The organism is Streptomyces hebeiensis (assembly GCF_052983195.1).
On record NZ_CM129812.1, the window covers coordinates 3219834 to 3448860 of the forward strand.

191 protein-coding genes, 1 tRNA gene, 3 rRNA genes and 6 pseudogenes (1 of these 201 running past the window's edge) are annotated in these 229027 nt (G+C 71.6%); 91 read left to right on the plus strand and 110 right to left on the minus strand.

The genetic code is table 11. The annotated features are described in order from the left end of the window. Positions 1 to 355: 355 nt before the first annotated feature. Complete coding sequence (cobN, locus tag ACU6P3_RS14065) at positions 356 to 4078, minus strand: cobaltochelatase subunit CobN (protein ID WP_447197399.1); 3723 nt, start codon at positions 4076 to 4078, stop codon at positions 356 to 358. Between the two features lie 399 nt (positions 4079 to 4477). On the opposite strand from cobN, the gene ACU6P3_RS14070 reads away from it, so the two are divergent. The 3 genes and pseudogenes from ACU6P3_RS14070 to cobJ form a co-directional block, all read left to right on the plus strand. Beyond that, a complete protein-coding gene (locus ACU6P3_RS14070) occupies positions 4478 to 5968 on the plus strand; it encodes a ferredoxin-like domain-containing protein (protein WP_447197888.1) in 1491 nt (496 codons plus the stop codon). A 20-nt stretch (positions 5969 to 5988) separates the two neighbouring features. Further along, on the plus strand, positions 5989 to 6615 hold the full coding sequence (locus ACU6P3_RS14075; RefSeq protein WP_447197889.1) for a precorrin-8X methylmutase: 627 nt from the start codon (positions 5989 to 5991) through the stop codon (positions 6613 to 6615). Positions 6616 to 6875: 260 nt separating this feature from the next. Continuing rightward, positions 6876 to 8408 (plus strand): annotated as a pseudogene (gene cobJ / locus ACU6P3_RS14080) (precorrin-3B C(17)-methyltransferase); the annotation flags it as partial. A 270-nt stretch (positions 8409 to 8678) separates the two neighbouring features. Here the strand turns inward: cobJ and ACU6P3_RS14085 are convergent. After that, positions 8679 to 9428: a cobalt-precorrin-6A reductase gene (locus ACU6P3_RS14085; protein ID WP_447197400.1), complete on the minus strand. Its 750-nt coding sequence runs from the start codon at positions 9426 to 9428 to the stop codon at positions 8679 to 8681. 11 nt (positions 9429 to 9439) lie between these two features. On the opposite strand from ACU6P3_RS14085, the gene ACU6P3_RS14090 reads away from it, so the two are divergent. Further along, on the plus strand, positions 9440 to 10711 hold the full coding sequence (locus ACU6P3_RS14090; protein ID WP_447197401.1) for a cobalt-precorrin-5B (C(1))-methyltransferase: 1272 nt from the start codon (positions 9440 to 9442) through the stop codon (positions 10709 to 10711). 109 nt (positions 10712 to 10820) lie between these two features. On the opposite strand, the gene ACU6P3_RS14095 is transcribed toward ACU6P3_RS14090, so the two are convergent. The 4 genes from ACU6P3_RS14095 to cbiE all read right to left on the minus strand — a co-directional run bounded on the left by ACU6P3_RS14095 (position 10821) and on the right by cbiE (position 13725). Then, the gene (locus tag ACU6P3_RS14095; RefSeq protein WP_447197402.1) at positions 10821 to 11114 is read right to left on the minus strand and encodes a hypothetical protein; all 294 of its coding nucleotides are present in this window, start codon (positions 11112 to 11114) and stop codon (positions 10821 to 10823) included. Further along, a complete protein-coding gene (locus tag ACU6P3_RS14100) occupies positions 11111 to 11395 on the minus strand; it encodes a hypothetical protein (protein ID WP_447197403.1) in 285 nt (94 codons plus the stop codon). The genes ACU6P3_RS14095 and ACU6P3_RS14100 overlap by 4 nt, the downstream gene beginning before the upstream one ends. 153 nt (positions 11396 to 11548) lie before the next feature. Next, positions 11549 to 12310, minus strand: coding sequence for a precorrin-4 C(11)-methyltransferase (gene cobM / locus ACU6P3_RS14105; RefSeq protein WP_447197404.1), 762 nt, complete (start codon positions 12308 to 12310; stop codon positions 11549 to 11551). Next, a complete protein-coding gene (gene cbiE / locus ACU6P3_RS14110; RefSeq protein WP_447197405.1) occupies positions 12307 to 13725 on the minus strand; it encodes a precorrin-6y C5,15-methyltransferase (decarboxylating) subunit CbiE in 1419 nt (472 codons plus the stop codon). Before cbiE ends, cobM begins: the two co-directional genes overlap by 4 nt. A gap of 187 nt (positions 13726 to 13912) precedes the next feature. Between cbiE and ACU6P3_RS14115 the strand changes: the two genes are divergently transcribed. Further along, positions 13913 to 14131 (plus strand): hypothetical protein, encoded by a 219-nt coding sequence (locus ACU6P3_RS14115; RefSeq protein WP_447197406.1) that lies wholly within the window; start codon positions 13913 to 13915, stop codon positions 14129 to 14131. Between the two features lie 46 nt (positions 14132 to 14177). On the opposite strand, the gene ACU6P3_RS14120 is transcribed toward ACU6P3_RS14115, so the two are convergent. Together ACU6P3_RS14120 and ACU6P3_RS14125 are read right to left on the minus strand one after the other, a co-directional pair. Continuing rightward, positions 14178 to 15080: a CbtA family protein gene (locus tag ACU6P3_RS14120; RefSeq protein ID WP_447197407.1), complete on the minus strand. Its 903-nt coding sequence runs from the start codon at positions 15078 to 15080 to the stop codon at positions 14178 to 14180. Between the two features lie 21 nt (positions 15081 to 15101). Further along, on the minus strand, positions 15102 to 15341 hold the full coding sequence (locus ACU6P3_RS14125) for a CbtB domain-containing protein (RefSeq protein ID WP_447197408.1): 240 nt from the start codon (positions 15339 to 15341) through the stop codon (positions 15102 to 15104). Positions 15342 to 15720: 379 nt separating this feature from the next. Between ACU6P3_RS14125 and ACU6P3_RS14130 the strand changes: the two genes are divergently transcribed. From ACU6P3_RS14130 to ACU6P3_RS14150, 5 genes are all read left to right on the plus strand, one after another. Next, on the plus strand, positions 15721 to 16476 hold the full coding sequence (locus ACU6P3_RS14130) for a histidine phosphatase family protein (protein WP_447197409.1): 756 nt from the start codon (positions 15721 to 15723) through the stop codon (positions 16474 to 16476). A gap of 216 nt (positions 16477 to 16692) precedes the next feature. Next, a complete protein-coding gene (locus tag ACU6P3_RS14135) occupies positions 16693 to 19488 on the plus strand; it encodes a SpoIIE family protein phosphatase (protein ID WP_447197410.1) in 2796 nt (931 codons plus the stop codon). A 94-nt stretch (positions 19489 to 19582) separates the two neighbouring features. Further along, complete coding sequence (locus tag ACU6P3_RS14140) at positions 19583 to 20209, plus strand: GNAT family N-acetyltransferase (protein WP_447197411.1); 627 nt, start codon at positions 19583 to 19585, stop codon at positions 20207 to 20209. A gap of 66 nt (positions 20210 to 20275) precedes the next feature. After that, entirely contained in the window at positions 20276 to 21040 is a 765-nt protein-coding gene (locus tag ACU6P3_RS14145; protein WP_447197412.1) for a metallophosphoesterase, read from the plus strand. 174 nt (positions 21041 to 21214) lie between these two features. Beyond that, positions 21215 to 21946 (plus strand): Mut7-C RNAse domain-containing protein, encoded by a 732-nt coding sequence (locus ACU6P3_RS14150; protein ID WP_447197413.1) that lies wholly within the window; start codon positions 21215 to 21217, stop codon positions 21944 to 21946. Positions 21947 to 22026: 80 nt separating this feature from the next. On the opposite strand, the gene ACU6P3_RS14155 is transcribed toward ACU6P3_RS14150, so the two are convergent. Beyond that, positions 22027 to 22611 (minus strand): hypothetical protein, encoded by a 585-nt coding sequence (locus tag ACU6P3_RS14155; protein ID WP_447197414.1) that lies wholly within the window; start codon positions 22609 to 22611, stop codon positions 22027 to 22029. A 250-nt stretch (positions 22612 to 22861) separates the two neighbouring features. On the opposite strand from ACU6P3_RS14155, the gene ACU6P3_RS14160 reads away from it, so the two are divergent. Continuing rightward, positions 22862 to 23686, plus strand: coding sequence for an SDR family NAD(P)-dependent oxidoreductase (locus ACU6P3_RS14160; protein WP_447197415.1), 825 nt, complete (start codon positions 22862 to 22864; stop codon positions 23684 to 23686). A 174-nt stretch (positions 23687 to 23860) separates the two neighbouring features. On the opposite strand, the gene ACU6P3_RS14165 is transcribed toward ACU6P3_RS14160, so the two are convergent. Next, positions 23861 to 25054 carry an RtcB family protein gene (locus ACU6P3_RS14165; RefSeq protein WP_447197416.1) on the minus strand — a complete coding sequence of 398 codons (1194 nt, stop codon included), beginning with the start codon at positions 25052 to 25054 and terminating at the stop codon, positions 23861 to 23863. Between the two features lie 167 nt (positions 25055 to 25221). On the opposite strand from ACU6P3_RS14165, the gene ACU6P3_RS14170 reads away from it, so the two are divergent. The 3 genes from ACU6P3_RS14170 to ACU6P3_RS14180 all read left to right on the plus strand — a co-directional run bounded on the left by ACU6P3_RS14170 (position 25222) and on the right by ACU6P3_RS14180 (position 29016). Beyond that, positions 25222 to 26190 (plus strand): DUF3558 domain-containing protein, encoded by a 969-nt coding sequence (locus ACU6P3_RS14170; RefSeq protein ID WP_447197417.1) that lies wholly within the window; start codon positions 25222 to 25224, stop codon positions 26188 to 26190. 125 nt (positions 26191 to 26315) lie between these two features. After that, complete coding sequence (locus ACU6P3_RS14175) at positions 26316 to 27119, plus strand: DUF3558 domain-containing protein (RefSeq protein ID WP_447197418.1); 804 nt, start codon at positions 26316 to 26318, stop codon at positions 27117 to 27119. Positions 27120 to 27411: 292 nt separating this feature from the next. Beyond that, positions 27412 to 29016 carry a DUF2637 domain-containing protein gene (locus tag ACU6P3_RS14180; protein WP_447197419.1) on the plus strand — a complete coding sequence of 535 codons (1605 nt, stop codon included), beginning with the start codon at positions 27412 to 27414 and terminating at the stop codon, positions 29014 to 29016. Positions 29017 to 29158: 142 nt separating this feature from the next. On the opposite strand, the gene ACU6P3_RS14185 is transcribed toward ACU6P3_RS14180, so the two are convergent. From ACU6P3_RS14185 to ACU6P3_RS14195, 3 genes are all read right to left on the minus strand, one after another. Beyond that, positions 29159 to 29419: a hypothetical protein gene (locus ACU6P3_RS14185; RefSeq protein WP_344269372.1), complete on the minus strand. Its 261-nt coding sequence runs from the start codon at positions 29417 to 29419 to the stop codon at positions 29159 to 29161. A 198-nt stretch (positions 29420 to 29617) separates the two neighbouring features. Then, on the minus strand, positions 29618 to 30730 hold the full coding sequence (locus tag ACU6P3_RS14190; RefSeq protein WP_447197420.1) for an NADAR family protein: 1113 nt from the start codon (positions 30728 to 30730) through the stop codon (positions 29618 to 29620). An 80-nt stretch (positions 30731 to 30810) separates the two neighbouring features. Next, on the minus strand, positions 30811 to 31725 hold the full coding sequence (locus tag ACU6P3_RS14195) for an alpha/beta fold hydrolase (RefSeq protein ID WP_447197421.1): 915 nt from the start codon (positions 31723 to 31725) through the stop codon (positions 30811 to 30813). Positions 31726 to 31833: 108 nt separating this feature from the next. Here ACU6P3_RS14195 and ACU6P3_RS14200 point away from each other — a divergent pair, with 108 nt between their 5' ends. After that, positions 31834 to 34146: an AfsR/SARP family transcriptional regulator gene (locus ACU6P3_RS14200; RefSeq protein ID WP_447197422.1), complete on the plus strand. Its 2313-nt coding sequence runs from the start codon at positions 31834 to 31836 to the stop codon at positions 34144 to 34146. A gap of 68 nt (positions 34147 to 34214) precedes the next feature. On the opposite strand, the gene lysS is transcribed toward ACU6P3_RS14200, so the two are convergent. Next, complete coding sequence (gene lysS, locus ACU6P3_RS14205) at positions 34215 to 36020, minus strand: lysine--tRNA ligase (RefSeq protein ID WP_447197423.1); 1806 nt, start codon at positions 36018 to 36020, stop codon at positions 34215 to 34217. A gap of 228 nt (positions 36021 to 36248) precedes the next feature. Between lysS and argS the strand changes: the two genes are divergently transcribed. After that, positions 36249 to 38075, plus strand: a complete 1827-nt coding sequence (gene argS, locus ACU6P3_RS14210) for an arginine--tRNA ligase (protein WP_447197424.1) — start codon at positions 36249 to 36251, stop codon at positions 38073 to 38075. Positions 38076 to 38321: 246 nt separating this feature from the next. On the opposite strand, the gene ACU6P3_RS14215 is transcribed toward argS, so the two are convergent. From ACU6P3_RS14215 to ACU6P3_RS14225, 3 genes are all read right to left on the minus strand, one after another. Then, positions 38322 to 39374 carry a wHTH domain-containing protein gene (locus ACU6P3_RS14215; RefSeq protein WP_447197425.1) on the minus strand — a complete coding sequence of 351 codons (1053 nt, stop codon included), beginning with the start codon at positions 39372 to 39374 and terminating at the stop codon, positions 38322 to 38324. 63 nt (positions 39375 to 39437) lie between these two features. Beyond that, positions 39438 to 40403, minus strand: a complete 966-nt coding sequence (locus ACU6P3_RS14220; protein ID WP_447197890.1) for an STM4015 family protein — start codon at positions 40401 to 40403, stop codon at positions 39438 to 39440. A gap of 101 nt (positions 40404 to 40504) precedes the next feature. Then, complete coding sequence (locus ACU6P3_RS14225; protein WP_447197426.1) at positions 40505 to 40951, minus strand: ATP-binding protein; 447 nt, start codon at positions 40949 to 40951, stop codon at positions 40505 to 40507. A 154-nt stretch (positions 40952 to 41105) separates the two neighbouring features. Here ACU6P3_RS14225 and ACU6P3_RS14230 point away from each other — a divergent pair, with 154 nt between their 5' ends. Both ACU6P3_RS14230 and ACU6P3_RS14235 read left to right on the plus strand, forming a co-directional pair. Beyond that, positions 41106 to 41891: a helix-turn-helix domain-containing protein gene (locus tag ACU6P3_RS14230; RefSeq protein WP_447197891.1), complete on the plus strand. Its 786-nt coding sequence runs from the start codon at positions 41106 to 41108 to the stop codon at positions 41889 to 41891. Further along, positions 41888 to 42127 carry a DUF397 domain-containing protein gene (locus tag ACU6P3_RS14235; protein ID WP_447197427.1) on the plus strand — a complete coding sequence of 80 codons (240 nt, stop codon included), beginning with the start codon at positions 41888 to 41890 and terminating at the stop codon, positions 42125 to 42127. Before ACU6P3_RS14230 ends, ACU6P3_RS14235 begins: the two co-directional genes overlap by 4 nt. Before the next feature lie 82 nt (positions 42128 to 42209). On the opposite strand, the gene ACU6P3_RS14240 is transcribed toward ACU6P3_RS14235, so the two are convergent. Next, positions 42210 to 42989, minus strand: a complete 780-nt coding sequence (locus ACU6P3_RS14240) for a DUF4232 domain-containing protein (protein WP_447197428.1) — start codon at positions 42987 to 42989, stop codon at positions 42210 to 42212. A 160-nt stretch (positions 42990 to 43149) separates the two neighbouring features. On the opposite strand from ACU6P3_RS14240, the gene ACU6P3_RS14245 reads away from it, so the two are divergent. From ACU6P3_RS14245 to ACU6P3_RS14255, 3 genes and pseudogenes are all read left to right on the plus strand, one after another. Then, complete coding sequence (locus ACU6P3_RS14245) at positions 43150 to 44715, plus strand: helix-turn-helix domain-containing protein (RefSeq protein WP_447197429.1); 1566 nt, start codon at positions 43150 to 43152, stop codon at positions 44713 to 44715. Between the two features lie 154 nt (positions 44716 to 44869). Next, entirely contained in the window at positions 44870 to 45373 is a 504-nt protein-coding gene (locus tag ACU6P3_RS14250) for a GNAT family N-acetyltransferase (RefSeq protein WP_447197430.1), read from the plus strand. A gap of 20 nt (positions 45374 to 45393) precedes the next feature. Next, positions 45394 to 45483, plus strand: a pseudogene (locus ACU6P3_RS14255) (VOC family protein); the annotation flags it as partial. A 149-nt stretch (positions 45484 to 45632) separates the two neighbouring features. Here the strand turns inward: ACU6P3_RS14255 and ACU6P3_RS14260 are convergent. Both ACU6P3_RS14260 and ACU6P3_RS14265 read right to left on the minus strand, forming a co-directional pair. After that, entirely contained in the window at positions 45633 to 46301 is a 669-nt protein-coding gene (locus ACU6P3_RS14260) for a class I SAM-dependent methyltransferase (RefSeq protein WP_447197431.1), read from the minus strand. Positions 46302 to 46780: 479 nt separating this feature from the next. After that, positions 46781 to 47710, minus strand: coding sequence for a LysR family transcriptional regulator (locus ACU6P3_RS14265; protein WP_447197432.1), 930 nt, complete (start codon positions 47708 to 47710; stop codon positions 46781 to 46783). Between the two features lie 110 nt (positions 47711 to 47820). Here ACU6P3_RS14265 and kdgD point away from each other — a divergent pair, with 110 nt between their 5' ends. The 11 genes and pseudogenes from kdgD (at position 47821) to ACU6P3_RS14320 (ending at position 56431) form a co-directional block, all read left to right on the plus strand. Beyond that, the gene (kdgD, locus tag ACU6P3_RS14270) at positions 47821 to 48747 is read left to right on the plus strand and encodes a 5-dehydro-4-deoxyglucarate dehydratase (RefSeq protein WP_447197892.1); all 927 of its coding nucleotides are present in this window, start codon (positions 47821 to 47823) and stop codon (positions 48745 to 48747) included. 377 nt (positions 48748 to 49124) lie between these two features. After that, positions 49125 to 49994 (plus strand): ABC transporter permease, encoded by an 870-nt coding sequence (locus ACU6P3_RS14275; protein ID WP_447197433.1) that lies wholly within the window; start codon positions 49125 to 49127, stop codon positions 49992 to 49994. A 21-nt stretch (positions 49995 to 50015) separates the two neighbouring features. Then, positions 50016 to 51041 (plus strand): ABC transporter substrate-binding protein, encoded by a 1026-nt coding sequence (locus ACU6P3_RS14280; RefSeq protein WP_447197434.1) that lies wholly within the window; start codon positions 50016 to 50018, stop codon positions 51039 to 51041. Positions 51042 to 51060: 19 nt separating this feature from the next. Further along, on the plus strand, positions 51061 to 51840 hold the full coding sequence (locus tag ACU6P3_RS14285; protein ID WP_447197435.1) for an ABC transporter ATP-binding protein: 780 nt from the start codon (positions 51061 to 51063) through the stop codon (positions 51838 to 51840). 50 nt (positions 51841 to 51890) lie between these two features. Further along, the gene (locus ACU6P3_RS14290; RefSeq protein WP_447197436.1) at positions 51891 to 53540 is read left to right on the plus strand and encodes a M24 family metallopeptidase; all 1650 of its coding nucleotides are present in this window, start codon (positions 51891 to 51893) and stop codon (positions 53538 to 53540) included. 106 nt (positions 53541 to 53646) lie between these two features. Then, the gene (locus tag ACU6P3_RS14295) at positions 53647 to 54108 is read left to right on the plus strand and encodes a RidA family protein (RefSeq protein WP_447197437.1); all 462 of its coding nucleotides are present in this window, start codon (positions 53647 to 53649) and stop codon (positions 54106 to 54108) included. Positions 54109 to 54556: 448 nt separating this feature from the next. After that, on the plus strand, positions 54557 to 55060 hold the full coding sequence (crcB, locus tag ACU6P3_RS14300; protein ID WP_447197438.1) for a fluoride efflux transporter CrcB: 504 nt from the start codon (positions 54557 to 54559) through the stop codon (positions 55058 to 55060). Beyond that, positions 55057 to 55473, plus strand: coding sequence for a putative PII-like signaling protein (locus ACU6P3_RS14305; RefSeq protein WP_447197439.1), 417 nt, complete (start codon positions 55057 to 55059; stop codon positions 55471 to 55473). Before crcB (ACU6P3_RS14300) ends, ACU6P3_RS14305 begins: the two co-directional genes overlap by 4 nt. Continuing rightward, positions 55470 to 55844: a fluoride efflux transporter CrcB gene (gene crcB, locus ACU6P3_RS14310; protein ID WP_447197440.1), complete on the plus strand. Its 375-nt coding sequence runs from the start codon at positions 55470 to 55472 to the stop codon at positions 55842 to 55844. Before ACU6P3_RS14305 ends, crcB (ACU6P3_RS14310) begins: the two co-directional genes overlap by 4 nt. Positions 55845 to 55953: 109 nt before the next feature. Beyond that, positions 55954 to 56034 (plus strand): annotated as a pseudogene (locus tag ACU6P3_RS14315) (AzlC family ABC transporter permease); the annotation flags it as partial. A 121-nt stretch (positions 56035 to 56155) separates the two neighbouring features. Beyond that, positions 56156 to 56431 carry a branched-chain amino acid transport AzlD family protein gene (locus tag ACU6P3_RS14320; protein WP_447197441.1) on the plus strand — a complete coding sequence of 92 codons (276 nt, stop codon included), beginning with the start codon at positions 56156 to 56158 and terminating at the stop codon, positions 56429 to 56431. Between the two features lie 19 nt (positions 56432 to 56450). Here the strand turns inward: ACU6P3_RS14320 and hemB are convergent, their stop codons facing one another. Continuing rightward, on the minus strand, positions 56451 to 57440 hold the full coding sequence (hemB, locus tag ACU6P3_RS14325; RefSeq protein WP_447197442.1) for a porphobilinogen synthase: 990 nt from the start codon (positions 57438 to 57440) through the stop codon (positions 56451 to 56453). A gap of 189 nt (positions 57441 to 57629) precedes the next feature. Further along, positions 57630 to 58331 (minus strand): TetR/AcrR family transcriptional regulator, encoded by a 702-nt coding sequence (locus ACU6P3_RS14330; RefSeq protein ID WP_447197443.1) that lies wholly within the window; start codon positions 58329 to 58331, stop codon positions 57630 to 57632. A 154-nt stretch (positions 58332 to 58485) separates the two neighbouring features. Between ACU6P3_RS14330 and ACU6P3_RS14335 the strand changes: the two genes are divergently transcribed. Then, positions 58486 to 59517 (plus strand): medium chain dehydrogenase/reductase family protein, encoded by a 1032-nt coding sequence (locus ACU6P3_RS14335; RefSeq protein ID WP_447197444.1) that lies wholly within the window; start codon positions 58486 to 58488, stop codon positions 59515 to 59517. 179 nt (positions 59518 to 59696) lie between these two features. On the opposite strand, the gene ACU6P3_RS14340 is transcribed toward ACU6P3_RS14335, so the two are convergent. The 5 genes from ACU6P3_RS14340 to ACU6P3_RS14360 form a co-directional block, all read right to left on the minus strand. After that, positions 59697 to 61364, minus strand: a complete 1668-nt coding sequence (locus tag ACU6P3_RS14340) for a bifunctional uroporphyrinogen-III C-methyltransferase/uroporphyrinogen-III synthase (protein ID WP_447197445.1) — start codon at positions 61362 to 61364, stop codon at positions 59697 to 59699. Next, the gene (gene hemC, locus ACU6P3_RS14345; protein WP_344269302.1) at positions 61361 to 62338 is read right to left on the minus strand and encodes a hydroxymethylbilane synthase; all 978 of its coding nucleotides are present in this window, start codon (positions 62336 to 62338) and stop codon (positions 61361 to 61363) included. The genes ACU6P3_RS14340 and hemC overlap by 4 nt, the downstream gene beginning before the upstream one ends. After that, complete coding sequence (locus tag ACU6P3_RS14350) at positions 62335 to 63738, minus strand: glutamyl-tRNA reductase (RefSeq protein WP_447197446.1); 1404 nt, start codon at positions 63736 to 63738, stop codon at positions 62335 to 62337. Before ACU6P3_RS14350 ends, hemC begins: the two co-directional genes overlap by 4 nt. Continuing rightward, positions 63735 to 64526 carry a redox-sensing transcriptional repressor Rex gene (locus tag ACU6P3_RS14355; protein ID WP_447197447.1) on the minus strand — a complete coding sequence of 264 codons (792 nt, stop codon included), beginning with the start codon at positions 64524 to 64526 and terminating at the stop codon, positions 63735 to 63737. Before ACU6P3_RS14355 ends, ACU6P3_RS14350 begins: the two co-directional genes overlap by 4 nt. Positions 64527 to 64912: 386 nt before the next feature. After that, positions 64913 to 65191 (minus strand): glutaredoxin family protein, encoded by a 279-nt coding sequence (locus tag ACU6P3_RS14360; protein WP_344269293.1) that lies wholly within the window; start codon positions 65189 to 65191, stop codon positions 64913 to 64915. Positions 65192 to 65342: 151 nt separating this feature from the next. Between ACU6P3_RS14360 and ACU6P3_RS14365 the strand changes: the two genes are divergently transcribed. The 3 genes from ACU6P3_RS14365 to ACU6P3_RS14375 all read left to right on the plus strand — a co-directional run bounded on the left by ACU6P3_RS14365 (position 65343) and on the right by ACU6P3_RS14375 (position 69285). Then, positions 65343 to 66308, plus strand: coding sequence for an HAD family hydrolase (locus tag ACU6P3_RS14365; RefSeq protein WP_447197448.1), 966 nt, complete (start codon positions 65343 to 65345; stop codon positions 66306 to 66308). A gap of 458 nt (positions 66309 to 66766) precedes the next feature. Next, positions 66767 to 67582 (plus strand): ECF subfamily RNA polymerase sigma factor, BldN family, encoded by an 816-nt coding sequence (locus tag ACU6P3_RS14370; protein WP_447197449.1) that lies wholly within the window; start codon positions 66767 to 66769, stop codon positions 67580 to 67582. A 452-nt stretch (positions 67583 to 68034) separates the two neighbouring features. After that, a complete protein-coding gene (locus ACU6P3_RS14375) occupies positions 68035 to 69285 on the plus strand; it encodes a DUF5667 domain-containing protein (protein ID WP_447197450.1) in 1251 nt (416 codons plus the stop codon). A gap of 101 nt (positions 69286 to 69386) precedes the next feature. Here the strand turns inward: ACU6P3_RS14375 and ACU6P3_RS14380 are convergent, their stop codons facing one another. From ACU6P3_RS14380 to ACU6P3_RS14425, 10 genes are all read right to left on the minus strand, one after another. Next, positions 69387 to 70679, minus strand: a complete 1293-nt coding sequence (locus ACU6P3_RS14380) for a lysophospholipid acyltransferase family protein (protein ID WP_447197451.1) — start codon at positions 70677 to 70679, stop codon at positions 69387 to 69389. Beyond that, entirely contained in the window at positions 70672 to 71718 is a 1047-nt protein-coding gene (locus ACU6P3_RS14385) for an NAD-dependent epimerase/dehydratase family protein (RefSeq protein ID WP_447197452.1), read from the minus strand. The genes ACU6P3_RS14380 and ACU6P3_RS14385 overlap by 8 nt, the downstream gene beginning before the upstream one ends. Positions 71719 to 72035: 317 nt before the next feature. Then, positions 72036 to 72134: a 30S ribosomal protein bS22 gene (locus ACU6P3_RS14390; RefSeq protein WP_003948845.1), complete on the minus strand. Its 99-nt coding sequence runs from the start codon at positions 72132 to 72134 to the stop codon at positions 72036 to 72038. Between the two features lie 142 nt (positions 72135 to 72276). Beyond that, positions 72277 to 72489, minus strand: coding sequence for a helix-turn-helix domain-containing protein (locus ACU6P3_RS14395; protein ID WP_158712231.1), 213 nt, complete (start codon positions 72487 to 72489; stop codon positions 72277 to 72279). Positions 72490 to 72616: 127 nt separating this feature from the next. Next, positions 72617 to 73432 (minus strand): phosphatase, encoded by an 816-nt coding sequence (locus ACU6P3_RS14400; RefSeq protein WP_447197453.1) that lies wholly within the window; start codon positions 73430 to 73432, stop codon positions 72617 to 72619. A 228-nt stretch (positions 73433 to 73660) separates the two neighbouring features. Next, positions 73661 to 74833 carry an acetoin utilization protein AcuC gene (locus ACU6P3_RS14405; protein ID WP_447197454.1) on the minus strand — a complete coding sequence of 391 codons (1173 nt, stop codon included), beginning with the start codon at positions 74831 to 74833 and terminating at the stop codon, positions 73661 to 73663. Beyond that, positions 74802 to 76046, minus strand: a complete 1245-nt coding sequence (locus ACU6P3_RS14410; protein WP_447197455.1) for an MFS transporter — start codon at positions 76044 to 76046, stop codon at positions 74802 to 74804. Before ACU6P3_RS14410 ends, ACU6P3_RS14405 begins: the two co-directional genes overlap by 32 nt. Positions 76047 to 76218: 172 nt before the next feature. Further along, a 5S ribosomal RNA gene (gene rrf, locus ACU6P3_RS14415) occupies positions 76219 to 76335 on the minus strand. A 79-nt stretch (positions 76336 to 76414) separates the two neighbouring features. Then, positions 76415 to 79538, minus strand: a 23S ribosomal RNA gene (locus ACU6P3_RS14420). A 307-nt stretch (positions 79539 to 79845) separates the two neighbouring features. Beyond that, positions 79846 to 81372, minus strand: a 16S ribosomal RNA gene (locus ACU6P3_RS14425). Together the 16S, 23S and 5S rRNA genes form the textbook arrangement of a ribosomal RNA operon. A 1037-nt stretch (positions 81373 to 82409) precedes the next feature. On the opposite strand from ACU6P3_RS14425, the gene trpS reads away from it, so the two are divergent. Next, positions 82410 to 83444 carry a tryptophan--tRNA ligase gene (gene trpS, locus ACU6P3_RS14430; protein ID WP_447197456.1) on the plus strand — a complete coding sequence of 345 codons (1035 nt, stop codon included), beginning with the start codon at positions 82410 to 82412 and terminating at the stop codon, positions 83442 to 83444. Positions 83445 to 83486: 42 nt separating this feature from the next. Here trpS and proC read toward each other — a convergent pair whose 3' ends face one another. The 5 genes from proC to ACU6P3_RS14455 all read right to left on the minus strand — a co-directional run bounded on the left by proC (position 83487) and on the right by ACU6P3_RS14455 (position 87455). Next, the gene (proC, locus tag ACU6P3_RS14435; RefSeq protein ID WP_344285233.1) at positions 83487 to 84296 is read right to left on the minus strand and encodes a pyrroline-5-carboxylate reductase; all 810 of its coding nucleotides are present in this window, start codon (positions 84294 to 84296) and stop codon (positions 83487 to 83489) included. Between the two features lie 222 nt (positions 84297 to 84518). Beyond that, positions 84519 to 85487 (minus strand): ABC transporter permease, encoded by a 969-nt coding sequence (locus ACU6P3_RS14440; RefSeq protein ID WP_447197457.1) that lies wholly within the window; start codon positions 85485 to 85487, stop codon positions 84519 to 84521. Continuing rightward, positions 85484 to 86251 carry an ABC transporter ATP-binding protein gene (locus tag ACU6P3_RS14445; protein ID WP_447197458.1) on the minus strand — a complete coding sequence of 256 codons (768 nt, stop codon included), beginning with the start codon at positions 86249 to 86251 and terminating at the stop codon, positions 85484 to 85486. Before ACU6P3_RS14445 ends, ACU6P3_RS14440 begins: the two co-directional genes overlap by 4 nt. Before the next feature lie 134 nt (positions 86252 to 86385). Continuing rightward, on the minus strand, positions 86386 to 87021 hold the full coding sequence (locus ACU6P3_RS14450) for a hypothetical protein (RefSeq protein ID WP_447197459.1): 636 nt from the start codon (positions 87019 to 87021) through the stop codon (positions 86386 to 86388). 92 nt (positions 87022 to 87113) lie between these two features. After that, positions 87114 to 87455 (minus strand): peptidase, encoded by a 342-nt coding sequence (locus ACU6P3_RS14455; protein ID WP_447197460.1) that lies wholly within the window; start codon positions 87453 to 87455, stop codon positions 87114 to 87116. Positions 87456 to 87608: 153 nt separating this feature from the next. On the opposite strand from ACU6P3_RS14455, the gene ACU6P3_RS14460 reads away from it, so the two are divergent. Beyond that, positions 87609 to 90182 (plus strand): serine/threonine-protein kinase, encoded by a 2574-nt coding sequence (locus tag ACU6P3_RS14460; protein ID WP_447197461.1) that lies wholly within the window; start codon positions 87609 to 87611, stop codon positions 90180 to 90182. Between the two features lie 186 nt (positions 90183 to 90368). Here the strand turns inward: ACU6P3_RS14460 and ilvD are convergent, their stop codons facing one another. From ilvD to ACU6P3_RS14480, 4 genes and pseudogenes are all read right to left on the minus strand, one after another. Continuing rightward, a complete protein-coding gene (gene ilvD, locus ACU6P3_RS14465) occupies positions 90369 to 92219 on the minus strand; it encodes a dihydroxy-acid dehydratase (RefSeq protein WP_447197462.1) in 1851 nt (616 codons plus the stop codon). 182 nt (positions 92220 to 92401) lie between these two features. Next, positions 92402 to 93049, minus strand: coding sequence for a TetR/AcrR family transcriptional regulator (locus tag ACU6P3_RS14470; RefSeq protein WP_447197463.1), 648 nt, complete (start codon positions 93047 to 93049; stop codon positions 92402 to 92404). Between the two features lie 425 nt (positions 93050 to 93474). Continuing rightward, positions 93475 to 94278 (minus strand): annotated as a pseudogene (locus tag ACU6P3_RS14475) (sugar phosphate isomerase/epimerase family protein); the annotation flags it as partial. A 22-nt stretch (positions 94279 to 94300) separates the two neighbouring features. Continuing rightward, complete coding sequence (locus ACU6P3_RS14480; protein WP_447197464.1) at positions 94301 to 95233, minus strand: Ppx/GppA family phosphatase; 933 nt, start codon at positions 95231 to 95233, stop codon at positions 94301 to 94303. A 41-nt stretch (positions 95234 to 95274) separates the two neighbouring features. Between ACU6P3_RS14480 and ACU6P3_RS14485 the strand changes: the two genes are divergently transcribed. Continuing rightward, positions 95275 to 96213 carry a DUF3109 family protein gene (locus ACU6P3_RS14485; RefSeq protein WP_447197465.1) on the plus strand — a complete coding sequence of 313 codons (939 nt, stop codon included), beginning with the start codon at positions 95275 to 95277 and terminating at the stop codon, positions 96211 to 96213. Positions 96214 to 96309: 96 nt separating this feature from the next. Here ACU6P3_RS14485 and ACU6P3_RS14490 read toward each other — a convergent pair whose 3' ends face one another. Further along, entirely contained in the window at positions 96310 to 97950 is a 1641-nt protein-coding gene (locus ACU6P3_RS14490; RefSeq protein WP_447197466.1) for a hypothetical protein, read from the minus strand. A 414-nt stretch (positions 97951 to 98364) separates the two neighbouring features. Between ACU6P3_RS14490 and radA the strand changes: the two genes are divergently transcribed. Both radA and disA read left to right on the plus strand, forming a co-directional pair. After that, positions 98365 to 99774 carry a DNA repair protein RadA gene (gene radA, locus ACU6P3_RS14495; protein WP_030756058.1) on the plus strand — a complete coding sequence of 470 codons (1410 nt, stop codon included), beginning with the start codon at positions 98365 to 98367 and terminating at the stop codon, positions 99772 to 99774. 44 nt (positions 99775 to 99818) lie between these two features. After that, complete coding sequence (disA, locus tag ACU6P3_RS14500) at positions 99819 to 100943, plus strand: DNA integrity scanning diadenylate cyclase DisA (RefSeq protein WP_344276486.1); 1125 nt, start codon at positions 99819 to 99821, stop codon at positions 100941 to 100943. A gap of 61 nt (positions 100944 to 101004) precedes the next feature. Here the strand turns inward: disA and ACU6P3_RS14505 are convergent, their stop codons facing one another. Then, complete coding sequence (locus ACU6P3_RS14505; RefSeq protein ID WP_447197467.1) at positions 101005 to 101919, minus strand: hypothetical protein; 915 nt, start codon at positions 101917 to 101919, stop codon at positions 101005 to 101007. 193 nt (positions 101920 to 102112) lie between these two features. Between ACU6P3_RS14505 and ACU6P3_RS14510 the strand changes: the two genes are divergently transcribed. The 6 genes from ACU6P3_RS14510 to cseC all read left to right on the plus strand — a co-directional run bounded on the left by ACU6P3_RS14510 (position 102113) and on the right by cseC (position 107930). Further along, on the plus strand, positions 102113 to 102772 hold the full coding sequence (locus ACU6P3_RS14510; protein WP_447197468.1) for a phosphatase PAP2 family protein: 660 nt from the start codon (positions 102113 to 102115) through the stop codon (positions 102770 to 102772). Positions 102773 to 102925: 153 nt separating this feature from the next. Beyond that, positions 102926 to 104014 carry an HhH-GPD family protein gene (locus ACU6P3_RS14515; RefSeq protein WP_447197469.1) on the plus strand — a complete coding sequence of 363 codons (1089 nt, stop codon included), beginning with the start codon at positions 102926 to 102928 and terminating at the stop codon, positions 104012 to 104014. 234 nt (positions 104015 to 104248) lie between these two features. Next, positions 104249 to 104977 carry a SigE family RNA polymerase sigma factor gene (locus ACU6P3_RS14520; protein ID WP_447197470.1) on the plus strand — a complete coding sequence of 243 codons (729 nt, stop codon included), beginning with the start codon at positions 104249 to 104251 and terminating at the stop codon, positions 104975 to 104977. Between the two features lie 68 nt (positions 104978 to 105045). Then, positions 105046 to 105699: a hypothetical protein gene (locus tag ACU6P3_RS14525; RefSeq protein WP_447197471.1), complete on the plus strand. Its 654-nt coding sequence runs from the start codon at positions 105046 to 105048 to the stop codon at positions 105697 to 105699. 114 nt (positions 105700 to 105813) lie between these two features. After that, the gene (gene cseB / locus ACU6P3_RS14530) at positions 105814 to 106515 is read left to right on the plus strand and encodes a two-component system response regulator CseB (RefSeq protein ID WP_447197472.1); all 702 of its coding nucleotides are present in this window, start codon (positions 105814 to 105816) and stop codon (positions 106513 to 106515) included. 92 nt (positions 106516 to 106607) lie between these two features. After that, on the plus strand, positions 106608 to 107930 hold the full coding sequence (cseC, locus tag ACU6P3_RS14535; RefSeq protein ID WP_447197473.1) for a two-component system sensor histidine kinase CseC: 1323 nt from the start codon (positions 106608 to 106610) through the stop codon (positions 107928 to 107930). 244 nt (positions 107931 to 108174) lie between these two features. Here the strand turns inward: cseC and ACU6P3_RS14540 are convergent, their stop codons facing one another. Beyond that, positions 108175 to 109731 carry an MDR family MFS transporter gene (locus ACU6P3_RS14540; protein WP_447197893.1) on the minus strand — a complete coding sequence of 519 codons (1557 nt, stop codon included), beginning with the start codon at positions 109729 to 109731 and terminating at the stop codon, positions 108175 to 108177. Between the two features lie 242 nt (positions 109732 to 109973). Between ACU6P3_RS14540 and ACU6P3_RS14545 the strand changes: the two genes are divergently transcribed. After that, positions 109974 to 110561 carry a TetR/AcrR family transcriptional regulator gene (locus tag ACU6P3_RS14545; protein ID WP_447197474.1) on the plus strand — a complete coding sequence of 196 codons (588 nt, stop codon included), beginning with the start codon at positions 109974 to 109976 and terminating at the stop codon, positions 110559 to 110561. A 127-nt stretch (positions 110562 to 110688) separates the two neighbouring features. Here ACU6P3_RS14545 and ACU6P3_RS14550 read toward each other — a convergent pair whose 3' ends face one another. Beyond that, positions 110689 to 111402 carry a M23 family metallopeptidase gene (locus ACU6P3_RS14550; protein WP_447197475.1) on the minus strand — a complete coding sequence of 238 codons (714 nt, stop codon included), beginning with the start codon at positions 111400 to 111402 and terminating at the stop codon, positions 110689 to 110691. A gap of 521 nt (positions 111403 to 111923) precedes the next feature. Between ACU6P3_RS14550 and ACU6P3_RS14555 the strand changes: the two genes are divergently transcribed. Continuing rightward, on the plus strand, positions 111924 to 112292 hold the full coding sequence (locus ACU6P3_RS14555; protein WP_447197476.1) for a trypco2 family protein: 369 nt from the start codon (positions 111924 to 111926) through the stop codon (positions 112290 to 112292). Positions 112293 to 112342: 50 nt separating this feature from the next. Here ACU6P3_RS14555 and ACU6P3_RS14560 read toward each other — a convergent pair whose 3' ends face one another. Continuing rightward, a complete protein-coding gene (locus ACU6P3_RS14560; protein WP_447197477.1) occupies positions 112343 to 112765 on the minus strand; it encodes a hypothetical protein in 423 nt (140 codons plus the stop codon). A gap of 58 nt (positions 112766 to 112823) precedes the next feature. On the opposite strand from ACU6P3_RS14560, the gene ACU6P3_RS14565 reads away from it, so the two are divergent. Next, the gene (locus ACU6P3_RS14565) at positions 112824 to 113219 is read left to right on the plus strand and encodes a hypothetical protein (RefSeq protein ID WP_447197478.1); all 396 of its coding nucleotides are present in this window, start codon (positions 112824 to 112826) and stop codon (positions 113217 to 113219) included. 91 nt (positions 113220 to 113310) lie between these two features. On the opposite strand, the gene ACU6P3_RS14570 is transcribed toward ACU6P3_RS14565, so the two are convergent. After that, the gene (locus tag ACU6P3_RS14570; protein ID WP_344276448.1) at positions 113311 to 115833 is read right to left on the minus strand and encodes an ATP-dependent Clp protease ATP-binding subunit; all 2523 of its coding nucleotides are present in this window, start codon (positions 115831 to 115833) and stop codon (positions 113311 to 113313) included. 544 nt (positions 115834 to 116377) lie between these two features. Between ACU6P3_RS14570 and ACU6P3_RS14575 the strand changes: the two genes are divergently transcribed. Continuing rightward, positions 116378 to 116974 (plus strand): SCO3374 family protein, encoded by a 597-nt coding sequence (locus ACU6P3_RS14575; RefSeq protein WP_447197479.1) that lies wholly within the window; start codon positions 116378 to 116380, stop codon positions 116972 to 116974. On the opposite strand, the gene ACU6P3_RS14580 is transcribed toward ACU6P3_RS14575, so the two are convergent. From ACU6P3_RS14580 to ACU6P3_RS14625, 10 genes are all read right to left on the minus strand, one after another. Beyond that, on the minus strand, positions 116953 to 117288 hold the full coding sequence (locus ACU6P3_RS14580; protein WP_447197480.1) for a histone-like nucleoid-structuring protein Lsr2: 336 nt from the start codon (positions 117286 to 117288) through the stop codon (positions 116953 to 116955). The genes ACU6P3_RS14575 and ACU6P3_RS14580 overlap by 22 nt on opposite strands. A gap of 155 nt (positions 117289 to 117443) precedes the next feature. Then, positions 117444 to 117983 carry an amino-acid N-acetyltransferase gene (locus ACU6P3_RS14585; RefSeq protein WP_078855011.1) on the minus strand — a complete coding sequence of 180 codons (540 nt, stop codon included), beginning with the start codon at positions 117981 to 117983 and terminating at the stop codon, positions 117444 to 117446. Between the two features lie 9 nt (positions 117984 to 117992). Further along, entirely contained in the window at positions 117993 to 118550 is a 558-nt protein-coding gene (locus tag ACU6P3_RS14590) for a BlaI/MecI/CopY family transcriptional regulator (RefSeq protein WP_447197481.1), read from the minus strand. A gap of 254 nt (positions 118551 to 118804) precedes the next feature. Then, positions 118805 to 118987 (minus strand): hypothetical protein, encoded by a 183-nt coding sequence (locus tag ACU6P3_RS14595; RefSeq protein WP_030756113.1) that lies wholly within the window; start codon positions 118985 to 118987, stop codon positions 118805 to 118807. Continuing rightward, positions 118951 to 119820: a hypothetical protein gene (locus tag ACU6P3_RS14600; protein ID WP_447197482.1), complete on the minus strand. Its 870-nt coding sequence runs from the start codon at positions 119818 to 119820 to the stop codon at positions 118951 to 118953. Before ACU6P3_RS14600 ends, ACU6P3_RS14595 begins: the two co-directional genes overlap by 37 nt. Positions 119821 to 120203: 383 nt before the next feature. After that, complete coding sequence (locus ACU6P3_RS14605) at positions 120204 to 121001, minus strand: type III pantothenate kinase (protein WP_030756119.1); 798 nt, start codon at positions 120999 to 121001, stop codon at positions 120204 to 120206. Further along, entirely contained in the window at positions 121001 to 122050 is a 1050-nt protein-coding gene (gene nadC, locus ACU6P3_RS14610; protein WP_447197483.1) for a carboxylating nicotinate-nucleotide diphosphorylase, read from the minus strand. Before nadC ends, ACU6P3_RS14605 begins: the two co-directional genes overlap by 1 nt. A gap of 2 nt (positions 122051 to 122052) precedes the next feature. Beyond that, complete coding sequence (locus tag ACU6P3_RS14615) at positions 122053 to 124071, minus strand: L-aspartate oxidase (RefSeq protein WP_447197894.1); 2019 nt, start codon at positions 124069 to 124071, stop codon at positions 122053 to 122055. Between the two features lie 176 nt (positions 124072 to 124247). Next, positions 124248 to 125333, minus strand: coding sequence for a pantoate--beta-alanine ligase (gene panC, locus ACU6P3_RS14620; protein ID WP_447197484.1), 1086 nt, complete (start codon positions 125331 to 125333; stop codon positions 124248 to 124250). Beyond that, complete coding sequence (locus ACU6P3_RS14625) at positions 125330 to 126367, minus strand: Rossmann-like and DUF2520 domain-containing protein (RefSeq protein WP_447197485.1); 1038 nt, start codon at positions 126365 to 126367, stop codon at positions 125330 to 125332. Before ACU6P3_RS14625 ends, panC begins: the two co-directional genes overlap by 4 nt. Before the next feature lie 110 nt (positions 126368 to 126477). Here ACU6P3_RS14625 and ACU6P3_RS14630 point away from each other — a divergent pair, with 110 nt between their 5' ends. Both ACU6P3_RS14630 and ACU6P3_RS14635 read left to right on the plus strand, forming a co-directional pair. Continuing rightward, positions 126478 to 127941 (plus strand): threonine aldolase family protein, encoded by a 1464-nt coding sequence (locus ACU6P3_RS14630; RefSeq protein ID WP_447197486.1) that lies wholly within the window; start codon positions 126478 to 126480, stop codon positions 127939 to 127941. A 96-nt stretch (positions 127942 to 128037) separates the two neighbouring features. Next, positions 128038 to 129126 (plus strand): DUF5937 family protein, encoded by a 1089-nt coding sequence (locus ACU6P3_RS14635; protein ID WP_447197487.1) that lies wholly within the window; start codon positions 128038 to 128040, stop codon positions 129124 to 129126. 192 nt (positions 129127 to 129318) lie between these two features. Here the strand turns inward: ACU6P3_RS14635 and ACU6P3_RS14640 are convergent, their stop codons facing one another. Together ACU6P3_RS14640 and ACU6P3_RS14645 are read right to left on the minus strand one after the other, a co-directional pair. Continuing rightward, on the minus strand, positions 129319 to 129996 hold the full coding sequence (locus ACU6P3_RS14640) for a response regulator (RefSeq protein ID WP_352087333.1): 678 nt from the start codon (positions 129994 to 129996) through the stop codon (positions 129319 to 129321). A gap of 190 nt (positions 129997 to 130186) precedes the next feature. After that, positions 130187 to 131383: a sensor histidine kinase gene (locus ACU6P3_RS14645; protein ID WP_447197488.1), complete on the minus strand. Its 1197-nt coding sequence runs from the start codon at positions 131381 to 131383 to the stop codon at positions 130187 to 130189. A gap of 374 nt (positions 131384 to 131757) precedes the next feature. Here ACU6P3_RS14645 and ACU6P3_RS14650 point away from each other — a divergent pair, with 374 nt between their 5' ends. Together ACU6P3_RS14650 and ACU6P3_RS14655 are read left to right on the plus strand one after the other, a co-directional pair. After that, positions 131758 to 132834 carry an SAM-dependent methyltransferase gene (locus ACU6P3_RS14650; protein ID WP_447197489.1) on the plus strand — a complete coding sequence of 359 codons (1077 nt, stop codon included), beginning with the start codon at positions 131758 to 131760 and terminating at the stop codon, positions 132832 to 132834. Continuing rightward, a complete protein-coding gene (locus tag ACU6P3_RS14655) occupies positions 132831 to 133982 on the plus strand; it encodes an NADH-quinone oxidoreductase subunit D (protein ID WP_447197490.1) in 1152 nt (383 codons plus the stop codon). The genes ACU6P3_RS14650 and ACU6P3_RS14655 overlap by 4 nt, the downstream gene beginning before the upstream one ends. A gap of 111 nt (positions 133983 to 134093) precedes the next feature. On the opposite strand, the gene ACU6P3_RS14660 is transcribed toward ACU6P3_RS14655, so the two are convergent. The 4 genes from ACU6P3_RS14660 to ACU6P3_RS14675 form a co-directional block, all read right to left on the minus strand. Beyond that, positions 134094 to 135278 (minus strand): serine/threonine-protein kinase, encoded by a 1185-nt coding sequence (locus tag ACU6P3_RS14660; RefSeq protein WP_447197491.1) that lies wholly within the window; start codon positions 135276 to 135278, stop codon positions 134094 to 134096. A 199-nt stretch (positions 135279 to 135477) separates the two neighbouring features. Further along, the gene (locus tag ACU6P3_RS14665) at positions 135478 to 136425 is read right to left on the minus strand and encodes an ABC transporter substrate-binding protein (RefSeq protein WP_447197895.1); all 948 of its coding nucleotides are present in this window, start codon (positions 136423 to 136425) and stop codon (positions 135478 to 135480) included. A 125-nt stretch (positions 136426 to 136550) separates the two neighbouring features. Next, positions 136551 to 137210, minus strand: coding sequence for an ABC transporter permease (locus ACU6P3_RS14670; RefSeq protein ID WP_030756157.1), 660 nt, complete (start codon positions 137208 to 137210; stop codon positions 136551 to 136553). A gap of 2 nt (positions 137211 to 137212) precedes the next feature. Further along, a complete protein-coding gene (locus ACU6P3_RS14675; protein WP_447197492.1) occupies positions 137213 to 138079 on the minus strand; it encodes an ABC transporter permease in 867 nt (288 codons plus the stop codon). 151 nt (positions 138080 to 138230) lie between these two features. Between ACU6P3_RS14675 and ACU6P3_RS14680 the strand changes: the two genes are divergently transcribed. Then, entirely contained in the window at positions 138231 to 139409 is a 1179-nt protein-coding gene (locus ACU6P3_RS14680) for an ABC transporter ATP-binding protein (RefSeq protein WP_447197493.1), read from the plus strand. A gap of 132 nt (positions 139410 to 139541) precedes the next feature. Here ACU6P3_RS14680 and ACU6P3_RS14685 read toward each other — a convergent pair whose 3' ends face one another. After that, on the minus strand, positions 139542 to 140654 hold the full coding sequence (locus tag ACU6P3_RS14685; RefSeq protein ID WP_447197494.1) for an alpha/beta hydrolase: 1113 nt from the start codon (positions 140652 to 140654) through the stop codon (positions 139542 to 139544). A gap of 439 nt (positions 140655 to 141093) precedes the next feature. Here ACU6P3_RS14685 and ACU6P3_RS14690 point away from each other — a divergent pair, with 439 nt between their 5' ends. From ACU6P3_RS14690 to ACU6P3_RS14715, 6 genes are all read left to right on the plus strand, one after another. Then, positions 141094 to 142962, plus strand: a complete 1869-nt coding sequence (locus ACU6P3_RS14690) for a phosphatidylglycerol lysyltransferase domain-containing protein (protein ID WP_447197495.1) — start codon at positions 141094 to 141096, stop codon at positions 142960 to 142962. 31 nt (positions 142963 to 142993) lie between these two features. Further along, positions 142994 to 143851, plus strand: a complete 858-nt coding sequence (gene folP / locus ACU6P3_RS14695; protein ID WP_078855015.1) for a dihydropteroate synthase — start codon at positions 142994 to 142996, stop codon at positions 143849 to 143851. Continuing rightward, positions 143848 to 144303, plus strand: coding sequence for a nuclear transport factor 2 family protein (locus ACU6P3_RS14700; RefSeq protein ID WP_030756174.1), 456 nt, complete (start codon positions 143848 to 143850; stop codon positions 144301 to 144303). The genes folP and ACU6P3_RS14700 overlap by 4 nt, the downstream gene beginning before the upstream one ends. A 237-nt stretch (positions 144304 to 144540) precedes the next feature. Beyond that, a complete protein-coding gene (gene folB, locus ACU6P3_RS14705) occupies positions 144541 to 144900 on the plus strand; it encodes a dihydroneopterin aldolase (RefSeq protein WP_030756177.1) in 360 nt (119 codons plus the stop codon). Then, a complete protein-coding gene (gene folK, locus ACU6P3_RS14710) occupies positions 144897 to 145511 on the plus strand; it encodes a 2-amino-4-hydroxy-6-hydroxymethyldihydropteridine diphosphokinase (RefSeq protein ID WP_447197496.1) in 615 nt (204 codons plus the stop codon). Before folB ends, folK begins: the two co-directional genes overlap by 4 nt. A 100-nt stretch (positions 145512 to 145611) precedes the next feature. Then, positions 145612 to 146112 carry a DUF3180 domain-containing protein gene (locus ACU6P3_RS14715; RefSeq protein ID WP_447197497.1) on the plus strand — a complete coding sequence of 167 codons (501 nt, stop codon included), beginning with the start codon at positions 145612 to 145614 and terminating at the stop codon, positions 146110 to 146112. A 66-nt stretch (positions 146113 to 146178) separates the two neighbouring features. Here the strand turns inward: ACU6P3_RS14715 and folE are convergent, their stop codons facing one another. The 6 genes from folE to dacB form a co-directional block, all read right to left on the minus strand. Then, positions 146179 to 146784 carry a GTP cyclohydrolase I FolE gene (gene folE / locus ACU6P3_RS14720; protein ID WP_344276374.1) on the minus strand — a complete coding sequence of 202 codons (606 nt, stop codon included), beginning with the start codon at positions 146782 to 146784 and terminating at the stop codon, positions 146179 to 146181. A 150-nt stretch (positions 146785 to 146934) separates the two neighbouring features. After that, on the minus strand, positions 146935 to 148965 hold the full coding sequence (ftsH, locus tag ACU6P3_RS14725; RefSeq protein WP_447197498.1) for an ATP-dependent zinc metalloprotease FtsH: 2031 nt from the start codon (positions 148963 to 148965) through the stop codon (positions 146935 to 146937). A gap of 269 nt (positions 148966 to 149234) precedes the next feature. Beyond that, positions 149235 to 149795, minus strand: a complete 561-nt coding sequence (gene hpt / locus ACU6P3_RS14730) for a hypoxanthine phosphoribosyltransferase (protein WP_030756192.1) — start codon at positions 149793 to 149795, stop codon at positions 149235 to 149237. A gap of 77 nt (positions 149796 to 149872) precedes the next feature. Then, positions 149873 to 151057, minus strand: a complete 1185-nt coding sequence (gene tilS, locus ACU6P3_RS14735; protein WP_447197499.1) for a tRNA lysidine(34) synthetase TilS — start codon at positions 151055 to 151057, stop codon at positions 149873 to 149875. A 199-nt stretch (positions 151058 to 151256) separates the two neighbouring features. After that, positions 151257 to 152387, minus strand: coding sequence for an Rv3626c family coenzyme F420 biosynthesis-associated protein (locus ACU6P3_RS14740; protein ID WP_352087322.1), 1131 nt, complete (start codon positions 152385 to 152387; stop codon positions 151257 to 151259). A gap of 407 nt (positions 152388 to 152794) precedes the next feature. Further along, positions 152795 to 154198 carry a D-alanyl-D-alanine carboxypeptidase/D-alanyl-D-alanine endopeptidase gene (dacB, locus tag ACU6P3_RS14745; RefSeq protein WP_447197500.1) on the minus strand — a complete coding sequence of 468 codons (1404 nt, stop codon included), beginning with the start codon at positions 154196 to 154198 and terminating at the stop codon, positions 152795 to 152797. Positions 154199 to 154378: 180 nt separating this feature from the next. On the opposite strand from dacB, the gene ACU6P3_RS14750 reads away from it, so the two are divergent. From ACU6P3_RS14750 to ACU6P3_RS14760, 3 genes and pseudogenes are all read left to right on the plus strand, one after another. Further along, complete coding sequence (locus ACU6P3_RS14750) at positions 154379 to 154873, plus strand: inorganic diphosphatase (RefSeq protein WP_030750974.1); 495 nt, start codon at positions 154379 to 154381, stop codon at positions 154871 to 154873. A gap of 357 nt (positions 154874 to 155230) precedes the next feature. Continuing rightward, the gene (locus ACU6P3_RS14755) at positions 155231 to 156931 is read left to right on the plus strand and encodes a threonine/serine exporter family protein (RefSeq protein WP_447197896.1); all 1701 of its coding nucleotides are present in this window, start codon (positions 155231 to 155233) and stop codon (positions 156929 to 156931) included. A gap of 66 nt (positions 156932 to 156997) precedes the next feature. Continuing rightward, positions 156998 to 157369, plus strand: a pseudogene (locus ACU6P3_RS14760) (type 2 periplasmic-binding domain-containing protein); the annotation flags it as partial. A 140-nt stretch (positions 157370 to 157509) separates the two neighbouring features. On the opposite strand, the gene ACU6P3_RS14765 reads toward ACU6P3_RS14760, so the two are convergent. Continuing rightward, complete coding sequence (locus ACU6P3_RS14765; protein ID WP_447197501.1) at positions 157510 to 158253, minus strand: DedA family protein; 744 nt, start codon at positions 158251 to 158253, stop codon at positions 157510 to 157512. A gap of 211 nt (positions 158254 to 158464) precedes the next feature. On the opposite strand from ACU6P3_RS14765, the gene ACU6P3_RS14770 reads away from it, so the two are divergent. Both ACU6P3_RS14770 and gad read left to right on the plus strand, forming a co-directional pair. Next, positions 158465 to 159856 (plus strand): chloride channel protein, encoded by a 1392-nt coding sequence (locus ACU6P3_RS14770; protein ID WP_447197502.1) that lies wholly within the window; start codon positions 158465 to 158467, stop codon positions 159854 to 159856. A gap of 139 nt (positions 159857 to 159995) precedes the next feature. Further along, positions 159996 to 161432: a glutamate decarboxylase gene (gene gad, locus ACU6P3_RS14775; RefSeq protein WP_447197503.1), complete on the plus strand. Its 1437-nt coding sequence runs from the start codon at positions 159996 to 159998 to the stop codon at positions 161430 to 161432. Positions 161433 to 161469: 37 nt separating this feature from the next. On the opposite strand, the gene ACU6P3_RS14780 is transcribed toward gad, so the two are convergent. The 4 genes from ACU6P3_RS14780 to ACU6P3_RS14795 form a co-directional block, all read right to left on the minus strand. Further along, a complete protein-coding gene (locus ACU6P3_RS14780; RefSeq protein ID WP_447197504.1) occupies positions 161470 to 161859 on the minus strand; it encodes a VOC family protein in 390 nt (129 codons plus the stop codon). 87 nt (positions 161860 to 161946) lie between these two features. Further along, positions 161947 to 162588, minus strand: a complete 642-nt coding sequence (locus tag ACU6P3_RS14785; protein WP_447197505.1) for a PadR family transcriptional regulator — start codon at positions 162586 to 162588, stop codon at positions 161947 to 161949. A 117-nt stretch (positions 162589 to 162705) separates the two neighbouring features. Then, positions 162706 to 164172 carry an aldehyde dehydrogenase family protein gene (locus ACU6P3_RS14790; RefSeq protein ID WP_447197506.1) on the minus strand — a complete coding sequence of 489 codons (1467 nt, stop codon included), beginning with the start codon at positions 164170 to 164172 and terminating at the stop codon, positions 162706 to 162708. 99 nt (positions 164173 to 164271) lie between these two features. Continuing rightward, on the minus strand, positions 164272 to 165153 hold the full coding sequence (locus ACU6P3_RS14795; protein ID WP_051765531.1) for a Sco1979 family transcriptional regulator: 882 nt from the start codon (positions 165151 to 165153) through the stop codon (positions 164272 to 164274). Between the two features lie 329 nt (positions 165154 to 165482). Here ACU6P3_RS14795 and ACU6P3_RS14800 point away from each other — a divergent pair, with 329 nt between their 5' ends. Continuing rightward, entirely contained in the window at positions 165483 to 166025 is a 543-nt protein-coding gene (locus ACU6P3_RS14800; protein ID WP_447197507.1) for an ATP-binding protein, read from the plus strand. 499 nt (positions 166026 to 166524) lie between these two features. On the opposite strand, the gene ACU6P3_RS14805 is transcribed toward ACU6P3_RS14800, so the two are convergent. From ACU6P3_RS14805 to rpmG, 5 genes are all read right to left on the minus strand, one after another. Next, positions 166525 to 166767, minus strand: coding sequence for a DUF397 domain-containing protein (locus tag ACU6P3_RS14805; RefSeq protein ID WP_030751005.1), 243 nt, complete (start codon positions 166765 to 166767; stop codon positions 166525 to 166527). A 371-nt stretch (positions 166768 to 167138) separates the two neighbouring features. Next, positions 167139 to 167387, minus strand: a complete 249-nt coding sequence (gene rpsR, locus ACU6P3_RS14810) for a 30S ribosomal protein S18 (RefSeq protein ID WP_344276330.1) — start codon at positions 167385 to 167387, stop codon at positions 167139 to 167141. After that, entirely contained in the window at positions 167387 to 168688 is a 1302-nt protein-coding gene (locus ACU6P3_RS14815) for a CobW family GTP-binding protein (protein WP_447197508.1), read from the minus strand. The genes rpsR and ACU6P3_RS14815 overlap by 1 nt, the downstream gene beginning before the upstream one ends. Further along, positions 168688 to 168966 (minus strand): type B 50S ribosomal protein L31, encoded by a 279-nt coding sequence (locus ACU6P3_RS14820; RefSeq protein ID WP_447197509.1) that lies wholly within the window; start codon positions 168964 to 168966, stop codon positions 168688 to 168690. Before ACU6P3_RS14820 ends, ACU6P3_RS14815 begins: the two co-directional genes overlap by 1 nt. Positions 168967 to 169023: 57 nt before the next feature. After that, positions 169024 to 169188 (minus strand): 50S ribosomal protein L33, encoded by a 165-nt coding sequence (gene rpmG, locus ACU6P3_RS14825; protein WP_030751018.1) that lies wholly within the window; start codon positions 169186 to 169188, stop codon positions 169024 to 169026. Positions 169189 to 169240: 52 nt separating this feature from the next. Between rpmG and rpmB the strand changes: the two genes are divergently transcribed. From rpmB to ACU6P3_RS14840, 3 genes are read left to right on the plus strand one after another with little or no spacing between them, the layout of a single operon-like run. Then, positions 169241 to 169477, plus strand: coding sequence for a 50S ribosomal protein L28 (gene rpmB, locus ACU6P3_RS14830; RefSeq protein ID WP_344276318.1), 237 nt, complete (start codon positions 169241 to 169243; stop codon positions 169475 to 169477). Further along, complete coding sequence (gene rpsN / locus ACU6P3_RS14835; RefSeq protein ID WP_447197510.1) at positions 169477 to 169782, plus strand: 30S ribosomal protein S14; 306 nt, start codon at positions 169477 to 169479, stop codon at positions 169780 to 169782. The genes rpmB and rpsN overlap by 1 nt, the downstream gene beginning before the upstream one ends. Positions 169783 to 169812: 30 nt before the next feature. Further along, a complete protein-coding gene (locus tag ACU6P3_RS14840) occupies positions 169813 to 170346 on the plus strand; it encodes a hypothetical protein (RefSeq protein WP_447197511.1) in 534 nt (177 codons plus the stop codon). 174 nt (positions 170347 to 170520) lie between these two features. Here ACU6P3_RS14840 and ACU6P3_RS14845 read toward each other — a convergent pair whose 3' ends face one another. Both ACU6P3_RS14845 and ACU6P3_RS14850 read right to left on the minus strand, forming a co-directional pair. Continuing rightward, on the minus strand, positions 170521 to 173025 hold the full coding sequence (locus tag ACU6P3_RS14845) for an FUSC family protein (protein WP_447197512.1): 2505 nt from the start codon (positions 173023 to 173025) through the stop codon (positions 170521 to 170523). Between the two features lie 27 nt (positions 173026 to 173052). After that, a complete protein-coding gene (locus tag ACU6P3_RS14850; RefSeq protein ID WP_447197897.1) occupies positions 173053 to 174321 on the minus strand; it encodes a DUF2786 domain-containing protein in 1269 nt (422 codons plus the stop codon). Between the two features lie 327 nt (positions 174322 to 174648). On the opposite strand from ACU6P3_RS14850, the gene ACU6P3_RS14855 reads away from it, so the two are divergent. Continuing rightward, on the plus strand, positions 174649 to 175209 hold the full coding sequence (locus tag ACU6P3_RS14855; RefSeq protein WP_447197513.1) for a sugar O-acetyltransferase: 561 nt from the start codon (positions 174649 to 174651) through the stop codon (positions 175207 to 175209). 253 nt (positions 175210 to 175462) lie between these two features. Here the strand turns inward: ACU6P3_RS14855 and ACU6P3_RS14860 are convergent, their stop codons facing one another. Continuing rightward, positions 175463 to 176380, minus strand: a complete 918-nt coding sequence (locus ACU6P3_RS14860; protein ID WP_447197514.1) for an NADP-dependent oxidoreductase — start codon at positions 176378 to 176380, stop codon at positions 175463 to 175465. 265 nt (positions 176381 to 176645) lie between these two features. Here ACU6P3_RS14860 and ACU6P3_RS14865 point away from each other — a divergent pair, with 265 nt between their 5' ends. Further along, positions 176646 to 178451, plus strand: a complete 1806-nt coding sequence (locus ACU6P3_RS14865; RefSeq protein WP_447197515.1) for a bifunctional 3'-5' exonuclease/DNA polymerase — start codon at positions 176646 to 176648, stop codon at positions 178449 to 178451. A 117-nt stretch (positions 178452 to 178568) separates the two neighbouring features. Here ACU6P3_RS14865 and ACU6P3_RS14870 read toward each other — a convergent pair whose 3' ends face one another. Continuing rightward, the gene (locus ACU6P3_RS14870) at positions 178569 to 179294 is read right to left on the minus strand and encodes a GntR family transcriptional regulator (protein ID WP_447197516.1); all 726 of its coding nucleotides are present in this window, start codon (positions 179292 to 179294) and stop codon (positions 178569 to 178571) included. 273 nt (positions 179295 to 179567) lie between these two features. Here ACU6P3_RS14870 and manD point away from each other — a divergent pair, with 273 nt between their 5' ends. The 4 genes from manD to ACU6P3_RS14890 all read left to right on the plus strand — a co-directional run bounded on the left by manD (position 179568) and on the right by ACU6P3_RS14890 (position 185295). After that, on the plus strand, positions 179568 to 180776 hold the full coding sequence (gene manD / locus ACU6P3_RS14875; RefSeq protein ID WP_447197517.1) for a D-mannonate dehydratase ManD: 1209 nt from the start codon (positions 179568 to 179570) through the stop codon (positions 180774 to 180776). Between the two features lie 23 nt (positions 180777 to 180799). Then, positions 180800 to 182578 carry a mannitol dehydrogenase family protein gene (locus tag ACU6P3_RS14880; RefSeq protein ID WP_447197518.1) on the plus strand — a complete coding sequence of 593 codons (1779 nt, stop codon included), beginning with the start codon at positions 180800 to 180802 and terminating at the stop codon, positions 182576 to 182578. Between the two features lie 147 nt (positions 182579 to 182725). Then, entirely contained in the window at positions 182726 to 184210 is a 1485-nt protein-coding gene (locus ACU6P3_RS14885) for an MFS transporter (protein WP_447197519.1), read from the plus strand. Then, the gene (locus ACU6P3_RS14890) at positions 184207 to 185295 is read left to right on the plus strand and encodes an L-idonate 5-dehydrogenase (RefSeq protein WP_447197520.1); all 1089 of its coding nucleotides are present in this window, start codon (positions 184207 to 184209) and stop codon (positions 185293 to 185295) included. The genes ACU6P3_RS14885 and ACU6P3_RS14890 overlap by 4 nt, the downstream gene beginning before the upstream one ends. Positions 185296 to 185626: 331 nt before the next feature. Here the strand turns inward: ACU6P3_RS14890 and ACU6P3_RS14895 are convergent, their stop codons facing one another. Further along, positions 185627 to 186322 (minus strand): lytic polysaccharide monooxygenase auxiliary activity family 9 protein, encoded by a 696-nt coding sequence (locus tag ACU6P3_RS14895; RefSeq protein WP_447197521.1) that lies wholly within the window; start codon positions 186320 to 186322, stop codon positions 185627 to 185629. A 237-nt stretch (positions 186323 to 186559) separates the two neighbouring features. Further along, positions 186560 to 187672, minus strand: coding sequence for an NAD(P)/FAD-dependent oxidoreductase (locus ACU6P3_RS14900; protein ID WP_447197522.1), 1113 nt, complete (start codon positions 187670 to 187672; stop codon positions 186560 to 186562). Between the two features lie 253 nt (positions 187673 to 187925). Between ACU6P3_RS14900 and ACU6P3_RS14905 the strand changes: the two genes are divergently transcribed. From ACU6P3_RS14905 to ACU6P3_RS14920, 4 genes are all read left to right on the plus strand, one after another. Beyond that, on the plus strand, positions 187926 to 188423 hold the full coding sequence (locus ACU6P3_RS14905; protein ID WP_447197523.1) for a SigE family RNA polymerase sigma factor: 498 nt from the start codon (positions 187926 to 187928) through the stop codon (positions 188421 to 188423). After that, entirely contained in the window at positions 188416 to 188853 is a 438-nt protein-coding gene (locus ACU6P3_RS14910; protein WP_447197524.1) for a hypothetical protein, read from the plus strand. Before ACU6P3_RS14905 ends, ACU6P3_RS14910 begins: the two co-directional genes overlap by 8 nt. Before the next feature lie 227 nt (positions 188854 to 189080). Continuing rightward, positions 189081 to 190352, plus strand: a complete 1272-nt coding sequence (locus tag ACU6P3_RS14915; RefSeq protein WP_447197525.1) for a mannosyltransferase family protein — start codon at positions 189081 to 189083, stop codon at positions 190350 to 190352. A 437-nt stretch (positions 190353 to 190789) separates the two neighbouring features. Beyond that, positions 190790 to 191197 carry a (2Fe-2S) ferredoxin domain-containing protein gene (locus ACU6P3_RS14920; protein ID WP_447197526.1) on the plus strand — a complete coding sequence of 136 codons (408 nt, stop codon included), beginning with the start codon at positions 190790 to 190792 and terminating at the stop codon, positions 191195 to 191197. A gap of 21 nt (positions 191198 to 191218) precedes the next feature. Here the strand turns inward: ACU6P3_RS14920 and ACU6P3_RS14925 are convergent, their stop codons facing one another. Continuing rightward, positions 191219 to 191365 (minus strand): four-helix bundle copper-binding protein, encoded by a 147-nt coding sequence (locus ACU6P3_RS14925; RefSeq protein WP_447197527.1) that lies wholly within the window; start codon positions 191363 to 191365, stop codon positions 191219 to 191221. Then, positions 191314 to 191847, minus strand: a complete 534-nt coding sequence (locus ACU6P3_RS14930; protein WP_447197528.1) for a DUF4396 domain-containing protein — start codon at positions 191845 to 191847, stop codon at positions 191314 to 191316. The genes ACU6P3_RS14925 and ACU6P3_RS14930 overlap by 52 nt, the downstream gene beginning before the upstream one ends. A 911-nt stretch (positions 191848 to 192758) precedes the next feature. On the opposite strand from ACU6P3_RS14930, the gene ACU6P3_RS14935 reads away from it, so the two are divergent. Both ACU6P3_RS14935 and ACU6P3_RS14940 read left to right on the plus strand, forming a co-directional pair. Continuing rightward, positions 192759 to 193526, plus strand: a complete 768-nt coding sequence (locus ACU6P3_RS14935) for a hypothetical protein (protein ID WP_447197529.1) — start codon at positions 192759 to 192761, stop codon at positions 193524 to 193526. A gap of 168 nt (positions 193527 to 193694) precedes the next feature. Further along, positions 193695 to 194270 (plus strand): hypothetical protein, encoded by a 576-nt coding sequence (locus ACU6P3_RS14940; RefSeq protein ID WP_447197530.1) that lies wholly within the window; start codon positions 193695 to 193697, stop codon positions 194268 to 194270. A 37-nt stretch (positions 194271 to 194307) separates the two neighbouring features. On the opposite strand, the gene ACU6P3_RS14945 is transcribed toward ACU6P3_RS14940, so the two are convergent. Then, positions 194308 to 196104, minus strand: coding sequence for a DUF7380 domain-containing protein (locus ACU6P3_RS14945; RefSeq protein ID WP_447197898.1), 1797 nt, complete (start codon positions 196102 to 196104; stop codon positions 194308 to 194310). Between the two features lie 463 nt (positions 196105 to 196567). Then, on the minus strand, positions 196568 to 196996 hold the full coding sequence (locus ACU6P3_RS14950) for an NUDIX hydrolase (protein ID WP_447197531.1): 429 nt from the start codon (positions 196994 to 196996) through the stop codon (positions 196568 to 196570). Positions 196997 to 197053: 57 nt separating this feature from the next. On the opposite strand from ACU6P3_RS14950, the gene ACU6P3_RS14955 reads away from it, so the two are divergent. From ACU6P3_RS14955 to ACU6P3_RS14980, 6 genes are all read left to right on the plus strand, one after another. Then, positions 197054 to 197830 carry a GntR family transcriptional regulator gene (locus ACU6P3_RS14955; RefSeq protein WP_447197532.1) on the plus strand — a complete coding sequence of 259 codons (777 nt, stop codon included), beginning with the start codon at positions 197054 to 197056 and terminating at the stop codon, positions 197828 to 197830. Positions 197831 to 198250: 420 nt separating this feature from the next. Further along, positions 198251 to 198514 carry a DUF6284 family protein gene (locus ACU6P3_RS14960; protein ID WP_447197533.1) on the plus strand — a complete coding sequence of 88 codons (264 nt, stop codon included), beginning with the start codon at positions 198251 to 198253 and terminating at the stop codon, positions 198512 to 198514. Next, a complete protein-coding gene (locus ACU6P3_RS14965) occupies positions 198511 to 199401 on the plus strand; it encodes a DUF2637 domain-containing protein (RefSeq protein ID WP_447197534.1) in 891 nt (296 codons plus the stop codon). Before ACU6P3_RS14960 ends, ACU6P3_RS14965 begins: the two co-directional genes overlap by 4 nt. Continuing rightward, positions 199401 to 199772 carry an RRQRL motif-containing zinc-binding protein gene (locus ACU6P3_RS14970; protein WP_447197535.1) on the plus strand — a complete coding sequence of 124 codons (372 nt, stop codon included), beginning with the start codon at positions 199401 to 199403 and terminating at the stop codon, positions 199770 to 199772. Before ACU6P3_RS14965 ends, ACU6P3_RS14970 begins: the two co-directional genes overlap by 1 nt. Further along, positions 199742 to 200104 carry a DUF6251 family protein gene (locus tag ACU6P3_RS14975; protein WP_447197536.1) on the plus strand — a complete coding sequence of 121 codons (363 nt, stop codon included), beginning with the start codon at positions 199742 to 199744 and terminating at the stop codon, positions 200102 to 200104. The genes ACU6P3_RS14970 and ACU6P3_RS14975 overlap by 31 nt, the downstream gene beginning before the upstream one ends. Positions 200105 to 200369: 265 nt before the next feature. Beyond that, positions 200370 to 200906, plus strand: a complete 537-nt coding sequence (locus tag ACU6P3_RS14980) for a hypothetical protein (RefSeq protein ID WP_447197537.1) — start codon at positions 200370 to 200372, stop codon at positions 200904 to 200906. On the opposite strand, the gene ACU6P3_RS14985 is transcribed toward ACU6P3_RS14980, so the two are convergent. After that, positions 200880 to 202117, minus strand: a protein-coding gene (locus ACU6P3_RS14985; RefSeq protein ID WP_447195309.1) for an IS3 family transposase whose coding sequence is annotated in 2 segments (ribosomal slippage) — positions 200880 to 201785 and positions 201788 to 202117 — 1236 coding nt in all. Because the reading frame shifts where the segments join, the coding sequence is not laid out codon by codon here. The genes ACU6P3_RS14980 and ACU6P3_RS14985 overlap by 27 nt on opposite strands. 72 nt (positions 202118 to 202189) lie before the next feature. On the opposite strand from ACU6P3_RS14985, the pseudogene ACU6P3_RS14990 reads away from it, so the two are divergent. After that, a pseudogene (locus tag ACU6P3_RS14990) lies at positions 202190 to 203446 on the plus strand (tyrosine-type recombinase/integrase); the annotation flags it as partial. Positions 203447 to 203806: 360 nt separating this feature from the next. Here ACU6P3_RS14990 and ACU6P3_RS14995 read toward each other — a convergent pair. The 14 genes from ACU6P3_RS14995 to ACU6P3_RS15060 form a co-directional block, all read right to left on the minus strand. Beyond that, complete coding sequence (locus tag ACU6P3_RS14995) at positions 203807 to 206863, minus strand: WD40 repeat domain-containing protein (RefSeq protein WP_447197538.1); 3057 nt, start codon at positions 206861 to 206863, stop codon at positions 203807 to 203809. Next, positions 206860 to 207675, minus strand: a complete 816-nt coding sequence (locus tag ACU6P3_RS15000) for a serine peptidase (RefSeq protein ID WP_447197539.1) — start codon at positions 207673 to 207675, stop codon at positions 206860 to 206862. The genes ACU6P3_RS14995 and ACU6P3_RS15000 overlap by 4 nt, the downstream gene beginning before the upstream one ends. Then, positions 207672 to 209441: a hypothetical protein gene (locus ACU6P3_RS15005; RefSeq protein WP_447197540.1), complete on the minus strand. Its 1770-nt coding sequence runs from the start codon at positions 209439 to 209441 to the stop codon at positions 207672 to 207674. The genes ACU6P3_RS15000 and ACU6P3_RS15005 overlap by 4 nt, the downstream gene beginning before the upstream one ends. Before the next feature lie 675 nt (positions 209442 to 210116). After that, positions 210117 to 210190: transfer RNA gene (locus tag ACU6P3_RS15010), tRNA-Thr, on the minus strand. 97 nt (positions 210191 to 210287) lie between these two features. Beyond that, positions 210288 to 211847 (minus strand): alpha/beta hydrolase, encoded by a 1560-nt coding sequence (locus ACU6P3_RS15015; RefSeq protein ID WP_447197541.1) that lies wholly within the window; start codon positions 211845 to 211847, stop codon positions 210288 to 210290. Between the two features lie 244 nt (positions 211848 to 212091). Continuing rightward, positions 212092 to 213297, minus strand: coding sequence for a DNA polymerase III subunit delta' (locus tag ACU6P3_RS15020; RefSeq protein ID WP_447197542.1), 1206 nt, complete (start codon positions 213295 to 213297; stop codon positions 212092 to 212094). Positions 213298 to 213394: 97 nt separating this feature from the next. Beyond that, positions 213395 to 216937 carry a dTMP kinase gene (tmk, locus tag ACU6P3_RS15025; RefSeq protein WP_447197543.1) on the minus strand — a complete coding sequence of 1181 codons (3543 nt, stop codon included), beginning with the start codon at positions 216935 to 216937 and terminating at the stop codon, positions 213395 to 213397. A gap of 91 nt (positions 216938 to 217028) precedes the next feature. After that, entirely contained in the window at positions 217029 to 219878 is a 2850-nt protein-coding gene (topA, locus tag ACU6P3_RS15030) for a type I DNA topoisomerase (RefSeq protein WP_447197544.1), read from the minus strand. 405 nt (positions 219879 to 220283) lie between these two features. Next, positions 220284 to 220481, minus strand: coding sequence for a hypothetical protein (locus ACU6P3_RS15035; protein ID WP_447197545.1), 198 nt, complete (start codon positions 220479 to 220481; stop codon positions 220284 to 220286). Between the two features lie 146 nt (positions 220482 to 220627). Further along, complete coding sequence (locus ACU6P3_RS15040) at positions 220628 to 222130, minus strand: DUF7059 domain-containing protein (protein WP_447197546.1); 1503 nt, start codon at positions 222128 to 222130, stop codon at positions 220628 to 220630. An 80-nt stretch (positions 222131 to 222210) separates the two neighbouring features. Continuing rightward, complete coding sequence (locus ACU6P3_RS15045) at positions 222211 to 222804, minus strand: small secreted protein (RefSeq protein ID WP_447197547.1); 594 nt, start codon at positions 222802 to 222804, stop codon at positions 222211 to 222213. Positions 222805 to 223123: 319 nt separating this feature from the next. After that, a complete protein-coding gene (locus ACU6P3_RS15050) occupies positions 223124 to 225529 on the minus strand; it encodes a sodium-translocating pyrophosphatase (protein ID WP_447197548.1) in 2406 nt (801 codons plus the stop codon). Positions 225530 to 225898: 369 nt separating this feature from the next. Next, complete coding sequence (locus tag ACU6P3_RS15055; RefSeq protein ID WP_447197549.1) at positions 225899 to 226351, minus strand: ATP-binding protein; 453 nt, start codon at positions 226349 to 226351, stop codon at positions 225899 to 225901. A gap of 102 nt (positions 226352 to 226453) precedes the next feature. Continuing rightward, a complete protein-coding gene (locus ACU6P3_RS15060; RefSeq protein WP_003967428.1) occupies positions 226454 to 226807 on the minus strand; it encodes an STAS domain-containing protein in 354 nt (117 codons plus the stop codon). Positions 226808 to 226886: 79 nt separating this feature from the next. On the opposite strand from ACU6P3_RS15060, the gene sftH reads away from it, so the two are divergent. Then, positions 226887 to 229027 carry the 5' portion of a DNA 3'-5' helicase SftH gene (gene sftH, locus ACU6P3_RS15065; RefSeq protein ID WP_447197550.1) on the plus strand. It continues 352 nt past the right edge of the window, so the window shows 2141 of its 2493 coding nt (coding positions 1-2141); the start codon lies at positions 226887 to 226889; its stop codon lies off the right edge, out of view.

Here is a 229027-nt window from a genome sequence, read left to right on the forward strand (position 1 = left end):
CCGGCCGACTGGAAAAGGGACCGGAGGCGGAGGTGCCGTCCGGCGAGGAGAGGTGCGATGACGCCCGTGCGGTACGGAGATCGTTTCAATGGCGGACACGTTCTGTCAGGAGCGCACGACAACGTTGTCCAAAAGAGGGCCCCGCCCGTTCGATGTCGCTCACACCCGGACGCGGTCGATCACGTGCGCCTTTACGGAGTGGCAACACGGCGGTCATCAACCGCTTTGGCCACTTTCGTCGCACGGGCGCGCGGGCGTACGTACCGGCCCACCCCCTTCGAGCCGGTACGCGCCAGTTCAGACCGGTACGGGCCGGTACGGGCCGGTACTCGCCGCCGGAGAACCCGGCTCGGCGTCAGGCGTCGCCTTCCGGGCCCTCGTCTTCCGGGTCCTCGCCCTCCAGCTCGCCCTCCGTCTCCAGGTACGCCTCCCGCAGGGCGGCCAGCACCTCCGGGTCCGGCTTCTCCCACATGCCGCGCGACTCCGCCTCCAGCAGGCGTTCCGCGATGCCGTGCAGGGCCCAGGGGTTGGCCTCCTGGAGGAAGGCGCGGTTCTCCGGGTCCAGGACGTAGGTCTCGGTCAGCTTGTCGTACATCCAGTCGGCGACCACGCCCGTCGTCGCGTCGTACCCGAAGAGGTAGTCGACGGTCGCGGCCAGTTCGAAGGCGCCCTTGTAGCCGTGGCGGCGCATCGCCTCGATCCAGCGCGGGTTGACCACGCGGGCGCGGAAGACGCGCGAGGTCTCCTCCACGAGCGTACGGGTGCGGACGGTCTCCGGGCGGGTGGAGTCGCCGATGTACGCCTCGGGAGCCGTGCCCTTGAGGGCGCGCACGGTGGCGACCATGCCGCCGTGGTACTGGAAGTAGTCGTCCGAGTCCGCGATGTCGTGCTCGCGCGTGTCCGTGTTCTTGGCGGCCACCGCGATGCGCTTGTACGCGGTCTCCATCTCCTCCCGGGCCGGGCGCCCGTCCAGCTCGCGCCCGTACGCGTAGCCGCCCCACACCGTGTACACCTCGGCGAGGTCCGCGTCCGTGCGCCAGTCGCGGCTGTCGATGAGCTGGAGGAGGCCGGCTCCGTACGTGCCGGGGCGGGAGCCGAAGATACGGGTCGTGGCGCGGCGTTCGTCGCCGTGCTCGGCGAGGTCGGCCTGCGCGTGGGCGCGTACGTGGTTGGCGTCGGCCGGTTCGTCCAGCGAGGCGGCGAGCCGTACGGCGTCGTCCAGCAGGCCGATCGCGTGCGGGAACGCGTCCCGGAAGAAGCCGCTGATACGCAGGGTCACATCGATGCGGGGGCGGCCCAGTTCGGCGAGGGGTACGGGTTCGAGTCCCGTCACGCGCCGCGAGGCGTCGTCCCAGACGGGGCGGATGCCGAGCAGCGCCAGCGCCTCCGCGATGTCGTCGCCCGAGGTGCGCATCGCGCTCGTACCCCACAGGGAGAGCCCGACGGAGGTGGGCCAGTCGCCGTTGTCGTCGCGGTAGCGGGTGAGGAGGGAGTCCGCGAGGGCCTGACCGGTCTCCCAGGCCAGCCGGCTGGGTACGGCCTTGGGGTCGACGGAGTAGAAGTTGCGGCCGGTCGGCAGGACGTTGACCAGGCCGCGCAGCGGGGACCCGGAGGGGCCCGCCGGCACGAAGCCCCCGTCCAGCGCGGAGATCACGTGCTCGATCTCGTCGGTGGTGCCGGCCAGCCGGGGGACGACCTCGGTCGCGGCGAAGGCGAGGATGTCCGCGACCGGCTTCGGGTGGCCGTCGGCCACCCGCTCCACGGCCGCCGGGTCCCAGCCGGCGTCCTCCATCGCCTGGACCAGGTCCCGGGCGCGCGCCTCCGTCTCGTCGGCGGCGGTACGGCTCGCGGCCGACTCGTCCAGGCCCAGCGCCTCGCGCAGCCCCGGCAGGGCCGTCGTACCGCCCCAGATCTGCCGGGCCCGCAGGATCGCCAGCACCAGGTTGACCCGCTCCGGCCCGGTCGGCGCGCCGCCCAGGACGTGCAGCCCGTCCCGGATCTGCGCGTCCTTGACCTCGCACAGCCAGCCGTCGACGTGCAGGAGGAAGTCGTCGAACCCGGCGTCGTCCGGCCGGTCCTCCAGGCCCAGGTCGTGATCGAGTTTGGCCGCCTGGATCAGCGTCCAGATCTGCGCCCGGATGGCGGGCAGCTTGGCCGGGTCCATGGCGGAGATCGCCGCGTACTCGTCCAGGAGCTGTTCCAGTCGCGCGATGTCGCCGTAGGACTCGGCGCGCGCCATGGGCGGTACGAGGTGGTCCACCAGCGTGGCGTGTACGCGCCGCTTGGCCTGCGTGCCCTCGCCCGGGTCGTTGACGAGGAACGGGTAGATCAGCGGTAGGTCGCCGAGCGCCGCGTCGGGCGCGCAGGCGGCGGAGAGCCCCGCGTTCTTGCCGGGCAGCCACTCCAGGTTGCCGTGCTTGCCCAGGTGGATCATGGCGTCGGCGCCGAAGCCGCCGTCCTCGCGGTCCGCCTGGATCCAGCGGTACGCGGCGAGGTAGTGGTGCGACGGCGGCAGGTCCGGGTCGTGGTAGATCGCGATCGGGTTCTCGCCGAAACCGCGCGGCGGCTGGATGAGGATCAGCAGGTTGCCGCGTCGGAGGGCGGCGAGCACGATGTCGCCGTCCGGGTTGTGCGTACGGTCCACGAACATCTCGCCCGGCGGCGGGCCCCAGTGTTCCTCGACGGAGGCACGCAGTTCGGCGGGCAGTTTCCCGTACCAGCGCCGGTAGTCGGCGGCGGGGATGCGGACCGGGTTGCGGGCGAGCTGCTCCTCCGTCAGCCACGCCTGGTCGTGGCCGCCGGCCTCGATGAGCGCGTAGATCAGCTCGTCGCCGTCGCCGGACTCCAGGCCGGGGACCTCCTCGCCCCGGAAGTCGCCGCCGGGGTCCCTGTCGGAGTCACCCGCGAGGCCGTCGCCGTGGTCCTCGTCGGACTCGCCCCCGTAGCCGTCGCCGAAGTCGTAGCCCGCCTCGCGCAACTCGCGCAGCAGGGCGATCGCGCTGGCGGGAGTGTCCAGGCCGACCGCGTTGCCGATGCGGGAGTGCTTGGTGGGGTACGCGGAGAGCACCAGGGCGATGCGCTTGTCCCGGTTCATGAGGTGGCGCAGGCGGGCGTGGCGTACGGCGATTCCGGCCACGCGCGCGGCCCGTTCCGGGTCGGCGACGTAGACCGGCAGGCCCTCCGGGTCCAGCTCCTTGAAGGAGAACGGGACGGTGATCAGGCGGCCGTCGAACTCCGGCACCGCGACCTGCGAGGCCGCGTCCAGCGGGGACAGGCCCTCGTCGTTCTCCTCCCAGGCGGCGCGGCTGCCGGTGAGGCAGAGGGCCTGGAGGATCGGCACGTCCAGCGCGGCGAGCGCGCCCGCGTCCCACGCCTCCTCGTCACCGCCGGCGGACGCCTCGGCGGGCTTGGTGCCGCCGGCGGCGAGGACGGTGGTGACGATGGCGTCCGCCTCGCGCAGCGCGGCGAGCAGTTCGGGCTCGGGGGCGCGCAGGGAGGAGACGTAGATCGGCAGGGGCCGGGCGTCGGCGTCCTCCAGTGCCTCGCACAGGGTGTCGACGAAGGCGGTGTTGCCGCTGAGGTGGTGGGCGCGGTAGTAGAGCACCGCGACGATCGGCCGCACGGCGCCGAGGCGCGTGGCCTTGGCAGGCCGGTGGACCCGGCCCCAGGTCGGCGCGGGGGCGGGCGGCTCGAAGCCGTGCCCGGTCAGCAGGACGGTGTCGGAGAGGAAGCGCGCGAGCTGTTCCAGGTTCGCCGGGCCGCCGTGCGCGAGGTAGGCGTGGGCCTCGGCGGCGATGCCGATGGGGACGGTGGACGCCTCCATCAGCTGGGCGTCCGGGGCCTGTTCCCCGGTGAGGACGACGACCGGCCGTTCTCCGGAGAGGAGTTGGTCGATCCCCTCCTGCCAGGCGCGCAGCCCGCCGAGGAGCCGTACGACGACGAGGTCGACGCCGTCCAGCAGTCCGGGCAGGTCGTCGAGCGGAAGCCGGGCGGGGTTGGCGTAGCGGTACGGGACCGGGCCGCCCGCCGCGCGTGCGCTGAGCAGATCGGTGTCGGAGGTCGACAGGAGCAGGATCATGCGGCGGCTGGCCTTCCTCGGGGTCCGCGCCCCGGGCGGTAGGAGGACGGCGGGAGTTCCTGGCTCACCCGGGGCCCGCACGGCCGTGTGGTCGTCCGTCGTACGGCGGCCACCGCGCGGTGCGGCCCCCACGTGGTGGCGTGGTGTCGCGCCGTTGTGCGATGTGCCGATGTACGGCCGGACTGTCGTGCTGTCGTGCGTGCGCCGGGCTCACAGTGGCGGGACCGCGCCGGATTCACACCGGGCTTCCTCCCCTGACGCCGTCGCTGGCGGTGACGGGCCCGCCTGTGGACCCGCCGACTGCATAGTAGGCGGTGCGGATCACGGTGGGGAGGGTGCGTGTGCCGGGCGGGGCCAGGGTGCGGGGTCGGCCCGGAGGCGGCGGCGCCGTACGTGGGTATGCTCGCCGCCATGCCGCCCACCACCTCTCCGACCCCCGTGAACGGGGACGGGGCCCCCGTACGGGACCGGGCCGACGCCTGCCCCGGTGCCCTGCGGCTGCACCCCGCCGACGACGGCCGGCTGGCCCGGCTCCGCCTGCCCGCAGGCTCCCTGACGTACCGTCAGGCACTGCTGCTGGCCACGGTCGCCGAGCGGCTGGGCGACGGCCATCTGGACATCACCTCACGCGGCAACATCCAGCTGCGCGGGCTCGGCGAGAGCTGCGGCGCGGAGCTGGCGGACCTGCTGCACGGAGCGGGTCTGCTGCCCTCGGAGGCGCACGAGCGGGTACGGAACATCGTCGCCTCCCCCTTGGCCGGACTGGACGGCACGGTCCAACGGCCGGGCGCGGACGTCCAGGTGTGGGCGCGGCGACTGGACGAGCTGCTGTGCGCGAGCGCGGCGGCGACGGCGCTGTCGGGCCGGTTCCTGTTCGCGCTGGACGACGGCCGGGGCGACGTGGCGGGCCTGGGCGCGGATGTGATGTTGCTCGCACAGCGCGCGCAGGGCAGGCAGGACGCACGGGGTGTACGGGGAACGCAGGACGCAAGGGGCGCGCAGGGCGCGGATACGGCGGTGTTGTGTATCGGGACGAACCACCCGGAACGCACGGCCCCCGGCCCGCTCTTCACCGCGTTCAAGGTGGCGGCGGCCGATGCCCCGAAGGCCGCGCTGATCGCCGCCGAGACATTCCTCACGGTGGCGGCGACCGGCACGGGGGCCTGGCGGGTCCGGGAACTGCCGCCGGGCCACGGGCTGGGCGAGGCGGTGGCGGCGGGGCTGGCGGAAGCCGGCATCGCGGCGGAGCCGGCCTCTCCGCCACCGGACCTGCCGGGAGCGGGCCCCCCGCCTCCGGGTCCGGTCACCGCCGGCGACGGCACGACGGCCTTGTCCGTGTACGCGCCGCTGGGGCGCCTGACGGCCGGGCAGTGGCGGCTGCTCACCACCGGCGGCGGATCCGGCGAGCTGCGGGTGACGCCCTGGCGCGGTGTGATCGTGCCGGGCCTCGCCCCGGCCGCCGCCGACGCCTCGCTGGACCGGCTCCGGACGGCGGGGCTGATCACCACGGCGGCCGCTCCCTCGTACGGCGTCAGCGCCTGCACGGGCAGGCCCGGGTGCGCGAAGGCGCTCACGGACGTACGGTCCGACGCCGCGGCGGCCACACGTGCCACAGTCACGGGGGCGGTACCGGGCGCCACGGGCACGGGCGCGGTACCGGACACCACCGGCACCGACGCGGTGCCGGGAGCCCGCCCCGTCCACTGGTCGGGCTGCGCCCGCCGGTGCGGCCGGCCGGCCGGCGGTCCCGGCGGCGGACACGTGGACGTGGTGGCCACGGCCGACGACAGCTACGAAATCTCCCTACGGGGACGCCTCCTGACGACGGCGGCGGGCCCGGAACTCGCCGCGGCGGTGGCGACGGCACGCACAACCACAGTGACGAGATGAGCGAGACCACAGTGTCCACAGTGTTCGACTACGAGAAGGACGGCTCGGCGATCTACCGCCAGTCCTTCGCCACGATCCGCGCCGAGGCGGACCTCGCCGGGCTGCCCGCCGACGTCTCCCAGGTCGCGGTCCGGATGATCCACGCCTGCGGCATGGTCGACCTGGTGCGCGACCTCGCCTTCACGCCCGGCGTGGTGGCCCGCGCCCGGGCGGCGCTGCGCGCGGGCGCGCCGATCCTGTGCGACGTCGCGATGGTCGCGAGCGGAGTCACCCGCAAGCGGCTGCCCGCGGCCAACGAGGTCGTCTGCACGCTGTCCGACCCGGCCGTCCCCGCGCTGGCCGCCGAGCTGGGCACGACGCGCAGCGCCGCCGCGCTGGAGTTGTGGCGGGACCGGCTGGAGGGCTCGGTGGTGGCCGTCGGCAACGCGCCGACCGCGCTCTTCCGGCTGCTGGAGATGATCGAGGCGGGCGCCCCGCGGCCGGCCGCGGTGATCGGGGTGCCGGTCGGGTTCATCGGCGCGGCCGAGTCCAAGGACGCGCTCGCCGGGCACCCGTCCGGCCTCGACCACCTGGTCGTACGGGGCCGGCGGGGCGGCAGCGCCATCGCGGCCGCGGCCGTCAACGCGATCGCGAGCGAGGAAGAATGAGCGGGCAGACCACGAGCAGCGGTGCCGACACCGGCCCCCGCGCCGAAGGCGGTAGCGACACCAGGGGTACCAGCACGGGCACCGGCGCGGGCACGGGCACGGGCACGGGCACGGGCACGGGCACGGGCACGGGCACGGGCAGTTATACCGGCACCGGCACCGACACCGGCACCGGCACCGGCACCGACAGCGGAAGCCGTATCCGCACCGGCACCGGCCGCCTGTACGGAGTCGGGCTCGGCCCCGGCGACCCCTCGCTGATGACCGTACGGGCCACGCGGGTCATCGCCGAGGCCGATGTCGTCGCATACCACAGCGCGGGCCACGGCCGGTCCATAGCCCGCTCGATAGCCGCGGCGCTGCTGCGTCCCGACCACATCGAGGAGCCCCTGGTCTACCCGGTCACGACCGGGACCACCGACCACCCCGGCGGCTACCAGGGCGCGATGGAGGACTTCTACACCGAGTCCGCCGCCCGGCTGGCCGCGCACCTCGACGCGGGCCGTACTGTCGCCGTGCTCGCCGAGGGCGATCCGCTCTTCTACGGCTCGTACATGCACATGCACAAGCGGCTGGCCGACCGCTATCCGACCGAGGTGATCCCCGGGGTCACCTCGGTGAGCGCCGCGGCGGCCCGGCTCGGGACGCCGCTCGTGGAGGGCGAGGAGGTGCTGACGGTCCTGCCCGGCACGCTGTCCGAGGAGGAACTGACGGCCCGGCTGGCGGCCACGGACTCGGCGGTGGTGATGAAGCTGGGCCGGACGTTCCCGGCCGTCCGGCGGGCGGTCGAGCGCTCCGGACGGCTGGCGGAGGCTCGGTACGTCGAGCGGGCCACGATGAGCGGTGAGCGCACCGGGGCGCTGGCGGACACCGACGCCGGGTCCGTGCCGTACTTCTCCGTGGCGGTGCTGCCGAGCCGCGCGGGCGCGTGGTACGCCACACCGGACCCGGCACCTGATCCGGCCCGGGGCCCGGACACGCCTCCTGGCCCGGACGCGGCGGTCATGGGTGAGGTGGTCATGGACGAGGCAGCCACGGGCGAGGCGGCCACGGGCGAGGTGGTGGTCGTGGGCACCGGCCCGGCCGGACCGCTGTGGCTGACGCCGGAGGCGCGCGGCGCGCTGGCCGGTGCGCAGGACCTGGTGGGTTACACCACCTATCTGGACCGGGTCCCGGCCCGCCCCGGCCAGGCGCGGCACGGCTCCGACAACAAGGTGGAGTCCGAGCGCGCGGAGTTCGCCCTGGACCTGGCGCGGCGCGGTCGGCGGGTGGCCGTGGTCTCGGGCGGCGACCCGGGGGTCTTCGCGATGGCCACGGCGGTGCTGGAGGTGGCGTCGGCGGACCCGTACCGGGACGTTCCCGTACGGGTCCTGCCGGGGGTGACGGCCGCCAACGCGGCGGCGGCCCGCGCGGGCGCCCCGCTCGGCCACGACTACGCGGTCTTCTCGCTCTCCGACCGTCTCAAGCCCTGGGACGTCGTCGCGGACCGGCTGCGCGCGGCGGCGTCGGCCGACCTGGTGCTCGCGCTGTACAACCCCGGCTCCCGCAGCCGTACGTGGCAGGTCGGCAAGGCCCGCGACCTCCTGCTGGAACACCGCGCGCCGGACACCCCGGTCGTGGTGGCCCGGGACGTGGGCGGCGCGACGGAGGACGTACGGATCACGCGCCTCGCGGACCTCGATCCGGCGTCGGTGGACATGCGGACGATCCTGCTGGTGGGCTCGTCGCAGACGGTGGCGGTACGGCGCGGGGACGGCGACGAGATCGTCTGGACTCCCCGCCGCTACCCGGACCTCGACGCGGCTCCGCACGGCGACGCGGCCCCGACGCGGGCCCGGTCCGGTCACCAACCCCTGCCCCGGGCTCGGCGGGCCCCGGCCGGGGAGCCCGCGCCGGCAGAGCCCACCCTGGCAGTGGAGCGGGTGCCGACCGAAGACCCGACACCGACGCCGGAACCAACTCCGGCACCGACGCCGGGCCGGTCGTCCGGCTGACGCACTGAACCACCACCTGAACACCCCGCGGCCCGCGCCGTCCCCCCGGCCCGGGCGAGTGCGCCCGCGTCAGCCGCAGACCCGCCGTGCCCAGCCGACCGCGTCCGTCACCGTCTCCACCACCGGCACCCCCTCGGGCGCGGCCGGCCGGCGTACGACGACCACCGGCAGCCCGGCCTCCCGGGCCGCGGTGAGCTTGGGTGCGGTGGCGGCACCGCCGCTGTCCTTCGTGACGACGGTGTCGATCCGGTGGCGGCGCAGCACCTCGCGCTCCCCGTCGAGGGTGAACGGGCCCCGGTCCAGCAGGGGGTGCGTGCGAGCCGGAAGCGGCGGCTCGGGGGCGTCCACGGACCGGACGAGGAACCACGTCCGGTCCAGGTGCGCGAACGCGGCGAGCCCCATGCGCCCCGTGGTGAGGAAGACCCGCCGGGCACCGAGCGCGGGCAGCGCGTCGGCGGCCTCCGCCAGCGAGCCGACCCGGTGCCAGCGGTCCCCGGCACCCGGGACCCAGGAGGGTCGGCGCAGGGCGAGGAGGGGAACATGGGCGGAGGCGGCCGCCAGGGCCGCGTTACGGCTGATCGTTTCGGCGAAGGGATGGGTGGCGTCGATGAGCGCGTCCACACGGTGCTCGTGGAGCCAGCGGCCGAGCCCTCCGGCGCCGCCGAAGCCGCCGACGCGTACCTCGCCGGGCGGCAGGACGGGCCGGGCGACCCGCCCGGCGAGTGAGGACGTGACGGCGAGGCGCGGGCCGTACGGCACCAGGGCCCCGGCCAGCGCCCGGCCCTCACTCGTACCACCGAGGATCAACACGTGCGGCATCGGAACGGTCCATGGCTGAGAAGGTGACGGGCGGGCGTGACGCCCGTGGCGGGCGCGACGCACAACTCAAGCACACGGGTCTGCGGCACGGCTGGACGACCGGGGCGTGCGCGACGGCGGCGGCGACGGCCGCGTACGAGGCGCTGCTGACGGGCGACTTCCCGGACCCGGTGACGATCACGCTCCCCAAGGGGCAGACACCGGCGTTCGCGCTGGCGACGGAAGAGCTCTCGTCGTCGGCGGAACGCCCACCGTCGCCCCCCGAGGCCGTGGAGGCCCCGGAGGCCGTGGAGGCCACGGGAGTCACGGAGGTCACGGATGCCGTCACGGCCACCGCCCACCCGAAAGACCCGGGCGCCGTGGCCACGGCCGGTGTCGTCAAGGACGCCGGGGACGACCCCGACGTCACGCACGGCGCGCTGATACGGGCGACGGTGCGGCTGCTGCCGCCCGGCTCCGGTGTCGTCTTCCGCGCCGGCCCCGGCGTGGGTACGGTGACCCGCCCGGGTCTGCCGCTGGAGGTGGGCGAGCCGGCGATCAACCCGGTACCGCGCGAGCTGATGCGTACCCATGTGGCCGAAGTGGCGGCCCGGCACGGCGGGACGGGCGATGTGGAGATCACCGTCTCCGTCGAGAACGGCGCCGAGCTGGCCCGTTCCACGTGGAACCCCCGGCTGGGCATCCTGGGCGGCCTGTCCATCCTCGGCACGACCGGCGTCGTCGTCCCGTACTCGTGCTCGGCCTGGATCGACTCGATCCGGCGCGGTGTGGACGTGGCCCGCGCGGCGGGCCGGACGCATGTGGCGGGCTGCACGGGGTCGACGTCGGAGAGGACGGTCGTCGCCGTGCACGGCCTCCCGGAGGACGCGCTGCTGGACATGGGCGACTTCGCGGGCGCGGTCCTCAAGTACGTCCGCCGCCACCCGGTGGACCGGCTGACCATCTGCGGCGGCTTCGCGAAGCTCTCCAAGCTGGCCGCGGGCCATCTGGACCTCCACTCGGCCCGTTCCCAGGTGGACAAGGCGTTCCTGGCGGAGCTGGCGGCTGCGGTGGGCGCGGACGAGGCGCTGACGGCGGCGGTGGCGGAGGCCAACACCGGCCTGGCGGCGCTGCGCCTGTGCGAGGAGCACGGCGTCCCCCTCGGCGACGCGGTGGCGGCGCGGGCCCGGGACGAGGCGGCCCGGGTCCTGCGCGGGGCCCCGGTGGCGGTGGACGTCATCTGCGTAGACAGGGCGGGCGCGGTGGTGGGCCGCAGCGAACGACCCGGTCCGCCCTTGGCCTGACCCGGCCCCCTGGACCCCCCTCCCGGCGCCCGTCGGACACGCCCCCGCCCGGCAACGCGTCCCAAGGCACCACCCAGCACGCACGAGAGACGTCAGACACGCGCGGCGTTCAGTACAGCCACACCAGTACCGGGATCCGGATCTCGCGTGAGTCACGGAGAACGGCGTACTCGAAGATGACGGGCTCGCCCTCGATCTGAAGGCTGTACCGCACGCCGAGGTCGTCCATGGGGTCTCCCGGCGGCTCCTTGCCCGCGTCGATTGCGTCACCGGCCTCCCTGGCCAGACGCACGAGAACGTCAACCGTCCTCCTGGCGAGTTCAGGAGGCATGTCAAGCATGATCTCCGCGGGAGTCTCCTCGGTGAAGACCGTCCACCCGCGCCGTAACCGCTCGTCGCTCACCGGGCGGCACCGTCAAGACGCGCGGTGAGGTCGTCCAAGGCGACGAGGCGTCTGCCTGCAGCGGCGTTGGCCCGGCTCCGCTCGGAGCCGGGTGCGTGATTGAGCATGGCGGTTTTCCACCAGCGACGCATAACGGTGGGCACCGTGCTCTCCTCGGCAGCCAGAACCTCGGTGTAGAAACGAGCACGGTCGGCCCCGTCGAGAGCGTCTCCGATCGCGTTGATGGTGTGCGGAACCGGGTTGACCCGGCTGCCTGCCGGGTGCTCAGGTTGAGCCGTCACAGGTTCTCCTACGGTCAGCGCTTCCGTATTCCTCGCTCCGCGCGGGAGCGGCTACTCGTTACTCGCTATAACGAGCAACGTCTGGACAAGGTACCCACGGATCCGAATACCTGGGTACGGAAGCCCGGGCTTGCGGGGCGGGCGCCGCCGATGTCAGCGGCCGCAGGGCTCCTCGTCCCGGTTCCGGTCCGCCGAGTACAGGTGGCTGTCCCGGAACTGCTCCGCCCCCAGCGTGCGGCCGACCATGATGACCGCCGTCCGGACCACGCCCGACTCCTTCACCCTCGGCGCGATGTCCGACAGCGTGCCCCGGAGCACGAGTTCGTCCGGGCGGCTGGCCATCGCCACCACCGCCGCCGGACAGTCCGGGCCGTAGTGCGGCAGCAGTTCGCCGACCACGCGGTCCACGTACCTCGCCGCCAGGTGCAGCACCAGCAGCGCGCCACTGCGGCCCAGGGTGGCCAGGTCCTCGCCGGCCGGCATGGGCGTGGCCTGCTGGGCGACGCGCGTCAGGATCACCGTCTGGCCCACCGTCGGCACCGTCAGCTCGCGCTTGAGAGCCGCTGCCGCCGCCGCGAAGGCCGGGACGCCGGGGACGACTTCGTACCTCACCCCCGCCGCGTCCAGACGGCGCATCTGTTCCGCGACCGCGCTGAAGACCGACGGGTCGCCGGAGTGCAGCCGGGCCACGTCGTGGCCCTCCTCGTGGGCCCGCACCAGCTCGGCCGTGATGGCGTCCAGGTCCATCCGCGCGGAGTCGATCAGCCGCGCGTCCGGCGGGCACTCCGCCAGCAGTTCGCGCGGCACGAGGCTGCCCGCGTACAGGCAGACGTGACAGGCCGCGAGCGTACGGGCGCCGCGCACCGTGATCAGATCGGCGGCGCCGGGACCGGCGCCTATGAAGTACACCGTCATCCTCGTCCTCCTCCAGAAGCTTTCGTGACCGTCCACTGCGTGACCGGCATCGCCTGCCGCCAGCCCGTGAAGCCGCCGACGGGGGCCGCGTGCGCGACGGCCAGCCGTACCAGCTCCCCGCCGTACCGGCGGTAGCGGTCCGCCAGCAGGGCCTCCGACTCCATCGTCACCGTGTTGGCGACCAGCCGGCCGCCCTCCCGCAGGGCGTCCCAGCACGCGTCGAGCAGGCCGGGCACGGTCAGGCCGCCGCCGATGAACACGGCGTCGGGGGCGGGCAGTCCGGCCAGCGCGGCGGGCGCGGCGCCGGTGACCACACGGAGTTCCGGGACGCCGAGCGCCCGCGCGTTGCGGCCGATGCGCTCGGCGCGCGCCGGGTCGCGTTCCACCGACACGGCCCGGCAGGAGCGGTGCGTACGCAGCCACTCCACCGCGATCGACCCCGACCCGCCGCCGACGTCCCACAGCAGTTCCCCGGGTGCCGGGGCCAGGGCGGCCAGCGTCGCGGCGCGCACATGGCGCTTGGTGAGCTGGCCGTCGTGTTCGTACGCCTCGTCCGGCAGCCCGGGTACGGCGCCGAGCCGCAGCGCGCCGTCCGCCCGGCGGCACTCGACGGCCACCACGTTCAGCGGGTCCCCCGGCGGCTCGGTCCACTGCTCGGCGACGCCCGACACCAGGCGCTCACGGGCGTCGGTGTCCGGGGTGCCGGTGTCCGGGGTGCCGGTGTCCGGGGTGCCGGTGTCCGGGGTGCCGGTGTCCGCGCCCAGCTGTTCCAGTACGTGCATGCGGCTCGGCCCGTACCCCCGCTCGCGCAGCAGCGCCGCCACCTGCCCCGGCGTCGCGGCCCCCGCGCTCAGCACCAGCACCCGCCGGCCGTCGTGCAGGGCCGCGGCCAGCCGCTCGACGGGACGGCCCACCACCGTGACGACCTCGGTGTCCTCCACCGCCCAGCCGAGCCGGGCGCACGCGTACGCGACCGAGGAGGGGTGCGGCAGGACCCGCAGCCGCTCGGCCCCGGCCTCCTGGGCCAGGGCCCGGCCGATGCCGTAGAACATCGGGTCCCCGCTGGCCAGCACGCACAGCCGGCGTCCCGCGTGGGCCGCGAGCAGGGCGGGCACGGCGGGTCGCAGCGGCGACGGCCAGGCCAGCCGCTCGCCCGGGCACCCGTCCGGGCCGTCGGCCGGAGCACCGGCCGGGCCACCGCCCGGGCCGTCGGCCGTCGGCAGCAGCGCCAGCTGCCGGGGCCCGCCGATCACCACCTCGGCGCTCCGCAACGCCGCCCGTGCTTCCTCGGTGAGACCCGCCCAGCCGTCCGCGCCGATCCCGACGACCGTGACGGTGGTGGGGGCGACGGAGGCGAAGGCGGGGGCGGAGGACGCGCGGCTGGGTGCGGGGGACGCTGGGGGCGGGGGGCTCACTGCCGTACAACACCTCTGACCTGGCTGAGCTGGGAAAAGACCGGCCCCACACTCTACTGGCCGGGAAAGCGGGAGAGTCCGACGCGGCAACGTCCGAAGCGGGAGTTCCACCCGGAACCGGCGGGGCCATGCCGCCGCACGCGGACAAACGGATAATGGGGGCCTGCGACGGCGGAAGGGGGAGACCGTGCGAAACGGACGACGGTGGTTCGGTATGGGGTCGGTGGTCGCCTGGTGGGTGGTGGTGACCACGGCTCTGTCGCTGCTGTCCATGGGGCTCGGCCAGGGGCCGAACGTGCCGGGCTGCGCGGCGTCCGCCGCCTTCTTCGTCGCGTTGGGCGAGGCCGGCCACTGGCTGCGGAGCCGGTACGCGCGCCGTGCGGTGCGCGGCCGGGAGGCGGGCTGAGCGGACGTGAGAGGCCGGGCCCCCACGTCCGCTTCTCGAACGCGGCCTACGGGGCAGGCCGTACAACGTCACGGGACGGCGCCGGTGCCCGTTCCGCGAGCGCCCGTTCCGCCAGCGCCCCGAAGATCAGCCCGAAGGCCGTCCACAGCAGCGCCTGCACCCCGAGCGACGCCAGACGGAACTCCCACAGCAGCGCTGCCGGGAAGTCCGCCGCCACGGCGTCCGAGTTGGCCGGGAGGACCAGACAGGCCACCACCACGGCGAGGACGTATCCGCCGCCCGCCACCACCGAGGCGTTCCAGTTGCCCAGCCGTGGGGCCAGCCGTCTGCCGACGATGACGGCGATGACCGCCAGCAGCACACTGAGCGCGATCATCAGGAAGAACAGTGCCGTGCGTTTCCCGATGGTGTCCGGATTGCCCACCGCGGGCGGCGTCGCCGGATACTTCAGGAACGGCACCAGGCAGACGGTGGTGAACGCGGCCCCGGCCACCAGCGCCGCCGTCGTCCTCGGCCGGAACCGCCCGGTCCTGCCCAGACTCACGGCGAAGACCAGCGAGGCGATGCCGCCGACGGCCACGCCGTACACGAGGACGCCGGTGGCCAGCCCGAACGTCGACTGAACCGGACGGCTGACCAGTTCCTCTTCCGCCTCCTCCTCATTCTGCTCAGGCGCCGCCGCCCCATGGGCCGACGGCTCGTGGACCGACGGCTCGTGGGCCGACGACTCGTGCGCGGAGGCGGCGGACCGGGTCTCCTCCAGCGCGATCGAGTCCCGTACGGGGGGCTCCCCCGCCGCGTAGGCCGGCAGGAACGCGCAGAGACCGGCGAGCAGTCCCGCGATCATGCCGCGGACGAGGAGCGTTCTGACCGTGGACGCGTCGGTCACGGCGGTCGGGGCGGGCGCCGGGGACACGGCGGACGCGGGGGACGAGCCTGAAGCGCGCATGAAGGTGGTCTCCGTCGGCCGTCAGTGGCACGGGAAGCCGAGGAGATGACGGCCGTCGTGCACCCACTCGTGCACAGCGGCACCGGAGAACACCGAGGTGGCGCCCTGTTCGGCACCGACGAAATACAGCAGTACGAGCATCAGGACACCGCCGAAGACGGCCCACGGCGCGACCGCGCGCAGCGGAATGGGGTCCTGCGGGGTGGAGATGGCGGGGGCGTCGGCGGGCAGACCGCCGGGCGTCGCTATGGACTGGGCCATGGCGTTGAACCTCCTTGGGGAACTCGCGTCCCGATCGGTGGAGCTCGGGGCGACGGCCCTCGGGTCTGACTCGCCGGAGCCTGTCGTGCCGTACGTGACGTGCGGTCACGTCGTACGTGCGCGGCGTGGCACCGGCATACAGTGGCGCGACCGTGCCGGATTCTCACCGGGCTTCCGTCGTGCCGTCGCCTAGGTCGTTCTGTTGTGTGTCGCAGTTGTCTGTCGCAGTTGTGTGTCGCCGGTCGACTGTCGTGGATCGTGGGTCGGGGGGCGACGGACGTGAACGTACCGCGAAGAGGCGGACGGGCCAAGGGCGCCTCCCGCCGCCGTTCCGCCCCGCGCCGCACTCAGGACCGACGAGAGAGTGAGCCGTACTCGTATGACCACCCGCGTGATGAGCACCCGCGTGATGTTCGTTTCTCCCGCCATGGGCCCGGCCCTCCGCGAGGCCCGTTTCCCCGTGGCGGACGGCGAGGAGCCGTACGGCCACGGGAAGGCCGGGCAGGGCCGGGCCGCCGACGCGCTGGACGGCGTCGGGCTGCGTCAGGCGGAGGCCGTGGCAGCGTCCCTCCGGGATCGGGCGGGCGACGGCTCCCCGCTCCGCGCCACGGCCCGGTACGTCTCCCCCACGCCCCGCTGCCGTCGCACCGCCGACGTGCTCGGGCTGGCCGCCGAACCGCTGCCCGGCCTGGCGCCCTGTGCGATGGGCCGCTGGCGGGGCCGGACCCTCGACGAGGTGGCCGCCGCCGAACCGGACGCCGTGGCCGGCTGGCTCACGGACCCGGCCGCCGCGCCGCACGGCGGCGAGTCGCTGGACCACTTCCTCGCCCGCGTCGGCCGTCGGCTCGACACCCTGAACACCGCAGCCGCAGCCACGGACACAGACACAGACACAGCCGAGAACGCCGACAGCGATACCGATACCGACACGCAAGCCGATGGCACCGGCACCGGCCGAATCCTCGTCGTGGCCGAACCCGACGTCATCCGCGCCGCCACCGTCCACGCTCTCGGCGCGCCCCCGGCCGCCTTCTGGAGGATCGACGTACGGCCGCTGACCCTCACCGAACTCGGCGGGCGCGCGGGCCGGTGGAATCTGACCGGCGGCCGCCCCCTGCACCACGGCCGCCCCTGACACCTCTCCCCGGCGCCCCACCGGGCCCAGGAACCGCACTCGCCTCGCGGAGGCAGGCGGTGTAGATGTAGGTACATGACCCGAAACAGGGGTCGATCCTGGGCAAAGTCCCTGTCCACCAGTCGCATGTTCCCCCGCCGCCGCTCAGGGAGTCGGCGGCGGGACGACGCGCGCGCGGATTCCGGCGCGGGTACGAGGGGCCCCGACGCGAGCACCATGCCCCCCGGCACATCGCCCGGCCCGGGCACCGCGCCCGGCCACGACTCGTCGTCCGGCCGAGGAACCACACCCGGCCACGGTTCCTCGCCCGGCCAAGGCGCCTCGCCCGGCCAAGGTTCCTCGCCCGGCCAAGGCGCCTCGTCGCGCCGGCGCGGGTCCCTCTCCTGGCTGAATACGCACACCGTCGCCAGTCAGGTCTTCATCCTCCAGATCGTCATCATCGTCCTCCTGATCGGCGCCACCATCGCCTCCCTCCTCATCGTCGCCCGCGGCGACGCCGAGCAGGAGGCCCGCAACCGTTCCATCGCCGTCGCCACCGCCTTCGCCAACTCCCCCGGCATGGCCCGGGCGATCCACTCCCCCGACCCCACGGCGATCCTGCAACCCAGGGCGGAGGCCATCCGCAAGGCGACCGGACTCGACTTCGTCGTCGTCATCACGACCAAGGGGATCCGCCTCACCCACCCCAACCCCAAGCGCATCGGCCAGCACTACATCGGCACGATCGGGCCCGCCCTCCACGGCCGTACGGTCACCGAGACCAGGCCCGGCACCCTCGGCCCCGCGATCGCGGCCGTCACCCCCGTCAAGGACACGAACGGGAAGGTGGTCGGCCTGGTCTCCGCGGGGATCACGGTCAACAAGGTCAGCAGCCTCGCCAACCGCGAGATCCCGCTGATCCTCGGCGCCGCCGCGACCGCCCTGGCCCTCTCGGCCGGCGGCACGGCGCTGGTCAGCAGCCGGCTGCGGCGCCAGACCCACGGGCTCGACCCGAGCGAGATGACCCGTATGTACGAGCACCATGACGCGGTGCTGCACGTCGTACGGGAGGGCGTCCTCATCGTCGGCGGCGACGGCCGGCTGATGCTCGCCAACGACGAGGCACAGCGCCTCCTCGACCTGCCTGAGCACCCGGAGGGGATGCGGGTCACCGACCTCGGGCTGGAGCCGCACATGGCCGACATGTTCGCGTCGGGACGGGTCGTCTCCGACGAGGTGGTGGCCACGGGCGACCGGCTGCTGGCGGTGAACAACCGCTCCACCGACCGGGACGGCGGCCCGCCCGGCACCGTCGCGACGCTCCGCGACTCCACCGAACTGAGCGCGCTCACCGGCCGGGCCGAGATCGCGCAGAAACGTCTCAAGCTGCTGTACGACGCCGGCGTGGAGATCGGCACCAGCCTGGACGTGCCCCGTACGGCCGAGGAGCTGGCGCGGGTGGCCGTGCCGCGCTTCGCCGATTTCGTCACGGTGGACCTCGCGGAGCCCGTTCTGCGGGGCGAGGAACCGGCGCCGGAGCCCGCCTCCACCATGCGCCGCACGGCCGTGGTGGGCATCCGCGACGACCATCCGTTCTACGAGGTGGGCCGGGAGTTCGTCCTCCACACCGCCACCCCCCAGGCGTGGAGCATGGGCAGCGGCCGGGGCGCCGTGCAGCCGGACCTCACCCGCGCCCCCGGCTGGCGCGCCCAGGACCCGGAGGCGACCGGCCGGGTCGTCACGTACGGCGTCCACTCGCTCGTCACCGCCCCGCTGCGGGCGCGCGGGGTGCTTCTCGGGGTCGTCAACTACTGGCGTGCGCAGAATTCCGAGCCGTTCGACGAGGAGGACGTCTCCCTCGCGGAGGAGCTGGCGGCCCACGCGGCGGTGTGCATCGACAACGCCCGGCGCTACACGCGTGAGCACTCGATGGCGGTGACCCTGCAACGCAGCCTGCTGCCGCGCGTCCTGCCCGAGCAGAACGCCCTCGACGTCGCCTACCGCTACCTGCCCGCCGAGTCGGGGGTGGGCGGCGACTGGTTCGACGTCATCCCGCTGCCGGGCGCCCGGGTGGCGCTGGTGGTCGGCGACGTCGTCGGGCACGGCATGCACGCGGCGGCGACGATGGGACGGCTGCGGACGGCGGTGCACAACTTCTCCGCGCTCGACCTGACACCCGACGAGATCCTCTCCCACCTGGACGAACTGATCGCCCATATCGACCAGGACGAGGGGCTCGCGGGCGGCGGTACGGAGGTCACCGGTGCGACCTGCCTGTACGCCATCTACGACCCGGTGACGCGACGCTGCGCCATCGCCCGCGCCGGCCACCCGCCGCCCGCGCTGGTCCGCCCGGACGGGAGCGTGGAATTCCTGGACCTGCCGGCCGGGACCCCGCTGGGGCTCGGCGGGCGGCCCTTCGAGACGGCCGACTTCCCCCTGCCGGAGGCGAGCCACCTGGTGCTCTACACGGACGGGCTGGTCGAGGACCGCAGCCGGGAGATCGACGTCGGGCTCGAACTGCTCCGTACGGCGCTCACCCACCCGGGCTCGCCCGGCCGCACCCCCGAGGAGACCTGCGAGGCGGTGCTCGACGTGCTGCTCCCGGCCCGGCCGAGCGACGACATCGCGCTGATCGTCGCCCGCACCCGGCTGCTCAGGCCGGACCAGGTCGCGTACTGGGAGGTGCCCTCCCACCCCTCGGAGGTCTCCGCCCTGCGGGCCGCCGTGGCGCGGCGGCTGGAGGAGTGGGGCCTGGGCGAGATCGCCTTCACGACGGAGCTGATCCTCAGCGAGCTGATCACGAACTCCATCCGCTACGCCGCAGGTCCGATCCGGGTACGGCTGCTCCACGTACGCCATCTGATCTGCGAGGTCGCCGACGCGAGCAGCACCTCGCCGCACCTGCGCTACGCGGCGGCGACGGACGAGGGCGGCCGGGGGCTGTTCCTGGTCGCGCAGTTCGCGGAGCGCTGGGGCACCCGCTACACCCCTGACGGCAAGGTCATCTGGGCGGAGCTGCCCCTGCCGTGACGGTACGGACCACTGCCGTACAGCCTCCCGCGCACCCGCATCCGCACCCGCACATACCGCTGTCGATGTCGGCGCACCGCTCTAGAGTCGTCGAATGGACACCACGACGTCCCCGGTACGAAAAAGCCACGGTCTGCCGCCCGTACGGCTGGAGCCCTGGACGGAGGACGATCTCGGCCTGCTCCGCGCCACCAACGCACCCGAACTGATGCACCACCTCGGCGGCCCGGAGACCGAGGAACAGCTGCTCGGCAGGCACCGGCGCTACGTCGCGCTGAGCGCGGCCCGGCCGGAGGAGGGCCGGATGTTCCGGATCGTGCTGCTCCCGGGCGGGGAGGCCGTCGGGACGATCGGCTTCTGGGAGCGGGTCTGGCAGGGACAGTGCGTCTACGAGACGGGCTGGACGGTGCTCGGCGCGTACCAGGGGCGGGGCATGGCGGCGGCAGCGGCGGAGGCGGTCGTCGAGCGGGCCCGGGCGGCGGGCGGACACCGGTACGTGCACGCCTTCCCGTCCGTCGGCAATCCGCCGTCGAACGGAGTGTGCCGCAGGGCGGGCTTCGAACTGCGCGACGAGTGCGACATCGAGTACCCCCTGGGGCACCTGATGCGCTGCAACGACTGGCGCCTGGACCTGGCGGGCACGGGCCCGGTCCGGGCCGGGCAACCGGAATTCCGGGCCCGGCGCCCCGGGAAAGGGGGACGCCCCACCCCCACACCCTAATGGAATAGACTTCCTCAACCATTAGGGACAATGGGGCACGGGACAACAGAACCACGGAGGGGCGCCATGCTGCTGGCCCATATCAGCGATCTGCACCTGGACGGCTCGGAGTTCGCTGCGGAGCGGGCGGCCCGCGTCGTCGCCTACCTGAACGGGCTGACCCGGCGGCCCGACGCCGTGCTGGTGACCGGTGACATCGCGGACCACGGCGGCCCGGACGAGTACGCGGAGGCGGCGAAGCTGCTCGCCGGCATCCACGCACCCGCCTTCTCCTGCCCCGGCAACCACGACGACCGGGCGAACTACCGCGCCGTCCTGCTGGGCGAGGTGACCGCCCCGGGCCCCGCCTCGTACAGACCGGTCAACCGGGTGGAACACGTGGCCGGGCACGCCCTGCTGCTCTGCGACTCCACCATCCCCGGCGCGGACGAGGGACTGCTGGACGACGAGACGCTGCACTGGCTGGCGCGCACACTGGACGAGCTGGGCGACACCCCCGCGATACCCGCCTTCCACCACCCACCGACGCCCCTGCACCACCCGTACCTGGACTCGATAGCGCTGACCAACGCGGACCGGCTGGCGGAGGTCCTGGCCGGCCGCGCGAACGTCCCCGCCGTCCTCACGGGCCACGCCCACACCCCGGCCGCCGCGACGTTCGCGGGCCGGCCGCTGCTGGTGGCGCCCGGGGTGGTCTCGACGCTGCGACTGCCCTGGGAGAACGGGCTGGGCCTGACGGACCGGGTGGCGCCGCCCGGTGTCGCGTTCCATGTCCTGCCGGAGAACGGGGCCGCCGACGCCGTCATCACGCACTTCAGAGTCGTGCCGTAGGAGTCGTTCCGTAAGAGCCGTTCCGTAGGAGCCGTTCCGTAAGAGCCGGACGCCGCCGCGTACGGGGCGGAGCGGGGCGGGCCGTACGGGGCCGGGCCGAGGGCTGTACCGGACCGTCGGCGACGGCGCGGAAAGCCCTGGCCCGCGCCCGCCGTCCGGTGGCATCCTGGCCGCGTGAACGGACCCGAGATCCATCTCGACTTCACCCCTGAACTGCGCCTCTTCGTCCCCGCCGAGCGGCGTCAGGGGCGGACGGCCCTGCTCACCGACGGCTCGTCCACCCTCGGCCACGCCGTCGAGTCGCTCGGCGTCCCGCTCACCGAGGTCGGCGCGCTCCTCGTCGACGGCCGCGAGGTGCCCGTCTCGCACATTCCGGCCGCGGGCGAATCCGTGGTGGTCCGGGCGGTGAGCCGCCCCCAGCGGGTGCCGGGCGCCCCTCTGCGCTTCCTGCTCGACGTCCACCTCGGCACCCTCGCGCGGCGGCTGCGGCTGCTGGGGGTCGACGCGGCGTACGAGAGCGAGGACATCGGCGACGCCGCCCTGGCCACCCGATCCGCCACCGAGCGCCGGGTCATGCTCTCCCGGGACCGGGGCCTGCTGCGGCGACGCGAACTGTGGGCCGGGGGGTACGTCTACAGCGACCGCACCGAGGACCAGCTCAGGGACGTACTGGAACGCTTCGCCCCGGTGCTCGCTCCCTGGACCCGGTGCACCGCCTGCAACGGGGAACTGGGCCCGGCCGACAAGGAAACCGTGCGGGAACGGCTGCGGGACGGCACTCAGCGCACGTACGACGTCTTCGCGCGGTGCGGCGCCTGCGACCGGGTCTACTGGCGCGGCGCGCACCACGCCCGGCTGGCGGCGATCGTCGAGGACGCGGTACGGGAGTTCGGCGACGCGGCGTAGGCGAGGCGACCGCCCGCCCGGACCTACCGCCGCCCGGACCTACCGCCGTACGGCCGCACCTCCGCACGGTCGCACCTCTGTCAGAACGCGTACGTGTCCCCCGTGTCGGGCACCAGCACCCGATGCCGGTGGTTCTCGGGATTGGAGTCCAGCGCGCCCCCGTTCCACGCCGTGTCGACCCGCAGCACCACCTGGTGCGGGCGTCTCGCCGTCCGCAGCCGGACGTCGAACGCGTGGCTCCGCCCCACCGCCCTGAGCTGCCCCGTGCGGCACAGCACCGTACGCGCGCCGTTCCAGAGGCAGTCGGCCGGCAGTGTCTGGCCGGCGGCCAGGGGTTCGGAGAAGTCCAGCCGTACGGTCGCGTCCGCGAGCCGGGACGGCCCGTGGTTCTCGGACTCGAAGCGAACCTCCAGCAGGCCGCGGGCCAGCGAAACCCGCCCGTGGTGCGCCAGATCGGCCTCGCGCCCGTCGATGTCCGGCGCCGCGGCGGGAGCCGTCCCGTCCGACGCGACCGGTCCGCCCGACGCGACCGGCAGGTCCGGCCCGTCCGAGACCTCCGGCACCCTGGCCGCCCCCACCGCGTCCGGCCCCGCGCCGAGCGCCACCACCATGGCCGCCGAGACAGCCGCCACCGTCACCACCGTCGCCCTACGCATCGCACCCATGCGCGAAATGTACAGATGATCACACTGACCCCGGCCCCACCGATCGGCCCGACGCGCCCCCGATCACCCGCATGCACCGCACACACGGCATGCGCCGCGCGCACCGCATCGCCCCCGTGGGCGACTCCTTGCCAACGGGCGTCCGCACCACGGACTGCCGACGCGTGGTCCACGACCGCCCGCCTATCCTTCCAGCTCAGCAGGGAGAACACACCAGGCATCATCGAACGAACGCGCGAGGAGTTACGTCATGACCGACGCGGACATCACCGCGGACACCGCGGCCGCCGCGGCCACCGCCCCCTCAGCCACCGACGCTCCCGTCGCCGTCGTCACCGGAGCGAGCAGCGGAATCGGCGCCGCGGCGGCGCGCAGGCTCGCCGCCGCCGGCTACCACGTCGTCGCCACCGCCCGCCGCAAGGACCGCATCGAGGCGCTGGCCGCCGAGATCGAGGCCGCCGGGCACCGCGCCACCGCCTACGTCCTCGATGTCACCGACCGCGCGGCCGTCGACGCCTTCGCCGCCGGACTCGACCGCTTCCCGGCCGTGAACGTCCTGGTCAACAACGCCGGCGGCGCGCTCGGCGCCGACCCCGTGGCCACCGGCGACCCCGACGAGTGGCGCCGCATGTACGAGACGAACGTCATCGGCACCCTCCACGTCACCCAGGCCCTCCTCCCCGCCCTCACCGCGAGCGGCGACGGCACGGTCCTCGTCCTCTCCTCCACCGCCGGCCTCGCCACCTACGAGGGCGGCGCGGGCTACGTGGCCGCCAAGCACGGCGCCCACGTCCTCGCCGAGACCCTCCGCCTGGAGATCGTCGGCACGCCGGTCCGGGTCATCGAGATCGCCCCCGGCATGGTGAAGACGGAGGAGTTCTCCACGACCCGCTTCCACGGCGACACGGAGAAGGCGGCCAAGGTCTACGCGGGCGTCGCCGAACCCCTCACCGCCGAGGACGTGGCGGACACCATCACCTGGGCGGTCACCCGCCCCAGCCACGTCAACGTCGACCTCCTGGTCCTCCGCCCGCGCGCCCAGGCGTCCAACACGAAGGTGCACCGGGAACTGTGACCTGAGCGCCTGTGACCTGGGAGCCCGCGGGCCCGGCAGCCCACCCCCTGGAGCCGCCGGGCCCGCGCGCACACCCACTCGCACCCACTCACGCCCGGGTGGTGGGCTCTTTCGTGTCCGTCACTGCGTATACGGCGGGATCGGACGCCGAACGCCGAACCCTCGGTCCGGCCGTCAGCCCTTCACGCAGATGACCTGCTTCAGTTTCGCCACCACCTCGACCAGGTCCCGCTGCTGGTCGATGACCTGCTCGATCGGCTTGTACGCGGCCGGGATCTCGTCCACCACGCCCGCGTCCTTCCGGCACTCCACGCCCCGCGTCTGGTCCTCCAGGTCGCGGGTCGAGAAGCGCCGCTTCGCCGCGTTGCGGCTCATCTTCCGGCCCGCCCCGTGGGAGGCCGAGTTGAACGACGCCGCGTTCCCCAGGCCCTTCACGATGTACGACCCCGTCCCCATCGAGCCCGGGATGATGCCGTGGTCGCCGCTGCCCGCGCGGATCGCGCCCTTGCGCGTGACCAGCAGGTCCATGCCGTCGTACCGCTCCTCCGCCACGTAGTTGTGGTGGCAGGAGATGACCGGTTCGAACGTCACCCCGGCCTTCTTGAACTCCTTGCGGACCACGTCCTGGAAGAGTCCCATCATGATCGCCCGGTTGTACTTCGCGTACTCCTGCGCCCAGAAGAGGTCGTTGCGGTAGGCCGCCATCTGCGGGGTGTCCGCGATGAACACGGCCAGATCCCGGTCCACCAGGCCCTGGTTGTGCGGCAGTTTCCGCGCCTCGCCGATGTGGTGGTCGGCCAGTTCCTTGCCGATGTTGCGCGACCCGGAGTGCAGCATCAGCCAGACAGAACCTGACTCATCGAGACAGAACTCAATGAAATGATTTCCGGATCCGAGCGTTCCCATCTGCTTTATGGCGCGTTCCTGACGGAACTTGACCGAGTCTGCGACCCCGTCGAACCGCTTCCAGAAGTCGTCCCACCTCGCCGTCGGGAATCCGTGCAGCCGGCCCGGGTCCACCGCGGCGTCGTGCATGCCACGGCCCACCGGAATCGCCTGCTCGATCTTGGAGCGCAGGCGGGACAGGTCGCCCGGCAGGTCGTTCGCCGTCAGGGACGTCTTCACCGCCGACATGCCGCAGCCGATGTCCACGCCCACCGCCGCCGGGCAGACCGCCCCGTGCATGGCGATCACCGAACCGACCGTCGCGCCCTTGCCGTAGTGCACGTCCGGCATCACGGCCAGACCCTTGATCCACGGCAGCGTGGCGACGTTCCGCAGCTGCTGCATGGCGACGTCCTCGACGGTCGCGGGATCCGTCCACATCCGGATCGGGACCTTCGCGCCCGGCATCTCCACGTACGACATGATTCCTCAATTCCCCCGAAAAGCCGGATAGCGCAAAAACCGGAGTCAGGGCCACCAAAAGAGACGGCCGACCAGCATCAACGGCTTCGCGTGCGGTAGACATTGTCTCCATCGACCGTCGTCCGGCGGCAAGCGGATTTCACCGGCACAGAAGGGAGCCCGGGACCGTGCACCGAAAGGCGAGCGCGTACGTACCCGGCCTGGCGGCGCTCCTCGTGGCGGCCGTCGCCGGCTGCTCGGGCGGCAGCGGCGGCGACGGCTCGGCCGCCGACGCCAAGCCCGGTACCTCCAGCAGCACCACGACCGCGCAGCCGGGCAAGTACCGCACCCTGCGCGAGCCGTGCGGCTCCGTACCGCGGGCCACGCTCGAAAGTCTCCTGCCCGGCGCCGCGTCACTGCCGGAGGAGCAGCGGGAGAAGGTGTACGCGGGCACGGCCGCCGTGACGTACGACACCGACCGCCGCGTCGGCTGCGACTGGAAGGCCGACTCGCCCGAGGCGTCGCACCAACTGGCGATCGACGTCGAGCGCGTGGTCTCGTACGACCCGACCGTGAGCGACGACGACCGGGCACAGGAGGTGTACGGGGAGAAGGAGGCCGCGGCCGACCTGCCGGCCATCACCCCCTCGGACTCGCCGGACCCCGGCGCCACCCCGGGCGACGACGCCCCCTCCGAAGACCAGAACGAGCCGGGCCGGAACGGCTCGAACCAGAACAGCCCGGACGAGGGCGGATCGAACCAGGACCCAGCAGGGAAAACGGCACAGAACGGCACACAGGGAGCGGAGCGGGACGAACCGCAGGACACAGGCCAAGACGCGAAACCGGGCACAACACCCCAGAGCGGTTCCCCCTCGCCCTCCAGCTCCCCCGGCGCTCCCGCCACCCCCGAGGACCTCCAGCCCCGCCGCCTGGAGGGTCTCGGCGACTCCGCCTTCCTGGACGACGTGCTCGCGCGCCCCGGTTCCGCCGCCAGGAACCGGACCGTCAGCGTGGTATTCCGCACATCCAACGTGATCGTGACCGTCCGGTACACCGAGCAGCCCGCCCGTACGACCGGGGTCCCGGACAGTGAAGAACTCCAGGAAAAGGCGCGGAACCTGGCCCGTACGCTCGCCGATCAGCTCGACGAGTAGCGTCCGGCCGCGGCTCAGCGGGCCGCCCTGACCTGCCGCACGGAGTCCGGCGACCGGGCCCGCGGACCGCGCGCTGCGGTTACCGTGGCCGATCGGACCGTACGACAAGACTCACCGAGGGAACCATGCACCGATCAGCCACGCGACTCACCCGCATACTCGCCTGCGCAGTCGTCCCGGTGATGCTCGTCGTCGCCGGTTGCTCGTCCGACTCCGACAGCAAGGACGACGCGGAAGCGCCGGCCGCCCCCAGCGTCAAGGCGTCCCCGACGGTCGCGCCGGCCAAGTACAGCGGCCTGCCCGACGCATGCAAGACGCTCGCCTCCAAGACCGTCCGCTCACTGGTCCCCGAGGCGAAGTCCAAGGGCGGTACGGCGGGCAAGTCCTCCGACACCGACAGCCGCGCGAGCTGCTCCTGGAACGGCCTGGACGACAAGGGGGTCGACGGGTCGCAGTACCGCTGGCTCGACATCTCCCTCGTACGGTACGACTCGGACGCGGCCCTGGGCCCCGGCGCCTCTCGCGCGGGCGACTACTACAAGAAGGCCGTCGACGGGGCGAAGGGCACCGAGGGCGCCAAGGACGTCAAGGCGGAGCCGGCGAGCGGCCTCGGCAACGAGGGGACGCTGATCACGTACACCCTCAAGAAGAGCGGCGAGAACTTCTCCTACGCCACGGTCGTGGCCCGCGCGGAGAACATCGTCATGACCTTCACGTACAACGGCACGGGTTACGCGGGCGCGAAGGACCCGAGCGTGGGCGACCTCTCGAAGGAAGCGGTGAAGGCGGCGAAGGAGGCCGTGACGGCGGCCACGAGCGACGGCGGCGGCAGCGGCGCCGGTGGCAGCGGCCCGTCGGCGTCCGCCTCCAAGGGCGCTTCCGAGGACGGCACGACGAACGACTTCTCCAAGGACGCGAAGGAATCGTAGGGCTCGTAGGGCTCGTAGGACTCGTAGGGCCGGCTCGTAGGCGGCAACCGGCGGGCCGGCACGCCGCGCGAGGCGGGATCCGCCGCCCGCGCGACCACGGCAGCCAGGACACCGCCATCATTAGCGCCTTTTGGCACCTTTTGAACGGAGCCCGGTCCTCACCGGAGGACCGGGCTCCACTCCCCGCTGCCATCCTCATGCGTACACATGTGCCACGCTGTGGCCGCCGGGTGTCCGGGCTCAGAGCCGGCGAACGGCGTTCAACGGGGTCGAGTACGGGAGGGGATCGCGGGTGGCCGCGATGCAACTGACACGCACGCACCGCATATTGATCGGGGTGGTGATCTTCGGTGCGGTGATCATCGCCGCGATCGGTTTCGCGGGCTCGTACGCCGCCGTGCGCGAACTGGCCGAGGCCAAGGGCTTCGGGAACTTCTCCCTGGTCTTCCCGATCGGCATCGACGCGGGCATCTGCGTCCTGCTCGCGCTCGACCTCCTGCTGACCTGGCTGCGCATCCCCTTCCCGCTGCTGCGTCAGTCGGCCTGGCTGCTGACGGCGGCCACCATCGCCTTCAACGGCGCGGCGGCCTGGCCCGATCCGCTGGGCGTCGGCATGCACGCCGTGATCCCGATCCTCTTCATCGTCTCCGTCGAGGCGGCGCGGCACGCGGTCGGCCGGATCGCGGACATCACGGCCGACAAGCACATGGAGGGCGTACGGCTCACGCGCTGGCTGCTGTCGCCGGTCCCCACGTTCAAGCTGTGGCGCCGGATGAAGCTGTGGGAGCTGCGGTCGTACGAACAGGTCATCAAGCTGGAACAGGACCGTCTGATCTACCAGTCGCGCCTCCAGGCCCGTTTCGGCCGCAACTGGCGCCGCAAGGCACCGGTGGAGGCGTTGATGCCGCTGCGGCTCGCGAAGTACGGCGTGCCGCTCGCCGACACCGCACCGTCGGGGCTGGCCGCGGCCGGCATCGAACCGGTGCTGCTGCCGCCCGCGCCGCCGGTGGCCGAACTCACGCAGGCGCGGGAGGAGAAGGCGGCGGCCGAGAGCCGGTACGCGGAGCTGGTGCAGCGCGGCAGGGAGCGGCAGCGGCAGGAACAGGCGCTGGAGGGGCAGCCGTCGCCGTCCCCGTCGCAGCAGGAGCGGCCGGAGCCGCGGGAACAGCCGCAGTCCCCGTACCAGAAGCAGCCCCAGTCGCCGCAGTCACCACAGGAGCAACCGGACGGGCAGCAGGCTCCGGGCCCGGAAGGGCCCCAGCGGGACGAGGCGCAGGCGCCCCACGACCGATCCTTGCCCGGGGCCGGGGCCGGGGCCGGGCCGGAAGCCCAGGTCAGTCCGTGGTTCGCGGCTCCGCAGGTGCCGGCGACCGCCTACGAGGGCGCGTACAACCCCACGTACGTCGAGGGCCTGGAGCCCACGCCGGTGATGATCCCGTCGGGCCCGGGCCGCAGCCGCCCGCTCGGCGGCATGGTTCCCGGCCAGCGCACGGAGAGCCCGTACCCGGCGCAGGAGCAGACGCAGCCTCAGCCCCAGGCGCAGGGACAGACACAGGGACAGGGACAGGGGCAGGGGCAGGAACCGGCGGAGAGTCAGTCCGGGGGCGGGCCACAGCCTTCGGCCCCCGTTCCGGCTTCGGAAGAGCCCGAGGAACTGCCCATCCTCACCCTGCCTGACGGCATCTCCAGCGACGACGCGTACTTCGACGCCTTCCGGGCGTACGTCGTCCAGCACGGCGACTTCCCCAACTCACGGAAGTTCGCCCTGTATCTGATGGACCTCTACGGCGTGAAGGGCAACAACGACGGCCCGCTGAGCGAGGGTGTACTGCGGCCGTACATGAAGGAGTTCCGCTACCGCTACCAGTCGGAAGTCGACTCCGAGCAGATCGCCTGACCCGTCGGCATCGGCCACCACAACGGTGGCCGATGCCCTCGGTCTCGGGATGATGACGGCTGGTCAGGAGGGGGCGGGGTGCACAGTCGAACCGACAGCCGGCGGACAGCCGGCTGTCGGTCGAGGGCCCGCCGTCGGCCGCTCAGCGGTGGGAGGAGTGCGAGCCGCCCGCGGTGTGCTGACGGGGAATGCGGTCCAGCCGCGCCGCACGCCTCCTCGGGTGCTGCCGCGCGCCGCCGTGCTCGCTCCAGTAGGCGACGGCCGCGAGACTCAGTGCCGCGCCCAGCACGCCTCCGAATGCGGTGCTGACCAGATGGCCGGCGGAGGCCGCTCCGAGCAGAGCACCCACAATACCGCCGAGGATGCACGCGCAGAACGCGAACCTGCGAATCTTCTCGTCCACGAAGCATCACTTCCTTCCGTAACCTTCTTTTACCCATGTCGACCATGGTTATTCTCCGGTTACCACAAAGAAGTACTCGTCGGCAGCGCCTGACTGCGGCTCAGTGACAAAAAATCTCAAATATCCCGCCGCTGACCTCCCTGCGGCAATCAGGGAATAGGGATTCACACATTGCGGCCGATGAAGAGGAACGACGGGTCAAATGCCGGCCCGCAGGGCATGGAGTTCGGAGCGTACGAGTTCGAGGAGGCGGCCGGACCAGTTCCGACCGCGCCCGCCGTTGTCGCCCCAGAAGCCGGAGCCGGCGTCGTCGTAGACCAGGGTCGCGTCGCCGGTCGCCAGAAGGATCTCCGCCAGGGCCGGGTGCTGGGCGTACTTGGCGCGCAGGAGCCGTGTCATGACCGCGGTGCGGGCCTGCTCCCAGCCGTCGCGGCGTACGGCGTCGGCGGCGAGTGCGCGAGCCGCGTACGAGGATTCCGCTGCCGCGATCGCGGCCCTCGCCCCGGGTTCCGCCGCCGAGAGGGACCAGTAGGCATGGGCGACGGAGGGGTAGGTGACCCCGTCGACGTCGACGGGCGCGGGATAGTCGTCACGCAGACCGGCCGGCCCCGGGTCCTCCACCGCCCGCCGCGAGAACGTCTGGTAGAGGTGGACCGACGGCGCGAAGGAACCCTCCGGCCCGTCCGCCGGCACCCGCGAGGCCCCTTCGGCGATCAGCCCGTCCCGCTCCTCGAAGTACTCGACGGCCTCGTCGTACGCCTCCTGGCTGAGCGGCTCGTCGGACCAGCTCTCCATCACTCCGCCCGGCCCGGCCAGCAGTGCTTGGAGCGGCTGGTCCTTCCTGTCCATGTCGCCCAGCGCGTAAGGGCGTTGGGTCTCCGGAATGGCGAGGTAGGCGGCACGGGCGGCGGCGCGGTTCGACTCGGTACGGTCGGCGAGGAACACGTCCACGGCGTCGAGGCAGCGATCCGTCGAGTCGGGGCGGCCGTTGAGCTGGTCGATGGTGTCCCGTACCTCGGCGAGCAACAGTTCCGGGGTGTGCCAGGACCGCGCCTCCTGGAATTTCCACGCGGCCAGCTCGTGAGCGGACGCGTGGGCCCCCTCGGGAAAGGAGGTGGCGACCCAGCCGCAGCGCAGCTTCTCCTCGAATTCCTCGAGGGTGACGAGGCCCCAGCAGTCGACGAGCGCGTCCGCGAAGATGAACAGGTCGGTGAGGAAGAAATGGCCGCCGTTGTTGATGAAGGCGTGCCGCCAGGTGCCGGGTACGCGGACGCCGTCCGCCGTGCGATGGGTGATCCGTTTGCCGATCATGCGGTCATCATGCCGGGCCCGGAGGCCAGCGGCCCTCTTGCAGGACCACGAAAACCATAACGGGGAGGCGACGCCCCCGCTCAGCGTGCGATCAGCGCCCGGAGGGCCTTGACGACCTCGGCGGGCGCTTCCTCGGCCATGAAGTGTCCGCAGGAGACCGTCGTGTGCTCCAGGTCCGGCGCCCAGGCCCGCCACCGGCCGACCGCGTCGAAGCCCAGCGCCGAGCCCCAGTCCTGCTGGAGCACGGTCACCGGCATGCGCAGCAGGTTGCCCGCGTCGCGGTCGGCCTGGTCGTGGACGACGTCCGGGCCCGCGGAGGCCCGGTAGTCGGCCACGATGGAGACCACGGCCTCGCGGGACGCCCGCAGGTACGCCGCCCGCACCTCCGGCGGGATCGCGTCGCCGCTCAGCGCCCACAGGTCCAGGAAGTGGCCGAAGAACGCGTCCGGGGCGGCGCCGATCATCCGCTCGGGCAGCCCGGGGGGCTGCGCCATCAGATAGAGGTGGAAGCCGACGGCTCCGGCCGTGCCGCGCATGACGTCCCACATGTCCAGCGTGGGCAGGACGTCCAGCGACGCGAGGTGGCTGACCGCGTCCGGATGGTCCAGGCCGGCGCGGATGGCCACCAGGGCCCCGCGGTCGTGCCCGGCCAGCGCGAAGCGCTCGTGGCCCAGCGCGCGGGCGAGGGCGACGATGTCGGCGGCCATGGTCCGCTTGGTGTAGGCCGTGCCGTCGGTGTCGGCGGGCTTGTCGCTGGCACCGTACCCCCGCAGGTCGGGGCAGATGACGGTGTGGTCGGCCGCGAGATCGGCGGCGACGTGGCGCCACATCAGGTGGGTCTGCGGAAAGCCGTGCAGCAGCACAATGGGAGTGCCTGAGCCGGCGACGGCGACGTTGAGCGAGACGTCGTCGGTGACGGCCACACGCCGGTATTCGAAGCCCGGAATGACCGGGGTCGGGGCCGGGGCAGAGGCCGGGGCAGAGGCCGGTGTCATGGTGGATTCCTTGTCTCCGGGTGACGGACGTGTCGAGTCGGGTGACGGACGTGTCGAGCCTGGCGGACGCGAATCAGCACCCGGTCAGCGCGCAACCGAGAGGTGGAAATGGAACAGGTCGTGTTCGGCGTCCTCGGCCCCGTGGTCGCCGAGGGCCCCGCCGGCCCGCTCGCGCTGAAGGGCCCACGGCACCGCGCCGTGCTGGCCCGGCTGATCGTGGCCCGTCGCCGGATCGTCCCGGTCGGCCGCCTGGTCGAGGACCTGTGGGCCGATCCGCCGCCGGGCGCCGTGGGCGCCGTACAGACGTTCGTCGCCGATCTCCGCCGCGCTCTGGAGCCCGGCCGCGCGCCCCGTGCCCGCGCCCGTCTGCTGGTCACCGAGGGGCCCGGGTACGCGCTGCGCGCGCGGCCGGACGCGGTGGACGCCTGGCGCTTCGAAGCGGCACTCGCCGAGGCCGCGAAACCGCTCTCGGCCGACGGGGTGCCGGCCGACGGAGTGCCGGTCGACAGCGTGCCCGCCCGGCTGGAGGAGGCGCTGGAGTGGTGGCGGGGGCCCGCGTACGCCGGCATCCCCGACGACCACTGGGTCCGGGGCGAACGTTCCCGCCTCGCCGAACTGCGGCTCCAGGCCGTCGAGCGGCTGGCCGAGGCCCGGCTGGCCCTGGGCCTGGCCGCCGAGGCGGTCCCGGACCTGGACGCGCATCTGGCCGACCACCCGTGGCGCGAGGACGGCTGGCGGCTGCTGGCGCTGGCCCTGTACCGGGCGGGCCGCCAGGGGGACGCCCTGGCCGTACTGCGCCGTGCCCGCGCCATCCTGGGCCGGCAGCTCGGCCTGGACCCCGGGCCCCGCCTGCGCCGACTGGAGGCGGACATCCTCGCCCAGGACCCGGGCCTGGACCACCTCCCCGGCCCGGCCCCCGGCCCGACCGCGGGCACCGCCGCCCCGGCCACACGCCCGACCGACCACACCGCCCACACCCCCGACCCCGCCGCGCGCACCTCAGACACCGCCGCGCGCCCGACCGACCCCGCCACACGCACCGCGGACCTGTGGAACGAGGCCGCCGCCGCCTACGACCGCACCGTCGCCGTCGGCGCCCGCGCCCGGCTGGAGACCACCGCCGGTCTCGTACGCGATCTCGCGGTGACGGGCGGCGGCGGGCTGGAGGCGGCCCGGCGGCACCGTCCGGCCGCGATCGCCGCCGCCGAGGAGTTCGGCGACGCGGAGCTGACCGCCCGCGTGATCGGCGCCTTCGACGTCCCCGCCCTCTGGACCCGTGGCGACGACCCGGAACTGGCCCGGCACATCGTCGCCGCCGCCGAGCGCACCCTCGCCGCCCTGCCGGGCGGCTCCCACGACGCGGCGCGCTGCCGCCTGCTCGCCACCATCGCCGTGGAGACGCGCGGCAGCCGGTCGCCGCGCGGCCCCGAGGCCGCCCGCCGGGCGGAGGAGATCGCCCGCCGCCTGGACGACCCGGCGCTGCTCGCGTTCGCCCTCAACGGCGTGTTCATGCAGTCCTGCACCCGGGCCGGCCTGGCCCCCCGGCGGGACGGAATCGGCGCGGAACTGGTGGCGCTCGCGGCCCGGCACGGCCTGACCACCTTCGAGGTGCTGGGCCACCTCGTCCGGCTACAGGCGCGCTCCGCACTGGGCGACTTCCCGGCGGCCGATGTCCACGCCGCCGCCGCGGACCGCCTGGCCGCCCGGCACGAACTGCCGCTGGTGGGCGTCTTCACGCAGTGGTACGCGGCGCTGCGGCTGTCCGCTTCCGGGGACCGGGCACGGGCCGAGGCGGCCTACCGCGCCGCCGACGCCCGGCTGGACGGCGCCGGCATGCCGGGCCTGCGCCAGGGCCTCCTGCCGCTCGCACTGCTGAGCCTGCGCCTGCCGTCGGCATGTGCCCAGTACGCACGTCTCTCGTCCGTCCGTCTCCCCGACGCACGTCTCCCCGACGCACGTCTCCCGGACGCGCGTCCGCCGTACGGCACACCGGCGGACGCCGGCCCTACGCCCACCCCCGCCCCCGCGCCCGCACCCACGCCCGCCGCCACCAGCTCCGGCTACGGCTCCGTCACCGCCCTCGGCCCGACGATCGACCTGACGGAGGACTGGGGCCCCTTCCGGCCCTGGGCCGAGACCCTCGCGCTCGCGGCGGCCGGCCGCCGGGGCGACGCGCGGGACGCGCTGGCCACCCTGGCGGAGCCGGCACCCGACCTGATGTACGAGGCGTGCTGCTGCCTGGAGGCCGTCGCCGCACTCGCGACCGGTGACCGGACCGCGCTGGAACGGGTCCACGCCCGCCTGCTGCCGGCCTCCGGCGAACTCGCGGGCGCCGGCAGCGGGCTGCTCTCCTTCGGCCCGGTGGACCACTACCTCGCCGCCGTCGCCGCCGCACTGGGCGACTCGAGCAACTCCTTCTGAACCGAAGTGACGCACGGCCTCGCGGGCCCGGGGCATCCGAGGGCGCCCCGGGTACGGATCGAACGGCCCTACGCCCCCAGCAGCCGGCGCACCCGGTCCGCGCCCACCGCCAGCAGCAGCGTGGGCAGCCGCGGCCCCGTGTCCCGCCCCACCAGCAGGCGGTACAGCAGCACGAAGAACGACCTCTGCGCGGCCTTCAGCTCCGGCGTCGGCTTGGCGTCCGCCGCCAGCCCCGCCATCATCTTCGGCACGCCGTACACGAGCGTGGTCAGACCGTCCAGCGACCAGTGGCTGTCCAGGTCCTTGAGCAGCAGCCGCAGCGACTCCCGCCCCTCCTCGTCCAGCGAGCCCAGCAGCTCCCGGTCCGGCTCCGCGCGCACGATCGTGCGCGCCTCCGCCGGCACCTGCGTGGTGATCCAGTTCTCCGCGCGGTCCAGCCGGGGCCGCGCCTCGTCCAGCGAGGCCAGCGGGGACTCCGGCTCCAGCTCGCTCAGGATCCTGAGCGTCTGCTCCTCGGCGCCGGCCGTGATGTCCACGACCGAGGCCAGGGTCCGGTACGGCAACGGGCGCGGCGTCGCCGGCAGCGGCCCGGCGGCCGTGCTCGTGGCCCGCGTGTACGCGGCGGCGTCGGCCGGCAGCACGGAGCCGTCGGCGACCTTCCGCGCCAGCGCGTCCCACTCGTCGTACAGCCGCTGGATCTCCTGGTCGAAGGCGATCTTGAACGACTGGTTGGGCCGGCGGCGCGCGTACAGCCAGCGCAGCAGCGGCGCCTCCATGATCTTCAACGCGTCGGCCGGGGTGGGCACCCCGCCCTTGCTGGACGACATCTTCGCCATGCCGGAGATGCCGACGAACGCGTACATCGGGCCGATCGGCTGCACGCCGTCGAAGACCTCGCGCACGATCTGCCCGCCGACGACGAACGACGACCCCGGCGAGGAGTGGTCCACGCCGGACGGCTCGAAGATCACGCCCTCGTACGCCCAGCGCATCGGCCAGTCGACCTTCCAGACCAGCTTCCCGCGGTTGAACTCGCTGAGCCGGACCGTTTCACCGAAGCCGCAGCTCGTGCACGTGTACGACATCTCGGTGGTCTCGTCGTCGTACGCCGTGACCGTGGTCAGGTCCTTGCCGCAACCGCCGCAGTACGGCTTGTACGGGAAGTAGCCCGCCGAGCCGCCGCTGCCGTCGTCCTCGCCGGCCGCGCCGGAGCCCTCGGCGGCCTCCAGCTCGGCCTCGTCCGCCTTCTTCTGCCGCGCGGCGCCCTGCGCCGCGCCCGCGCCCTTGGCCGTACCCGTACCCGGGCCCTTGGCCTTGCCGCCGCCGGTCTGGTCGCCGCTCGCCTTGTCCTTCGTCCGGTACCGGTCGAGGATCGCGTCGATCCGCGCCCGGTGCTTCATCGCGTGCAGGATCTGCTCGCGGTACGCGCCCGACGTGTACTGCTCGGTCTGGCTGATCCCGTCGTACTCGACGCCCAGCTCGGCCAGCGACGCGGTCATGGCCGCCTTGAAGTGCTCGGCCCAGTTCGGATGCGGGGACCCCTCGGGCGCGGGCACGGACGTCAGCGGCTTGCCGATGTGCTCGGCCCACGACGCGTCCGTACCGGGAACGCCCGCGGGCACCTTCCGGTACCGGTCGTAGTCGTCCCAGGAGATCAGGTGCCTGACCTCGTACCCCCGGCGGCGGATCTCGTCCGCGACCAGGTGCGGGGTCATGACCTCGCGCAGGTTCCCCAGGTGGATCGGGCCCGAGGGGGACAGCCCGGACGCGACCACAACCGGTTTGCCAGGGGCACGTCGCTCCGACTCGGCGATGACATCGTCCGCGAAACGGGAGACCCAGTCGGTCTCGGTGCTCTGAGCCACGGTCGGCACGTCCTTCTTCTTTCTCGTACGCCGGATACGCCGGAAGGCGCTTCGGAAGGTGCTCCGGAGTGTGCTCCGGAAGGTGCTGGCGAACACCTGGCGCGGACCTGGCGAAGACGCCGGCGTTGATGGGCCCCACCATTCTCCCAGGTCCCCCCGACAGCGCGAAAACGGATTGCGCCCCCATGGGATACTGGACGGAACTTTCCCCGCACCCAACAGGAACGGCAGCCGGCCATGGCCTCGGTCCCCTCACTCGCATCGACCGTCGATCAGCGCATCGCGGACGCCCTCTCGGCAGCCCTGCCGGAGGCCGGTTCCGCCGATCCGCTGCTGCGACGCAGCGACCGGGCCGACTTCCAGGCCAACGGCATCCTGGCCCTCGCGAAGAAGCTCAAGGGCAACCCGCGCGAGCTGGCCGCCAAGGTCGTCGCCGCGATCCCCACCGAGGACGTGATCCAGGAGGTCGAGGTCTCCGGCCCCGGCTTCCTGAACATCACGGTCGGCGACCGGGCGATCATCGAGACCCTCGCGGCCCGCGCCGCCGACGCCCGGCTCGGCGTCCCGCACGCGGAGCGGGCGGGCACGACCGTGATCGACTACGCCCAGCCGAACGTCGCGAAGGAGATGCACGTCGGGCACCTGCGGTCCGCCGTGATCGGCGCGGCCATGGTCGAGATCCTGGAGTTCACCGGCGAGAAGGTGATCCGGCGCCACCACATCGGCGACTGGGGCACCCAGTTCGGGATGCTCATCCAGTACCTGATCGAGCACCCGCACGAGCTGGACCACCAGGCCGCCGGCGGCTCCCGGCCGGGCGCGGACCCGGAGTCGGAAACGGGCACTGGCACCGGCGCGGACGCGGAGACCTCCGGCGAGGAGGCCATGTCCAACCTGAACCGCCTCTACAAGGCCTCCCGGGTGCTCTTCGACTCCGACGAGGAGTTCAAGGCGCGCTCGCGGGACCGGGTCGTGGCCCTCCAGGCCGGCGAGCCGGAGACCCTGGCCCTGTGGCAGCGGTTCGTGGACGAGTCGAAGATCTACTTCTACTCGGTCTTCGACAAGCTGGACATGGAGATCCACGACCCCGACATCGTCGGCGAGTCCGGCTACAACGACATGCTGGAGGAGACCTGCCGGCTGCTGGAGGAGTCGGGCGTCGCCGTCCGCTCCGAGGGCGCGCTCTGTGTCTTCTTCGAGGACGTGAAGGGTCCGGACGGCAACCAGGTCCCGCTGATCGTCAAGAAGAGCAACGGCGGCTACGGCTACGCGGCCACGGACCTCTCCGCCATCCGCGACCGGGTGACGAACCTGGACGCGACGACGCTGCTGTACGTGGTGGACGCCCGGCAGTCCCTGCACTTCAAGATGGTCTTCGAGACGGCCCGCCGGGCCGGCTGGCTGAACGACGGCGTCAAGGCCGTCCAGCTGGCGTTCGGCACCGTCCTCGGCAAGGACGGCAAGCCGTTCAAGACCCGTGAGGGCGAGACGGTACGGCTGCAGGACCTGCTGGACGAGGCCGTCGACCGGGCGACCGCGGTCGTACGGGAGAAGGCGGAGAAGGCCGGGCTGGCCGAGCCGGAGATCGCCGAGAACGGCCGGTACGTCGGCATCGGCGCCGTGAAGTACGCGGACCTGTCGACCTCGGCGGTCCGGGACTACAAGTTCGACCTGGACCAGATGGTCTCGCTGAACGGCGACACGTCCGTCTACCTCCAGTACGCGTACGCCCGGATCAAGTCGATCCTCCGCAAGGCGGGCGACACCCGCCCCGCCGCCCACCCGGAGCTGCCCCTGGCCCCGGCCGAGCGGGCGCTGGGCCTGCACGTCGACCAGTTCGGCGAGGTCCTGGCGGAGGTGGCGGCGGCGTACGAACCGCACAAGCTGGCCGCGTACCTCTACCAGCTCGCCTCGCACTTCACGACCTTCTACGACCAGTGCCCGGTCCTGAAGGCCGAGACGGCCGAGCAGGTGGAGAACCGCCTCTTCCTGTGCGACGTCACGGCCCGCACGCTCCACCAGGGCCTGGCCCTCCTGGGCATCCGCTCCCCCGAGCGGCTGTAACGCGCCGCCGCACGGCCTCCGTGCGTTTTCGCGCCCCCGGTACGCGGTAACGCAACCGCACACGCAAGAGACACCGTCCGCCACCGTCCAGACGCACAACCAACGTGGCGGCGGCGTCACCGGGGGCGGAGAAGTGAGCGAAGCGAACTCCCGGGCCGGCGTCGTCGAGAGGCCGGCCCGGGAGGCGGAACCGGCCGACGGGCCGGGACCCGTGCCTCCCCGGCCCCGACGAGCGGCGGCCGGACCTCAGCCGCGCAGCGCCGCACGCACCTCCGGGTACTCGACCTCGTCCGGCAGCCGGTAGCCGAGTTCGGTCAGCCGCGCCGCGACATCCGCCGGACTCCGCCCCGTCAGACTGGCGCCGCGCAGAACGTGTTCGAGGTGGACGCCGTCCTGGAGCGAGCGGTCGACCGCCGTCAGCAGCCGGATGTCCGCCGGGTCCGCGGCCTCGGGCACCTTCGCGTTCTCATGCACAAAACGCCCCAGTTCGGCCAGTCTCGCGGCGATGTCCGCGGGACTCCGCCCCGTGGCGAGCGACGCGCGCAGGACGTGCGGCAGCGGCACCTTCACGTAACTGCCCGGATACAGCCAGGGCTCCCGGCCGTCGAGTTCCTGGCTGAGGATGAGCAGGTCGTCCTCGTCCAGGGGCTCGGACGGGGACACTCCGGTCGGACGGCTCGGCCCGTCCTCGGGCCGAGGCGTGGCGGGCGGCTCGAAGCCGAGTCCGGTCAGCCGGCCGGCGACCTCGTGCGGCTTCATCCGCAGCTCCCGCGCCGCTGTGTGTATCAGCGACAGGGGCACCTCGTCGTCCCAGTCCAGCCACTTTCCGTCCCCCTTGCGGTCGGTGCGGATCAGGACGATGTCCCGGGGTTCCGGGGTCTCGGGCAGCGGACGGTCCGCCGGGACCTCGTAGCCGAGCGCTGCCATCCGCCGGGCGACTTCGGCGGGGCCCTGGTTCGTGCGCCCCGCCGCCGCGAGTACGTACCGCAGCCGCACGCGCGCCTCGACACCGAGCCAGCGGAACTGGTCGTCCTTGCCCTCCGTGTTGACCAGCAGGGCGTCGGCGCGGTCGACGGTGGCGGGCAGCGGACCGTCGGGCCGCTCGATCTGCCCGTACCCGAGCTCGGTCAGCCGCGAGACGACGGCGTCCGCGCTCCACCCCATCGTGCCGGCGGCGAGCAGGACGTGTCCGTACGCCACCGTCCTGTCGGGGGCCAGCCAGGGGGCCTCGCCCTTCAGGCGGTAACTGGTGATCCGGAGGTCGTCCTGGTCCTCGAACGGGGGGTCAAACAGATACATCGTGGAACCTTTCGGCGGCGCGGCTGACGGACATGGGGGAGGAACCGGGCGCGGTACCGGCGATCATTCGGACACCGCGATGTAACGGCCGTTGCGCTCGTCCTCGTCGTCCCCCTCCTCGTCGTCCCACTCCTCGTCGTCCTCCTCCTGCTCCGGCTCGCGGCGCCCGAGGAGGTTCACCCGGACGCCGGCGGGCTCCAGGGCCGTCCATATCCGCAGCATCATGTCGTGGCTGAGGTAGTGGTGCGAGAGGTCGAGTTCTTCGAGGTGGACGAGTGGCTGCCCGTGCAGCAGCGCCTCCGCCCCCTCGTCCGACAGCGTGCCCATGGACAGGCTCAGGGAGGTCAGTCGCGGTACGACCGGGGCGGAGGCGACGGCGGCGGCCAGCTCGTCCTGGATGGGACTGTTCTGCACCCCCAAGTGCCGCAGGGCGGGCTTGCCTTCGCCCTCGAGGAGCGGTGCGAGCTGTTCGACGGTCGTGCCGCCCCCGTACCAGTCGTCGCCCAGCCACAGCTCCAGCCGCTCCAGGGAGGGCAGGTCGGCGGCGGCGATGTCCGCCGCCGTGGCGGGCGGCAGCCCACCGGACTCGATGCGCAGAGAGCGCAGCCCCGCATGACCCGACACGGGGAACTCAAGCCCGTCGCCGCCCCGGACAACGAGCTCCCGCAGATGGGGGAACGCCTCCAGGAGCGGCCCGAGATCGCCCTCCTCGATCGAGGAGATCATCTTCTCGTCGTCTTCCAAGTCGTTGAGGAAGAGCGCCTCGAGGCCGGTCAGCCGGGAACTCAGGTCGATGAGTTCCTCGTGGGGCAGGTAGTGCGCGCCGAAGCCGAACACCAGCGCCCGCACCTTCTCCAGCTCCACCGTGCTGGTGAAACGCTTCCAATAGTCGTGGTAGTCCTCGTCGGTCGGGTACGGCCCGGTCGCAAGGCGCCAGGCGACGGAGTCGGCCTCGGGGAGAAGCGTGGCGGGGGTGTACTGCGGAACGGTCACTACGGGGAGTCCGTAGAAGTTCTGCTGATGTTGCACGTACGACAAGGTGGGGCTCCTGCGGCTCCGTGTCCGACAACTCTGCGTACACGTTCTAACAGCCGCCTCTGACAACGCGGCCCGAGCGGCGGCCCCGGCGCTCACGTGGCTCGCGCGCCCTTGAGGGCGAACTCGCACCACACGATCTTCCCGGGGTCACGCTCACCGACGCCCCACGCGTCGGCGACCGCCGCCACGAGCAGCAGCCCCCGCCCGGATTCGGCGTCGGCGGCCACGCCCGAACCGGCTGCCGCCCCGCCCGGCTCTCGCAGGCGCGGCTGCCCGCCACCGCTGTCGTGCACCTCCACCCGCAACGGCCCGCTCTCGCGCCACCACAGCCTGAGCAGATACCCGCGTCCGGGCGGCACGCCGTGCACGAGCGCGTTGGTAGCCAGCTCGCTCACACACAGCAGTACGTCGTCCACCCGTGCCCCGAGCCCCCAGTCCGCGACTGCGGCACGGGCGAACTCCCGGGCGGCGGGGACGGACTGGCGCTCGCGGCGGTAGAAGCGCTCGCGCAGGAGATGGTGCTGCATCGTCTCGTTCACGAGGCGATTGTCACTGGCTGTGATTACGCTGTTTCAGTGCGTGGATCCGTACAAGAAATCTGTACGGGCGGCGCCACGTAACGTACGAGCACGGGCGGGGAGTTGAACAGGCATGCAGCCCAGAAAACGACAGCGGCGCAAGAACGCGTCGGCGATGAAACTGGTCGGCCAGTTGGTGGCGGTGTTCCGGCAGGCGGCGGGGTTCACGCAGGCGCAACTGGCCGAGCGTATCAACGTGCACGAGGAGACGATCTCCTCCATCGAGCAGGGCCGACGACCGCTGAAACCGGACATGGCGGAGGTGCTGGACGGCCTGCTGGAGACGAAGAAGGCGCTGGCGACGGCGGTGGAGAACATGCCGGAGGTGGACCTGATCCCGGCGTGGGCGGAGGAGTACATCGACCTCGAAGGTGAAGCCGTTGCGCTGTCCTGGTTCGAGAACCAGGTCCTGCCCGGACTGCTCCAGACCAAGAACTACGCACGCGCGGTTTTCCGCTCCAAGGTCCCCGTCATCAGCAAGGACGAGATCGAAACGCAGGTCGCCACACGACTCCAACGCCAGGAGATCCTGCTCCGGGACGTGCCCCCGACGATCAGCTTCGTCATCTCAGAAGCGATTCTCCTCGACAGGCTGGGCGGCGACGAGGTGTACGACGAGATGCTCCGACATCTCCGCGCGTGCGCGGATCTCCCTGGCATCAGCGTTCAGGTCATGCCACTGGGCCGCCAGTCACACGCCGCACTCTCCGGCCCGTTCATCCTGCTGGAAACCCCCGACCATCAGCACCTCGGGTACACCGAAACCCAGCGAGGCAGCCAGATCGTCTCAGACCCGAATGAGGTCAGCATCCTGGCTCAGAAATATGCGATGCTGCGAATGCAGGCCCTCAACGCCGAAGAATCGAAGGCCCTGTTGGACCGGCTGCTAGGAGAGCTATGAACACCGCACTGGAGTGGTTCAAGTCCAGCTACAGCAGCGAGGAGGGCGGCGCCTGCATCGAGGTCGCCTACCACTGGCACAAGTCCACCCACAGCGGCGACGAAGGCGGACAGTGCCTCGAGGTCGCCGCCCACCCCGCCGCCATCCACGTCCGGGACTCCAAGAACCCCACGGGCCCGGTGCTCACCGTCGCCCCCACCACCTGGGCCGCCTTCACCGGTCACGTCACCCGTTAGTTTCTGCCTGCCGCAGGATCACGTGGGGCCGGCGGTCGTCCGCCGGCCGGTCCACGGCGCGCTGTCGGCCCGACGGCCGTCGTCAGCTGAGCGCGTTCTCCATCTCCTGCTGCCAGTACGTGACCCGGAGCGAGTCGTCGATGTAGACACCGTCGGCGGGCAGCGCCGGGGTGGCGCCCTTGCCGACGCTCTCGTTGCCGGAACGGCCGTGGAAGTAGACGGACAGGGAGTTCTCGGTGTGGCCGTTCGAGCCGCTGCCGTCGCCGGCGGACAGGATCACCGCGGCGTATCCGGACTGCCCCGGCTCGAGCGTGACGACCGCCTGCGGCTTGGTGTCCTCCATGACCGGCGGCACCGACTGGGCCTCGCCGAAGGCGACCGCCGGGTAGGTGTAGAGGAAGCACGGCTTGCTGCCGGTGTTGGTGACGGTGAGCAGCATGTGGTTCAGGGGGCGCTTCAGCACGGACGCGACAGTCTTGGTGTTGGAGCCCTCGCATGTGACCGGCGTGGCGGAGGAGCCGGAAGCGTTCTTGCCGGCGGAGGCCGGGGCCTTCGTGTCGGCGGTGTTCGCCGCCTCCTCCGAGCCACCCGTCCCCTCGGACTGCTCGTCGGCCGACGACGCGGATTCGCCGCCCATGGCTTCCTGGGAGGCGGACTCCTCCGACTTGTCGGACGTGTCCTTGGAGGGCGACTCGTTCACTGACGCGCCTGCCGGGGCCGCGGCGCCCGCGTCCTTGATGCCCGTTCCCTCGCTGCACGCGGTCAGGGAGAGCGCGGCGAGGACGACGGACGCGGCGGCGCCCACGAGACGGGTGCGGGAAGTACGGGCGGTACGGGTACGGGAGTTACGGATGCCGGACATGCGGGAGTCCCCCTTGGGTGTTCGGGTCGGTGTGGTGCTTGGATGACTGAAGCTTGTGGGGTGATCCGTCCCAGCCGCCACGCTCGGCGGGCAGTTGGGGACGCTGGAACGCCGAAACAGGCTCTGACCAGGGGAGATACCGTGCCCCTGGAACGCGGGAATGGGACGCGGGGGACGAGAGGAACGGGTGTCAGGGGCTGTGGAAGCCAGGGGGACGGACGAGTTCGCGTCGCTGTTGCGCGAACTCAAGGACCGCTCGGGACTGAGCTACGGGGCGCTGGCGAAGCGGCTGCACATGAGCACGTCGACGCTGCACCGCTACTGCAACGGCACGGCCGTCCCGAACGAGTACGCGCCGGTGGAGCGCTTCGCGCGGGTCTGCCGGGCGACGCCGCAGGAGCTGGTGGAACTGCACCGGCGCTGGATCCTGGCGGACGCGGCACGGGCACAGAGAGCGGAGCAGGCCGCGGCGACGCGGGCGGCGGCAGAGGCGGACGCCACGACCGCGGACGCCACGGCCGAAGGCGCCACGACCCCGGACTCCACCACCGCGGATTCCGCCCCGGGCCCCGTTACGACGGATTTCCCTACGGCTGATTCCCCTACGGCCGACACCACCGAGGACTCACCCCAGAAGGCCGGCTCGGCGGCGGATTCGGCGGAGCCGGTGAGCGCGGCGTCCGACGAACGCGGCGCGGACGACGGGCCTGGTGAGCCGGACGTATCCGGAATGCCCGGGGCACCTCGAACACCTGGCGAGCCGGTTGAGCCGGTCGTCGTCAACGTGGCGCGGGAGCCCGCGCGGCCACGGCGTCGTCGTACCGCGCTGATCGCCTCCGCCGCGGCGGCCGTCGTGCTGGGAGCCGTGGCGCTCACCGTGATTCCGCACGCGGGCAACGACGCGCGGGACGGGCAGGCGGCCGGAGCCCCCGCGGCCGGCGGCACGGCCGACGCCGAGGAGCCGAAGGAGCCGACCGGCGCCCCCTCCCCGAGCGCACCGAGCCGCACGCCGTCCGCATCGGCCAGCGCCTCCGCCACCGGGCCCGGTAAGGGCGGCTCCGGCGCTCCACAGGACGGCGGCGGGCAGGACGCTCCGGCCGAGCCAACGGGCGGCGGCGACACCGGTGGTGTCCCCGTCATCGTCGGCACCCGCCCCTACGTCTACGACAGCCCGTGCAGCCAGCACTTCCTGGTCGACAGCGAGCCCGAACAGGTCGGCCCGCCCGCGAGCGAGCAGGACGCGCCGCGCTGGGCCGCCGCGCTCGGCGCGGTCTCCTCGGGCGAACAGAGGGTCGCCCTCACCCTCCAGGGCACCGGCGCGGACACCGTCGTCCTGGAGGCGCTGCACGTACGCGTCGTGGCGAAGGGCGCGCCGCTCGCCTGGAACGACTACTCGATGGGCGTCGGCTGCGGCGGTGGCGTCGAGACCAGGTCGTTCGACATCGACCTGGACAACGGCAGCCCCACGGTCGCCGTCAAGAACGGCCAGCGCGACTTCCCGTACAAGGTCAGCGAGTCGGACCCGGAGGTCTTCTACGTCACCGCCCGCACCAAGGCGCACGACGTCCGCTGGGACCTCACCCTGGACTGGTCCAGCGGCAGCCGCCGAGGCACCCTCCACATCGACAACAAGGGCACGCCGTTCCGCACCAGCGGCAACGTCGGCCGCCCCGGCTACGACTACCCGCTGGGCGGCAGCGACTGGATCGTACGGGAGGAGGGGTGACAGGCGCGGGGCGCATGGAGCGGTGGGCGTCCGCAGCAGCCGCAGCACCCGTACCGCCCGGAACGCCCCGCGTCGCCCGGAACACCCCGGATCGCCTGGAACTCCCCGGGCCGCCGGTAACACCCCGCGCCGGCCAGTTGTAATCTCAGCCCTCATGAGTTGGCTGCCTGACGACTTCGTCCACCCCGTCCACGTGCCCGTGCCCGTGTCCGACAGCACGCTTCATCTGCGGCCGATCCGGGAGGCGGACACCCCGCTCGACTACCCAGCGGTGATGGGCTCCCGAGAGCGCCTGTGGGAGATCTTCGGCCCGGCCTGGGGATGGCCCCAGGAGACGATGACCTACGAGGAGGACCGCGTCGACCTGCTGCGGCACGAGAGGGAGATAGCCGCCCACCAGTCGTTCAACTACGTGCTGATGGACGAGAAGGAGACGGCGGTCCTCGGCTGCGTCTACATCGACCCGCCCGAGCGCACCGGCTCCGACGGCGAGGTCTCCTGGTGGGTGGTGGACGACCTCGTCGGCAGCGAAGCCGAGCGCGCGCTCGACGCGCTGGTGCCGCGGTGGATAGCCGCCGACTGGCCCTTCCAGCAGCCCCGTTTCCTGGGCCGCGACATCACCTGGCAGGACTGGCTCGCGCTGCCGCGCGTCTCGTGACTCGACCGCGAGGTCCTTGCATGACCAGCAAGTTCACCGAACTCGCCATCGACTGCGCCGATCCCGGCGGCCTCGCCCGGTTCTGGTGCGCGGTCCTCGACTACGCCGCCAGTCACCGCAGGCAGTCGCCGCCGCCAGTCACCGTCGCCCGCCGAGCGGGGCAAGAGCGCCTCGGGCATGCCGGCGGTTGCCATCGGGTCCGCCGCCGCGCGGGTCCCCGCCCGGCACGGCGCCCCGTGCCGCTTCCGACGTCCGGTTCTCAGCCGGTCCGCTTGGCCATGACGACCACGCCCGGCCCGCTCTGCTCGTCCGCGGGGAGCCGGAGTTCGGCGACCGGGCGCAGGCCGGCCTGCTCGATCAGGTCCACGAGTTGTTCCGGCCGCCATTGGTGTGTCGTCCAGCGAACGGGTACACCTCCGTAGGCCTCGGTGCGCACCACGTCCTCGTCGCCGACGTGTGTCGCGGCGATGAAGTGTCCGCCCGGCTTCAGGGCGCGTGCGAACTGGGCGAGGACCTGAGGGAGGACGTCACGGGGGAGGTTGAACAGCGACCACCACCCGAGCACGCCGCCCAGGGACGCTTCGCCGAGGTCGAGGTCGGAGGCGGAGGCGACGTCGAAGCGGCAGTGCGGGTGAAGACGGCGCGCGTTCTCGATCATGCGGGGAGAGAGATCGACGCCGGACACGTCGAGTCCGCGTTCGGCGAGGTAGGCGGTCACCGTTCCGGGTCCGCAGCCGACGTCGAGGACGGGCCCGAGCCCGCGCACGGTGTCGGCGAAGGCGTCGATCGACGCCTTGAGCCAGGGACGGGTACGGATGTCGCCGACTCCCGTCGTCACCACCATGTGGGCGTAGTTGTCGGCCACGCGGTCATAGGACTCACGGACGACGTCGAGATCGGCTGGGCGGTCAATGGGGTGGGCACGCATCAGCCAACGATAGGGCGGCCGGCGCGACGCCCCCCGATGTGGGCCGGGGCGACCTCCCGTGGACAGTTCTGGCCGGCCCGCAGAGCAACGAGTTCTGCGTCCTCGGCCGCGCCTGATGCGGGGCCTCCCCGCCTGCTCGGCCAGGTGCGTACGGGAACTGACCCAGGGACGCGGCCGACTATCTGGTTATGACAAGCAAACCCAAGCACGCTCGAACAGCCGCCGTGTCCCGGCGCACTGTCCTCGGGAGCGGCATGGCCGCTGCGGCCGCGCTGCCGGATCGAGTACGACCCACAGCCCCCCTTCGACTCCGGCTCACTGGCCAAGGCATCCGACGCGGTGAAGAAGAGGCTTCGAACTGACGAAAGAGCCGCCCCACAACGGCTGAAGTCCGGAAACCGGGTCCGGCCGTCCGGTCCTCCGGCGGTGTGTCGGTCACGGTGCCCGGCTTACGGGCGCACGGGGCCCGCCCGCGCCGGTCAGGGGCTGCACGGCAGGTGGTCTTCCGGGTTTCGCCACTGGCCGGCCAGGCCGGTCACCACGTCCCGGACGGCGTGCAGGGCCGGGTTGTCGTCGTTCGCCCGCCAGGCGGCGACGAGTTCGACCGGCTCGCCCTCGACCCCGGTCACCGGGCGCAGCACGACGCCGTCCAGCCCGAGCGACTCGGCCGCCCGGGGTACCAGCGCGAGCCCCAGCCCGGCTCGCACCAGCGCCAGGATCGTGTGTACCTGGCTGACGTGGTGTACGTACCGGGGCACGATCCCGGCGCCGCGGAAGACGCCGATCAGCACCTCGTAGAAGTAGCGGGCCTCGGCCGGTGAGTACATGACGAACGGCTCGCCGTCGAGGTCGCGCACGTGCGGCACCCGGTCCGGCGCGGCCAGCGGGTGCCCGGCCGGGATCGCGGCCAGCAAGGTCTCCCGGTGCAGCGGTCGGTGTTCGAGACCGGTGCCGGGGACCGGGGGGCGGACGAGGCCCAGGTCCAGTTCCCCGGAGTGCAGCTCCTCCAGCTGCCGCCCGGACACCCGTTCGCGCAGCACCAGGTCGACGCACGGCAGACGGGCGTGAATGCCGCCGACGATGGCGTCGAGCACCGAGTGCGCCGACGACGCCGTGAATCCGAGCGCCACTGTCCCGATCTCGCCCGCGGGCACCCGGCGCACCGACAGCGCCGCCTGCTCGGACAGCCCGAGGATGCGCCGGGCGTCGCTCAGGAACGCCCGTCCGGCCGCGGTGAGCCGGACGGACCGGCCGACCCGGTCGAACAGCTCGACGTCGAGCTCGCGCTCCAGCAGTTGGATCCGCCGGGACAGCGGGGGCTGGGTCATCGACAGCCGTTCCGCCGCGCGGCCGTAGTGCAGTGTCTCGGCGACGGCGACGAAGCTTTCCAGCTGACTCAGCGTAAACATCGATCCATTATAGGTATCAATCGATCCCAAAGAAGTGTTGGACGGGCATCATTTTAATTCTTATGGTCATCGCAGTCGCTGTCCTGCATGTTCTCCAGGAGGAAACGCTGATGCCCGCCTTTACCCCGACCGAGCTTGCCGAGCGCCTCGGCTCCGGGCTGCTGTCGTTTCCCGTCACCCATTTCACGCGGGACCTGGCGTTCGACGAACCCGCCTACCGGGAGAACATCATCCGCCTGGGCCAGTACGAGATCGCCGGCCTGTTCGCCGCCGGCGGGACGGGAGAGTTCTTTTCTCTTACCCCGCCGGAAGTCGGCGCCGTGGTCCGAGCCGCTGTCGGCAGCGCGCCCGAGGGTACCCCGATCCTCGCCCCGGCCGGACACGGCACCGCACAAGCGGTCGCGGCGGCCCGCGACGCCGAGGCGGCCGGCGCCGACGGCCTGCTGCTGTTCCCGCCCTACCTCACCGAGGCCTCCGCGGACGGCCTCGCCGCTCATGTGCGCGCGGTCTGCGAATCCACTTCGCTGGGCGTAGTGCTTTACAGCCGCGCGAATGCCGTGTACACATCGGACACAGTGGCCACGCTCGCCGACACCTGCCCGAATCTGATCGGTTTCAAGGACGGTGTCGGCGACCTCGAGGAGATCACGCGGATCCACTCGCGTCTCGGCGACCGCTTGGTCTACATCGGCGGGCTGCCGACGGCAGAAACGTTTGCCCTGCCGTACTTGGAGTTGGGTGTCACGACCTACAGTTCGGCGATCTTCAACTTCCTGCCTGAATTCGCCCTGACTTTCTACAACGCGGTGCGGGCCGGGGACCGGATGAAGGTACGTCGACTGCTCGACGCCGTCGTGCTGCCTTACACCGAGATTCGTGACCGTAAGGCGGGCTACGCGGTGAGCATCGTCAAGGCCGGCATGGATCTGACCGGACAGCCGGCCGGTCCCGTGCGGCCGCCGCTGACCGACCTGGATGATCCCGAGCGTGAACTGCTGGCCGGTGTCATCGAGGCGTCACGCGCCGCCATCGCCTGACGCCACAGATCCGGATCCGTGACGATCCGGATTCGTGACGAGAATCCGCTTGGTGTGTGGCGTCGACTCGACGGTGAACCCGGTCGGGACGCACTCGCCGTCGACAGCGCCGACTGACCAGTGATCCGGTGGCGCGGCTGTCCACCCGTCCAGGTCCCGGCCCCCGCCGGCCACGCCGGCGACTGCCCAGTGGCAACCCTTCCAATGTTGTGAGGACGTAATGGCACCACGATGGCTCTCGCCGTCACCCCCGTCGCGCCGGATCCCGGCCGCGTCTCCGCTCCCCGCCGCAGGCACCTGTTGGCGTTCACACCCCCGGCGGCCGGTGGCCGCGGCGCTGCCCCCGCACGGAGCGCCCTTGAACGGGAGGTCCCGCCATGGCCTCTCCTGAAATCAGTGACGTCGGTGACGTCGGTTCGAACGGCCTGCGCCGGTCCTCGCCCGAGGCAGCGCTCGGCGAACCGTCGGCACCCCGGCCGAAAAGGTTCAGCCGGGACTCGGTCGCGGCCGGCGCGAAGGCGGTCGCGGGGATCGTCGGGCTCTTCGTCGTGTGGCAGCTGCTGGTGAGCATCCTCGCCCCGCCGGAATACCTGTTCGTCGGGCCGGTCTCGGCCTTCGCCGAGCTGATCGAACGGCCCGAATACTTCGCGAGCAACACCCTCGTCACGTTGCAGGAGGCGCTTGCCGGGTTCGCGCTCGGCACCGCGCTCGGTGTTCTGTGCGGCGCGGCGCTGCATTACTCGACGACCGTGCGCAGTTTCCTCTACCCCGCGCTCATCGCGATCGACACCGTCCCCAAGGTGGCCCTCGCACCGCTGTTCATCGTGTGGTTCGGGTTCGGCTTCGAGTCGAAGGCGTTCGTCGCGATGGCCATCGCGTTCTTCCCGCTGGTGATCAACACCTATGACGGCCTGAGTTCGGTACCCCACGAGCTGCAGGAGCTCGCGCGGATCAACAAGGCGTCGCCGTGGAAGAAGATGACAAAGATCGATTTCATCTACGCGGTCCCGTCGATCTTCTCCGGAGCGAAGATCTCCATTTCGCTCGCCGTGGGCGGGGCGGTCGTCGGTGAGTTCATCGCCGGCTCGAAGGGGCTGGGCTATGTCGTCCTCCTCGCCAACAGCCAGGTCGACCTCCCGTCGATGTTCGCGGCCTTCATCGTGCTCGCCGCCATCGCCCTGGCACTGTTCTTCATCGTCGACTTCGCGGGACGAAAGCTGGCCCCGTGGAAGAGCCACGCGAAGTGACCGCGGGGATCGGAGACTCGAATGCGTAACTCGATTCGCGGGATCGCCGCGATCGGCGGGGCGGTGCTCCTCATGACCGTGTCGGGCTGCGTGAGCGACGGCGGGAAGAATTCGATGACCCTCATGCTCGACGTGGGGTACCTGCCGAAGCACGCGCCGTTCATCTCGGCTGTCGAGCGGGGCTTCTTCAAGGAGGAAGGCATCGACCTCACGGTCATGCCGGGCTCCGGTTCGACCAACACGGTCACCTCCGTCGTCACCGGCAAGGTCGACGCCGGCTGGGCGGACTTCGGCGCCACGGTCACCAGCCAGGGCAGGGGCGCCAAGGTCAAGCAGGTCAACCTCCTGCAGGCCAGGTCCGCCTACGCGGTCGTCGCCCTCGCGGGCACCGGGATCAAACGATGGTCCGACCTCCGGGGCAAGACGGTCGCCACCGAGGGCGGCGGTGCGATGACCGCGATGTGGCCGTACGCGATGAGCAAGCTGGGGCTCAAGGAGGGCGACGTCGACATCGTCCCCGCCTCGAGCGCGGCGAAGATCCCCGGACTGCTGGCCGGTCAGTGGGACGCCAACCTCGCCCTGTACGTCTCCGACCAGCCGGCCATTGACGCGCTCGGCCGGAAGGCGGCGGTGCTGAAGTGGTCCGACCTGGGCATCAACCTCTACGGCAACGGGATCGTCGTCTCCGACGAGAAACTCAAGAACGATCCCGACCAGGTGCGGCGGTTCAACCGGGCGATGCAGAAGGGCTTCCTGTGGGCGTGCCGGCATCCGGCCGAGGCCGCCGAGGACTTCCAGAAAGAGGTCTCGGGTTACGAGACCAGGACCATCACCCTCGCGATCGGCGCACAGTGCGGTCTCACCTGGAGCACCGGTGAGTCGGCGGACAGGTTCGGCGTCATGGACGACGCCGGTGCCCAGAAGGTAATCGACGTCGCCCGCCGGTTCCTCGGCCTGAATCCGGCGAGCGACCTCACGCCCGAGGACGTGTACACCAACGCCTACCTCGAGCCGCTGCACCCCAACGAGACCATCCAGGCGCCGTGACGGCCGGACGGAGAGTCACATGAACAACGAGTACGCCATCTCGGTCAACAACGTGGGAAAGACCTACCGTTCCCGGGACGGCCAGAGCAACACCGTGCTCAAGGGCCTGGACTTCCACGTGAAGCCGGGGCAGTTCGTCTCGATCGTCGGACAGTCGGGCAGCGGGAAGACCACGCTGCTCAAGACGATCTCCGGCCTGCAGGAGCCCACGGAGGGCGAGATCCTGGTCAAGGGGCGGCCGATCCGCGACGGGATCGAGGACATCGCGATGGTGTTCCAGAGCCCCGTGCTCCTGCCGTGGCGCAACAACATCGACAACGTGCTCCTGCCCCTGGAGTTCCGCGGCACCCGCACCGACGAGTCACGCCGCTACGCCCAGGAACTGCTGGAGATGGTGGGGCTGGGCAGCAAGGCCAAGCGCTACTCCTACGAACTCAGCGGCGGGATGCAGCAACGGGTGGCCATCTGCCGCGCGCTGGTCTCCCACCCCGAGCTGCTCCTCATGGACGAGCCCTTCGGCGCGCTCGACGCCATGACCCGCGATTCGATGAACTTCGAGATCCAGCGGATCTGGCAGGCCACGGGGTGCAGCGTCCTGTTCGTGACCCACAGCATCTCCGAGGCGGTCTGGCTCGGCGACCGAGTGGTCGTCGTCGGCGACCGCCCCGGCCGGATCATCGCCGACGTCGCGATCGAACTCCCGCGGCCCCGGGGCAAAGAGCACCGGTTCTCCGCCGCTTTCTCCGACTACGCGACGGAGATCGAATCCCACATCGGCGTCCTGACCGGAATCAGCTGACCACCGCAGGCCCGGACGCCGGCACCGAAATCGACAGCAGAGGAGCACCCATGCTGAGCCTCACCGCGAACGCCTCGCAGGTCGAAGAAACCTACGGACTCAACGCGCGCAAGAGCCTTCTGTTCTCCGCGATCCGCCTCGACTCCTACCCGCTCGTCGCACCACTGATCGCACAGACCGACACGGACCAGTACCTGCTCGTACGCCAACAGGAGCAGGGCAACGCCCTGTCCGCCGGGGTCCCCAAGGACCAGATCAGGTTCTACGCTCCCTGGGTCACGATCGACCCCCGGATCGTCGCCGACACTCCCGCCTCGGCGTCCCTGACGGCCCTGGTGCGGGAACTCGCCGACGGCGCCGCGGTGAGCCTCGCCGCCGACGTCGTCTACAGCCACTACCGCACCTTGTCCGGCTCCGTCGAGCTCGTCGTCGCCGACCAGGACCCCACCCCGGTCACCGCTTACGAACTCGACCCCGAGGAGGTCCTGACGAGGTTCGCGGCGTGGCGCGAGACGGGCGTACACACCGCGCGACGACTCATCGAGAACGTCGAACACCTCTCCGGCCTGGCGGAGGAGTTCACCTTCGACAAGGACAGCCGGTTCTCGGCGCTGAAGACGCTCGTCGGGGACCGCGCTCTCGACGCGCTGCTGATCGCGGCGCCCCCCAACTTCACCGAGGCGACCGGGTTCGCCCAGGCGGATGGCGCGGTCGGTCTGTGGCTGGCCGGTTCGGACCGGTTGATCGTGCTGGCGCCCGAGGGAACCTCCGGGGTCTCCGGAACGGCCCTCGGCCGGTTCCCGTCCATCGGCGCCGCCGTCCGGGCGCTGGCCGACGGCGCGCGGACCGGGGTCGAGGACGAGTGGATCAGCGTCGGCCTGGCCCGCGAGCTCGAGCGCGAGGGAGCGGAACTGGTTCCGGTCTCGGCAGACCTCGGCCACTGGCGGGACATCCGCGATCACGAGGACCTCGCCTTCCAGGTCGTCGCCGCCCGGGCGAGCGTGTTCGCCATCGAGGAGGCGCTGGCCTGGGCGGAGGAAAGCCTTGACGCCGGCCGCTCGTTCACCGAGCTCGACATCAACGCGGTGTACCTCGAGAAGATCGTCGAGTTCCGCACGGTGAACGAGATCCCCTTCGGCGTCGAGCCGTACTTCACCAACCTCCACTCGTCGAACCGGATGCTCTTCCCCGGCCCGCCGGTCGACTACCCGATCAACGACGAGACGACGTGCATCCAGCTCGACGCCGGGGTGCGCGTCGTGTTCGACGGCGTCACCGTCGCCACCTCCGACATGGCCCGCTCGCTGCCCCGCACCGCGGCGGCGAAGGAGGCGTACCGCTTCTTCTTCGAGGTGGTGCGTGAGGGCATCATCGGGCAGCTCAGGCCCGGCGTGGTGTGCGAGGACGTGCATGAGGGAACCATGCGCTACCTGGCTCCGCACCTGGACCGGATGGTCCGGATCGGGATGCTCGGGACGGACGTCGACTTCAACACGGAGTACCGCAAGCGCAACGTCGGCCACCTCATGGGCAAGCAGGAGTCGTTCGCCAACGAGCTCCGGCCCGGCTACAAGCACGTCCTCGAGGTCGGTTCGTACGGCGCCGCCGAGATCCCCTGGCGGTATGAGAACGCGGCGATCGGCACCGAGGACCTCTGGTACATCGGACGCGACCGTACCTACATCGTGAGCATGCGATGACGGCTGGACCGCCCGAGAGCCGAACCGTTCGCCGGGAGCGGGTCCGGCGCGCCGCACAGAACGCGCGCGCGTGCCACTCGTCCGGCTTGTCGAACCGGGATGTGACATGACTGACGTGCAGGAGCGCCTCAAGGCGCTGTCCATCGAGCTTCCGGTGCTCGGTGCGCCCCGCTACGCGTATGAGGCGACCGCTCGATGGGGCGATCTGCTGTACGTGTCCGGCCAGATCTCACGGACCGCCTCGGGCGAGATCCTGCGGGGCCGCCTGGGAGACGATGCCACCGTGGCCGACGGAGTGACCGCCGCGCGAACCGCGGCGCTCAACCTCCTGGCGCGCGTCGATGACGCGGTCGGCCTCGACCATGTGCAGCGGATACTGAAGCTCAATGCCTGGGCCTCGAGTTCGGCGACCTTCGTGGACCAGCCGTCGGTGATCGACGGGGCTTCACAGCTGTTGCTCGACGTCCTGGGTGACGCGGGCCGTCACGCGCGTACCGCCTTGCCGGCCCATGTGCTGCCGCAAGGTGCCCTGGTGGAACTCGACGCCACGATCGCCATCCGCGGCTGACGACCCCGTGCGTGGCCGGCGGTAGCGCGTCGAACGTGGAAAGTGCCCTCCCGCTGGGGCGACAGCGGCCTTGGACAAGCCCTGTCGTCCCAGTCGAGAGGGCACTTTCGCGTTTCCGTTCATGATCCGGGCGGGGGCCGGCCGGGCGGCGGACGCGGATCCACGGGGGACGGCACGTGCCCGGCCCGCGGTGGGACGCCCCGGGTCTTCCCGCGTACCCTGGGCGTAGCGACAGAGCGGAAGCACGAAGCAGACGTACGAGCAGAAGACGCGACTGAGCGGCGGCCTGGTCCACGGTCGTCGCGCGGCGGTGGGGCCCGCCGTACCCGAACCGCGGCCGACGGGCCGCCAACGGTCCCTACTTGCGACGAAGCGCGCCCGCGTCCACCGCGCGGGCGCCCGGCGAGTAGGAGTGACCGCCCCCGTGCGAGCCCCCCGGAACCGAGTAGTGCGTGCCCAGGACGACCCGGTCGGCCATGACGGCCAGGACGGCCGGGAGCCCACCGGTCCCGATGTCGATCTCTCCGTCCCCGCGCGGCGGCGGGAGCGGGCCCGGGTGCCGTGGTCTGTTGTGTCCGTCGTCGCGTTGGGCGCGATGCTGGGCGCGACGGCACGGTACGCGGCCTCGCTGGTCTGGCCGATGCCGGTGGACGGCTTCCCCTGGACGACGTTCGCCGTGAACGTGACCGGCTGCGCGGCGATCGGCGTGTTCATGGTGCTGATCAGCGACGTATGGTCCGCGCACAGGCTGCTGCGGCCGTTCGTCGGGACGGGTGTGCTCGGCGGGTTCACGACGTTCTCCACCTATGCGGTGGACATCCAGCGGCTGCTCGACGCGGGCCGGGCGCGTACGGGCATGACATACCTGGGAGCGACACTGCTCGCGGCGCTCGCGGCGGTGTGGGCGGCGGTGTGGCTGACGCGCCGCCTCGTGGCGTGGAGGCGAGCATGACGAGGCTGGCGGGTACGGCACTGCGTGTGACGATCTTCGTCGGGGAGTCCGATCTGTGGCACCACAAGCCCGTGTACGCGGAGATCGTGCACCGGGCCCGGGCGGCGGGGCTGGGCGGGGCCAGCGTGTTCCGGGGGATCGAGGGGTACGGGGCGTCGTCGCTGATCCATACGCACCGGCTGCTGTCGCTGAGCGAGGACCTGCCGGTGGCGGTGGTGATCGTGGACGCCGGGGCGAAGATCCGGGCCTTCCTGCCGCAGTTGGACGAGCTGGTCGAGGAGGGGCTGGTGATCATCGACGACTGCGAGGTGATCCGCTATGTGGGCCGTGACCGGACTGCCGGCCGCCCCGGTGCCCTCGGCACCGGGGCGGATACCGGGGAAACGGGAGAGACCGGGGAGACGGCGGAATGAACTGGCTCCTGGTGCTGGCCGGCGCGGCCGTCGGCGGTCCACTGCGCTATCTGACCGACCGCGCCGTCCAGGCCAGGCACGACAGCGTCTTCCCGTGGGGCACGTTCGTGGTCAATGTGACGGGCTGCCTGATCCTCGGGCTGCTGACGGGCGCGGTCACGGCGGGGGCGGCGTCCTCGTCCGTGCGGCTGCTCGTGGGTACGGGGCTGTGCGGGGCGCTGACGACGTACTCGACCTTCAGTTACGAGACGCTGCGGCTGGCCGAGGACGGCGCGGCGTTCTACGCCGTGGCGAACGCCGTCGGGAGCGTGGTGGCGGGGCTCGGCGCGGCGTACGCGGGGGTCGCCGCCGCCGGAGCCCTATGGGGATGAGACGGCGGGTGCCCCGCACGAACAGCCCGAACAGCCCGATCAGCCGTCCGACTTGATCGCCCTGCACCGCGTCCGGGGCCGCGCGGCCAGGGCGTACAGCACCTTCGCGATGACCGACGAGGCGTACGCGCTGACCACGAGCGGGGCGGCGCGGACGGCGTCGGGCAGGCGCATTTTGTGGCTCCAGGGGTTCGTCCATCTGTACTGGGTCGCCGGCGCCACGATCGGGGCCCTGCTGGGCGCGGTGATACCCGACCGGGTCACCGGCCTGGACTTCGCGCTGACCGCGCTGTTCACGGTCCTGGCCCTGGATGCCGTACGGGCCGACCGCGATCTCCCGACCCCGGTCATCGCCCTGCTCAGCGCGCTGGTGGCCCGCCTCCTCCTCCCCGGCCGGCGTGATGGTGATGCTTCTCGTCTACTGCCTGCGGGATCTGCCCCTGGCCGATCCCCCGCGCCTCCTCGCCCCGCTGTCGGCACTGGCCGTCACCGTCGGCCTGCACCTGTGGCGCCGCAACGCGCTCCTCAGCATCCTGGCCGGCACCGCCGTCCACGTGACCCTGGCCGGCACCGTCTTCGCGCCCTGACCGGACCGGGCCGCGCGGCCTACAGCCGCCCCGCGACCTCCGTCGCCCAGTACGTCAGGATCAGGTTCGCGCCCGCGCGCTTGATCCCCGTCAGCGTCTCCAGGATCGCCGCGTCCCGGTCGATCCAGCCCTTCTCGGCCGCCGCCTCGACCATCGCGTACTCCCCGGAGATCTGGTACGCCGCGACCGGCACGTCCGCCTCGTCCGCGATCCGCGCCAGGACGTCGAGGTAGGGCAGGGCCGGCTTGACCATGACCATGTCCGCGCCCTCCTCCAGGTCGAGCGCCAGCTCGCGCAGGGACTCGCGGACGTTGGCCGGGTCCTGCTGGTAGGTCTTGCGGTCGCCCTTGAGCGAGGAGCCGACGGCCTCCCGGAACGGCCCGTAGAACGCCGACGAGTACTTCGCCGTGTACGCGAGGATCGAGACGTCCTCCTTGCCGATCGTGTCCAGGGCCTCCCGGACGACACCGATCTGGCCGTCCATCATGCCGCTGGGCCCCACCGTGTGGACGCCCGCGTCGGCCTGGACCTGGGCCATCTCGGCGTACCGCTCCAGCGTCGCGTCGTTGTCGACGCGGCCCTCGGCGTCGAGGACCCCGCAGTGGCCGTGGTCGGTGTACTCGTCGAGGCACAGGTCGGACATGATGACCAGGTCGTCGCCGACCTCCGCCCGCACCGCGCGGATCCCGGCCTGGAGGATCCCGTCGGGGTCGGTGCCCGCCGTGCCGATCGCGTCCTTCTTGGACTCCTCCGGGACGCCGAAGAGCATGATCCCGGAGACGCCCGCGGCGGCCGCGTCCGCGGCGGCCTTGCGCAGCGTGTCCAGCGTGTGCTGGACGACGCCGGGCATCGCGGCGATGGGAACGGGCTCGCCGGCCCCTTCCCGTACGAAGGCGGGCAGGATCAGGTCGGCCGGGTGCAGCCGGGTCTCGGCGACCATGCGCCGCACCACCGGGTTGACTCGCAGTCGGCGCGGGCGGGCGCCGGGGAAGGATCCGTACACAGTCATGGGTCGATCGCCTTCTCGGTGTCGCGTTTCACGGGCTTCTCAGCCGTACGGGGCCCGGCCGGCCGTCGGACCCCCTCCGACGATAGACCCGCTCCCACCGTCCCTTTACCGACACCTCGACCGGAAACGTCCGCGCGGACCCGCCTGTCGTACGCCGTCGGGCCCGACCGACCGGACCGGCCGCCCCCGTCAGCCCCGCAGCAGATCCTCCAGCTCGGCCTCGAAGAGCAGCGCGGGGTCGAAGTCCATACCGGTGAACTGGCCCGCGAGCTCCAGGGACAGCACGCCGTGCAGCCGGGTCCAGAAGGCCATGGTCCGGCGGAGGGCCGCCGGCGGGGCTGGGTGGCCGGCGGCCCACTGCCGGTGGTCCGCGAGGTGTTCCTCGAACGGTGCCGCGGGCCGGTCCGAGGTCGAGCCGGGCCGGTCCGAGGGCAGTTCGGACCAGGCGTCGAGGAGGACCGTCACGATCTCGACGGAGATCGCGGTGGTGTCGTCGGGCGCGTGGTAGCCGGGCACGGGGGTGCCGTAGATGAGGAAGTACCGCTGGGGGTCGGCCAGCGCCCAGTCGCGCAGCGCGTGCGCCAGAGCGGCCACATCGCCGCCGCCACCGGACGCGCGGACGGTGCGGAAGGTGTCGGCGAGGCTGCGGTACGCGTCCTTGATGAGCTCGGTCATCAGCTCGTCCCGGCCCGCGAAGTACCGGTACAGCGCGGGTCCGCTCATGCCCATGCGCTTGGCGATCGCGTTGAGCGAGAGCGCCGAGGCGCCCGCCGTGGCGATCTGCTCCCACGCCCGTTCCTTGATCTCCGCGCGCACCTGCGCGCGGTAGCGCTCCCGCGGGCTCTTCGCGCCCGCTGCCGTACCCGCCGCCGTCGTGCCCGGTTCCGCCATGGCCTGCCGCCTTTCCACAGCCGCGCAAGAGGGTGAGCCCTTCGTCTGGTTAGAAGCTATCACGAACGTTATTGACACTCCCTCGAGCATTGGGTTAGAACTTCTAACGACAGCAAGCAGTGATAACGCGCCGAGCGGCGCGGTGGAGGTCGTCATGAACGCCGAAGGACTCGTCGAGGTCGTCCTGCCGGGCAAGGTCGAGCCGGAAGGGCTCCAGGTCCGGCACGGAGCCGTGCCCGCCCCCGGCCCGGGGCAGGTCCTGGTCCGGATGGAGGCGACCGGGGTCTCGTTCGCCGAGCAGCAGATGCGCCGGGGCCGCTACTACGACCAGCCGCCGTTCCCGTTCGTGCCCGGCTACGACCTGGTCGGCACGGTGGCGGCCACCGGCGAGGGCGTCGACGCGGGCCTGGCCGGCTGCCGGGTGGCCGCGCTGACCAAGACCGGCGGCTGGGCCAGCCACGTACTCCTCGACGCGGCCGACGTGGTGCCGGTGCCCGACGGGATCGGCCCGGCGGAGGCGGAGACCCTGGTGGTCAACGGCATCACCGCCTGGCAGATGCTCCACCGCACGGCCCGCGTCCGCCAGGGACAGACCGTCCTGGTGCTGGGCGCCAACGGCGGCGTCGGCTCGGTGCTGGTCCAGCTGGCCCACGCCGCGGGCGCGAACGTCATCGGTACGGCGTCCGCGCGCCACCACGGCACCCTGCGGGAACTGGGCGTCCACCCCGTCGACCACCGCACCGAGGACGTCCCCGCCCGGGTCCGCGAACTCGTCCCCTCAGGCGTCGACGCCGTCTTCGACCACGTCGGCGGCGCGGGCATCGTCGACTCCTGGCGCCTCCTCGCCCCGGGCGGCACGCTCGTCTCCTACGGCACCGCCGCCACCCGGGACGACGAGGGGTCCAAGCAGTGGCCCGTCCTCAAGCTGCTCGGCCGGGTCCGGCTGTGGAACGCACTGCCCAACCGCCGCCGCGCCTACTTCTTCAACCTCTGGGCCGGCCGGTCCCTGAACAAGAACCGGTTCAGGTCCCGGCTGCGCGCCGACCTCGCCCAGGTCTTCGCGGCCTTCGAGCGCGGCGACGTCACCCCCCGGATCGCCGCCCAACTGCCGCTCGCCCGCGTCGCCGAGGCCCTGCGCCTGGCCGAGTCCGGCACCGTCGCCGGAAAGGTCGTACTGAACCCGTAACGCGCCCGGCCCGGAGCCCCAGCACCCGTGAACTCCCGCGTCCACCGCACAAGGCAGGACGGAAAGACGGCAGGACGAAACAAAGGCAGGGCGAAACAGTGGTGCGGCGCCGCGCGGGACTCACCCGCGCGGCGCCGCACCGCCGTCACCTCACGTGGGCACGCCACGCCACCGGCCCGTCACGTCGTCGACGTCGTACGCCTCCGCCGTCCGCCCGGGCGCCGCTCGCTCGGCCGGGTCACCGGCTCGCCGGCCTCCTTCGCCGCCTCCCGGCGCTGCGTGCCGAACGCGGCCAGCGCCTCCGCCAGCTTGTGCACCGACGGCTCCGGCGAGAGAACGTCCACCCGCAGCCCGTGCTCCTCCGCGGTCTTCGCCGTCGCCGGGCCGATACAGGCGATCACCGTCACGTTGTGCGGCTTGCCCGCGATGCCGACCAGGTTGCGCACGGTCGAGGACGAGGTGAAGAGCACCGCGTCGAAGCCACCGCCCTTGATCGCCTCACGGGTCTCCGCCGGCGGCGGCGAGGCGCGCACGGTGCGGTACGCCGTGACGTCGTCGACCTCCCAGCCCAGCTCGATCAACCCCGCCACCAGCGTCTCCGTGGCGATGTCGGCCCTCGGCAGGAACACCCGGTCGATCGGGTCGAAGACCGGGTCGTACGGCGGCCAGTCCTCCAGCAGCCCGGCCGCCGACTGCTCGCCGGACGGTACGAGATCGGGTTTCACGCCGAAGTCGACCAGCGCGGCGGCCGTCTGCTCGCCCACCGCGGCGACCTTGATCCCGGCGAAGGCGCGGGCGTCGAGCCCGTACTCCTCGAACTTCTCCCGCACCGCCTTCACCGCGTTGACCGAGGTGAACGCGATCCACTCGTAGCGGCCGGTGACCAGGCCCTTGACCGCGCGCTCCATCTGCTGCGGCGTCCGCGGCGGCTCGACCGCGATGGTCGGCACCTCCTGCGGGACCGCGCCGTACGACCTGAGCTGGTCGGAGAGCGAGGCGGCCTGCTCCTTCGTACGGGGGACGAGGACCTTCCAGCCGAACAGCGGCTTGGACTCGAACCACGCGAGCTGGTCCCGCTGCGCCGCCGCGCTGCGCTCACCGACCACGGCTATCACCGGCCGCCGTCCCTCCGCCGAGGGCAGCACCTTGGCCTGCTTGAGGACCTGGGCGATCGTGCCCAGCGTCGCGTTCCACGTGCGCTGGCGCGTGGTCGTACCGGCCACGGTGACGGTCATCGGCGTGTCCGGCTTGCGGCCGGCCGCGACCAGCTCGCCCGCCGCCGCCGCGACCGACTCCAGAACAGTGGAGACGACGACCGTGCCGTCGCTCGCGCCGACCTCGGACCAGCAGCGCTCGTCGGCCGTACGGGCTTCGATGAAGCGCACGTCCGTCCCCTGCGCGTCCCGCAGCGGCACCCCGGCGTACGCGGGCACGCCGACGGCGGCGGCCACCCCGGGCACGACCTCGAAGGGGATGCCGGCGGCGGCGCAGGCGAGCATCTCGGTGCCCGCGTCGGCGTCCAGCCCCGGGTCGCCCGAGACCGCACGCACCACCCGCCTGCCGCCCCGCGCGGCCTCCATGACAATATTGGCCGCATCCCGGATCGCGGGGATTCCGGCGGTTGTTGACGCTTCGTCAACAACCGGCAGCGCGGGGGTACTCACGCCCGCCCTGGCATGGCGGCGCACGACGTCGAGCACATCAGGTTCGGCGATCAGTACATCCGCTCCCGCGAGCGCCTCGACGGCGCGCAGAGTCAGCAGGCCCGGATCTCCGGGGCCGGCACCGAGGAAGGTGACATGCCCCGATGCGGAGCAGGTCGGACGGTCAGAGGTGGTGGGGCTCAAAGTGCTCGCTCCCCCATAAGACCGGCCGCACCCTTGGCGAGCATCTCGGACGCGAGCTCGCGACCGAGCGCGACGGCGTCGCCGTGCGACATGGGTACGGGACCGGTGGTGGACAGCTGCACCAGCGTCGAGCCGTCGGTCGTACCGACGACACCGCGCAGGCGCATTTCGTTGACAACCTGTCCGTCGGCCAGCAGGTCGGCCAGCGCGCCCACAGGGGCGCTGCAGCCGGCCTCCAGGGCGGCGAGCAGGGATCGCTCGGCGGTCACGGCGACCCGGCTGTGCGGGTCGTCGAGTCCGGCGAGCGCGGCGGCGAGGTCCACGTCGACCGCGGCACACTCGACTGCCAGGGCCCCCTGGCCGGGGGCGGGCAGGACGGTGTCGACCGACAGGAAGTCGGTCACCTCTTCCGTCCTGCCGATGCGGTGAAGCCCGGCGGCGGCGAGCACGACGGCGTCGAGCTCCCCCCTGCGGACATAGCCGATCCGGGTGTCGACATTCCCCCTGATCGGAACGGTTTCGAAGGCGCGGCCCCGGCTGCGTGCGTACGCGCCCAGCTGGGCCATCCGGCGCGGCGCCCCCGTACCGACGCGCGCTCCGGCGGGCAGCTGCTCCAGGGTCAGCCCGTCCCGCGCGACCAGCACGTCCCGCACGTCCTCACGGACGGGCACGGCCGCCAGCGTCAGACCTTCGGGCTCGGTGGTGGGCAGGTCCTTGAGCGAGTGCACGGCGAAGTCGACCTCGCCGCGCAGCAGCGCCTCGCGCAGCGCGGTCACGAAGACGCCGGAACCGCCGATCCGCGCCAGGCTCTCGCGCGAGGTGTCGCCGTACGTGGTGATCTCGACCAGCTCGACCGGATGCCCGGTCAGCGCGCGCACCTCCTCAGCGACGCGCCGCGACTGGGCGAGGGCGAGCGGACTGCGCCTCGTCCCCAGTCTCAGCGCCCTGTCGGGCTTCCATGCCTTGTCGGTCATACTCGCCCTCTGCCTACACCGTCGGTGTCATTCAGGTCGGCCCGGCTGACGGCGGCGACCGTCTGCGGGTCGAGGTCGAAGAGTTCGCGCAGCGCGTCCGCGTACCCGGCGCCGCCGGGCTCGCCGGCGAGTTGCTTGACCCGCACGGTGGGCGCGTGCAGGAGCTTGTCGACGACGCGGCGCACGGTCCTGGTGATCTCGGAGCGCTCCTTCTCGCCGAGGCCGGGCAGCCTGCCCTCCAGCCGCGTGACCTCGCTGCGCACCACGTCGGCGGCCATGGCGCGCAGCGCGACCACGGTCGGGGTGATGTGAGCGGCGCGCTGGGCGGCGCCGAAGGCCGCCACCTCGTCGGAGACGATGGTCCGCACCTGGTCCACGTCGGCCGCCATCGGGGCGTCGGCGGACGCCTCGGCCAGCGACTCGATGTCCACGAGCCGGACCGCCGCGCCGAGGCGGTGCACGGCCGCGTCGACGTCCCGGGGCATGGCGAGGTCGAGGAAAGCCTGCGGCTCCGCGCTCCCCGGCCCGTCGGCGCCCGCCGCGGCGGCGGTACGCGCCGTACGCTCCGCGAGCGCGGCCCCGACCATGTCCGCGGTCAGCACCAGGCCCGTCGCGCCGGTGCAGGACACGACGATGTCGGCGTCCGCCAGCTCCGCGGCCAGGGCGCCCATCTCCACGGTGCGGGCGCGCACGCCCGTGGAGCCCGGCTGGGTCAGGATCTCCACCAGCCGCTCGGCGCGCGCCGCCGTGCGGTTGGCGATGGCGATCTCCGCCACCCCGGCCCGGGCGAGCGTCGCGGCGGCCAGCGAGGACATCGAGCCCGCGCCGATCACCAGCGCGTTCTTGTTCCGGGCCCAGTCCGCGACGGGTTCGCCCGCGGCGAGCCGCTCAAGGCCGAACGTGACGAGCGACTGCCCGGCCCGGTCGATGTCGGTCTCGCTGTGGGCGCGCTTGCCGACCCGCAGGGCCTGCTGGAACAGGTCGTTCAGCAGCCGTCCGGCGGTGTGCAGTTCCTGGCCCGCCGCCAGGGAGTCCTTGATCTGGCCGAGGATCTGGCCCTCGCCGACGACCATCGAGTCCAGACCGCAGGCCACCGAGAACAGGTGATGGACGGCCCGGTCCTCGTAGTGCACGTAGAGGTACGGCGTGAGCTCGTCCAGGCCGACGCCGCTGTGCTGGGCGAGCAGCGTGGACAGCTCGGCGAGCCCGGCGTGGAACTTGTCGACGTCCGCGTACAGCTCGATGCGGTTGCAGGTGGCGAGCACGGCGGCCTCGGTCGCGGGCTCCGCGGCGAGCGTGTCCTGCAACAGCTTGACCTGAGCGTCCGGGGCGAGCGCGGCGCGCTCCAGCACGCTGACCGGCGCGCTGCGGTGGCTCAGGCCGACGACCAGGAGGCTCATGCCGGCATCACCGCGGGGACGTCCCCGTCGGGCCCCTTCCGGCTGGCGGCGACGTTGTCGGCCGCGGCCTCGATGGCGGCGTTGTCCCGGGCGACGGCGGGCAGGGCCGCCTCGGCCGCGGCGTCCTCGCCGGCCTTGCGCTGCTCGTGGAAGGCGAGGATCTGGAGCTCGATAGAGAGGTCGACCTTGCGCACGTCGACGCCCTCGGGCACGGACAGGACCGTCGGCGCGAAGTTCAGGATCGAGGTCACACCGGCGGCCACCAGCCGCTCGCACACCTGCTGCGCGGCGCCCGCGGGGGTCGCGATGACCCCGATCGAGACGCCGTTGTCACTGATGATCTTCTCCAGCGCATCGGTGTGCTGGACCGGCATCCCGGCGACCGGCTTCCCGGCCATCGCGGGGTCCGCGTCTATCAGCGCGGCCACCCGGAAACCGCGGGAGGCGAACCCCCCGTAGTTGGCGAGCGCGGCGCCGAGGTTACCGATCCCGACGATCACGACCGGCCAGTCCTGGGTCAGCCCCAGCTCGCGGGAGATCTGGTAGACGAGGTACTCGACGTCGTAGCCCACGCCGCGGGTGCCGTACGAACCGAGGTAGGAGAAGTCCTTCCGCAGCTTCGCGGAGTTGACCCCGGCCGCGGTCGCCAGTTCCTCGGAGGAGACCGTGGGTACGGAGCGCTCGGAGAGAGCGGTGAGCGCCCGCAGATACAGCGGGAGCCTGGCGACGGTGGCCTCGGGGATTCCTCGGCTACGGGTCGCCGGTCGGTGAGTTCGGCCAGTTGCCACGGTGCTCCTGCGGGATGAGCGGGGCTGCAGGCGGCCGTATGTCCCAGGACCGCCCCGTCGAATGCAGGCTATGTCTTTGTGAACGCGTGCACAAAGATTGTGTCCGCTTTGTCCGAGCAAAGTGATCGGGCTCACGCGACTGGATCCCGCCAACACGGAACCAGCCAACCCATCAGCCCGTTGCGCACACGAAGGGGGCAAAACCACGCACACTCCTCATGAACCCGCCCCCGAGGCCACCCCGGAGTCTTTCCGGGGACCGCTCCCCGGAAACCGTCCGAGGTATTCGGTCCCCCGTGGCGCATGTCACGCGCATGCCGACACCCACGTCAACCCGCCGCGCCGCTCCCGTCCGTCCGCCGCGGCCACCGCCCCTCCGCCGGACGTCAGCCCTCCAACTCCTTGCGCAACCGGTCGGCGTCCACCCGCCAGAAGGTGTGCTGCTCGCCGTCCACCAGGACAACCGGAATCTGCTCCCAGTACCTCCGGTGCAGTTCCTCGTCGAGGGTGATGTCCTTCTCCTCCCACGACGCCCCGGTCCGCGCGCACACCTCCTCGACGACCGCCCGGGCGTCGTCACACAGATGGCACCCCGGCCTGGAGACGAGCGTCACCACGCGCTCACCCGGTTTCTTCTTCGTCGTACGCCGCAGCAGTGGACTCATGACCGCCATTCTCCGCCCGCCCACGACCCCCGGCCGCCGGTTGTCCACAGCCCGCTGCCGATCAACGGATTAACGCACCGGTCGCGGAGAGTTCACCCCTCGGCATCCCCACCCGTCAGGAAGCACCGAACAGACTGGCTATGCTCACGCTATGGCCGCACTGGGATGGCTCACCCCTCGTAGGCGCTCCGCCACAGCCCGGAGCGTGCTCGCGGGCGAGGCCGCAGCCGAGGCTGGACTCAAGTCCACGCAGGAATCGTTCAACGTACCGACCACCGGGGCCGCCGGGCCCGCCGGCACCGCCGCGGACGAGGCCGCCGGGGCACCGGACTTCCCCGTCGTCGGGGACGTCCGCGCCGCCGCGTTCTTCGACCTCGACAACACCGTGATGCAGGGCGCCGCGCTCTTCCACTTCGGCCGCGGCCTGTACAAGCGGAAGTTCTTCCAGCGCCGCGAGCTGGCCCGGTTCGCCTGGCAGCAGGCCTGGTTCCGGCTCGCCGGCGTCGAGGACCCCGAGCACATGCAGGACGCCCGCGACAGCGCCCTGTCCATCGTCAAGGGCCACCGCGTCGCGGAGTTGATGTCCATCGGCGAGGAGATCTACGACGAGTACATGGCGGCCCGCATCTGGCCCGGTACCCGCGCCCTCGCCCAGGCCCACCTCGACGCGGGCCAGCAGGTCTGGCTGGTCACGGCCGCGCCCGTGGAGACCGCCACGATCATCGCCCGCAGGCTCGGGCTGACCGGCGCCCTCGGCACCGTCGCCGAGTCGGTCGACGGCGTCTACACCGGCAAACTCGTCGGCGAGCCGCTGCACGGCCCCGCGAAGGCCGAGGCGGTCAAGGCGCTGGCCGCCGCCGAGGGCTTCGACCTGGACCGCTGCGCGGCGTACAGCGACTCGCACAACGACATCCCGATGCTGTCGCTGGTCGGCCACCCGTACGCGATCAACCCCGACACCAAGCTCCGCAAGCACGCGCGCCGGCTCGACTGGCGGCTGCGCGACTACCGCACCGGCCGCAAGGCGGCCAAGGTCGGCATCCCGGCAGCGGCCGGCGTGGGCGCCATCGCGGGCGGCACGGCCGCCGCCGTGGCCCTGCACCGCCGCCGCCGCTGAGCCGCCACGGGCCGCGCCCGCCCGCCACCGTCGCCGGCGGGCGCGACACCCCGCCCCGACGACACGCGCGGCCGAAGATCGTTTCTCCACACCGCGTGAACGCTCCGGGTGAGCCCCGTACGCCCCCTCCGCGCGCCTCCGCGCACGGATGCGCGTGTGCGAATCCGGTGTTCTGACAACCGGACGACACGCCGGTATCCCGGTCGTCACTCAGGCATAACCCATCACCTCAGCAGGCAGATGTTGACGCAATCCGATCAATAAACGGTCACGATGTGCTACTAGATCCGCCTCCTAGGCGGCACGGAAGCGACGTAATCGATGATTTGAGCAACTGGGTGTAGCACTCCCTGTACGAAGCGTTATTCTCCTCAGACGCATACCGGACCCCACACGTCGCCACGGCGGGTGCACGGTCCCGCACTGCACGTGATGGAAGCTCTGCCTCTGGGAGTCCCGTGTACCCACACGTCGGGGTTGACGCCTCGGGCCTGGCTACGCTGCGCGCAACGGTCCTCGACCACTTGCGCGGCTTCGTCCCCACCGCGTACGCCGCCCCCGCCCTCGCCGCACCGGCCCCTGCCGTGAGCGGCCCGATCGGTCCTTGTTACGCCCTGGCGAACGGCGGTGCGGCGGTCGGCAGACGAGGCGGCCGGAACAGCGCCGCCGCCTCCACCGCCGCACCAGCCGGCCCGGCCACCGCCCGCCGGCCCACCGCCGACAGCGACAGCGCGCGCATGATGGAGCTGGTCGAGCGCGCGCAGGCCGGGGAGGCCGAAGCCTTCGGCCGGCTGTACGACCAGTACAGCGACACCGTCTACCGCTACATCTACTACCGCGTGGGCGGGAAGGCGACCGCGGAGGACCTCACCAGCGAGACGTTCCTGCGCGCCCTGCGCCGGATCTCCACGTTCACCTATCAGGGCCGTGACTTCGGTGCCTGGCTGGTCACGATCGCGCGAAACCTGGTCGCCGACCACTTCAAGTCGAGCCGCTTCCGACTCGAAGTGACCACGGGCGAAATGCTCGACGCCAACGAGGTCGAACGCAGCCCGGAGGACTCCGTCCTGGAGTCGCTCTCGAACGCCGCGCTGCTCGAAGCCGTACGGAAACTCAATCCGCAGCAGCAGGAGTGCGTCACGCTGCGTTTCCTCCAGGGCCTCTCGGTCGCCGAGACCGCCCGGGTCATGGGCAAGAACGAAGGAGCGATCAAAACCTTGCAGTACCGGGCCGTCCGCACCCTGGCCCGGCTGCTCCCCGAGGACGCCCGCTGACGCCCCGGCCGGTCCGCGCCTCCCGGCCGGTCCCCGTCGGCGCCTCCCGGCCGGCCCCGGCTCGTACTCACGCGCAGGCACCCACCGGCCACAGACACACCCGCACCGTCCTCGCCCCGGTCCGCCTTCCGAACATCGCCCTCCGCACGGCACCGCACACACCCCTCTCGCACCTCGGTCCTCGCCCCTCGTCTCCGTCCCGGCCGGTTCCGGTCCGTCCCGGCCCTCTCTCCAACGGACTCAACTCACCGTTGGTGACGCCCCGATGACGCACTGGTCCGATCATCCTCAGCGCGTAACCCAAGTGCCGCGCCGCTCGTTGTGCGGAATGCAGACTCCCTGCGGTCGCGTCATGTCCACAGCCACTCACTCACACGTGTGGTTGTGTGCGGGGCGCGCAACCATCCGGCCCCCGGGGGAGTCGATCGTCATGACGAGAGGAGGTGCCGCCAGTGATCGCGAACGTTTCGGCACACCGGCGGGCGAACGCCTTCGCCCAGGCCCTGGAAGACGAGAAGGTCCAGGGCGCGGCGGCCGAACAGCCCGCCGAGTCGGCCGAACCGGCCGAACAGGGGCGGCTGTTGGCCCTGGCACGCGGCCTCGGTGAACTGCCGAAGCCCACGCTGGACCCCGAGGCCAAGGTGGTGCAACGAGCCCAACTCGTGGCCGCCATGGAAACCATGCTGCGAGAACGGGAGGGGTCCGCCACCACGGACGGATCCCCGGGCCCTACGGTGCCCGAGCAGCGGACCTCTGCCCGGAACACCCACCGCGCCTCGCCCCTGCGGAAGCTGCGCCCGAAATCCCGCTGGTCCAAGGGAATCGCCGCCGGCGGGCTCACGGTCGGTGTGGCCGCGGGCGCCTTCGGCGGGGTGGCCGCTGCCAGTTCGGACGCCCTGCCCGGTGATTCGCTGTACCAGCTCAAGCGCGGCATGGAGGACTTCAAGCTCAACCTGGCGGACGGTGAGTCCGACCGGGGCGAGCTCTACCTCGACCACGCCTCGACCCGCCTCGGCGAGGCCCGTCGGCTGATGGAGCGCGACCGTTCCGGGCAGCTCGACCACGAGTCCCTGACGGAGATCCGGCGCACGCTCAGCGGGATGAAGCGCGATGTCACCGAGGGCCACCGGCTGCTCCGCCAGGCATACGACAAGGACGGCTCGATCGCCCCGATCGCCACGCTCTCCTCGTTCTCCAGCTCCCACCGCCAGACGTGGAACGGGCTGCGCGACCGGCTCCCGGTCCAGCTGACCGACGTCGGCGACGAGGTGAGTTCGGTGTTCGACGCCATAGACGAAGAGGTCGCACCGCTCCGGTCACTGCTGCCACGCCCCCCGGAGACACACAAGGACGTGACGCCCCCGGGCTCCTCCCAGAGCGCCCCCGGGTCCGGCCCGCCGGAGGAGCGGCCCGTGTCCTCGTCGCCCAGCCACACCGACGACAGCCGCCCCCACCGGCCCGAACGGCGCGAACCCGCCGAGCCCTCGGCCCCCGACTCGGCCGGCACACCGGAGGAAGGCCTGCTCGGCGGCAGCACCGGCGGCCTCTTCGATCCCCCGGCGAACAGCGTCCCCCCGTCGCCCTCCGAGAACAAGGAGACCGACGAACACCAGGGAGGCCCGGCCCCGGACATCACGATCCCGCCGTTGCTCCCGGACCTGCTGCCCGGCCTCGGTCTCAGGTCCGGCGACTCGGACCAGTAGCGGAACGGGCGCGGCGCTCCCCCACCGGGCGGCGCCGCGCCGCCGCGCCCGCGGGCCTTTCAGAAAACGACCCGCGGAAAACGGCCCGCGGCAGACGGCCGTCAGAAGAAAACCGACCGCCGCTGCACCAGCAGCTTGTACAGCGTGTGCTGAATCTGCTCCCGCACCTGGTCCGTCAGGTTGAACATCAGCACCGGGTCCTCCGCCGCCTCCGGCGGATAGCCGTCCGTCGCGATCGGCTCCCCGAACTGGATCGTCCACTTCGTCGGCAGCGGCAACGCGCCCAGCGGCCCCAGCCACGGGAACGTCGGCGTGAGGGGGAAGTACGGCAACCCCAGCAGCCGCGCCAGCGTCCGCGAGTTACCGAGCATGGGGTAGATCTCCTCCGCCCCCACGATCGAGCACGGCACGATCGGCGCCCCCGCCCGCAGCGCCGTGGAGACGAACCCGCCCCGCCCGAACCGCTGGAGCTTGTACCGCTCGCCGAACGGCTTGCCGAGCCCCTTGAAGCCCTCCGGCATCACCCCGACGACCTCTCCCCGGCCCAGCAGCGCCTCCGCGTCCTCCGTACACGCCAGGGTGTGCCCGGCCTTGCGCGCCAGTTCGTTGACCACCGGCAGCACGAACACCAGATCCGCGGCCAGCAGGCGCAGATGCCGCTCCGCCGGATGGTGGTCGTGCACGGCGACCTGCATCATCAGCCCGTCCATCGGCAGCGTCCCCGAATGGTTGGCCACCACGAGCGCCGGTCCCTCCGACGGGATGTTCTCGACGCCCTTCACCTCGACCCGGAAGTAGTTCTCGTAGAGCGGCCGGATCAGCGACATCAGGACCTGGTCGGTGAGCTCCTCGTCGTACCCGAACTCGTCGACCTCGTAGTCACCGGTGAGCCGTCGGCGCAGGAACGCCAGGCCGCCCGCGAGCCGCCGCTCCCAGTCGCTCCCGTCGTCCGGTCCCCGCCCGGCCGGCAGACCGCCCGCCCCGGTCCCCTCCAGCGCCTCCGCGGCCTCCAGGGCGGCCGCGCCGACCGCGGACTCTCCCGACGCCGACGGCCCTCCTGACGCGCCCGACGCACCGTCACGCGCTTCCCGGGCGTCCCGGGCTCCCCGCCCGTGCCCGGCGTCCTGTCCGTCCCGTACGCCCCGGCCGGGGGCGCCCTCCGCCCCCGCGCCGACGCCGACGGCCTCGTCGGCCGCCCCGGCACCCGTGTCCACGCCCGGCTCCGGCTCCGGTACGGGCACCAGCGGACCGGGCTTCCGGCCCGCCCCCTGGGCCTGTCCAGGCCCCTGCGGGCGCTTCACGGCACCGTCCTTGGCGTGGGTCCGCCGGCCACCGGCGGACCCACGCCTCGCCCTCGGCTCCTCACCGAAGGGAATGACCTTGGCATCAGCCATGTCGGATGAGCTCCTTGCTGACGAGGGTGGAGAGCCGGTCGACCGTACGGGCCACGGTCTCGGGCGGCAGCAGCCCGTCCCCCTGACCGCGCGCGAAGTCCGCGAACGCCTCCGCGGTCGTGTACGCGGGTTCGAACCCCAGTGTCTCCCGCATCTGGACCGTACTGACGACCCGCCCATGGGTCAGCAGCCGGATCTGCTCCGGCGAGAAGTCGCTCACCCCGGCCGTGCGCAGCGCCGTGCCCACCCAATTCACGGCCGGCAGCGGCACGGGCACCGTGGGCCGCCCCAGCCGCCGCGAGCACTGCGACAGCAGCAGCACGCCGTCACCCGCGACATTGAACGTCCCGCTGTTGAGCGTGGCACGCCTCGGCTCGTCCGACGCCAGCAGCAGCACCTCCACGACGTCGTCCTCGTGGACGAACTGAAGGCGCGGGTCGTAGCCGAAGACCGTCGGCAGGACGGGCAGGGAGAGGTACTCGGCCAGCGGGGAGTCCGCCGAGGCGCCCAGGATGTTGGCGAACCGCAGCACGCACACCGCCACGTCGGGCCGACGGCGCGCGAAACCCCGTACGTACCCCTCGACCTCCACCGTGTCCTTGGCGAATCCGCCGCTCGGCAGCGACTTCGGCACGGTGGTCTCGGTGAAGACCGCCGGATCGCGCGGCGCCGAGCCGTACACGCTCGTACTGGACTTCACCACCAGCCGCCGCACGGCCGGTGACTTCTGGCAGGCGCCCAGCAGCTGCATCGTGCCGATGACATTGGTCTCCTTGACCGCCGCCCGGCCACCGGTGCCCAGCGGAGTGCCCGTCACATCCATGTGGACGACGGTGTCGACCGCGTGCTCGGCCAGCACCCGCCCTATGGCGGGCCGGCGGATGTCCACCCGGACGAATTCCGCGCCACCCAGATCGTGCTCGGGCGGAACGGCGTCCACGGCGATCACCCGGTCCACCCCGGGCGCACGTCCCACACGCCGTACGAAACGGCCTCCGAGCTGCCGGGCCGCCCCGGTCACGAGCACGACCTTGCCCACGATCAGCGCCTTTCCCTCGTTCCGGCCACGGCCTCACCGTAGCGGGGTCACCGTAACCGCTCGATATCGCGCCGGGGTGACCGTACGCCGCGCCACGGGCCGATTCGGCCGAACAGAGCCGGACCCCGCGCCCCTGCCGCGGCCCGCCGTCAGGAGACCGCGCTCCTCCACCCGGCTGTCACGCGGCCGGGGCCGGCACGCGGCTCTCCGCCCGGCACCGCGGCAGCGCCCACGGCGACACGGCGACACCCGACGACAACACCGCGGCCCTCCCACCGTGCCGGTGGGAGGGCCGCGAATGCACGAACAGCTGCCGCTTACTTCTTGTTGCGACGCTGAACGCGGGTGCGCTTGAGCAGCTTGCGGTGCTTCTTCTTGGCCATCCGCTTGCGCCGCTTCTTGATAACAGAGCCCACGACTACCCTCGCTCACTTCTCTTCACTCGGTGCGGGGCGTCTGGGCCCACACGACCTACGTCGGCCTAGCCTACCCGCCGCCGAGTGAGGGACGTAATCCGCGGGACGTCGCTGCCCCGTCCCAGTGCCGCCGGGAGGGGCACTAGGCCGATTCCACCCCCACAAAGGACACGCGGAGGTACTCGTGAACCGCTTGCTCCGGCACCCGGAATGACCTCCCCACCCGGATCGCCGGCAGATGACCGCTGTGCACCAAGCGGTACACGGTCATCTTCGACACTCGCATCACCGCGGCGACTTCCGCCACGGTAAGGAACTTGACCTCGTTGAGAGGCCTCTCGCTGCCAGCAGCCATGACCCACCTGTACCTTCCGCACACGACGGCCACCGGCTTCCCCTCCGGTGACTCTTCGTCGCTGTGCGCTCACACCCAGAGTAGGGGCGGGTGATGCGAGTGGGGAAGAGGAGCAGCCATCGGCCCGCTACTGTGACAGACACGCCCGATTGAGTACATAGCGAGTAAGCGGGCGGTAGTAAGCGGACCGCACGGCGTCATCGACCGGCACGGCCACCGACACCCGTCCCTCCGCCTCTCCGACGAACAGCGCGGGGTCGTCCGTATCGGCCAGACCGATGGCCTCAATGCCCAGCTGACCTGCCCCGCAGACCCAGCCGTGGTCCCCGACGACCAACTCGGGGAGCGGCCCGCCGGCCTCCGCCAGACCCTCCAGGGCGACCCGTACCGGCAGCGGCGAATGTGTGTGCGCGCCGGTCGCACTCCCGGCGTGCACCACCCCCGGTTCCCGCACCAGCGCGACCCCCCGTACGTAGTCGAGGGCGTACGTGCGTACCCCGAACCGCGTCGTTATGTCGATACATCGCCCCTGCGCCGGGGTGAGGACAACACAGCCCGCCGCCGACAAAGCGTCTGCCAGACCTGCGTAGAACTCCAGCAGCCGGTGCGGATGCCCGGTCCCGAACAGCACCGGGGCGCCCCTCGCCATCACCCCCCGCAACCGCCGCGCGAACGCGTCCAGCGCGGTCAGCGTCCGCTCGGGATCGATGACATCGGGCCCGGACACATGGCCGGGATCGCCCGAGACTCCGCACTTGTCGGCCATCAGGCCGAGCAAGTCCCGTTCTCCCCATGCCCGTTCCGGATCGAGTCCGAGCATCACACGAGGATCACGGGCCGCGAAAAGACGGTAACTGCGCAGACTCGCCTCGCGCGAGGTCGCCACGGGTCCGGCCAGCCTGGCCGCCAGCAGATGCGCCCGCAGCGCTCCGGTGCTCAACACCCTGCTGATCCTGCCGGTCGGGAAAAGGGCGGGAGGGCGGAACGACGGAGACGCCGCACGGTTGGCGTAACGAGGCGACGCCCCGCGCTTCACAACTCCGCACGCCACGCGCCGCACCCCACGCGCCACGCGCCGGGGTCCGGGTTCCGTGGCCCGTAGGAACATTCCGGCCGTACGCCGCGCCTCGGCCCGCCCGCACATCGGTTCTCACAGGTCCTCACGGGTCCCTCACGCCAGGAGCCCCCGCAACGGGAACGCCGCCTTGCGTGCCGCCAGGATCGCCTGGTCCAGCCGGTCCGCCGGATCGTATCCGGCGTCCCACGGCTGCCACTCCGGCGTCCGCCCGTCCGTCATCCGGCCGGGAGCGAGCTGCCGGGTCCGTGCGTACACCGCGTCCCGCCACGACGACGGCACCGCCGACTCGGGCTCGACCGGAGCGTGCGCCGCGATCGCGACCAGATGTGTCCAGGACCGGGGCACCACGTCCACCACCGCGTACCCGCCGCCGCCGAGCGCCAGCCACCGGCCGCCCTCGACGTAGTCGTGCGCCAGGTCGTGGCAGGACGCCTGCACGGCCCGCTGGGCGTCGAGTGACACGGCCAGGTGCGCCAGCGGGTCCTCGAAGTGGGTGTCCGCCCCGTGCTGCGTCACCAGCACCTCCGGCCGGAAGTCCGCCAGCAGTTCGGGCACCACCGAGTGGAACGCCCGCAGCCAGCCCCCGTCCCCCGTCCCGGCCGGCAGCGCCACGTTCACCGCACTGCCCTCCCCTGCCCCGGCTCCGGTCTCCTCCGGCCAGCCGGTCTGCGGGAACAGCGTGCGCGGATGCTCGTGCAGCGACACCGTCAGGACGCGCGGATCCTCCCAGAACGCCGTCTGGACACCGTCCCCGTGGTGGACGTCCACATCGACGTACGCGACCCGCTCCGCGCCCAGCTCCAGCAGCCGCGCGATCGCCAGGGCCGGGTCGTTGTAGACGCAGAAGCCCGACGCCGAGCCGGGCATCGCGTGGTGCAGTCCGCCCGCGAAGTTCACCGCGTGCGCGGTCTCCCCACGCCACAACGCCTCCGCGGCGCCGACCGACTGCCCGGCGATCAGAGCCGATGTCTCGTGCATGCCGGCGAAGGCCGGATCGTCGACCGTGCCCAGGCCGTACGACTGGTCGGCACCCCGAGGGTCCCGCGAGGCCCGCCGCACCGCGTCCACGTACGCCTGGTGGTGAACGAGCCGGAGCGTGGAGTCCCCGACGGCCGGCGCGGCGACCACATCCACCACCCGGTCGAGCCCGAACGCCCGCACCAACTCCATGGTCAGCGCGAGTCTCACCGGATCCATCGGATGGCTGGACCCGAAGTCGTATCCCGTTACTGCGTCATCCCACATCAACCGTGCGCGGCCGCTCATGCCCGCCACCGTATCGGGCGGGACCGGTCGCGAACGAGCGGGCGTAGCCGAGCGTCACCAGGACCATCACCATCGGTACGAGCATGGCTCCGCGATAACTCCACGCGTCCCCGAGCGCGCCCACCAGCGGCGACCCGATCAGAAACCCGACGTAGTTGAAGATGTTCAGCCGGGCCACCGCCGCGTCCCCGGCCGCCGGGCCGTGCGCCTCGAAGGCCCGCCGCCCGGCTGCGGCGAAGGTCTGCGGCACGATCACGCACAACCCGAGCCCCAGCATCGTGAACCCGACGATCCCCGTCCAGGCCCCGGGCGCCAGCGCCACCACGGCGAACCCGGCCCCCGCCAGCACACTCCCGGCCCGCACGACGGCCACCGGCCCGAACCGCCGCACCCCCAGATCCCCGACCGCCCGTCCCAACAGGGTGGTGACCATGTAGGCGTTGTAGGGAACGGTCGCCAACTCCTCGGAGCCGCCCAGCACGTCCTGGAGGTACTTGGCGCTCCAGTTGGAGACGGTGGAGTCGCCGATGTAGGCGAACGACATCACGAGACACAGCGGCAGCAACAACCGGAACGGCACGGAGGCGCCGGTCTCCCCGCTGCCACTGCCGCTGCCGCGACCACCGCCACCACTCGCCGTCGGCTGCCCCGTATGGCCGTCGACGTACCAACGGCTGGCGACGAGAGCGGCCGGCAGCAACACCGCCACCACCGGCAGGTACGACACGAGCAGCGACAGCTCCCAGTGCGCACCGCCCCAGGCGAGAGAAGCCCCCGCGATCCCGCCCAGGCTGTACGCGGCGTGGAATCCGAGCATGATGCTGCGCGCGTACGCGCGTTGAAGACTCACCCCGAGCATGTTCATCGACGCGTCCAGCCCACCCACCGCCAGCCCGAACACCCCGAGGGCGACGGCGATCTGCCACAACGCGTCGCCGGCCCCGACACCGAGCAACGCCAGCAGGACGACGGGCTGCGACCAGCGCAGGACGACAGCCGGCGGCACCCGGGCGACAACCTTCTCGGCTACGACGCTGCCTGCCCCGGCGAGGACGGGAACCGCCGCGAGGAAGGCCGGGAGGAGCGCGTCGGATATCCCGTACCGGTCCTGAATGGCGGGGATGCGGGTCACGAGCAGGGCAAAAGTCGCTCCTTGCGCAAGGAAGCTCAGCGCCAGAGAGGCCCGACCGTGCCGCAACCGCGCGTCTGTCATGGCCGGACAGCGTAGAGCGCTTCGCTACCGGTGGGTAGACGCGCGACGTGAGCAGACGCGCGACGGGAAGGAGTGGACCGGGCAGTGGCGGACAATGCCCCGTGAACGCAGGTATGCCCCGCACCGAAGAAACCAGAAGGCTCCTTCAACACGGGGCATACCCACAACAATTGTTCGGCGGCGTCCTACTCTCCCACAGGGTCCCCCCTGCAGTACCATCGGCGCTGAAAGGCTTAGCTTCCGGGTTCGGAATGTAACCGGGCGTTTCCCTCACGCAATAACCACCGAAACACTATGAAGATAACAACCACCGGAAAACAACACGGCCGTTCGTTACTTCAGAACTAACACAGTGGACGCGAGCAACTGAGGACAAGCCCTCGGCCTATTAGTACCGGTCAACTCCACCAGTCACCTGGCTTCCATATCCGGCCTATCAACCCAGTCGTCTACTGGGAGCCTTACCCCCTCAAGGAGGTGGGAGTCCTCATCTCGAAGCAGGCTTCCCGCTTAGATGCTTTCAGCGGTTATCCCTCCCGAACGTAGCCAACCAGCCATGCCCTTGGCAGAACAACTGGCACACCAGAGGTTCGTCCGTCCCGGTCCTCTCGTACTAGGGACAGCCCTTCTCAAGACTCCTACGCGCACAGCGGATAGGGACCGAACTGTCTCACGACGTTCTAAACCCAGCTCGCGTACCGCTTTAATGGGCGAACAGCCCAACCCTTGGGACCGACTCCAGCCCCAGGATGCGACGAGCCGACATCGAGGTGCCAAACCATCCCGTCGATATGGACTCTTGGGGAAGATCAGCCTGTTATCCCCGGGGTACCTTTTATCCGTTGAGCGACGGCGCTTCCACAAGCCACCGCCGGATCACTAGTCCCGACTTTCGTCCCTGCTCGACCCGTCAGTCTCACAGTCAAGCTCCCTTGTGCACTTACACTCAACACCTGATTACCAACCAGGCTGAGGGAACCTTTGGGCGCCTCCGTTACCCTTTAGGAGGCAACCGCCCCAGTTAAACTACCCATCAGACACTGTCCCTGATCCGGATCACGGACCCAGGTTAGACATCCAGCACGACCAGAGTGGTATTTCAACAACGACTCCACCCATACTGGCGTACGGGCTTCACAGTCTCCCACCTATCCTACACAAGCCGAACCGAACACCAATATCAAACTGTAGTAAAGGTCCCGGGGTCTTTCCGTCCTGCTGCGCGAAACGAGCATCTTTACTCGTACTGCAATTTCACCGGGCCTATGGTTGAGACAGCCGAGAAGTCGTTACGCCATTCGTGCAGGTCGGAACTTACCCGACAAGGAATTTCGCTACCTTAGGATGGTTATAGTTACCACCGCCGTTTACTGGCGCTTAAGTTCTCAGCTTCGCCAACCCGAAAGTCAGCTAACCGGTCCCCTTAACGTTCCAGCACCGGGCAGGCGTCAGTCCGTATACATCGCCTTACGGCTTCGCACGGACCTGTGTTTTTAGTAAACAGTCGCTTCTCGCTGGTCTCTGCGGCCACCCCAAGCTCACACCGTAAAGATGATCACCCAGAATGGCCCCCCTTCTCCCGAAGTTACGGGGGCATTTTGCCGAGTTCCTTAACCATAGTTCACCCGAACGCCTCGGTATTCTCTACCAGACCACCTGAGTCGGTTTCGGGTACGGGCCGCCATGAAACTCGCTAGAGGCTTTTCTCGACAGCATAGGATCATCCACTTCACCACAATCGGCTCGGCATCAGGTCTCAGACACATGCACGACGGATTTACCTACCGTGCGTCCTACACCCTTACCCCGGGACAACCACCGCCCGGGCTGGACTACCTTCCTGCGTCACCCCATCACTTACCTACTACCACCTTGGTTCGACGGCTCCACCACTCCCCTCAACTCCGAAGAGATCAGGGCGGCTTCACGGCCTTAGCATTAATGGATTCGATACTGGGCGCTTCAAAGCGGGTACCGGAATATCAACCGGTTATCCATCGACTACGCCTGTCGGCCTCGCCTTAGGTCCCGACTTACCCTGGGCAGATCAGCTTGACCCAGGAACCCTTAGTCAATCGGCGCACACGTTTCCCACGTGTGAATCGCTACTCATGCCTGCATTCTCACTCGTGAACCATCCACCACTACCTTCCAGCATGGCTTCACCCGGCACACGACGCTCCCCTACCCATCACAACAGGCGTTAGCCCTCATGCTGCAATGACACGACTTCGGCGGTACGCTTGAGCCCCGCTACATTGTCGGCGCGGAATCACTTGACCAGTGAGCTATTACGCACTCTTTCAAGGATGGCTGCTTCTAAGCCAACCTCCTGGTTGTCTCTGCGACTCCACATCCTTTCCCACTTAGCGTACGCTTAGGGGCCTTAGTCGATGCTCTGGGCTGTTTCCCTCTCGACCATGGAGCTTATCCCCCACAGTCTCACTGCCGCGCTCTCACTTACCGGCATTCGGAGTTTGGCTAAGGTCAGTAACCCGGTAGGGCCCATCGCCTATCCAGTGCTCTACCTCCGGCAAGAAACACACGACGCTGCACCTAAATGCATTTCGGGGAGAACCAGCTATCACGGAGTTTGATTGGCCTTTCACCCCTAACCACAGGTCATCCCCCAGGTTTTCAACCCTGGTGGGTTCGGTCCTCCACGAAGTCTTACCTCCGCTTCAACCTGCCCATGGCTAGATCACTCCGCTTCGGGTCTTGAGCGCGCTACTAAAATCGCCCTATTCGGACTCGCTTTCGCTACGGCTCCCCCACACGGGTTAACCTCGCAACACACCGCAAACTCGCAGGCTCATTCTTCAAAAGGCACGCAGTCACGACTGCATGTGCAAGCACACACAGCGACGCTCCCACGGCTTGTAGGCACACGGTTTCAGGTACTATTTCACTCCGCTCCCGCGGTACTTTTCACCATTCCCTCACGGTACTATCCGCTATCGGTCACCAGGGAATATTTAGGCTTAGCGGGTGGTCCCGCCAGATTCACACAGGATTTCTCGGGCCCTATGCTACTTGGGAAACGCACAAGCAAGCCGTACAGATTTCAGCTACGGGGGTCTTACCCTCTACGCCGGGCCTTTCGCATGCCCTTCGCCTACCCATACGGTTTCTGACTCACCGACCGGCCGGCAGACCGATCAAGCACGCTCCCACAACCCCACATACGCAACCCCTGCCGGGTCTCACACGTATACGGTTTAGCCTCATCCAGTTTCGCTCGCCACTACTCCCGGAATCACGGTTGTTTTCTCTTCCTGAGGGTACTGAGATGTTTCACTTCCCCTCGTTCCCTCCACACTGCCTATGAGTTCAGCAGCGGGTGACAGCCCATGACGACTGCCGGGTTTCCCCATTCGGACACCCCCGGATCACAGCTCGGTTGACAGCTCCCCGGGGCCTATCGCGGCCTCCCACGTCCTTCATCGGTTCCTGGTGCCAAGGCATCCACCGTGCGCCCTTAAAAACTTGGCCACAGATGCTCGCGTCCACTGTGCAGTTCTCAAACAACGACCAGCCACCCGTCACACACCACCCACAAGCGATGCTTCACCGGGACCGGCAAACTGAAGGACAACCACAACGGCCGCACCCTCAGACACCCAACAGCGCGCCCGACCCGACCCCTCCCAACCCTGCGTTCCACGCCGAAGCAGTACTAGCAAAACCAAGAGAAACCGTGCCGAATAGTCAACGTTCCACCCATGAGCAACCAGCATCAGACACTCGCTGATGTACTGGCCCCTGGATTCCCCCGAAGAGGAACCGAGATGCTCCTTAGAAAGGAGGTGATCCAGCCGCACCTTCCGGTACGGCTACCTTGTTACGACTTCGTCCCAATCGCCAGTCCCACCTTCGACAGCTCCCTCCCCACAAGGAGGTTGGGCCACCGGCTTCGGGTGTTACCGACTTTCGTGACGTGACGGGCGGTGTGTACAAGGCCCGGGAACGTATTCACCGCAGCAATGCTGATCTGCGATTACTAGCGACTCCGACTTCATGGGGTCGAGTTGCAGACCCCAATCCGAACTGAGACCGGCTTTTTGAGATTCGCTCCACCTCACGGCATCGCAGCTCATTGTACCGGCCATTGTAGCACGTGTGCAGCCCAAGACATAAGGGGCATGATGACTTGACGTCGTCCCCACCTTCCTCCGAGTTGACCCCGGCGGTCTCCCGTGAGTCCCCAGCACCACAAGGGCCTGCTGGCAACACGGGACAAGGGTTGCGCTCGTTGCGGGACTTAACCCAACATCTCACGACACGAGCTGACGACAGCCATGCACCACCTGTACACCGACCACAAGGGGGACCCTGTCTCCAGGGTTTTCCGGCGTATGTCAAGCCTTGGTAAGGTTCTTCGCGTTGCGTCGAATTAAGCCACATGCTCCGCCGCTTGTGCGGGCCCCCGTCAATTCCTTTGAGTTTTAGCCTTGCGGCCGTACTCCCCAGGCGGGGAACTTAATGCGTTAGCTGCGGCACGGACGACGTGGAATGTCGCCCACACCTAGTTCCCAACGTTTACGGCGTGGACTACCAGGGTATCTAATCCTGTTCGCTCCCCACGCTTTCGCTCCTCAGCGTCAGTATCGGCCCAGAGATCCGCCTTCGCCACCGGTGTTCCTTCTGATATCTGCGCATTTCACCGCTACACCAGGAATTCCGATCTCCCCTACCGAACTCTAGCCTGCCCGTATCGACTGCAGACCCGGGGTTAAGCCCCGGGCTTTCACAACCGACGCGACAAGCCGCCTACGAGCTCTTTACGCCCAATAATTCCGGACAACGCTTGCGCCCTACGTATTACCGCGGCTGCTGGCACGTAGTTAGCCGGCGCTTCTTCTGCAGGTACCGTCACTCACGCTTCTTCCCTGCTGAAAGAGGTTTACAACCCGAAGGCCGTCATCCCTCACGCGGCGTCGCTGCATCAGGCTTCCGCCCATTGTGCAATATTCCCCACTGCTGCCTCCCGTAGGAGTCTGGGCCGTGTCTCAGTCCCAGTGTGGCCGGTCGCCCTCTCAGGCCGGCTACCCGTCGTCGCCTTGGTAGGCCATCACCCCACCAACAAGCTGATAGGCCGCGGGCTCATCCTGCACCGCCGGAGCTTTCAACCCTCCCCCATGCGAGGAAAAGTGATATCCGGTATTAGACCCCGTTTCCAGGGCTTGTCCCAGAGTGCAGGGCAGATTGCCCACGTGTTACTCACCCGTTCGCCACTAATCCACCCCGAAAGGCTTCATCGTTCGACTTGCATGTGTTAAGCACGCCGCCAGCGTTCGTCCTGAGCCAGGATCAAACTCTCCGTGAATGCTTCACCGGTCATCCGGTTCACACACACGAGAGCGGAACCGTCGGCCGGAATAAGACCGGACGGTCCACAGCATCCTCGCTGTGTTGTGTTTCAAAGGAACCTCAACCCAACCCCAAAGCTGGGGGAAGGTCGGGGTATCAACATATCTGGCGTTGACTTTTGGCACGCTGTTGAGTTCTCAAGGAACGGACGCTTCCTTCGTACTCACCCTCTCGGGCTTTCCTCCGGGCGCTTCCCTTCGGTATTTCGTGTCTCCGACTCTATCAGACTCTTTCGTGTCCGATTCCCCGTCGGAGCGGGGTTTCGCTTTCCAGTTCTCCGCTTTCGCGTTTCCCTTTCCGGCGGTTCCGACTCTATCAGATCCTTTCGGGTCTGATTCCCGGTCGGCGGGGGTTCCTTCCAGGCCCTGGGCCCTTCCGGCGAGTGAGACTTTAGCGGAATACCCGGCCCCGAAGCTAATCGGAGCGGAGCTGCGTCCCTTCGAACGCGGATTCCTCATTTCGCGAAGGTCGCACGCGAAACAGAGCGACCAGATGTCGCTGCGTCTCGTGTGGCCCTGCGGAATGGCTGTTCGGGGACCGACCAAGGGCCAGCGCTCACGTCGAACAGCCCGGAGCACATTACGGACGCATGTCCTGCCTGTCAACTTGGGGCGTCCGGCGCTAGTGCCCCTCCCGGCAACGTTTGCCCCGTCGCGACGCCCGGCACGCGCGCTCGCCGCGTTGGCCACAAGCCCAGGTAGCTCCGCTACATGGACTTCTGACCGCCTTGCGATCACACGCACCGGACGCCGCTCCTTGACGGGCAAACCTTGCCGGTCGCGGCACTAGTCTGGGTGCCATGACTTCGCGTACGTGCGCACTTCTGTGGTGGGCCGCCTGACGGCGGCCCACCGACACGTATGCGTTGAACGGCCGCCGCCTCGGCGGCCGTTGTTGTTTCTCCCTCCCGGGAGTCCGGTCGCTCGAGGCGGCGGGTCCGAACGGCCGGTCCACGGACCGGAAGGACCAGAGGACCAGGGTGAGGAGACAGGAATGACGCGGACGCGGATCTTCAGTGGAGTCAAGCCGACCGGCCATCTGACGCTGGGCAACTATCTCGGCGCAGTGCGGCAGTGGGTCGAGGTGGACCAGCACCGGGCCGACGCGCTGTTCTGCGTGGTGGACCTGCACGCACTGACCGTCGAACACGATCCGGCCCGGGTACGCCGACTCACCAGGCAGGTCGCCACGCTGTTCCTGGCGGCGGGGCTCGACCCGACGCTGTGCACCGTATTCGTGCAGAGCCATGTGGACGAGCACACACGGCTCTCGTACCTGCTGGAGTGCACTGGGACGGACGGCGAGCTGCGGCGCATGATCCAGTACAAGGAGAAGAGCGCCGAGGCCCTGGCGGCCGGCGACGGCGTGCGGTTCTCCCTGCTGTCGTACCCCGTGCTGATGGCCGCGGACATCCTGGCCTACGGCGCGCACGAGGTCCCCGTCGGGGAGGACCAGACCCAGCACGTCGAGCTGACCCGGGACCTCGCCGTACGGTTCAACCGGCGGTACGGGGACACGTTCACCGTGCCCAGGGCCACCCGGCCGCCACTGGCCGCGCGGGTGATGGATCTCCAGGACCCCACGTCGAAGATGGGGAAGTCGCACGGTGTGTCCGCCGGGACCGTCCATCTGCTGGACGACGCCGATGTGGTGCGCAAGAAGATCATGCGGGCGGTCACCGACACCGGGCGGGACGTCGTGTACGACCGGGAGGCCAAACCGGGCGTGACCAACCTGCTGGAGATCCTCGCCGCCTGCGGGGGCCCGGGCCGGTCCGGTCTCGGCGAGGGCGTGGATCCTCGGGAGCTGGCGGGTGCGTACGACTCGTACGGCGCGCTGAAGAAGGACACCGCGGACGCCGTCGTCGAGCTGCTGCGTCCGCTGCGCGAGCGCCACGCGGCCCTGGCCGCCGACCCTGGCCATGTCGACACGGTGCTGCGCGAAGGCGCCGAGCGGGCGCGGGCGATGGCCCGGCCGGTGGTCGACGCGGCGTACGTGGCCATCGGACTGCTGCCGCCCGTCCGCTGACACAGCCGTCCGGGCCGCCCGGCACTTGGCGGCCGGCCGCGGTCAGCCGTTGCCGGTGGCCAGGGCGCGGCTGCGGTCGCGGGCCGCTTCGATGGCGGCGATGAGGGCGGCTCGTACGCCGTGGTTCTCCAGCTCCCGCACGGCGCTGATGGTCGTGCCGGCCGGGGAGGTCACGGCTTCGCGCAGCTTCACCGGGTGCTCGCCGCTGTCGCGCAGCATGACGGCGGCGCCGACGGCGGCCTGGACGATCAGGTCGTGCGCCTGGGCGCGGGGCAGGCCGAGCAGGATGCCCGCGTCGGTCATGGCCTCGACCAGGAAGTAGAAGTACGCGGGGCCGGAGCCGGAGAGCGCGGTGGCGGCGTCCTGCTGGGACTCGGGGACCCGCAGGGTCTTGCCCACTCCGCCGAAGATCTCCTCGGCGTGGGCCAGGTGGACGGCGAGGGCGTGGCTGCCGCCCGAGATGACGGACATGCCCTCGTCGACCAGGACGGGCGTGTTGGGCATGACGCGGACGACGGGGGTGCCGGTGGCGAGCCGTCCCTCGATGAAGGCCGTGGTGATCCCGGCGGCGGCGCTGATGACCAGGCGGTCGGGGGTGACGTGGGGGGCCAGCTCGTCCAGGAGCCTGCCCATGTCCTGCGGCTTGACGGCGAGGATGAGGATGTCGGCGCGCTTGGCGGCGTCGGCGTTGGTGACGGACTCGACGCCGTAGCGGTCGCGGAGTTCCGCCGCGCGTTCGTCGCGGCGGGTGGAGACCAGCAGGTCGGCGGAGTGCCAGCCCGCGCGGATCATGCCACTGAGCAGGGCCTCCCCGATCTTGCCGGTGCCGAGGACTGCGACTGTCTGGGGCATTTCGGGGTCACCTCGTCGGTGGGATGGGGCGGGCGGCTGTCGTCCGTATCCCATCCTCGCACCGAGGGCGGGTGACGGGCCGAGGTGTCCGCAGGACGGTACGCGATACGGCGGGGCGCGCGGGCTCGGGGAGCTCGTGGGCGGAGGGCGCGCGGGTGGCGGGTGGCGGGCGCGCGGGTGACGGGAGCCCTCCGCGGGGCGCCCGCGCCGCGGTGCCGCGTTCTACGCCGTACGGCGGCGGAGCGTCGCCGCGCCCAGGGCGAGGACGAGGCCGGCGCAGCCGGCCACGACCAGCGCGTCGCGGACGAAGGCGCCGGTGACGTCCGCGTGGCGCAGGACCTCGTTCATCCCGTCGACGGCGTACGACATGGGCAGGGCGTCGGAGACCGCCTCCAGGACGGGGTGCATGGCGGATCGCGGCGTGAACAGGCCGCACAGCAGCAGTTGCGGGAAGATCACCGCCGGCATGAACTGCACCGCCTGGAACTCGGACGAGGCGAAGGCCGAGACGAACAGGCCGAGGGCCGTCCCCAGCAGGGCGTCGAGCAGCGCGACCAGCAGGAGCAGCCACGGCGATCCGATGACCTCCAGGCCGAGGACCCAGGTCGCCAGAGCGGTGGCGAGGGCGGACTGGACGACGGCGATCAGGCCGAACGCGAGGGCGTAGCCGCCGATCAGGTCGGCCTTGCCGAGCGGCATGGCGAGGAGGCGTTCCAGGGTGCCCGAGGTGCGTTCGCGCAGGGTGGCGATCGAGGTCACCAGGAACATCGTGATCAGCGGGAAGATGCCGAGCAGTGAGGCGCCGATGGAGTCGAAGGTGCGGGGGTTCGCGTCGAACACGTACCTCAGCAGGAACAGCATCACGCAGGGGACGAGGATCATCAGCGCGATGGAGCGCGGGTCGTGACGCAGCTGACGCAGGACGCGGGTGGCCGTGGCGAGGGTGCGGGCGCCGGAGAACGGGGAGGGGTACGTGCTCGGGGGTGGGGGTGGGGGCGGGGGCGCGGCGGCGGGAGCGGGAGCGGCCGGGTCATCCGCCGGGGCCGTGGCCGGTGCGCGGGTCACCGTGGACGTGAGCGTGGGGTCGGTGGCGGGCACGGGATCGGCGGCGGGCGCAGGTGTGCCGTCGGTGGCCGTACGGCCGGTGTGCGTCGGTCCGGTGGGTTCCGGGGGCGTGGGTCCGGTGGTCATCGGGTGCTCCCCTGGAGGGCGGCGGCCTCGTCGACGAGGTGAAGGAAGGCCGCTTCGACGGTTTCCGCGTGCGTACGGGCGCGGAGGGCGTCCGGGGTGTCGTCGGCGAGGAGTTCGCCCTCGCGCATGAGCAGGAGCCGGTGGCAGCGTTCGGCCTCGTCCATGACATGGGAGGAGACGAGGATCGTCGTGCCGCGCTCGGCCGCGATGCGGTGGAAGAGTGCCCACAGGTCGCGGCGGAGTACGGGGTCGAGCCCGACGGTCGGTTCGTCCAGGACCAGCAGTTCGGGCGCGCCGAGCAGCGCGACGGCGAGGGAGACCCTGCTGCGCTGGCCGCCGGAGAGCCGCCCGGCGAGCGCGTCGGCGTGGGGAGTGAGGTCGACGTCGGCGATGGCGCGGACGACTGCGTCGCGGCGGGCGGGGCGCCGAGCGCGACCGGGGTCGAGCACGGCGGCGAAATAGTCCAGGTTCTGCCGGACGGTGAGGTCGTCGTAGACGGAGGGGGCCTGGGTGACATAGCCGATCCGGGCACGCAGCGCGGCGTGGCCCGCGGGCCGGCCGAGGACGTCGAGGGTGCCGGTGACCTTGGCCTGGGTGCCGACGACGGCCCGCATGAGGGTCGACTTGCCGCATCCGGAGGGGCCGAGGAGCCCGGTGATCCGGCCGGACGGTACGGCGAAGTCGAGTCCCCGCAGAACCGTTCGGTCGGCACGCCGCACGGTGAGGCCCCGGGCTCGGACGGCAGCCTCGGAGTAATTCATCATGTGATGAATAATGGGCGTGGTGAACCCTCGCCGTCAAGGCACGTGCCCCCGTCGCGCATCCGCCGCGCCCGCGCGGCGGGCCCCTTGCTCTCCGGCAGGGCGGTGGCGAGTCCGGAGGCGGTGGGTGCGGTGCCCTACACGCGCCCGTGCTGCTCGGCGTCGGGTCTCCCGGTCGCCGCCACGCGGTGGCCACGGCGGCGTTCGTGCCGGGTCAGGGCGGTCGCGTATTCGCGGCGGCGCAGGCCCTCGCCGGGGGCCTCGGTCAGGGAACGGAGGAAGTACGCGAGCAGCGAGCCGATGAAGCCGACCGTCCTGACGCCACGCAGGGCCTCCTCGCGGACCGGGTCGGCCGGGCGGCGCCGGAAGCCGTCCCAGGTGCTCTGGAAGGCGATGGCGCCGCACACCGCGAACACCACCACGACGAGTGCGTGCACGAAGAATCCCACCGCCGCGCTTCGCAGGCCCTCGTAGGCGAAGCGGAGGAGGAGGCAGGCGGCGACCGTGGCGGCCAGCGCGCCCGCGGAGACGCCGGCACGCCGGACCGCGTAGCCGCGGTCGTGGCCGACCCAGGTCGTACCGAAGAAACGGAGGCCCTCGGGCTCCGGGCCGCCGACGCGGCGCCGGCCCCGCTCGTCCTCGCCGCCCTGGCGAGGCCGGGCGGTGCGGCGAGGCCGGGCACCATGAACGCCTCGGCCGTACTGTCCGCGACCGCCGGCGTCGACGGCGGTCGCGGACACGGGCTCCCCTTGCTGCACGAGATGATCGCTCATGCGGCGATTATTCCCATTCGCGCCCGCGACCCCCGCCTATCCGCCCGAACGGGCGGGCCGGATGACACGGCGGCCGCGAGGGCCGCGAGGGATCAGGAGCAGCGCACCGCCACGTAGCCGTTGCTGCCCGTCAGCACGTACGCGTCCGAGACGTACTGCCCATTGGCGATGTTGTCCCAGATGTCGGTGGTCCCGTACGGGCCCGAGACCCGCTCCCCCGGCTTCTGGCAATTGATCGGGACGGTGGCGCCGTACGGCAGCACCTTGACGAGCCGGTAGTTCGTGCCCGGACCGCTCCTGACGTTCAGCCGGTAGCCCGGGGCCACGGGGTAGCGCGTGGCCACCACCGCGACCTCGGCCATCTCCGTTGCCTCGGCCGCCGCCGTGTCCCCCGTCGTGTCCCCCGCCACGCTCTCAACTTCTTCGACCGACATACGGTCCCCTCCCCCAGTGAAGGTGCGCCATCGAAGGTGCGCACTCCGCGCCGCGCAGGCTAGCAAGCCATGGCTGGATGACACGCACCATCGATTAGGCTCCGTGCGTCGCGCTCGCACACGAAAACGCGCACGAATAAACGGGGGTGGGCGATGCCACCACTGCGCAACACCGGGTCGGCCCCGGAAGCGGAGCATCCGGACTACGCCGGCCGCTACCTGCTCGAGGGCGTCCTGGGCGCGGGCGGAATGGGTGTGGTCCATCTGGCCACGTCCGACTCGGGGTTGCGGCTGGCCGTCAAGGTCGTGCACGCGAACCACGCCTCGGACCCCGAGTTCAGGGCCCGGTTCCGGCAGGAGATCATGGCCGCGCGGCGGGTGAGCGGGGCCTTCACCGCGCCGGTCGTGGATGCCGATCCGGACGCCGAACGCCCCTGGATGGCCACGCTGTTCATCGACGGCCCCACCCTCTCCGACCGGGTGAGGCGCACGGGCCCGCTGAGGACCGGGGAGTTGGTCAGGCTCGGTGCCGGGCTGGCCGAGGGGCTGCGGGACATCCACCGCGCCGGCGTCGTGCACCGCGATCTCAAGCCCGGCAACGTCCTGTTGGCGGCGGACGGCCCGAAGGTCATCGACTTCGGGATCTCCCGGCCCGCCGACAGTGATCTACGGACGGAGACGGGCAAGCTGATCGGCACACCGCCCTTCATGGCACCCGAGCAGTTCCAGCGACCGCGTGAAGTCGGACCGGCCGCCGATGTGTTCGCGATGGGCGCCGTGCTGGTGCACGCGGCGACCGGGCGGGGACCGTTCGACTCGGACAGCCCGTACATCGTGGCGTACCAGGTCGTGCACGACGAACCGGATCTGGCGGGCGTCCCCGACCAGATCCTGCCGCTGGTCTCGCGCTGCCTGGCGAAGGAGCCCGCCGACCGGCCGACGCCGGACGAGGTGATGACCGCGCTGCGCACGGGGGACGGGCACGCACCGGGGGCGGCTCCCCTCGACTGGACCGGCGTCGAAGAGGCCGGCCGGACGGGGGTGGCGCGGGGCGGCGCGACCCCGCTCGTGCCCGCGCAGCGCCGGCCGGAGGAGGCGACGGCCGGTGATCCGGCGGCCCCGGTCACGCATCCTCGCGCGCCGGAAGGCCATGGGACCGACGGGGACGTCGAGCCGACTGCGGGCAAGGGGACCGGAGGTGGTGGGCCCGCCAGGGTTGGTGGGGCCACTGGAAGTGGTGGGCCCGCCAGGGTTGGTGGGGCCACTGGAAGTGGTGGGCCCGCCGGGAAGGGTGGAACCTTCGGGGACGGTGGGGGTGCCGAGAACGGTGGGGGCACCCCGGCCGACCGCCCGTCTCCGCGTCGTCCCGCTCTCCGTCCCGCCCTCCGCCTGTCCCGCCGCACGAGCCGCCTGGTCGCCGCCGGTGCCGTGGTCGCGGCCCTGGCCGTGGCCGGCTTCGTCGGGGTGCGTGTCCTGGGCGACGGCTCCGACGGCACAGCCGCCCGTGACCCGTCACTCGGCCGGGCGGAGGGGGCGTTCCGGCCCTGGCACACCACCCTCCACTCCGGTACGGGCGGGAACCGCATGCCCGTCTGCTCCACCGGATCCGGCGGATCCACCGGAGCCGCTGGCCCCGATGGATCCGGCGATTCCCGTGATTCCGGTGGTGCCCGTGATTCCGGTGATGGCTCGGACGGGGATCCGGGCGTCTACTGCTCCGCCCCCGGTCTCACCGCCGCCCGGCTCGACCCGGCCGACGGCGCTGTCGACTGGTCCGTACGGGACAGCCGTACCACCAGCGACGCCGACGAGGCAGCCCCGCCGGTCCTCTGTGGCGGGCTGCTGCACGTCATCACCTCCGGCGGCACCCGGCTGAAGGCGCTCGACCCCACCTCGGGCGAGCCGCGCTGGGAGGCCGGCCTCTCTTCGTACGCCGGGATTCAGCACACGGGCGACACGGTGCTGCTCCTCACGTACGACGGTCTTGTGCGCGCTCTCGACGGTGCCACGGGCGAGGAGCGGTGGGCCGAGCGGCGCGGCGGCCCCGGCGCGATGTGGACGGCCTCACCGGAGGGACCGCTGTTCGCGGTGACGCCGGCGTCCGACGGCTCGACCACCGAGGTCAGCGCCGTGGACCCGGCGAACGGCGCCCTGCTGTGGGAGAAGCGGCCGGCCGGCAATCTGCGGCCGGCCGGATCCTCCGGCCGGGCTCTGTTCCTGCTGGCGGACGACACGGACGGCATCACCGAGGCCGTCGTACGGGTCGACACGGCGAGCCGTACCGTACGACGGGTCACGCTGACCGCACCGGTCGACCAGGCCCAGGCCACCGTGGGCGACGACGGAACGGTGTACGTCATCGGCTACGCCGGCTCGCTCCTCGCCGTCGGCATGGAGGACGGTGACGGACCGGGAGGTGACGGGCCGGGCGACGACGGGCGGGGCGCCGCCGAGCGCTGGCGGCTGGAGACGTCCGTCACGCGGGCCTCGCGACCGACCGTCGCCGGTGGGCACCTCTTCCTGAGCGCGGGCGACGGGCGGCTGCTCGCCGTGTCCACGGAACGTGGGGTGCTGGTGGGGCAGACGGAGCCCCGGATGAGCGAGGGGAAGTTCACCCTCTCGGGGACCCTGCCCGCACCGGTCACCGACCCGTCGGGCAGGGTCTTCGCCACCGCGCCCGACGGTTCCGTCTTCGCCGTTCCCGGCCGGGATCCGGCGCGCTGGTGAGCGGGTGAACCGGTGAGCGGGTGAGCTGGTGAGGCGGAGCCGACCGGTGGGCCGTGGGCATGGGCGTCGGGGCGGCGGCCCCACGGCCGGCCTTGGATTGAGCCCTCTGGGCTTTTGAAAGCCCGGGGCCCACGGTCCCGGCGCCGGCGCCCCGGCCGGGCCGCCGCCCGGCCCCGGTCCGCCGCCTCAGCCGAGTCGCGACACGTCCCTGACCGCGCCCTTGTCCGCGCTCGTCGCCATCGCCGCGTACGCCCGCAGCGCCGCCGACACCTTCCGGTCGCGGTCGGCCGGCCCGTACACGCCGTTCAGCGCCGCGCGCCGCTCCGCCAGCTCCTCCTCCGGGACGAGCAGCTCGATCGAGCGGTTCGGGATGTCGATCCGAATCCGGTCACCGTCGTTGACCAGCGCGATCGTGCCGCCCGAGGCCGCCTCCGGCGAGGCGTGGCCGATCGACAGACCGGACGTGCCGCCCGAGAAACGGCCGTCGGTGATCAGCGCACACGCCTTGCCCAGCCCGCGGCCCTTCAGGTACGAGGTCGGGTAGAGCATCTCCTGCATGCCCGGGCCGCCGCGCGGGCCCTCGTAGCGGATGACGACGACATCGCCCTCCTTCACCTGCTTGAGCAGGATCCGCTCCACGGCCTCCTCCTGCGACTCGCAGACGACGGCCGGGCCCTCGAAGGTCCAGATCGACTCGTCCACGCCGGCCGTCTTCACCACACAGCCGTCGACGGCGAGGTTGCCCTTGAGCACCGCCAGGCCACCGTCCTCGGAGTAGGCGTGGGCGATGTCGCGCACACAGCCGTTCGCCGCGTCGGTGTCGAGCGAGTCCCACCGCTCCGACTGGGAGAACGCCTCGGCGGAACGCTTGCAGCCGGGGGCCGCGTGCCAGAGCTCGACGGCCTCCTCGGACGGCGAGCCGCCCCGCACGTCCCAGGTCTCCAGCCAGTCCTTGACGCTCGGCGAGTGGATCGTGTGCACGTCCTCGTTGAGCAGCCCGCCCCGGTACAGCTCGCCGAGGATGGCCGGGATGCCGCCCGCCCGGTGGATGTCCTCCATGTAGTACGTACCGCCGGGAGCGACGTTCGGCGCGACCTTCGCCAAGCAGGGGACGCGGCGCGAGACGGCGTCGATGTCCGCGAGGTCGTAGTCCAGCTCGGCCTCCTGGGCGGCGGCGAGCAGGTGGAGGATGGTGTTGGTCGAGCCGCCCATGGCGATGTCGAGGGCCATGGCGTTGTCGAACGCGGCCCGGCTGCCGATGCTGCGTGGCAGGACGGTGTCGTCGTCCTGCTCGTAGTAGCGCTTGGCGATCTCGACGACGGTCGTGCCCGCCTTCTCGTACAGCGCGCGGCGGGCGGTGTGCGTGGCGAGGACCGAGCCGTTGCCGGGCAGGGAGAGGCCCATGGCCTCGGTCAGGCAGTTCATCGAGTTGGCGGTGAACATGCCGGAGCAGGAGCCGCAGGTCGGACAGGCGTTCTCCTCGATACGGAGGATGTCCTCGTCCGAGACGCTCTCGTTGACGGCGTCGGAGATCGCGTTGATCAGGTCGAGCTTGCGGACCGTACCGTCCACGAGCGTGGCGCGGCCGGCCTCCATGGGGCCGCCGGAGACGAAGACCGTCGGGATGTTGAGGCGCATCGCGGCCATCAGCATGCCGGGGGTGATCTTGTCGCAGTTGGAGATGCAGATCAGCGCGTCGGCGCAGTGTGCCTCGACCATGTACTCAACGGAGTCGGCGATCAGGTCGCGGGACGGCAGGGAGTAGAGCATGCCGCCGTGGCCCATGGCGATGCCGTCGTCCACGGCGATGGTGTTGAACTCGCGCGGCACGGCGCCCGCGGCCTTGATCGCCTCGGAGACGATCCGGCCCACCGGGGCGAGGTGGGTGTGGCCGGGCACGAATTCCGTGAAGGAGTTGGCGACGGCGACGATCGGCTTGCCGATGTCCTCGCTCGCTACGCCCGAGGCACGCATAAGGGCGCGTGCGCCCGCCATGTTGCGGCCGTGGGTGACAGTGCGGGACCTCAGCTGGGGCATCGTCGCTCGCTCCTTCAGCGGAAACAAAACTCCTTCGAGCGTACGCCCTGGATCCAAGATCTGGACATGCCGTCCGGCATACGGGATATGTGTTCAGGTTCTGGGCACGAACCTGGACGCCCGCGGCCTCGGCCCGCCGCGCAAGCGTCGGCCGTCGACCGTTGGCCGTCAGGCGTCAGGCGTCAGGCACCCGCCTCGGTGCCGGAGTGCGGGTCGGTTCCGGTCAGGTAGCGCTGGAGCGTCGGCGCCACCTGCGCGATGATCTCCTCCGGGTCCGCCGAGGCCAGCGGCTCGGCCCGGATCACGTACCGCAGGATCGCGATCCCGACCATCTGCGAGGCCGCCAGCTCGGCGCGGAACGTCGGGTCCGGTACGTCCAGCTCCTCCACGACCCGGCTCAGCAGCCTGCGCAGGACGAACGTGCGCAGGACCCCGGCCGCGGCCTCGTGCGTCAGCGCGGAGCGGATCACCGCCAGCAGCGGGGCCCGCGTGCCCGGGTTCTCCCAGACGCCGATGAAGGTGCGGGCGAGCCGCTCGCCGATGCCCTCGCGGTCGCCGGCCAGTACGGCGGGCAGGACCAGCGCCGGTTCGAAGGAGACCTCGATGGCGGCGGCGAAGACCTCGTCCTTCGTACCGAAGTAGTGGTGCACGAGCGCCGGGTCGACGCCCGCGGCCTTGGCGATGCCTCGGACGGATGTCTTGTCGTAGCCGCGTTCGGCGAATTCCGCGCGCGCCGCGTCCAGGATGCGCTGCCGGGCGCTGGGGCCGGTGCCGGTGTCCTCGCGGGAGGGACGGCCGCGGCCCCGGCGGCGCGGAGCCGTACCGTTCACGACAGGCCCGGACCGGACGGACCGGAGGATTCGGCGGCCCCGGAGCCCCTCGTGGATCCGGAGGAGCCCGAAGAGCCCGAGGAGGAGCCCGAAGAGCCCGAGCCTGAAGCCCCCGAAGCCCCTGAAGCCCCAGCAGGCCCAGGAAGGCCCGACCGGCCCGGCGCGCCCGACCGGCCCGGGAGACGGGAGCGAGCGGTACGGGCGGCTCCCGACGCCGCCGACACCGCGCGGGCGGCCCTGGTGCCCCGGCCGCGGCCCCGGCCCGCACCCCGGCCCGCCGCGCCCCGGCCGCCCGTCGCCCCCGCCGTGTCAGCCGCCGACGTATCAGCCGTCGCCGCCGCTTCGGCCGAGGAGGCGGCCGAAGCGGTCCCGGCGGCCGAAGCGGTGGCCCGCGCGGCGGCGGCCATGACGGACTCGCCTGCCGCCGACGCCGCCAGGTGCAGGCGCGCGAACGCCAGCGCCTCCGCCAGGTCCGCCTCGCGCTCCGCCGCCGACATCGCCCGCCGCGTGTTGACCTCGATCACCACATGCCCGTCGAACGCGCTCTCCGCGAGCCGCCCCAGCAGCTCCGCGCACGGCTGCGTGCCCCGCCCCGGCACCAGGTGCTCGTCCTTGCCCGAGCCCCTGCCGTCGGCGAGATGCACGTGTCCCAGCCGGTCCCCCATCCGGTCGATCATGGCCAGGGCGTCGGCGCGGGCGGTCGCGGTGTGCGAGAGGTCGACGGTGAAGTGCCGGTAGTCGTCCTTCGTGACGTCCCAGTCGGGGGCGTACGCGAGCAGCTCACGGTCCCGGTAGCGCCACGGGTACATGTTCTCGACCGCGAATCGCACGTCCGTCTCGCCGGCCATCCGCCATATGCCGCTGACGAAGTCCCGCGCGTACTGGCGCTGCCAGCGGAACGGCGGATGCACCACCACCGTCGAGGCACCGAGCTTCTCGGCCGCCGTGCGGGCCCGCTGGAGCTTGACCCACGGATCCGTCGACCAGACTCTCTGCGTGATCAGCAGACAGGGCGCGTGAACTGCGAGGATCGGCACCTGGTGGTAGTCGGAGAGCCTGCGCAGCGCCTCGATGTCCTGGCTGACCGGATCGGTCCACACCATGACCTCGACACCGTCGTACCCCAGGCGCGCGGCGATCTCGAAGGCCGTCGCCGTCGACTCCGGATAGACCGAGGCCGTAGACAGGGCGACCTTCGCTGCCGGGACGCGCACCACTGGTTCTGCCACGGGGACAGCGTACGGGCCCCGACTAGCTCGTAGGGAGTTGATCGAGACGACGGAGGATGACCCCCTCGCGCAGCGCCCAGGGACAGATCTCCAGCGTCTCGACGCCGAAGAGGTCCATCGCCGCCTCCGCCACCAGCGCTCCCGCCAGCAGTTGTGCCGATCGTCCCGCCGATACGCCGGGCAGCTCCGCGCGCCGCTCGGCGGGCATCGCGGCGAGCCTGGACACCCACTCCTCCAGTGACGTACGACTCAGTTCGCGCTGCACGTAGGGGCCGTCGGCGGAGCGGGCGGCGCCGGTGAGGCGGGCCAGCTGCCGGAAGGTCTTGGACGTCGCCACGACGTGGTCGGGGGAGCCGAACCGCGCGAACTCCCCGACCGTACGGGCGATCTCGGCGCGCACGTGCCGGCGCAGCGCCCGTACGTCCATCGGGTCGGGCGGATCGCCGGGCAGCCAGCCCGCGGTGAGCCGGCCCGCGCCCAGCGGCAGGGACACGGCGGCGTCCGGCTCCTCGTCGATGCCGTACGCGATCTCCAGCGAACCGCCGCCGATGTCCACGACCAGCAGTTTCCCCGCGGACCAGCCGAACCAGCGGCGGGCGGCGAGGAAGGTCAGCCGGGCCTCCTGCTCGCCGGTGAGGACTTCGAGGTCGACGCCGGTCTCGCTCTTGACACGGCCGAGCACCTGATCGGCGTTGGTGGCCTCCCGTACGGCGGAGGTGGCGAACGGCAGCACCGCCTCGCAGCCCTTGTCCTCCGCCGCCTGGAGGGCGTCGGCGATCGTGGACACCAGCCGGTCGACCCCGTCGGGTCCTATGGCGCCGTTCTCGTCCAGCAGTTCGGCGAGCCTGAGCTCCGCCTTGTGCGAGTGCGCGGGCAGTGGGCAGGCGCCGTGGTGGGCGTCGACCGCGAGCAGGTGGACGGTGTTCGAACCGACGTCGAGGACTCCGAGTCTCATGAACCGAACGCTACTGCGGTGACACGCATACGCTGGGACCCGTGCCAAAGACGAAAAAGGCGAAGCAGGACAAAGCCAAGGACCCGAAGAAGCAGGACCGCCGCCGGAAGGCCGAGGAGGTGGTGATCGGCGTCGTGCTGGACGACGCTTCCGACGCACTCGGTGCGTCCGACGCGTCCAGTGCGTCCGGTCCGTCCGATCCGTCCGGCGGATGGGACGAGTCCGACGAGAAGGGGATCGACTTCGCGCGCGCCTGGGTCGAGTTCCCGGACCCCGCCGACGACGAACAGGTCTTCCGCTGCGACCTGACGTGGCTCACCTCGCGCTGGAGTTGCGTCTTCGGCAGCGGCTGCCAGGGCATCCAGGCCGGCCGCGCCGACGACGGCTGCTGCACGCTGGGCGCGCACTTCTCGGACGAGGAGGACGAGGAGCGGGTCGCGGGGCACGTCGCCCGGCTCACGCCGGAGCTCTGGCAGTTCCACGACGTGGGGACGGCCACGGGCTGGACACAGATCGACGAGGAGGACGGCGAGCGCCAGACGCGCCGCTGGAACGGCTCGTGCATCTTCCAGAACAGGCCGGGTTTCGCCGGCGGGGCGGGATGCGCGCTGCACATCCTGGCGCTGCGCGAGGGGCGCGAGCCGCTGGAGACGAAGCCGGACGTCTGCTGGCAGCTGCCGGTGCGGCGTTCGTACGACTGGATCGAGCGGCCCGACGACACGCGTGTCCTCCAGATCACCATCGGGGAGTACGACCGGCGGGGCTGGGGGCCGGGCGGCCACGATCTGCACTGGTGGTGCACGTCGGCGACCTCGGCGCACGGGGCGGGCGAGCCGGTGTTCCGTACGTACCGGCCCGAGCTGACGGAGCTGATGGGCAAGGAGGCGTACGACGTGCTCGTCGGGCTGTGCGAACAGCGTCTGGCGAGCACGCTGCCGCTGGTGGCGCCGCATCCCGCGGATCCTCCGGCGGGCGGCTGACGCGCGGCGGTCGGGCCGTACGGTACGGGCCCGGGCGGGCGGTGCGGACGGGTCCGGCGGGCCCGTCCGGACGCGCCGGGAGACCGGGGCACCCGGTCATCTCCCGTGACCAGGCGGTTCGACGGGATCCGGGCGACCGGAACGGCCCGGGTGGCCGGTGTGGCCCGGGTGTGATGGACGCGACGGCCGGGCCACGGCCGGGGGCTTGCTGCCGTAGCCGTAGATCTTCACCAGTGGACCGGCCGGGTACAGCGCGATCCGCGCGCTCCAGGGGCCGGACGGCTCCCGCCGATGGTCCACGGCGGCCCGGACGGCGGTGGTGTCGCCGGGCGTGAGCGTGCCGTGGTGGCGGTTCAGCGCGAGCCAGGGCGCGGTGGTCCCGGCGGTCCAGGAGACGGGTTCGCCACCCGTGGCCTTGAGGGTGATGACCGTGGTGTCCCCGGTGGACCACGCCTCGGTGGCGATCCGGCCGAAGGACGGGTGCGACGAGCGTGACGGGTGAGCCGGGTGCGCCGGGTGCGTACCGTCGCTGACGACCTCGACCGAGAGTTCCGGGGCCCGGCCGGGGCCGAAACCGGGGCGGTCCAGGACATGGCCGGCGTTGCCGGCGTTCTCGTAGTGCTCGGAGCGCCCGTGCGGCGGCCCCTCGCTGAGCACGGGCGGCCCCCCGGACGCGGCGCTGACCGAGAGTCCTCTGTGGCTCTCCCCCGGGACGGGCGCGCCCCGGTGGGCGGCCCAGAGGGCGAGCACGGGAGCCGCGACGACGGTCGCGACGACGGTGGTCGTCACCGCCCTGGCCCGCATCCTCTCCCGCCGGGCGGCCCGGTCCTTGGGGTCCAGGGGGAACCCGTTCCGCCCGAACCGCGGCGCCGCCGAGCGGGCCCGGGGGACGTGCGCCATGGCGGTGTACATGGCCGTCCGCTCCGCCCGGACCAGCGGGAGTCCGGTGGCCGCGGCGCTCCGCGCGACGGCCCGGGCGGCGTTGACATCCCGGGCGATGCCGGGGTCCCGGGCGGCGTCGACGTCCCGGTCCGGGCCCCCGTGCGCCTGCGCCACGTAGGAGCCCGGCCAGGGGCCCGCCGCTTCGGCGCGTTCGGCGGCGCGGCGGCAGCGCGGGCAGTCGTCCACGTGGCGGACCAGCTCACGGCGGAGCGCGGACGAGAGCAGCACCCGCCGCCCACCGGTCAGCCGCTCGACCGACGGGCAGTCGCCCGTGTCCGCCACGGCGAGCGCGGCCCGCGTCCGGTCGACCTCGCAGGTGGCGGAGGCGAGCAGGTCGCGCGCCGCCGTGGGCTCCATCGACAGCACGGCCGCGATGTCGCCGGGGCCCAGCCGGTGACGGACTGCCAGCTCCAGCGCCTCGCGCTGCTCCGGGGTCGTACCCGCCGCCTCGGGCCAGGCCAGCAGGGCGAGTTCACGGCGACGGCGCTCGGCGGTCTCCGGGGAGCCCCCGGCCTCCGGGGCCCCCGCCGCGGGCTCCGGCGTACGGCCGCTCGCGTGCGCGCCCCCACGGTTCGTACCCCCACGGCTCACGCCCCCACGGCCCGTGCGCCGTCGGGTGAGCCGGCGCAGACAAGCCCACCGGGCGAGCGCGTACAGCCACACCTTGCGTTCCTCCGCGCCCGAAGGGCACCGCCCGTGCTGCCGTTCGGCGACGGACAGCACCTCGCCGAGCACCTCCGTCGCCGCGTCGTGGTCGCGGAGCACGGAGAGGCAGTAGGTGAACAGGCCGTCCAAATACGGCTCGTACCGCTCGAATCGCTCGTACCGCGCCGGAGGGCGCTTTGCCGCCGGTCGGGGCGCACGACAGAAGACACGGTGTGCGCCGGGGTTGTGCGGGGAGGTCTCGGGGCTGCGGCTCATCACCCGGCGACGGTAGTCAGGCCGGTCCACACCCTCACACCGCTTGAGCATATTTACTCCTTACGGGTGAATACATCCCCCGAAAGAGAACAAAAATCCCGCAATCCGGTGGGTTTTGACAGCACTCCGAGTGGTAAAGGCAGCATGCGCCACATGGGTCGCCAGTCGGTCATCACGCGGTTCACTCCGGCGCACCACTCGGCGCACCACGCGGCTCGCCGCACCCGAGGGGACCGGCCGGGGCGGGCGAGCGCCCCGGGTGTCAGTGGCCCCCTATACGGTGACGCCATGGCTGCCCGTACGAAATCCGCCAAGGACCGGCCGTCCTACCGCTGTACCGAATGCGGCTGGACGACCGCCAAATGGCTCGGCCGCTGCCCCGAGTGCCACGCGTGGGGCACGGTCGAGGAGTACGGCGCGCCCGCCGTGCGGACGACCTCCGCCGGCCGGGTCTCCGCTGCCGCGCTCCCCATCGCCCAGGTCGACGTCCGCACGGCCACGGCGCGGTCCACCGGGGTCGACGAACTGGACCGTGTGCTCGGCGGCGGTCTGGTGCCCGGTGCGGTGGTGCTGCTCGCGGGCGAGCCGGGCGTCGGCAAGTCGACGCTGCTGCTCGACGTCGCGGCGAAGGCGGCGAGCGACGAACACCGCACGCTGTACGTGACGGGCGAGGAGTCCGCCAGCCAGGTGCGGCTGCGCGCCGACCGCATCGGGGCCATCCACGACCACCTCTACCTCGCGGCCGAGACGGACCTCTCCGCCGTCCTCGGCCATCTCGACGCGGTGAAGCCGTCGCTGCTGATCATGGACTCCGTGCAGACCGTCGCCTCCCCCGAGATCGATGGCGCGCCGGGCGGGATGGCCCAGGTCAGGGAGGTCGCGGGCGCGCTCATCCGAGCCTCCAAGGAGCGCGGGATGGCCACGCTCCTGGTGGGCCACGTCACCAAGGACGGCGCGATCGCGGGCCCCCGCCTGCTCGAACACCTGGTGGATGTCGTGCTCTCCTTCGAGGGCGACCGGCACGCCCGGCTGCGGCTCGTGCGGGGCGTCAAGAACCGGTTCGGCGCGACCGACGAGGTCGGCTGCTTCGAGCTGCACGACGAGGGGATCACCGGGCTCGCCGATCCCTCGGGGCTGTTCCTGACCAGGCGTGACGAGCCGGTGCCCGGCACCTGCCTGACGGTGACGCTCGAAGGGCGGCGTCCGCTGGTGGCCGAGGTGCAGGCGCTGACCGTCGACTCGCAGATCCCCTCCCCCCGGCGGACGACCTCCGGTCTGGAGACCTCACGGGTCTCGATGATGCTCGCCGTGCTGGAGCAGCGCGGCCGCATCAGCGCGCTCGGCAAGCGCGACATCTACAGCGCGACGGTCGGCGGCGTGAAGCTCTCCGAGCCCGCCGCCGACCTGGCGGTGGCGCTCGCGCTGGCCTCCGCCGCCAGTGACACCCCCCTGCCGAAGAATCTGGTCGCGATCGGCGAGGTGGGACTCGCGGGCGAGGTCAGAAGGGTCACGGGCGTGCAGCGCAGGCTCGCCGAGGCGCACCGGCTGGGCTTCACCCAGGCCCTCGTGCCGACCGACCCGGGCAAAGTCCCGGCCGGTATGAAGGTCACGGAAGTCGCCGACATGGGCGATGCTCTGAGGGTCCTGCCGCGCCGGGGTCGTGCGGACGCCCCACGGGAGGACGGCGTGCGCCGGTAGACTTTGCCCTGGTCTCGCCCATCCGTACGAGCCGGAGGAGTGCAGTGGCAGCCAACGACCGGGCATCAGCACCCGGAAAGTCCGGCCCGGGCTCCGGCAACGAAGCGCTGATGCGCGCCTCCTTGAGCGCGGTTGCGCCGGGTACGGCCCTGCGTGACGGCCTGGAGCGGATCCTGCGGGGGAACACCGGCGGTCTCATCGTCCTCGGCATGGACAAGTCCGTCGAGGCGATGTGCACCGGCGGCTTCGTACTGGACGTGGAGTTCACCGCGACCCGGCTGCGCGAGCTGTGCAAGCTGGACGGCGCGCTGATCCTGGACAAAGACATCACCAAGATTCTGCGGGCCGGTGTCCAGCTGGTCCCGGAGTCCTCCATCCCCACGGAGGAGACGGGCACGCGCCACCGCACGGCGGACCGGGTGTCCAAGCAGTGCGGCTTCCCCGTCGTCTCCGTGTCGCAGTCGATGCGCCTGATCGCGCTGTACGTGAACGGCGAGCGCCGGGTGCTGGAGGAGTCGGCCGCGATCCTCTCCCGCGCCAACCAGGCGCTGGCGACCCTGGAGCGCTACAAGCTGCGCCTGGACGAGGTCGCGGGCACGCTCTCCGCGCTGGAGATCGAGGACCTGGTGACGGTCCGGGACGTGACAGCGGTGGCACAGCGCCTGGAGATGGTGCGCCGGATCGCCACGGAGATCGCCGAGTACGTGGTGGAGCTGGGCACCGACGGCCGGCTGCTCTCCCTCCAACTGGACGAGCTGATCGCGGGTGTGGCCCCGGAGCGGGACCTGGTCGCGCGGGACTACGTGCCGGAGCCGACCGCGAAGCGGTCCCGTACGGTCGAGGAGGCGCTGGCCGAGCTCGACTCGCTGAGCCACCCGGAGCTGCTCGAACTGCCCATCGTGGCCCGCGCGCTGGGATACAGCGGGGCCCCGGAGACGCTGGACTCGGCGGTCTCGCCGCGCGGTTACCGGCTGCTGGCCAAGGTGCCGCGGCTGCCGGGCGCCATCATCGAGCGGCTGGTGGAGCACTTCGGGGGCCTGCAGAAGCTGCTGGCGGCGAGTGTGGACGACCTCCAGACGGTGGACGGGGTGGGCGAGGCGCGGGCGCGCAGTGTGCGCGAGGGCCTGTCGCGGCTGGCGGAGTCGTCCATCCTGGAGCGGTACGTCTGACCCCCCTGGAGCGGGTGGGTCCGACCGCCCGGGAGCGTCAGTACCGTACGGCCGTCGGCCGTCAGTCCTTCTCCAGGCGGATCGACTGCCGGCCCTGCTCCACGGACACGCCCGGCGCCTTGGCCTCGACCAGGTACGTGCCGGCACCGACCGGTGCGGCGGGCGGGGTCGCGCACTCGGGGCGGCTCTGCTTGCGGTCCCATTCCACGGTCCGCGTGACGGTCGCCCCCGCCCGTACCTCGAACAGCAGCCGGCCGTCCTTCGCGCAGTCCTTGGACGACCACACCTGCTCGTCGTCCGCGTCGGTGATCGTCAGGACGACGGCCTTCGGGCCGAGGTCCGTCTTGCAGGTGGTGTCGGAGGAGTTGGTGACGGCCAGCCGGAACCCCGGCTTCTCGTCCGGCCCGTAGGCCACCTTGCTGGTGAGGAGGCGCAGACTGAGCGCGCTTGACGGGCAGTTGGGGAGACCGGAGTCGGCCGGCACCTGGCGGGCCGGGGTGCCCCCGCCGCCCGTACCACCGCCGGCGCCGCTGCCGGCACCGCCGTCGGACGCCGAGCCGCCGGAGCCCGCGGAACCCGAACCGGAGCCGCCCGTACCGGCGGTGTCCCCGCCCTCGGCGCCACCGTTCTTCCCGTCGCCGTTCCCGGTGTCCGAACCGGAGCCGCCCGAGCCGCCGGACGAGCCGTCGCCACCGTCGCCACCGTCGTCGCCGGATCCGCCGGAGCCTTCCGAATCGCCGCCGCCACCGGGCTGTTCGCTGATGGCGGGGCCCGAGCCGGGCGGTCCCGGCGTGATGGAGGGCGCGGGATTCGCGCCGTCGGACGCACCCTTGCCCTTCCCCCCGCCGCCCCCGGCGGAGGTGACGGCCCATACGACGAGCAGCGCGAGCAGCACGACCAGCGTCGCCGCTACAGCCCTCCGTCGCCAGTAGATGGTGGAGGGAAGCGGCCCGACCGGATTGCGCAGAGATCCCACGACAAGAACTCTACGAGAGATCGGCTCCAACTCCCGCCCCATATACCGTCCGGCCCGGCAACTTTTGAGGATCATCGTTCCACGGCGTGGTGTTCGGCTCGTCCCCGGATGACCCACGCCATCCGCTTTCGTCGGGCGCCCGTCACGGGCCTCCTGGTCGGGGAACCCCCGGCGAACTCTGTACGTTCTCCTCATGAACAGCAGCGCAACCAGCGATCTGTATCGCGACATCCTCGACTTCGCCCATACCACCCCCACGTGGTTCCAGCACCTGGCCGAGCTCTGGACGGAGGCCGGACTGCTGTTGTTCGGTCTGCTCTTCATAACGGTCTGGTGGTCGGACCGCACCAAGGGCTCACGGGCCGTCGCCCTGGCCCTCCTCGCCCCGCTCGCCACCGCCATCGCCTACGCGTGCAGCGAGCTCACCAAGTCCTTCCTGACCGAGGACAGACCGTGCAGGGCGGTCGCCGGAGCCGCGGCTCCGCTGGTCACCTGCCCGCCGGTGGGCGACTGGTCGTTCCCGAGCAACCACTCCACGATCGGTGCGGCCGCCGCGATCGCCATCGTGATCTGCCGGCCGCTGCTGGCCTGGCTCACCGTGCCGATGGCGGTGCTGATGGCGTTCTCCCGGGTCTTCGTCGGCGTCCACTACCCGCATGACGTGGCGGTCGGGCTGGTGCTGGGCGGCGTGGTGGCGACGCTGGTGATGCTGGCGGCCGTACGGCCCGTCCAGGGGCTCGTGGAGGCGATGCGCACCAGCCGGTCGGGGCTCGCGCTGTTCCTGGCCGGCCCGGGAGAGGCAGCGGGCGGCGGACACCGACGCGCGCGGGCGCGCGCCCGCACCGGAGCCTGACGGCGCGCGAGCGCACAAGCGCTGCGAAACGGTGCCGCGCACGCGGGCGTACGTCCGTCAGGGTGCGATCGCACGCGCCCCGGCGACAACCTCCGGCGTATACCCGCCCGCTGCACCGTACGCGCGCCCTCCCGTGCCAGGATCGGAAGTGCCATGACTGCTACTTCCCCGCACTCGCCCCTCACGCCGCCCCATACGACTCCGCCCCACACGGCCCCGGCCACCGCGGCCGCGGCCCCCGCACCCCCGGCCCCCGCCGCCGCCCCACCGGCCGAGAGCGTCCCGGACCGCGGGGCCCCGGCCTCCGCGCTCCCGTCCTCCGCGCCCCCGGCCTCCGGCGGGGCGAGGGCGACGGTGACGGCCGGCGACCCGGCCGCGCTGCACACCCCCGTCATCGCGTGGTTCGAGACCAACGCGCGCGACCTGCCCTGGCGCCGCCCCGACGCGGGCGCCTGGGGTGTGATGGTCAGTGAGTTCATGCTCCAGCAGACCCCCGTCAGCCGGGTGCTCCCGGTGTACGAGCAGTGGCTCGCCCGCTGGCCCCGCCCCGCCGACCTGGCCGCCGAGGCGCCGGGCGAGGCGGTCCGCGCGTGGGGACGGCTCGGCTACCCGCGCCGCGCGCTGCGGCTGCACGGCGCGGCCCAGGCGATAACGGAGCGGTACGACGGTGACGTACCCCGCGAGCACGCGCAGCTGCTCTCGCTGCCCGGGATCGGCGAGTACACGGCGGCGGCGGTGGCCTCGTTCGCGTACGGACAGCGCCACGCCGTGCTGGACACCAACGTCCGCCGGGTGTTCGCCCGCGCCGTGACCGGTGTCCAGTACCCGCCGAACGCGACGACGGCCGCCGAGCGCAAGCTCGCCCGCGCGCTGCTGCCCGAGGACCCCGGTACGGCGGCCCGCTGGGCCGCGTCCTCCATGGAACTGGGCGCCCTGGTGTGCACGGCCAAGAACGAGGGGTGCGCACGCTGCCCGATCGCCGCCCGGTGCGCCTGGCGGCTGGCCGGCAAGCCCGCGCACGAGGGCCCGGCGCGGCGCGGCCAGACCTACGCGGGTACGGACCGCCAGGTGCGGGGCCGCCTCCTCGCCGTGCTGCGCGACACGCCGGGCCCGGTCGCGCAGGCGGTCCTGGACACCGTGTGGAACGAGCCCGTGCAGCGGGCCAGGGCGCTGGACGGCCTGGTCGCCGACGGTCTGGTCGAGCCCCTGGACAACGGCCTCTACCGGCTGCCACAGGGCTGACGGCTCCCCGCGAGGCACCGCCCCCGCCCTGCCGGGCACCGTCCTCTCCCTCTGTCTCCTTACTCGCAGTAACGACTGTTCATGGCCGTTACACAACCGATGGACAGCCGTGCGTCCACCGACGGCTGTCCCCGACAACCCCGTGACAAGCGCTCCGTAATTTCGGTGCCGTAACGCGACGCGAAGACGCGAAGGCGCGAAGGTACGCAGGTCATGGGGTCGGAGGCGGTTGGCATGGCGCAGGGCGAGGTGCTCGGTTTCGAGGAGTACGTACGTACCCGGCAGGAGGCCCTGCTGCGCAGCGCACGGCGGCTGGTGCCCGACCCGGTCGACGCCCAGGACCTGTTGCAGACCGCCCTGGCCCGTACGTTCGGCCGCTGGGACGGCATCGCGGACAAGTCCCTCGCCGACGCCTATCTGCGCCGCGTCATGATCAACACGCGTACGGAGTGGTGGCGGGCCCGCCGGCTGGAGGAGGTCCCCACCGAGGAGCTGCCCGACGCGCGCGTCGAGGACGGCACCGAGCAGCGCGCGGACCGGGCGCTGCTGATGGACGTCCTCGGAGTGCTGGCGCCGAAGCAACGCAGTGTCGTCGTGCTGCGACACTGGGAGCAGATGAGTACGGAGGAGACTGCTGCCGCGCTCGGCATGTCGGCGGGTACGGTCAAGAGCACGCTGCACCGCGCGCTGGCCCGGCTCCGGCAGGAGCTGGAGAACCGGGAGCGGGACGGCCGGACGGTCCGGGAGGACCGGCCGGACCGTCCGGACAGGAGCGGCCCGGCGGTCCGGGACGGCCGGGCGGCCGAGGGCAGCCGGGTGGCCGAGGAGGGCCCGGCGGTCCGGGGCGTCCCCGCCCGGGGTCCGCGGGTGCGCCGCGCGGTGCGCGGGGGTTCCGTACGAGGGGACGCGGTACGCGCGGAAGCCGTACGCGAGGAAGTGGGGCGGGAGAGGTGCGCGGCCTGAGAGCTCTCGTACGGCCGGGACGACCGGACCGGCCGGGGGGCGGAGCGTACGCGGCGGGCGACCGGGGCATGACCGGGCTCGCCGCGTTCGGCGTGCTCGCGGCCGGCCTCCTGCTGTCCGGCTGCTCGACCGGTGGTACGGGTACGAGGGACGAGGGCGCGGCCGTGCACGTGCCGGCGGTCCAGGGCGTGCCCACCCCCACGACGAGCGCGTCCGCCCCGGCCAGGACCGTCGAGCCCGTGTCCCTCCTGCGCGAGGACCCCAAGGTCAACGCGCGGATCAAGGCCGACCTCAAGCCGTGCGCGGGGGACGCGTACCCGCTGGACACCTCGTACGGGAACCTCACCGGCTCGGCCGCCGCGGACGTGGTGATCAACGTGATGACGTGCGAGGACTCCGTCGGGATCGCGACGTACGTGTACCGCGCGAAGGACGGCGACGCGGGCGGGGGCTACGAGAACGTGTTCGCGGCCGAGGAGCCCGCCGTCTACGCCACCATCGACCGCGGGGAGCTGGTCGTCACGCAGCAGATCTACGCCGGGGACGACTCCGTGTCGTATCCCTCGGGCGAGGAGGTCATCACCTACAGCTGGGCGGGCAGCGCGTTCAACGAGCGCTTCCGGGTGCGCAACAGCTACAGCAAGGCGGTGGGCAAGGGGGGCATGGAAGTACCCGCTGTACCCGCCGTGCCCGCGTCGCCGGTTCCGGCCCCCGACAACTGACGGCTGACGGCTGACGGCTGACCGCGAGCGGCGGCGGACCGACGACAGACACGCACGACGACCGATACACACGACTACCGACACGCACGACGACTGAACGGAGTGAGCCGGGGCATGGCAGAGACACATGTCCTCTTCGTCGAGGACGACGACGTCATCCGGGAGGCGACACAGCTCGCGCTGGAACGGGTGGGATTCACGGTCACGGCCATGCCGGACGGGCTCTCGGGCCTGGAGTCCTTCCGCGCCGACCGGCCGGACATCGCGCTCCTCGACGTGATGCTGCCCGGCATGGACGGGGTGAGCCTGTGCCGCCGCATCCGCGACGAGTCGACCGTGCCCGTGATCATGCTCTCGGCGCGCGCGGACTCCATCGACGTGGTGCTCGGGCTGGAGGCCGGCGCGGACGACTACGTGACCAAACCCTTCGACGGGGCGGTCCTGGTGGCCCGCATCAGGGCCGTACTGCGCCGCTTCGGACACGCGGGCCGGGATCCCGGTGAGTCCGACGGAACCGGTGGCTCCGCCGGGGGCGTGCTGTCCTTCGGCGACCTGGAGGTCGACACGGAGGGGATGGAGGTGCGCCGCAAGGGCGCGCCGGTGGCGCTGACGCCGACGGAGATGCGGCTGCTGCTGGAGTTCTCGTCGGCGCCCGGGACCGTGCTCTCCCGTGACCGGCTGCTGGAACGCGTCTGGGACTACGGCTGGGGCGGGGACACCCGGGTGGTGGACGTCCATGTCCAGCGGCTGCGCACCAAGATCGGGCAGGACCGGATCGACACGGTTCGCGGCTTCGGTTACAAACTCAAGGCTTGACGCGGGCGCGCGGGCGCGCTGGGCGCGGACGGCACGGGCGGTGACGCGTCCGTGGGGGCGACGAGCCGGGTGGGACAAGGTGTGACAGTGGTATGAAACGGCGCGCTCTGAGCACCGGCGTCCGGTGGAAGATCAGTATCGCGATCGCGGCCGTCGGCGCGCTGGTCGCCGTGGCGCTGAGCCTCGTGGTGCACAACTCGGCCCGGGTCTCGATGCTGGACAACGCGCGCGAGGTGCAGCTGGAACGGTTGCTGTTCGCGCAGCGGATGTACGACTCCACCAAGGAGGCCAAGTTCGGCACCAAGATCAATGACCCGGCGCTGCCGCCCGAGCTGCGGGCGAAGGCGCGGCAGGGGCGGCGCGCGACCTACGTCCAGGAGGCCGGCGACGGCGGGGTGCCGGACGTGTGGGCGGCGGTCCCGATGGGCAACGGCTCGGTGCTCTCGCTGCACAGCAAGTTCGCCGACCGCAGCACGACGATCATGAAGGACCTGGACCGCTCCCTGCTCATCGGCTCGGTCTCGGTGGTCTTCGGCGGCTGCGCGCTCGGGGTCCTGGTGGGCGGGCAGCTCTCGCGCCGGCTGCGCAAGGCGGCCGCCGCGGCGGTCCGGGTGGCCCAGGGGAACACGGAGGTACGGGTCGGGGAGGCCATCGGCGGAGTCGTCCGGGACGAGACGGACGAGCTGGCCCGCGCGGTGGACGCGCTGACCGACGCGCTGAACGAGCGGATCGAGGCCGAGCGCCGGGTCACCGCCGACATCGCGCACGAGCTGCGCACCCCGGTCACGGGGCTGCTCACGGCGGCCGAACTGCTGCCGCCCGGCCGCCCCTCGGAGCTGGTACGGGACCGGGCGCAGGCGTTGCGGACGCTGGTGGAGGACGTCCTGGAGGTGGCCAGGCTGGACGGCGCCTCGGAGCGTGCCGAACTCCAGGAGCTCGCGCTCGGTGAGTTCGTGGCGCGGCGCGTGGCCGTGCTGGACCCGGCGGTCGAGGTCAAGGTGGTCCACGACTCGTGGGTCTGCACGGATCCGCGCCGCCTGGAGCGCATCCTGGGCAATCTGCTGGCGAACGCGGCCAAGCACGGCTCGGCACCGGTCGAGGTCACCGTCGAGGGCCGGGTCGTACGCGTACGGGACCACGGGCCCGGCTTCCCCGAGGCGCTGCTGCGCGAGGGCCCGAGCCGGTTCCGTACGGGCACGACCGACCGCGCGGGCCATGGCCACGGCCTCGGTCTGACGATCGCGGCGGGTCAGGCCCGGGTGCTGGGCGCGCGGCTGACCTTCCGCAACGCCGCCCCGACGGGGGTGCCGGAGCGGGCGGGCGGGGGCGGCGCGATCGCCGTGCTCTGGCTGCCGGAACACGCCCCGACGACGACGGGCAGCTTCCCGGTACTCAAGCTCGCGGACCCGGCGTAGGGCCCCACCCGGGTGACCCGCCGGGCGCGCCATGGCCGGACGCCCCGGTCCGGTCCCCGGGCGGGCTTCTGCTCGTACCGCGGACGGCGAGGGCCCCTGGCGCGCGGCGTTCCGCGCGTCAGGGGCCCTCGCCGCCTGCCCGGGGCCGGAACGGGGGCGGGCCGGGGCCGGAACGGGGGCGGGCCGGGCGCCGTCCCCCGTCCCCGGTCCGCCGTGTCCCGTGCCCCCGTCGCCCCGGCCGGGCTCAGACCGACTGCGCGATCTTGTCGTCCGCCACGGCGGCGTCCTCCGGCTTCTCCGGGCCGGTGCCCCGCAGCGGTACCTCCTTGACGAACCACGCCGCGACGAAGCCGATCACCGCGATCGAGGCGCCCAGGGTGAAGGCCGCGTGCGTACCGGACGACACGGCGTACTGGTACGCCTCCCGGGCCGCCTCCGGCAGCTTCGCCAGGCTCGCCGCGTCCAGCTGCGAGGTCTGCTGGGTCACCGCGCCGCCGCCCCGCGCCGCCATCTCGTCCTGCACCCGGCTGGTGAAGAGCGCGCCCATCACCGCGGCACCGAAGGAGCCGCCGAGCGTACGGAACAGGGTGGTGGTGGAGGACCCGACGCCCATGTCCTTCATCTCGACGCTGTTCTGCGCGACGAGCATGGTGATCTGCATCAGGAAGCCCATGCCGGCGCCGAGCACGGCCATGTAGAGCCCGGAGGTCAGCCGCGAGGTGCCGGTGTCCATCTGCGCGAGCAGGAACAGGCCGACGACCATCAGTCCGCCGCCGACGATGGGGAAGACCTTGTACTTGCCGCTGATGGTGGTGACGCGGCCCGCGACCAGCGAGACGGCCATCATCGACAGCAGCATGGGCAGGAGCAGCAGGCCGGAGTTGGTGGCCGAGGCGCCCTGGACGGACTGCTGGTACAGCGGCAGGAACAGCACCGCGCCGAACATCACGAAGCCGGTCAGGAAGCCGATCACCGACATCAGCGAGAAGTTGCGGTTGCGGAAGATGTGCAGCGGCATGATCGGCTCGGCGGCCTTGGTCTGGACGATGACGAAGCCGATGAGCGCCACGACCCCGAGCGCGATCAGCTCCATGATCACCGAGGAGGTCCAGTCGTACTCCGTACCGCCCCAGGTGGTGACGAGCACGATCGAGGTGATGCCGACGGTCAGCAGCGCGGCGCCCAGGTAGTCGACCCTGGCCCGGACCGTCCGGTCCCTGGCCGGCAGGTGCAGGACGGTCGAGATCATGATCAGCGCCACCGCGCCCAGCGGCAGGTTGATGTAGAAGCTCCAGCGCCAGCCGAGGTGATCGGTGATGGTGCCGCCGACCAGCGGGCCGCCGATCATGGCGAGGGCCATGACACCGGCCATCATGCCCTGGTACTTACCGCGCTCCCGGGGCGGGATCAGGTCGCCGATGATCGCCATGACACCGACCATCAGACCGCCGGCGCCCAGACCCTGTACGGCGCGGAAGCCGATGAGCTGGCCCATGTCCTGCGCCATGCCGCTGAGCGCCGAGCCGATCAGGAAGATGACGATCGACGTGAGGAAGACGCCCTTGCGCCCATATATGTCGCCGAGCTTGCCCCAGATGGGCGTGGCGGCGGCGGTCGCCAGGGTGTACGCGGTCACCACCCAGGACAGGTGCGCGAGGCCGCCCAGCTCGCCGACGATCGTCGGCATCGCCGTACCGATGATCATGTTGTCCAGCATGGCCAGCAGCATCGAGATCATCAGCGCGAGCAGGACCACGCGCACGCTGCGCGGCTGCGCGCCGGAGCCGTTCGGCTCCGGCACGGTGCCGTCCTTCCGCTCGCCGGTCGCGCCCCGCGCCCCGGCCGTCGGAGCCTTGTCGGTCGTACTCAACTTCCCCACTCCCCTGCACTCCCCATCGCGTTCCCCGTGTCGAGGTGTCGAGGTGCCGAGCACCCCGTGTCGAGCACCCAGGAACTTACTTGCCGCCCGGCAAGTTCACTACACTGGGGAAGGTAGACCCATACCTAGCCGGTCGTCAAGTAAGTTTTTTCTCGGGAGAGCACATGGGCAGCAGCACGCAGCACCCACGGCGGGGCAACACCCGCCAGCGCATCCAGGACGTCGCCCTGGAGCTCTTCGCCGAGCAGGGCTACGAGAAGACCTCGCTGCGGGAGATCGCGGAGAGGCTGGATGTCACGAAGGCGGCGCTCTACTACCACTTCAAGACCAAGGAAGACATCCTGATCAGCCTCTTCGAGGACCTGAGCCGGCCGGTGGACGAACTGGTCGCCTGGGGCGCGGCGCAGCCGAGCAGCCTGGAGACCAAGAAGGAGATCCTGCGCCGCTACGGCGTGGCGCTGGCGGACGCGGCGCCGCTCTTCCGCTTCATGCAGGAGAACCAGGCGACGGTGCGCGAGCTGAGCATCGGCGACTTGTTCAAGCAGCGCATGATGAAGCTGATGGACCTGGTCATGGATCCCGACGCGGACATGCCCGACCGGGTGCGCTGCTTCAGCGCGCTGTTCACGATGCACGCGGGGATGCTGGCCCTCAAGGACGTCGAAGGAGACCCCGAGGAGAAGCGCGCGGCCATCCTCGAGGTCTCCACCGATCTGATCACCCAGGCGCACACACCGAGCCGTACGGCGTGACGCGAAGCGCCCCGGGGGCACCGGGGCGCTTCGCGCCGGCACCGCGGCCACGCGGCGCCCTTGGTCACTCGTCGACGCCGGTCACTGGTCGACGCGAGTCATTCCTCGACTCATTCCTCGACGCGGATCAGACGTTCACGCCGACGGACCGCAGGAACGGCACCGGGTCGACGGCCGAGCCGTAGTTCGGGGTCGTACGGATCTCGAAGTGCAGGTGCGGGCCGCTGGAGTTGCCGGTGTTGCCGGACAGGGCGATCTTCTGGTCCGTCTTCACCTGCTGACCGACGTACACGTCTATCTGGGACAGGTGCGCGTACTGCGAGTACGTGCCGTCCTTGTGCTTGATCACGATCGCGTTGCCGTACGCGGGGCCGTCACCGGCGCCGTTCGGGCCGGCCTTGACGACGGTGCCCTGGTGGGCGGCGTGGACCGGGGTGCCGACCGGCACGGCGAAGTCCTGGCCGGAGTGCTTGTGCGCCCACATGTTGCCGCCGCGGCCGAAGCTCGCGCTCAGCGCGTACTTCTTGACCGGGTCGGTCCAGGAGGCGGCCTTCTTCGCCGCGGCCTTCGCCTCGGCGGCCTTGGTCTTCACCTGCTTCATCTCGGCCTGGTGGGTCTTCTCGGCGGCCTTGGCCTGTACGGCGGCCTGCTGGTGGACGGCGGCGGCCGTCGAGGTCGCGGTCGAGGCGGACGACGCGACGGCCGCGTGCCCGCCGCCGGTCGCGGCGAACGCGGCCCCGGCCCCGCACGCCACCGTCACGCCGAGTCCGGCGGCGACGACGCCGGCGCGGGTACGCAGGGCGGACGGACGGAACAGACGGGACTGGTTGCGCAGCGACATACAGGAAACCTCCGGGCATGAATGGACCCGGCAGACATACCGGGCTTGCCACACCTTGGTAACCCGGACTCCATCTCGCCCCAAAACCACCTATCTACGACAACCCGTCGTAACAACACGGACGACGATCCGCCTCTTGACGACCCACTCCCTTCCGATTAAAGGGTTGGCAAATGCGATGATTATGTCCGGTTTTAAAGGCATGTAGGACCGTACGGGAGGGGAAGTGAGACCTGCGTCACCGACCCGGGGGACGCACCGTCACGGAAAGAGCCGCCACCGATACGGCCGAAAGTCCCGGCGATTGCCAGACCGTATGACTATTCCGACTAGTAGGCCCGGAAATCGCTGTGCGCCTTGTCACGGCCGGTGGGCGGAAATGCCGTCCGATTCGGGACCAAGGTCCCGCGTGGAACCGGGGAGCGCGGCGCCATACGCTTCGTGCCGTATCCGTACGTCCGGCCCGGCACGGTCCGCGAGAGCGGGCCCAACCGGTTCGGCCGGGGACTCGACCAGGGGGAATGATGGCCAACGACGACCACGACTTCGACGGCATCGAACTGGCGGACGCCATCCAGTCCGTACGCGACCAGCTCCTCGACGCCGCCGCGCGCGCCACGGACCGACCGCTGTCCTTCGAGGTCGGCGACATCCAGATGGAGTTCACCCTGGAGCTGCGCAAGGAGGTCAAGGCCGGCACCAAGGTCAAGGCATGGGTCGTGGAGGCGGGCGCGGACGGCACCCGCGCCACCGGCCGTACGCACAAGGTCGCCTTCACCCTCACCCCGCGCGACGCCCGCACCGGCGCGCCCTGGAAGGTCGGCGACCCGGACCACGGAAGTACGGCGGGATTCGGCGGCGGGACGGGCGCGGCGGGCGGTGCGCGGTGAGCGTGGAACGGGTCGTCGCGGTTTTCGGGGAGTCCCAGGGGACAGGGGTGTTACTCGATGCGTTCACCGTCCTGACCTGCGCCCACGTCATCGGGAAGGAGGGCCGTCCGGCAGTCGCCCATCCGCGGCTGGCCGACCGGGTTCCGGCCGATGTGCGCTGGTCGGACGACCATCTGGCCGGCCGTCGCGCTCCCGGAGATCCGCCTGGGTGAGGTCGCCACCGCGGGCCCTCTGCCGCACTGCGAGATCGTAGGTTTCCCCCGGATCCAGGACGAACTCGTCAGCCAGGTACGTGTGTTGTCGCGTTCGGACGCCGGGACCTCGTCGACGCCGTCCACCAGGAGCAGGGCCCGTCCCGACTCCAGCACACGCACCGCCCAGCCGGGCGGCGCGTCGTCCGTCAGCAGGCCCGCCACGGCCGGGAGCCGGCCGGGCGTGGGCAGGCCGGAGCCCCGGGCCTGCACGGTGCGCAAGGGAAGGACGAAGGGCGCCAGGCCGTTCAGCTCCGCCAGTTCGGGGCTCAGGCCGTATGTGAGAAACAGTGCATCGAGGTTCGGTATCTCACGCGTTCGCACGCTGCTGCTGCCGCCGCGTCCGCGTCGCATTCGATCCGGGCGGCCGTGTGCCAGGCGGTGGGACGAAACGGATACGCCCCGGCTTCCCCCGCCGCACGAGCGTGTCCGGGGACTGGTTATCGAGACGGCCCGGCCGCTCGATCTCTCAACCATCAAGGACTGGCCCTCGCTCCAGCGCCTCGACCTGGCGTTGGTGCCGACGCCCGGCTTTGCCCCCGCGCTGGATCTGACCCCGCTGGCAGGCCTGGCCGGACTTGAAGTCAACGTCTCGCTCAAGGGCGTCGGCGTTCCCCTTGAGCTTGAGTTGGTCGGCGCCGAACTCCTCGGTGACCGCCTCACCGTCCACGACTGACCGCTGCGCGACAAGGGGCTGCCCCGGACCGTTTCCCATGGTGGGAACGGTCCGGGGCAGCCCCTTCACGCCTTCACGCGCTTCTGGCGTCTCAGACGTCCTTCGTCAGGTTCGGGCCGCCGCCCGCCGCCTGCTCGATCGGCGGGACGTCCGGCAGCGGCGACTTCTCCTCGCCCCGGAAGGTGAACTTCTTCGCCTCGCCCTCGCCCTCGGTGTCCACGACCACGATGTGGCCGGGGCGCAGCTCGCCGAAGAGGATCTTCTCCGAGAGGACGTCCTCGATCTCGCGCTGGATCGTCCGGCGCAGCGGCCGGGCGCCCAGGACCGGGTCGTAGCCCTTCTGGGCCAGGAGCGACTTGGCGGCCGGGCTGAGCTCGATGCCCATGTCCCGGTCCTTCAGCCGCTCGTCCACCTTGGCGATCATGAGGTCGACGATCTGGATGATGTCTTCCTGGCTGAGCTGGTGGAAGACGACCGTGTCGTCGACACGGTTGAGGAACTCGGGCCGGAAGTGCTGCTTCAGCTCTTCGTTGACCTTGTTCTTCATCCGCTCGTAGTTGGTCTTCGTGTCGCCCTGTGCCGCGAAGCCCAGGTTGAAGCCCTTCGAGATGTCCCGGGTCCCCAGGTTGGTCGTCATGATGATGACCGTGTTCTTGAAGTCCACGACCCGGCCCTGGGAGTCGGTCAGGCGACCGTCCTCCAGGATCTGGAGAAGGGAATTGAAGATATCGGGGTGGGCCTTCTCGACCTCGTCGAAGAGGACGACGGAGAACGGCTTCCGGCGCACCTTCTCGGTGAGCTGGCCACCCTCTTCGTAACCCACGTAACCGGGGGGCGAACCGAAGAGGCGGGAAACCGTGTGCTTCTCGCTGAACTCCGACATGTCGAGGGCGATCAGCGCGTCCTCGTCGCCGAAGAGGAATTCGGCGAGCGTCTTGGAGAGTTCGGTCTTACCCACACCGGACGGGCCGGCGAAGATGAACGAACCACCGGGCCGCTTGGGGTCCTTCAGACCCGCTCGCGTACGCCGGATCGCCTGGGAGAGCGCCTTGATGGCGTCCTTCTGGCCGATGACGCGCTTGTGGAGCTCGTCCTCCATGCGCAGCAGGCGGCTCGACTCCTCCTCGGTGAGCTTGAAGACCGGGATGCCGGTGGAGGCCGCCAGGACCTCGGCGATCAGCTCGCCGTCGACCTCGGCGACGACGTCCATGTCGCCGGCCTTCCACTCCTTCTCCCGCTTGGCCTTCGCCGCCAGCAGCTGCTTCTCCTTGTCGCGGAGGGAGGCCGCCTTCTCGAAGTCCTGGGAGTCGATCGCCGACTCCTTGTCGCGGCGGACGCCCGCGATCTTCTCGTCGAACTCGCGGAGGTCCGGCGGCGCCGTCATCCGGCGGATGCGCATCCGGGAACCGGCCTCGTCGATCAGGTCGATCGCCTTGTCCGGCAGGAAGCGGTCCGAGATGTAGCGGTCGGCGAGCGTGGCGGCCTGCACCAGCGCCTCGTCCGTGATGGACACGCGGTGGTGCGCCTCGTAGCGGTCGCGCAGCCCCTTGAGGATCTCGATCGTGTGCGGCAGCGACGGCTCCGCGACCTGGATCGGCTGGAACCGGCGCTCGAGGGCCGCGTCCTTCTCCAGGTGCTTGCGGTACTCGTCCAGCGTGGTCGCGCCGATCGTCTGGAGCTCGCCGCGGGCCAGCATCGGCTTGAGGATGCTGGCGGCGTCGATCGCGCCCTCGGCGGCGCCCGCACCCACCAGGGTGTGGAGCTCGTCGATGAACAGGATGATGTCGCCGCGGGTGCGGATCTCCTTGAGGACCTTCTTCAGTCGCTCCTCGAAGTCACCGCGGTAGCGGGAGCCGGCGACGAGCGCGCCGAGGTCCAGGGTGTAGAGGTGCTTGTCCTTGAGTGTCTCGGGCACCTCGCCCTTGACGATGGCCTGCGCCAGGCCCTCGACGACCGCCGTCTTGCCGACGCCGGGCTCGCCGATGAGGACCGGGTTGTTCTTCGTACGGCGGGACAGCACCTGCATGACCCGCTCGATCTCCTTCTCGCGCCCGATGACCGGGTCGAGCTTGGATTCGCGGGCGGCCTGGGTGAGGTTCCGGCCGAACTGGTCGAGGACCAGGGACGTGGAGGGCGTGCCCTCGGCAGGACCGCCGGCGGTGGCGGCCTCCTTGCCCTGGTATCCGGAGAGCAGCTGGATCACCTGCTGCCGCACCCGGTTGAGATCGGCGCCCAGCTTCACGAGGACCTGGGCGGCGACGCCCTCGCCCTCGCGGATCAGGCCGAGCAGGATGTGCTCCGTGCCGATGTAGTTGTGGCCCAGCTGAAGGGCCTCGCGGAGCGACAGCTCCAGGACCTTCTTGGCACGGGGAGTGAAGGGGATGTGACCGGACGGGGCCTGCTGCCCCTGGCCGATGATCTCCTCCACCTGCTGGCGGACCGCCTCGAGCGAAATCCCGAGGCTCTCCAGGGCCTTAGCGGCGACACCCTCACCCTCGTGGATCAGGCCCAGGAGGATGTGCTCGGTGCCGATGTAGTTGTGGTTGAGCATCCGGGCTTCTTCCTGAGCCAGGACGACAACCCGCCGCGCGCGGTCGGTGAACCTCTCGAACATCGTTAATCGCTCCTCAGAGCGGTCAGGCAGTAAAGGGGTCGGTCCCCTCCCTGTCCTTCCGCAGCTTAGTCCCGCAAGCGGGGACCGCTCATTCCAACTGCCGACTACCCGTCCCAGGCTTCCAGCCCCGAACGCCGGACAACAGCTTCAACCCGATGGTGCGAGACGATGTTCCCGCAGGCCAGACAGATACCCGCACCATCAGTACGCCGATGGCGAACGTGAAGCCCTCCGACACCGCGTGTCGCCCCTTCCCACTAGGAATGTCTTACCCGCAAGCACGGACACTCCATGCGGCACGCCCCGGTTCCCTCCGCTACGGGCGAACATCCTTGCGTTCCCGAATACGCTCGTACGCCCCGGGTCACCAACGCTGCGCGTCCGATCGCGAACGCGACGTAACCATGAGGGGTGCGGGGAAGTTGCTCCGTGCATGGCCTTCACCGTCCCGCCGTCCCGCCCGGGTCCGCCGCCCCGCCCGACCTCGCCGCGCCGCGCCCCGGTCCCGCCGCGCGGGAACCGGCCGGCGCCGCCGCCGGGGCCCGTGCCGCGCGTCGCGCCGATCGATCCGCCGGGGGAAGACGGTCGCGCGCTCTGGTACGAGAACGAGTTCGGCTGGCCGACAGTGCCCGGACCGCCCGCCATGCTGCTGACGGGGTTCCGCTTCGACGTGCTGGAGATGCCCTCGGACGCGGGCGCGGCCGTCCTGCGACGCATGGGCCCGGCCGTCGGCCCCGTGATGCTCCACGGCAGGCGCATGGGCTTTCTGGTGGCCCCTGGGAGCGCCGAGGAGCTGCCGGGGCTGCTGGACTGGCTGGAGTGGGGCGGACTGGCCCTCGAACTGACCGCTCTGGGCACGGACGGCAGGACGGCGGCCCCCGTGCCGCCCCATTGGCCCCGAGTCGCCGGTCCGGGGGGCGCCGTGTGGCTGCGGCCCCCCGGCCCTGGACGTGAGGTGGTGCCGGAGCTGCCCGCGCTCGCCCCGTTCGGGCACGGCAGCGTCATCGGCGACGGGGGCAGGAGCGGTCATGCCCCCGATCTCGTACGACTCCTGGACACGGCGGCCACCGAGTGCCACCGGGCCCGGCTGCTGCGTGGAAATACGCTGCGTACGAATACTCAGCCGTTGGCCTTCTCGTAGGCCTCACGGATCTCGGCGGGAACGCGGCCACGGTCGTTGACGCTGTAGCCGTTCTCCTTCGCCCACTTGCGGATTTCCGCGGTGTCCTTGTTCCCGCCCGTGGCGACGCGGCCCTTGCCACGGCCACCGGAAGCACGGCCACCGGTCCGCCGGCCGCCCTTCGTGTACGGGTCGAGGAGCTCGCGCAGCTTGTCCGCATTGGCGGTGGTGAGGTCAATCTCGTACGTCTTGCCGTCCAGCGCGAACGTCACCGTCTCGTCCGCCTCGACACCGTCGAGGTCATCGACAAGAAGGACCTGAACCTTCTGTGCCACCGGATTTCCTTTCATCGAAAATGCAGTACGCGGAAAGGAAACCGCTTTTCTCCTGAAAACACAAACCCCCGGCAGAGGTTCAGTCGGGCACCGAGACGGGAAACGTACGCGATTCGGACATAGGGTTCCCGACGGGTTCCGGTGGGTTCCGGCGATCACAGATGCAGAAGCATCCGGCTGTTGCCCAAGGTGTTCGGCTTCACCCGTTCGAGACCGAGGAACTCCGCAACACCCTCGTCATAGGAACGCAGCAGCTCTCGGTAGACATCCCGGTCGACCGGAGTCTCGCCGATCTCCACGAAGCCGTGCTTGGTGAAGAACTCCACTTCGAAGGTGAGGCAGAATACGCGCCGCACTCCCAGCCAGCGGGCCGTCTCCAACATCTTGTCCAGGAGTTCGTGCCCGGCGCCGGTGCCCCTGGCCACGGGATCCACGGCGAGTGTGCGCACTTCGGCGAGGTCTTCCCACATCACGTGCAAGGCCCCACAGCCGATGACGTGGGCGTCCTCGTCGCGTTCCGCCACCCAGAACTCCTGGATGTCCTCGTAAAGGGTCACCGGCGCTTTGTCGAGCAGGATGCCCCGCCGTACGTACGGGTCCACAAGACGGCGGACCGCGGGCACATCCCGGGTCCTGGCCCGCCTGATCGTGAGGGCATTACGCGCGGCATTGGGAGAGGACGGGCTCGAGGACATGACTGGACGCTATCGCCCCGCCTCCGGCGGGACGTCGGCGCCCTCGGTGGCATCGCGCACGGCATCCCGGACGACATCTCGCGGCGGCGGCTCTTGCGTACGGAGATCTTCCGCACGGTCACTTTCCGTACGGTCACTTTCCGTACTGCCTTCCGCACTGCCTTCCGTACGGGCTTCCGTACGGGCTTCCGCGCCACCTTCCCGTCCGCGTTCCGGCCCGCCTTCCGGACCGCCTTCCGGGCGGTCGGCGCGGACGATACGGACGGCGTCCGCGAGCGAGCCGCGCTGCTCCGGCGACATCATGCCGAAGAAGGCGACGAGAGCCGCCGCCGGGTTGTCGCTCTTCGACCACGCCTCGTTCATGAGTGCCGCCGCGTAGGCGGCGCGGGTGGAGACCGCCGTATATCGATAGGCGCGGCCCTCGACTTCCCGGCGCACCCAGCCCTTCTGATGGAGATTGTCCATTACCGTCATGACGGTGGTGTAGGCGATGGACCGTTCCTTCTGAAGGTCTTCGAGGACTTCCCGGACGGTGACGGGGCGGTTCCATTGCCAGACGCGTGTCATGACGGCGTCTTCCAGGTCTCCCAATTGACGGGGCACAGTCCCACCATAGTAGGAGATGACTGGATGGCTGGTTATTTACGGAACAAAAAGGACGCGCGACGGGAAGACGTCGCGCGTCCTGTTGTGTCATTCGTCCCGTTACGGGATCGCCCGGCCCGTCGCACGCACCGCGGGTACGCGCGACCGCGCGCGATGCCGGGCCGCGTGGGTACGGGCGCGCGGCGAACGGGGCCGACGGACCGGCGGAGGGCGGGTCAGGCGCGGGGTGTCTCCGGGGTGCCGTTCCGGGCCGCCTCCGCGCGGGCGAACGCGGCGTCGACCGCGGCGTCTTCCTTGGTCTTGTTGGAGCCGCCCTGGCTCTTGACGATCGTCCTGACGAGGCCGATGAAGAACGCGGCCATCACGACGGGGGGCAGGAGCGCGGATACGTAGTCCATGGGATCCAGAGTAGCGAGACGGCCGGGCCGCGTCCGGCCCGGCCCGCCACCCCGGCCGGGCCGGCACAGCGGTCGGCGAGCCGGTCCCGCGGGGGCGCGGGGCGGCGTTTGGGCGGGAAGACCTCGGACGGCTTGGGCATCGGCCGGGAGGGGGCGGCGGGGCGCGGAGGTGACGGCTTTCCCTGCTCGCCCGGCTTGCCCGGCTCGCGCGGCCCGCTCGGCTCTCCCGGTTCGCCCGGCGGAGGCGCCTCGGGCCTTCCCGGCTTCCCCGGCTCGGCCGGCTTCCCCGGCTCGGCCGGCTTCCCCGGCTCGGCCGGCTTTCCCGGCTCCGCCGGCTTCCCCGGCTTCTGCGGCTTGGCCGGCTCACGCGGCCTCGGCTGACGCGAAGCGTCGTCCGCGTCGGCGCGGCCGCCGGGCAGAGCGAGCAGCCGGGCACGGGGCGCGGGGGGACGGCGCCCGGTCGCCCGTAGCCTCATGCAGCGCTCGAGGAGGGCCGCGGCGGTGGCGTTGCCCCCAAGGGCCCGCAGCGCGGCCAGATCGTCGGGGAGCGGAACGTGACCGGCGTCCAGGGCGTCCCCGAGCAACTCCAGGTAACCCGCGACCGACCCGGGGAGGGCGTGGCGGTAGCGGGCGAGGTCGGCCACCAGGAACGCCCTGAGCCGCCCGGCCTCCCGCACCGCCTCGTCCACGGACGCGGCCAGCCGCAGGCAGGCCCGCACGTGCTCGCTCGGGAGCGGGGCGGGGTGAAGGGCGACGTCGAGGGCGCGGCGGAGCACCCGCAACTCATCGGCACCGAACGTGATGCCGCCGTGGGAACCGTGAGGGGTGGGCATGCGGCGAGATTACGCGGCGAGGGAACGAAAGGGTCTTAACGGATAAGTCCGCGCGTTTCGTCTGCGGCGACCAGGCGGGCCTCGCGCGAGGCGGGACCGTGCCCCGGCGGCCCGTGCGGGACGGCGGCCGGCTCCGGGCCTCTGGCCTTTCCGGCACGCGGGAGAACCGTCGGCCCGGGCCGACGGGGCGGCGGGGCACGACGCCCGGCGCCACCGGACGCACGGGACGGAAACCCCGGCGCGAGGCCGGCCCGGGCAGGAGGGCGGCGTGGCCGCCCGATGCTCGCCGGTCCCGGGCCGGCCCTGGGCCGCCCTGGACGCCGCCCAGGGCGCGGGCGCGCGGGCGCTCGCTCCCTCGGTCCACGGCCCCTCGCCGGGAGGCGCTACGCGCGGGAGACGTTCCGCTCGTACACCAGCCGCAGACCGATCAGCGTCAGCCACGGCTCGTGCTCGTCGATCACCGACGACTCGCCCAGCACCATCGGCGCCAGGCCCCCCGTCGCGATCACCGTCACGTCCTCCGGGTCGGCCGCCAGCTCGCGGGCCATGCGCGTCACCACGCCGTCGACCTGGCCGGCGAAGCCGTACAGGATGCCCGACTGCATCGCCTCGACCGTGTTCTTGCCGATGACGCTCCGCGGCCGGGCCAGTTCGATCTTGCGGAGCTGGGCGCCCTTGACGCCGAGCGCGTCGACCGAGATCTCGATGCCCGGGGCGATCACGCCGCCCGCGTACTCCCCCCGCGCGCTCACCGCGTCGAAGGTCGTCGCCGTACCGAAGTCCACGACGATCGCGGGCCCGCCGTACAGGTCGACCGCGGCGACCGAGTTGATGATGCGGTCCGCGCCGACCTCCTTGGGGTTGTCGACCAGGATCGGCACCCCGGTCTTGATGCCGGGTTCCACGAGGACGGCCGGTACGTCGCCGTAGTAGCGGCGGGTGACCTCGCGCAGTTCGTGCAGGACGGTCGGGACCGTGGAGCAGATGGCGATGCCCCCGATGCCGTCGCCCAGCTCCTCGCCGAGCAGTGGGTGCATGCCCATCAGCCCCTGGAGGAGCACGGCGAGCTCGTCGGCCGTACGGCGGGCGTCGGTGGAGATCCGCCAGTGTTCGACGATGTCCTCGCCGTCGAACAGACCGAGCACGGTGTGGGTGTTGCCGACGTCGATCGTGAGCAGCATCAGGCGTCGACCTCGCGCAGGTCCAGGCCGATGTCCAGGATCGGGGACGAGTGCGTCAGCGCGCCCACCGCGAGGTAGTCGACGCCCGTCTCGGCGTACGCGCGCGCGTTCGCGAGGCTGAGCCGGCCGGACGACTCCAGGGTCGCGCGGCCCGCCACCAGCGCCACGGCCCGAGCCGTCTCGGCCGGGGTGAAGTTGTCCAGCAGGATCAGATCGGCGCCCGCGTCGAGCACCTCGCGCACCTGGCCGAGGGTGTCGGCCTCGACCTCGATCGGCACGTCGGGGAACCGGTCGCGCACGGCCTTGAACGCCTCGGCGATCCCGCCCGCCGCCACCACGTGGTTGTCCTTGACCAGGGCGGCGTCGGAGAGCGACATCCGGTGGTTCACACCGCCGCCGCAGCGCACCGCGTACTTCTCCAGGGCGCGCAGCCCCGGCGTGGTCTTGCGGGTGTCCCGGACCTTCGCGCCCGTGCCGTCGAGGGCGTCGGCCCATGCGCGGGTGGCGGTCGCGATGCCGGACAGCCGGCAGAGCAGGTTGAGGGCGCTGCGCTCGGCCGTGAGCAGGTCGCGGGTGCGGGCCGTGACGCTCAGCAGCTTCTGACCCGCCTCGACGCGGTCGCCGTCCCGTACGTGGCGCTCGACCTCGAAGTCCTCGGTGCAGACGAGGGACACGACGGCCTCGGCGATGTGCAGGCCCGCGACCGTACCGCTCTCCCGCGCCGTGAAGTCGCCGGTCGCCACGGCGTCCTCGGGGACGGTCGCGACGGTGGTGACGTCCACGTCACCGGCCAGGTCCTCCTGGAGGGCCACGTGCGCGATGTCCTCGACCACGACGGGGTCCAGTCCCCCTTCGACGAGCAGCCGGGCGAGCGCGTCGTCGAGCCCGCACTCCAGGCCGAGGCCCGCCAGTTCGCCGTCCTCCCCGCCGCCGGAGCAGCCGCAGCCGTCGCCGCAGCCGCCCGTGGCCGCGGCGGAGGCGGCGGCGCCGATCTGGATCAGCGGTACGTCCACGCGCTCCGCGTGCGGGATGTCTTCGGGCGTGCTCACGGTTACGGCTCCCTGGGGGCGTCGGGGCGGGGGGTTACGGGGACGAAGGGGAGGGCGGGGACGAAGGCGGGGCGCACGGGCGGGAACGCGGCTGTACGCGTGCGCCGGAGCGCGGGACGGAGCCCGGGACCGGGGCGGGCGTCCGGCTCGGCGGGCTGCTCGGCCGCCGTACCCGGCGCCAGACGGACGACGAGATGACGCTGCCAGTCGGCGTCGTCACGCTCGGGCCGGTCCTCGCGCCAGTGGCAGCCACGGGTCTCCGTACGCTCCGCCGCGGCGGCGACCAGCACCCGCGCCACACAGAGGAGGTTGGTGGTCTCCCACGAGTCGACGCCGGGAACGGCGGGCTTGCCCTTGGTGCTTTCGTGGGCCGCCTCGCCCCGCGCGGCCTCGTCGGCGGCCGCCTGGACGGCCGCCAGCGCCTGAGCCGCCTCCCGGAGACTGTGGGCCGAGCGCAGGACGCCCGCGCCACGCGACATGATCCGCTGGATGCGGGCGCGGGCGTCGGGCGGGATCAGCGGCAGTTCGAGCGCCGGGGCCGAAGTGATCGAAGTGCTCGGCGTGACCGGAGTGCTCGGCGTGACCGGGGTGACCGGAGTGCTCAGCGTGACCGGGGTGACCGGAGTGCTCGGCGTGACCGGGGTGACCGGAGTGCTCGGCGTGACCGGGGTGACCGGGGTGGTGCTCGACGTGGCCGGGGCGCTCGGCGTGACCGGAACCGGGGTCGGTCCGTCGTGCCGCACCTCCGGTGGCGCCGCTTCTCCCTCTTCTCCCCCGCGCGCGACGTCCGCGTCGGCGATGTCCGCCGCGATGCGCTCGGCGAAGACCAGCCCCTCCAGGAGGGAGTTCGAGGCAAGCCGGTTCGCGCCGTGCACGCCGGTGCAGGCCACCTCGCCGCACGCGTAGAGCCCCGGCACGGTGGTCCGGCCGCTCAGATCCGTACGGACACCGCCGGACGCGTAGTGGGCGGCCGGGGCCACGGGTATGGGCTGCGTCACCGGATCGATGCCGTGGGCCCGGCAGGCGGCCAGGATCGTCGGGAAACGGCTCTCCCACATGCGTGCGCCGAAGTGCCGCGCGTCCAGGTACATGTGCTCGGCGCCCCGCTCGCGCATCCGGCGCGTGATCGCCTTGGCGACGACGTCCCGGGGCGCCAGCTCCGCCAGTTCGTGCTGTCCCGCCATGAACCGGACGCCGTCGGCGTCCACGAGGTGGGCGCCCTCGCCCCGTACCGCCTCCGAGACCAGCGGCTGCTGGCCCTCCGCCCCGGCCCCCAGGAACAGCACCGTCGGATGGAACTGGACGAATTCCAGGTCCGAGACCTCGGCCCCCGCGCGCAGCGCCAGCGCCACCCCGTCGCCCGTCGAGACCGCCGGGTTCGTGGTCGCGGAGAAGACCTGGCCCATGCCCCCGGTGGCGAGGACGACGGCGGGGGCGTGGACGGCGCCGACGCCGTCGTGCTGCCCCTCGCCCATGACGTGCAGGGTGACGCCGCGGGTACGGCCGCGGTCGTCCGTGAGGAGGTCCAGGACCAGCGCGTTCTCGATCGTCCGGAGCGCCGCCTCGCGGACCGCCGCGACCAGCGCGCGGGAGATCTCGGCGCCGGTCGCGTCGCCTCCCGCGTGGGCGATGCGGCGGCGGTGGTGGCCGCCCTCGCGGGTCAGCTGGAGCTCACCGGCGGCGGAGGTGTCGAACCGGGCGCCGCTGGCGATCAGCCGCCGGACGGCCGCCGGACCCTCCGTGACGAGCAGGCGTACCGCCTCCTCGTCGCACAGCCCGGCGCCCGCGACCAGGGTGTCCTCCTGGTGCTGCGCGGGCGTGTCGCCCTCCCCGAGGGCCGCCGCTATGCCGCCCTGGGCCCAGCGGGTGGAACCGTCGTCGAGGCGGGCCTTGGTGACGACGACCGTCCGCAGGCCGGCGGCGGTGCAGCGCAGGGCGGCGGTGAGACCGGCGACGCCGGAGCCGACCACGACGACGTCCGCCTCGATGGACCAGCCGGGCGCGGGCGCCGCCAGCCGTATCCGGCCGCTGTCGCCGGCGGTGCGACCGCTGCCGCCGGTCGTACGGCCACCGCGGTCGCCGGTCGTGAGAGCACCGCTGTCGTGCGTACGGCCGCTGTCGTGCGCGGGGCCGCTGCTTTCATGCGTACGGCCGCTGTCGCCGCCGATGGGCTGCGGCACCGCTCCTGCCGTTCCGGTCACTGGGAGGCTCCGAACGTCAGCGGGATGTTGTCGATCAGCCGAGTGCCACCGACGCGTGCGGCGACGGCGAGGATCGCGTCGCCCGTGTAGCCGTCGGGGACCTCGGTGAAGTCGCCGGGGTCGACGAGAGCCAGGTATTCGAGGCGGAGCGGCGGGTTGGCGCCGGCCGCCTCCGCCAGGACGGCCCGGGCGGCCTCCCGTACGGCATCGGCCCCGCACGGACCCACCGGTTCCCGGCTCGCCGCCACCGCGTGCACGTCGGCCGCCAGCCGGGACTCCCCGAGGGCGGAGAGCGCGGCGGCGCGCCTGGACGCGACCGCCGGCGCGGAGGCGGCGCGGGCGCGCAGCGCGTGCTGGGCGCCCAGCCGGTCCCGCGCGGCGAACAGCGCCCGGGACAGGGCGAGGGCCGTACGGCGCTCCGGCGCCGACAGGTAGCGGTTGCGGCTGGAGAGCGCGAGACCGTCGTCCTCCCGGGTCGTCGGTACGCCGACGATCTCGACCGGGAAGTTCAGATCGCGGACCATCCGGCGGACCAGCGCGAGCTGCTGGGCGTCCTTCTGGCCGAAGAAGGCGACATCGGCGCGGCTCAGGTGCAGCAGCTTGGCGACGACGGTGAGCATGCCGTCGAAGTGCCCGGGGCGCGACACTCCTTCGAGCCGCTCGCCCAGCGGGCCCGCGGCGATCGTGACCTGGGGCGAGCCGCCGGGATAGACCTCGTCCACGGACGGCGCGAAGACGGCGTCCGCGCCCGCTTCCTGGGCGGTCTTCAGGTCCGCGTCGAGGGTACGGGGGTAGCGGTCGAGGTCTTCTCCGGCCCCGAACTGGAGCGGGTTGACGAACACCGTGACCACGACGAATCCGTGCGCGCCGACCCGGGCGCGGGCGGCCCGTACGAGGCTCGCGTGCCCTTCGTGCAGCGCGCCCATGGTCATGACGACGGCGACGGGGCCGGTGGCGCCGCCCGCGGGCGCGTCGCTGTCGGCGGTGGCGCCGTCACCGGCCGCGTCTCTGTCACCGAGTGCGGCGCGGGCCGCCAGCAGACGGTCGAGGTCCGCGCGCGTGGGGGCGAATCCGAAGCTCATCGCACGCCTCCCGGGCCACCGTCACCGCTGCCGCCGCCGTCACCACTGCCGCCGGGACGGGGACCGCCTCCGGGGCGGGGACCGCCTCCGGGGCGGGGGCCGGGGGCACCGGGGTCTCCGCGCCGCTCTCCGTCCGCGAGGACGTCGAGGAGGTCCTCCGCCAGTTCGGCCTTGAGCATGCCGTGGGCGAGCGCCCGGTCGGCGGTCGTACGGGCCATCGCCAGGTAGCCGGCGACGGCCCCCGGCGCGTGCTCGCGCAACTCGGCGACGTGGGCCGCGACCGTACCCGCGTCACCGCGCGCGACCGGGCCGGTGAGGGCGGCGTCGCCGGAGCGCAGGGCGTTGTCCAGCGCGGCGCCCAGCAGCGGGCCGAGCATCCGGTCGGGGGCGGTGGCCCCGGCCTTGCCGAGCAGCTCCATCGCCTGGGCCACCAGCGTGACCAGGTGGTTGGCGCCCAGGGCGAGGGCCGCGTGGTACAGCGGGCGGGCCTCCTCGGCGATCCACTCGGGCTCGCCGCCCATCTCGATGACCAGGGCCTCGGCGGCCAGCCGCAGTTCCTCGGGCGCGGTGACGCCGAAGGAGCAGCCGGCCAGCCGCTGGACGTCCACCGAGGTGCCGGTGAAGGTCATCACGGGGTGCAGGGCGAGCGGCAGCGCCCCGGCGCGCAGGGCGGGGTCGAGGACCCGGGTCCCGTACCGCCCCGAAGTGTGGACGATCAGCTGCCCCGGCCGTACGGCCCCGGTCTCGGCGAGCCCCTCGACGAGCCCGGGGAGCGCGTCGTCGGGCACGGTGAGGAGGACCAGCTCGGCCCGGTCCAGGACGTCGGCCGGGGTGACCAGCGGGACGTCGGGGAGCAGCGCGGCCGCCCGCCGCACGGAGGCGTCCGAGACGCCGGACACGGCGACGGGGCGGTGCCCGGCCAGCCGGAGGGAGGCGGCGAGGGCGGGGCCCACCCGGCCCGCGCCGACGACACCGACCGTGAGCCGGGCGGGCCGGTCCCGGGGGTCGTGGGGTGGTGGTGCTGAGGGATTCACGCGGCGACAGCCTTCCGTTCCAGTCCGCGAGGGGTACCGGACGTACGTACACCGACATGCTACGGGAGCGGGCTCCCCGACCGGCCGGTGCGCGGAGCCGGGAATATGACATGACCGCGATACACGTCGCGCGAGAGCATCGCCGGATGGAGCGGATGAGCGAGCGCGACGGGAACCACGCGACCGGGTCCGGCCCGGAGCCCGCGCACGACTGCGGCGCCGAGCACGACGGCGTCCACGGCGACGGGCACGGCGACGGGCACGGCACGGAACGCGGCGAGGGGCAGGGCGGGGAACGCGGTGAGGAACACCGCGACGAGCCGGGCGATGAGCGCGGTCACGAGGGTGGCGCGGGGCTCTCGCCCGAGGACCGGCGCCGGCACCGGCGGCTGGCCGCGTGGCGCGCCTGCGAGCGGGTGCTGACGCGGCCCGCGATGGACCAGCGGCTGGGCGAGCGGCTGGCCGCCCTGGCGGCGGACGCGGGAGCCGTGTACGACCTGGAGGAGCGGACCGACCTCTATGGCGACGGGGTCGTCGCGGAACTGGAACGGCGGGTGGCCGCACTGCTCGGTTTCCCCGCCGCCGCCTTCTTCCCCACCGGGACGATGGCCCAGCAGGTTGCGCTGCGCTGCTGGGCGGGGCGTACGGGCGAGCGGACCGTGGCGCTGCACCCGCTGGCGCACCCGGTGGTGCATGAGCGGGACGCGTTGACCGCCGTCAGCGGGCTGCGCACGGTCCATGCCACGAACGGGCCCCGGCTGCCGACCGCCGAGGAGGTCCAGGACCTGGCGGAGCCCTTCGGCACGCTGATGCTGGAACTGCCGCTGCGGGACGCGGGCTTCGTGCTGCCGACCTGGGACGAGCTGGTCGCGGTGGTGGAGGCGGCGCGCGAGCGGGATGCGGTGGTGCACTTCGACGGCGCGCGCCTTTGGGAGTGCGCCTCGCACTTCGGGCGCCCGCTCGCCGAGATCGCGGGGCTCGCGGACAGCGTGTACGTGTCCTTCTACAAATCACTGGACGGCCTGTCCGGGGCGGCACTCGCCGGTCCCCGGGAACTGGTGGAGGAGGCGCGGACCTGGCGCCACCGGTACGGGGGCCAGGTCTTCCAGCAGTATCCGGCGGCCCTGTCCGCGCTGGCGGGGCTGGAGCGGGAGCTGCCCCGGCTGCCCTCGTACGTGGCGCACGCGCGGATGGTGGCGGCGGAACTCGCGGCGGGGTTCGCGGCGTCGGGCGCGCCGTGGTTCCGCGTACACCCGGAGCCGCCGCACACGCACCAGTTCCAGGTGTGGCTGCCGTACACCCCGGAGGTGCTGAACGAGGCGGCGGTGCGGCAGGCCGAGGAGACGAAGGCGGCGCTGTTCCGGGTCTGGACGTCACCGCTCCCGGCGCCGGAGGGACTCGCCTTCACGGAGGTGACCGTGACGGAACCGGCTCTGGAGTGGACGGCGGCGGACGTCCACGCGGCGGCCGGGGAATTCGTGCGGTACGCGGAGCGGGCGGAGCGGGCGGAGCGGGCGGAGCGGGCGGAGCGGGACCGGAGGAACGAGAAGGAGGAGGCGCGGACCGCCGGCTGAGCGGCACCGGGTCAAGACGGCGTCCCGGCGCACGTCATGTGGCCGGCGTCCTCGATCGGCGGGGCGATTGTCAGTGGCGCCGGGCACCATGGGCGCATGAGCGTGCTGATCGATGTCACGGGAGTGCCGCGGGAGCGGATCGTCTTCTGCCCGTCCCCGCTGGCCGAGCTGGGGGCGGCGCTGCACGCGCTGTCCGAGCCGGCCCACCACGCCCGGCTGCACGGCTGGCTCACGACCACGTCCGCCGGGCTGAAGCCGGAGCTGGCCGACCGGCTGCACGAGGCGGACTTCCTGTGGCGCTCCACGCGCTCCGACATCCTGCTGCCGGCGAAGCCCCGGGAGACGCTGGCGGAGGAGCTGGACGACCTCGACCGGATGGACGAGGAGAGATATGTGACGGCGGCGCTGGAGATCTCCTGTGCCCAGAGTTACGACGAGGGCGTGCTCTCGCCGCTCTCCGATCCGGCCACGCGGCGGCGGACGCTGGAGCTGGCGACGGCGCGGGGACCGCGGCAGGCCGCGTTCGTCCGGCGGATGCTGGCCGACCCGCCCGCCGTCCGCCGCTGGATACGGCGGCTGCTGGAGGACTGCGAGGACGCGTTCTTCGGGGAGACGTGGCGGCGCGTGCGGGTCCAGCTGGCGGCGGACGCCCGGCACAAGACGGAGCTGTTGCGGCGCAAGGGCCTCGCGGACGCGGTCGCGGCGGCGTCCGCGGCGATGACGCTGGAGGAGGACGGCCCGCGCGGTCGGATCGTGGTGGACAAGCTGAGCCATGGGCGCACGAGCGCGGCGGGCACGGGCCTGACGTTCCTGCCCACCGCCTTCGGCTGGCCGCATCTGTACGCGCTGCACGCGCCGGGCTGGCAGCCGGTCGTGCAGTACCCGGTGCCGACGGCCGAGTTGGCGGGGTCCACACCGGTCGAGGTGGTCGGACGCCGTCTGGAGGCGGTCGCGCACCCGCTGCGGATGCGCCTGTGCCGCAACCTCGCGCGCGCCCCGTACACGACGAGCGAACTGGCGGACGCGAACGGCATCACGGCACCGGAGGTCTCCCGCCACCTGGCGGTGCTGAAGAAGGCGGGGCTGCTGACGACCCGGCGCCGGGGCCGCTACGTGCTGCACCAACTGGACGTCACGGCGGTCTCCCGGCTGGGGAGCGACTTCCTGGAGGGCCTGCTGCGCTGACACGCCACCGGCGAGGCGCGCCCGGCCGCCGGCCGTTCGCCCGGGGCTCGTCCACTCCGGGCTCGTTCGCTCACGGCTCGTTCGCTCCGGGCTCGTTCACTCGGAGTCGGTCCACAGCGATGGGCCCGGCACCGGCGGCTCACAGCGGCGGGCCCGACGCCGGTGCCTCACAGCGGCGGGCCCGGCATCGGGTCAGCTCGCCGCCCCGCCGCCGGCCCGTACCATCCCCGTCTCGTACGCGAGGACGACCACCTGCACGCGGTCGCGCAGGCCGAGCTTGGTGAGGATCCGGCCGACGTGCGTCTTGACGGTCGCCTCGGAGAGCACCAGCCGCCCCGCTATCTCGCCGTTCGACAGCCCCTGCGCCACCAGCAGCATCACCTCGCGCTCCCGGGCCGTCAGCCGCTCCACCTCCGGATGCGTCGGCTGGGCGCTGCTGCTCGGCAGCATCGGGGAGAAGCGGTCCAGCAGCCGCCGGGTCGTGGACGGCGCGACGACGGCGTCCCCGCTGTGCACCGCGCGGATCGCGTTCAGCAGCTCGCCCGGCGGCACGTCCTTCAGCATGAATCCGCCGGCCCCGGCCTTGAGCCCGGAGAACGCGTACTCGTCCAGGTCGAAGGTCGTCAGGATGATCACCTTCGGCGCCCCGGGCTGGGCACAGATCCGCCGGGTCGCCTCGACACCGTCGAGTCTGGGCATCCGTACGTCCATCAGTACGACGTCCACCTCGGTGGTGCGGAGCCTCTCCAGCGCCTCGGCGCCGTCCCCGGCCTCCGCGACGACCTCCATGTCCGGCTGCGCGGCCAGCACCATACGGAAGCCGGTGCGCAGGAGCACCTGGTCGTCGACGAGCATCACACGGATCGACATCTACGGTTCCTTCGTCCAGTCAAGCGGGGCCAGTCGGAGGCGGGTTCCCGGACCCGGGGTCCGAACCCGGGGTCCGGGACCCGGGCCTCGTGGCCGGGGGCGGCGGCCGGGTCGGTACGGTCGGCCGACCGTCGGTCGTCGGTACGCCGGGTCCGGGTACGCGGGGTCCGGGTACGCCGGGGCTCGCGGGTCACGCCGATTTCAGGGGCAGCAGCGCGCTGATCCGGAAGCCGCCGCCCGGCCGGGGCCCCGCGTCCAGCGTCCCGCCGACCATACCGACCCGCTCGCGCATACCGATCAGGCCGTGGCCTCGGCCGTCGGCCCCGCCGTCCTCGTACAGCTCGTGCGCGGCGCCCCGTCCGTCGTCCTCGATCAGCAGCCCGAGGCCGTCGTCGAAGTAGACCAGCCGCACGCTCGCGCCGGCCTCCGGACCGCCGTGTTTGCGGGTGTTGGTGAGGGCCTCCTGGACGATGCGGTACGCGGTCAGCTCGACCCCGCTGGGCAGTTGCCGCGCGGTCCCCTCGACGCGGAAGTCCACCGTGAGGCCGGCCTCGCGCACCTTCTCGACCAGCTCCTGGATCTGCTGGACATCGGGCTGCGGCACGTACTCCCCGCCCTCCTCGGCGTCCCCGGTCCGCAGCACGCCCAGCAGCCGGCGCATCTCGGCGAGGGCCTGGCGGCCGGTGCTGGAGATGGTCTCCAGGGCCTCCTTCGCCTGGTCGGGCGCCGCGTTCAGGACGTACGCCGCGCCGTCCGCCTGGACGACCATCACCGAGACGTTGTGCGCGACGACGTCGTGCAGCTCGCGCGCGATCCTGGCCCGCTCGGCCGCGACGGCCACTTTCGCCTGGGCCTCGCGCTCCTTCTCCAGCCGGGTGGCGCGCTCCTCCAGCTGGTCGAAGTAGGCGCGCCGCAGGCGCATCGAGTCCCCCAGCACCCAGGACAGGACGAAGGGCACACTCAGCACGATGGTGAAGAAGACCGCCCCGGCCACACCGGCGCCCCTCGCGGGCCAGCGCAGCTGCGAGAGCGGGGTGGCGAGGATGCCGCCGACGAGCGCGAGCCGCGAGGCCCACCGGGCCGCGCCCTCCGCCCGCACGGTGTAGATCACCACGAGCATCGCGAAGTCGGCCGGGTTGATGGGCACGTCCAGGAGCAGCTGCGCGACGCCCAGCGCCGCGACGAGCAGCAGCGTCTGCTCGGGCCAGCGGCGGCGCAGCGCGACGGTCAGGCTCAGCAGCGCGACAAGGCCGATGGCCACCAGCCGGGAGGCGGCGCCGCTGAACACCTGGACCGTCCACAGCATCGAGAACCCGAAGAGCATCACAGCCCAGAAGCTGTCGACGCCCGTCGGGTGACGGCGGAGGAAGTCGTAGAAGCGCTGCACGTAACCCAGAGTAGGGAAGCGGAAAAGGCCGGGGGGTCAACCGGAGGGTCGATCCGGACGGCGGAAGCCTACTCCCCAAGGTGGACACTTGGCGTGTGGTGGACGACGTGACGGACGAGACGCCCCGGCCCCGCGGAAAGCGGAACAGCCCCGGGCAAGGGGACGACCGCGGGCACGGCGACGGCTCCGGCCACGGCGACGGCTCCGCGCATGGCGACGGCCCCAGGCCGGGGCGCGGCGGAAGCCACGGCAGCGCCCCCGCCGGAAACCACGGCGGAAGCCCCGGTCGGCGCACCGGCCGATACGGCGGCGGTGGCCACAGTCGGCGACCCGGTGCGAGCCACGACGGCACGGCCGTTCCGTGGAGTACGGCCATGGAGCGAGCCCTGTACGGTCCAGGGGGCTTCTACCTGCGGCCCGAAGGCCCGGCCGGTCACTTCCGTACCTCCGTGCACGCCTCCCCCCTCTTCGCCACCGCCGTCGCCCGGCTGCTGGCGGCCACCGCCCGCCGGCTGGACACCGACGAGGTCGCGGTCGTCGACATCGGCGCGGGCCGCGGCGAGCTGCTGACCGGGATCCTCGCGGCGGCGGGGGACTGCCTGGACGGGCTGACGGTCCGGCCGTACGCCGTCGAGCGCGCTCCCCGTCCCCCGGGCCTTGACCCCCGCATCGAGTGGTGTGCGCACCTTCCGGCCGGGGTACGCGGGCTGCTCTTCGCGAACGAGTGGCTGGACAACGTGCCCCTCGACATCGTCGAGACGGGCCCCGACGGGGTCGTACGGTACGTCCTCGTCCGGCCGGACGGCGCCGAGGAGCCCGGCGAGCCGGTCGAGGGGCCCGACGCGGACTGGCTCGCCCGCTGGTGGCCGGGTGCCGGGCCCGGCACCCGGGCGGAGATCGGCCGGTCCAGGGACGAGGCGTGGGCGGCGGCCGTGGGCACACTGGAACGCGGGCTGGCGGTCGCCGTCGACTACGCGCACGCGCGGGAGGCCAGGCCGCCGTTCGCCACTCTGACCGGGTTCCGGCGCGGCCGGGAGGTGCAGCCCGTGCCGGACGGGTCGTGTGATCTCACCGCCCATGTCGCGCTGGACTCCTGCGCGCTGCCGGGCGGGCGGCTGCTCGGGCAGCGCGCGGCGCTGCACGGTCTGGGTGTGCGCGGTGAGCGGCCCCCGTTGGCGCTGGCGGCCACCGACCCGGCGGGGTACGTACGCGCGCTGGCGGCGGCCGGTCAGGCGGCGGAGCTGACGGCGCGCGGCGGGCTCGGCGACTTCGGCTGGCTCGTACAGCCGGTGGGGATCGAGGTGCCGGAGGTGCTCGCAGGCCCAGGAGGGCCGGCCCGGACCGGCGCCTCGGACGGCTCCCGGGACGCGGACCGCTCCATGGCCTCGGACGGCTCCCGGGACGCGGACCGCTCCATGGCCTCGGACCCCTCTGAGAGACTGGGGGCATGACGGAGACCACCCGCACGACGGTCGGCATCGGCGGTGCCGCGGAGAGCACCGACATGGTGCTCAACATCGGCCCGCAGCACCCTTCCACCCACGGTGTGCTCCGCCTGCGGCTCGTGCTCGACGGCGAGGTGATCCGGGAGGCGGAGCCGGTCGTCGGCTATATGCACAGGGGCGCCGAGAAGCTCTTCGAGGCCCGGGACTACCGGCAGATCGTGATGCTCGCCAACCGCCACGACTGGCTGTCGGCGTTCTCCAACGAGCTGGGTGTGGTGATGGCCGTCGAGCGGATGCTCGGCATGGAGGTGCCGGAGCGCGCCGTCTGGGCCAGGACGCTGCTCGCCGAGCTGAACCGGGTCCTCAACCATCTGATGTTCCTCGGCTCGTACCCCCTCGAACTGGGCGGTATCACACCGGTCTTCTACGCGTTCCGGGAGCGCGAGGAGCTCCAGAACGTGATGGAGGAGGTCTCCGGCGGCCGGATGCACTACATGTTCAACCGGGTCGGCGGCCTCAAGGAGGATCTGCCGGCGGGCTGGACCGACCGGGCCCGGCGGGCGGTCGCTCAGGTCCGCTCACGGATGGACGTGTTCGACCGGCTGGTGCTCGGCAACGAGATCTTCCGGGGCCGGACCCGGGGCGTCGGCGTGCTGTCACCCCGGACGGTGCACGCGTACGGGGTGTCCGGGCCGATCGCGCGCGCCTCGGGCGTGGACTTCGACCTGCGGCGCGACGAGCCGTACCTCGCGTACGGCGAACTGGGCGACACGCTCACCGTGGTCACGCGCGCGGAGGGTGACTGCCTGGCGCGGTTCGAATGCCTGCTGGAGCAGACGCACAACGCGCTGGCCCTGGCCGACGCCTGTCTGGACCGGCTCACGGAGCTGCCACCCGGGCCGGTCAACCAGCGGCTGCCGAAGGTGCTCAAGGCGCCGGAGGGGCACACATACGCCTGGACCGAGAACCCGTTGGGCATCAACGGCTACTACCTGGTGTCGAAGGGCGAGAAGACGCCGTACCGGCTCAAGTTGCGCTCCGCCTCGTTCAACAACATCCAGGCGCTGACGGAGCTGCTGCCCGGGACACAGGTGGCCGACATGGTCGCGATCCTGGGCTCGCTGTTCTTCGTCGTCGGCGACATCGACAAGTAGGTCCTGTCCCCCAGTAGGTCCTCTCCCACCTTTTGTCGTTCCGTTCTTCCACGGGTCTTCCGCGGGTCTTCCACGAGTCCCGTCGGCCGGCGGCTGATGACCGGCCGTCGCTCAGGAGCTGATCCTGTCGCGCAGTCCGCCCAGGGGGAACTGCTCGGTCTCGTCGTGCGCGGTGAGATCGATGACCTTGCCGACGGCCCGCCCCTCGCTCTTGCGGCGCTCGGCGAGCACCTCCTCGCCCACGACATCCGCGAGGTCCTCGCGCTCGACGCTCTCCAGGCTCTCCCGTTCGGCGTTCGCACCCACCGGCGTCCGAGCCCCGCCCTCGTCCGGCGCGTCCGTGCCGGCCCGCGCGTCCGTGCCGGCCGGGGTTCCCGCGGCGTCCTTCACGTCGGCGGCATCCCTGGTGTCCGCCGCTGTGGGGGCCTCCGCCGCGTCCGCGTTCTCCGTGGCCTCCGGCGTGTCCTCGTCACCGCCGGTGCCCCGCGCGGCCGACACGCCCTGCGTGCCGAAGAAGTCGAAACCGCCCTCGGGACGGCGGACGGGGCGGGTCGCGGAGTACGGGACGATCGCGGACGCGGCGGGCACCCGGGGAGTGGGGAGGGCGGGCGCCGGACGGCTGTGCTGCTCGCCCCCGGCACCCGCCGCGTGCTTCCCCTGCGGTTCGTCCGCCTCGGCCGCCCGCTCGGCGAGGTCGCGCTGCCGGGCGGCCTCCACGGTCCGTCTGGCCTGCTGTGCCGCGCCGTTGCGCGAGAGCTCGTCCAGCGCCCGCGCGGCGCTGACGTACTCCGCCGCCGTGGGCGTGCCCCCCGCGCCGGGCAGCAGGGCCTTGGGCTCGGCGGCCGCCTCCAGCGCCAGTCGGCGCCGACCCTCCAGCGCCGAGGCGCGTTCGGTCTCCGCCGTCGCGTACCGGCGCAGCAGCGCGGCGTGCTCCCCGCGCAGCCCGGCCAGTTCGACGCGCTTGGAGCGCAGCTTGGCCTCCAGCTTCATGCGCAGCTCGCGCGCCTCCTCGACGTCGGCCTCCAGCTCGGCCACGCGCTCGTCGGTCTTCCACTGGTCGCTGTCCCGCGCGCGCGTCAGTTCGGCGACCCGGCGGCCGGCGCTCCGGTCCCAGCTCCTCATCAGCACGGCGCCGGTGACGGCGGCGACGGCGGTCGCCGCGACCAGACCGCGCAGGACCACGGGCTCCGAGAGGAACCAGGCGCCGGCGGCGCAGAGAACCGCGGCTCCGGCGACCGCCGACGGCGGCAGAAGCTTGTGGAGGGGTGGCGAATGGCGGTGGCGTCCACGTGGCATGGCCTGAAATTTACCGTGCTCGGACGCGGATTGGGGGCCCGGTCGGACAATCTTTCCCGGCTCGTCACACGCGTCGCCTTACGCGTCGTCAAACGCGTTGGCATACACGTCGCCATACGCTCCCGCGCCCCGCCTTCGCGGTGCGCCACCACTTCGCCTATTCGCCCTTGGGGTCCTTACCGGCCGCCCGGAGTCCGGACTACTTCCCGACCAGCCCCTTCGACTCGAGGTATTCCTTGGCGACGTCCTGCGGCTTGGCCCGCTCGGCATCGACCCTCAGGTTCAACGCGGCGAGATCTTCCGTGGTCAGAGTGTCCGTGAGCTTCCCGAGGGCCGTGGCTATCGCCGGGTCGGAACCGGCGTCCTCGGCATGGACGACCGGGAGGACGTTGTCCGCGTTCTGGAGCTTCTTGTCGTCCTCCAGCACCACCAGGCCGTAGGAGTCGAGCGTGCCGTCCGTGGTGGTGGTCAGGACCAGCTGGTCCACTCCGTCCTTGACCGCCTGCTTGGCCTGCGGGGTGCCGACGCCCTTCGGGTCGATGCCCGCCACGTCGATGCCGTACGTCTTCTTCAGCCCCGGGGCGCAGAACGGCCGCACCTCGCACTCGTCCCCCGCCGCGATCTTGACCTTGATCTTCGACTTACCAAGATCGGAAAGGGACTTGAGGTCGTTCTTCTCCGCGAATTCCCTGGAGACCGCGAATGCGTTCTGGTCGACGGCCTTGCCGGGCGGCAGCACCTTCAGCCCCCTCGGCTCGGCGAGCTTCTTCAACTCCGCGACGGTCGCCGCCGCGTCGCTGGACGCCAGCGGCTTCGTCTCCGCCGCCTTGGCCCCGTTCACCTTGGCATTGAGGAATTCCGTGAGCGTCGCGGCGTATTCGGGCACGACGTCGATCTCCCCCTTCTCCAGGGAGGGTTCGTACAGCTCGCGGTTCTCCACGGTGGTGACCGAGGTGCCGTAGCCGGCGTCGCTCAGGACCTGCGCGTACAGCTCCGCCAGCACCTTGGACTCGGTGAAGGCGGCGGCGCCGACGACCAGCGAGCCCTTCTTCCCGGCGGCGGATCCCGAGCCCGCCGCGGAACCGCCGTCCTTGCCCTGCTCCAGACTGTCGCCGCCGCACGCGGCCAGCGACCCGGCCAGGGCCACCGCCGCGAGGACCGCCCCCGCGAGGCGTGCGGGCCTGGACGCCTTGAGGGCGTGGAATGCCTCGCCGGCCCTGGCGGGCCCTGAGGTCGTGTGCGTCGCGAGGCGCGAGGTCTCGTTCAAGAGGATCACCTTTTCCCATCGATCAGCCGGTCCAGCAGCACCAGCGCGCCTTCGACCAGGAGCGCCAGCAGCGCCACCAGCAGGGCGCCGGCGACCACCTGCGGAGTGTTGTACGTGTTGAAGCCGGCCGTGATGATCCGGCCGAGTCCGCCCTGCCCGGCCATCGCCGCGATCGTGGCCGTGGCCACCACCTGGACGGAGGCCGAGCGCAGGCCGGTCATGACCAACGGGTACGCGAGGGGCAGTTCGACGCGCAGGAACAGCTGGCCGCCGGACATGCCCATGCCCCGGGCGGCCTCGACCACCGCCCTGTCCACCTCCCGCATCCCCACGTACGCGTTGGTCAGCAGGGGCGGTACGGCGAAGAGCACCAGCGCGATGACCGTGGGCACCGAGCCCGCGTTGCGCAGCGGCGAGACCATGAACAGCGCGAGCACGGCGAACACGGGGACCGCCCGGCCCACGTTGGAGATGTTGACGGCCAGCGCGCCGCCCTTGCCGAGGTGGCCGAGGCCCAGGCCCACGGGCAGCGCCACGGCACAGGCCAGCGCGAGAGCGACCCCGCTGACGAACGCGTGCTCCCCGAGCCGGTGCCAGACCCCGCCGTCGCCCGTCCAGTGGGCCCCGGTCGACAGCCACGTCCAGGCCTCACCCAGCACGCCCACGGTCAGCCCCCCGCCTTCGTCACGCCGGCCGGTCCGGCCGGCGCCCCGACGGAGCCGACGCGGGCCGTACCGGTACGAGCCGAGCCGGGACGGGCCGGGCCGTCGGAGGCTCCGCCGCCGCTGCCGCCGCCCTGGCCGGGCCCGCCGCCATGCGACGTACTCGTGTCAGGTACATCACGTATGTCACGTACGTCACGTGCGCCGCGTATACGCGTCCACGGGGTCAGCAACCGTTGCACCCCGAGCAGCAGCAGGTCCGCGACGACCGCCAGCAGCACGCACAGCACGGACGCCGTCAGCACCTGGGCCTTGAAGAAGCTCTGGAGGGCATCCGCTATCAGGTTGCCCAGCCCGCCCCGGCCGACGATCGAGCCGACCGTGGTCAGGGCGACCGTCGACACCGTCGCGATGCGCAGCCCGGCCATCAGCGCGGGCAGCGCGAGCGGCAGCTCGACCTCCCACAGCAGCCGTCCCCGCCCGTACCCCATCCCCAGGGCGGCCTCGCGGGCCTCCTCGGGCACGGCAGCGAGTCCGGCCATGATGTTCCGCACGAGAATCGTCAGCGAATACAGCACGAGCCCGGTGATCACCAATGCCGCGGACAGCCCGAACAGCGGAAGCAGCAGCGAGAACATCGCCAGCGAGGGAATCGTGTAGAGCAGGGTCGTCAGGCCGAGCACCGGCGCGGCGAACGACGGCCTGGCACGCGCCAGCAAGGCCAGTGGAAAGGCCACCAGCAGCCCGATCGCGACGGAGGCCGCCGTGATCCACACGTGCTGCACGGTGGCGTCGATCAGCTCCTGGCCGCGGGAGCGCAGGTATTCCCCGCAGATCCAGTCATTGGCCGCCAAGCACCCTTGCGCGGGCATCCGTCACCGCCTCCCCCGTTCGTTCCCGTCCTCAAGTCCTCATCCGGTTTTCCGGACTCCGGCGACCCTATCCCCGACCACTGACATTCGCCGTGGCCCGCCACATTCCAGCAACATGGCCTTCACACGACGCGTCGCACAATGGGGAACCATGATCCGATTCGAGCACGTCACCAAGCGGTACCCGGACGGGACGACCGCTGTCGACGACCTTTCCTTCGAGGTCGCCCAGGGCGAACTGGTCACGCTCGTCGGACCGTCCGGCTGCGGCAAGACCACGACCATGAAAATGGTCAACCGCCTCGTCGAACCGACCGAGGGACGGATATTCCTCGACGGGGACGACATAGCCACCGTGGACCCGGTCCAGTTGCGCCGCCGTATCGGCTATGTCATCCAGCAGGTCGGACTCTTCCCGCACAAGACCGTGCTGGAGAACACCGCCACCGTCCCGCACCTGCTCGGCTGGCAGCGCGGCAAGGGCCGCGAGCGCGCCGCCGAACTCCTCGACCTGGTCGGCCTCGACCCGTCCGTCTACGGCGACCGCTACCCGGACCAGCTCTCCGGCGGGCAGCGCCAGCGCGTCGGCGTGGCCCGGGCGCTGGCCGCGGACCCGCCGGTGCTGCTGATGGACGAACCGTTCGGCGCGGTCGACCCGGTCGTACGGGAGCACCTGCAGAGCGAGTTCCTGCGGCTCCAGGCGACGGTCCGCAAGACCGTGCTGTTCGTCACACACGACATCGAGGAGGCGGTGCGGCTCGGAGACCGCATCGCCGTCTACGGACAGGGCAGGATCGAGCAGTTCGACGCTCCGGCCGCGGTGCTCGGCGCGCCGGCCACGCCGTACGTGGCGGACTTCGTCGGCGCCGACCGCGGGCTCAAGCGGCTGTCCGTGACCCCCATCGAGATCGGTGATCTCGAACAGCCGCCCGTGCTGCACCTCGACGACCCGCTGCGCCGCGCCGCCACGAAGCTCGCGGAAGAAGGCGCGCGCTGGGCCGTGGTCCTGGACGGGGACGACAACCTGCACGGCTGGATCTCCACCGAGCGCGCCGCCGCCGGGGCCGAGGACGGGTCCGTACGGGAGCACGCCCGCCGGATGGAGGCGTGGCTGCCCGTCGGCGCCTCCCTCAAGCAGGCGTTCGCGACGATGCTCCAGCACGACGCGGGGTGGATCGCGGTCATCGACGGGGAGGAGGCGGGCCGGTTCCTCGGGGTCCTCACCCCGGCCCGGCTGCACGAGGCGCTGCGCCGGTCGATCGACGCGGACGCCCAGGCGATCCCGCGGACCGAGGTGGAGTTGGAGACGGTGAGCCCGAACGCCGTCTGACCACCCGCCGCGACCGATACGACCGACGCGACGGCGGCCGGCCCGCACACCGCGGGGCGTGTACGCGGCCCGGCCCGTGCCCCGTGGGACGCGTGCGGGCCCCGCGGGATCCACACACCGCGGGGCGCGTACTCACTCCGCGCCGAGCCGGCCGCTCAGCCACTCCAGCGCCGGCGGGATCTCGCGGCGCCAGGTGTTGAAGTTGTGCCCGCCGCTGTCGAGGATGATCGACGAGACGTGCGCCGGCGCCTTGACCTTGCCGATGAACGCCTGCGTGGCCGCCAGGTTCCCCTCCCCCTTCCGGGAGCTGGTGACCAGCAACGACGTCCTGCCCCGCGGCAGGTGGTCCAGGCTCCACAGCAGGTCGGCCCGGTGGCGCAGGTCCTGCTTGCCGTGGAAGAGGTCGCCCGTCGTCGGGTCCTCGGCCGCCTTGTAGTACGCGGAGAGCCCGGCGCCCGCCGCGTACCGGTCCGGGTGGTGCAGCGCGACCTTCAACGCGCAGTAGCCGCCGGTGGAGTTGCCGATGATGCCCCAGTGGCGCGGCCCGGACCCGACCCGGTACGTCTTCGAGATCACCCGGGGCAGGTCCTCCGCGAAGAACGTCTCCGTCCGCGGCCCGCCCGGGATGTCCACGCATTCGGTGTCGCGCGGCGGCGCCACGGTGGGCCGCAGCATCACCAGGACCATCGGCTGGACCCTGCCTTCCTGGGCGAGCTGCCAGGCGGTGGCCGGGTAGTTCAGCCCTTTGAGCAGGTTGTCCGCCACGCCCGGGTAGCCGGTGAGGACCACCGCGGCCGGGAAGTGCCGGCGTTCGAACTGCGGGCGGAAGTACTCGGGCGGCAGGTAGACGTACGCGGTGCTGTCGATCCCCGAGGCCGGCCCGCTGATCACGATCTTCTGGAGCCGACCGGACACCGAGGGCCGCCCGCCGCCCGGCACGGGCGGCTCCCGGGTCTCCAGCACCGTCATGTTCGCGCCGCCGGCCCCGTGGTCCACGACCGATCCCAGGCCCTGCTCCTGACCGAACAGGTCGGCCCAGGAACCGTAGAAGAGGAACGACTTGTTCGCGGCGAGCCCCACGGCGGCGAAGAGCGCCAGCTGAGTGGCGAACAGCAGGCCGACCCGGCCGAGCACGGCGCGCGGCGTACGGCGTGCCAGCCTGGGCCACAGCCAGATGGTGGCAACGAACAGCAGCACGGCCAGCAGCACGGCCAAGGCCAGGACTTTACGGCTGGTAAGACCCATGGGGATCGAACTCTCTCCCGGGAGATTTTCCTGAACGCGGAGGAACCCGCCCTCCGAAAGCCCCGTCCTAGAGGTCGCAAATGGCCCGGCGTCCACACAGATGGGGACGGTCCGGGCACAACACTCTCTCGCGGAGCCACGGGAAGCGATGTCTGTGACGCTAGATGGGGATAAATCGGGATCGGTTCCGGATCGCACGCAGCGGTCCCCGGGGAAGGCCCCGGCCCACCAGGTCCCCCGTCCGCCGCGCGCACATCCGTCGGGAGGCCGTCCGTACGCGCCGGCGGGGCATCCGAATGCGCCGGAAGGCCATGCGTATCCGCCGGAGGGCCGTCCGCACCCGCCGGAAGGCCGTTCGCACCCGTCGGAGGGCCGTCCGCGACCGCGGCTCCTCAAGGCCCGGGTACGGCGGCTGCTGAGCGGTCCCCGCGCCGAGTCCGTGCCCGCCCTGGTCGGCCGGGCCTGCACCGCCGTCGGGCTGATCGACATCGCCGCCGGTGTCTTCCCCCGCTTCCGCCACAGCCGGATGCACACCCTCGCCGAGGTCCTGCCCGGCGCGCTCGGCCCGTTCGCCGCCGCGCTGTCGCTGAGCGCCGGCGTCCTCCTGCTGCTGCTCGCCCACGGCCTCAAGCGGCACAAGCGGCGGGCCTGGCGAGCCTCCGTCGTACTGCTGCCCGCGGGCATCGTGGGCCAGCTCGGCTACCGGCACTCCCTCCTCGGCACCGCGCTCTCGCTGCTGCTGCTCGGCCTGCTGCTGCGCCACCGCGACCAGTTCGCGGCGCTGCCCGACCCGCGCAGCCGCTGGCGGGCGCTCGCGAACTTCGTGCTGATGGGCGCGGGCTCGATCGGGCTCGGCCTGGTCATCGTCAGCGCGCACCCGCACCGGACCATCGGCGACCCCGGCCTGGCCGACCGGCTCGAACACGTGCTGTACGGACTCTTCGGCCTCACGGGGCCCGTCGGCTACCGCGGCACCGTGGACGGCACCGTGGCCTACTCGCTCGGCTCCCTCGGCCTGCTCACCGCCCTCACCACCATCTATCTCGCCTTCCGCCCCGAGCATCCGGCCGCCCGCCTCACCGGCGACGACGAGCGGCGGCTGCGCGCCCTGCTCGACCGGCACGGCGGCCGTGACTCCCTCGGCCACTTCGCGCTCCGCCGCGACAAGGGCGTGGTCTTCTCCCCCAGCGGCAAGGCGGCCGTCTGCTACCGGGTCGTCTCCGGGGTGATGCTCGCCAGCGGCGACCCCGTCGGCGACGTGGAGGCCTGGCCGGGCGCCATCGAACGCTTCATGGACGAGGCCAAGGCGCACTCCTGGACGCCCGCCGTCATGGGGTGCAGCGAGACCGGCGGCCAGGTGTGGACGCGGGAGACCGGCCTGGACGCGCTCGAACTCGGCGACGAAGCGGTGGTGGACGTGCCGGATTTCTCCTTGCGCGGGCGCGCCATGCGGAACGTGCGCCAGATGGTGGGCCGCATTGAACGCGCCGGGTACGAAACGCGCGTACGACGCGTCCGCGACCTGTCGGCGGACGAGCTGGAAGGCATCCGCCGAGCCGCCGACGAGTGGCGCGGCACGGACACCGAACGCGGCTTCTCCATGGCGCTCGGCCGCATCGGTGACCCTGCCGACGGCGACGCGGTGGTCGCCACGGCTCACAAGCGCGACGACCGGGCCGAGCAGGTCCCGCGCCCCCGCGACGACCGGGCCCCCGGCCCACGCGGTGGCAGACGACAGGAGCCACAGGGCGACCCACCCGCCGGCCGGCCCGACGACACGCGCCCCCAAGACAACCGCCCCTACGGCGATCTGAAGGCCGTCCTCCACTTCGTCCCCTGGGGCCCGGACGGCATGTCGCTCGACCTGATGCGCCGCGACCGCTCGGCCGATCCGGGCATGAACGAACTGCTCATCGTCGCCGCCCTGCGCGCGGCACCCGCCCTGGGAGTGGTACGGGTCTCCCTCAACTTCGCGATGTTCCGCTCCGCCCTGGCCCGTGGCGAGCGGCTGGGCGCCGGGCCGGTGCTGCGCGGGTGGCGCGCCCTGCTGGTCTTCCTCTCCCGGTGGTTCCAGATCGAGTCGCTCTACCGTTTCAACGCCAAGTTCCAGCCCCGCTGGGAGCCCCGGTACGTCGTCTTCCGCTCCACCGGCGACCTGCCCCGGATCGGGCTCGCGGCGATGCGCGCCGAGGGCTTCGTCTCCCTGTCGCTGCCCCGGCCGCTGCACCGCCTGCGCCGGCACCGTCCGCCCCAACCGTGCACCCATGTCACCGGGGCCACGGCCGACCACGGGGTCCGGACGGCGTAAGGCGCGGCCGGGTCCCCTCTAGGGTGGACGTATGAGTACCTTGCGCGCCACGCCCGTCCAGGGTCTGCCGGAGTGGGACCGGTGTGCGGTGATGGGAGTCGTCAATGTGACACCCGACTCCTTCTCCGACGGCGGCCGCTGGTTCGACACCTCCACCGCCGTCAAGCACGGGCTCGACCTCGTCGCCGAGGGTGCGGATCTGGTGGACGTCGGCGGTGAGTCGACCCGGCCCGGTGCCACCCGGGTGGACGAGCACGAGGAGCTGCGACGCGTCCTCCCCGTCGTCCGGGGGCTGACGTCCGAGGGTGTCGTCGTCTCCGTCGACACGATGCGCGCCTCCGTCGCCGAGCGCGCGGTCGAGGCCGGCGCCGTCCTGGTCAACGACGTCAGCGGCGGCCTCGCCGACCCGGCCATGGTGCCCGCCGTCGCCGCCGCCGGGGTCCCCTTCGTGGTGATGCACTGGCGCGGCTTCAGCGAGGACATGAACGCCCGCGCGGTGTACGGGGACGTCGTCGCCGAGGTCGTCGCCGAACTGGGCGCGCGGATGGACGCCGTGGTGGACGGCGGGATCGCCCCGGAGCGCATCGTCGTCGACCCCGGCCTCGGCTTCGCCAAGCACGCCGAACACGACCTGGAACTCCTCGCCCACCTCTCCGACCTGCGGGCGCTCGGCCGCCCGCTGCTGGTCGCGGCCTCCCGCAAACGGTTCCTGGGCCATGTCCTCGCGGGGGACGGCGGCGCCCCGCCGCCCGCCAGGGAACGCGACGCGGCCACCGCCGCGGTCTCCGCCATCGCCGCCCACCAGGGGGCCTGGGCGGTCCGGGTCCACGAGGTACGGGCGACGCGGGACGCCGTCCGGGTGGCGCGCGCGGTCGAGGGCGCGCTGTGACCGCCCGTACGGAAACCGAAGAGGTCGAGCGGGCCAACACGACGTTCTACGAGGCGATGGAGCGCGGCGACTTCGACACGCTGTCCGGGCTCTGGCTGGAGGGCGACGACGGGATCTCCTGCGTCCACCCGGGCTGGCCGGTGCTCAACGGCCGGGGCGACGTGCTCCGCTCGTACGCCCTGATCATGGCCAACACCGAGTACATCCAGTTCTTCCTGACCGATGTCTCGGTGGCCGTCCGCTCCGACACCGCCGTCGTGACCTGCACGGAGAACATCCTCAGCGGCGGTCCGGCCGAGGAGAACGGCGACCTCGGGCCGCTCGTCGGCCAGCTCGTCGTCGCCACGAACGTGTTCCGGCGCACGTCCGAGGGCTGGAAGATGTGGGCGCACCACGGCTCCCCCGTACTGGCCGAAACCGACGAGGAGCCGGACGACGAGACACCCGCGTGAGTGGGCGGGCGACCCCGGGTGATTGACCAGGGGGCCGCGCGGGTACGGGCGACTGGCGACCGGCGGGTGACGGGGGACGTCTCAGGGGCGGGAAGCGGCCACCGCCGAGTGCCGTCCGCCACCCTGGGGCCGCGCTGTCGGTGCCCGCGGGTAGATTCGAAGCACGGCACCGAACCAAGTGCCGCCCGGACCGGACCGCGGTGTTCCGCCCGCCCGACGACAGCAGGAGTGATTCGCGTGGATCGTGTCGCGCTGCGCGGCCTCAAGGCCCGCGGGCACCATGGCGTCTTCCCTCGGGAGCGCGAGGAGGGGCAGACCTTCATCGTCGACGTGGTGCTCGGCCTCGACACCCGCCCCGCCGCGGCGGCCGACGACCTCACGAAGACCGTCCATTACGGAATCGTGGCCGAGGAGGTCGTGGAGATCGTCCAGGGCGATCCGGTCGACCTGATCGAGACCCTGGCGGAGCGCATCGCCCAGCGCTGCCTGAAGCACGACGGTGTACGGGAGGTCGAGGTGGTCGTCCACAAGCCCGACGCCCCGATCGCCGTACCGTTCGACGATGTGACCATCACCATCACCCGGAGCCGAGCATGACCGTCTTCTCCCCCGACGGGTCACAGAGCGACCCGACCGTCCAGCCGGTGCCCGCCTCCGTGGTCGCGCAGGTCGACGCCGCCGACACCACGCTCTCCAATCCGAAACGGGCCGTGGTCTCCCTCGGCTCCAACCTGGGCAACCGGCTGGAGACCCTCCAGGGCGCGGTCGACGCCCTGGAGGACACCCCGGGCCTGCGGGTCAAGGCCGTCTCGCCGGTGTACGAGACGGAGCCGTGGGGCGTCGAGCCCGGCAGCCAGCCGTCGTACTTCAACGCGGTCGTACTGATCAAGACGACCCTGCCGCCGTCGTCGCTGCTGGAGCGCGGCCAGGCCATCGAGGAGGCGTTCGCCCGGGTCCGTGACGAGCGCTGGGGCCCACGCACGATAGACGTGGACATCCTGGCGTACGGGGACCTCGTCTCGGACGACCCGGTGCTCACCCTCCCGCATCCGCGGGCGCACGAGCGCGCCTTCGTGCTCGCCCCGTGGCACGACGTGGAGCCGGAGGCACAGCTCCCCGGCCGCGGTCCGGTCGCCGAGCTGCTGGCGGAGGTCGGCAGCGGCGGCGTCCAGCCCCGCGCCGACCTGGAACTGCGCCTTCCTGAGTAATCGTTAGGCTCGTGACGCACGGGCCGGTGCGACGCGCCGGCCGATGCGGTTCGCCGGTACGACACACGCCGGTACGACAAGGCGAAGGGCGGCTCTCTCGGTGAAGCAGTTGCGGATCGGCGTGCTGGCCGGCCTGTTCGTGGTGGCGGGCGTGCTCTCCTGGGCCGCGGCCCGGCTCTGGGACTCCTTCGGCACCCTGCCCAGCGTGCCGCTCGCCGCGCCCATCGTGCTCGCGGCGATCGCCGCCGTGCTGACGGCCACCGCGCTCTCGCTCCGAGCCCGCTTCAAGGCCCAGCGCGAGCGCCGCCCCGAGGCGAAGGGCGTCGACCCGCTGATGGCCGCCCGTGCGGTCGTCTTCGGTCAGGCCAGCGCCCTGGTCGCGGCGCTGGTCTCCGGCATCTACGGCGGCGCGGGCGTCTTCCTGCTGGGCTCCCTCGACATCCCGGCCCGCCGCGACCAGGCCGTCTACGCGGGCTTCTCGGTCGTGGCGGGCATCGCCGTGATCGCCGCGGCCTTCTTCCTGGAGCGCGTCTGCAAGCTCCCGGAGGGCCCGGACGACGGCAACGACAAGAACGGCACGGCCCCGGCCGGGCCCGTCTGAGCGGAGAACGTACGGCGGCATCGGGGCAGCCGGCGACGTACGGCGACCCAGCGCGTCTGATCAGGCTCAGCGCGCCATGATCAGGCTCATCGCCTCCGCGCGGGTCGCGGGGTCCCTCAGCTGACCGCGCACCGCCGACGTGATCGTCTTGGCGCCCGGCTTCCGCACACCGCGCATCGTCATGCACATGTGCTCGCACTCGATGACCACGATCACACCGCGCGGCGCGAGCGCCTCCATCAGGGAGTCGGCGATCTGGGTCGTCAGCCGCTCCTGGACCTGGGGCCGACGGGCGAACACGTCCACCAGCCGGGCCAGCTTCGACAGTCCGGTGATCTTGCCGTCGGCCGACGGGATGTAGCCGACGTGGGCGACACCGACGAACGGCACGAGATGATGCTCACAGCTGCTCATCACCTCGATGTCCTTCACGAGCACCATCTCGTCGTGCCCGAGGTCGAACGTCGTCGTCAGCACGTCCTCGGGGTTCTGCCACAGCCCCGCGAATATCTCCTTGTACGCCCGCGCCACCCGGCCCGGGGTCGCCCGCAGTCCCTCGCGGTCCGGATCCTCGCCCACCGCGATCAGCAGTTCGCGCACGGCGTTCTCGGCCCGCTTCTCGTCGAACTCGCGGATGGGGGTGTCCCGCTCCAGCGCCACCGGGTCGGTCATCTGTGCCTCGTTCCTGTCCCGTCCTGTTAAGCGGACATGCGAATGCCGCGCCCCCACAGGCTAGAACCTGGGGTGCGCGGCATCCATTCCGGGCCTGTCGGGACGGACCGGTCAGCTCTCTCGGCCGAGGCCGGTCCGTCCCGCCGTCCGTCAGCTCTCCGGGCGGTCCTCCGGGACGGCCTCGGTGGGCGGGGTCTCGCCGCCGGTCACCGCCGGCATGCCGCCGTTGGCACCGGACGCGCCGTTGGTCAGCGCCAGCTCCTTGGGCGAGAGCACCGGCGGCCGCGTGGAGGGCGTACGCCGCGAGGAGCCGGTCCACGCCGGGCGCGACGGCCGCTTGACGACGGTCGAGAAGATCTCCGCGATCTGGTCCTTGTTGAGCGTCTCCTTCTCCAGGAGCTGGAGGACCAGGTTGTCCAGGACGTCCCGGTTCTCCACAAGGATCTCCCACGCCTCGTTGTGCGCGGTCTCGATCAGCTTCTTGACCTCGTCGTCGACCAACGCCGCGACCTCTTCCGAGTAGTCGCGCTGGTGCGCCATCTCACGGCCGAGGAACGGCTCCGTGTTGTCGCCGCCGAACTTGATCGCGCCGAGCCGCTCGGTCATGCCGTACTGCGTGACCATCGCCCGGGCCGTGGCCGTGGCCTTCTCGATGTCGTTGGCCGCGCCCGTGGTCGGGTCGTGGAAGACCAGTTCCTCGGCCGCGCGCCCGCCCAGCATGTACGCCAGCTGGTCGAGCATCTCGTTGCGCGTGGTCGAGTACTTGTCCTCGTCCGGCAGGACCATCGTGTAGCCCAGCGCCCGGCCTCTCGACAGGATCGTGATCTTGTGCACCGGGTCGGAGTTGGGAGAAGCCGCCGCGACCAGGGCGTGACCGCCCTCGTGATACGCGGTGATCTTCTTCTCCTTCTCGGACATGATCCGGGTCCGCTTCTGCGGGCCCGCCACCACCCGGTCGATCGCCTCGTCCAGGAAGTGGTTGTCGATCAGCTTCCCGTCGCCGCGCGCCGTCAGGAGCGCCGCCTCGTTCAGCACGTTCGCCAGGTCCGCGCCGGTGAAGCCGGGCGTACGGCGGGCGACGGCGCCCAGGTCGACGTCCGGGGCGACCGGCTTGCCCTTCTGGTGGACCTTGAGGATCTCCAGCCGGCCCTGCATGTCGGGGCGGTCGACGGCGATCTGCCGGTCGAAGCGGCCCGGGCGCAGGAGCGCCGGGTCGAGGATGTCCGGCCGGTTCGTGGCGGCGATCAGGATGACGCCGCCCTTCACGTCGAAGCCGTCCATCTCCACGAGCAGCTGGTTCAGCGTCTGCTCGCGCTCGTCGTGGCCACCGCCGAGGCCCGCGCCACGGTGCCGCCCTACGGCGTCGATCTCGTCCACGAAGACGATCGCCGGCGCGTTCGCCTTGGCCTGCTCGAAGAGGTCGCGCACCCGGGAGGCACCGACACCGACGAACATCTCGACGAAGTCGGAGCCGGAGATCGAGTAGAACGGCACTCCGGCCTCACCCGCGACCGCGCGGGCGAGCAGCGTCTTGCCCGTACCGGGCGGGCCGTAGAGCAGCACGCCCTTGGGAATCTTGGCGCCGACGGCCTGGAACTTGGCCGGCTCCTGGAGGAACTCCTTGATCTCGTGGAGCTCCTCGACCGCCTCGTCGGACCCGGCCACATCGGCGAAGGTCGTCTTCGGGGTGTCCTTGGTGATGAGCTTGGCCTTGGACTTCCCGAACTGCATGACCCGGGAGCCGCCGCCCTGCATCTGGTTCATCAGGAACAGGAAGACCACGACGATCAGCACGAAGGGCAGCAACGAGAGCAGCACCGAGACGAACGGGCTCTGCTTCGACGGCGAGACCGTGTATCCCTTGGTGATGTCACCGCTCTGGTACTTCTTCTGCAAGGTCGAGGCGAGCGACGAGCCCTGGTTGCCGATGTAGCTGGCCTGGATCTTGTCGCTGCCGTTGACCTTCTGGCCGTCCTTGAGGTCGACCTTGATGATCTGTTCGTCACCTGTGGTCAGCTTGACCTGCTCGGCCTGGTTCTTGTCGATCGCCTGGACGACCTGACCGGTGTCCACCGTCTTGTAGCCGCCCGACGAGCCGACGACCTGCATCAGCACGACCACGGCGAGGACGGCCAGCACGATCCACATGACCGGCCCACGGAAGTATCGCTTCACGTCCATCCATACGGAGCGGAATCGCCCCGTCCCTCCTGCCCGTAGGTAAATGCCGCTGTGAGAAAAAAGCTGTTCTTCGGACGGTACCCCAGCATTGCCACCCGCGACCGCACGGGACGGCTGACAAACCCGCCTTCCACTACTTCAACGCCGCGAAACGCTCCAGGGTTCCCGGTGCCGGCCCCACCCCGGTCCTGTTCGACCGGGAACCGGGGCCCGGGCCGGGCCGGGGCCGTCGATACACGGCCTGGCCCGGCCCAGTGCCGGGAGGGGCGCTAGCCCCCGTACACGTGCGGCGCGAGCGTTCCGACGAAAGGCAGGTTGCGGTACTTCTCCGCGTAATCCAGTCCGTATCCGACGACGAACTCATTCGGAATGTCGAAGCCGATCCATTTGACGTCGATCGCGACCTTCGCGGCGTCCGGTTTACGGAGCAGGGTGCAGACGTCCAGCGAGGCCGGCTCGCGCGAACCGAGGTTGGACAGCAGCCACGACAGGGTCAGCCCCGAGTCGATGATGTCCTCCACGATGAGGACGTGCTTGCCCTTGATGTCGGTGTCCAGGTCCTTGAGGATCCGGACCACGCCGGAGGACTGGGTGCCCGCCCCGTACGAGGAGACGGCCATCCAGTCCATCGTCACGGGGGTGGACAGGGCCCGCGCCAGGTCCGCCATGACCATCACGGCGCCCTTGAGGACCCCGACGAGAAGCAGGTCCTTGCCCGCGTACTCAGCGTCGATCTTCGCGGCCAGGTCGGCCAGCTTCGCGTCGATCTCTTCCTTGGTGATGAGCACCGACTGGAGGTCGTTGCCCATGTCCTTGTCGTCCACCCGCATCACTTTCGTCGTCGGCCAGGTGCCGGGGCCGGACAGCGCCGGGGACCCGGGAGACACAGCCGTAGAGCGTCAGCGCTTCAGCCCTGCCGGATGACAAGTCTGCCACCCTGCCTCCGGGCCTCGACCCTCCCGGGCAGGCTGATGGCCTTCTGGCCGCGCCAGCCCGTGATCAGGCGGTCGACCTCTTCGATGTGACGGGCGAACAGCGAACCGGCGGGGGCGCCCACGGCGATCACCGCGCGGCGCAGCACCCGGCGGCGGACGGCGGGCGGCAGCTCCTGGAGCCGGGCGCACACCAGCTGCCCCGTCTCGTCCCGAACGGACCGCTCCGCCTCGGTGGCCCAGCCGTCGAGGGCGTCGGCGTCGTCGCGGGAGAGCTGCGCGGTACGGGCCAGGGCCTCGACGACGCCCTTGCCGAGCGCCTTCTCCAGGGCGGGCAGCCCCTCGTGCCGGAGCCGGGAGCGGGTGTAGGAGGGGTCGGTGTTGTGCGGGTCGTCCCACACGGGGATCGACTGGACGAGGCAGGCCTTGCGGGCGGTCTGCCGGTCGAGCCCCAGGAAGGGGCGCCGGTAGCGGCCCGCCTTCCCCGAGACGGCCGCCATGCCGGACAGGGAGCGGGTGCCGGAGCCTCGGGCGAGGCCGAGCAGGACCGTCTCCGCCTGGTCGTCGCGGGTGTGGCCGAGCAGGACGGCGGCGGCGTGATGGCGCTCGGCGGCGGCGTCCAGGGCCTCGTACCGCGCGTCACGGGCGGCGGCCTCGGGGCCGCCCACCCGCCGCCCTCCGTCGACGCGCGGGGAGGAGTCGCTGTGCGCCACGGGCGTCCGGGCGAGGCCGACGGTCACGGCGACGGATTCGACGGGGTCGAGCCGCATCGCGCGGAGCCGGGTGACGAGGTCACGGGCGCGGACGTCCGATCCGGCCTGGAGACCGTGGTCGACGGTGACGGCACCGGCGCGGACGGAGAGCTTGGGGGCCTCGAAGGCGAGGGCCGAGGCGAGGGCCATGGAGTCGGCGCCGCCCGAGCAGGCGACGAGCACGAGCGGCGGCTCGCCGGGCAGGGAATCGCCGGGCCGGGACTCGCCACTCCAGGACTCGCCGGTCCGGGAGGATACGGTCCGGGACTCGCCGGTCCAGGACGGGGCGGTCCAGGAGGGAGCGGACTCGGCCGGGGTGCGAGAGGGATCAGCCAGGTCGGTGAGGATGTCGTGGAGTACGCGGCGGACCGCCAGGCGTATCGCCGCGACCGCAGGATGGGGACCCATGTCCGGTGCCCTTCGTGATGTTTTACGGGGGGTGCCTCGGCCGGAGTCAGGGCGGAGAACGTCACTCAGAGTGCGTCGATGGTGACAGAGCCGAGTCATTACCCGAGCATTGCACGCCTGTCCCCCACCCACGGTCCCTCGGATGGGTGATAGCTGAGGCGCGCCTGTGCCCGGGGGCGTGCCCCGGCCCGGGTACGGCTCAGGTGTCCGCCTTGCGGTGCACCCGCGCGACCCAGTCCGCCGGTTTGGCGATCTCCGCCTTGGTGGGCAGGGTGTTCGGCGAGGTCCACACCCGGTTGAAGCCGTCCATGCCGACCTCCTCGACGACGGCCCGTACGAACCGCTCGCCGTCCCGGTACTGGCGCAGCTTCGCGTCCAGCCCGAGCAGCTTGCGCAGCGCCATGTCGAGCCGGCCGGCACCGCGTGCCCGGCGCTGCTGGAACTTCTCCCGGATCTCCGCGACCGTGGGCACGACCTGCGGTCCGACCCCGTCCATCACATAGTCGGCATGGCCTTCGAGCAGGGACATCACGGCGGTGAGCCGGCTCAGGACCTCGCGCTGGCCGGGCGTCTGCACCAGCTCGACGATGCTGTGGCCGTCGTCGTCCCGCTCGCCCTCGGGCCGGCCGCCGGCCAGCGACTGGGCGGCCTCGCGGAGCCGCTCCAGGAGGGTCATCGGGTCGACGTCGGTCTCCTCCAGGAACGACTGGATCTCGCCCTGGAGGTGATCGCGCAGCCAGGGGACACCGGTGAACTGGGTGCGGTGCGTCTCCTCGTGGAGCGCCACCCAGAGCCGGAAGTCGTGTGGATCGACGTCCAGTTCGCGCTCGACGTGGACGATGTTGGGCGCGACCAGCAGCAGCCGCCCCGCCCCGTCCGCAGCGGCCGGGAGGTCACGCGAGGCGGGCGCGAAGGTCTCGTACTGGCCGAGGACGCGGGACGACATGAACGACAGCAGCATGCCCAGCTCGACGCCGGTGACCTTGCCGCCCACGGCGCCCAGAACGGCGCCGCCCGCGCTGCCCGAGCGCCGCTCACGCATCTTGGCGAACAGGGGCCCCAGCAGCTCCCGGAACCCCGCGACATTGGCCTTGACCCAGCCCGGCCGGTCCACGACCAGGACCGGGGTGTCCACCGGATCATGGCCGTCCGGCACCATCCGGGTGTACGCGCGGACATGGTCCTCGGACGCCATGGCATGCCCGCGCAGCTCGGCGACGATCTCGCGCGCCTCGTCCCGGCCGACCTCGGGTCCGGGCCGTACGAGGCGGGTCGCGGTCGCCACCGCGAGGTTCCAGTCGACCATCTCGGCACCACCGATGCTCGTCATGCGTCAACCGTACGTGCTCGGACCGGGGAGCGGAGAGGTCCGGACGTGGGGCCGGCCCCCTTTATCAGGGCTCGGTTCGCCTCCGGGGGCGCAGGTGCCGGGCGGCGGATGGAAAACCCCGAGGTGGCCGGGGTGTCCGGTCACCGCCGCGCGCGGCCTCTTTTTTGGGGCTCGGTTCGCCTCCGGGGCGCTTTATGCCCCTGTCGACGGTCGACCGTGCTCGGCTCCTCGTTCCTCGGAGCCTCCGCCCACGCGGCGGAGCCGCATATCGAGCACAACCTCCCTTTCGACAGCGGCGCGCCCCTTCGGCTCACTCGCCGGCGGACGTGCCTGGCCGGGACGTCATGGCCGCCCCGGCCATGTGGCCCTCGGCGGACGTGGGTACCCCGGACGTAACAGGAACGCCCTCACCGCACCAGGGCCGCCGACAGCCGGTCCAGGGCGTCCTGGGCCGCGCCGGGGGAGCGGGTGGAGCCCGCCATGAAGGCGAAGGCCAGCAGCCGGCCGCGGCGGTCCACGACGGTGCCCGCCAGGGTGTTCACCCCGGTGAGCGTGCCGGTCTTGGCGCGTACCAGCCCGGCGGCCGGCGCGGCGTGCGCGTACCGGCCGCGCAGCGTGCCGTTGAACCCGGCGACGGGCAGCCCGGTCAGGACGGGCCGCAGCTCCGGGTGGGCCGGGTCGGCGGCGCGCGTCAGCAGGGCGGTGAGCAGGGCCGCGCTGGCCCGGTCCGCGCGGTTCAGGCCGCTGCCGTCGGCGAAGCGGGCGCCGGCCAGGGGCATCTTCAGCTTCTTCAGCTCCGCCCCGACGGCCCGGCCCGCGCCCGCGAAGCTCGCGGGGCGGCCCGTGGCGATCGCGGTCTGGCGGGCCAGGGACTCCGCGATGTCGTTGTCGCTCTCGGTCAAGGCGCGCTCCACCAGGGCGGCGAGCGGCCGCGAGTACGTCCTGGCCAGCGGCTCGGCGCCGGCGGCCGACCGGCCCTCGGCCGGGTCGGCGGTGACCCGTACGCCCCGGTCGCGCAGCAGCCCGGTGAAGGCGTCGGCCGCGTCGCCCGCGGGGTCCTCGCCGCGCGGCGCCGGCCCCTGGGAGGAGGGATCGGCCCGGCCCTGTCCGACCATCAGCGGCACGACGGGCGCGATGTTGTCGTTGGGGCCGATGGGGTGCCTGCGCGGGCCGGAGTAGAGGGACGTGTCGTAGGCGAGCGTGACCGCCCGGGCCCCCCGCTCGCGCAGCGCGCGAGCGGTGTCGTCGGCGAGGGCGCGCAGCCCCGCCGCGTCCAGGGTGGCGTCGCCGCCGCCGACCAGGGTGAGCCGCCGCCGGTCGGGGGTGGCCGTGACGGTGGTGGCGATGCGGTGGTCGGGGCCGAGCGCGGACAGCGCGGCGGTCATGGTGGCGATCTTGACCGTGGAGGCCGGGACCATCGCCTTGTCCTGCCCCTTGCCGTACAGCCGGGTGCCGGTGGCGACGTCGACCACGGAGGCCGTACGGGCGGAGCCGAGCCCCTTGTCGTCCATCAGGGGGCCGAGCCGCCTGCCGAGGTCGCCGGAGAGACCCGCCGGGACGTCCCCGGGAGCGGTGGAGGCGGTCGTGAGCGCGCTGAGCACGCCGGCGGCGCTGGGCGCGGGCTCGGGGGTGCCCCGGCCGGCCGGGCCGTGATGCGCACCACCCGCGCGGGCCGCGGCCGCCGCCCGCTCGCGTTCGGCCCTGCGCTGGCCCGCGTCCCAGGGCCCCGCCGCGGCCACGGCCACCGCGGCGCACACCAGGCCGAGTGCCACCGACCCCGCCGTGACCTGCCACACCTTCGGCTCAAGCATGGCTGACCAGCCCCTTTCGCGATCACACAGCTGCGTGGGGGACACTTAACCACTGCGTTCTGCCACGAGCACGGCATCCCGGCCCCCGGCCGGGAGGTCTCCTCCGTGAAGACGCAGCATCGTCCGACGTTAGTGTCATTCGTCAGTGTCATGACGTGTTTGATCCAGGAGGAGACACCCGTGGAGTTCGACGTCACCATCGAGATCCCCAAGGGTTCGCGGAACAAGTACGAGGTGGACCACGAGACAGGCCGCATCCGCCTCGACCGCCGGCTCTTCACCTCGACGAGCTACCCGGCCGACTACGGGTTCGTCGAGAACACCCTCGGTGAGGACGGAGACCCGCTGGACGCGCTGGTCATCCTGGACGAGCCGACCTTCCCCGGCTGCCTCATCAAGTGCCGCGCCATCGGCATGTTCCGGATGACGGACGAGGCCGGCGGCGACGACAAGCTGCTGTGCGTGCCGGCGTCCGACCCCCGGGTGGAGCACCTGCGGGACATCCACCACGTCTCGGAGTTCGACCGCCTGGAGATCCAGCACTTCTTCGAGGTCTACAAGGACCTGGAGCCCGGCAAGTCCGTCGAGGGCGCCGACTGGGTGGGCCGCGCCGAGGCCGAGGCCGAGATCGAGGCGTCGTACAAGCGCCTGGAGGCCAAGGGCGGAGCCCACTGACGGCGGTCCTTTCCGTGTGACCGGCGGGCCCGGGCGTGCTTCGGCACCGGGCCCCGGCCGGACGGACGACGGGCGGCGCACCTCGCACGGGGTGTGCCGCCCGTCCGTGTGCGGGGCGTACGGTCCCGGGCCGGCTCCCGTCCGCGTGTGTGGCGCTCATGGACGTGCCCATACTGGGCAGACGCGATGCGGTGGCTCCGGGCGGGCGGCGGGCGGCGGACCACACACGGCAGGAGGCAGGCGGGAGCGGCGCGACACGCGCCGGGACGCGGCACTACGCATGGGAACGACGGGGCAGGGGGAGACAGCGGGGAAGCCAGAGCAGGCGGGTGACGGCAGGGAGTGAGGATTCAGAACGTGGTGGCCGAGCCGGACGGTCCCGAGGACCGAAAGCCTCATCAGGCGGACGAGGCGCACAGTGCCTTCACCCCGCCGCTCGGGGTGGAGCAGCCACCGCTTCCCGAGGACGACCAGCCGACCTCGGAGTTCGCGATCCCGGAGGGACTGAGCACGGAGCCGTCGCCCGAGCCGGAGGGCTCCGCCTTCGACGTCCCGGAGGGCGTACAGGGGGCACCGGGTTCCGGTTACGGCGCGTACGGCGGCCGGGGCGGCGCGCCGGGTGTCACGCCCGCGCACGGCGTCCCCATGGTCAGGCTGAACAAGCACAGCCCCTGGCAGGACCGGATGCGCACCCTGCTGCGCATGCCCGCCGCCGACCGCCCCGTACCGGAGACGGTGCAGCGCCACGACGACCAGGGGCCCGCCGTGCCGCGCGTGCTGGACCTCACCCTGCGTATCGGGGAGCTGCTGCTGGCGGGCGGCGAGGGCGCCGAGGACGTCGAGGCCGCGATGTTCGCGGTGAGCCGCGCGTACGGACTGGACCGCTGCGAGCCGACCGTCACCTTCACGCTGCTGTCGATCTCGCACCAGCCGTCGTTGGTGGACGACCCGGTGACGGCCAACCGGACCGTACGCAGACGTGGCACCGACTACACCCGGCTGTCGGCCGTGTACACGCTCATCGACGACATCACCACCGAGGACACGGACGTCACGCTCGAGGAGGCGTACCGACGGCTGGCGGAGATCCGGCGCAACCGCCACCCGTACCCCGGCTGGGCGCTGACCGTGGCGAGCGGGCTGCTGGCGGGCTGCGCGTCCGTGCTGGTCGGCGGCGGTGTGCTGGTGTTCCTCGCGGCGGCGGCCGGCGCGATGCTCGGCGACCGGCTGGCCTGGCTGTGTTCGGGGCGCGGGCTGCCGGAGTTCTACCAGTTCATGGCGGCCGCGATGCCGCCGGCGGCGATGGGGGTGGCGCTGACGCTGCTCGGTCCCGTGGTGTCCTGGGCGGGTCCCGCCTCCGCCGTGATCACCGGTGGGCTCTTCGCGCTGCTCCCGGGGCGGGCGCTGGTGGCGGGGGTGCAGGACGGGCTGACGGGTTACTACATCACCGCGGCCGCACGCCTGTTGGAGGTCATGTACTTCTTCATCGCGATCGTCACGGGTGTGCTGATCGTGCTGTACCTGGGTGTGCAGTTGCAGGCCCAGCTGAACCCGGACGCGGCGCTGGGCATAGGGAAGCAGCCGCTGGTGCAGATCGCCGCGTCGGTGGGAATGAGCTTCGCGTTCGCGATCCTGCTCCAGCAGGAACGTTCCACCGTGCTGATGGTGTCGCTGAACGGCGGGGTCGCGTGGATCGTCTACGCGGCGATGCACCTGACGGGCGACATCTCGCCGGTGCTCGCGACGGCGGTGGCGGCGGGGTTGGTGGGCCTGTTCGGACAGCTGCTCTCGCGCTACCAGTTCGCCTCGGCGCTGCCGTACATCACGGCGGCGATCGGCCCGTTGCTGCCCGGTTCGGCCACCTACTTCGGTCTGCTGGGTTTCGCCCAGAACGACCTGGACCGGGGACTCGCGTCCCTCTCCAAAGCGGTGACGCTGGCGCTGGCGATCGCCGTCGGGGTGAACCTCGGCGGGGAGATCGCCCGGATGGTCCTCACGGTCCCGGGGGACGTACGGGCGACCAGCCGCCGCGCGGCCAAGCGGACGCGCGGCTTCTAGAAGCGCGGCGTCCGGATGAAAGACTTCCGGACGAAGGACCAGCAGTCGGAGGTCGGTCATGGAGGCGCACCGGGCGAGGACGAACCGACCACGGTCGCCGGCCTGCGCGCCCTGTTCGGCGAGGACTCGGCGGCCCCGCGCGGCGCCACGGTCGCCCGGGACGTCCACACGGTCATCGGGCTGGCCGTGTCCGGTGCGGGCGTCGGGCTGGGGCCCTCCCGCATGACGTCGGTCCCGCGCGAGGGGGCCTGGTTCTGCCGGGTGACGCCACGGACCAGGCTGCCCGACCTCGTCCTGTCGTTCGCCGAGGACGACGGCTCGCCCGTGCTGACCGCCTTCCTGGCCGTGCTGCGCGCGGACTGCCCGGAGGCCGGAGCCTCGCCCGACCGTCGGCTCGACCCGGTCCGCCCTCCGGAGCGCGGACCTCGGGAACGCTGACCTCGGGCGCCGGCCTCCGGGTCAAGGAAGCGGAAGCGGCGAGGGGAGCCCGGCACCGGGCTCCCCGTCGGACGGCCGGCCCGCCGGGGGCCGGGCCCGGGTCGTACGCCCCGCCCCGCCTTCAGGCCGTACGGTCCGGCTCAGCGCTTGGCGTGGCGACCGCGTCCCTGGGCGCCGCCCGGGTCCTCCGGTCCTCCGACGGCCGTCCCGGCGGCGGGCCCGGCCATCGGCGCCGCCGTGTCCTCCCCGGCGGCCGCCGCCTTCTTGGACTGCGAACGGGCCCGCAGGAACTCGATGACGATCGGCAGGACGGACAGGAGCACGATGCCGACGAGGATCAGGTCGATGTGCTCACGGACGAACGCGATCTTGCCCAGCGAGGCACCCAGCAGGGTGACGCCCGCGCCCCAGAGGACGCCGCCGAGGACGTTGAAGATGATGAAGGAGCGGTAGTTCATCCGGCTGACGCCGGCGATGATCGGCGTGAACGTCCGGATGATGGGCACGAAGCGCGCGAGGACCAGCGACTTGGGGCCGTGCTTCTCGAAGAACTCGTGCGCCTTCTCCACGTTCTCCTGCTTGAAGAGCTTGGAGTCGGGGCGCCTGAACAGCGCGGGGCCCACCTTGCGGCCGAAGAGGTAGCCGACCTGGTCACCGATGATCGCGGCGGCGACGACGAGCGTGCACACGAGCCACAGCGGGTGGTCGATCAGGCCGGTCGTCACCAGCAGGCCGGTGGTGAACAGCAGCGAGTCGCCCGGCAGGAAAAAGCCGATGAGAAGGCCGGACTCGGCGAAGACGATGACGAGAACGCCGATCAGCCCGAACGTCTGGATCAGATAGTCCGGGTCCAGCCAGCTGGGGCCGAGCGCAAGTTGTGTCACGGTTACCGGACTCCTGAGTCATGAGAATCGGTCGAGCGTCGTGTTTCGGCGTGGTCGGCCGCGCACAAGCTATCAACGCCCGCGCGCGGTGCTCAGTTCCACCCGGCCGCTTGACGGTGCGGCCGGGTGGCAGTCATGGGCATACCGGAACGAAGCGACACCCGGCGAGGCACGACCGGGCGCCGGACCGGTGCGTGGATACGGTGGGCGCGTGGCTCATGACGGTCCGCCCGCCGCTCCCCCTCCCGTTCCCCCGTCCGGTCCCGCCGTTCCCTCTTCCGCGTCCTCCCCCGCGCCCTCCGCCCGGGCGCTGCTGCCGCTGGTCGTGCCCTCCCTGGCGGTGGGCGTGGCCTCGGCGCTGGTGCTGCTGGGCGTGAGCGCGGTCGCGGACCGGTTGGAACACGTGCTCTGGCAGAGCCTGCCGGACGCCCTCGGGATCGGCCGCTACTCGGCGCTCTGGATGATCGTGACGCTCACGGCCACCGGGCTCGCGGTGGGGATCGCCGTACTCCTGGTGCCGGGGCACGCGGGACCCGACCCGGCCACCACGGACCTGATCGACGCGCCGCTGCCGGCCCGCGTCGTACCGGGGCTGCTGCTGGTCACGGGGCTGGCGCTGGCCGGCGGGGTGAGTCTCGGCCCGGAGAATCCGATCACGGCGGCGAACGTCGCGCTCGTGTACTGGCTCGGCCGCAGAGCGGCGCCCAGGGCCCCGGTGGCACTGTGGCCGGCGCTCGCGGCGGCGGGGACGATCGGGGCGCTGTTCGGTACGCCGGTGGCGGCGGCGCTGATCCTGTCGGAGTCACTGGCGGCGGGACAGGGGCAGGGACCCGGACCGGGCCAGGGGCAGGGGCAGGGCGTGGGTTCGGGACCGGGCCCGCGCGGCTCCCTGTGGGACAAGCTGTTCGGTCCGCTGATCGCGGCGGGGGCGGGCGGCCTGACCACGGTCCTGGTCAGCCACCCGACGTTCGACCTCGGTCTGCCGCCTTACCCGGGCACCGGCTGGGGCGACCTGGCGGCGGCCCTGGTGATCGCGCCGGTCGCGGCGGCGCTGGGGATGGCGGTGGTGTACGCCTTCCCTCACGTCCACGCGTTCTTCCGCTCCCTCCCCCTTCTGCGCCACCCCGTCCCGGCGCTGACGGCGGGCGGGCTGGTGCTCGGCCTGCTCGGGACGCTCGGCGGGCAGTTGACGCTGTTCAAGGGGCTGGCCGAGGTGAAGACGCTCGCGGCGGACCCGGAGGGCTGGTCGGCCGGCTCGTTCGCCCTGATGACAGTGGTGAAGCTGACCGCCCTGACGACGGCGGCGGCCTGCGGCTTCCGAGGCGGCCGGATCTTCCCCGCCGTCTTCGCGGGCGCCGCCCTCGGCCTGTGCGCCCATGCCCTGGTCCCGGCCGTGCAACCGAGCCTGGGGGTGGTGTGCGCGGTCCTGGGCGTCCTCCTCGCGATCACTCGCCACGGCTGGCTCAGCCTCTTCACGGCGGCGGCCCTGGCGGCCGACACGACCATCCTCCCCCTCCTCTGCGTGGCCGTGCTCCCCGCCTGGCTGCTGGTCACGGGCCGCCCCCGGATGCGCCTCCACGACGACGGCACGCCGGCGCGGTGACCGCGCGACGCGGAAACAGCGGGCGGCGGGATCGCGTCCGCGGGCCATCCGGCCCCGTCCGCCGGGCGGGGCCCGCCCCGCGTCCGTATGCTCGCGCCAGGGGGTTCGGCAGCACCGTTCCAGCGTGAGGAGACCGCTCATGCCACTGCACCGGGGCGCGGACCGATCCATCGGCATCGCGCCCGACGAGCGGGCCGAACTGCGGCGGCTGTCGCTCAACCCGTTCTACGGGGAGGCCGACCCCGTCGGCGAGATGACCCTCGCGCCGCCCATGCACCGGCTGCCGGACGGGCCGATGCCGCCCGCCACCGCGTATCAACTCGTGCACGACGAACTGATGCTGGACGGCAATGCGCGACTGAACCTCGCCACCTTCGTCACCACGTGGATGGAGCCCGAGGCCGGCGTCCTGATGACGGAGTGCCGGGAGAAGAACATGATCGACAAGGACGAGTACCCGCGCACCGCCGAACTGGAGCGGCGCTGCGTGGCGATGCTCGCCGATCTGTGGAACGCGCCCGACCCCGCCGCCGCCATCGGCTGCTCGACCACCGGTTCCAGCGAGGCGTGCATGCTCGCCGGGATGGCGCTCAAGCGCCGGTGGGCCCGGCGCAACGCGGCGCGGTACCCCGCCACCGCCCGGCCGAACCTCGTCATGGGGATCAACGTCCAGGTCTGCTGGGAGAAGTTCTGCGACTTCTGGGAGGTCGAGGCGCGGTGCGTGCCCATGGAGGGCGACCGGTTCCACCTCGACCCGGAGGCCGCCGCCGAGCTGTGCGACGAGAACACCATCGGGGCCGTGGCCGTTCTCGGCTCCACCTTCGACGGCTCCTACGAGCCCGTCGCCGGCCTCTGCGCGGCACTGGACGCGCTGGAGGAACGTACCGGGCTCGATGTGCCCGTCCACGTCGACGGGGCCTCGGGCGCCATGGTCGCGCCCTTCCTGGACGAGGACGTCGTCTGGGACTTCCGGCTGCCGCGGGTGTCGTCCATCAACACCTCCGGGCACAAGTACGGACTCGTCTACCCCGGCGTCGGCTGGGCCCTGTGGCGCTCGTCCGCCGAGCTGCCCGAGGAGCTGGTCTTCCGCGTCAACTACCTGGGCGGCGACATGCCCACCTTCGCGTTGAACTTCTCCCGGCCGGGCGCGCAGGTGGTCGCGCAGTACTACACCTTCCTGCGGCTCGGCAGGGAGGGTTTCCGCGCCGTGCAGCGGACCGCGCGGGACATCGCCACGAAGCTGTCCGGCCGCATCGGTGAGATGGCCGGGTTCCGGCTGCTGACCCGGGGGGACGAGCTGCCCGTGTTCGCCTTCACCACCGCGCCGGACGTCACCGTCTTCGACGTCTTCGACGTCTCGCGGCGGCTGCGCGAACACGGCTGGCTGGTGCCCGCATACACCTTCCCCGCGAACCGCGAGGACCTGTCCGTCCTGCGCGTGGTCTGCCGCAACGGTTTCTCGGCCGACCTGGCGGAACTGCTGGTGGCCGACCTGGAGCAGGTCCTGACCGAACTGCGCCGCCAGGAACGGCCGGCGAGCCGCGACAGGCGGGCCGCCACCGCTTTCCATCACTGACCCACGTGTTCCCTCACCGGCTCACCGGCTCACGCGCTCACCGGCCGGCGGATCCGTTCCAGTCGACGAGCTGGACGATGACCCCGTTGGGGTCCCTGACCTGGAAGGCGCGTTCGCCCCAGGGCTCCTCGCGCAACGGCATCGTGACGGCGACTCCCTCGGCGGTCAGGCGGGCCAGTTCGGCTTCGAGGTCGTCGACGACGAAGGCGAGGATCACCCCGCCGGCATGGTCGTCGCGCTGGTCGTCGGGGAGCGAGGCCAGACCGCGCCGCAGGTAGACGACGTTCATCCCGGCGTCCTCGCGGGCCAGGGACGCGAACCCGTCGGCGGCCGCCTCCTCGCGGAATCCGAAGTGGCGGATGAGGAAGGCGCTGGAGGCGGGGACGTCGTCGACGTTCAGGGACACGGCGGAAGCGGTGATCGGCACAGGCACTCCTTTCAGTTCACCAGTCCATTAGTCAAGTTTGACCAACGGATCGAGAATAACGCGCGCCGATCCATTGGTCAAACTTGATTAGTGGCGGTCCCCCTCATCGGGAACCCCGGTCGCGTACGGGTTCTCCTGCCCCTCGGCGAGCACCCCGACGAACGGCTCGCCCTCGCCCGCGAAGGTGTACGCGCCGCCCTCGATGCGTGTGATCAGGCCCTCCGTCCACGTGGCCCCCGCGTCGGCCGAGTGGACCCAGTAGTTCATGATCTCGCCGATGTGACCGAGCTGCTCGGGCCCGTCCTCGGGGACGTAGTTCTCGGTCACCTCGTTCCGCCAGGCCGCGATCGCGCGCACCCGCTCCCTGAGCAGCCCCACCACCTCGGCGCGCGGCAGGTCCACCATGCAGCCGAGCCCGGCCGACAGGACGTCCATCTGCTGGTCGTACGAGGTCAGCGCCGTGCGCAGCAGCCGGAAGTACTCCTCGCGGCCCGCGTCCGTCAGCTCGTACTCGGTGCGCGGCGGCCCGCCCGCCGGGCTGGGGGCGGTCTCGTGCGCCAGCAGGGCGCCCTGTTTCGCCAGTTGCTTCAGCGCGTGGTAGATCGAGCCGGGCTTGGCGTTGGACCACTCGTGGGCGCCCCAGTACTCCAGGTCGTTGCGGACCTGGTAGCCATGGGCCCGGCCGTGCTGGCGCACCGCCGCGAGCACGAGCAAACGGATCGCTGACATGGGGCCAGGCTATGACTTCGCCGTCGGCTCCCGGCCCGGGGTCCCGGGCCGGAACACCGGAGCCCTGGCAGGCACCCCGCCCGGGGCCCTGCCGTCGCACGTCTCACGCCCCACGTCTCACAGCGGGAACCGCGACCGGCCGGCCCGTACCGACACCCACTGCTGGGTCGTGAACGCCTCCACCGCCGCGTCCCCGCCCAGCCGCCCGACCCCGGAGCTCTTCTCCCCGCCGAACGGCGCCAGCGGCTCGTCCTGCACGGTCACGTCGTTGACGTGCATCATGCCGGTGACGATCCGCCGGGCGAACGACACGCCCCGGGCCAGGTCCGCGGTGTGCACGGCCCCGCTCAGGCCGTACGGGCCGCTGTTGGCGATCCGTACCGCCTCCTCCTCGCCGTCGAACGGCACCAGCAGCGCCACGGGCCCGAAGATCTCCTGCCGCAGCAGCGGGGAGTCCTCCGCCAGATCCGTCAGCACCGTCGGCTCCACGACATTGCCGCGGGTACGGCCCCGTACCAGCGCGGTCGCGCCGTCCTCGATCGCCTGGTCCACCAGCGCCGTCAGGGCCTCCGCCTGGAAGGTGCTGATCACCGGCCCGATCCGGGTCTCCGGGTCGCGCGGGTCACCGGCCTTCAGCGCCCGCACCCGCGCCACGAACCGCTCGGTGAACTCCCGCTCGACGCGCCGGTCCACCAGGATGCGGTTGGCCGCCGTACAGACCTGCCCCTGGAAGAAGAAGCGGCTGGCGACGGCCGCGTCCACCGCCTGGTCGAGGCCCGCGTCGTCCAGGTCGTCCAGGACGACGAAGGCGCTGTTCCCGCTCAGCTCCAGCACGGTCCGTTTGAAGTTGGCCCCCGCGATCGCGCCCACGTGCCGGCCGACCCGGTCGGATCCGGCGAACGAGATCACCTTGGGCACCGGGTGTTCGAGCAGCGCGTCGCCGATCTCCGCGATGTCCGTCACGACGACGTTGAGCAGTCCGGCCGGCAGCCCGGCGTCCTCGAAGAGCCTGGCCACCAGTCCGCCGCCGACGACCGGCGCGTTCTGGTTGGGCTTGATCACCACGGCGTTGCCCAGCACCAGCGCGGGCGCCACCGACCGCAACGCCACCAGGAGCGGGAAGTTGAACGGGCTGATCACCCCGACGACTCCGACCGGCAGCCGGTAGACGCGGTTCTCGCGGCCGTCCGCGGACGTCGACAGGATCCGGCCCTCGGGGCGCAGCGCGAGGTGGATCGCCTCGCGGAGATACTCCTCGGAGGTGCGGACCTCGTGCTCCGCCTTCAGGCGCGTACCGCCCAGCTCGTCGATGATCGCCTCGACGATCTCCTCCCGGCGCTCCCCGACCAGTGCCAGCACCCGCTCCAGGACCTGCCTGCGGAGGTACGGACTGGTCTCGGCCCAGGCGGGCTGCGCGCGTTCGGCGGCGCGGTAGGCCTCATCGACCTCCAGGGCCGTGGCCACGGTGATGGCGGCCAGCTTCTCCCCGTTGTACGGGTTGAAATCGATGATGTCCCACGAGCCGCTGCCGGTCCGCCACTCGCCGTCGATGTACTGGTGGGCCAGGTCGGTGAAGTAGGACATGCGATCCCTTACGACAGGTGCAAACTCCTGATACGACGTCATCGTACTGATCCCTTTTGCGCTTCGGGGCCCTCCGAGCCGCCCGTTTTCATGGGCTGTTCAGATGAGTTGGAGCAGGCCGCGGAGCACGTCACGGCTCTCCTCCGGTCCCGGGCTGTCCTCCTGGAGGCGCTCCATCACCCGTTCGTACTGCGCGACTTCCTCCTGCTTGTCCAGATAGAGCGCGCTGGTCAGCTGTTCCAGGAACACGACGTCGGAGAGGTCCGACTCGGGGAAGCGCAGCATGGTGAAGGCGCCGCTCTCGCCCGCGTGCCCGCCGAAGCTGAACGGCATCACCTGGAGTGTGATGTTCGGCTGCTCCGAGACCTCGATCAGGTGTTTCAACTGTCCCTGCATCACCGCCCGGTCGCCGTAGGGGCGGCGCAGCGCGGCCTCGTCGAGGATCGCGTGGAAGCGCGGCGCCCGCTCGGAGACGAGGACCTTCTGCCGTTCCAGCCGCAGCGCGACCCGGCGTTCGACCTCGGCGCACGGCGCGTCGGGCTGGCCGCGGGTGACGACCGCGTGCGCGTACGCCTCGGTCTGGAGCAGACCGTGCACGAACTGGACCTCGTAGATGCGGATCAGCGAGGCGGCGCCTTCGAGACCGATGTAGGTCTGGAACCAGCCGGGCAGCACATCGCCGTAGCTGTGCCACCATCCCGCGACGTTCGCCTCCCGGGCGAGGCCGAGCAGGGCCGCGCGCTCGCCCTCGTCGGCGACTCCGTAGAGCGTCAGCAGATCCTCGATGTCCCTGGCCTTGAAGCTCACCCGTCCCAACTCCATACGGCTGATCTTGGACTCGGATGCGCGGATCGAGTAGCCGGCGGCCTCGCGCGTGATGCCGCGCGTCTCGCGCAGCCGCCTCAGCTGTGAGCCAAGCAGGATGCGCCGCACCACGGAACCGCCCGATTCGGCTGCGGTCACGTCTCCAACCCTCCCCATCGCATGTGGTTCTCCCCGGAGCACCCCCGCACTCCAAGTGCCGGATTCTGCCATCAAAACGCTTCAGCCCGTACGCATTCGATTACGGAAATAAGAAGGCTTTGCGGAGAGAGCGGAATTGGTCACGAGAAGAAAACAACCGGTAACGGCATGAGCCGGTGCAATCAAGGCGCGTGCACGTGCATCTGCCCTTGCATCTGCCCTGCGCATTGGGAACCATGGGCCTCGCGCACCTGCGTGCTCGTTCGTGTTTGACGTGTTGTGACGCCGGACCACCCGCCTGGACCACCGCAGTACAGCTACGGCCGCGATTCCCGGGAGTGCCTCGCATGGGGATGGATGGATCGACCATGCTCAAGCCTTTAAGGCAAGGGCTTCCCCCCATCGATCCCAAGGGGGCCGCGGGCTCCGCGTCGTGCGCCCTGCCGGGCCGCTACGAAGCGGTGCGCGGCGCACGGCAGTTCACGCGGACGACGCTGACGCAGTGGGACCTGAGCGACCGCTTCGACGATGTCGCCCTGGTCGTCTCCGAACTGGTCACCAACGCCCTGCGGCACGCCCTTCCGGACGAGGAGGGCCCGGACCTCGAACGGCTCGGCCGGATCGGCCGGATCGACCGCGAAACGTACGACCTGTCCGTACGACTGCACCTGATGCGCTGGTCGTCCCGCCTGGTGTGCGCCGTGCGGGACCCCAGCCACACGGGGCCGTCGGTGCGCCGGACCGAGGAGGACGGGGCCGCTGAGTCCGGCCGGGGGCTGTGCCTGGTCGAGTCGTTCAGTGACACGTGGGGCTGGCATCCGCTGACGGGGGCCCTGCGCGGCAAGGTGGTCTGGGCGCTGTTCCAGTTGCCCCCGGACCGGACCCGCTGACGCCGGACCCGACCTGACCGCCGACGGCACCCGGGGCGCGGTACCTCTTCACGCACACATCACGTGCGCCCCTGACGCGACCTCACGCGGTCCCCGACGTGACTCCGCGCGGCCCCGAGGCGGGTTGCACGTGTCCCCCCGGCTCCGCCTGCCGGGGGGCCGTCGACGGCGCCGTTGACCGGTTCGCGGTCTTTACGGAACGCGGTTCATGCGCTCGCCTCTTCCTGGTACATACCCATTCGGCCAAGGAGTGCGCAAAGTTGGCCGAAAACATAAGTCGAGAAACGTGCTGTCCGGCCGCCGACCCCACAGGGCCGACGCCCCCGTTCCGGAGCACTCGGGCGCACCGAAGGACGTACGGGCGCCCCGGAGCCCGACCGGGCCGCCGGGCAGAGACGCATCCCCCGGCGTGCGCCGGGCGCACGCCGGTTCAGGTGACAGCCCCCAGGTGACAGCCCCAAGTGCCGACGCCAGGTACCGGGCGCTCGGGTACCGGCGCTCAGACGGTCGCGATCAGGTGGTCGAACTCGCCGTCCTTGACACCGAGCAGCATGGCCTCGATCTCGGCGGGTGTGTAGACGAGTGCGGGTCCGTCGGGGTGGCGCGAATTGCGCACCGCCACCTCTCCGCCCGGCAGTTTGGCGAACTCCACACAAGAGCCCTGGGAGTTGCTGTGCCTGCTCTTCTGCCAGACGACTCCGTGAAGCTCTGTGGCCGTTATGCCGTTGTACACGTGGTGCACAGGTCGCTCCCCGAGTTGCAAAGTGCAGGTTTGAACTGTCTCGGATCATAGCTCTGTTCATGTGCTGATGCATGAGCAGATGCACGTGCACGAGGGGTGTTCCCGTGGTTACAGACACACCCGCTGACATGGCATGTCCGGCGTGGACCGACCCCACGTCCCCCGTACCCCGAAAGGTGAGACGCATGAGGGGCCGCGGAGGATCCCCTTCCCTCGGAACTCGTGCGGAAGTTCTCGCGGAGAAGTAAGAGAAAAGGGCGGGGCGGGAAGTGGAAACCCCGCCTCGGCGAAGGCCGCGGCGGGGCTGTCCGTACGCATGTGCACCAGTGGGAAAGGAGCGGGAAAAGACGGCGGAAGGGGCGGGCCGCCCGTCAGTGGGGCGACGAGCGGTAGGGCAGCAGGCCCATTTCCCGGGCGTTCTTGATCGCGCGGGCGAGCTGCCGCTGCTGTCGCGCGCTCACGCGTGTCACCCTACGGCTGCGGATCTTGCCCCGGTCGGAGATGAACGTGCGCAGCAGATCCGTGTCCTTGTAGTCGATATACGTGATCCCGTCGCGGTCCAAGGGGTTGGGGCGCGGCGCGGCCCTGTCGCGGCGGGTGGCGGGGGGACGGGGGGACATCAGACCTCCAGCAGGGCGTCGAAGGCGGGCGGCAGTCGCTTCCAGGCCGCGCGGCCCGCGGCGTATTCGGCATCGGTGAGCAGGCAGGAGTCGAGCAGCCGCGCGATCCCCTCCCGGTCCAGTCCGGGCGAGGTGAAGACCAGATGCTGGCAGCGGTCGCCATGGAGCGGGTGCCAGTCGAGGGCCGCTGCCGCCCGGCGGGCCGGCGAAACCGCCTCCCAGGCGGCGTCCGGCAGCGCCGCGAGCCACGGGCCCGCGCTCTCCACACACAGCGCGCCGCCCGCGGCGTCCCAGGCCAGCAGCGTGTCGGGGCGGTCGGCGAGCCAGAACCGGCCCCTGCTGCGCGCGGCGGCGCAGGTCAGGTCCTCCAACGCCCGGTAGAGCCGCTCCGGGTGGAAGGGGCGGGTGCGGTGCCAGACGTACGTGCCGACACCGGACGCGTCCGCCTCCTGCGGCAGCAGCGCGCAGGCCGGGTGCTGGCGGGCCGCCGCGGCCTCGACGTCGAACCCGGCGAGCGCGGCGGCGGCCAGTTCCCCGGCCGACGCCCCGGTCTGCGTCCCGGTCGGCGTCCCGGTCGGCGTCCCGGTCGGTTCTCCGGCCACCGTCCCGGAGCCGTCGACGCGTATCAGGCGTGCGGTCGGGTGGAGTTGGGCCAGCAGCTCCCGGTCCTCGTCGTCGGCCGACGGATCGTCGGTCACGGCGAGCACCGGCGCGTACTCCAGCTGCCGGGCCCAGGTGTCCGCGACGGTCCGCCGGTCGGACGGGGCGGCGGCCAGGCCGACGTCGGCGAGGTCGTCACCGTTGCCGAGGTACGGCAGCACCAGCGCGGGGTCCACGGCGGTCAGCACCTGGGTGACGACCAGCCGTTCGCCGTGCGCCGCGACGAGTTCCGCGTACGCCCGTGGCTCCACGGAGTCCCACAGCTCGACGACCGCGAGCCGCGTCAGGCCGTCGTCGGCGAGCCGGATCAGCTCCGGCACCAGATCCTCGCGCAGCGCGCAGCAGGCGCAGTCGTTGACGAGCGGGGCCTCACCGGTGGACAGCACGCCGGTCGCGTCGCGGACCTCACGTACGACCGTGCCACGCTCGGCGGCGGCCGACAGGTCGTGGTGGAGCGCGACGCTGCCGGGCGCGGTGGCGAGCAGCCGGCGCACGGCCGCCCGACGGGCGTCGCCGTGCAGACCGGCGACGATCACGACGGGAAGCCGTCCGTCGTGGCGTCGTCCGTCGTGGCGTCGTCCGTCGTGGCGTCGTCCGTCGTGGGGGTGGCCGTCCGAGGCTCCGGGGCCCGTGCCGGACATCAACGGGTCTCCGTGCGGGCCTCGGTCGTCCGGCGGCCGTAGCGGCGTTCGAAGCGCTCCACGCGTCCGGCGGTGTCCAGGACGCGGGCCGTGCCCGTGTAGAAGGGATGACTCGCCGAGGAGATCTCGACGTCGATGACGGGATACGTGTTCCCGTCCGTCCAGACGACCGTCCGCCCCGAGGCCGGGGTCGCGGTCGAGCGGGTGAGAAACGCGAAGTCGGCCGCCTTGTCGCGGAACACGACGGGCCGGTACGCGGGATGGATGCCGGGCTTCATCTCGGTCCTCCTGGTCCTCTCTGTGGTGTCGGGCGCCGCCGGTGCGGCGTCCGACGCTCAGCGCTCTTCGCGGAAGTCGACGTGTCGGCGGGCGACCGGGTCGTACTTGCGGAGCGTCATGCGGTCGGGGTCGTTGCGGCGGTTCTTCCGGGTGACATAGGTGAAGCCGGTCCCGGCCGTGGACCGGAGCTTGATCACCGGGCGTGTCTCATCGCGTGCCATGGGGCTAGTATATGGAAATGGTTTTCATTTACAACGAGAGAGGTGACCACCCTTGTCCGCCCACTGCCAACTGACCGGCGCCGAGCCCGCCTTCGGCAACCGGATCTCCCACTCCCACCGGCGCACGTCCCGCCGCTTCGACCCGAACATCCAGCGCAAGCGCTACTGGCTGCCGAGCGAGGGCCGGTACGTCCGGCTCACGCTCAGCGCCAAGGCCGTCAAGACCGTCGACGTGATCGGGATCGAGGCGGCCGTGGCCCGGATCCGTGCCCGGGGAGTGAAGGTCTGATGGCGAAGAAGAGCAAGATCGTGCGCAACGAGCGGCGCGCCCGGATCGTCGAGCGGTACGCGGCGCGCCGTGCCGAACTGAAGGAGATCCTGCGCCGCCCCGGCACCTCCGAGGAGCGGCGGGCGGCGGCCCTGCGGGAGTTGCGCCGCCAGCCGCGCGACGCGAGCGCCACACGCGTGCGGAACAGGGACTCCGTGGACGGCCGGCCTCGTGGGCACCTGCGGAAGTTCGGGCTGTCGCGGGTGCGGCTGCGGGAGCAGGCGCACGCCGGATTCCTGCCCGGGGTACGAAAATCGTCCTGGTAGCTTTGCGCGGTCCGATCATCGACTTGGGGGATGTGCACGGTGCGCAAGCTCGTACGAACCAGTGTCGCCGCGGCCGGTCTGGTGGCCGCGCTCTCGCTCTCGCTCACCGGCTGCGGCGGCGGTGACGACGGCTCGAACAAGGACGGCGGCGGTGCCTCGGCGCCGAGTGGGGCGGGCGCGGACTCCGGTTCGGGCCCGGGCTCGGATTCCGGGCCGGACGGGGGCGCGGACAGCGGCAGCCTCGAAGGCTCGTGGGCCGGGCTGAGCGACGGCCACGCCGTCGTCCTGGGCGTCAAGCAGGCGAAGGTCATGCTCGTCGCCGCCGAACACGTCTGCCAGGGCGGGGTCGAGGACATGGGCGGCGCGCCGATGCTCAATCTCACCTGCGACGACGGCAACACCGACCGGACCATGGGGACGATCGAGTCCAACGACGGCAAGAAGCTGGTCGTCTCCTGGGAGGGCGGCAAGAAGGACACGCTGACGAAGACGGCGGACGGGAAACTGCCGGCCGGCGAGGGCGGGCTGCCCACGGACCTGCCGAAGGACCTGCCGACCGGCTGACCCGCCGACCGGCTGACGGACCGCGAGCGGACAGGGCGGGGACGGGGGACGGGGCGGCCCGACTTTCCCCGTCGCCGGTGGACGGCGGCGGGGCGGACGGGCTTTCCCACGCGTCCGGCCGCCGGCCCCGCCCGTGCCGGCCCGCCCACCCCTCACCGCGCCGTCGCTCTGGCGTCACTCCAGTCGCTCGGCCGCTCCCTCGCGGCGTCCGGGCTCCTCGGCGCTGCCGGCCTTCGTGGATTCCGCGCCGTCCCCTTTTTCCCCGCTGTTCCCGTCGCGCCCGTCGTCCCCGTTGTCTTCGTCCAGCCCCTCGTCCAAGGCGTCCGACAGTTCCTCCAGGGCCGTCAGGAGCAGCGTGGCCCCGCTGCGTACGACCTCGTCGGGGACACCCTCGCCCTCCCAGCGCGCCACCGCGTCACGGACCCGGTCCCAGCGCGGGACGCGGCGTTCCCGTACGGCCACCGCGCCCTCTTCCGTCGCCTCGCGCAGCGCCTCGGCGAGCTCGGCGGCGGCCGGCACGGGCGTGGTGCCGCGCTCCGGCAGGTGCGCCTCCAGGAGCATCGCGGCCCGGGCGAACTGGGCGAGTGCCTGCTCCGCGTCGTCCGCCGCGTTGAGGGACAGACCCCGGTGCCGTACCGGCTCGTGCGTGGCCTTCGCCTCCGCCGCGTGCCAGGCCGCCCGGGCCTCCCGCGTGCCCAGCAGCGCCTCGCGCACCTCGGGGCTGGCCCGGCCCGCGGGCTCGGCGTAGTGGGCGACCACCGCGGCGGCGTAACGGCCGTTGGTGAGCAGCCAGTCGGCGAGCCGGGCGCGCAGCCGGGGCGTCTCCCAGGCCGGGTAGAGGGCGTAGGCGATCATCGCGAGCAGCCCGCCGAGCAGGGTGAGGAGGACCCGTTCCCGTACGGTCTGCGTCACGCCCGTACCCGCCACGCCGAGCAGGAAGACGACGTACCCGGTGACGAAGACCTGGCCGAGCGCGTAGCCGGTGCGCAGCACCAGGTACATCAGGCCCGCGCTGACGACGGCGAGGACGGCGAGGACGACGTCACCGGGGTGGGCGAGCCACACGATGCCGGTGGCCACGGCCACCCCGACGAGTGTGGCGACGAACCGGGCCACGGCGCGCCCGTAGGTCTGGCCGAAGTCGGGGCGCATGGTCATGACGGCGGTCATCGGCGCCCAGTAGCCGTGGCCGAGCGGCAGCGCGGAGGCGAGGACGTAACCGGCGGAGGTGACGGCCGAGACGCGTACGGCATGCCGGCGGATCGGCGAGTCACGGTCGCGCAGCTCGTCGCGGACGGTCCGCAGGACGACGGGGACGAGCTGGAACAGACCGGGCCGGTCGCGGTGCCCGGAGGCCTTCTCGTACCGGTCGGCGCGGGACCGCCGGGCGGCCGGGCGAACGCTCCGGGCGAGAGCGCCGAGCGCGCCTACGAGGGTGCGGGTCCACCGGGCGAGGGAGCGGAGGCCCCGGGCGAGGACGCGACGCCATGTCCACACCGGTGCCCCGGGCCGGCCGGCCGAGGTTGCGCAGGCCCGCTCCCCCGCGTCTCCGGGCCGCTCCGTCGCCTCTCCCGGCCGCTTCGCGGAGGTCGTGGACCGCTTCGTGAAGGGCCCCGACCGCTTCGTGGAGGTCGTGGACCGCTTCGTGAAGGGCCCCGACCGCTTCGTGGAGGCGCGCGCCCGGGACTCGCTCCCCGCGCCCTTCGCGATCTCGACGATCTCGTCCAGCAGGGTGCCCAGCCGGGCGGCGGCCCGGCGGGCGGGGCCGCTGAGAGGCGTATCGGTCTCGGGGGTGTCGACCAGTCCCAGGGTGGCCGCTTCGAGCCGGACGGGCTCGCCGTGCCGGATGGCGCGCGCGGCGGAGTCCAGTACGGAACCGGCGGCGGCGAGGAGTTCGCGTACCCGGTCGCGCTCCGGCCCCTCGGGCGCCGCGCCGACCGCCGGGTCCGCGAGGGAGGCGAGCACCGGCCGGATCCGCTCGACCACCCCCCGGGTGCCGTGCAGTTCGGCGGGGCGGCGGCGGGCCTCCCGCGGGGTGACTGCGGCGGCGCTCCTGGCCGTCATCAGCGGCTCGGGGTCGAAGGGCGCGACCGGGTCGTACCGCAGCCGGCGGGCGTAGTCGCCCACGGCGGCGAGGGCGTCGGCCAGCGCGTCCCGCTGCCGGCCCCAGCGCCGGACGGGGAAGAGCACGATCAGCGCGGCCTGGACGACCCCGCCGGCGGCGATCACGGCCGCGTGACCGGCCGCCGTGGCGGCGGAGGTGGGGAGGGTGACGGTCACCAGCATCATCGCCACGTTGGAGGACGCGATGATCCCGGTGGTCGGTCCCGCCGCCCAGGCCAGCCCGGCGAGGAAGGTCCAGACGGCGAGCAGGGCGACGAAGAGGACGAAGTCGGCGCCGGTGACGTACCCCAGGAAGGTGCTGACGGCCAGGCTCGCGCCGGAGGCGAGCGCGAGGACCGGCCGGGGCCGCCAGCTGCGCTGGAGGATCGCGATGCCGGCCTGGAACGCCCCGAAGGCGGCGCTGACGGCGACGGTCGGCCCGAAGAGCACGAAAGCGCTCCCCACGACCACGGCGAGCCCGACGGCCCCGCGCAGAGCCACCAACGGCTCCAGCTGCCCCCGTTCGATCGTGAACCCCGAACGGGCGGTCTCCTTCAACGCCCGCAGCCAGCTCATGGACCGAGGGTAGCCACAAGGGGCCGGTCACCGGCACGGCGGGCCCGTCAGGCGGGCCGCGTCGGCCGCCGTCGTGCCGTGCGTCCAGCCCTCCGCGTCCATCGCCCCGCGGACGCGCGTCGCCACCGTCTGCGGGAACATCCGGTCCGCGTGCTCCGCCACCGCCTCCGCGCGCTTGGCCAGCACCGGCAGAACCGGCAACAGCCGGCCGTCCTGCCCCGCCGTCTCCACCGGCGGCTTCACCCGCGCGTTCTCCGACTCCTCTCCGGCTGATCCTCCGGACGCCTCTCCGGTCATCGTGCCGGCCGTCGTGCCGGTCGCCCGCCCGGTTCCGGTCGCCGCCTCGATCTCGGTCGCCGCCGCGGTCGCCCGCTCGGTCGCCATGGCCAGCCGTTCGCCGACGCGGTGCGCGTACGCCATCAGGAACGACTGCCGGAATGCCTTCGTCCGCTTGCGCCCGCCCGCGCGCTGGGCCGCCTCGGCCCGCGTCATCGCCGTCGTCCCCTGCACCAGCAGCGAGGTGTGGAGCAGTTCCACGGCCGCCAGATCGGCCTCGAAGCCGACGACCGTCGAGAAGCCGTACGTGTCGTTCCACACCGCGCGGCAGCGGTTCGCGGAGGCGACCGCGTCGAGCAGGACCGCCTTGGCCGTCTCGTACGGCGCGTCCACCCCGATCCGGCAGGCGCCGGGCACATCGCCCCGCCGGGTGCGGTCCGCGAGCAGCGCCTCGTCGATGCTGTGCCGCGCCATCAGCTCCTGCGCCTTGGCCGTCAGCGCCTCGGCCTCCGGCGGATAGCCGGTCGCCTCCGCCTTCGCGAGGAGCGCGCGGATCCGGGTGAGCACGCGCGGCTCGTCCTCCGCCGGGGGCAGGTGGAGCTCGGTGCCGGGCACGGGACCCACGGGCTCGATCGCCGGCAGCCGTATGAGCAGCAGGTACAGCTCCAGCACGGCGGTGGCGTACGAGAAGCGGTCGAGGCGGTCGGACCGGGGGGACCGGTCGGGGCGGTCGGACCGCGCGTCCGTCGCGGGGCGGGCCCCGGCGTCGTCCGGCCGCCCCAGCTCGGCCAGTTGCGCGGCCCAGCGCGGCGGCAGCCGCTCGTACCGCCGTACCTCCTCCTCGATCAGTCCTCCGACGATCCGCAGGTGGGGGCCGTCGAGGTCGCGGCGTACGAGACGCACGACATCGGCCGGCTGCCACCCGCGCTCCCAGGCCAGCCGCACGAAGCCGGTACCGCGCCGGCGCAGCGCGGCGTCCGCGCCCGGGTCGGCGGCGAGCAGGGAGGCACCGGTGTCGATCGCGTCGCGGGTCGCGCGGGCGTCGCGCGAGCCGCCGCCGCCCGACGGTACGGAGAGGACGGCGGCGAGGGCGCGCTCGACGGTGTCCGCTCCGGCGGCGGTCACTCGGGGGCCCCGGCGCGCGGGCGCGGGGCGGGCACGGCGCCGCGCGTGAACGTGTGGAACGGGCGGGTCACGGGCTCTCCTCGGGCGCGACGGAACGTCGTCCACAGGCTGTGGACACCGAGTGGCTGTCTACAGTGGCGGACACCCTTTTGGGAAATGGGACCGGGGACCGGGGACCGGGGACCGGGAAATCGGGTGAGGGGACGAGGGGGCATCAGGCCGATGGGTGAGAACAAGCGGCGCATGCTGGCCGGCGAGTGGTACATCGCGGACGACGAGGAGCTGGGCACGGACACCGAGCGCCGGTTCGCCCTGTGCGCGGCGTACAACGCGAACGGGGGCGCCGCCCCCGCCGACCGGGGCCGGATCCTCGCGGAACTGCTCGGCTCGGTGGGCGAGGACGTCCGCGTCCGCCCGCCGTTCCAGTGCGACTACGGCCACCACATCAGCATCGGGGACCGTACGTTCGTCAACTTCAACGCGGTCTTCCTGGACGCGGCGCCGATCACCATCGGCACGGACGTGCAGATCGGCCCGAACGTACAGCTCCTCACCCCCACCCACGAGCTCGACACGGAACGTCGCCGCGCGGGCTGGGAGAAGGCGTCACCGGTGACGATCGGGGACAACGTCTGGCTGGGAGGCGGAGTGATCGTCTGCCCAGGGGTGACGATCGGCGACAACACGGTGGTGGGCGCGGGGGCGGTCGTGACGAAGGACCTGCCGGCGGGGGTGCTGGCGGTGGGGAATCCGGCCCGGGTGATACGGCGGCTGGAGGACTGAGTCAGCGCGTGGCGAGCGGCCCGGCTCCTCCGAGCCGCCCGGATCTCCTCTCCGTGGTCCAGGACGAAGACGTAGCGTGCCGGCGTGCGTATTCGCCGAAGAACACGGGGGAACAGGGCGCCGCCGCGCTTGAGTGTGCGCAGACATCGTCACGCGCGGGACCAGCGGACTCGGCCGCACGACATGACGCCTTGGCGTCACGGCGTCACGGCGTCACGGCGTCACGGCGTCACGGCGTCACGGCGTCACGGCGTCACGGCGTCAGCACCAGCTTTCCGCCCGCGTGTCCGCTCTCGCTCAGCTCCTGCGCCCGTGCCGCGTCGGACAGCGCGAACGTCCGCGCGACGCGCAGCCGCAGCGCGCCGCCCGCCGCCAGCCGTACGTTCTCCTCCAGGCCCGCCCGCTTGCGCTCCGGTGACGTCCCGCCGGCCGAGAAGGCCACGCCGTACTCCCCGGCGCGGGCATCCGCGATGGTGACGACGCGGTCCGCCGTGCCCCCGCGCAGTGCGATCGAGTCCGGCAGCGCGCCCATGCCGGACGCGTCGAACACCGCGTCGACCCCGCGCGGCGCGGCCTCGCGCACCCGGTCGACCAGCCCTTCCCCGTACGTCACCGGGGTCGCGCCGAGCGAGGCCACGAACTCGTGATTGGCGGGCGACGCCGTGCCGATCACCGTCGCGCCGCGCGCCACCGCGAGCTGTGCGGCCACCGAGCCCACCGCGCCCGCCGCCCCGTGCAGCAGCAACGTCTCGCCGTCGCCCAGCGCGAGCGCGTCCAGCACCCGCAGCGCGGTCTCGCCGGCCACCGGGATCGCCGCCGCCTCCGCCCAGGACAGCCCGGTGGGCTTGCGCACGACCGTCCCGGCCAGGGCGTACTCGGCGTACGCGCCGGTCGCGGACCACCCCACCACCTCGTCGCCGAGGACGAACCCGGTCACGCCCTCGCCCACCTCGTCCACGACCCCGGCCAGCTCCGTGCCGGGCACCGAGGGCAGCGGCGTGGGAGCCATCTGTTCCATCCAGCCGCGGCGGATCTTGTAGTCGATCGGGTTGACGCCGGCCGCCCGGACCGCCACCCGGACCTCGCCGGCGCCCGCGTGCGGGGCCTCGGCATCCTGCGTGAACCGCAGCACGTCCGGGCCGCCGAACTCCTCGAAGACGATCGCTCGCATTCCAACCTCCGGTCACGGGACATATCGGGGCACCGCCCCCGACGCATCAACGACACCAGCCACATGAACGACACCAAGGCGATCCTGCTGGCACCTTCTACCCTCCGCCCTTCGAACGGCTCGCGCCCGGCGACCCGGATCAAGGCCGGAATCCTGCCGCGGTTGCCGCCGAGCCCGGTAAAGCACATGGTCAAGCCCATGTTCAGGGCCATGTTCAGGGCCATGTTCAGGGCCACTGTCGGACCCGCCTGGGAGACTCGGCCCCATGACCGCAACGGACGATCCGCCAGAGGGGCCGGGGCCCGTCGGGCAGCGCTGGGCCCTCGCCCCCACGGAGGGCGGTGGCGCGCTCCTCGCCCCGCTCGACGCGGCGGGCCGGGCCGCGGGTCCCGTGCTCCGCGAGCCCGATCTCGTCGCGGCGGTCGAGGCGCGGCTCCCGGAGGCCGTCCGGTGGGTCTGGCGCTCCACCGCCGAGGTGTACCCCCGGCTGCTCGCGGCGGGGATACGGGTCGAGCGGTGCTACGACATCGAGGCGGCGGAGCCGCTGCTGCTCGGCCACGAGAGGCGGTCCGGCGAGCCCCGCTCCGCCGCGGCGGCCTGGGCCCGGCTGCGCGGCGGTCCCGTACCGCCCGATCCGCCGCCGAGATCGGCGGCGCCCGGGGCGCAGTCGGCGCTGTTCGAGCCGCGCGCGGGGGCGGAGATCCCCTTCGAGGGCCTGCTGGAGGTGTACGCGGAGCAGGTGCGCAGGCACGCCGCGGCCGAGCACCCCGAGCGGATGCGGCTGCTCACCGCGTCGGAGTCGGCGGGCATGCTGGTGGCCGCCGAGATGCACCGCGCGGGCCTGCCCTGGCGCGCGGACGTGCACCGGGAGGTGCTGGGCGAGCTGCTCGGCGAGCGGTACGCGGGCGGGGGCGAGCCGCGCCGGCTGGCCGAGCTGGCGGACGAGGTGTCGGAGGCGTTCGGCCACCGGGTGCGGCCGGACCTGCCGGCGGACGTGGTGAAGGCGTTCGCGCGGGCGGGCGTCAAGGTGCGGTCCACCAGGCGCTGGGAGCTGGCGGGGATCGACCACCCGGCCGTCGAGCCGCTGATCCAGTACAAGAAGCTGTACCGGATCTGGACGGCACACGGCTGGAGCTGGCTCCAGGACTGGGTGCGGGAGGGCCGGTTCCGGCCGGAGTACCTGCCGGGCGGCACGGTCTCGGGCCGCTGGACGACCAATGGCGGCGGGGCCCTCCAGATCCCCCGGGTGATCCGGCGGGCCGTCGTCGCCGATCCGGGCTGGCGGCTGGTGGTGGCCGACGCCGACCAGCTGGAGCCGCGCGTGCTCGCCGCGATCTCCCGCGACCCGGGCCTGATGGAGGTGGCCGGGCAGGGCGGCGACCTGTATACGGCACTGTCCGACCGGGCGTTCTCCGGCGACCGCGACCACGCCAAACTCGCACTCCTGGGCGCGGTCTACGGCCAGACGTCCGGCGACGGCCTGAAGAACCTGGCGGCGCTGCGCCGCAGGTTCCCCCGGGCGGTGGCGTACGTGGACGAGGCGGCCCGTGCGGGCGAGGAGGGCAGGATCGTACGGACCTGGCTCGGCCGGACGAGTCCGCGGGCGGTCGGCCCGGAAAACACCGGGACCGCCGGAGCCGCCGACTACACGGACGAGGCCGGGCTTCCGCAGGAGGCCCCGCCGGGCGCGTACGGCACGGGAGACGCACGAGACGCCGGAGACACGGGCGACGCGGGAGGCGGGGACGGCGCGGGAGGCGCGGGAGCCACCGCGTCGGCCGCCCGCGCCCGGGGGCGCTTCACCCGCAACTTCGTCGTACAGGGCAGTGCCGCCGACTGGGCCCTGCTCATGCTGGCGGCGCTGCGCCGGTCGACCGCGGGCATGCGGGCGGAGCTGGTCTTCTTCCAGCACGACGAGGTGATCGTGCACTGCCCGCTGGAGGAGGCCGAGGAGGTGACGCGGGCGATCGACGCGGCGGGCGAGCTGGCCGGCCGGCTGACGTTCGGCCGGACGCCGGTGCGCTTCCCGTTCACGACGGCCACGGTGGAGCGCTACTCGGACGCCAAGTGAATCGGCGCGGCGTGAGTCGGGCGCGACGTGACCGCGCCGCGCGCTCGGGCCCGTACGGGTACGGTGCGGCGGTTTCCGTCCCCCGCCGCCGGGACAACCCACGGCCCCCCGAGAGGACTACTCCCAGACGACCACGTTGCGCCGCACCGGAACCGTCCCCGGGTCCGTCGCGAACAGCTCGGGCGAGCGCGCCCGGATGCGTTCCACGTCGTCGAACACCGCCCGCAGATGCGTACGCATGGCCGCGTGGGCCAGCGTGAGGTCTCCGACGAGCACCGCGTCGAAGATCTCGACGTGCTGGTCGGCGAACCCCGCGGGTGACGCGGTGTCGTAGAGGCCCAGCCGCCGCGCGCGGTCGAGGTGGCCCTTGGCCGAGACGACCGTCGCCCAGGCGCTGCCGTGCCCGCTCAGCCGCAGCAGCGTCTGGTGGAACGCCTCGTCGAGCTCGAAGAACTCCTCCAGCGCGAGCCCCGGCCGCCGCTGCTCGGCGAGGTTGTGCCGCAGCGCGTCGACCAGCTCGGGGTCGAGCTCGGCCGGGAGGTCGCCGAGGGCGGCCAGTTCCACGGCCTCCCGGAGGAACTGCGCGTCGGCCACCTTGGCCGGGTCGACCCGCGAGACGAACGATCCGACCTGGGGGAAGATCTGCACCAGCCCCTCCTGGGACAGCAGGATCAGGCTCTCCCGGACAGGGGTGCGGCTGACCCCGAGGGCGGCGGCGAGTTCGTTCTCGGACAGGGCCGCGCCCGGAGGCAGCTCCAGGGTGAGGACCTTGCGGCGCAGCGTCTCGTAGACGGCGCGGCGGCTGGTCCGCCCCCGGTTCGATTGCCGGTTCGATCGAGCCATGCACTCATCGTATCGGTGGGTATGCCCCACACTTGGCGCCTGTGCACCGCGCCCGCGCCGCCGCGCCCCGCGCCGCACGAGCCGTACGCCCCGACCACCCCGCACGATCGCGCGGCGCCCGTGCGTGTTCCACGTAACAGCAGTATTGCGCATGTGGTCGACCGATGCTTGTATACCAGTGCTGCCCGACCAGAACCGCCAGACCTGGCGAAGCGGACCGGACGGGGCGGAACCGGACGGGCAGACCGGACGAGGACGCGAGGAGAGGGATCTGTGAGCACGATCGAGCGCGCCGAGGTGTTCGTCTCGTCCCCAGGACGGACGTTCGTCACCCTGCGCATCACCACGTCGGACGGCGTCACCGGCCTCGGCGACGCCACGCTCAACGGCCGCGAGCTCGCCGTCGCGAGCTACCTGCGCGACCACCTCGTCCCCCTGCTGATCGGCAAGGACCCGGCGCGCATCGAGGACATGTGGCAGTACCTCTACCGGGGCGCCTACTGGCGCCGCGGCCCCGTCACGATGACGGCGATATCCGCCGTCGACACCGCGCTGTGGGACATCAAGGGCAAGGTGGCCGGCCTGCCCGTCTACCAGCTGCTCGGCGGCCGGTCGCGCGACGGCGTCATGGTCTACTCGCACGCGAGCGGCACGGACGTGCCCTCCCTGCTGGACGACGTCGAGCGGTATCTCGACCTCGGCTACAAGGCCGTGCGCGCGCAGGCCGCCGTCCCGGACGTCGGCGGTACGTACGGGGTGCGCAAGGGCAAGGTCTACGAGCCCGCCGCGAGCTCGCTGCCCGACGAGCAGCCCTGGGACACCGAGGCGTACCTGCGCTTCGCCCCGACCTACCTCGAAGCCGTGCGCGAGCGCTTCGGCTTCGGCTTCCACCTCCTGCACGACGTCCACCACCGGCTCACGCCGCTGGAGGCGGCCCGCTTCGGCAAGTCGGTCGAGGACTCCCGGCTGTTCTGGATGGAGGACCCGACGCCGGCCGAGAACCAGGAGGCGTTCCGGCTGATCCGGCAGCACACGACGACCCCGATCGCGGTGGGCGAGGTGCTGAACTCGATCTGGGACGTCCAGCACCTGATCACCGAGCAGCTGATCGACTACGTACGCACCACCGTCGTGCACGCGGGCGGCATCACGCATCTGCGCCGGATCTTCGACCTGGCCGCGCTCTACCAGGTCAGGACCGGTTCGCACGGGGCGACCGACCTCTCGCCGGTCAGCATGGCCGCCGCCGTGCACATCGACCTGACCGTCCCGAACTTCGGCGTCCAGGAGTACATGGGGCACCCGGACGAGACCGCCGAGGTCTTCCACAGCGGCGTGACGTTCGCGGACGGGATGCTGAACCCCTCCGAGGAGCCCGGCCTCGGGGTCGAGTACGACGAGAAGGCCGCCGAGCGCTTCCCGTACCAGCCCCGGTACCTGCCCGTCGCACGGCGCCTCGACGGCTCCGTGCACGACTGGTGACCTCCGTGAGCACCATGGATCCCATGCACCACGCACGCCCTGTGCGCCCGACGGGCGACGTACCCGGCACGCCCGCCTCGGACGACGGGGAGGCCACGCCCCCCGCCCGCGCCACGCCCGGCCACGCCGCACTCAGCCCCGCCGCGCCTGGCGGCGCCATACCTGGCGGCGCCACGCTCGGCCTCGCCACGCTCGGCCGGATCGCGCCGGAGCTGCGCCCGGCCGTCGACCCCCGGGAGCTGCGGGCGCGCGTCGTGCACTTCGGCCTCGGCGCGTTCCACCGGGCGCACCAGGCGGTCTACACCGAGAACGCGGCGGCCCGCTCGGGACAGCCGTGGGGCATCGCCGCCGTCGCGCCGCGCTCGGCCCGCGTGGTGGAGGCGCTGCGCGCCCAGGACTGCCTCTACTCGGTGACCTCGCTGACCGGGACCCGCCCCTCGCCCACGGCCACCCGCGTGGCCGGAGCGGTCGTGGAGGCGCTGGGGATGCGGGCGGACGCCGGGCGGATCGACCGGCTGTTCGCCGACCCCGAGGTCGGCGTCGTGACCCTGACGATCACGGAGAAGGGCTACCACCGCCGCCCCGACACGGGCCGGCTCGACACGGCGGCACCGGAGGTCGCGGCGGATCTCGCCGTGGGGCTCGGGACGGGTCGTCCCGGTGCGGGACGTCCCGGTGCGGGTCGTCCTGGTACGGGTCTCTCGGCGGGTGCCTTTGCGGATCCCGCGGCGGGTCTTTCGGCGGGGGCGGCTCCGGGCGGCACGGCCGGTCTCCGGACGGTCGTCGGGCGCGTCGCCGCCGGCCTCGCCGTCCGAATGCGCTCCTGCGGTGCGCCGATCACCCTCGTCTCCTGCGACAACATGGCCGCCAACGGCGCCGCGCTGGAAGCGGTCGTACGTGACTTCGTCGACGCGTCCTCGTGGCCCGACCGGCGGGCCCTCCTGGACTGGATGGCGGTCTCGGTCGCCTTCCCCTCGACGATCGTGGACCGTATCGTCCCGGCGACGACCGACGCGGACCGCGCGGCGGTCCGGGCCGGGCTCGGCGTGGACGACGGCGTTCCGGTCGTGGGCGAACCGTACCGGCAGTGGGTACTGGAGGACTCCTTCGCCGCTCCCCGGCCGCCGTGGGAGCTGGACGGCGCGCTGTTCGTACCGGATGTCGTGCCGTACCAGCTGACCAAGTTGCGGCTGCTCAACGGCTCCCACTCGGCTCTCGCCTACCTGGGCGCGGCGGCGGGGTGCACGACCGTCGCCGACGCGCTGGCGACCGACTGGGGCGAGCGGCTGGTCCGGGCGCTGTGCGCCGAGGTCGCGGCGACGCTGCCCGCCGGCGGGCCGGACCCGGTGGCGTACGCCGAGGACCTGGTCGAGCGGTTCCGCAATCCTGGGATACGGCACCTGCTCCGGCAGATCGGCTCCGACGGTTCGCTGAAGATCCCGGAACGGTGGCTCGACGCGCTCCGCACCCTGCGCGCCTCCACCGCCGGTACGGCACCGGCGGACCCGGCCGCCACCACGAGCACCCCGATGCTGGAGCTCGCGCTCGCCGCCTGGGCGAACGCCACGCGCCCGGCGGACGACGGCGGACAGCTGTTCGGTACGACGGATCCGGCGGCACCGGCGCTCGGTGCCTGCTGGCGCGGGGTGCCGGACAACGAGGAGGGCCGCGGGGAAACGGTCCGCCGGCTGCTGGGCGTACTCGGCGCGGCCGATCTGGCCGAGGACGACGCGCTCGTGTCCGGGGTCACCGCCCGGCTCCCCGGGCTGCGTGCGGGCCGTATCGAACTGACCGACCGCTGACCCCCACGCGCCGCACACCGGCTCCTCTCTTTCCCACCCGCTCCCTCCCCTCCGCCCCATCCACCCTTCGCCACCACCCCCCACCGAACACCTCAAGAGCCAAAAGGCACCAAGCACCAAGCACGGTCCCGAACAACGGAGTTCACGATGACGGACACCACGCGAGCGGAGCCCACGGGCGTCGCGACACGGACGACCCGCGACCTCACCAAGGCCGCCGTCTCCGGGTGGCTCGGCACGGCGATGGAGTTCATGGACTTCCAGCTCTACTCGCTGGCGGCCGCCATCGTCTTCAACAAGCTTTTCTTCCCCGACGTCAGCCCGGCCATCGGCCTGATCGCCGCCATGGCGACCTACGGCGTCGGGTACGTCGCCCGGCTCGCCGGCGCCCTCTACTTCGGCCGGATGGGCGACCGTCTCGGCCGCAAGAAGGTCCTGTTCATCACCATCCTGCTGATGGGCGCCTCCACCACGCTGATCGGCGCGCTGCCGACGTACGCGACGATCGGCATCCTCGCCCCGATCCTGCTGGTCGTCCTCCGGCTGGTGCAGGGCTTCGGCGCCGGCGCCGAGATCGCCGGCGCGACCGTGATGCTCGCCGAGTACGCCCCCGCCAAGCGGCGCGGGCTGATCTCCTCGCTGGTCTCCCTGGGCACCAACTCCGGCACTCTGGCGGCGTCGGGACTGTGGGCGATCCTGCTCGCGGTCCTGAGTGAGGAGCAGCTGCTGTCCTGGGGCTGGCGGCTGCCGTTCCTGCTGAGCTTCGCGCTCATGATCTTCGCGGTCTGGCTGCGGCGGAACCTGAAGGAGAGCCCGGTCTTCGAGGAGCGCCCGGACGTCGTGGACGGTGTCGCGATGTCCCGGGACGAGATCGAGTCGGTGGTCGAGTCCGCGGGCGAGGCCGCGCGCCCGGCGTCGGGCACGTCAGGCACGTCAGGCACGTCAGGCACGTCAGGCAAGGCCACACCCCCGGCCGCCGCCCCCCAGGACACCAAGAGCGTCAGCGTCCTGGAGGCCGGCGTACGCCAGCGCAAGGGCAAGGCGTTCTTCCTCTCCCTCGGACTGCGCTTCGGTCAGGCCGGCAACTCGGGCCTGATCCAGACCTTCCTCGTCGGCTACATCGGCACCACGCTCGGCGTCGACAAGTCGGTCCCGACGGACGCCATCGTGTACGGCTCGCTGCTGGGCTTCGCCGTCGTCCCGCTGGTCGGCATGCTCGGTGACCGCTTCGGCCGCCGCCCGATGTACATCGCGCTCACGCTGCTGACCATGGTCCTGGCCTTCCCGATGATGCTGCTCATCACCTCGGGCAGCACGATCGGCCTGATGTTCGGCATGGTCCTCGGCCTCAACGTGGGCGTCCTCGGCCTGTTCTCGCTGGAGAGCGTCACGATGGCCGAGCTGTTCGGATCCCGTACCCGGTTCACCCAGCTCGCGCTGGCCAAGGAGATCGGCGGCATTCTCGCCACGGCCATCGGCCCCGTCATCGCGGCGACGCTGACCGCCGTCACCGGCAGCTGGTGGCCGATCGCCGCGATGCTCGTCGTCTACTCGCTCATCACCCTGGTGTCCGCGCTGCTCTCCCCCGAGACCCGCGGGCGCGACCTGGTCCGTCTGGAGGACGCGGCATGAGGGCGGTCGTCGTACACGGCCCCGGCGATCTGCGGATCGACGAGCGCCCGGACCCGGTGCCCGGGCCCGGAGAGGTGCTGCTGGCGCTGGAGTGGGGCGGGATCTGCGGCTCCGACGTCGCGTACTTCAAGCACGGCGGGTCCGGTACCGCGACGCTCCGGCACCCGCTGGTGCTCGGGCACGAGGTGGCCGGCCGGATAGCGGGTACGGGCCCCGGCGTCAGCGGCCTGGCAGCAGGTCAACCCGTCACCGTGCACCCGGCGGAACTGGTCGGCGACGGGCGTCTGCCCGACCGGCTCGCGGGCCGCACGAACCTCTATCCCCGGGTCCGCTACTTCGGCTCGGCCGCCTTCGACCCGCACACGGACGGCGGTTTCAGCGAGTACCGGGTGGTCCGCGCGGCGCAGGTCAGGGCGCTGCCCGAGGGCGTGAGCACCGAGCAGGGCGCGCTGGCCGAGCCGCTCGCCGTGGCGATGCACGCCGTGCGCCGGGCGGGCGCGGCCGGGGGCCTCGCGGGCGGAGCCTCCGACGGCCGGGCGGGCGACCTGCGGGGAAGGACCGTACTCGTCAACGGCGCGGGCCCGATCGGGTCGCTCGTCGTGGCGGCGGCCAAACACCGCGGTGCCGCCACGGTGATCGCGGCGGACGTCTCGGCGGCCTCGCTCGCGGTCGCCCGGGCGATGGGCGCGGACGAGACCGTCGACGTCGGCGACGGCACGGCTCTCCCGCGCGACGTCGAGCTGGTCTTCGAGGCGTCGGGGGCCCCGGCCGCACTGGGCCCGGTCCTGCGGGCGACGGCCCCGGGCGGCACCGTGGTCCAGGTCGGCAACCTGCCGGGCGCGGCGGTCGCCGCGGCACTCGGGGACCTCGTCACGCGGGAGATCACCTGGATCGGCTCGTACCGTTTCGTCGAGGAGATCGACGACGCGCTCCTCGCGATGCGGGACGGCCTGGACGTCTCGCCGGTCATCAGCCACCGCTTCGGCCTGGAGGAGGCGGCGCGGGCGCTGGCGACCGCCGCCGACCCGGCGAGCGGCAGCAGCAAGGTCATGCTCCGGCTCGGAGCCGCGCCCGGGGGCAGGTGACACCCCACCGCGGGGGACGGTGCCCTCACCCGCGAAAGAGGGTGCCGTGCAATCCGCGTCCGGCCGGGCAGCGCGCCCGGCCGGAATGAATCCGGTCCCCGCGGGCGGGTCGCGCCCGGGGGGACCGGTGGTCGTCGGGTCGGGGGATCAGGCGCGTCGCGTACGTGGGAGGTGACCGCGTGCGCGACGCGCGGCCGGGAGGTGAGTCGCCGTCAGGCGACCCGGCGGGGGTGGCTCGGCGGGCGACTCTGTCCGGCTTCACGACTCGGGCTCAGGCTCGAACTCGGGCTCAGGCTCGAACTCAAACTAGAACTCGAATTCGGACTCGAACTCAGACGAAGTTCACGTCACTGCACAGGAAGTACGTCTGGTCCATGTGCGACGCCTGCCAGATCGTGTAGACCACGTGGCGTCCGCTGTACCCCGACGTGGAGACGTCGATGTTGTAGTTCTGGCTGGGGGCGTACCTGTCGGTGCGCTTGACCAGCTGCATGTCGCTCCACTTCAGCGCCTGCTTGCTGGGGTCGACGCCCTGGCGGCTGACGTAGACCAGGAAGTAGTCCGCGCCGTGGCTGGCCTGGTCGTAGAGCTTCACCGTGAAGTTGCCGCGGATGTCCGTGGTCTTCCACGCGCCGACGGTGTCCAGCGAGTTGTAGCGCCCGCCCTCGGTGCGACCGCCACTGCAGAGCTGACCGTCCGGGACGGCCGCGGGGAAGTTGCCGGCGGAGCCGTTGCGGTAGAGCCCGTTCCAGTTCCACATGGCGTTCGGGTCGGCCTGCCACGCCTGCCAGCACATGGGGTCGAGCTGCGCCATCGCGGGGTTCTGGAAGTCACTGCCCCAGCGCTGCCAGCAGCCGTAGTTGCGCGAGGCCGGGTCGATGACGGACCCGTGCGCGGAGGCGGTGCCGACCGAGGTCACCGAGGCGACCAGGCAGAACAGCGCCACGGATAACAGACTGACGAAGTGCGACAGCCGACGGGGTCGTGCCCCGCCGCGCGCACGCTTGTTCCGATCATGACAATGCATGGTATCTCCATCTCCGGGTGTGGGGGATCCGGTATGGGAGCGCTCCCATATTACCGCCGCGTTGCGGACCGGTACAGCCTCCGCGCTACGCGAATCGGGGGAAGCGGTCGGGCCGGACCGGCCCCTGCGGGCCACCGGGCCGACCGCTCCCGGACAGCGGCGCCGGTGGCAGAGGCCGACAACGACGCACGGACCACCGCCCGGACAGCTCGCGGGCGTCCGCGCGAAGAGGGCGCCCTACGCGGAGAGAACGTCGCCGGCCCGCCGGGCGGCGACGGCGAGGCGGGTCTCCTCCTCGACCAGGTCGGCGTTGACGGCTCCCGCCGCGCGGGCCCCCGCGGCGGCGGAACCGATCACCTGCTCCACCACGTTCGCGAGGTTGCCTGCCACCCACACCCCCGGTACGGCGGTCCGTCCAGTGGCGTCGGCCGCGACGTAACTGCCGATCACGGCTCCGCCCACCTCCTGCACGACGGGTTCCAGACCGAGGCCGGCCAGGAGGCCGGCGCGGGCGGTGAACCGCGGCGCGACGACCAGGGCCCGGCAGTCGAGCACGGCGCCGGACGCCAGCCGTACGCCCGTCAGCCTGCCGTCGCCGTCCTCCCGCTCCAGCGCGGCGACCTCTCCGTCCACCACCGCGATGCCACGTGCGGCCAGCCGCTCGTAATCGTCGTCGCCCGGCTCGGGAGCCGTATGGAGGAAGAGAGTGACATTCTCGCTCCACTGCCGCCACAGCAGAGCCTGGTGCACCGCCAGGGGCCCCGTCGCCAGCACGCCGATCGCCTGGTCGCGCACTTCCCAGCCGTGGCAGTAGGGGCAGTGGAGGACATCCGTTCCCCACAGTTCGGCCAGACCGGGCACCTGGGGAAGCTCGTCCACCAGGCCCGTGGCCACCAGCAGCCGTCTGGCGCGGACCGCGTCGCCGTCCGCGAGCCGGACGGTGAACCCCGCCGCGCCCCCTTCGACCGCCGTGCCCCGCCCGGCCACCGACTCCCGCCCGGCCACCGCTTCCCGCCCGGCCACCGCTCCCCGCCCGACCGCCGAGTCCCCTTCGCCCGCCGCGTCCTGTTCGACGGTGACCACCCGGCCCTGCCTGATCTGTACGCCGTAGGCCCGCGCCTCCTCGCGTCCGGCCGCCAGGAGTTCACCGGGAGGTGTGGACTCCCGGCCGAGGTAGTTGTGGACCCCGTCCGCGGGGGCGTTGCGCGGCTCGCCGCCGTCGATGACGAGCACCGACCGCCGGGCCCGGCCCAGGGCGAGCGCCCCGCCCAGTCCGGCGGCACCTCCACCGATCACCACCACGTCGTAACCCCGGCCACCGCCGTCCGGCAGGCCGTCGGCGTTCCGCATTGCGGGTATTGCGGGTATTGCGGGCATTGTGGGCTCACTCATGTGCGCCACCTCCTCATGACCGCAATGTGCGCCCACCCGCCCCCGGACGACAAACTTCTTTGCCGCTATGGCAAGCTCCGGCCTGACCGGACGAGCACCGGGGCGATTCGGTTCTGTGACAACCCTCACGCCGCTTCCCCGGTCCTCCGTGTCGACCGAATACTCCTTGCGGGGCGTATGTCGGGTGTGGCGAGAGATCCGGGAGTGGCTGTTGACCGTCGAGGAGTTCGAGGAGTTCTACGCCCAGACGGTCGCGCGGCTCACGGGGCAGCTGTACGTGATGCTCGGTGACCTGTACGAGGCACAGGACGTCGTACAGGAGGCGTTCGTCAAGGGCTGGAGCCGGCGACGGCAGATCGACCGGGAGGGCCGGCCTGAGGCGTGGATCCGCACGGTCGCCTGGCGCCTGGCGGTGAGCCGGTGGCGGCTGCGGCGACGGAGCGCCGACGCGTGGAAGCGCAGCGGTGCGCCGCCGCACGTCGCCGGACCCGAACCGGAGCAGGTCGTGCTGGTCGAGGCATTGCGCGAGTTGCCCGCCCAACAGCGCCGCACCCTTGCTCTGCACTACTTGTGCGATTTGACCGTTGACCAGATAGCGGGCGAGACAGGCTTGTCGGCGAGCACCGTCAAGACGCACCTGAGCCGGGGGCGCAAGGCGCTCGCCCACCGTCTGGACAACCCGAGTATGGAGGAGGCGCCCGGTGTCTGAGCCCCAGGACCCGCTACGGTCCCTGTTCCGGCAAGCGGCCGACGCCGGGCGGAGCAGGGCCGTGACCGCGCCGGCCGCCGCCATCATCGAACGCGGACGCCGGGAGCGCAGGCGTCGCGTCGGCGCGGTGGTGGCGGTATGCCTGGCGTTCGGCGGCGGGGCGGCGACCGCCACCGCGTTCCTGCCCGGCGAGCCGGTGTCCGCGGGCCCGGCCGACGGCCCCGTCCCGAGCGGACCGTCGGAGACCGGCCCGTCGCCCGGGCCCAGCGCCTCCAGGAGCTCTCCCACCCCGGACGGCACGGTCCCGGCCTCGGCCTCGGCCTCGGCCCCGCCCCTGCCCCTGCCCCCGCCGTCGAGCACGGGCTCACCGAGCGGATCGTCGAGCAGCGGATCAACGGGTACGCCGGGCACCGGCCCGCCGGACACCTGATCTCCGTGAACCGGTTCACTGGACAACGACTCGCCGGACGCCGACCGTACGTCCACCACGTCACCGTCCTGACCAAGCCCTGCCCCAGGCCCTGACCCGAACCGCTCCCCCTCTTTCCCCCGCACTCGCTCTCCCCGAATCCGCGGACCGCCATCGGCCGGCCCGCCGCCCGACACCCGCCGCCCGACACCCGCCGCCCGCCGCCCGCCGCCCGCAAGGAGTCCGACATGCCCGCCATGCCCCCCGATCTGCGTGAGCGCACCCCCGCAGCCAAAGGCACCGAGAAGCGGGCCCGGGCCCTTCGCCGCACCCCGAACCCGGCCGGACAGGCGCCTCCTGTGCGGGAGGGGCTGCGCGGCCGGCTGGCCTGGCGCCCGAGCCCGGCCGACCGGGAGGTCCTCTGGCTCTATCTGCTGACCCGAATATCCATATGGGTGACGGCCTACTGCGCCCGCTGGCTGTTCCCCTCCAACTCGAAAACCCGGGAATCCGGCCCGGTCCTCACGCCGTTCGAGCACTGGGACTGGGTGCACTTCCTGGGTATCGCGCGCGACGGCTACTTCCCCGACCAGGCAGGGCCCTGGCTCCGGGAGTGGGACAACCGGGAGGCCTTCTTCCCGGGCTTCCCCCTCACGCTGCGCGCGGTCCACGTCATCGTGCCCAACTGGACGCTCGCCGGCCTGCTGATCTCCTTCGTCGCCGGCGCCGTCGCCGTACTGGCCCTGGCCCGTATCGCCCGGCACCACCTGCCCGACGCCGGGGCGGGACAGCGCACGGTCCTGTTCTTCCTGCTCTCCCCCTGCGCCGTCTTCCTCGCCGTCGGCTACAGCGAGGCGCTCTTCCTGGCGCTGGCCCTGCCCGCCTGGCTCGCCGCGCAACGCGCCCACTGGCCCCTGGCCATGACACTGGCCGCGCTGGCCACCGCCGTACGCGTCAGTGGCCTGTTCCTCGCCGCGGCCCTCGCCACGCACTTCCTCCTCACCCTCCGCACCACCCGGAACTGGCGCCAACTGCCCTGGCTGGCCCTGCCCGCGGCCCCCGCGTTCCTCTACAGCTGGTACCTGCAGTCCCACACCGGCGACTGGATGGCCTGGAAGCACGCCGAGGAGCGCGGCTGGTACCGCACCTTCCACACCCCCTGGGAAGCCTGGTCCAACACCTGGCGCAACGCCTTCGACCAGGCCCAGAGCACCGGGTACGCCTTCATGTTCCAGGCCGAACTCGCCGCGATGCTCATCGGTCTGGCACTGTTCGCGCTGCTGGCGTGGAAACGCCGCTGGCCCGAGGCCGTCTACATGGGACTCAGCCTGTGCGCCCTGGGCACCTCGTACTGGTACACGTCCATCCCCCGCGCCGGCCTCCTGTGGTGGCCCCTGTGGATCACCCTGGCCGCCTGGAGCCTGCGCAGCCCCCGCGTCAAAACCGCCTACCTCTGCCTGGTCGCCCCCGTGAGCACGGTGTTCGCCCTGGCCTTCCTGACGGGCCGCTGGACGGGCTGACGTACGGAGGGGATCAGCGCGCCACGACGGCGACCGTGACAGAGGCCGGGCCACCTGATGCGGGACATGATCGCCTCCCCGGCAGGACACCCCTTCCGCATGGGTCGTACCGCCCGGCAGCGCCGACCGTTGAGCAGGCCGGTCGCCCCGCCGGCCTCGCCCGGTGGGGCGAGACCCTGCGGAGACGGGACAGAGGTGTGCGGTACCCATTCATGTCCGAGGGCGACGCCAGGTCCCCGCCGCACGCGGGGTCCGACCCGGGTCCCCGCCACGCGGGCCACAGCGCCCGGCAGTAGGCTGCGAGGCCGTGACCTGATCGGCACGCTCCCGCTGCCCCTCGGCGTCGCCGGACACGAGGGCTCCACCGTCATGGTCGGCCTCAACGGTCCGCGCCTGCCGCGCGAGGCCGCCCGGCCCCGATTCCCCAAGGACACCGTGTGAACAAACGCGACCGTCGTGCCGCCCCCGGGCCGGGGGCGGCACGGCCCACCGTCACCATCTGCCGCGGCTGCTGCTGCGGCACTCCCAAAGTCCCCGGCCTCGATCACACGGCCCAGCTCCGCGAACTGCGCCAAGCCCTCGACGCCACGGCCACCGTACGAGTCGTCGATTGTCTCGACGCGTGCGAGCGCGCCAACGTCATCGTCGTCCAGCCCTCCGCCGAGGGCCGTGGAAACGGCGGGCGGCCCGTCTGGCTCGGCCTGGTCAACGACCCCGACGCCACCGCCGACATCACCACGTGGGTCAAGGGCGGTGGACCGGGCGTCACCGACCCGCCCGACATCCTCGACTTGTACGCCTTCCAGCCCTCGCGCCGCGTCCGCGCGGAACTCCACGACGAGTAGCGAGCGCCGCGCCCTTGCGCGTCAGCCAAGGCTCAGCAGGAGCTCGCCGCAAGCCCGCTCGCACGAACGGCACGCCTCGGCGCACAGCCGGCAGCGCTCGTGCGTGACCGAGGAGTTCAGTGGTAGGCGTGGACGACGGCATGGCCTTTGCCGCGGCCGATCATCCACTTGTTCACCGGTGCGGTGATCAGGAACGCCACCACGAAGCCACCCAGCAGTGACGACCAGAACAGCCCCTCACTCAGGTGAGCGTCCATCGCCCCGGGCACCAGCGCGATGATGCCGTTGTCGACCAGCTCCATCACGGCGATCGACACCGTGTCGGCGGCCAGCGCCACCTTGAGCGCGGCTGTGAAGTCCAGGCCCGCCCGGCGGACCGCGAAGAGCGTGAACGAGTAGCCGAAAACAAACGCCAGCACGATCGCGGCCGCCATCGTCCGACCGTTGCCCCACGCCAGCGCGGTACCGATGACCATGCCGAGGATCTCACCGAGGGCGCACCCCGTCAGGCAGTGCAGGGTCGCCTTCGCGGCCATCGGCCAAGAGGCCCCTTGATGGTGGGTTTGCCCCTTGTGCGCGCCGTGGCCCCCGGGACCGGCGTGCGCGGCATACCCGTGGGTTTCGGTGTGGTGGTGCGCGCCGTGATCCATGACCGTCCTCCCCGACTTCCATCCCGTACGGGAGACCGTTCCCGGCCTCCACACAAGCAACCATATACCCCCTAGGGGTATTACTCCAGGAGTGTTCCGCGGCTCCGCCCCCCTGACGGACGAGCGCCCAGGTGCGACTGGCGTCGGCGGACCGGTAGGCGGCGTCGGTGCGGTCGGCGGCACTCTCGCTGCCGCGAACCACGCCCGCGCCGGGGGGCCGCCCACAACTCCTGCGGGCGGCCGGCATGCGCCGCGAGGTCGAGGAGCAGCTATCGGGCGCCTTGTCCCAGGCGGTCCCGTCGACCGCACCGGCCCACACCTTCCCGCTCCGGCTGTCGTAGCCACCGGCCTGACGCTCCGTATCCGATAGATGGACCCGACGGCGCTGGAGGACCGGGCTGCCCACCTGGAAACAGAACACGCCCAGCGCGCCCGGCATTTGTCTCAGCCTCTCGGCCACGGTTCGGTCTCGCCTACCGGCACCGCTGTCCTCGCTGTCCACCGCGAGGAGCGGTCCGCCGGGGGCCCTTCGCGCCCGGGCAGACCACGAGTGCCCGATTGACCAGGATGCCAAGGTCAAAAAACACAAGGAACCCCAGGTCAGAGGTCCGACCTGGGGTTCACCATGGAGCCGCCTTCGGGATTCGAACCCGAGACCTACGCATTACGAGTTGTCCGATCTTGGTCCGTGATCGTCCACGCGTGTCCTGGGGAATCGAATGTGTGCAGGTCAGGCCGTAGCCAAACACCCAGGGACCTACTTGGACTGCCCTGGAAAACGCCACGAGTGAGACCGCGACTGAGACCACCGACGTCGCACCAGACCGCTTCCAACTACCCGACATGGCACGCCCGTTGTCAGTCCCCGCCTCTATGGTCCGTAGCAGGCCTGCCGAGTGGAGGAGGACCCCGTGGCCGAGGAGCCTCACAGGAAGTACGACAACACCACCATTGCCGCGCTCATGACCCTAGCGCGGGGCGGCTGCTACGCCCCCCGCTGTGGAGCACCGACGGTGCGCATCATCGACGGCAAGCCCGTCCTCAACTTGGACATCGCCCACATTCGCGCTCTGAAAGCGGGTGGGAAGCGGTACGACCCCTCGTGGAGCGTGGAAGACAGGAACAGCTTCGCCAACCTGCTTCTGCTGTGCAACGTGCACCATAAGCGAGTAGACGGCGTGGACGGCGAGAAGTACACCGTTGACATTCTTCAAGGATGGAAGCGCGTTCGCGAAGCCGAGGGCCAGGACGCCCTCGCAGGGCTGAGCGGTCTGACCGAGGCCCGACTGGTCGCGATGATCCAAGAAGCGCAGGAACAGTACGTCGATCGGCTGGCTCCGGTGCTGGGCACACTCGCGGACCGGGTGCCAGAGTTGTCGTCGCTCCTCAAGGTCCTCAAGTCGGATCTCGAGCGCATGCAGGGGCGTGCGCCTGGTGTTTCAGAGGACACGGCCTGGATGGTCTACGAGGCCAGCCGAAACTTGGCGCATCTGCAGGACAACGCGCCGTTGCTGATGGACGCGGGAGACGACCTCGCGCACCTGCAAGACAATGTCCACTTGCTAACCTCCGCCGCTCAGGCCTTGATGCGCATGGCAGACCTGCCAGCTTCTCTCAACAACGCAGCCGACAACATCCGGAGTGCTGCGGCTTCCCTCTCGGACGCGAGGAGGTACTGAGAAGGCAAGAGCCCGCCCCTCAGCTCCGCAGAGCCTGCCTTGGGTCAAGGACACGAGCATTTTCCGGACGTTGTCCACACGGCTCAGTGGATCACTGCCTACTTGGGCAGACTGACTGACGTAGAGAAGCCACCTTGAGCGCCATCTGGCGTTGAACTGGGGGAACTTGTGATCGTCCGGCATTACCTTGGCGAAGATGGCGAACTGGCTCAGTACCTCACGCGCCAGCTCAACACTCCACTGGACTGGCCCGAGGAGGGAGATCTGAACACTGAGCACGTCGCGAACATCGCTGCTGCAGCAGCCTGCGACGTCTCATACGACCAAGCGGCCAACGGGCACCTGGTCGACCTCTTCTCCGCCCTCCCTCTGCCAGGCACCCCCGAAGGGGATGAGTTTTGGGATGCCCTCAGGCGTGTCGGAGATGAGGCCGCTTTGTACATCGATCCGGCCAACGCGGGCGGCCCCTTCTTCAAGTACCTGATCGACGGGAACGAAGGGGGCATCGCCGGCCGTGTGCTCAGCTTCCTGGGAGAGCTCGACGACCAGCAGCGCGACGCCGTGGCCGAAGTGATCGGAGGCGCGCTGGACCACAACACCTTCGTTGCAGGTGGTCGGTACCTCGGGAAGCTGTGGCTGCGTGACGCCGAGACCTCCGCCTGGCACGTCTTGCTTGCCAGCCGCAAGACGTACGAGACGGAGGACGACCGCAAGCGATTCCTCGAAGCATGGGGCAACGCCTAAGCGCAGTTGCAGCCAAGGCGTGCCCAATAACGTCACGTCACCGAAGGAACTCTCTCCGCGCGGCCCGAATGGCACTTATGCCCCGCTGCCACCAGGAGCGCGGAGGAGCTGCAATCGGGTTGCCCAAAGCAGCCCTGACAACCTCGCTGTCGCGGTTCACTGAATCTTCGGAAGCAATGAGGACGAGTAGGGCACACGCCCGCAAGGCCAAGGCCGCGGTTTCGCGATTGACGTCGTCAATGTAGCCATGCGCCGTGAGATTGCGCACGTTCTCGCCGTCATTCAAAAGGAAAGTCCTGAGGAAGCGTTCCCAATCAGGATCGAACCCATTTTCCACCAACGGCTCAAGCAGCGCACCGAGTCCAGGAAAAACGCCGACTGCATCACCCACCGCAGCCCTGTACATCGGCTCGTTAAGCTCCAACAAGAGGGCACGAGCAGCCGCCTCAACCTTCGGCACAGCAAGGTGCACGGCGGCTGCAAACTCGCCCACCCAGTAGAGCAGTAGAGACTTAGCCAATGTTCGCGCCATTATTGGATGCGCACCCGCTTCGACCAAGCGACTCTCCACCTCAGCAAGCGAGGGAATGCCAAAGCGAAATTTAATTAGATCCAGTGCATCCGCCAGCAAAAAACCATGGAGATGGATACCGATTGTCTCCACCTTAACAAGCTCGTGCTGAAATGCATCATCATCCCCGGCTAGCACACGCTTAGGGAGATCCTTACTACCGAATACGATAGTAGTCACGAGCCTGCCAAACACTGACTTATTCAGCACATTGCGTGCCGTCGCCTCATTAGTCTTAAGAGATCCGCTGGGGGCGTCCGTATTGAACCACAACCCAAGAGCGTCATCCCAAGATTCAGCTCTCCTGTAGGGTCGAAGAAAGTCTCGAAAGAATGCATTCGGAAGCTTGAACTCGGTTGGGATGCTTTTCCATTTCACCGGAGGTGCAGACTGGAGGCGCGAGACGGCGATTGCCTCCAGGTCCGGCAAATTGAGCTGACGCGCCTTTGAAGCCGCATCATTCAAGTGGGCCCTTACAACGAACGCTTCCGTAGCCTTATCGGCGTCATTCAAATATGCCTTAACCTCGACTTCGCTGGCATGCTGAACCCGCATTGCATCTCCAGCGGCTCTCCTGCGGACAAGCGAGGCCAGCTCACCTACCGTGCGGGTGTCGGAGTAGGTCAGCAAGGCCTTGTCGAGCAAATCATCCATCCGGGAGTCCGGCAGACTCCCTTTCTTCCTACGCTGAGGCGCTGTGAGGGCATCGAGCAGATGAACAACCACATATGGATCGTCTTGACGATCCAGCGCTGCGTCCACCATGTCCAACATGGCGGACGACACTCGGGGCATCAACGCAGAGAGTCCCACTGCCCGGACCAATCCCCAAGCTCTAAGCAATCCGTCGCACTGCTCACTGAGGTGAAGGCTTCCTCTGGCCAACTCCAAATAGGCCTGCACGGCAGTTTCGGCAGCCTCGTGGGGCTTCGCCAGTCGCAGCGTGAAGACGATGTCAGCGCACCGCGCCCTAGCCATAGGATGCGTCACCGAAGCCGCGAGTGAAGTCCAGAGGGCGCGCACATCCTCATCTGCATCGCGAAGGGCCCGCGGATAGGACGGTCCCTCCAGCGGAACAAGATCAGCGCCCGGTTGCGCAGAACCAAGAGGATGCGGAGCGAGAGTATATGTGAAGGTGATTGTCAATTCTCGAATGGATGCGTCATCCAAGGGGAGGTTCGCATCCTTCGCGAGCTTTGCCACTCGGAGGCTCGCTTCGCGGGTATCACCTACCCCTTCGCACGCAGCATCAGCAAGCTGCACCAAGGCAGGGAGCATGGAGGAGTCATGCTTGTACGGAACGACGTTTTTGGCGAAAGGTGCGTCAGCGGCGTGCACTTCCCCGACGGGATTTGGACCATCGCTCGCGCTACCGCTATCAGACATGCCACCCCTCCTTGAACGGGCCCCTTCTCCACCAGATGACGAGTCTGGCAAAGCCAAGGAGCCCCAACTCCGAACTCGCTACCAACCTTCCACTTACACATAACGAGTCGCGGACTTCTGATTCTGCACGGAAGAGTGTACGTCGCTGCGGCGGGTCTGACTCGGGTTTTTACGAACGCCACAGCGCCCTTCAGCGTCGTCAACGCGTCACCGCCGAACGCCATCGCGTGGCCATCAATCGCTCCAAGCGGAAGCGAATTAATCTCTCCAGCCGGGTCCGGCTTACAGCGGACCAGCCAGCGAGCCACCAGTTGGCGACTGTCTGCTGCCTCCACGCGCGTCAGAGAGATGCGATCAGGTGCCGACCGTCGTGCGCGCGAACGTGGGGAGCGCCCGCAGGGCCCAGGGCGTCAAGGACGCGCACCGCGTAGACCTCGCCCATCCACTTCTCTACCTCTTCGGGGGTCAGCCATTTCACAGCAGTCGACTCGTTGGACGTGCGCTCTGCTCCGCCGACCTGGCGGCACCGAAAGACCAAGGCCACGACACCCCGGTTCATGTTCTTGTAGACGCCCGTCAGACGCTCGATGGAGACGCGGACGCCTGTCTCTTCGAGCACCTCCCGAACGGCTCCGTCCTCAGGCCGTTCGTCCAGCTCAAGGACTCCCCCCGGAGGCTCCCACGTGCCGTTGTCGGCACGCCGGATCGCGAGGACACGGCCGTCATCGCGCACGACTACGCCAGCGACCGAGACCGAGTGAAGCGGCATTGGTACGCCTCCGAGTAGCGTTGCTTATGTACAGGACTCTAGGAGGAACAGTAGGACATGGCCACGACGACCAGAGACTCGGGAAAGCCGAAGTACCTTCAGATCGCTGACGACCTTGTTCAGCAGATCAAGGGGAAGGATCTCCCCCCAGGAGAGCAGCTACCCAGCGAATCCGACCTCATGGAGAAGTACGCGGCCTCCCAAGGAACAGTACGCAAGGCGTTCGCCGAGCTGCGCGCCACTGGGCTCATCGAGACCCGTCACGGCAAGGGGTCATACGTGAAGAGGCGCCCTCCGGTGCGCCGGAAGTCCTCCGACAGGTTCCGTCGGTCGCATCGCGCTGCGGGCAAGGCCGCGTACCTCGCGGAGGCAGAGCAGGCGGGCAGTACACCCAGCGTCAGCGTCCTGTACGTCGGACCGGTCGACGCGCCCGAGGAGATCGCAGAGCGGCTGTCGGTTCCGGCCGGCGCGAAGGTTCTGGCGCGGCGCCGCCTCTACTTCAGCGACGGCATCCCGACCGAGGAAGCCACCTCCTACCTTCCGTGGGACATCGCCAAAGACATCCCGGAACTGTTCGAGGAGAACCCTGGTGGCGGTGGCATCTACGCCCGGCTGGAAGAGCACGGGCACGTCCTGAGCGAGCTGTCGGAGACTGTACGCGTGCGGCTCGCCACCAAGCAGGAGATTGCCGCGCTGAGCCTGAGCCCTGGCTCGCCCATCATCCATCTAACCCGCAACGCCGAATCCGAGACGGGCCGGGTCATCGAGGTCTGCGATACGTTCATGGCCGCTGACCAGTTCGTTTTGGAGTACCGCATCCCCGCGGGCGACTGAAGAACCCTCCTCCCTAGCCCCGGCCCGCCGCAGCAGTTTCACGCGGCGGGTTGACTCATGTACATGAGTTAGGCACTCTCTTACATGTCACTCCTGCACAGGAGTACAGGAGTGAGGTGCTGCCGTGTGCTGCGCCGCTTCGGTCCGGGATGGCTCGCCACTACGAGGGGCCCCGCGTCGGTCGTTGCTTGAGAACTGCATAGGTGGGCCCCGCCTCCCCGAGTCGAAAAGGCGGACCGCGCGACTGGATCGCGCGTCGACCTTCGCGGCTCTCGCCGCGCCGGTTGCCTCCGCTGCTCGTCTCGTACGAGCGGCGCTGAGGGGAGCCGGAGTTACCGACTTCAACGGCGCGCGGCCCCGGTGCTGGAACACCGGGGCCACTGTTCGGGCCGTTGCCACCTGCTAGGGAGAACACGACCCATGGAACACATCGTGACTGTTCAGGACGTTGTTACCGCGTTCGAGCCGTGGATGGAGCCCACGGACGCGGAGCTTGACGCCATCGAGCGCGAGATGCCCGTCATCCGCGCGGAGATGGAGCTGCTGGACGCGCAGATCATCGTCATCGACCGCACGCCGTGCGAACTGGACGAGCGCCGCATCCGCCGTGCCCGCCGGCGCGTGCTCGCCGCGCACCGCAACCACGTCAACGGCGCAAACGGTCAGACCGGCGGTGCCGCATGAACCTGCACCGCAAGGGCCGCGCCGCCCTCGTGCTCGCCCTGGTCGCCGTGGTCGCCATGGCCTTCCGGGTGTCCTGGAACGCCCTGCGCGACATCGCAGGTGCCATCGGCGCCGACGGCACCGCCGCGACGCTGTACCCGTTCGTCGTCGACGGCCTCATGGCGCTCGCGCTGATCGCCACGCTTGTGCTCGCCGGGCAGGACCGCACGTTCGCGCTGCGGGTGCTGGCCGCCTACACGCTCGCCTCGCTCGTGCTGAACTACGTGCACGGCCTGGTCCCGGAGCTGCACGGCCACTCCGTCGGCTGGGGACGACTGGCCGACTGGGCCCCTGCGAACTGGGCGCTCGTGCTGCTCGCCACGTCGCTGCCGGTCGGGTCGATCTACTTCGGCTCGGATCTCGTGGCGAAGGTGCTGCACCACCGTCCCGCCCCGATCACCTCCTCGACCATGAATGCGGAGGAATCAACTGGAACCGAGAGGAATCGGTCTAGTTCTGACCTCGTGGGATCGACCCCGGCGCCGATCACGCCGAACGTGACGGCGCTGCCCCGCGCGGTGGCCGTCGGCTTCCTGAAGTCGAACATCCCCGCCAAGCCGGTCGGGGCGATCGAGCAGCCGACCGTGACGCCGATCGAGCGCCGGGCGGTGGCCGCGGAGTCGAGCCGCCCGCGCCGGGCGACTGGCCGCGTGCCCGAGGTCGCCCGCACCCCGCGCCTGAAGCGGAGCCCGGATGAGCTGCTGGACGAGGCGCGGAAGGCGACGGCCGATTGGCCGGATGCCAGGCTGACCGCCGAGGGCATCCGCCGCGAGGTCCGCACCTCCCCGGCGAACGCTCGCACCCTGCGCGACACCCTGCGCGCCGAACGCGGCCTCCAGGTCGCCTGATGACCACGCTGCCGGTCTACCGGTGGCGGCTCGCCCCGGACGGCTACGCCACCCGTCGCCAACTGCGCGCCGCCGGACTACGCCCCGGCGGTCAAGACGTGGCGGCGCAGGTGGAGCGGCCCCGACGCCGCCGTGACCCGCTGGTCGCCTACCTCTACCGCATCGACCGGGCGAAGCCGGTCCGGCCGATGACCCCGGCGAAGTGGGCGGCCCTGGCCAAGGCCAACGCCGCCCGCCGCATCTGCCCCGAGTGCCGCCGGGATGCGGGATACGTCATCCCCGCCTCGCTCGGCATGTGTCCTGCCTGCGCCTTTCCCGACAACGCCCCGGAGGGTGCGTCATGGAACAGCTCCCCGCACACCGCCCCCTGACCGTCGTCCAACTCCCCGACGGCACCCACGTCTACGCCGACCCCTCCGCCCTGCCCGCACAGCAGCCCGCCGGACCCAAGGTGGTGCACATCCACCAGGCCCCGCCGGACCGCACGGTGCAGCGCGTCGCGCTCGGCTCCGGGGTCGGTGCTGGCGCGGTCGCGGCCGGCGTCTACTTCGGCCCGCTGCTCGTCGGCGCGCTGACCGCCATCGCCGCGAACCTGGCCATGCTCGCGTTCATCGCGCTCGTGCTGGGTTGGTCCGTCGTCACGGTCGTCCGCGCCGTCGGCGACAACGGCAAGAGCAGCAGGCGCGGCCGCAAGGGCCGCTGAACCACCCCGAAGCCGTAGGCGGCCCGCAGGGCGTCTGAAGGGCCTTCCGGGTGGGGTTTGACCCCCGGATGGCCGTTCGACCGCCAGAGGCCCCGTAGCGACGCAGGGTGACGGAAGTTTCCGTTCTCGCGCGCGCACGCGTAGGGGCCGTCTCGGAAACCAGGAAACCGGAAACCTGCTCACTCCGCGTAATACGCACGTGTGGTGACGGGCCGTCGCAGGGCCCGTCACCACCGACCCACCACCCCTTGAGAAGAGGACACTTGTGAGTCACGGACAAGTCTGGCGCACCCACCGCCAGTACGCCGCCACCGCCGCCCGCTGGACCGCCGACCACTGGCGCAAGGAAGCCGAACGCCGCCGCGCCCTGCGCGCCGAACGCAAGCCGCTCGTGCGCGACGCTCGCCGCGCTCTGGCCACCGCACGCGCCATCGACCCAGAAGGCGTCACCCCCATCCGCCACCGCGCGGAGCGCGAGCTGCGCACCGCCAAGCGGCGTGTACCCGACCCCATGTGGCTGTTCGCCACCAAGACCGCCGCCGCGCTCGGTGCCGCCGGGTACGTGTGGCTGCCGCACGTCTCGACCCGCGCGTGGGTGTGGTCGGCCGTGGCCGTCGTCGCGGCCGTCACCGCCCTGTCGGTGTGGATCGCGGTCCGCGAACGTGACACCAGCGGACTCAAGCCCACCGCAGAAGAAAGCGCGCTGCTCAAGCGTCTTCAGCCGCAGCACTGGAAGGGGGCCTTGTCCCGGAGGAGTGGACACCTGTTCGTGTTGTTATGCGGCGAGTGTCAGGGTAGCTGACCGTTGCTCGTAGGCGATCGGTGCCTGCTGTCCGTTCGCTGAGTGTCGTCGGCGGGTGTTGTAGCGGGTGGTCCAGCGGAAGACGGCCAGGCGGCAGGCGCGGGCCCCGTCGAAGCGGCGGGCGCCGCGGAGCGTCTCGCGTTTGAGGGCCGCGTTGAAGCTCTCGGCGAGCGCATTGTCCGCGCTCGTGCCGACCGCACCCATGGACTGTCGCACCCCCAACTCAGCGCATACATCGCCGAATTGGCGGGAGGTGTATTGCACTCCGTGATCGCTGTGGAAGACGGCTCCGGCCAGGCTGCCGCGGGTCGCGGCGGCTGCCTGGAGCGCGTCGGCGACCAGCGAGGTGCGCATGTGGTCGGCGATCGACCAGCCCACCAGGCGGCGCGAGAAGCAGTCGATCACCGTCGCCAGATACAGGAACTGGCCGTCGCCCACCGGCAAGTACGTGATGTCGCCGACGTACTTGGTGTTCGGGGCGGTGGCGGTGAAGTCGCGCCGGAAGAGGTCCGGCACCGGCGTCGCGGACGGTTCGGGCACGGTGGTGACCTGGCGCTTGCGCAGCCGCAGCCCGGCGATGCCGTACTTGCGCATGACCCGTCCGACACGCTTGTGGTTCACGTGCTCGCCCTGGTCGCGCAGCTCGGCGGTGATCCGCGGGCGACCGTAGGTGCCGTCCCATTCGGCGTGCACGGCCCTGATCCGCTCGGCGAGCGCGGCGTCCGCCCGCTCGCGCGCGGCGCGGGCCTGACGGCCGGCCCGCCATTTGTAGAAGCTGGAGCGGGCGACCTCCAGCACGTGACACAACCGCTTCACGCCCCAGGCGCGGTGGTGGTCCTCGACGAACTGGAAGCGGTTGGTCACCAGGTCATCTCTTGTGCGAAAAACTTCGTGGCCTTGCGTAGGATGTCACGCTCGGTGGCCAGTTTCTGGTTCTCCTTGCGCACCGTCGCCAGCTCACGGCGCAGGGCCTCGTTCTCGGCCTGAAGCTCTTCGGCCGTCGGCGGGGAATCCACCGTGTTCTTCTCCGTGCTCGTACTCGTCGTGCTGCCCCCGCCGTGTCGGGCCCGTTCGGTCCGTACCCAGTTGCGCAGCGTCTCCCGGCTGATCCCCAGGTCCTTGCCGACGCCCTCGAAGGTGTGGCCCGGGTCCGACAGGTACAGCGCGACGGCGTCCGCCTTGAACTCGGGCGAGTAGACCTTCATCACCATAAAAGATGCCTCCTACCCGGCCCCTACCGGGGCCGGGCTCAGAGGTGTCCACCACTCGGGGACAGGTCCCCTCTCATCGGCAGCCTGACCGTGGCCGAATGGCTGGACCGGTGGCTCGCTGGCAAGCGCATCCGGAAGTCGGGCATCAGCCGGTACGAGACCGATGTCCGCGTGCACCTCAAGCCGCACATCGGCCATCGGCGTCTCGACCGGCTGCGTGTCAGCCACCTCAGCGACATGTTCACCGCCATCACCGACGCCAACGCCGAGATCCTGGAGCAGAACACCCAGAGGCGTGCGGCGGTCGAGGAGTTGGCGACCGTCCCCTGGAAGGGTGCGGCGAACCGTGCCCGCCGCATGGCCATGAAGGCGGCGATCGACGCGATGCCGCCCTTCCGCCGCGTCACCGGCCCCGCCACGCGCCAGCACATCAAGGCCACGCTCCGCGCGTCCCTCAACGACGCGATCGGGCAGCAGATCATCACGTTCAACCCGGCAGCCCACGTCGAGATCGACCCGGCGCGCAAGCCGAAGGCGCTCGTGTGGACGGACGAGCGGGTCTCCAAGTGGGAGCAGAGCGGCGAGAAGCCCTCGCCCGTGATGGTCTGGACGCCGGAACAGACCGGCGCCTTCCTCGACTTCGTCGCCGAGGACCGGCTGTACGCGATGTGGCACCTGATCGCCTTCCGCGGCCTGCGACGAGGTGAGGCGTGCGGGCAGCCCTGGTCGGAGACCAACCTCGACCGGCACTCCCTCACGGTCACCGGCCAGCTCGTCCAGGACGGCTGGGAGGTCGAGGCGTCCGAGCCGAAGACGGACAGCGGCTTCCGTGTCGTGGCCCTGGACGATGACACCGTCCACGTCCTGAAGCGACACCGCGAACGGCAGGAGGCCGACCGCGCGGAGTGGGGGTCGGCCTGGGTGAACACCGGTCTCGTCTTCACCCAGGAGGACGGTTCCTGGCTCCACCCGGGCAAGGTCACCGATCTCTTCGAGCGGCTCGTCGCCGCCTCCGGCCTGCCGCCGATCCGACTGCACGACCTGCGCCACGGTGCGGCCACGCTCATGCTGGCGGCCGACATCGACATCAAGATCGTGTCGGACACGCTCGGGCACAGCGACACCCGGATCACGCGCGACATCTACCAGAGCGTGCTCCCCCACGTCGGCAAGAGCGCCGCCGAGGCCACCGCCAAGCTGGTCCCCCTCCAGCGCAAGTCCGAGGAGGACAAGGCCCGCAAGGCCGCTGAGAAGGCCAAGCGAGCCGAGAAGGCGAAGGCTAAGGGGAAGAAGAAGGGCAAGGCCAAGAAGGCCGCCCGCAAGGGCTGACAGCCCCTCCGCTCACACAGCGCTCGCGCACGGCGTTCCGGACCCCAGCCACAGCAGGGCCGCATAGGCAGGGCCATGAAAATCCCCGGTCAGCGAGAGTGAGTCCTGGGTTAATCCGAGCCGCCTTCGGGATTCGAAACCTTACGACGACGCTACTTCAGTGTCCGGAATCGATGGAACAGAACAGATTTGACCGAAAGACCGACCTGATCAATCACGACCAGTGACGCGTCATCCGCTCAGACAGGAAGAACAGCCTGCCAGGCTACGTAGGGGCCTGCGCGAGCCACAGCGTCCGCTACCGCCGCAACCACAACTTTCTTCCATGCACCAGGCGGGTCAACCCAGCTGGTCGCCCAGTCAGACGCCGCAACCCGCGCAATGGATACCGATCCTCCAGCGTCTCTTGACCAGCTCTCCGCTGCCTTCCGCGCGGGCCACCACCTCGCGGCCTTCGGCCGTCGGGAGGAAGAGGCGGGGGTTCTCGGCCCGGCGCACGTACCCCTTTTGCCGGAGGGAACGCAGTTGCGTCTTCACGCAGCGGCGGAAGTGCCGCCAGAACGCCGCATTCACCTCGGGCACGCCCAGGGGCTCGTCCATCCGGCAGAGGTGGATCAGGACCGCCATCTCCAGAGGGGTCAGCTGTCCACCGGTGTCCCCGAAGTTCTCCTCCTCGTCGCCGGTGTCCGCTTCGTGCGGCGGGTTCGATGCTGCTGGGGGCGGTTGGGCGTCGTCCCACGGCCCCGGGTCGTTGGCAGCGCTGAAGACGGCGAGCTCTCGCCCGTATCCGACGGCGAGGATCCCCTCCGCCAGGGAGAGCGCGCCGATCGCCTCGGGGAGGGTCACGACGGTATGTATGTCGCCAGTCTCCACATCCCAGAAGTGGAGGGTTGTACGGGACGGGTCCGCAGTGATTACTACGGGGCGGCCGTGCGATGTGCCGACCGCGATCATCTGCACCGGTATGGCCGTGAGGAGGCAGCACCGCCGGCCGGTTTCAGCGTCCCATACGCTAACCCGGCCATCCTCGTACCCGGCCGCCACCAACGGTCCAGTGGGTGTCGTACCGATGGCAATGGTCACCACGCCTTCGCCCCCGCCGGTCAGGGTCCTGCGGGGTGCGCCGGGGTTGAGGTTCCACAGCTCGATCGTGCCGTCGTGGCGGGCGACCGCGGCGACCGGCTTCCGGCGGATCCGTCCGGTGGCCACCGCTTCGCAACGCAGGCCCTGCATAGGGTGGTTAAGGGTTCGCCCCCCAGTGAGTGAGTGAACTCGCAGACGTCCGCCGTCCGACGAGTCGAGGCTGAGGACGAGGGGATGTCGCCGAGATCCGCCCACGGCCAGTGCGGTCACGGGTCCATCCGGCTCGGAGCACGGGGCACACTGCCACAGCCGCTCACCTGTCGCGGGTCGCCGGGCGGTCAGCTTTCCGTCGTCGGTGGCGGTGACGGCGACTGGCCCCTCAGGTGTTGAGCCGAGCGCCACGGCCGTGAGCTTTCCAGTGCCGTTGAGGTGGTTCCCCTCGGATGTGCCGTCGGACGCGGTCACCACCCGCAGCCGCTCGTCGCCGCAGCCGGTGGCGATCAGTAGTCGGCCGTCCACACGGCTGAGAGACACCGAGCTGATGGGGATGGGGTAGGTGACTCGACCTGCGGTCCGCACACGCCGGTCATCCAGAGCCCAGACACGCGCCGTATTGTCTTGTCCGGCGCTGACCGCCACTGGGCTGCCAGCAATCTGCGTGACGGTGATCGTCCGGGGCCGGTCCGTGTGTGCGCTGAATGTCTGGCGGAGGCTGCCGTCCGCCATGCTCCACTCACGCAGGGTGCGGTCGTCGGATGCGGACAACAACGCGTATCCGGCCAGGGATTCGAGCAACCCTGATCGTCGGCGCCCTTCGCTGTCTGGGGTGACACGCGGCTTGACGCGCGCGGTGTGTGTGACCGCCTGGATGTCCGGGAACAAGCCGTTCGGTTTGTCGCCCTCATGCGTGGCCGGCGCGTCGCACACGACCAGGTCAGTGATCGCGCCGAGGTGGCCAGTGAGCTGACGCAGCGGCCGTCCTCCGCGTTCCAGGTCCCAGAGCCGGATCGTCCCATCCCTGCCGCCGGTGACGGCCACACTACCTCGGCCCGCGTCGAGGACGGTGAGGCTGTCCATGCTGCCGGGGGGTCCTTCGAACACGCTGGTCGGCCTTCCGTCCAGCAGGTCCCACACCTCACCCCTGCCATCGGCGGTGGTGATCACCACGGCCGGGCCTGGGCCGGTCAGGGCCGGTGCGATACCGGTGATCTTCCCTATGTTGAGCGGCTTCCTGAAGCATTCCATTCCCGTGCGGGGGTCGAGGGACAACAGCTGCCCTTGGCCCACGTAGGCGATCATGTCGTCCATGTCGCCTACGGCGACGCCCAAGCGGCCGCCGGGAGGCACGTCAGTGAAGACCATCCGGATCTCTCCGGTTTCCAGGTCTCGGATGCCCACCGTGCCGTCGCCGCCGTGGGTGATGACGATCTGAACGCCACGGAGCTCGTGCAACTGAAGCCCGTGCACCTCCCCGTCGTGTGCGGCCGCCTGCCAAAGAGTCTCCCCGCTCAACGGGTTGCAGCAGCGCAACGTTCCGTCTTTCGCGGCAGTGAGCGCGACGACACGGGAAGAGTCCGAGATGGCCACGGCCGTCAGCTGCGCCGCGTGCCCAGGCAGTACGCGCAAACGCGTACCGGAGGCCAGGTCCCAGACTCCCGCTGCTCTATCGCCGCGTGCGGCGGTCACAGCGAAGGACCTGTCCTCGGCTGTCCCGGCGGCGAGCGATTCGACCGGTGAGTCGTGGGCGAGTGTGCCGCGGAGCGCAAAGCTGATGTTGCTCGCCGTGGACCAGCGGCACTGCCACTGTGAAGGAGGTGCGTGGCGGGGATGGTAAAAGACCTGGCTGACGTCGGGCCACTGGTGACGGGCGGCGTCCACGGCGAGGATGTCGCGCCGTGCGTGCGGCTCGGCCGCAATGTGTTCCACCAGGGACGCCCGGTAGAGCGAGAGGGCCGGCACCGGTGTTCCAGCCTCCAGAAGCGCGCCGAAACGTAGCACCGGTCCGGGGCGGGCGTGAACGAGGAATTCGTAGTCGGCGAAGAGTCTCCGCAGACGACCGGACTCAGCGGCGTGTTCGGCGGCGTGGCGCAGCAGGTAGGGGGAGGCAAGGTCCCAGCGTGGTCGGCCGTCCTCTCGGATCGGTGCCATGAGCCGGTCGAGGACTAGGCCGGCGACGGCCTGCCGGACTGCTGCGGAGTCAGGACCGTCCTCCCGGCCGGGAAGTGGCTCCTCGCTGTTGCCACGGCCATCTCGCCGTTCGTCGTCCTTCTGGTTTCCCTCATCCGCTCCGTCTGCCTGCTGGGCCTCCGGCACGTCTTCATCCGCTGGGCTCACGATGCGGTTGCCAGAACGTTCGCAAGGCCTGCCGACTTCAGATAAGACTCCGCGTGGTGAAACTTGAACCCGCGGTGAACGACGTGGTGTTCATCGCTGTCCACGCCGACGAAACGCCTGGAGACACCCTTGGCGGGGATGGCGACGGGGTCGCCGGGGTCCGCCAGGTTCGTCCAGCGGGCCACCTGGGGCGGCCGAGCTCCCCGGCCGGCCTCGGGAGACGGGTTCAACCGGTTGAAGATGGCCTTGGGCAGGGCGAGGGGCGAGCCTACTGTCACCCACAGCGGGAGGGGTGGCGTGCCGTCGTGGTGCAGGGTCTCGTACGCCACGACCGAGCCCAGGGAGTGGGCGATCAGCACATCCGGCCGGTGGCGGTCGAGCGCCTCGCGGAGGCGCTGCTGCACCGCGTCGCGAGCCGGCCCTCTCCGCTGATAGGCAGCGACCTCCTTGACGAAGCGGACCATGAACCACTCCATGAGCCATTCCGGGCACGCCCAGCTCTCCGCCAGCTCGGCGATGCCGTCGCGCAGCACCGCTGTGAGCAGTCCCTGAGGGACGCGCCCTGGGTCTGTGGCGGCGGGCTGGGCGGCAAGAAGTTCGTGGACGATCTCCTCCTCGGTCTCAGTCAAGTCCTCCAGATCCGAGGCGTCGTCGCTCTGGCCACCCTGCTCGCGCAGCAGATCGGCGAAGTACACCACCTCGGCCTCGGCGCCCAAGTGCTTGCTCCAGGCAGCCGACAGGTTCCGGGCAGCCGTCTCCGGCAACTCGCCCGGTCGGTAGTTGCCGATTCCGTGGATTCCGACGATCTTCACTCCGGCCCTCCGCGAGAGTAGGGTTGTGCTGTCAAGTAGTCGGCCAGGCCCTGGTGGAAGAGCCGGTACAGGGTGGAGCCATCGCTCTCCACGCCGGTACGCATGTAGAAGCGTCCCGCCTCCAGCAGCTCGCGAACGTTGTGGTCCCCGACCTCCGGATCGAATTCGGGTGCGACCGCCGCGACGGCTTCGGTGGGGAACCCCTCGCCCTTGGCCCAGGCCACTGCAGACAGCACGGCCCGCAGCCGCGTCCCCTCCGGACGTAGGCTCAGGTCAAGCTCCAGTACGCCGGGGAGGGTGAGCGGGACGCTCTTGCCCCGCCGCGCTGCGGACGTCGTGTCTTCTGGTACCGGCAACCGTTCGAGCGCGCGGCCGTAGATCCGGGCCACGAGGAACGGACCCCAGTGTCGGGTGGTCCGAGGGTCGTGCGTCAACGTCGCGGCGATCGTGCCGGCCAGCGTGGTGCGCACGGCGCGACGGGAGGCTTCCCGGTAACCGGGGAGTTCGGCGAGCCGCATGGCGAGATGCCGGGCCAGGTCATCGCGGATTTCGTCGTTGGGTGCGTTGTCCAAGTCGAGGAGCGTGTCTTGCCTCGCGGCGCGCTCCAGGAGCGGCTGGAAGCGCGAGCCGCGCCGGGTGCCAACGAGCAGCCGGACTGCAGGCAGCCCGTCGGGACGGACGGCCTCGACCAGCGGCAGCAGAAGTCGCTGCATCAGGTCGACGGGATCGTCGGCCTCGTCCAGGGCGTCGAAAACCAACGGCGGGATGTCAGGGAGCGATGAGACGGCGTCGATGAGATCCGGTGCGGTCCACGGCTCCTCCCGTCCGGTGCCTCGGCCGGGGAGGCCCCATTGCATGGCCAGGGAGGCGACCACGGCATCCAGCCCGCGGTTGCGGGCGTGAATGGCCGCCAGCATCGGGTTGGGTGAGGGGACGCCGTCCGGCTGTTGAGCAGCCAGGTATTTGCGAATGTCGGGGGCGGCTCGCACGATCTCCTGATGCCCGGCGCAGACCAACGCCCCTAGAAGGGCCGACTTGCCGCAGCCGGGGGCGCCGGTGACGACGCTGAGCCCGCCGGCGGTGGTGTCGTCCAGCCAGGGGGCCAGCGCGGTGAGCTGCCGTCGGCGGCCACTGAAGTGGTCGCCGACGCGGTCTATGAAGTGGGCGGCTCCCAGGTCGGCGACGAACGCCCGGACGGGGGCGTCGACCGTCTGGAGCCGCTCCTGCCGGGGGTCGCTGATCCAGTTGGGGTTAGGGAAGAAAGGCAACTCGAGCGGCTGCGAGGTGTCGATCTTGGTGGAGTGGACCTTTTGGCGACGGCCGGCCGCGCCGAGCCGCAACTGGATGGCGGACGTCACCCTGTCCCACCGCACGTAGCGCAGCGACGGAGAGGTGTCGAGCCCGTTGGCGGCGATCTCCTCCAACACCTCGGCTACGGCCGTGCTGAACGCGCCGTCGTAGGCCGCCTTGTCCGGGCTGGTGGCCGCGATCACCCAGGCGTGCAACTGGTCATCCGCGATCTGCATCAACTGCCCGATCCGGGCAGCGCGTCCAGCCCTGCACAGGTCAACCAGGAACAGCATGGGCTCCGGCAGGCTGTTCGCTTCCTGGACCCACAAAGTCACGTCGGTCCCCAATCCGGGGTCCCCGCAGGATGGCACCATGGACAACCGCTCTGTGCCCTCGGCCTTCCTGTCCCGGCCCGGCAGGGCCGTTGCACCGTGCGAGATGACGTGCACGATACGGAACCGGTCCTCGCTCGCCACCTCCCAGTTCCGCCGCACCGCCCTGCGGTCCGGCTCCCGCGCAGTAGTCACCTGATACGAGAGCTTCCCGTAGGCCTGCTCCAGCCTGGATAACACCTCTGGCACGAAGGGCAAGTCGCTCCAGCCCTGGCCCGGTTCCGGTTCCGCGTTCGGCGCGACGGACGAAGCGAAGCGACTGACGCCCATGAGCAGTGCGCGCAGAGACTCCGAACCCGCTGCGGCTCCGTCCCCCACGTCGACTCCCCCCGAGCTTCCCGCGTGAAAGCCCCTCACAGCGGCCGTCCCCGGGATCGTACCGGTCACCGCGGAACCTGTCGGACGGACGGAACCCGGTCGCGCAAGACTCGCCACCGAACCTTGGCTGGGGGCGGCAAACGGCGCCGCACGGCATGGTCGGTGCAAGCGCAATTCAGAACCTGCGTCTCGTGGGCCCACGCCACGCTGTCGACTCGGAGCGGCCGAGACGTGTTCGACCGGGGCCAGAACGTCGCCGAGGCCACCGCCAAGCTGGTACCCCTCTAGCGGAAGGCGGAGACCAAGTGGGGCGCCTAACCCCCCTCCGCTCACGCATCGCTCACGCACGGGGTTTCGGGCCCCGGCCGCCGCATGCGCCTAACGACCCCGGAAATAGCAAAAGCCCCAGGTCACGGCGAGTGAGTCCTGGGGCTTCTACAGAGCCGCCTTCGGGATTCGAACCCGAGACCTACGCATTACGAGTGCGTTGCTCTGGCCAACTGAGCTAAGGCGGCTTGCCTGCCGCACCATCGTGCGATCTGCGGCGCGCCCAAGTCTACACAGTTTCCGGGGGTGCTCCGTACACGCCCGGTCCGGAGCGGTTGTCGCAGGTCAGGAGCACTTCTTGCCGTCGGCGGGCGGGGTGCCCTCCAGGAGGTAGGTGTTGATCGCCGTGTCGATGCAGTCGCTGCCCCGGCCGTAGGCGGTGTGGCCGTCGCCGTCGTAGGTGAGGAGGGTGCCGGAGGAGAGCTGGGCGGCAAGGGACTGTGCCCACTTGTACGGGGTCGCCGGGTCGCGGGTGGTGCCGACGACGACGATCGGGGCGGCGCCCTCGGCCTCGATGCGGTGGGGGGAGCCGGTGGCCTTGGCGGGCCAGTAGGCGCAGTTCAGGGAGGCCCAGGCCAGGCCCGTGCCGAAGACCGGGGACGCCTTCTCGAAGGAGGGGAGCGCCTTGGTCACCGCCTCCGGGGAGTCGAAGGCGGGCGGGAGGTCCAGACAGTTCACGGCGGAGTTGGCGTACATCAGATTGGCGTACGAGCCCTCGCTGTCGCGCTCGTAGTACGAGTCGGCCAGGGCGAGCAGGGCGGCGCCGTCGCCCCGCATGGCGCCGGCGACGGCCTCGCGGAGCTGCGGCCAAGCCGACTCGTCGTACATCGCGGCGATCACCCCGGTCGTGGCGAGGGACTCGCCCAGGCGGCGCCCGTCCCCGGCCGGCACGGGCTTGGCGTCCAGGGTCTTGAAGAACGCCTTCATGCGGTTCGAGGCGTCGGCCGCGGACGTCGTGCCGAGGGGGCAGTCCGCCTGCTTCACACAGTCCCGGGCGAAGGACTGGAACGCGGTCTCGAAACCGGCGGTCTGGTCACGATTGAGCTCGACGGCCGGCAGGGACGGGTCCATCGCGCCGTCGAGGACGAGCCGGCCGGTGCGCCGGGGGAACAGTTCCGCGTAGGTCGCGCCGAGGAAGGTCCCGTACGAGGCCCCGACGTACGACAGTTTCTCGTCCCCCAGCGCGGCCCGGAAGATGTCCATGTCACGGGCCGCCTCGACCGTGGAGACATGCGGGAGGACGGTGCCCGAACGCTTCTGGCAGCCCTCCGCGAAGGTCTTGAACGCCGCGGCCAGCTTCTTCGTCTCCGCCTGGTCGTCCGGCGTCTGGTCGACCTGGGTGTAGGCGTCCATCTCCTTGCCGCTGAGGCATGTGACCGGTTCGCTGCCGGCGACGCCGCGCGGGTCGATGGCGGCCATGTCGTACTGGGCGCGCACCGGCGCCGGGTAGCCGATGCCCGCGTACGACTGGAGGTAGGCGATGGCAGAGCCGCCCGGGCCGCCCGGGTTGACCAGCAGGGAACCGAGGCGCTTGCCGGGACCGGTGGCCTTCTTGCGGGCGACGGCCAGGTCGATCTCGGCCCCGTCCGGCTTGGCGTAGTCGAGCGGGGCCTTCATCGCGGCGCACTGGAAACCGGCGGTCCCGCACTCGCGCCAGCGGAGCTTCTGCTCGTAGAACTTCCGCAGTGCCGCCTGGTCCACGGACGCCGGGCCCGCGCCGGATCCCGTGGCCGAGTCCGAGGGGGACGCCTCTGGCGAGGAACTGTCCGGACTGCAGCCGGAGATCAGCAGACCGGCCGCCAGGAAGGCGGCGACGGAGAAACGTGACAGGCGCCTGGTGTCCATTCCCGGAGCCTAACCGCCGAGCCGCCACCCAACGCCGACAGCTCACGGACGAGTGACTTCCCCTATGATCACGTCGCGAGTCCGCCGGGCCTGTCTCGGGCCCCGCTGGTCCCGCTCCGCGCTCGTAAGGCCCCTCGTACGAACACGTCGCGCCCTCCGCGCCCTCCGCGCGTCCGGTCCGACTCGGGGTCCGCGTCCGGGTCCGGTCACGCGCCGCGCCCTCGGGGGTGGGGCCGCGCTCCGGTCAGCCCGACCGCAGCGACACCGCCATGGACTCGACCGCCAGCAGCGGCGCCACGTTGCGGTCGAGCGCCTGGCGGCAGGCGCCGATCGCCTCTATCCGGCGCAGGCTCCGCTCCGGCGTCGAGGCGCGGGCCACCCGGTCCAGCGCGTCCCGTACGTCCTCGTTGGCGAGCGCGACCCGCGAGCCGAGCTGGAGGGCCAGGACGTCGCGGTAGAAGCCGGTGAGATCGCTGAGGGCCAGGTCGAGGCTGTCCCGCTGGGTACGGGTGGAACGCCGCTTCTGGCGGTCGGCCAGCTCCTTCATCGCTCCCGCCGTCCCCCGGGGCATCCGGCCGCCGGCCGCGGCCCCGAGCGCCGCCTTCATGTCCTCCGTCTCCTTCGCGTCCACGGTCTCGGATGCCTGCTTGGCGTCCTCCGCCGCTGCGTCGATCAGTTCCTGGGCCGCCTTGAGGCAACCACCGATCTCCTCCACCCGCAGCGGCATCTTGAGCACGGTCGCCCGGCGGGCGCGGGCCCGTTCGTCGGTGGCGAGCCGTCGGGCACGGTCGATGTGTCCCTGCGTGGCGCGGGCCGCGGCCCGCGCGGCCTCCGGCTCGATCCCGTCACGCCGGACCAGGAAGTCCGCCACCGCCGCCACGGACGGCGTGGACAGCACGAGGTGGCGGCACCGGGAGCGGATCGTCGGCAGCACGTCCTCCAGGGAGGGGGCGCAGAGCAGCCAGACCGTACGGGGCGCGGGCTCCTCCACCGCCTTCAGCAGGACGTTGCCGGCGCCCTCGGTGAGCCGGTCGGCGTCCTCCATCACGATGACCTGCCACCGCCCGACGGCCGGGGAGAGCTGGGCCCGCCGCACCAGCTCGCGGGTCTCCTTGACACCGATGGAGAGCAGGTCGGTGCGGATGACCTCGACGTCGGCGTGCGTACCGATCAGGCTCGTATGACAGCCGTCGCAGAATCCGCACCCCGGCTCCCCGCCGAGCGCCCGGTCGGGCCCCGTGCACTGGAGCGCGGCGGCGAACGCGCGGGCCGCGGTGGCCCGGCCCGCCCCCGGAGGCCCGGTGAACAGCCAGGCGTGCGTCATCTTCGAGGCCTCGGGCGGAGCCGCGCCGGAGGCCTCGGCCGTCACGAGCGCGTCGGCGTCCCGGGCGGCCGCTGCGAGCGCCGTCCGCACCCGGTCCTGCCCGACCAGGTCCTCCCATACGGTCATGCCCGTCACCGCCTCCGTGCCGTGTGCGGGACCCGGGCGCGCACGCCGCCCGGGTCCTTGTCGTCTCGCACTCCATTGTGAGGCCGGGGTCCGACAGTCACCGACGGCGGCGGCGCCCTCCGTCGCTCTCCTCGTCCTGACCACGGCGGTCACGGCCGTCGCCGCCGGACCCGGCGGCGTCGTCATCGCGCGGTCCCAGCAGTTCGTCCGCCAAGGTCGGCAGGTCGTCCAGCGGGGTCTCCTCCGCCCAGTCCGAACGGCGGCGGGAGCGCTCGGAAGCACGGTCGTGCTCGTCCGCCGCCTCGCGCTCCGGAGCGGACTCCGGCGCGAACTGCGGCAGTTCCCTGGTCCGCTCGCTCTCCCGCTCCACGGACCGCTCCGGTCCGTCGTCCTTGCGGAAGAAGTCCCGCGGCACCCGGTCGGCCGCCGACTCGTCGCCCCGTACGGACGGCAGCACGGCGGTCTCGTCGCCCTGTACGGACGGCAGCACGGCGGTCTCGTCGGCAGCCCGCGCCTCCTCCGCGCCCCGCGCGCCCCCACGGGCTCCGCCCTCGTCCTCACCCGAGCCGTGAGAGGGACGCGGCCGGGCCTGCGGAAGGGCCGTCGTCTCCTCCTCGGGGCGGACGGCCGGAACCTCCTGCGTCACGTCGTCCGGCGCCACGGAGCCGCGGGAGGAACGCGTGGCGGAGCCCTCGGCCGAACCATCCGGGGATCCGGCGTCCGCCTCCGGCAGCCTGACGATCGGGGTGGTCAGCGTGGTCTCGGCCGCCGACTCCTCCTCGCGCCTGCGCGCCTCCTCCGCCCGCAGCAGCGCCTCCTCCGCCTTGCGCTGCTTCTCACGGCGCCGCTCGGCGGCCTCCGCGCGCAGCCGGGCCTCCTCCTGGGCCTGCTTCCGCAGACGCTCCTGCTCGGCCTCGTACGCCCGCTCCTCGGCCTCGCGCCGCTCGCGCTCCGCCTCGGCCTGCCGACGCGCCTCCTCCGCCCGCTGCCTGGCCTCCTCGGCCTTCCGCGCGGCCTCGCGCTGCCGCGCCTCCTCCAGCTCGCGGCTCTTGCGCTCCTCCTCCTCGGCGCGGAGCTTGGCGAGCTGCGCCTGGCGCTCGCGCTCCAGCCGCTCCTCCTCGGCCTTGCGCGCCGCCTCTTCCTCCGCCCTGCGCCTGGCCTCCTCGATGGCCGCCTTCCGCGCCTCTTCCTGGGCCTTCACCTCGGCCTCGGAGAGCGGCAGCATCTGGTCGAGCCGGTGCCGTACGACGGTGGTGACCGCGGCCGGTTCCTGCCCCGCGTCCACGACGAGGTAGCGGGTGGGGTCCGCCGCCGCGAGCGTGAGGAAGCCGGACCGCACGCGCTGGTGGAACTCCGCCGGCTCCGACTCCAGCCGGTCCGGGGCCTCCGTGAAACGTTCCCGCGCGGTCTCCGGGGAGACGTCGAGCAGCACCGTGAGATGCGGCACGAGACCACCCGTCGCCCAGCGCGAGATACGGGCGATCTCGGTCGGCGAGAGATCGCGGCCCGCGCCCTGGTACGCCACGGACGAGTCGATGTAGCGGTCCGAGATCACGATCGCGCCGCGCTCCAGGGCGGGCCGTACGACCGAGTCGACATGCTCGGCACGGTCCGCCGCGTACAGCAGTGCCTCCGCGCGGTTCGACAGACCGGCGCTCGACACGTCCAGCAGGATCGAGCGCAGTCGCTTGCCGACCGGGGTGGCACCCGGCTCGCGCGTGACCACGACCTCGTGGCCCTTGGCACGGATCCACTCCGCGAGGGCTTCGACCTGGGTGGTCTTCCCGGCACCGTCGCCGCCCTCGACCGCGATGAAGAAGCCGGTGGCGGCAGGGGCCTGGGCCGGGTCGGCCCCACCGAGCAGCGCGTCCCGCAGATCGCGCCGCAACGGCACACCGGAGCGGTCGTCCGTTTTCGCCAGCACGACCGCCGCGACGGGCAGCAGCAGCGCGCCGACCAGCATCAGCGTGAACGCGGCGCCGTCATGGGCGAAGACGAACGAGCCGCCGACGAGGCGGTGCGGGCCGATGGCCGCGGCGACGAGGGGGGCGATGACCACACCAAGCGCGACGAAGACCCTGACAACTGCATGCAAATGTTCACTTACGCGCTGTCGACGGTACTCCTCGATCTCCTGGTCGAGAAGCGTGTGTCCGGTATTCGCCACGACACCGGCGGCGAAGCCCGCGAACAGTGCGAGGAACAGCACCGTCGCCAGGTCCGGCACCAGCCCCATGACCAGCAGCGCGACGCCGGTCAGCATGATCGCCAGCGCGAGGAGACGCCTGCGGGACAGCGCCGGCAGCACCTTGGCCGCACTCCGGATGCCGAGCCCCGTGCCTCCGGTCATGGCGAGAACCAGCAGCGCGAAGGCGACAGGGCCACCGCCGAGGTCCTTGGCCTGGAGCACGAAGACGCCCACGGCGGCCGCGACCGCGCCCGCCACCGCACCACAGGCGAGGACGAGCAGCGGCACCGCGCCCGTACGCCCCTTGTCACCCGTACGCGTCTTGTCACCCGTACGCGCGCCGCCCTGCTGGGACGCGTCGGACGCGTCGGACGCGTCACCGCTCCCGCCGCCCGTCGGGCGGCGCAGCCCTTCGAGCGGAGACCTCGGGCGGGGCGTCCTGCCGTCGGGCAGTTCGAGGAAGAACAGCGTGGACACCGACGCGGCGAACAGTCCCGCGGCGACGTACGACCCGAGCGCCGCCTGGTGCTCCGTGAACCACGCGATGCCCGCGCCAAGAAGGTTGCCGATCAGCGTGGCCACGAGCAGGGCCAGGGCGGCGGCCGGCACGGCCAGGAAAGTCGTACGCAGTGTGAGCCGGCGCAGCGCGTCGAGGTGGTCGGGCAGCGGGCGCACCACCGCGCCCTCCAGCGGCGGAACGGGCAGCAGCGCGGGCGCCGCGCTCTCCCGGGCGACCGCCCAGAAACGCTCGGCCACCCCGACGACGAAGACAGTGGAGAGCAGGATGGGCAGGGCGCGGCCCGGGGTCCACTCGATCCACAGCGGTGCGATCACCAGCAGGACGAGCCGGAGCACATCCGCGACGATCATCGTCCAGCGCCGGTCCAGCGGGCCGCCGTCCCGGTCGGCGCCGCCGGTCCGGAGGGCCGACGCCCCCGCCGCCCTGCCCGGCTTCTTGCCGGTCCCCCCACCGGACTTCTCGTCGGTGGTGGCTCCCTCGGCGGTCGCCTGGTCGGCCCCGGCGGCACCGCCGGCACCGGCCTCCGCCCCCGCCGTACGTGCGCGGGCTCCCGCGCCACCGCGGCCGCGCTTCCCCGCACCGCCGACCTTCCCGCTGCCGGGAGCGACCAACGCCGACACCGGACCGAGCAGGATCGCCCCGAACAGCAGCGTGGCGAGGATCCTCACCCCGAACACAGCGGCGACGGCGAACGCCACCCCCCGGTATCCAGCACCGAATGAGCCCTCGGCGATCGCCGCCTGCAACGACAGCAGCAGAAGCACGAGAATCGCCAGTACGTCGCCGACACCACCGGCGAATTGGGCGCCCCACAACCGCCGGAGCGGAGGAAGGCGCAACAGGGCCCGTACGGCGCGCTCTCGTGAGTCTGCGGCAAGTGCGTCGGAGTCGGAGGTGGGGCTCACGACCGTTGGCTGCTCGGCTCGCGTCATCCGCCCAGCCTATCGGGCCCCACGGTCTCCTCGACGACCACGTCCGAACATACGGTCGTACGGTCAAGGGGTTTGGCCGTACGACCGCCCGTTACCCGTCCGAGGGGGCCCTTTTCGCGGCGGCGCTCTTCGTGGCCGCGCTCGTCGCGGCCGCCTTCTTCGTCGCGGTCTTGGCCGTCGTCTTCTTCGCGGCGGTCTTCTTCGCCGCCGTCGCCTTCTTCGCCGCCGTCTTCTTCGCGGGAGCCTTCTTCGCCGCCTTCTTCGCGGTCTTCTTCGCCGGCCCCTTGGCGCGCTTCTCGGCGAGCAGCTCGTAGCCCCGCTCCGGCGTGATCTCCTCGACGCTGTCGCCGGTCCGCAGCGTCGCGTTCGTCTCGCCGTCCGTCACATACGGCCCGAAACGCCCGTCCTTCACCACGACCGGACGCTCGCTCACCGGGTCCGTGCCCAGCTCCTTCAGCGGCGGCTTGGCCGCGGCCCGCCCCCGCTGCTTCGGCTGTGCGTAGATCGCCAGGGCCTCCTCCAGCGTGATGCTGAACAGCTGCTCCTCGCGCTCCAGGGACCGCGAGTCCGTGCCCTTCTTCAGGTACGGGCCGTAACGGCCGTTCTGTGCCGTGATCTCGACACCCTCGGGGTCCGTGCCGACGACCCGGGGCAGCGACATCAGCCTGAGCGCGTCCTCGAGCGTGACCGTGTCCAGGGACATCGACTTGAACAGCGACGCCGTGCGCGGCTTCACCGCGTTCTTGCCGGTCTTCGGCGTGCCGTCCGGAAGGATCTCCGTCACGTACGGCCCGTAACGGCCGTCCTTCGCCACGATCGGGTGACCGCTCTCCGGATCCGTCCCCAGCTCGAAGTCGCCGCTCGGCTTGGCGAGCAGCTCCTCCGCGTACGCCACCGTCAGCTCGTCGGGCGCCAGGTCCTCCGGCACGTCCGCGCGCTGGTGGCCTTCCGCGTCCTTCTCGCCGCGCTCGACGTACGGCCCGTACCGCCCGACGCGCAGCATGATCCCGTCGCCCACGGGGAACGAGGAGATCTCCCGCGCGTCGATCGCGCCGAGGTCCGTGACCAGCTCCTTCAGCCCGCCGAGGTGATCTCCGTCGCCGTTCCCCGCGTCCGAGGCGGCACCCGCGCCCGCCGAGTCGCCGGCCTCTCCGAAGTAGAACCGCTTCAGCCACGGCACCGCCTGGGCCTCACCCTGTGCGATGCGGTCGAGGTCGTCCTCCATCTTGGCCGTGAAGTCGTAGTCGACCAGTCGGCCGAAGTGCCGCTCCAGCAGGTTGACGACGGCGAAGGAGAGGAAGGACGGGACGAGTGCCGTGCCCTTCTTGAAGACGTAGCCGCGGTCGAGGATGGTGCCGATGATCGAGGCATAGGTGGACGGGCGGCCGATCTCCCGCTCTTCCAGCTCCTTGACCAGCGACGCCTCGGTGTAACGGGCCGGCGGCTTGGTGGCGTGGCCGTCGACCGAGATCTCCTCGGCGGTCAGCCCGTCGCCCTCGGCGACCTGCGGCAGCCGGCGCTCGCGGTCGTCCAGCTCCGCGTTCGGGTCGTCGGCGCCCTCCACGTAGGCCTTCATGAAGCCGTGGAAGGTGATCGTCTTGCCGGACGCGGAGAACTCGACGTCCCGGCCGTCGGCGGACCGGCCGCCGATCTTCACCGTGACGCTGTTGCCGACCGCGTCCTTCATCTGGGAGGCCACGGTCCGCTTCCAGATCAGCTCGTAGAGCCTGAACTGGTCGCCGGTCAGCCCGGTCTCCGCCGGCGTGCGGAACCGGTCGCCCGAGGGCCGGATCGCCTCGTGCGCCTCCTGCGCGTTCTTGACCTTCCCGGCGTACGTACGCGGCTTGTCCGGCAGGTACGCCGCCCCGTAGAGCTGTGTGACCTGCGCCCTGGCCGCCGCGACGGCGGTGTCGGAGAGGACGGTGGAGTCCGTACGCATGTAGGTGATGAAGCCGTTCTCGTACAGCTTCTGCGCGACCTGCATGGTGGCCTTCGCCCCGAAGCCCAGCTTGCGCGAGGCCTCCTGCTGGAGCGTGGTCGTACGGAACGGGGCGTACGGGGCGCGGCGGTACGGCTTGGACTCGACCGAGCGCACCGAGAACGAGGAATCGGCCAGCGCGGCGGCGAGCGCCCGCGCGTTCACCTCGTCGAGGTGCAGCACCTGGTCGGTCTTGAGCCGGCCGTCGGGACCGAAGTCGCGGCCCTGGGCGACCCGTCGCCCGTCGACCGAGTTCAGTCGGGCCACCAGCGAGGACGGGTCCGAGGAGTCACCGGCGCGGCCGGTGGCGAACGTGCCCGTCAGGTCCCAGTACTCGGCCGAGCTGAACGCGATGCGCTCGCGCTCCCGCTCGACCACGAGCCGGGTCGCGACGGACTGGACCCGGCCCGCCGAGAGGCCGCGCATGACCTTCTTCCACAGGACCGGCGACACCTCGTAGCCGTAGAGGCGGTCGAGGATGCGGCGGGTCTCCTGGGCCTCGACCATCCGCGTGTTCAGCTCACGCGGGTTGGCGACGGCGGCCCGGATCGCGTCCTTGGTGATCTCGTGGAAGACCATCCGGTGGACGGGCACCTTGGGCTTGAGGACTTCCTGGAGGTGCCACGCGATGGCCTCGCCCTCGCGGTCCTCATCGGTGGCGAGGTAGAGCTCGTCGGATTCGGCCAGCAGTTCCTTGAGCTTTCTGACCTGGGCCTTCTTGTCCGCGTTGACGACGTAGACGGGCTGGAAGTCATGCTCGACGTCCACACCGAGGCGGCGCACCTCGCCGGTGTACTTCTCCGGCACCTCGGCGGCCCCGTTCGGGAGGTCGCGGATGTGCCCGACACTCGCCTCGACGACAAAGCCAGGGCCGAGGTAGCCCTTGATCGTCTTCGCCTTGGCGGGCGACTCCACGATGACGAGTCGGCGGCCGCCATGTGCGGTCTCGCTGGTCGGGGACAACTTCGCTCTTCTCTCCGGTCGACGCTCTATGGGCCCGTTCGGCAGTACGTTCGGTACATCAGTGCGGCACGGTCGGGCCCGGTACGGCCCGGCGGTGACGCTGCTTCGCTGCGGAGTGTGACGGTACAACCCGCCCCCGTGTCAAACGGCGAAAGACCGCAACGGCCACTCGAACGGTAACCCGACTCCGGGCATTCCTGCCGCCCGGACCCCGGCCACGGGCCCGCTCCGGGGCCTCGGCACGGCTTCCGCCACGGGCCGTGGAGAGGGCCGCCCCGCGGCCCGCCACGGGGATCCGACGCAGGTCCGACGCGTACGGCGGGGCGGAACGCGGGACCGGGACGATCATGGTCGGAGGATTCCGCTCCGGCTCCGCGGCCCGGATCGAAGTCCCGGCCGCGTGGATCAGATACGACCGAAGCACCACACGCCGAGAACGAGAAAGACCACGCCCGAGAGTGTCGCGAGGGTGATGGCCGGGGCGGGGCGCACGCCCAGGGCCACCGGCGCGCCGTGCCGGGCCCGGGCCGCGGTCCATATCAGCAGCGCGGCCCCGAACAGGACGAACACCGCTCCCGCGAAGACCGCCGGCCCGCTCTCCATGCCGTACCCCGTTTCCCTGTGCCGGCGCTCGCCGTGGGGCGCCGCCCGGACCTGAGAAGGCCGAGGCTGGCACCCCGGAGCGTCAGCGACACGAACTCCGGGTGAACCACCGCCTACCGTTGGCGGTGCCCTGCCGACGCCGGTCGTCACCGCCGTGCCGGTTCCAGGAAGCCCTCCTCCACCAGCGTCCTGATCGCCTGCGGCGTGCGGTCCCGGAGCACCACCGGGTCCTCCCCCATCAGCTGTGCGATCGCGTCCAGGATCCGCCCCGCGCTGAGCTCGCCGTCGCACACCCCTGCGAACCCGGCACCGACCGTGTCGACCTTCGTGGCCCGCCGCATTCCCCGGTTCTGCCGCAGCAGCACGTGCTCGGGGTCCTCCGCGCCCGGCAGCCCGACCTGCTCCTGGACGACCTCCGGTGCCAGCACGAAGTGACCGGCAAGGAGCGCCGCGTCGTCGTGCGCGCGCAGAAAGTCCTGCCGGTCGAAATGTGCGCGCACGGTCTCGCCGAGCGGCTGTTCGACCGCGTGCGGCCACTCCTCCACGACGATCGACGGCTGCTCCGCACCCGTTTTCCTGAGCGTGATCCACCCGAATCCGACCGCCCTGGTCCGCCGGGCCTCGAATTCGTCCAGCCATGCCGCGTACCGCGCCTCGTACGCCCCCTGACCGTCCCGGTGGTCGCCGCTGTCGCGCAGCCACAGCTCCGCGTACTGCGCCACGTCCTGGACCTCGCGCTGCACGATCCAGGCGTCACAGCCGCGCGGCACCCAGGAGCGGACGCGCTCCTGCCACTCCTCCCCCTCCACGTGCTGCCAGTTGGCGAGGAACTGGGCGAACCCGCCCTCGTTCAGCCGGTCTCCCGCTTGCTGAACGAGCGTGCGGCACAGATCGTCCCCGCCCATCCCGCCGTCCCGGTAGGTGAGCCGGGCGCCGGGTGAGATGACGAACGGCGGATTGGAGACGATCAGGTCGTAACTCTCGCCCTCGACCGGCTCGAACAGCGACCCCTCCCGCAGCTCGGCGGCGGGCGCGCCGGAGAGGGCCAGGGTGAGCCGGGTGAAGCCGAGCGCCCGCGGGTTCAGATCCGTTGCGGTGACCCGCGTGGCGTGCCGGGTGGCGTGCAGCGCCTGGATGCCGGAGCCGGTGCCGAGATCGAGCGCCGATCCGACGGGGGTGCGGACGGTGATCCCGGCCAGGGTCGTGGACGCACCGCCGACCCCGAGCACCACTCCCGCGTCATGGCCACCGGCGCCCCCGGCCCCGCCGACGGAGCGGCCGAGGTCGGAGACGATGAACCAGTCCTCCCCCTCGGGCCCGCCGTACGGCCGGACGTCCACCGTGGCTCGGAGGCCCGCCCCGTCGTCCCGTACGACCCAGCCGTCCGCCAGCGCCTCGTCCAGCGGGAGCACAGCCGCCGCCCGGTCCTCGGGGACCGGGCGCTGGAGCAGGAACAGCCGTACGAGCGTCTCGAGCGGGGTGCCGCCCCGGGTGGCGCGCAGCGCGGGGACTGTCTCACCGCGGGCCAGCGCGGCGTAGGCGGGGGCGCCGAGCAGGTCGAGCAGGCCGTCGGCGGTGAATTCGGCGGCGAGCAGGGCCGCGCGGAGTCGGGGCGAGCGGTCGGGCACGGGAAGGCTGGTCGTACTCACCCGCCCATTGTGTCGGCTCCCACTGACAACGGCTCCGCGGCCCGGCCCGCCGTGCGCCGGGCCGGCTTTCGTACCGGGCGCTACGAGGCCGACTCGCCCGCCGGTGCCGCGGCACCGCCGCCCGACGGTGCCGGCTTCTGGCAGCCGGGCTGCTTCGCCATCGCCTTGCCGACATCGCCGGACTGGAGCTTCTGGAGGGCCTGGTCGCCGTTCTTGCTGAGCTTGTCCAGTTCGTCCGCGACGCCCTTGAGGCCGTCCGCGAAGCTCGCCTGGTCCTTGGTGTCGAGCGCGTCGACCTTCTGCTTGAGGCCCGCGTACGACGCCGAGGTCGCGTTCAGCTCCTTGACGGCCTCCTGCTGGGTCTGCTCGCCGTCCACGACGGGCGGTGCGCCGGCGCCGTTCACGGCCGTACCCAGCGACTTGTAGGCGTCGGAGATGGACTGGAAGGCCGCTGAGTCGGTCTTCTGCACATCGGCGGGTTTGCTGCTGTCCGAGGTCGCCTGCTGGATGGAGGTGTTGGCGTTCGCGATCTTCGTCAGCTGGGGCTGGACCTGGTCGCAGACCTTCTTGGCCCAGTCGTTCGTCTTGGTCTCGCTGTCATCGCCGCCGCATCCGGACAGTGCCATCAGCAGTACCGCACCGCCGGACAGTGCGGCCACAAGCTTCTTGTTCACCGGTTTGGTCCCTTCCAAGGCTCTCGGCCCCGGAACATACACGCCAAGTGAGCGACGACCTCGCGCCCTTCGCTCCGTATAACCCCTATTGAAGCCATTTGCACCAAGGGAGAGACGCCTCACGCTCACCCACCGGGCTCGGCGGGAACTCGCCACCCGGACCGGCCACCCGGACCGGCGGGAACTCGCCAACCTGGTCCGTGCGGAAGCTCGTCGGCCCGCGTGCGAACTCGGCGGCGGCGCCCTGCGGAGAGACGGGCGGACGACGCGGGGTCCACGCCCTCCGCCCCGCCCCACCGCGGGACCATGACGCCACGGACTACGAGGCCACCGCCGGATCGGGCGACTTCTCGCTCCCGTCCCCGGCTCCGCCTCCGCCGTCCTCGTCGCCCACGGCCACCGAGCGGCGCTTCGAGACGTACACCGCGCCGACGATCACGACGAGGGCGAGCACCGCCACGAGCGTGCGCACGCCCGCGCTGGCGTCGCTGCCGTAGCTGAACCTGACGACTGCCGGGGCGATGAGCAGCGCCACCAGGTTCATCACCTTCAGCAACGGGTTGATGGCGGGGCCGGCCGTGTCCTTGAACGGGTCACCGACGGTGTCCCCGATCACCGTCGCCGCATGGGCGTCGCTGCCCTTGCCGCCGTGCCGGCCGTCCTCGACCAGCTTCTTGGCGTTGTCCCAGGCACCTCCTGAGTTGGCCAGGAAGACGGCCATCAGCGCGCCGGTGGCGATCGCGCCGGCCAGGAACGCCCCGAGCGCCCCGACCCCGAGCGAGAAGCCCACGGCGATCGGGGTGAGGACGGCGAGCAGCCCCGGGGTGGCCAGTTCGCGCAGCGCGTCCTTGGTACAGATGTCGACCACACGCCCGTACTCGGGCTGCTCGCTGTAGTCCATGATCCCCGGGCGCTCCCGGAACTGCCTGCGCACCTCGTAGACCACCGAACCCGCCGACCGCGACACCGCGTTGATCGCCAGTCCGGAGAAGAGGAAGACGACCGCGGCGCCGAGGACCAGGCCCACCAGGTTGTTGGGCTGGGAGATGTTCAGGCTGAGCGTCAGCTCCCCGGCTCCGGCGCCGATGTCCGCGACGGCCGTGGCGATGGCGTCACGGTACGACCCGAAGAGCGCCGACGCCGCCAGCACCGCCGTGGCGATCGCGATGCCCTTGGTGATGGCCTTGGTGGTGTTGCCGACGGCATCGAGGTCGGTGAGCACCTGGGCGCCGGCCCCCGTCACGTCGCCGGACATCTCGGCGATGCCCTGGGCGTTGTCCGAGACCGGGCCGAAGGTGTCCATGGCGACGATGACGCCCACGGTGGTCAGCAGCCCGGTGCCGGCCAGGGCCACCGCGAACAGGGCCAGTGTGATCGACGCGCCGCCGAGCAGGAACGCCCCGTACACCGCGAGCCCGATCAGCAGCGCGGTGTAGACCGCGGACTCCAGGCCGATCGCGATGCCGGTGAGCACGACGGTGGCCGGACCGGTCAGGGCCGACTTGCCGATGTCGCGGACCGGGCGCCGGCCGGTCTCGGTGAAGTAGCCGGTCAGCTGCTGGATCAGAGCCGCGAGCACGATGCCGACGGCGACCGCGACGAGCGCCAGCACCCTGGGGTCGCCGCCGTGGGCCAGGATCGCCGGGTCGGTGACTCCGGCCAGGTCGGCGTACGAGGACGGCAGGTAGAGGAAGGACGCGGCCGCCACCAGGGCGAGGGAGATCACCGCGGAGATGAAGAACGCCCGGTTGATGGCGCTCATACCGCTGCGGTCGGTGCGCCGCGGGGCCACCGCGAAGATGCCGATCATCGCGGTGATCACGCCGACGGCCGGCACCATCAGCGGGAAGGCGAGCCCTGAGTCCCCGAACGCCGCCGTGCCGAGGATGAGCGCGGCGACGAGCGTCACGGCGTACGACTCGAAGAGGTCGGCGGCCATCCCGGCGCAGTCGCCGACGTTGTCCCCCACGTTGTCGGCGATGGTCGCGGCGTTACGGGGGTCGTCCTCGGGGATGCCCTGTTCCACCTTGCCGACCAGGTCCGCGCCGACGTCGGCGGCCTTGGTGAAGATGCCGCCGCCGACCCTCATGAACATGGCGATCAGCGCGGCGCCGAGGCCGAACCCCTCCAGGACCTTGGGGGCGTCGCCGGTGTAGACGAGGACCACACAGGAGGCGCCGAGCAGCCCGAGGCCCACGGTGAACATCCCGACCACACCCCCCGTACGGAATGCGATCTTCATGGCCCGGCGCGAAACGACCGCCAGGTCCTTTTCCGGTTCGCCCGGCGCGGGCGTCGCCTCACGCGCGGCAGCGGCGACTCTCACATTGCTGCGCACGGCGAGCCGCATGCCGATGTATCCGGTGGCCGCCGAGAAAAGAGCGCCCACCAGGAAGAACAGCGAACGGCCCGCGCGCTGCGACCAGTTGTCGGCCGGCAGGAGCAGCAACAGGAAGAACACCACGACCGCGAAAATTCCGAGGGTGCGCAACTGCCTGGCCAGATAGGCATTCGCGCCTTCCTGTACAGCGGCCGCGATCCGTTTCATGGAATCGGTGCCCTGGCCGGCCGCCAGGACCTGGCGTACCAGCAGCTGAGCCACGAACAGCGCCGCCAGTGCGACGACCGCGACGACGATCACGATGATCCGGTTGTCGTCGGTGAGTATCGCGGCCGCGAGAGAAGGGGAGTGCTCGGACAGGTATGGGTGAACGTGCCCCGCCATTCGTCCTCCTTGACGCTCGACGTGCGTACAAGATGGACGGATTGTAGGGAGGGAAACCTGATCAAAACAGAGCACGCCACATCAAAAATCGGCCTTGATTTCCGGAACGACCTTGGAAATGGGTAATGCGATAAGCGCGTTAATCAATGAATGGGAGCATCGCCCGGCCGGTCGGCCGGAAAAAGAAAAGACCCTGCTCAGCAGGGTCTTTTCCCGGGACTGAATCCACCATTCGGGTACGGAACCGTCCGCGAACCAGCCGGAGCACGGACATTCCGGGACACGAACAGTCCGGGACAGGCAACAGTCCGGGGCACGCGAAGCCTGCCGGGCGCACGGCGAGCGATCAGGGCCGAGCGGCAGGGACGATCAGGGCAATACGACGGCCGGTGTGGTCGGCCATGTCATCCGGATGACGCCACCGTCGTCGTCCGTGGTCACCTCCACGTCGTCGACGAGGCCGCTGATGACGGCGAGCCCCATCTGGTCCTCGCCCTCGGCATCGGCCTCGTGGGGATCGCCCGGCCCCGCGCCCTCGGGCGCGTCCGGCGCCCCGGCCCCGCCCCCGGCGTGCAGCACTCCGTCGCCGACCTCGATGGAGAAGGTCTTCTCCTCCTCGGTCAGCACGACTCTCACCGGAGCGGTGATGCCATGGTTGCGGTGCAGCCCGACCGCTCGGCTGCATGCCTCACCGACCGCGAGTCGGACCTCGTCCAACACAGCTTCGTCGACGCCCGCCCGGCGCGCCACGGCAGCCGCCACCAGGCGGGCCGTCCTGACGTGCTCCGGCTGGGCGCTGAAGCGGAGTTCAACGGTGGCCATGCGATCCCCCTCGAACGTACGGGCGTACGTACTCACGGGCGGGGCGACCGGGCACGGAGCCCGGCGCCTCTGCCCTCTCCTCCGGAAGGCTGTGGCCGTACCTCAGTCGGTGGCGGCCACGGCCTCGTCGACCGTGGTGTGGATGGGGAACACCTTGGTCAGGCCGGTGATCCGGAAGATCTTGAGAATGCGCTCCTGGTTGCAGACCAGACGCAGCGAGCCCTCGTGCGCACGCACGCGCTTCAGGCCGCCCACGAGCACACCGAGACCGGTCGAGTCGAGGAAGTCCACGCCCTCCATGTCGACGACCAGGTGGTAGCTGCCGTCGTTCACCAACTCGACCAACTGCTCGCGCAGCTTGGGCGCGGTATACACATCAATCTCGCCACCGACCTCGACGACCGTACGGTCGCCACCAGGGCCGGACACATTGCGAGTCGACAGGGACAGGTCCACGGATCCTCCAGCACCTTGCTATCGAGCGGTCGCCCCTCGGGTCTCCCCGACGGAGCCAGGGGACGTATCGCCAGCCGCGATGGCATTCAATCACTTACCAGCAGTCATGCACGACGCCTTGGGCCCATTGTCCGTCACGCCAGTGACACACTCGATGCCGATGGCCAGGAATCAGCGCCCCAGTGGACCCCCCGGGAACGGGAACGACCGCCCCTCCCCAGGTGAGATCCTCGACCGGCTCGCCGCAGCGGCGGACCGTACGACACGCATCACCCATATGGAGCACTTGCCCCCGCGAGAAGGGGCTCATGCAGTCTGGCCCGATCGCATCCGGCCGGAAGTGATCAACGCCATTCAGCGGGCCGGGATCGACCATCCGTGGACCCACCAGGCCGAGGCCGCCGAGCGCGCCCTGGACGGCGAATCCGTCGTCATCGCCACCGGAACCGCCTCCGGCAAGTCCCTCGCCTACCTCGCTCCCGTCCTCAGCACGCTCCTCGACGGCTCCGAGGCCCCGAACGGCCGGGGCACGACCGCCCTCTACCTCGCCCCGACCAAGGCATTGGCAGCCGACCAGTGCCGCTCGGTCAGGGCCCTCGCCGCCCCGCTGGGCAACCGCGTACGCCCCGCCGTCTACGACGGGGACACCGCCGTGGAGGAACGCGAGTGGATCCGGCAGTACGGCACCTACGTGCTGACCAACCCGGACATGCTGCACCGCGGGATCCTGCCCTCCCACCCGCGCTGGGCCTCCTTCCTGCGCTCCCTGCGCTACGTCGTGATCGACGAGTGCCACACCTACCGCGGCGTCTTCGGGTCGAACGTGGCCCAGGTGCTGCGCCGGCTGCGCCGCGTGTGCGCCCGCTACGGCGCGCACCCGGTCTTCCTTCTCGCCTCGGCCACCGCCGCCGAGCCCGCCGTGACCGCCGGCCGGCTCACCGGTCTGCCCGTGCACGAGGTGGCCGACGACGCCTCGCCCCGCGGCGAACTGGTCTTCGCCCTGTGGGAGCCCCCTCTCACCGAACTCCACGGCGAGAAGGGCGCCCCCGTCCGCCGTACCGCCACCGCCGAGACCGCCGACCTCCTCACCGACCTCACCGTCCAGGGCGTCCGTACCGTCGCCTTCGTCCGCTCCCGGCGCGGCGCCGAACTCATCTCCGTGATCACCCAGGAGCGCCTGGCCCAGGTGGACCGCTCACTGCCCCGCCGGGTCGCCGCCTACCGGGGCGGCTACCTCCCCGAAGAGCGCCGGGCCCTGGAGAACGCCCTGCACTCCGGCGAGTTGCTCGGCCTCGCCGCCACGTCCGCCCTGGAACTAGGCATCGACGTCTCCGGCCTGGACGCGGTCCTCATCACCGGCTACCCCGGCACCCGCGCCTCCCTCTGGCAGCAGGCGGGCCGGGCCGGCCGCGCCGGGCAGGGAGCGCTGGCGATCCTGGTCGCCCGGGACGACCCGCTGGACACCTTTCTCGTCCACCACCCGGAAGCGCTGTTCCGCCGGCCCGTCGAGTCCACCGTCCTCGACCCGGACAACCCCTACGTCCTCGCGCCCCACCTGTGCGCGGCGGCGGCCGAAATCCCGCTCACCGACGACGACCTGACCCTCTTCGGCCCCGAGGCACCCGCCCTGCTCCCGCAGCTGGAGACCGCGGGACTGCTGCGGCGCCGCGCCGCCGGCTGGTACTGGACCCGCCGTGAACGGGCCGCCGACCTCACCGACATCCGGGGCGAGGGCGGGCGCCCGGTCCAGATCGTCGAGGCGGCGACCGGCCGGCTGCTCGGCACCGTCGACGAACCGGCCGCCCACACCGCCGTCCACGACGGAGCCGTCCACCTCCACCAGGGCCGCACCTACCTGGTGAAGCGGCTGGACCTGGCCGACTCGGTCGCCCTGGTCGAGCAGGCCGACCCGCCGTACTCGACCACCGCCCGCGACACCACCGCCATCTCCGTCCTCGAAACCGACACCGAGATCCCGTGGGGCGACGGACGCCTGTGTTACGGCTCCGTCGAGGTCACCAACCAGGTCGTCTCCTTCCTCCGCCGCCGGCTCATCACCGGCGAGGTGCTCGGCGAGAGCAAGCTCGACCTGCCCCCGCGGACCTTGCGCACCCGGGCCGTGTGGTGGACGGTCACCGAGGACCAGCTGGACCGGGCCCGGGTGGGTCCGGAGCAGCTCGGCGGCGCGCTGCACGCCGCCGAGCACGCCTCCATCGGGAT

What these genes read in the sequence shown, in the direction of transcription:
- ACU6P3_RS15035 (WP_447197545.1), bottom strand. Translation starts at nt 220,481, where the DNA reads ATGGAGAGCGGGCCGGCGGTCTTCGCGGGAGCGGTGTTCGTCCTGTTC.
- ACU6P3_RS14545 (WP_447197474.1), top strand. Translation starts at nt 109,974, where the DNA reads ATGGGCAGCAGCACGCAGCACCCACGGCGGGGCAACACCCGCCAGCGC.
- ACU6P3_RS15050 (WP_447197548.1), bottom strand. Translation starts at nt 225,529, where the DNA reads ATGGCGGGGCACGTTCACCCATACCTGTCCGAGCACTCCCCTTCTCTC.
- ACU6P3_RS14820 (WP_447197509.1), bottom strand. Translation starts at nt 168,966, where the DNA reads ATGAAGCCCGGCATCCATCCCGCGTACCGGCCCGTCGTGTTCCGCGAC.
- ACU6P3_RS14260 (WP_447197431.1), bottom strand. Translation starts at nt 46,301, where the DNA reads ATGCGTGCCCACCCCATTGACCGCCCAGCCGATCTCGACGTCGTCCGT.
- ACU6P3_RS14145 (WP_447197412.1), top strand. Translation starts at nt 20,276, where the DNA reads ATGCTGCTGGCCCATATCAGCGATCTGCACCTGGACGGCTCGGAGTTC.
- ACU6P3_RS14675 (WP_447197492.1), bottom strand. Translation starts at nt 138,079, where the DNA reads ATGCCCGCGCAAGGGTGCTTGGCGGCCAATGACTGGATCTGCGGGGAA.
- cseC (WP_447197473.1), top strand. Translation starts at nt 106,608, where the DNA reads ATGAAACGGCGCGCTCTGAGCACCGGCGTCCGGTGGAAGATCAGTATC.
- ACU6P3_RS14895 (WP_447197521.1), bottom strand. Translation starts at nt 186,322, where the DNA reads ATGCATTGTCATGATCGGAACAAGCGTGCGCGCGGCGGGGCACGACCC.
- ACU6P3_RS14915 (WP_447197525.1), top strand. Translation starts at nt 189,081, where the DNA reads ATGCCCGCCATGCCCCCCGATCTGCGTGAGCGCACCCCCGCAGCCAAA.
- ACU6P3_RS14200 (WP_447197422.1), top strand. Translation starts at nt 31,834, where the DNA reads ATGGAACAGGTCGTGTTCGGCGTCCTCGGCCCCGTGGTCGCCGAGGGC.
- hpt (WP_030756192.1), bottom strand. Translation starts at nt 149,795, where the DNA reads ATGCGGGTGGACGACAAGGACATGGGCAACGACCTCCAGTCGGTGCTC.
- ACU6P3_RS14640 (WP_352087333.1), bottom strand. Translation starts at nt 129,996, where the DNA reads ATGTCGATCCGTGTGATGCTCGTCGACGACCAGGTGCTCCTGCGCACC.
- ACU6P3_RS14555 (WP_447197476.1), top strand. Translation starts at nt 111,924, where the DNA reads ATGATGGCCAACGACGACCACGACTTCGACGGCATCGAACTGGCGGAC.
- ACU6P3_RS14585 (WP_078855011.1), bottom strand. Translation starts at nt 117,983, where the DNA reads ATGTCCTCGAGCCCGTCCTCTCCCAATGCCGCGCGTAATGCCCTCACG.
- ACU6P3_RS14630 (WP_447197486.1), top strand. Translation starts at nt 126,478, where the DNA reads ATGACCGCGATACACGTCGCGCGAGAGCATCGCCGGATGGAGCGGATG.
- ACU6P3_RS14785 (WP_447197505.1), bottom strand. Translation starts at nt 162,588, where the DNA reads ATGTCAGCGATCCGTTTGCTCGTGCTCGCGGCGGTGCGCCAGCACGGC.
- folP (WP_078855015.1), top strand. Translation starts at nt 142,994, where the DNA reads ATGAGTACCTTGCGCGCCACGCCCGTCCAGGGTCTGCCGGAGTGGGAC.
- ACU6P3_RS14280 (WP_447197434.1), top strand. Translation starts at nt 50,016, where the DNA reads ATGCGTAACTCGATTCGCGGGATCGCCGCGATCGGCGGGGCGGTGCTC.
- ACU6P3_RS14960 (WP_447197533.1), top strand. Translation starts at nt 198,251, where the DNA reads ATGGAACACATCGTGACTGTTCAGGACGTTGTTACCGCGTTCGAGCCG.
- ACU6P3_RS14520 (WP_447197470.1), top strand. Translation starts at nt 104,249, where the DNA reads ATGGCGCAGGGCGAGGTGCTCGGTTTCGAGGAGTACGTACGTACCCGG.
- ACU6P3_RS14860 (WP_447197514.1), bottom strand. Translation starts at nt 176,380, where the DNA reads ATGCGAGCGATCGTCTTCGAGGAGTTCGGCGGCCCGGACGTGCTGCGG.
- ACU6P3_RS14460 (WP_447197461.1), top strand. Translation starts at nt 87,609, where the DNA reads ATGCCACCACTGCGCAACACCGGGTCGGCCCCGGAAGCGGAGCATCCG.
- ACU6P3_RS14480 (WP_447197464.1), bottom strand. Translation starts at nt 95,233, where the DNA reads ATGAGACTCGGAGTCCTCGACGTCGGTTCGAACACCGTCCACCTGCTC.
- ACU6P3_RS14970 (WP_447197535.1), top strand. Translation starts at nt 199,401, where the DNA reads ATGACCACGCTGCCGGTCTACCGGTGGCGGCTCGCCCCGGACGGCTAC.
- ACU6P3_RS14570 (WP_344276448.1), bottom strand. Translation starts at nt 115,833, where the DNA reads ATGTTCGAGAGGTTCACCGACCGCGCGCGGCGGGTTGTCGTCCTGGCT.
- ACU6P3_RS14250 (WP_447197430.1), top strand. Translation starts at nt 44,870, where the DNA reads ATGAGTTGGCTGCCTGACGACTTCGTCCACCCCGTCCACGTGCCCGTG.
- ACU6P3_RS15055 (WP_447197549.1), bottom strand. Translation starts at nt 226,351, where the DNA reads ATGGCCACCGTTGAACTCCGCTTCAGCGCCCAGCCGGAGCACGTCAGG.
- ACU6P3_RS14305 (WP_447197439.1), top strand. Translation starts at nt 55,057, where the DNA reads ATGACGAGGCTGGCGGGTACGGCACTGCGTGTGACGATCTTCGTCGGG.
- ACU6P3_RS14140 (WP_447197411.1), top strand. Translation starts at nt 19,583, where the DNA reads ATGGACACCACGACGTCCCCGGTACGAAAAAGCCACGGTCTGCCGCCC.
- ilvD (WP_447197462.1), bottom strand. Translation starts at nt 92,219, where the DNA reads ATGCCCCAGCTGAGGTCCCGCACTGTCACCCACGGCCGCAACATGGCG.
- ACU6P3_RS14395 (WP_158712231.1), bottom strand. Translation starts at nt 72,489, where the DNA reads ATGGCTGCTGGCAGCGAGAGGCCTCTCAACGAGGTCAAGTTCCTTACC.
- folK (WP_447197496.1), top strand. Translation starts at nt 144,897, where the DNA reads ATGACCGTCTTCTCCCCCGACGGGTCACAGAGCGACCCGACCGTCCAG.
- ACU6P3_RS14525 (WP_447197471.1), top strand. Translation starts at nt 105,046, where the DNA reads ATGACCGGGCTCGCCGCGTTCGGCGTGCTCGCGGCCGGCCTCCTGCTG.
- dacB (WP_447197500.1), bottom strand. Translation starts at nt 154,198, where the DNA reads ATGCTTGAGCCGAAGGTGTGGCAGGTCACGGCGGGGTCGGTGGCACTC.
- ACU6P3_RS14195 (WP_447197421.1), bottom strand. Translation starts at nt 31,725, where the DNA reads ATGACACCGGCCTCTGCCCCGGCCTCTGCCCCGGCCCCGACCCCGGTC.
- ACU6P3_RS14155 (WP_447197414.1), bottom strand. Translation starts at nt 22,611, where the DNA reads ATGGGTGCGATGCGTAGGGCGACGGTGGTGACGGTGGCGGCTGTCTCG.
- ACU6P3_RS14295 (WP_447197437.1), top strand. Translation starts at nt 53,647, where the DNA reads ATGACTGACGTGCAGGAGCGCCTCAAGGCGCTGTCCATCGAGCTTCCG.
- ACU6P3_RS14175 (WP_447197418.1), top strand. Translation starts at nt 26,316, where the DNA reads ATGCACCGATCAGCCACGCGACTCACCCGCATACTCGCCTGCGCAGTC.
- ACU6P3_RS14405 (WP_447197454.1), bottom strand. Translation starts at nt 74,833, where the DNA reads ATGAGCGGCCGCGCACGGTTGATGTGGGATGACGCAGTAACGGGATAC.
- ACU6P3_RS14085 (WP_447197400.1), bottom strand. Translation starts at nt 9,428, where the DNA reads ATGCCGCACGTGTTGATCCTCGGTGGTACGAGTGAGGGCCGGGCGCTG.
- ACU6P3_RS14410 (WP_447197455.1), bottom strand. Translation starts at nt 76,046, where the DNA reads ATGACAGACGCGCGGTTGCGGCACGGTCGGGCCTCTCTGGCGCTGAGC.
- hemB (WP_447197442.1), bottom strand. Translation starts at nt 57,440, where the DNA reads ATGACTGTGTACGGATCCTTCCCCGGCGCCCGCCCGCGCCGACTGCGA.
- ACU6P3_RS14855 (WP_447197513.1), top strand. Translation starts at nt 174,649, where the DNA reads ATGGGTGAGAACAAGCGGCGCATGCTGGCCGGCGAGTGGTACATCGCG.
- tmk (WP_447197543.1), bottom strand. Translation starts at nt 216,937, where the DNA reads ATGACGCGAGCCGAGCAGCCAACGGTCGTGAGCCCCACCTCCGACTCC.
- ACU6P3_RS14275 (WP_447197433.1), top strand. Translation starts at nt 49,125, where the DNA reads ATGGCCTCTCCTGAAATCAGTGACGTCGGTGACGTCGGTTCGAACGGC.
- ACU6P3_RS14685 (WP_447197494.1), bottom strand. Translation starts at nt 140,654, where the DNA reads ATGGGTCTTACCAGCCGTAAAGTCCTGGCCTTGGCCGTGCTGCTGGCC.
- ACU6P3_RS14795 (WP_051765531.1), bottom strand. Translation starts at nt 165,153, where the DNA reads ATGGGGAGGGTTGGAGACGTGACCGCAGCCGAATCGGGCGGTTCCGTG.
- folE (WP_344276374.1), bottom strand. Translation starts at nt 146,784, where the DNA reads ATGACCGACCCGGTGGCGCTGGAGCGGGACACCCCCATCCGCGAGTTC.
- ACU6P3_RS14635 (WP_447197487.1), top strand. Translation starts at nt 128,038, where the DNA reads ATGAGCGTGCTGATCGATGTCACGGGAGTGCCGCGGGAGCGGATCGTC.
- panC (WP_447197484.1), bottom strand. Translation starts at nt 125,333, where the DNA reads ATGAGCTTCGGATTCGCCCCCACGCGCGCGGACCTCGACCGTCTGCTG.
- ACU6P3_RS14890 (WP_447197520.1), top strand. Translation starts at nt 184,207, where the DNA reads ATGAGGGCGGTCGTCGTACACGGCCCCGGCGATCTGCGGATCGACGAG.
- rpsR (WP_344276330.1), bottom strand. Translation starts at nt 167,387, where the DNA reads ATGTCCCCCCGTCCCCCCGCCACCCGCCGCGACAGGGCCGCGCCGCGC.
- ACU6P3_RS14870 (WP_447197516.1), bottom strand. Translation starts at nt 179,294, where the DNA reads ATGGCTCGATCGAACCGGCAATCGAACCGGGGGCGGACCAGCCGCCGC.
- ACU6P3_RS14930 (WP_447197528.1), bottom strand. Translation starts at nt 191,847, where the DNA reads ATGGATCACGGCGCGCACCACCACACCGAAACCCACGGGTATGCCGCG.
- ACU6P3_RS14360 (WP_344269293.1), bottom strand. Translation starts at nt 65,191, where the DNA reads ATGAGTCCACTGCTGCGGCGTACGACGAAGAAGAAACCGGGTGAGCGC.
- ACU6P3_RS15020 (WP_447197542.1), bottom strand. Translation starts at nt 213,297, where the DNA reads ATGACCGTATGGGAGGACCTGGTCGGGCAGGACCGGGTGCGGACGGCG.
- ACU6P3_RS14245 (WP_447197429.1), top strand. Translation starts at nt 43,150, where the DNA reads ATGGGACGCGGGGGACGAGAGGAACGGGTGTCAGGGGCTGTGGAAGCC.
- ACU6P3_RS14285 (WP_447197435.1), top strand. Translation starts at nt 51,061, where the DNA reads ATGAACAACGAGTACGCCATCTCGGTCAACAACGTGGGAAAGACCTAC.
- radA (WP_030756058.1), top strand. Translation starts at nt 98,365, where the DNA reads ATGGCTGCCCGTACGAAATCCGCCAAGGACCGGCCGTCCTACCGCTGT.
- ACU6P3_RS14330 (WP_447197443.1), bottom strand. Translation starts at nt 58,331, where the DNA reads ATGGCGGAACCGGGCACGACGGCGGCGGGTACGGCAGCGGGCGCGAAG.
- ACU6P3_RS14740 (WP_352087322.1), bottom strand. Translation starts at nt 152,387, where the DNA reads ATGACGAGCATCGGTGGTGCCGAGATGGTCGACTGGAACCTCGCGGTG.
- ACU6P3_RS14885 (WP_447197519.1), top strand. Translation starts at nt 182,726, where the DNA reads ATGACGGACACCACGCGAGCGGAGCCCACGGGCGTCGCGACACGGACG.
- crcB (WP_447197440.1), top strand. Translation starts at nt 55,470, where the DNA reads ATGAACTGGCTCCTGGTGCTGGCCGGCGCGGCCGTCGGCGGTCCACTG.
- ACU6P3_RS14135 (WP_447197410.1), top strand. Translation starts at nt 16,693, where the DNA reads ATGCCCCCCGGCACATCGCCCGGCCCGGGCACCGCGCCCGGCCACGAC.
- kdgD (WP_447197892.1), top strand. Translation starts at nt 47,821, where the DNA reads ATGCCCGCCTTTACCCCGACCGAGCTTGCCGAGCGCCTCGGCTCCGGG.
- ACU6P3_RS14265 (WP_447197432.1), bottom strand. Translation starts at nt 47,710, where the DNA reads ATGTTTACGCTGAGTCAGCTGGAAAGCTTCGTCGCCGTCGCCGAGACA.
- trpS (WP_447197456.1), top strand. Translation starts at nt 82,410, where the DNA reads ATGACGCGGACGCGGATCTTCAGTGGAGTCAAGCCGACCGGCCATCTG.
- ACU6P3_RS14215 (WP_447197425.1), bottom strand. Translation starts at nt 39,374, where the DNA reads ATGTATCTGTTTGACCCCCCGTTCGAGGACCAGGACGACCTCCGGATC.
- ACU6P3_RS14790 (WP_447197506.1), bottom strand. Translation starts at nt 164,172, where the DNA reads ATGTCCTACTTCACCGACCTGGCCCACCAGTACATCGACGGCGAGTGG.
- argS (WP_447197424.1), top strand. Translation starts at nt 36,249, where the DNA reads ATGGCCTCGGTCCCCTCACTCGCATCGACCGTCGATCAGCGCATCGCG.
- hemC (WP_344269302.1), bottom strand. Translation starts at nt 62,338, where the DNA reads ATGACCGACAAGGCATGGAAGCCCGACAGGGCGCTGAGACTGGGGACG.
- ACU6P3_RS14320 (WP_447197441.1), top strand. Translation starts at nt 56,156, where the DNA reads ATGCCGTACGGGCCGACCGCGATCTCCCGACCCCGGTCATCGCCCTGC.
- ACU6P3_RS14605 (WP_030756119.1), bottom strand. Translation starts at nt 121,001, where the DNA reads ATGCTGCTCACGATCGACGTCGGCAACACCCACACCGTGCTCGGTCTG.
- gad (WP_447197503.1), top strand. Translation starts at nt 159,996, where the DNA reads ATGCCACTGCACCGGGGCGCGGACCGATCCATCGGCATCGCGCCCGAC.
- ACU6P3_RS15015 (WP_447197541.1), bottom strand. Translation starts at nt 211,847, where the DNA reads ATGGACACCAGGCGCCTGTCACGTTTCTCCGTCGCCGCCTTCCTGGCG.
- ACU6P3_RS14290 (WP_447197436.1), top strand. Translation starts at nt 51,891, where the DNA reads ATGCTGAGCCTCACCGCGAACGCCTCGCAGGTCGAAGAAACCTACGGA.
- ACU6P3_RS14800 (WP_447197507.1), top strand. Translation starts at nt 165,483, where the DNA reads ATGGGGATGGATGGATCGACCATGCTCAAGCCTTTAAGGCAAGGGCTT.
- ACU6P3_RS14380 (WP_447197451.1), bottom strand. Translation starts at nt 70,679, where the DNA reads ATGGCTGATGCCAAGGTCATTCCCTTCGGTGAGGAGCCGAGGGCGAGG.
- ACU6P3_RS14550 (WP_447197475.1), bottom strand. Translation starts at nt 111,402, where the DNA reads ATGTCGCTGCGCAACCAGTCCCGTCTGTTCCGTCCGTCCGCCCTGCGT.
- ACU6P3_RS14335 (WP_447197444.1), top strand. Translation starts at nt 58,486, where the DNA reads ATGAACGCCGAAGGACTCGTCGAGGTCGTCCTGCCGGGCAAGGTCGAG.
- ACU6P3_RS14815 (WP_447197508.1), bottom strand. Translation starts at nt 168,688, where the DNA reads ATGTCCGGCACGGGCCCCGGAGCCTCGGACGGCCACCCCCACGACGGA.
- ACU6P3_RS14590 (WP_447197481.1), bottom strand. Translation starts at nt 118,550, where the DNA reads ATGACACGCGTCTGGCAATGGAACCGCCCCGTCACCGTCCGGGAAGTC.
- proC (WP_344285233.1), bottom strand. Translation starts at nt 84,296, where the DNA reads ATGCCCCAGACAGTCGCAGTCCTCGGCACCGGCAAGATCGGGGAGGCC.
- ACU6P3_RS14975 (WP_447197536.1), top strand. Translation starts at nt 199,742, where the DNA reads ATGGAACAGCTCCCCGCACACCGCCCCCTGACCGTCGTCCAACTCCCC.
- ACU6P3_RS14455 (WP_447197460.1), bottom strand. Translation starts at nt 87,455, where the DNA reads ATGTCGGTCGAAGAAGTTGAGAGCGTGGCGGGGGACACGACGGGGGAC.
- ACU6P3_RS14230 (WP_447197891.1), top strand. Translation starts at nt 41,106, where the DNA reads ATGAAACTGGTCGGCCAGTTGGTGGCGGTGTTCCGGCAGGCGGCGGGG.
- cobN (WP_447197399.1), bottom strand. Translation starts at nt 4,078, where the DNA reads ATGATCCTGCTCCTGTCGACCTCCGACACCGATCTGCTCAGCGCACGC.
- ACU6P3_RS14840 (WP_447197511.1), top strand. Translation starts at nt 169,813, where the DNA reads ATGTGCACGGTGCGCAAGCTCGTACGAACCAGTGTCGCCGCGGCCGGT.
- ACU6P3_RS14600 (WP_447197482.1), bottom strand. Translation starts at nt 119,820, where the DNA reads ATGCCCACCCCTCACGGTTCCCACGGCGGCATCACGTTCGGTGCCGAT.
- ACU6P3_RS14515 (WP_447197469.1), top strand. Translation starts at nt 102,926, where the DNA reads ATGACTGCTACTTCCCCGCACTCGCCCCTCACGCCGCCCCATACGACT.
- ACU6P3_RS14090 (WP_447197401.1), top strand. Translation starts at nt 9,440, where the DNA reads ATGGCTGAGAAGGTGACGGGCGGGCGTGACGCCCGTGGCGGGCGCGAC.
- ACU6P3_RS14900 (WP_447197522.1), bottom strand. Translation starts at nt 187,672, where the DNA reads ATGCGGAACGCCGACGGCCTGCCGGACGGCGGTGGCCGGGGTTACGAC.
- ACU6P3_RS14845 (WP_447197512.1), bottom strand. Translation starts at nt 173,025, where the DNA reads ATGAGCTGGCTGCGGGCGTTGAAGGAGACCGCCCGTTCGGGGTTCACG.
- ACU6P3_RS14165 (WP_447197416.1), bottom strand. Translation starts at nt 25,054, where the DNA reads ATGTCGTACGTGGAGATGCCGGGCGCGAAGGTCCCGATCCGGATGTGG.
- ACU6P3_RS14190 (WP_447197420.1), bottom strand. Translation starts at nt 30,730, where the DNA reads ATGATCGGCAAACGGATCACCCATCGCACGGCGGACGGCGTCCGCGTA.
- ACU6P3_RS14595 (WP_030756113.1), bottom strand. Translation starts at nt 118,987, where the DNA reads ATGGACTACGTATCCGCGCTCCTGCCCCCCGTCGTGATGGCCGCGTTC.
- ACU6P3_RS14650 (WP_447197489.1), top strand. Translation starts at nt 131,758, where the DNA reads ATGGAGCGAGCCCTGTACGGTCCAGGGGGCTTCTACCTGCGGCCCGAA.
- rpmG (WP_030751018.1), bottom strand. Translation starts at nt 169,188, where the DNA reads ATGGCACGCGATGAGACACGCCCGGTGATCAAGCTCCGGTCCACGGCC.
- ACU6P3_RS14955 (WP_447197532.1), top strand. Translation starts at nt 197,054, where the DNA reads ATGGCCACGACGACCAGAGACTCGGGAAAGCCGAAGTACCTTCAGATC.
- cobM (WP_447197404.1), bottom strand. Translation starts at nt 12,310, where the DNA reads ATGACGGTGTACTTCATAGGCGCCGGTCCCGGCGCCGCCGATCTGATC.
- ACU6P3_RS14950 (WP_447197531.1), bottom strand. Translation starts at nt 196,996, where the DNA reads ATGCCGCTTCACTCGGTCTCGGTCGCTGGCGTAGTCGTGCGCGATGAC.
- ACU6P3_RS14865 (WP_447197515.1), top strand. Translation starts at nt 176,646, where the DNA reads ATGACCGCAACGGACGATCCGCCAGAGGGGCCGGGGCCCGTCGGGCAG.
- ACU6P3_RS14160 (WP_447197415.1), top strand. Translation starts at nt 22,862, where the DNA reads ATGACCGACGCGGACATCACCGCGGACACCGCGGCCGCCGCGGCCACC.
- ACU6P3_RS14240 (WP_447197428.1), bottom strand. Translation starts at nt 42,989, where the DNA reads ATGTCCGGCATCCGTAACTCCCGTACCCGTACCGCCCGTACTTCCCGC.
- ACU6P3_RS14660 (WP_447197491.1), bottom strand. Translation starts at nt 135,278, where the DNA reads ATGCCACGTGGACGCCACCGCCATTCGCCACCCCTCCACAAGCTTCTG.
- rpsN (WP_447197510.1), top strand. Translation starts at nt 169,477, where the DNA reads ATGGCGAAGAAGAGCAAGATCGTGCGCAACGAGCGGCGCGCCCGGATC.
- ACU6P3_RS14125 (WP_447197408.1), bottom strand. Translation starts at nt 15,341, where the DNA reads ATGGCCCAGTCCATAGCGACGCCCGGCGGTCTGCCCGCCGACGCCCCC.
- ACU6P3_RS14510 (WP_447197468.1), top strand. Translation starts at nt 102,113, where the DNA reads ATGAACAGCAGCGCAACCAGCGATCTGTATCGCGACATCCTCGACTTC.
- ftsH (WP_447197498.1), bottom strand. Translation starts at nt 148,965, where the DNA reads ATGGACGTGAAGCGATACTTCCGTGGGCCGGTCATGTGGATCGTGCTG.
- ACU6P3_RS14350 (WP_447197446.1), bottom strand. Translation starts at nt 63,738, where the DNA reads ATGAGCCTCCTGGTCGTCGGCCTGAGCCACCGCAGCGCGCCGGTCAGC.
- ACU6P3_RS14445 (WP_447197458.1), bottom strand. Translation starts at nt 86,251, where the DNA reads ATGATGAATTACTCCGAGGCTGCCGTCCGAGCCCGGGGCCTCACCGTG.
- ACU6P3_RS14450 (WP_447197459.1), bottom strand. Translation starts at nt 87,021, where the DNA reads ATGAGCGATCATCTCGTGCAGCAAGGGGAGCCCGTGTCCGCGACCGCC.
- ACU6P3_RS14655 (WP_447197490.1), top strand. Translation starts at nt 132,831, where the DNA reads ATGACGGAGACCACCCGCACGACGGTCGGCATCGGCGGTGCCGCGGAG.
- ACU6P3_RS14120 (WP_447197407.1), bottom strand. Translation starts at nt 15,080, where the DNA reads ATGCGCGCTTCAGGCTCGTCCCCCGCGTCCGCCGTGTCCCCGGCGCCC.
- ACU6P3_RS14440 (WP_447197457.1), bottom strand. Translation starts at nt 85,487, where the DNA reads ATGACCACCGGACCCACGCCCCCGGAACCCACCGGACCGACGCACACC.
- ACU6P3_RS14965 (WP_447197534.1), top strand. Translation starts at nt 198,511, where the DNA reads ATGAACCTGCACCGCAAGGGCCGCGCCGCCCTCGTGCTCGCCCTGGTC.
- ACU6P3_RS14130 (WP_447197409.1), top strand. Translation starts at nt 15,721, where the DNA reads ATGACCACCCGCGTGATGAGCACCCGCGTGATGTTCGTTTCTCCCGCC.
- ACU6P3_RS14070 (WP_447197888.1), top strand. Translation starts at nt 4,478, where the DNA reads ATGCTCGCCGCCATGCCGCCCACCACCTCTCCGACCCCCGTGAACGGG.
- cseB (WP_447197472.1), top strand. Translation starts at nt 105,814, where the DNA reads ATGGCAGAGACACATGTCCTCTTCGTCGAGGACGACGACGTCATCCGG.
- ACU6P3_RS14235 (WP_447197427.1), top strand. Translation starts at nt 41,888, where the DNA reads ATGAACACCGCACTGGAGTGGTTCAAGTCCAGCTACAGCAGCGAGGAG.
- ACU6P3_RS14880 (WP_447197518.1), top strand. Translation starts at nt 180,800, where the DNA reads ATGCACCACGCACGCCCTGTGCGCCCGACGGGCGACGTACCCGGCACG.
- ACU6P3_RS14365 (WP_447197448.1), top strand. Translation starts at nt 65,343, where the DNA reads ATGGCCGCACTGGGATGGCTCACCCCTCGTAGGCGCTCCGCCACAGCC.
- ACU6P3_RS14680 (WP_447197493.1), top strand. Translation starts at nt 138,231, where the DNA reads ATGATCCGATTCGAGCACGTCACCAAGCGGTACCCGGACGGGACGACC.
- tilS (WP_447197499.1), bottom strand. Translation starts at nt 151,057, where the DNA reads ATGGGTCCCCATCCTGCGGTCGCGGCGATACGCCTGGCGGTCCGCCGC.